This is a genomic window from Sphingopyxis sp. GW821-FHT12C06 (assembly GCF_058807415.1).
Genome location: NZ_JBXAQR010000001.1, coordinates 734,079 through 951,361 on the forward strand (window position 1 = coordinate 734,079; position 217,283 = coordinate 951,361).

At 62.3% G+C, this 217,283-nt stretch carries 171 protein-coding genes, 3 tRNA genes and 2 pseudogenes (1 of these 176 only partly in view); 109 read left to right on the top strand and 67 right to left on the bottom strand.

Annotated features, from left to right (window positions below):
* The 5 genes from bla to AC1RRJ_RS03455 form a co-directional block, all read right to left on the bottom strand.
* Positions 1-8, bottom strand: partial view of a class A beta-lactamase gene (gene bla / locus AC1RRJ_RS03435; RefSeq protein WP_493120312.1) — the start only. The gene continues 985 nt to the left of window position 1, outside the view; only the first 8 of its 993 coding nucleotides appear in the window; the start codon lies at positions 6-8; the stop codon falls past the left edge of the window.
* 81 nt (positions 9-89) lie between these two features.
* Positions 90-2,057, bottom strand: coding sequence for a serine hydrolase domain-containing protein (locus AC1RRJ_RS03440; RefSeq protein WP_493120313.1), 1,968 nt, complete (start codon positions 2,055-2,057; stop codon positions 90-92).
* 51 nt (positions 2,058-2,108) lie between these two features.
* Positions 2,109-3,599, bottom strand: a complete 1,491-nt coding sequence (locus tag AC1RRJ_RS03445; RefSeq protein ID WP_493120314.1) for an amidohydrolase family protein — start codon at positions 3,597-3,599, stop codon at positions 2,109-2,111.
* Between the two features lie 2 nt (positions 3,600-3,601).
* Positions 3,602-6,316, bottom strand: coding sequence for a TonB-dependent receptor domain-containing protein (locus tag AC1RRJ_RS03450; protein ID WP_493120315.1), 2,715 nt, complete (start codon positions 6,314-6,316; stop codon positions 3,602-3,604).
* Between the two features lie 186 nt (positions 6,317-6,502).
* The gene (locus AC1RRJ_RS03455; protein ID WP_493120316.1) at positions 6,503-7,936 is read right to left on the bottom strand and encodes a serine hydrolase domain-containing protein; all 1,434 of its coding nucleotides are present in this window, start codon (positions 7,934-7,936) and stop codon (positions 6,503-6,505) included.
* A gap of 139 nt (positions 7,937-8,075) precedes the next feature.
* Between AC1RRJ_RS03455 and AC1RRJ_RS03460 the strand changes: the two genes are divergently transcribed.
* The 3 genes from AC1RRJ_RS03460 to AC1RRJ_RS03470 are packed head-to-tail and all read left to right on the top strand — an operon-like array spanning position 8,076 to position 12,213.
* Entirely contained in the window at positions 8,076-9,221 is a 1,146-nt protein-coding gene (locus tag AC1RRJ_RS03460; RefSeq protein WP_493120317.1) for a dipeptidase, read from the top strand.
* Positions 9,222-9,259: 38 nt separating this feature from the next.
* Positions 9,260-10,417 (top strand): serine hydrolase domain-containing protein, encoded by a 1,158-nt coding sequence (locus tag AC1RRJ_RS03465; RefSeq protein WP_493120318.1) that lies wholly within the window; start codon positions 9,260-9,262, stop codon positions 10,415-10,417.
* Positions 10,418-10,434: 17 nt separating this feature from the next.
* Positions 10,435-12,213 (top strand): N-acyl-D-amino-acid deacylase family protein, encoded by a 1,779-nt coding sequence (locus AC1RRJ_RS03470; protein WP_493120319.1) that lies wholly within the window; start codon positions 10,435-10,437, stop codon positions 12,211-12,213.
* 203 nt (positions 12,214-12,416) lie between these two features.
* Here the strand turns inward: AC1RRJ_RS03470 and AC1RRJ_RS03475 are convergent, their stop codons facing one another.
* The 3 genes from AC1RRJ_RS03475 to AC1RRJ_RS03485 all read right to left on the bottom strand — a co-directional run bounded on the left by AC1RRJ_RS03475 (position 12,417) and on the right by AC1RRJ_RS03485 (position 17,130).
* Complete coding sequence (locus AC1RRJ_RS03475) at positions 12,417-14,774, bottom strand: TonB-dependent receptor plug domain-containing protein (protein ID WP_493120321.1); 2,358 nt, start codon at positions 14,772-14,774, stop codon at positions 12,417-12,419.
* Positions 14,775-15,106: 332 nt separating this feature from the next.
* The gene (locus tag AC1RRJ_RS03480) at positions 15,107-16,255 is read right to left on the bottom strand and encodes a winged helix-turn-helix domain-containing protein (RefSeq protein WP_493120322.1); all 1,149 of its coding nucleotides are present in this window, start codon (positions 16,253-16,255) and stop codon (positions 15,107-15,109) included.
* A 212-nt stretch (positions 16,256-16,467) separates the two neighbouring features.
* Positions 16,468-17,130, bottom strand: a complete 663-nt coding sequence (locus AC1RRJ_RS03485; RefSeq protein WP_493120323.1) for a TetR/AcrR family transcriptional regulator — start codon at positions 17,128-17,130, stop codon at positions 16,468-16,470.
* A 118-nt stretch (positions 17,131-17,248) separates the two neighbouring features.
* On the opposite strand from AC1RRJ_RS03485, the gene AC1RRJ_RS03490 reads away from it, so the two are divergent.
* The 3 genes from AC1RRJ_RS03490 to AC1RRJ_RS03500 all read left to right on the top strand — a co-directional run bounded on the left by AC1RRJ_RS03490 (position 17,249) and on the right by AC1RRJ_RS03500 (position 21,587).
* Positions 17,249-19,555 carry a TonB-dependent receptor gene (locus tag AC1RRJ_RS03490; RefSeq protein WP_493120324.1) on the top strand — a complete coding sequence of 769 codons (2,307 nt, stop codon included), beginning with the start codon at positions 17,249-17,251 and terminating at the stop codon, positions 19,553-19,555.
* Between the two features lie 2 nt (positions 19,556-19,557).
* A complete protein-coding gene (locus AC1RRJ_RS03495; protein ID WP_493120325.1) occupies positions 19,558-20,430 on the top strand; it encodes an alpha/beta fold hydrolase in 873 nt (290 codons plus the stop codon).
* A 92-nt stretch (positions 20,431-20,522) separates the two neighbouring features.
* Entirely contained in the window at positions 20,523-21,587 is a 1,065-nt protein-coding gene (locus AC1RRJ_RS03500; protein WP_493120326.1) for a formylglycine-generating enzyme family protein, read from the top strand.
* Positions 21,588-21,629: 42 nt separating this feature from the next.
* Here the strand turns inward: AC1RRJ_RS03500 and AC1RRJ_RS03505 are convergent, their stop codons facing one another.
* Genes AC1RRJ_RS03505 through alr form a run of 3 tightly spaced genes read right to left on the bottom strand, consistent with a single transcriptional unit; the run spans position 21,630 to position 24,408 of the window.
* A complete protein-coding gene (locus AC1RRJ_RS03505) occupies positions 21,630-21,977 on the bottom strand; it encodes a RidA family protein (protein ID WP_088473131.1) in 348 nt (115 codons plus the stop codon).
* 26 nt (positions 21,978-22,003) lie between these two features.
* Entirely contained in the window at positions 22,004-23,263 is a 1,260-nt protein-coding gene (locus tag AC1RRJ_RS03510) for a D-amino acid dehydrogenase (protein ID WP_493120327.1), read from the bottom strand.
* Complete coding sequence (alr, locus tag AC1RRJ_RS03515) at positions 23,260-24,408, bottom strand: alanine racemase (protein WP_493120328.1); 1,149 nt, start codon at positions 24,406-24,408, stop codon at positions 23,260-23,262. Before alr ends, AC1RRJ_RS03510 begins: the two co-directional genes overlap by 4 nt.
* 119 nt (positions 24,409-24,527) lie before the next feature.
* On the opposite strand from alr, the gene AC1RRJ_RS03520 reads away from it, so the two are divergent.
* Positions 24,528-24,974 (top strand): Lrp/AsnC family transcriptional regulator, encoded by a 447-nt coding sequence (locus AC1RRJ_RS03520; RefSeq protein ID WP_493120329.1) that lies wholly within the window; start codon positions 24,528-24,530, stop codon positions 24,972-24,974.
* A gap of 45 nt (positions 24,975-25,019) precedes the next feature.
* On the opposite strand, the gene AC1RRJ_RS03525 is transcribed toward AC1RRJ_RS03520, so the two are convergent.
* A tRNA-Thr gene (locus tag AC1RRJ_RS03525) sits at positions 25,020-25,095 on the bottom strand.
* Between the two features lie 21 nt (positions 25,096-25,116).
* Positions 25,117-25,989 carry a hypothetical protein gene (locus AC1RRJ_RS03530; protein ID WP_493120330.1) on the bottom strand — a complete coding sequence of 291 codons (873 nt, stop codon included), beginning with the start codon at positions 25,987-25,989 and terminating at the stop codon, positions 25,117-25,119.
* A gap of 63 nt (positions 25,990-26,052) precedes the next feature.
* On the opposite strand from AC1RRJ_RS03530, the gene AC1RRJ_RS03535 reads away from it, so the two are divergent.
* From AC1RRJ_RS03535 to AC1RRJ_RS03575, 9 genes are all read left to right on the top strand, one after another.
* Complete coding sequence (locus AC1RRJ_RS03535) at positions 26,053-26,628, top strand: NifU family protein (protein ID WP_493120331.1); 576 nt, start codon at positions 26,053-26,055, stop codon at positions 26,626-26,628.
* A gap of 23 nt (positions 26,629-26,651) precedes the next feature.
* Positions 26,652-27,245: a malonic semialdehyde reductase gene (locus tag AC1RRJ_RS03540; RefSeq protein WP_493120332.1), complete on the top strand. Its 594-nt coding sequence runs from the start codon at positions 26,652-26,654 to the stop codon at positions 27,243-27,245.
* Between the two features lie 21 nt (positions 27,246-27,266).
* Positions 27,267-27,884 (top strand): tRNA (adenosine(37)-N6)-threonylcarbamoyltransferase complex dimerization subunit type 1 TsaB, encoded by a 618-nt coding sequence (gene tsaB, locus AC1RRJ_RS03545; RefSeq protein ID WP_493120333.1) that lies wholly within the window; start codon positions 27,267-27,269, stop codon positions 27,882-27,884.
* Entirely contained in the window at positions 27,881-28,354 is a 474-nt protein-coding gene (locus AC1RRJ_RS03550) for a GNAT family N-acetyltransferase (RefSeq protein ID WP_493120334.1), read from the top strand. Before tsaB ends, AC1RRJ_RS03550 begins: the two co-directional genes overlap by 4 nt.
* Positions 28,355-28,469: 115 nt before the next feature.
* On the top strand, positions 28,470-28,901 hold the full coding sequence (locus tag AC1RRJ_RS03555; protein ID WP_493120335.1) for a Ros/MucR family transcriptional regulator: 432 nt from the start codon (positions 28,470-28,472) through the stop codon (positions 28,899-28,901).
* A 130-nt stretch (positions 28,902-29,031) separates the two neighbouring features.
* A complete protein-coding gene (locus AC1RRJ_RS03560) occupies positions 29,032-29,457 on the top strand; it encodes a Fur family transcriptional regulator (protein ID WP_088473140.1) in 426 nt (141 codons plus the stop codon).
* Complete coding sequence (locus tag AC1RRJ_RS03565) at positions 29,426-30,223, top strand: lysophospholipid acyltransferase family protein (protein WP_493120336.1); 798 nt, start codon at positions 29,426-29,428, stop codon at positions 30,221-30,223. Before AC1RRJ_RS03560 ends, AC1RRJ_RS03565 begins: the two co-directional genes overlap by 32 nt.
* Before the next feature lie 7 nt (positions 30,224-30,230).
* The gene (gene miaB / locus AC1RRJ_RS03570; protein ID WP_493120337.1) at positions 30,231-31,568 is read left to right on the top strand and encodes a tRNA (N6-isopentenyl adenosine(37)-C2)-methylthiotransferase MiaB; all 1,338 of its coding nucleotides are present in this window, start codon (positions 30,231-30,233) and stop codon (positions 31,566-31,568) included.
* Between the two features lie 66 nt (positions 31,569-31,634).
* Positions 31,635-32,645, top strand: coding sequence for a PhoH family protein (locus AC1RRJ_RS03575; protein WP_088473141.1), 1,011 nt, complete (start codon positions 31,635-31,637; stop codon positions 32,643-32,645).
* A gap of 110 nt (positions 32,646-32,755) precedes the next feature.
* Here the strand turns inward: AC1RRJ_RS03575 and AC1RRJ_RS03580 are convergent, their stop codons facing one another.
* Complete coding sequence (locus tag AC1RRJ_RS03580; protein WP_493120338.1) at positions 32,756-33,871, bottom strand: hypothetical protein; 1,116 nt, start codon at positions 33,869-33,871, stop codon at positions 32,756-32,758.
* 190 nt (positions 33,872-34,061) lie between these two features.
* On the opposite strand from AC1RRJ_RS03580, the gene AC1RRJ_RS03585 reads away from it, so the two are divergent.
* Positions 34,062-36,389, top strand: a complete 2,328-nt coding sequence (locus AC1RRJ_RS03585; RefSeq protein ID WP_493120339.1) for a TonB-dependent hemoglobin/transferrin/lactoferrin family receptor — start codon at positions 34,062-34,064, stop codon at positions 36,387-36,389.
* Between the two features lie 23 nt (positions 36,390-36,412).
* Positions 36,413-37,390, top strand: a complete 978-nt coding sequence (locus tag AC1RRJ_RS03590) for a DUF6607 family protein (RefSeq protein ID WP_493120340.1) — start codon at positions 36,413-36,415, stop codon at positions 37,388-37,390.
* A 69-nt stretch (positions 37,391-37,459) separates the two neighbouring features.
* Here the strand turns inward: AC1RRJ_RS03590 and AC1RRJ_RS03595 are convergent, their stop codons facing one another.
* Entirely contained in the window at positions 37,460-37,840 is a 381-nt protein-coding gene (locus tag AC1RRJ_RS03595) for a DoxX family protein (protein ID WP_493120341.1), read from the bottom strand.
* Between the two features lie 191 nt (positions 37,841-38,031).
* Here AC1RRJ_RS03595 and AC1RRJ_RS03600 point away from each other — a divergent pair, with 191 nt between their 5' ends.
* Positions 38,032-38,487, top strand: a complete 456-nt coding sequence (locus AC1RRJ_RS03600) for a carboxymuconolactone decarboxylase family protein (protein ID WP_493120342.1) — start codon at positions 38,032-38,034, stop codon at positions 38,485-38,487.
* Positions 38,487-39,353 (top strand): sigma-70 family RNA polymerase sigma factor, encoded by an 867-nt coding sequence (locus AC1RRJ_RS03605; protein ID WP_493120343.1) that lies wholly within the window; start codon positions 38,487-38,489, stop codon positions 39,351-39,353. The genes AC1RRJ_RS03600 and AC1RRJ_RS03605 overlap by 1 nt, the downstream gene beginning before the upstream one ends.
* Before the next feature lie 46 nt (positions 39,354-39,399).
* Here the strand turns inward: AC1RRJ_RS03605 and AC1RRJ_RS03610 are convergent, their stop codons facing one another.
* From AC1RRJ_RS03610 to AC1RRJ_RS03635, 6 genes are all read right to left on the bottom strand, one after another.
* On the bottom strand, positions 39,400-39,774 hold the full coding sequence (locus tag AC1RRJ_RS03610; protein WP_493120344.1) for a hypothetical protein: 375 nt from the start codon (positions 39,772-39,774) through the stop codon (positions 39,400-39,402).
* A gap of 35 nt (positions 39,775-39,809) precedes the next feature.
* Positions 39,810-41,033 (bottom strand): dihydroorotase, encoded by a 1,224-nt coding sequence (locus AC1RRJ_RS03615; RefSeq protein ID WP_493120345.1) that lies wholly within the window; start codon positions 41,031-41,033, stop codon positions 39,810-39,812.
* Entirely contained in the window at positions 41,024-42,019 is a 996-nt protein-coding gene (locus AC1RRJ_RS03620) for an aspartate carbamoyltransferase catalytic subunit (RefSeq protein WP_493120346.1), read from the bottom strand. The genes AC1RRJ_RS03615 and AC1RRJ_RS03620 overlap by 10 nt, the downstream gene beginning before the upstream one ends.
* A gap of 13 nt (positions 42,020-42,032) precedes the next feature.
* Entirely contained in the window at positions 42,033-42,350 is a 318-nt protein-coding gene (locus tag AC1RRJ_RS03625) for a DUF1294 domain-containing protein (RefSeq protein ID WP_493120347.1), read from the bottom strand.
* A gap of 10 nt (positions 42,351-42,360) precedes the next feature.
* Positions 42,361-42,822, bottom strand: a complete 462-nt coding sequence (gene ruvX / locus AC1RRJ_RS03630; RefSeq protein ID WP_493120348.1) for a Holliday junction resolvase RuvX — start codon at positions 42,820-42,822, stop codon at positions 42,361-42,363.
* 88 nt (positions 42,823-42,910) lie between these two features.
* Positions 42,911-44,227, bottom strand: a complete 1,317-nt coding sequence (locus AC1RRJ_RS03635; RefSeq protein WP_493120349.1) for a DUF3089 domain-containing protein — start codon at positions 44,225-44,227, stop codon at positions 42,911-42,913.
* A 174-nt stretch (positions 44,228-44,401) separates the two neighbouring features.
* On the opposite strand from AC1RRJ_RS03635, the gene AC1RRJ_RS03640 reads away from it, so the two are divergent.
* From AC1RRJ_RS03640 to gatB, 4 genes are all read left to right on the top strand, one after another.
* Positions 44,402-46,165, top strand: a complete 1,764-nt coding sequence (locus AC1RRJ_RS03640; protein WP_493120350.1) for a DUF4153 domain-containing protein — start codon at positions 44,402-44,404, stop codon at positions 46,163-46,165.
* 177 nt (positions 46,166-46,342) lie between these two features.
* Positions 46,343-46,645 (top strand): Asp-tRNA(Asn)/Glu-tRNA(Gln) amidotransferase subunit GatC, encoded by a 303-nt coding sequence (gatC, locus tag AC1RRJ_RS03645; protein WP_493120351.1) that lies wholly within the window; start codon positions 46,343-46,345, stop codon positions 46,643-46,645.
* Complete coding sequence (gene gatA / locus AC1RRJ_RS03650; RefSeq protein ID WP_493120352.1) at positions 46,645-48,126, top strand: Asp-tRNA(Asn)/Glu-tRNA(Gln) amidotransferase subunit GatA; 1,482 nt, start codon at positions 46,645-46,647, stop codon at positions 48,124-48,126. The genes gatC and gatA overlap by 1 nt, the downstream gene beginning before the upstream one ends.
* A 1-nt stretch (position 48,127) precedes the next feature.
* A complete protein-coding gene (gene gatB / locus AC1RRJ_RS03655; RefSeq protein ID WP_493120353.1) occupies positions 48,128-49,594 on the top strand; it encodes an Asp-tRNA(Asn)/Glu-tRNA(Gln) amidotransferase subunit GatB in 1,467 nt (488 codons plus the stop codon).
* Between the two features lie 54 nt (positions 49,595-49,648).
* On the opposite strand, the gene AC1RRJ_RS03660 is transcribed toward gatB, so the two are convergent.
* Together AC1RRJ_RS03660 and AC1RRJ_RS03665 are read right to left on the bottom strand one after the other, a co-directional pair.
* On the bottom strand, positions 49,649-50,293 hold the full coding sequence (locus AC1RRJ_RS03660; RefSeq protein WP_493120354.1) for a hypothetical protein: 645 nt from the start codon (positions 50,291-50,293) through the stop codon (positions 49,649-49,651).
* A gap of 6 nt (positions 50,294-50,299) precedes the next feature.
* Positions 50,300-50,944, bottom strand: coding sequence for a hypothetical protein (locus AC1RRJ_RS03665; protein WP_493120355.1), 645 nt, complete (start codon positions 50,942-50,944; stop codon positions 50,300-50,302).
* Positions 50,945-51,390: 446 nt separating this feature from the next.
* Here AC1RRJ_RS03665 and AC1RRJ_RS03670 point away from each other — a divergent pair, with 446 nt between their 5' ends.
* Entirely contained in the window at positions 51,391-51,873 is a 483-nt protein-coding gene (locus AC1RRJ_RS03670) for a hypothetical protein (protein WP_493120356.1), read from the top strand.
* A gap of 23 nt (positions 51,874-51,896) precedes the next feature.
* Here the strand turns inward: AC1RRJ_RS03670 and AC1RRJ_RS03675 are convergent, their stop codons facing one another.
* The 3 genes from AC1RRJ_RS03675 to AC1RRJ_RS03685 form a co-directional block, all read right to left on the bottom strand.
* Positions 51,897-52,664 (bottom strand): hypothetical protein, encoded by a 768-nt coding sequence (locus AC1RRJ_RS03675; RefSeq protein ID WP_493120357.1) that lies wholly within the window; start codon positions 52,662-52,664, stop codon positions 51,897-51,899.
* A gap of 93 nt (positions 52,665-52,757) precedes the next feature.
* Positions 52,758-54,446: an amidohydrolase gene (locus tag AC1RRJ_RS03680; protein ID WP_493120358.1), complete on the bottom strand. Its 1,689-nt coding sequence runs from the start codon at positions 54,444-54,446 to the stop codon at positions 52,758-52,760.
* Between the two features lie 118 nt (positions 54,447-54,564).
* Positions 54,565-54,771 carry a hypothetical protein gene (locus AC1RRJ_RS03685; protein ID WP_493120359.1) on the bottom strand — a complete coding sequence of 69 codons (207 nt, stop codon included), beginning with the start codon at positions 54,769-54,771 and terminating at the stop codon, positions 54,565-54,567.
* 170 nt (positions 54,772-54,941) lie between these two features.
* Between AC1RRJ_RS03685 and AC1RRJ_RS03690 the strand changes: the two genes are divergently transcribed.
* Together AC1RRJ_RS03690 and tig are read left to right on the top strand one after the other, a co-directional pair.
* Positions 54,942-55,026, top strand: a tRNA-Leu gene (locus AC1RRJ_RS03690).
* Between the two features lie 88 nt (positions 55,027-55,114).
* Positions 55,115-56,704, top strand: coding sequence for a trigger factor (gene tig / locus AC1RRJ_RS03695; RefSeq protein WP_493120697.1), 1,590 nt, complete (start codon positions 55,115-55,117; stop codon positions 56,702-56,704).
* A 148-nt stretch (positions 56,705-56,852) separates the two neighbouring features.
* Here the strand turns inward: tig and AC1RRJ_RS03700 are convergent, their stop codons facing one another.
* Complete coding sequence (locus AC1RRJ_RS03700) at positions 56,853-57,470, bottom strand: DNA-3-methyladenine glycosylase family protein (RefSeq protein WP_493120360.1); 618 nt, start codon at positions 57,468-57,470, stop codon at positions 56,853-56,855.
* 100 nt (positions 57,471-57,570) lie between these two features.
* Here AC1RRJ_RS03700 and AC1RRJ_RS03705 point away from each other — a divergent pair, with 100 nt between their 5' ends.
* Positions 57,571-57,888 (top strand): 2Fe-2S iron-sulfur cluster-binding protein, encoded by a 318-nt coding sequence (locus tag AC1RRJ_RS03705; protein ID WP_493120361.1) that lies wholly within the window; start codon positions 57,571-57,573, stop codon positions 57,886-57,888.
* Positions 57,889-57,970: 82 nt separating this feature from the next.
* Here AC1RRJ_RS03705 and rlmB read toward each other — a convergent pair whose 3' ends face one another.
* Positions 57,971-58,738: a 23S rRNA (guanosine(2251)-2'-O)-methyltransferase RlmB gene (gene rlmB, locus AC1RRJ_RS03710; protein WP_493120362.1), complete on the bottom strand. Its 768-nt coding sequence runs from the start codon at positions 58,736-58,738 to the stop codon at positions 57,971-57,973.
* A gap of 79 nt (positions 58,739-58,817) precedes the next feature.
* On the opposite strand from rlmB, the gene AC1RRJ_RS03715 reads away from it, so the two are divergent.
* The 5 genes from AC1RRJ_RS03715 (at position 58,818) to AC1RRJ_RS03735 (ending at position 63,440) form a co-directional block, all read left to right on the top strand.
* Positions 58,818-58,903 (top strand) — tRNA-Tyr (locus AC1RRJ_RS03715).
* A gap of 196 nt (positions 58,904-59,099) precedes the next feature.
* On the top strand, positions 59,100-60,317 hold the full coding sequence (locus tag AC1RRJ_RS03720; RefSeq protein WP_493120363.1) for a tyrosine-type recombinase/integrase: 1,218 nt from the start codon (positions 59,100-59,102) through the stop codon (positions 60,315-60,317).
* A gap of 312 nt (positions 60,318-60,629) precedes the next feature.
* Entirely contained in the window at positions 60,630-61,541 is a 912-nt protein-coding gene (locus tag AC1RRJ_RS03725) for a hypothetical protein (RefSeq protein WP_493120364.1), read from the top strand.
* A gap of 179 nt (positions 61,542-61,720) precedes the next feature.
* Positions 61,721-61,894 (top strand): helix-turn-helix domain-containing protein, encoded by a 174-nt coding sequence (locus AC1RRJ_RS03730; protein ID WP_493120365.1) that lies wholly within the window; start codon positions 61,721-61,723, stop codon positions 61,892-61,894.
* 1,222 nt (positions 61,895-63,116) lie between these two features.
* Positions 63,117-63,440: a DUF736 domain-containing protein gene (locus AC1RRJ_RS03735; protein ID WP_493120366.1), complete on the top strand. Its 324-nt coding sequence runs from the start codon at positions 63,117-63,119 to the stop codon at positions 63,438-63,440.
* Between the two features lie 57 nt (positions 63,441-63,497).
* Here the strand turns inward: AC1RRJ_RS03735 and AC1RRJ_RS03740 are convergent, their stop codons facing one another.
* Positions 63,498-63,719 carry a helix-turn-helix transcriptional regulator gene (locus tag AC1RRJ_RS03740; RefSeq protein ID WP_493120367.1) on the bottom strand — a complete coding sequence of 74 codons (222 nt, stop codon included), beginning with the start codon at positions 63,717-63,719 and terminating at the stop codon, positions 63,498-63,500.
* 552 nt (positions 63,720-64,271) lie between these two features.
* Between AC1RRJ_RS03740 and AC1RRJ_RS03745 the strand changes: the two genes are divergently transcribed.
* The 5 genes from AC1RRJ_RS03745 (at position 64,272) to AC1RRJ_RS03765 (ending at position 67,568) form a co-directional block, all read left to right on the top strand.
* Positions 64,272-65,165, top strand: coding sequence for an ArdC family protein (locus tag AC1RRJ_RS03745; RefSeq protein ID WP_493120368.1), 894 nt, complete (start codon positions 64,272-64,274; stop codon positions 65,163-65,165).
* Entirely contained in the window at positions 65,162-65,410 is a 249-nt protein-coding gene (locus tag AC1RRJ_RS03750) for a sigma factor-like helix-turn-helix DNA-binding protein (RefSeq protein ID WP_493120369.1), read from the top strand. Before AC1RRJ_RS03745 ends, AC1RRJ_RS03750 begins: the two co-directional genes overlap by 4 nt.
* Positions 65,411-65,470: 60 nt before the next feature.
* Positions 65,471-66,406, top strand: a complete 936-nt coding sequence (locus AC1RRJ_RS03755; protein WP_493120698.1) for a HEPN domain-containing protein — start codon at positions 65,471-65,473, stop codon at positions 66,404-66,406.
* Positions 66,407-66,501: 95 nt separating this feature from the next.
* Positions 66,502-66,927, top strand: coding sequence for a Ros/MucR family transcriptional regulator (locus AC1RRJ_RS03760; protein ID WP_493120699.1), 426 nt, complete (start codon positions 66,502-66,504; stop codon positions 66,925-66,927).
* 83 nt (positions 66,928-67,010) lie between these two features.
* Positions 67,011-67,568 carry a lipocalin family protein gene (locus tag AC1RRJ_RS03765; RefSeq protein ID WP_493120370.1) on the top strand — a complete coding sequence of 186 codons (558 nt, stop codon included), beginning with the start codon at positions 67,011-67,013 and terminating at the stop codon, positions 67,566-67,568.
* Here the strand turns inward: AC1RRJ_RS03765 and AC1RRJ_RS03770 are convergent.
* Together AC1RRJ_RS03770 and AC1RRJ_RS03775 are read right to left on the bottom strand one after the other, a co-directional pair.
* A complete protein-coding gene (locus AC1RRJ_RS03770; RefSeq protein ID WP_493120371.1) occupies positions 67,555-67,905 on the bottom strand; it encodes a conjugal transfer protein TraD in 351 nt (116 codons plus the stop codon). The genes AC1RRJ_RS03765 and AC1RRJ_RS03770 overlap by 14 nt on opposite strands.
* Positions 67,802-68,128 carry a conjugal transfer protein TraD gene (locus AC1RRJ_RS03775; RefSeq protein ID WP_493120372.1) on the bottom strand — a complete coding sequence of 109 codons (327 nt, stop codon included), beginning with the start codon at positions 68,126-68,128 and terminating at the stop codon, positions 67,802-67,804. The genes AC1RRJ_RS03770 and AC1RRJ_RS03775 overlap by 104 nt, the downstream gene beginning before the upstream one ends.
* 169 nt (positions 68,129-68,297) lie before the next feature.
* On the opposite strand from AC1RRJ_RS03775, the gene traA reads away from it, so the two are divergent.
* From traA to AC1RRJ_RS03800, 5 genes are all read left to right on the top strand, one after another.
* The gene (gene traA / locus AC1RRJ_RS03780) at positions 68,298-71,174 is read left to right on the top strand and encodes a Ti-type conjugative transfer relaxase TraA (protein WP_493120373.1); all 2,877 of its coding nucleotides are present in this window, start codon (positions 68,298-68,300) and stop codon (positions 71,172-71,174) included.
* 93 nt (positions 71,175-71,267) lie between these two features.
* Positions 71,268-72,641, top strand: coding sequence for a transposase (locus tag AC1RRJ_RS03785; RefSeq protein WP_493120374.1), 1,374 nt, complete (start codon positions 71,268-71,270; stop codon positions 72,639-72,641).
* A gap of 374 nt (positions 72,642-73,015) precedes the next feature.
* On the top strand, positions 73,016-74,266 hold the full coding sequence (locus AC1RRJ_RS03790) for an ABC-three component system protein (protein WP_493120375.1): 1,251 nt from the start codon (positions 73,016-73,018) through the stop codon (positions 74,264-74,266).
* Positions 74,259-74,774 carry an ABC-three component system middle component 5 gene (locus tag AC1RRJ_RS03795; RefSeq protein WP_493120376.1) on the top strand — a complete coding sequence of 172 codons (516 nt, stop codon included), beginning with the start codon at positions 74,259-74,261 and terminating at the stop codon, positions 74,772-74,774. Before AC1RRJ_RS03790 ends, AC1RRJ_RS03795 begins: the two co-directional genes overlap by 8 nt.
* Positions 74,771-76,669, top strand: a complete 1,899-nt coding sequence (locus AC1RRJ_RS03800) for an AAA family ATPase (RefSeq protein WP_493120377.1) — start codon at positions 74,771-74,773, stop codon at positions 76,667-76,669. Before AC1RRJ_RS03795 ends, AC1RRJ_RS03800 begins: the two co-directional genes overlap by 4 nt.
* A gap of 504 nt (positions 76,670-77,173) precedes the next feature.
* Here the strand turns inward: AC1RRJ_RS03800 and AC1RRJ_RS03805 are convergent.
* Positions 77,174-77,356, bottom strand: coding sequence for a hypothetical protein (locus AC1RRJ_RS03805; RefSeq protein ID WP_493120378.1), 183 nt, complete (start codon positions 77,354-77,356; stop codon positions 77,174-77,176).
* A 638-nt stretch (positions 77,357-77,994) separates the two neighbouring features.
* Here AC1RRJ_RS03805 and AC1RRJ_RS03810 point away from each other — a divergent pair.
* Positions 77,995-79,194: a glycoside hydrolase family 6 protein gene (locus AC1RRJ_RS03810; protein ID WP_493120379.1), complete on the top strand. Its 1,200-nt coding sequence runs from the start codon at positions 77,995-77,997 to the stop codon at positions 79,192-79,194.
* A 28-nt stretch (positions 79,195-79,222) separates the two neighbouring features.
* On the opposite strand, the gene AC1RRJ_RS03815 is transcribed toward AC1RRJ_RS03810, so the two are convergent.
* Positions 79,223-80,245, bottom strand: a complete 1,023-nt coding sequence (locus tag AC1RRJ_RS03815; RefSeq protein ID WP_493120700.1) for a LacI family DNA-binding transcriptional regulator — start codon at positions 80,243-80,245, stop codon at positions 79,223-79,225.
* A gap of 152 nt (positions 80,246-80,397) precedes the next feature.
* Here AC1RRJ_RS03815 and AC1RRJ_RS03820 point away from each other — a divergent pair, with 152 nt between their 5' ends.
* The 3 genes from AC1RRJ_RS03820 (at position 80,398) to AC1RRJ_RS03830 (ending at position 86,877) form a co-directional block, all read left to right on the top strand.
* Positions 80,398-82,908, top strand: coding sequence for a glycoside hydrolase family 3 N-terminal domain-containing protein (locus AC1RRJ_RS03820; protein ID WP_493120380.1), 2,511 nt, complete (start codon positions 80,398-80,400; stop codon positions 82,906-82,908).
* A gap of 22 nt (positions 82,909-82,930) precedes the next feature.
* Positions 82,931-85,564: a TonB-dependent receptor gene (locus tag AC1RRJ_RS03825; RefSeq protein ID WP_493120381.1), complete on the top strand. Its 2,634-nt coding sequence runs from the start codon at positions 82,931-82,933 to the stop codon at positions 85,562-85,564.
* A gap of 224 nt (positions 85,565-85,788) precedes the next feature.
* Positions 85,789-86,877, top strand: coding sequence for an MFS transporter (locus AC1RRJ_RS03830; protein ID WP_493120701.1), 1,089 nt, complete (start codon positions 85,789-85,791; stop codon positions 86,875-86,877).
* A 503-nt stretch (positions 86,878-87,380) separates the two neighbouring features.
* On the opposite strand, the gene AC1RRJ_RS03835 is transcribed toward AC1RRJ_RS03830, so the two are convergent.
* Positions 87,381-88,073 (bottom strand): GNAT family N-acetyltransferase, encoded by a 693-nt coding sequence (locus tag AC1RRJ_RS03835; RefSeq protein WP_493120382.1) that lies wholly within the window; start codon positions 88,071-88,073, stop codon positions 87,381-87,383.
* Here AC1RRJ_RS03835 and AC1RRJ_RS03840 point away from each other — a divergent pair.
* Positions 88,056-88,448, top strand: a complete 393-nt coding sequence (locus AC1RRJ_RS03840) for a VOC family protein (protein ID WP_493120383.1) — start codon at positions 88,056-88,058, stop codon at positions 88,446-88,448. The genes AC1RRJ_RS03835 and AC1RRJ_RS03840 overlap by 18 nt on opposite strands.
* 317 nt (positions 88,449-88,765) lie before the next feature.
* Here AC1RRJ_RS03840 and AC1RRJ_RS03845 read toward each other — a convergent pair whose 3' ends face one another.
* The 3 genes from AC1RRJ_RS03845 to AC1RRJ_RS03855 all read right to left on the bottom strand — a co-directional run bounded on the left by AC1RRJ_RS03845 (position 88,766) and on the right by AC1RRJ_RS03855 (position 91,763).
* The gene (locus AC1RRJ_RS03845; RefSeq protein ID WP_493120384.1) at positions 88,766-89,575 is read right to left on the bottom strand and encodes an undecaprenyl-diphosphate phosphatase; all 810 of its coding nucleotides are present in this window, start codon (positions 89,573-89,575) and stop codon (positions 88,766-88,768) included.
* Between the two features lie 123 nt (positions 89,576-89,698).
* A complete protein-coding gene (locus AC1RRJ_RS03850) occupies positions 89,699-90,463 on the bottom strand; it encodes an enoyl-CoA hydratase/isomerase family protein (protein ID WP_493120385.1) in 765 nt (254 codons plus the stop codon).
* A 526-nt stretch (positions 90,464-90,989) separates the two neighbouring features.
* Positions 90,990-91,763 (bottom strand): TetR/AcrR family transcriptional regulator, encoded by a 774-nt coding sequence (locus AC1RRJ_RS03855; protein ID WP_493120386.1) that lies wholly within the window; start codon positions 91,761-91,763, stop codon positions 90,990-90,992.
* A gap of 122 nt (positions 91,764-91,885) precedes the next feature.
* On the opposite strand from AC1RRJ_RS03855, the gene AC1RRJ_RS03860 reads away from it, so the two are divergent.
* The 9 genes from AC1RRJ_RS03860 to AC1RRJ_RS03900 all read left to right on the top strand — a co-directional run bounded on the left by AC1RRJ_RS03860 (position 91,886) and on the right by AC1RRJ_RS03900 (position 104,560).
* Entirely contained in the window at positions 91,886-94,072 is a 2,187-nt protein-coding gene (locus AC1RRJ_RS03860) for a TonB-dependent receptor (protein ID WP_493120387.1), read from the top strand.
* A gap of 27 nt (positions 94,073-94,099) precedes the next feature.
* A complete protein-coding gene (locus tag AC1RRJ_RS03865; protein ID WP_493120388.1) occupies positions 94,100-95,476 on the top strand; it encodes an MFS transporter in 1,377 nt (458 codons plus the stop codon).
* A complete protein-coding gene (locus tag AC1RRJ_RS03870) occupies positions 95,473-97,038 on the top strand; it encodes a class I adenylate-forming enzyme family protein (RefSeq protein WP_493120702.1) in 1,566 nt (521 codons plus the stop codon). The genes AC1RRJ_RS03865 and AC1RRJ_RS03870 overlap by 4 nt, the downstream gene beginning before the upstream one ends.
* 107 nt (positions 97,039-97,145) lie before the next feature.
* Complete coding sequence (locus AC1RRJ_RS03875) at positions 97,146-98,603, top strand: serine hydrolase domain-containing protein (RefSeq protein WP_493120390.1); 1,458 nt, start codon at positions 97,146-97,148, stop codon at positions 98,601-98,603.
* Complete coding sequence (locus AC1RRJ_RS03880; RefSeq protein WP_493120391.1) at positions 98,600-100,348, top strand: CocE/NonD family hydrolase; 1,749 nt, start codon at positions 98,600-98,602, stop codon at positions 100,346-100,348. The genes AC1RRJ_RS03875 and AC1RRJ_RS03880 overlap by 4 nt, the downstream gene beginning before the upstream one ends.
* A 173-nt stretch (positions 100,349-100,521) precedes the next feature.
* Positions 100,522-102,144, top strand: a complete 1,623-nt coding sequence (locus tag AC1RRJ_RS03885; RefSeq protein WP_493120392.1) for an amidohydrolase family protein — start codon at positions 100,522-100,524, stop codon at positions 102,142-102,144.
* A complete protein-coding gene (locus AC1RRJ_RS03890) occupies positions 102,141-103,202 on the top strand; it encodes an N-acetyltransferase DgcN family protein (protein WP_493120393.1) in 1,062 nt (353 codons plus the stop codon). The genes AC1RRJ_RS03885 and AC1RRJ_RS03890 overlap by 4 nt, the downstream gene beginning before the upstream one ends.
* Positions 103,203-103,468: 266 nt before the next feature.
* Positions 103,469-103,774 carry an N-acetyltransferase gene (locus AC1RRJ_RS03895; protein ID WP_493120394.1) on the top strand — a complete coding sequence of 102 codons (306 nt, stop codon included), beginning with the start codon at positions 103,469-103,471 and terminating at the stop codon, positions 103,772-103,774.
* A 99-nt stretch (positions 103,775-103,873) separates the two neighbouring features.
* Complete coding sequence (locus tag AC1RRJ_RS03900; RefSeq protein ID WP_493120703.1) at positions 103,874-104,560, top strand: SDR family NAD(P)-dependent oxidoreductase; 687 nt, start codon at positions 103,874-103,876, stop codon at positions 104,558-104,560.
* Between the two features lie 244 nt (positions 104,561-104,804).
* Here the strand turns inward: AC1RRJ_RS03900 and AC1RRJ_RS03905 are convergent, their stop codons facing one another.
* A complete protein-coding gene (locus AC1RRJ_RS03905; RefSeq protein ID WP_493120395.1) occupies positions 104,805-105,176 on the bottom strand; it encodes a winged helix-turn-helix transcriptional regulator in 372 nt (123 codons plus the stop codon).
* Between the two features lie 106 nt (positions 105,177-105,282).
* Here AC1RRJ_RS03905 and AC1RRJ_RS03910 point away from each other — a divergent pair, with 106 nt between their 5' ends.
* Positions 105,283-106,398, top strand: a complete 1,116-nt coding sequence (locus tag AC1RRJ_RS03910) for an NADH:flavin oxidoreductase (RefSeq protein WP_493120396.1) — start codon at positions 105,283-105,285, stop codon at positions 106,396-106,398.
* Positions 106,399-106,736: 338 nt separating this feature from the next.
* Here the strand turns inward: AC1RRJ_RS03910 and AC1RRJ_RS03915 are convergent, their stop codons facing one another.
* The 5 genes from AC1RRJ_RS03915 to bioB form a co-directional block, all read right to left on the bottom strand.
* The gene (locus AC1RRJ_RS03915) at positions 106,737-107,435 is read right to left on the bottom strand and encodes an NADPH-dependent F420 reductase (protein ID WP_493120397.1); all 699 of its coding nucleotides are present in this window, start codon (positions 107,433-107,435) and stop codon (positions 106,737-106,739) included.
* A gap of 1,118 nt (positions 107,436-108,553) precedes the next feature.
* Positions 108,554-109,081, bottom strand: coding sequence for a hypothetical protein (locus tag AC1RRJ_RS03920; protein WP_493120398.1), 528 nt, complete (start codon positions 109,079-109,081; stop codon positions 108,554-108,556).
* Positions 109,082-109,291: 210 nt separating this feature from the next.
* Complete coding sequence (locus AC1RRJ_RS03925; RefSeq protein ID WP_493120399.1) at positions 109,292-110,356, bottom strand: phosphotransferase; 1,065 nt, start codon at positions 110,354-110,356, stop codon at positions 109,292-109,294.
* Positions 110,353-111,528 (bottom strand): acyl-CoA dehydrogenase family protein, encoded by a 1,176-nt coding sequence (locus AC1RRJ_RS03930; RefSeq protein WP_493120400.1) that lies wholly within the window; start codon positions 111,526-111,528, stop codon positions 110,353-110,355. Before AC1RRJ_RS03930 ends, AC1RRJ_RS03925 begins: the two co-directional genes overlap by 4 nt.
* Positions 111,525-112,613, bottom strand: a complete 1,089-nt coding sequence (gene bioB, locus AC1RRJ_RS03935; protein WP_493120401.1) for a biotin synthase BioB — start codon at positions 112,611-112,613, stop codon at positions 111,525-111,527. Before bioB ends, AC1RRJ_RS03930 begins: the two co-directional genes overlap by 4 nt.
* A 646-nt stretch (positions 112,614-113,259) precedes the next feature.
* On the opposite strand from bioB, the gene AC1RRJ_RS03940 reads away from it, so the two are divergent.
* The 11 genes from AC1RRJ_RS03940 to AC1RRJ_RS03990 all read left to right on the top strand — a co-directional run bounded on the left by AC1RRJ_RS03940 (position 113,260) and on the right by AC1RRJ_RS03990 (position 126,668).
* Positions 113,260-113,970: a GntR family transcriptional regulator gene (locus AC1RRJ_RS03940; RefSeq protein WP_493120402.1), complete on the top strand. Its 711-nt coding sequence runs from the start codon at positions 113,260-113,262 to the stop codon at positions 113,968-113,970.
* Between the two features lie 496 nt (positions 113,971-114,466).
* Entirely contained in the window at positions 114,467-115,537 is a 1,071-nt protein-coding gene (locus AC1RRJ_RS03945; RefSeq protein ID WP_493120403.1) for a zinc-dependent alcohol dehydrogenase, read from the top strand.
* A gap of 498 nt (positions 115,538-116,035) precedes the next feature.
* Complete coding sequence (locus AC1RRJ_RS03950; RefSeq protein WP_493120404.1) at positions 116,036-116,776, top strand: PEP-utilizing enzyme; 741 nt, start codon at positions 116,036-116,038, stop codon at positions 116,774-116,776.
* Positions 116,773-118,314 carry a hypothetical protein gene (locus AC1RRJ_RS03955; protein ID WP_493120405.1) on the top strand — a complete coding sequence of 514 codons (1,542 nt, stop codon included), beginning with the start codon at positions 116,773-116,775 and terminating at the stop codon, positions 118,312-118,314. Before AC1RRJ_RS03950 ends, AC1RRJ_RS03955 begins: the two co-directional genes overlap by 4 nt.
* Positions 118,314-119,792: an AMP-binding protein gene (locus tag AC1RRJ_RS03960; protein ID WP_493120406.1), complete on the top strand. Its 1,479-nt coding sequence runs from the start codon at positions 118,314-118,316 to the stop codon at positions 119,790-119,792. The genes AC1RRJ_RS03955 and AC1RRJ_RS03960 overlap by 1 nt, the downstream gene beginning before the upstream one ends.
* Positions 119,789-120,391, top strand: coding sequence for a hypothetical protein (locus AC1RRJ_RS03965; RefSeq protein ID WP_493120407.1), 603 nt, complete (start codon positions 119,789-119,791; stop codon positions 120,389-120,391). The genes AC1RRJ_RS03960 and AC1RRJ_RS03965 overlap by 4 nt, the downstream gene beginning before the upstream one ends.
* A gap of 2 nt (positions 120,392-120,393) precedes the next feature.
* Positions 120,394-122,133 carry a pyruvate, phosphate dikinase gene (locus AC1RRJ_RS03970; protein ID WP_493120408.1) on the top strand — a complete coding sequence of 580 codons (1,740 nt, stop codon included), beginning with the start codon at positions 120,394-120,396 and terminating at the stop codon, positions 122,131-122,133.
* Between the two features lie 10 nt (positions 122,134-122,143).
* Positions 122,144-122,638, top strand: a complete 495-nt coding sequence (locus tag AC1RRJ_RS03975; protein WP_493120409.1) for a biotin/lipoyl-containing protein — start codon at positions 122,144-122,146, stop codon at positions 122,636-122,638.
* Positions 122,631-124,016 carry an acetyl-CoA carboxylase biotin carboxylase subunit gene (locus AC1RRJ_RS03980; protein WP_493120410.1) on the top strand — a complete coding sequence of 462 codons (1,386 nt, stop codon included), beginning with the start codon at positions 122,631-122,633 and terminating at the stop codon, positions 124,014-124,016. The genes AC1RRJ_RS03975 and AC1RRJ_RS03980 overlap by 8 nt, the downstream gene beginning before the upstream one ends.
* Positions 124,017-124,020: 4 nt before the next feature.
* Positions 124,021-125,475, top strand: a complete 1,455-nt coding sequence (locus AC1RRJ_RS03985; RefSeq protein WP_493120411.1) for a pyruvate carboxylase — start codon at positions 124,021-124,023, stop codon at positions 125,473-125,475.
* 2 nt (positions 125,476-125,477) lie between these two features.
* Positions 125,478-126,668 carry a thiolase family protein gene (locus AC1RRJ_RS03990; RefSeq protein ID WP_493120412.1) on the top strand — a complete coding sequence of 397 codons (1,191 nt, stop codon included), beginning with the start codon at positions 125,478-125,480 and terminating at the stop codon, positions 126,666-126,668.
* Between the two features lie 251 nt (positions 126,669-126,919).
* Here the strand turns inward: AC1RRJ_RS03990 and AC1RRJ_RS03995 are convergent, their stop codons facing one another.
* Together AC1RRJ_RS03995 and AC1RRJ_RS04000 are read right to left on the bottom strand one after the other, a co-directional pair.
* A complete protein-coding gene (locus AC1RRJ_RS03995; protein ID WP_493120413.1) occupies positions 126,920-127,387 on the bottom strand; it encodes a nuclear transport factor 2 family protein in 468 nt (155 codons plus the stop codon).
* A gap of 25 nt (positions 127,388-127,412) precedes the next feature.
* Positions 127,413-128,201 (bottom strand): enoyl-CoA hydratase-related protein, encoded by a 789-nt coding sequence (locus AC1RRJ_RS04000; protein WP_493120414.1) that lies wholly within the window; start codon positions 128,199-128,201, stop codon positions 127,413-127,415.
* 105 nt (positions 128,202-128,306) lie between these two features.
* Here AC1RRJ_RS04000 and AC1RRJ_RS04005 point away from each other — a divergent pair, with 105 nt between their 5' ends.
* The 6 genes from AC1RRJ_RS04005 to AC1RRJ_RS04030 all read left to right on the top strand — a co-directional run bounded on the left by AC1RRJ_RS04005 (position 128,307) and on the right by AC1RRJ_RS04030 (position 136,185).
* On the top strand, positions 128,307-129,158 hold the full coding sequence (locus AC1RRJ_RS04005; RefSeq protein ID WP_493120704.1) for a 3-hydroxyacyl-CoA dehydrogenase family protein: 852 nt from the start codon (positions 128,307-128,309) through the stop codon (positions 129,156-129,158).
* Between the two features lie 155 nt (positions 129,159-129,313).
* Positions 129,314-130,144 carry a phytanoyl-CoA dioxygenase family protein gene (locus AC1RRJ_RS04010; protein ID WP_493120415.1) on the top strand — a complete coding sequence of 277 codons (831 nt, stop codon included), beginning with the start codon at positions 129,314-129,316 and terminating at the stop codon, positions 130,142-130,144.
* Positions 130,145-130,475: 331 nt separating this feature from the next.
* A complete protein-coding gene (locus AC1RRJ_RS04015) occupies positions 130,476-132,920 on the top strand; it encodes a TonB-dependent receptor (protein WP_493120416.1) in 2,445 nt (814 codons plus the stop codon).
* A gap of 129 nt (positions 132,921-133,049) precedes the next feature.
* Positions 133,050-134,888 (top strand): flavin-containing monooxygenase, encoded by a 1,839-nt coding sequence (locus AC1RRJ_RS04020; RefSeq protein WP_493120417.1) that lies wholly within the window; start codon positions 133,050-133,052, stop codon positions 134,886-134,888.
* Between the two features lie 116 nt (positions 134,889-135,004).
* Complete coding sequence (locus AC1RRJ_RS04025) at positions 135,005-135,364, top strand: hypothetical protein (RefSeq protein ID WP_493120418.1); 360 nt, start codon at positions 135,005-135,007, stop codon at positions 135,362-135,364.
* Positions 135,365-135,423: 59 nt separating this feature from the next.
* Positions 135,424-136,185: an SDR family NAD(P)-dependent oxidoreductase gene (locus AC1RRJ_RS04030; RefSeq protein WP_493120419.1), complete on the top strand. Its 762-nt coding sequence runs from the start codon at positions 135,424-135,426 to the stop codon at positions 136,183-136,185.
* A 335-nt stretch (positions 136,186-136,520) separates the two neighbouring features.
* Here AC1RRJ_RS04030 and AC1RRJ_RS04035 read toward each other — a convergent pair whose 3' ends face one another.
* Positions 136,521-137,030, bottom strand: a complete 510-nt coding sequence (locus AC1RRJ_RS04035) for a hypothetical protein (protein WP_493120420.1) — start codon at positions 137,028-137,030, stop codon at positions 136,521-136,523.
* A 295-nt stretch (positions 137,031-137,325) separates the two neighbouring features.
* Here AC1RRJ_RS04035 and AC1RRJ_RS04040 point away from each other — a divergent pair, with 295 nt between their 5' ends.
* The 5 genes from AC1RRJ_RS04040 (at position 137,326) to AC1RRJ_RS04060 (ending at position 141,821) form a co-directional block, all read left to right on the top strand.
* The gene (locus AC1RRJ_RS04040; protein ID WP_493120421.1) at positions 137,326-137,736 is read left to right on the top strand and encodes a nuclear transport factor 2 family protein; all 411 of its coding nucleotides are present in this window, start codon (positions 137,326-137,328) and stop codon (positions 137,734-137,736) included.
* A gap of 252 nt (positions 137,737-137,988) precedes the next feature.
* Positions 137,989-138,771, top strand: a complete 783-nt coding sequence (locus AC1RRJ_RS04045) for an SDR family NAD(P)-dependent oxidoreductase (RefSeq protein ID WP_493120422.1) — start codon at positions 137,989-137,991, stop codon at positions 138,769-138,771.
* 242 nt (positions 138,772-139,013) lie between these two features.
* Positions 139,014-139,763, top strand: coding sequence for an acetoacetate decarboxylase family protein (locus AC1RRJ_RS04050; RefSeq protein ID WP_493120423.1), 750 nt, complete (start codon positions 139,014-139,016; stop codon positions 139,761-139,763).
* Entirely contained in the window at positions 139,756-140,772 is a 1,017-nt protein-coding gene (locus tag AC1RRJ_RS04055; RefSeq protein ID WP_493120424.1) for an NADP-dependent oxidoreductase, read from the top strand. Before AC1RRJ_RS04050 ends, AC1RRJ_RS04055 begins: the two co-directional genes overlap by 8 nt.
* 197 nt (positions 140,773-140,969) lie before the next feature.
* The gene (locus AC1RRJ_RS04060) at positions 140,970-141,821 is read left to right on the top strand and encodes an alpha/beta hydrolase (protein WP_493120425.1); all 852 of its coding nucleotides are present in this window, start codon (positions 140,970-140,972) and stop codon (positions 141,819-141,821) included.
* Positions 141,822-141,862: 41 nt separating this feature from the next.
* Here AC1RRJ_RS04060 and AC1RRJ_RS04065 read toward each other — a convergent pair whose 3' ends face one another.
* Together AC1RRJ_RS04065 and AC1RRJ_RS04070 are read right to left on the bottom strand one after the other, a co-directional pair.
* Positions 141,863-142,567, bottom strand: a complete 705-nt coding sequence (locus AC1RRJ_RS04065; protein WP_493120426.1) for a GntR family transcriptional regulator — start codon at positions 142,565-142,567, stop codon at positions 141,863-141,865.
* A gap of 388 nt (positions 142,568-142,955) precedes the next feature.
* Positions 142,956-144,101 carry an oxidoreductase gene (locus tag AC1RRJ_RS04070; protein ID WP_493120427.1) on the bottom strand — a complete coding sequence of 382 codons (1,146 nt, stop codon included), beginning with the start codon at positions 144,099-144,101 and terminating at the stop codon, positions 142,956-142,958.
* 393 nt (positions 144,102-144,494) lie between these two features.
* Between AC1RRJ_RS04070 and bktB the strand changes: the two genes are divergently transcribed.
* The 6 genes from bktB (at position 144,495) to AC1RRJ_RS04100 (ending at position 150,259) form a co-directional block, all read left to right on the top strand.
* Positions 144,495-145,679: a beta-ketothiolase BktB gene (bktB, locus tag AC1RRJ_RS04075; RefSeq protein ID WP_493120428.1), complete on the top strand. Its 1,185-nt coding sequence runs from the start codon at positions 144,495-144,497 to the stop codon at positions 145,677-145,679.
* 62 nt (positions 145,680-145,741) lie between these two features.
* Positions 145,742-147,058, top strand: a complete 1,317-nt coding sequence (locus AC1RRJ_RS04080; RefSeq protein ID WP_493120429.1) for an acyl-CoA dehydrogenase family protein — start codon at positions 145,742-145,744, stop codon at positions 147,056-147,058.
* Between the two features lie 30 nt (positions 147,059-147,088).
* Positions 147,089-148,087, top strand: coding sequence for an alpha/beta hydrolase (locus tag AC1RRJ_RS04085; RefSeq protein WP_493120430.1), 999 nt, complete (start codon positions 147,089-147,091; stop codon positions 148,085-148,087).
* A 44-nt stretch (positions 148,088-148,131) separates the two neighbouring features.
* Complete coding sequence (locus AC1RRJ_RS04090) at positions 148,132-148,908, top strand: SDR family NAD(P)-dependent oxidoreductase (RefSeq protein WP_493120431.1); 777 nt, start codon at positions 148,132-148,134, stop codon at positions 148,906-148,908.
* Between the two features lie 8 nt (positions 148,909-148,916).
* Positions 148,917-149,621, top strand: coding sequence for a CoA transferase subunit A (locus AC1RRJ_RS04095; RefSeq protein WP_493120433.1), 705 nt, complete (start codon positions 148,917-148,919; stop codon positions 149,619-149,621).
* Between the two features lie 2 nt (positions 149,622-149,623).
* Positions 149,624-150,259 (top strand): 3-oxoacid CoA-transferase subunit B, encoded by a 636-nt coding sequence (locus AC1RRJ_RS04100; protein ID WP_493120434.1) that lies wholly within the window; start codon positions 149,624-149,626, stop codon positions 150,257-150,259.
* Between the two features lie 132 nt (positions 150,260-150,391).
* Here AC1RRJ_RS04100 and AC1RRJ_RS04105 read toward each other — a convergent pair whose 3' ends face one another.
* From AC1RRJ_RS04105 to AC1RRJ_RS04130, 6 genes are all read right to left on the bottom strand, one after another.
* The gene (locus AC1RRJ_RS04105; protein WP_493120435.1) at positions 150,392-151,255 is read right to left on the bottom strand and encodes a crotonase/enoyl-CoA hydratase family protein; all 864 of its coding nucleotides are present in this window, start codon (positions 151,253-151,255) and stop codon (positions 150,392-150,394) included.
* A 19-nt stretch (positions 151,256-151,274) separates the two neighbouring features.
* Positions 151,275-152,096 (bottom strand): SDR family NAD(P)-dependent oxidoreductase, encoded by an 822-nt coding sequence (locus tag AC1RRJ_RS04110; RefSeq protein ID WP_493120436.1) that lies wholly within the window; start codon positions 152,094-152,096, stop codon positions 151,275-151,277.
* A 5-nt stretch (positions 152,097-152,101) separates the two neighbouring features.
* Positions 152,102-152,665 (bottom strand): carboxymuconolactone decarboxylase family protein, encoded by a 564-nt coding sequence (locus AC1RRJ_RS04115; RefSeq protein ID WP_493120437.1) that lies wholly within the window; start codon positions 152,663-152,665, stop codon positions 152,102-152,104.
* Between the two features lie 22 nt (positions 152,666-152,687).
* Positions 152,688-153,602: an alpha/beta hydrolase gene (locus AC1RRJ_RS04120; RefSeq protein ID WP_493120438.1), complete on the bottom strand. Its 915-nt coding sequence runs from the start codon at positions 153,600-153,602 to the stop codon at positions 152,688-152,690.
* Positions 153,603-153,829: 227 nt separating this feature from the next.
* Positions 153,830-155,077 carry a TetR/AcrR family transcriptional regulator gene (locus tag AC1RRJ_RS04125; protein ID WP_493120439.1) on the bottom strand — a complete coding sequence of 416 codons (1,248 nt, stop codon included), beginning with the start codon at positions 155,075-155,077 and terminating at the stop codon, positions 153,830-153,832.
* Positions 155,078-155,149: 72 nt separating this feature from the next.
* A complete protein-coding gene (locus AC1RRJ_RS04130; protein WP_493120440.1) occupies positions 155,150-156,949 on the bottom strand; it encodes a flavin-containing monooxygenase in 1,800 nt (599 codons plus the stop codon).
* A gap of 327 nt (positions 156,950-157,276) precedes the next feature.
* On the opposite strand from AC1RRJ_RS04130, the gene AC1RRJ_RS04135 reads away from it, so the two are divergent.
* The 3 genes from AC1RRJ_RS04135 (at position 157,277) to AC1RRJ_RS04145 (ending at position 162,398) form a co-directional block, all read left to right on the top strand.
* Positions 157,277-159,472 carry a TonB-dependent receptor gene (locus tag AC1RRJ_RS04135; RefSeq protein ID WP_493120441.1) on the top strand — a complete coding sequence of 732 codons (2,196 nt, stop codon included), beginning with the start codon at positions 157,277-157,279 and terminating at the stop codon, positions 159,470-159,472.
* Between the two features lie 23 nt (positions 159,473-159,495).
* Positions 159,496-161,043, top strand: a complete 1,548-nt coding sequence (locus AC1RRJ_RS04140) for an amidase (protein WP_493120442.1) — start codon at positions 159,496-159,498, stop codon at positions 161,041-161,043.
* A 1,091-nt stretch (positions 161,044-162,134) separates the two neighbouring features.
* Entirely contained in the window at positions 162,135-162,398 is a 264-nt protein-coding gene (locus tag AC1RRJ_RS04145; RefSeq protein ID WP_493120706.1) for a hypothetical protein, read from the top strand.
* Between the two features lie 122 nt (positions 162,399-162,520).
* Here AC1RRJ_RS04145 and AC1RRJ_RS04150 read toward each other — a convergent pair whose 3' ends face one another.
* Positions 162,521-162,832: a hypothetical protein gene (locus tag AC1RRJ_RS04150; RefSeq protein ID WP_493120443.1), complete on the bottom strand. Its 312-nt coding sequence runs from the start codon at positions 162,830-162,832 to the stop codon at positions 162,521-162,523.
* Between the two features lie 15 nt (positions 162,833-162,847).
* On the opposite strand from AC1RRJ_RS04150, the gene argE reads away from it, so the two are divergent.
* Complete coding sequence (argE, locus tag AC1RRJ_RS04155) at positions 162,848-164,044, top strand: acetylornithine deacetylase (RefSeq protein WP_493120444.1); 1,197 nt, start codon at positions 162,848-162,850, stop codon at positions 164,042-164,044.
* A 9-nt stretch (positions 164,045-164,053) separates the two neighbouring features.
* Complete coding sequence (locus AC1RRJ_RS04160) at positions 164,054-164,812, top strand: GntR family transcriptional regulator (protein ID WP_493120445.1); 759 nt, start codon at positions 164,054-164,056, stop codon at positions 164,810-164,812.
* A 16-nt stretch (positions 164,813-164,828) separates the two neighbouring features.
* Here the strand turns inward: AC1RRJ_RS04160 and AC1RRJ_RS04165 are convergent, their stop codons facing one another.
* From AC1RRJ_RS04165 to AC1RRJ_RS04175, 3 genes are read right to left on the bottom strand one after another with little or no spacing between them, the layout of a single operon-like run.
* On the bottom strand, positions 164,829-166,127 hold the full coding sequence (locus tag AC1RRJ_RS04165; RefSeq protein WP_493120446.1) for a spinster family MFS transporter: 1,299 nt from the start codon (positions 166,125-166,127) through the stop codon (positions 164,829-164,831).
* Entirely contained in the window at positions 166,124-168,118 is a 1,995-nt protein-coding gene (locus AC1RRJ_RS04170) for a S9 family peptidase (RefSeq protein ID WP_493120447.1), read from the bottom strand. The genes AC1RRJ_RS04165 and AC1RRJ_RS04170 overlap by 4 nt, the downstream gene beginning before the upstream one ends.
* A gap of 50 nt (positions 168,119-168,168) precedes the next feature.
* Positions 168,169-170,295: a TonB-dependent receptor gene (locus tag AC1RRJ_RS04175; RefSeq protein WP_493120448.1), complete on the bottom strand. Its 2,127-nt coding sequence runs from the start codon at positions 170,293-170,295 to the stop codon at positions 168,169-168,171.
* A 133-nt stretch (positions 170,296-170,428) separates the two neighbouring features.
* Here AC1RRJ_RS04175 and AC1RRJ_RS04180 point away from each other — a divergent pair, with 133 nt between their 5' ends.
* The 6 genes from AC1RRJ_RS04180 to AC1RRJ_RS04205 are packed head-to-tail and all read left to right on the top strand — an operon-like array spanning position 170,429 to position 175,183.
* On the top strand, positions 170,429-170,890 hold the full coding sequence (locus tag AC1RRJ_RS04180) for an acyl-CoA thioesterase (protein ID WP_493120449.1): 462 nt from the start codon (positions 170,429-170,431) through the stop codon (positions 170,888-170,890).
* Positions 170,891-170,906: 16 nt separating this feature from the next.
* Positions 170,907-171,665, top strand: coding sequence for an SDR family oxidoreductase (locus AC1RRJ_RS04185; RefSeq protein WP_493120450.1), 759 nt, complete (start codon positions 170,907-170,909; stop codon positions 171,663-171,665).
* Positions 171,662-172,567 (top strand): beta-keto acid cleavage family enzyme, encoded by a 906-nt coding sequence (locus tag AC1RRJ_RS04190; RefSeq protein ID WP_493120451.1) that lies wholly within the window; start codon positions 171,662-171,664, stop codon positions 172,565-172,567. Before AC1RRJ_RS04185 ends, AC1RRJ_RS04190 begins: the two co-directional genes overlap by 4 nt.
* The gene (locus AC1RRJ_RS04195) at positions 172,564-173,505 is read left to right on the top strand and encodes a hypothetical protein (protein WP_493120452.1); all 942 of its coding nucleotides are present in this window, start codon (positions 172,564-172,566) and stop codon (positions 173,503-173,505) included. Before AC1RRJ_RS04190 ends, AC1RRJ_RS04195 begins: the two co-directional genes overlap by 4 nt.
* On the top strand, positions 173,502-174,734 hold the full coding sequence (locus AC1RRJ_RS04200; protein ID WP_493120453.1) for an aconitase X: 1,233 nt from the start codon (positions 173,502-173,504) through the stop codon (positions 174,732-174,734). Before AC1RRJ_RS04195 ends, AC1RRJ_RS04200 begins: the two co-directional genes overlap by 4 nt.
* Positions 174,728-175,183 (top strand): aconitase X swivel domain-containing protein, encoded by a 456-nt coding sequence (locus tag AC1RRJ_RS04205; protein ID WP_493120454.1) that lies wholly within the window; start codon positions 174,728-174,730, stop codon positions 175,181-175,183. Before AC1RRJ_RS04200 ends, AC1RRJ_RS04205 begins: the two co-directional genes overlap by 7 nt.
* A 120-nt stretch (positions 175,184-175,303) precedes the next feature.
* Here the strand turns inward: AC1RRJ_RS04205 and yidC are convergent, their stop codons facing one another.
* The 3 genes from yidC to AC1RRJ_RS04220 all read right to left on the bottom strand — a co-directional run bounded on the left by yidC (position 175,304) and on the right by AC1RRJ_RS04220 (position 178,519).
* A complete protein-coding gene (gene yidC / locus AC1RRJ_RS04210; protein WP_493120455.1) occupies positions 175,304-177,067 on the bottom strand; it encodes a membrane protein insertase YidC in 1,764 nt (587 codons plus the stop codon).
* A gap of 172 nt (positions 177,068-177,239) precedes the next feature.
* Positions 177,240-177,686 carry a hypothetical protein gene (locus AC1RRJ_RS04215; RefSeq protein ID WP_493120456.1) on the bottom strand — a complete coding sequence of 149 codons (447 nt, stop codon included), beginning with the start codon at positions 177,684-177,686 and terminating at the stop codon, positions 177,240-177,242.
* Positions 177,687-177,805: 119 nt separating this feature from the next.
* Positions 177,806-178,519, bottom strand: a complete 714-nt coding sequence (locus AC1RRJ_RS04220) for an NUDIX hydrolase (RefSeq protein ID WP_493120457.1) — start codon at positions 178,517-178,519, stop codon at positions 177,806-177,808.
* Between the two features lie 124 nt (positions 178,520-178,643).
* Here AC1RRJ_RS04220 and AC1RRJ_RS04225 point away from each other — a divergent pair, with 124 nt between their 5' ends.
* Together AC1RRJ_RS04225 and AC1RRJ_RS04230 are read left to right on the top strand one after the other, a co-directional pair.
* Positions 178,644-179,708 carry a bifunctional nicotinamide-nucleotide adenylyltransferase/Nudix hydroxylase gene (locus AC1RRJ_RS04225; protein ID WP_493120458.1) on the top strand — a complete coding sequence of 355 codons (1,065 nt, stop codon included), beginning with the start codon at positions 178,644-178,646 and terminating at the stop codon, positions 179,706-179,708.
* 51 nt (positions 179,709-179,759) lie between these two features.
* On the top strand, positions 179,760-181,145 hold the full coding sequence (locus tag AC1RRJ_RS04230) for a nicotinate phosphoribosyltransferase (RefSeq protein WP_493120460.1): 1,386 nt from the start codon (positions 179,760-179,762) through the stop codon (positions 181,143-181,145).
* Between the two features lie 352 nt (positions 181,146-181,497).
* Here the strand turns inward: AC1RRJ_RS04230 and AC1RRJ_RS04235 are convergent, their stop codons facing one another.
* Complete coding sequence (locus AC1RRJ_RS04235) at positions 181,498-182,187, bottom strand: PA4824 family protein (protein ID WP_493120461.1); 690 nt, start codon at positions 182,185-182,187, stop codon at positions 181,498-181,500.
* Between the two features lie 19 nt (positions 182,188-182,206).
* Positions 182,207-183,178, bottom strand: coding sequence for a magnesium transporter CorA family protein (locus tag AC1RRJ_RS04240; protein ID WP_493120462.1), 972 nt, complete (start codon positions 183,176-183,178; stop codon positions 182,207-182,209).
* A gap of 768 nt (positions 183,179-183,946) precedes the next feature.
* Here AC1RRJ_RS04240 and AC1RRJ_RS04245 point away from each other — a divergent pair.
* The 8 genes and pseudogenes from AC1RRJ_RS04245 to AC1RRJ_RS04280 all read left to right on the top strand — a co-directional run.
* Positions 183,947-185,638: a TolC family protein gene (locus tag AC1RRJ_RS04245; RefSeq protein WP_493120463.1), complete on the top strand. Its 1,692-nt coding sequence runs from the start codon at positions 183,947-183,949 to the stop codon at positions 185,636-185,638.
* Positions 185,635-187,800 carry a type I secretion system permease/ATPase gene (locus tag AC1RRJ_RS04250; protein ID WP_493120464.1) on the top strand — a complete coding sequence of 722 codons (2,166 nt, stop codon included), beginning with the start codon at positions 185,635-185,637 and terminating at the stop codon, positions 187,798-187,800. Before AC1RRJ_RS04245 ends, AC1RRJ_RS04250 begins: the two co-directional genes overlap by 4 nt.
* Positions 187,797-189,191, top strand: a complete 1,395-nt coding sequence (locus AC1RRJ_RS04255; protein WP_493120465.1) for an HlyD family type I secretion periplasmic adaptor subunit — start codon at positions 187,797-187,799, stop codon at positions 189,189-189,191. Before AC1RRJ_RS04250 ends, AC1RRJ_RS04255 begins: the two co-directional genes overlap by 4 nt.
* A 127-nt stretch (positions 189,192-189,318) precedes the next feature.
* The gene (locus tag AC1RRJ_RS04260) at positions 189,319-189,729 is read left to right on the top strand and encodes a hypothetical protein (RefSeq protein WP_493120466.1); all 411 of its coding nucleotides are present in this window, start codon (positions 189,319-189,321) and stop codon (positions 189,727-189,729) included.
* 13 nt (positions 189,730-189,742) lie between these two features.
* Positions 189,743-190,444: a hypothetical protein gene (locus AC1RRJ_RS04265; protein ID WP_493120467.1), complete on the top strand. Its 702-nt coding sequence runs from the start codon at positions 189,743-189,745 to the stop codon at positions 190,442-190,444.
* 2,827 nt (positions 190,445-193,271) lie between these two features.
* On the top strand, positions 193,272-206,381 hold the full coding sequence (locus tag AC1RRJ_RS04270; protein ID WP_493120468.1) for an SPM autocatalytic domain-containing protein: 13,110 nt from the start codon (positions 193,272-193,274) through the stop codon (positions 206,379-206,381).
* 12 nt (positions 206,382-206,393) lie between these two features.
* Positions 206,394-206,939: a toxin-activating lysine-acyltransferase gene (locus tag AC1RRJ_RS04275; protein ID WP_493120469.1), complete on the top strand. Its 546-nt coding sequence runs from the start codon at positions 206,394-206,396 to the stop codon at positions 206,937-206,939.
* Positions 206,940-207,197: 258 nt separating this feature from the next.
* A pseudogene (locus AC1RRJ_RS04280) lies at positions 207,198-207,687 on the top strand (IS5 family transposase); the annotation flags it as partial.
* A gap of 206 nt (positions 207,688-207,893) precedes the next feature.
* Here AC1RRJ_RS04280 and AC1RRJ_RS04285 read toward each other — a convergent pair.
* Positions 207,894-210,749 carry a TonB-dependent receptor plug domain-containing protein gene (locus tag AC1RRJ_RS04285; protein ID WP_493120470.1) on the bottom strand — a complete coding sequence of 952 codons (2,856 nt, stop codon included), beginning with the start codon at positions 210,747-210,749 and terminating at the stop codon, positions 207,894-207,896.
* 460 nt (positions 210,750-211,209) lie between these two features.
* Between AC1RRJ_RS04285 and AC1RRJ_RS04290 the strand changes: the two genes are divergently transcribed.
* Complete coding sequence (locus AC1RRJ_RS04290; RefSeq protein WP_493120471.1) at positions 211,210-211,965, top strand: response regulator transcription factor; 756 nt, start codon at positions 211,210-211,212, stop codon at positions 211,963-211,965.
* 1 nt (position 211,966) lies between these two features.
* The gene (locus tag AC1RRJ_RS04295; RefSeq protein ID WP_493120472.1) at positions 211,967-213,322 is read left to right on the top strand and encodes a sensor histidine kinase; all 1,356 of its coding nucleotides are present in this window, start codon (positions 211,967-211,969) and stop codon (positions 213,320-213,322) included.
* Positions 213,323-213,402: 80 nt separating this feature from the next.
* On the opposite strand, the gene AC1RRJ_RS04300 is transcribed toward AC1RRJ_RS04295, so the two are convergent.
* The 3 genes and pseudogenes from AC1RRJ_RS04300 to AC1RRJ_RS04310 form a co-directional block, all read right to left on the bottom strand.
* Positions 213,403-215,898, bottom strand: coding sequence for a TonB-dependent receptor (locus AC1RRJ_RS04300; protein ID WP_493120473.1), 2,496 nt, complete (start codon positions 215,896-215,898; stop codon positions 213,403-213,405).
* A gap of 599 nt (positions 215,899-216,497) precedes the next feature.
* Positions 216,498-217,028 carry a substrate-binding domain-containing protein gene (locus tag AC1RRJ_RS04305; RefSeq protein ID WP_493120474.1) on the bottom strand — a complete coding sequence of 177 codons (531 nt, stop codon included), beginning with the start codon at positions 217,026-217,028 and terminating at the stop codon, positions 216,498-216,500.
* Positions 216,971-217,207: pseudogene (locus tag AC1RRJ_RS04310) on the bottom strand (hydrolase); the annotation flags it as partial. The pseudogene AC1RRJ_RS04310 and the gene AC1RRJ_RS04305, both read right to left, overlap by 58 nt.
* Positions 217,208-217,283: the final 76 nt, after the last annotated feature.

A 217,283-nucleotide genomic window follows, 5' to 3' on the forward strand; every position in this document is an offset into this window, starting at 1 on the left:
TGTCTCATGATCACCGTCCCCCTTTTCCCGATCGATTGCTTCTTATGCTGCTCGGTCCGGGCACGCATCTGCCCGCCCGGACCATTTCCTTACCAGTTGGCGCCGAGGCTGATCAGGTGGAACGCCAACGCCGTCCACAGCAGGAAGAAGACAGCGAGCACCAGCAGCACGCTCCACAGGCGCGAGAACCAGCCGCGCTTCCCCTTGAAGGCGAGAAAGGCGGCCCAGATCGTCAGGCCGAGGAAACCGGGGAAGACCAAAATGCCAAGGATCTGGGCGAACCAGATCAGCCCGACCGGCGTCACGAACGTCTCGATCATCGAAAGGCACGCGGCCCAGCATCCGATGATGACGAAGACCAGCCAGGCGAACAGCCGGACAATGCGATAGGCCGAACGGTCGCGACCGGTCAGCGCGAGCGGTTGCCCATAGCGACGGCGGTTGATCGCGCCGATCGGCCACGCCAGCGCGGTCAGCGCCACCACTGTCAGGCTGGCGATCAGCACCGGCATCAGCCATGCCGTGTCCTTGTACGCTGGCACGGGATCCCAGACCATGATCGGGGCATAGTCGCCATAGAAGATGCGCACGACTTTGCCATTCTCGACCTTCGCGGCGAACCGGGCATTGTCATAAAGCGACTGCCAGATGAACGGCTTCACCTCGACCCATTGGCGCTCGCCGCCGCCGATGGTCTTGAACGGGGTCACCAGATTGCCGTCCTTGTCGAGGCTGATCTTGAGCTGCGTAGCCAGCCCCAGCATCGCGCCCCAATTGTCGACTGCGGCACGGCTCGTGGCATAGGTGCCCGCGACCATCGCCGCGTGCTGCTTTGCGGTGGGCAATGCTTTGGGTATCGATCGCGGTGCCGGGAAATAGCGGTCGGCGAACTGCTGCACCAGCGCCTCGCGGATCGGCCCGACGGCGCCGTCCTTGCCCACGCTGTTCAGCGAGACGTAAATGCCGGTGTTCTGTGACGGAAACAGCACCAGGTCGGAATGGAACCACATCGTGTCGCCGCCATGGGCGATGGCGCTGAGGCCGTTGATCTTCTGCTCGTAGAAGCCGTGCATCATGCGCGGCAGGCCGGGGAACGGCTCGTTGGCGGGCGAATGCATCAGCCGCGCGGTTTCGGGCTTCATCAGCGGTCCGCCGCCGGAGAGGTGCGCGATCATGAACTTCGCCATGTCGCCGCCGCTGATCGACGCGCTTCCCGCAGGCGCGACGGAAACATATTCGAACGGCTTGGGTTTTGCCGAGCCGACCTCATAGCCCTTGGCCATATGGGGTTGCAGCGCCTTGGGGAGCGGCTGGCGGAAGGTCGCATATTGCATGCCGAGCGGCGTGAAGATGTTGCGATCGATATAATCGTCGTACGACATGCCCGACACGCGCTGGACGATGTAGCCCGCGAGCGCGGTTGCATAGTTGGAATAGGCGGGGGTCGAACCGGGGGCATAGACGCGCGCCGGCGTCCAGCGCTTGAGCACGGCCTCCAGCGAGGGCGCCGGCCCCTTGTCGGTGATCAGGTCGCGGCCGGCTTCTTCGAAGCCCGGCGTGTGGGTCATGATATCGAGCATGGTGATCGGCTGGCCCTGATAGGGCGGGATCTTGAAATCGAGATACTGGTTGATGTCGGCGTCGAGGTCGATCTTTCCGGCCTCGACCTGCTGCATCACCGCGGTCCAGGTAAAGAGCTTTGACACCGAGCCCGGACGAAACAGCGTGGTCGCAGGATCGACCGGTTTGCGCGCGGCGACATCGGCATAGCCGAAGCCGCGCTGGGTCAGCACCTTGCCGTCCTTGACGATGACGACGACTGCGCCGGCCACATCGCCGCGCGCGAGGGCATAGGGCAGGAATCCGTCGAGCCAGCTATCCGCGTCGGCCTGCGTCAGCGCATGGGCACCATTCGGCTGGGCGGGCAGGGGAGTGGTAACGGGTGCAAATCGCGAAACGGGCGACAGCGACGCCATCGGGGCAGTCGCCTGCTGCGCAGCCGTGGCGGCGCCGACAAGCGTCAGCGCCCCCACGGCGAGAAATTTCCACCATTTCATCACAACATCCCCCTTCTCTTGCTTGTTATTCGGCAATGGAGATCGCGGAGGTCAGCGTGGCAGGCTGCTCCGTATGGCCTGGCCCGGGAAGTAGCGCGGGGTTACTTTGCCATTGCGGGCCATGACCGCGCCGCCGACCAGCACATAGGCGATCCCGGCCGATGCCTGCATCGGCTGGGCGAAGGTTGCCCGGTCGTGAATTTTGGCGGGGTCGAAGATGGTGATATCGGCATCGGCGCCCTCCTGGAGCCGCCCCTTGCGGGCCATCTGCGGCGAGACCGCCTCGAGCCGGCGCGCGGGCATGATCGTCATCTTGGCGAGCGCGGCCGGCAGGCCGAGAAGCTTGCGTTCGCGCACATATTCGCCAAGCACGCGCGAAAAGGTTCCGGCGCCGCGCGGATGTTCGCCCTGGGTGACCCACGGCATGCCGTCGGATGCGATCGATACCGCCGGATCGGTGATCGCCTGATCGACGACCTCCTGCGGGATGATGTGGATGACCACCGCGGCGTCCGGCTGCTCCTTGCGGAAGCGGTTGAAACTCTCCTCGGTCAACCGTTCGCCGGTCGCCGGCCATTGGACGTCGCCATAGGTAGCGCCGTTGCGTTCCTGCCACCCGTCCGAAAAGAAGGCGGAACCGATCGCCGTGCTGCCTGCGGTATAGGGATAGGCCTCGGTAGTGACATCGACGCCGCGGGCCTGTGCCCCCTTGATCATCTCGAGGATCACCGGCGTATCGCGCAGGCCTGTCGATGCGACATGGACGAGCTGGAGAGACGCGCCGGTCGCCGCCGCGTCGGCCAGTACTTCCTGTGCCACCGCGATCGGTACGCCGCTCGCCTTGTCGAGCGGCCGCGAGCGGACATGGACGAAGACCGGCGCCTTGCTGCGACCGGCGGCCTGAAAAACGCGAAAAATCTCGCGCCGGCCGGCGCCGGGTACATATTCGAGGCCGATGCCATAGCCGAGCCCGCCTGCAGCCACCTCGCGATCGAGTATCGCGACGATGCGCGCTTCCTCTTCGGGTGTGGCGCCCTTCACCAGCATCGCGGGATCGGCCGTCACCTGGCCTTCGACATCGCCGCCGCAACGCTTGTCGGACATCACCTCGAGCCGCGCGCAGATGTGCGAGGCCGAGGCGCCGAAGTTGATCAGCGCCTTGCCCTCCATCCGGCTATAGAGCGCGGTGAGCGGGGCGGTTCCGATTTCCATATCGATGGCGGTGGTTACACCGTCGAGAAGCTGCAACCGTTCGGCCACCGGATCCTGCCCATGGGCATGCAGGTCGATAAAGCCGGGCGCGACGACGAGCCCTTTGGCATCGATACGGCGCTTTCCTTTGAGCGCGGTCGCCGAAATCGCGGCGATTGAACCCTGCCGGATGCCCACGTCGGCAATCTCGTCCCGCCCGCTGGCCGGGTCGATGACCCGGCCGCCGGCGATGACCAGATCATAGCCTTCGTCGGCTGTTGCCGGGGCGGAGACGAACGCCAGCGCGATCGCGATGGCCGTGGCGGCGTTCGATCCCTTGTGCCCCGGCATGCTCAGAACTTCACTTTCGCGCCGACGGAGAAATAGCGACCGATCTGATCATAGTTCGGATTATTGTAGACGATCAAAGGCGGATCGCGATCGAACAGATTGTTGACGTTGGCGTAAAAGGTGAAGGCTTCGGTCGCCTTGAACTGCACGCCAAGGTCGACATACGTCCGGCTGGCGATCTTGTTGTTGAGGATCGGTTGCTTGTTCGGGCCGAGCTGGGCGCTATAGATGCCCCCGTCGACATAGCGCGCGCGCAGGTCGATCCCGAACGTGTCGGTTTGATAGCTCACGCTTCCGGTCATCCGCCATTTTGGCGTCGAAAAGGCCGTTTCGCCTCCGACGATACCGGCGCGGTCGGTCGTCAGTACGCCATCGTCGATCAGCAGTTCGAACACATGTGTCGCCAGCGCGCGGACGGTCAGCGAACCTGCACCCAATGGCCTGCGGAACGATGCCTCGATATCGAGTCCGCGGGTCTTGTATTCGGCAAGATTGCGATAGGTCCGGGAAACAAAATCGATCGCGCCATTGTCCGTCCGCTTGACCAGGCCGCCGCAAGTGGGGTCACTCGGGCTCGCCGCATGGCAGGTGTTCAGCACGTCCTGCGCCAGGAGCGTCACGATGACATTATCGATTTTGATCTCGTAATAATCGACCGACAGGCTGAGACCGGAGGCAAAGCTGGGTGAGTAGGACCCGCCCAATGTCAGAGTATGCGAGACTTCGGGAGTCAGATTCTTGTTGCCGCCGACATAGCTGACGACATTGGCCTGCACCGCATTGCCCCGATAGGGGTCGGAGACATTGCCGATATTGGTCCCGCGCGCGAGGAAATATTCGCTGATATTGGGTGACCGGATATCGCGCGAATAGACCGCGCGCAGCAGGAGGTCGTTGACGAGGCGAAGCGTGCTGCCCGCCTTCCACGACCAGATGCCGCCGCTGGTGCTGTAATCGGAATAGCGTGCCGCACCGTTGATCTCCAGTTTCGCGGTGTCCTCGATATCGAGCAGCGGCACGTTGATTTCGCCGAAGACTTCCTTGACGTCGAAACTGCCGTTGGTCTCGGCATAGTTCAGCGTTGCCAGAGCGCCCGCCTTCGACAACGGGTCGATATAATTGGTCGTGAATTTCTCCCAGCGGAAGTCGGTGCCGAACGCGATGTCGACGGGCCCGGCCCAGGTCGAGAAGGGCTGCCCCTGGATCGATGCCCCGACCGCGTCGAGCCTGGTTGTGCTGATACCCTGGCCCGCGCCGAAGGAATAGCCGATCGCGTCGGCCGTAATATTGCCGTTTCCGAACAGATTGATCGGGACGCAGGCGGAGTCATTGTTGGTGGTATCGGCGTCGGCGTTCACCCGGCAGGTGGCCACGCCGCCGACCAGCACCGAATCGACGGCCTTGCTGAAACGGGCCGAAATACGCTGATTATAGATCGAGTTGTTGTTGCGCAGCTCGCCATGGTCGAAATAGGCGTCATAGCTCCAGCCGCCGCCCAATTCGCCCTCGATACCGATCGCGGCTTCGATGTTGCGCCGTGTATAGCGATAGTTGACATAGCCCGCCGACCCGACATCATCCATGATGCGGCCGAGGATAAACGGATAGGTCACACCGGCGGCCGCCAGCTGGTCACGCGCTGTCTGCGTCAGGAAAGCATTGTCGGACTGAATGCGGACAGTAGGTGTTTCGGGAAAGAAGCCGAAATCCGACGACATGCGGTTATAACTGCCCTCGACCCAGACTTTGGCGGCGTCGCTGAATTCATAGCTCGCGCGTGCGAAGATATTGGCGCGCTTGTATGGTGAGGTGACGGCGACATAGTCGTAGATATTCTGACCGCCGCCGCCGACCGTGAACTGGCCGGAGGTTTCGCTGCCCAACGGGAGAGGGCCGACCGATCCGTCCGGATTGAAAACCAGATTATAGGGTGCGGCGGTGGGGCCCAGCACCGAACCGCCGTTGTTGATGATCGTATAGTTGACGTCGCGGGTCAGCACGAGCTGGCCGTCGGCGCGCGTGAACAGGCCGCCTTCCAGATTGGGGCGGCTCTTGCGATCGCGGGCACCCTTTTCCTGCGTATAGTCGGCGCCGATCATGAAATGGCCGCGACCGTCCGCGAAGCTGGTGCCCCAGGCCAGATTGGCGCCATAGCGCTGGGCATCGCCGCGCGATGAAATGCCGCCGTCGATGCCGCCCTGCAGGCCGGTCAGGTCATCCTTCAGGATGATGTTGACGACGCCGGCGACGGCGCCTGAACCCCAGGCGGCCGAGGCGCCACCGGTCACGACATCGACGCGCTCGATCAGTGCTTGCGGCACCGTATTGAGGTCGACGGAGCCGTTGAAACGATGGCCGTTGAGCAGGGTGAGCGTCCGCGCCGCGCCAAGGCTGCGCAGATCCGCCGAAGAGCTCCCGCTGGTGGTATTGCCGGTTGTCGTTGCCGGGGTCAGCGTTCCGCGGAACGCCGGCATGTCGTTTAGGACATCTCCGATGCTGGGCCGGTTGCCCTGGCGCAGTTCATCCGCGCCAACCACCGTCGTCGGTGTCGGTGCATCGAAGCCCGACCGCTGAATACGCGAACCGGAGACAATGATTTCGTCATCGCTGCCGCGTGCGCCCTGCGTGTCCGCTACCTGAGCGCCGGCCGGAACGGCCGTCACCAGCAGCGACAGCGCAGTTCCCGCATACCATTTCATCATTCCCGGCTTCATCATCTTCCCCTTGGTTTATGGGCCGGGTTGCCCTGTTGATGCTGCGCCCCCTGGCGGCGCTGGCTTATTGTCCCGGCCCGATTAGTCTGGAGGGATAGAAACATGCAAAAAGGGAAAATTCAATCCTGATCAGGATAAAAATGTCACTTTTATGATTGTGCGATGAAAATTGCGGCGCATGACTGTCACTTAGGGCTGCTCGGGCTTCACCAGATGATAGGCCACATGCGGCTGCGAGGCGAAGCCGAGGCGCGCGTCATTGGCGTTTCCATAGAAGCGCAGCTGATCATAGGGACCTCCTTCGGCGATTCCGGTGACCCGCTCGTAGCGATTCGGCCCGATCTTTTCCCAGGCCGTCTTTTGCCCGTGCCCTTCGACCAATATTCCGTGATCGCCGACGGCGGAGACTTTGATGTCGCCCGCCGGATCGGCCGGCTTGCTGTAATCGCGGCGGTTCGACCGATAGGCTCCCAGCGGCGGCAAGGTGCCCGCCTGCGTCCACCGCTTCGCCGGTTGCTGGGGGAAAAGGCGGCCGATGATGGCATCGCTCAGTTCGGTTCGTCCGGCATAGCTGGCATCGCCGCCGGTGAAGGACACGAAGAAACCCAGGCCGGACTCCGGTGCGAGCAAGAGATAGGAATGAAAATCTGCCGTATTGCCGCCATGGCCTACCAGCCGCGGTCCCTGCTCGCGCGCGACCATGAAGCCGTGCGCCATTCCGGGCTGGTCGGGCGTATTCGCAATCGAATTGCTTTCGAGTAGCGCGACCGATGCGGGTTTGAGGATGCGTTTCCCGTCCAGCGCGCCGTCGCCCAGCATGGCCAGCATGAAGCGCGCCATGTCGGGTGCCGTCGACGCGGCGGAACCAGCCGGCATGATCTTGCCATAGCGTTCATAGGGCGTGGCCTTGAAACGGCCCTCGGCCAAGTGGTAGCCCAGTGCCATATTCGTCGCATTTTCGCCGGTTAGCGGCTCGGCGAAGGTCGTGTGGGTCATGCCGAGCGGCTGGAATATATGCCTGGTGACATAGTCGTTGAAAGCCTCGCCGGAGACCCGTTCGACGATATAGCCGGCGAGCGAAGCGCCATAGTTTGAATAGGATACCTCGGTGCCCGGCGCCCACAAGCGCTGCGGGATATGCGTCTTCAGGAAGGACTGATAGCTTTCAGGCTTGGCCCATTCCTTCTCGTCATAGCGCAAGTCGCTCATCCCCACCGTGTGGGAGAAGAGGTCGCGCACGCGAATGGGCTTTCCTTCGAAGGGCGGGATCACGAAGTCGATATAGCGGTTCACATCGGCATCGAGATCGACCTTCCCGGCTTCGATCTGTTGCATCAGGGCGGTCCAGGTGATCAGCTTGGAAACCGATCCGGGGCGGAAAAGCGTCTTCTGCCCATCGACTTTGATGCCTCGATCGATATCGGCGAAACCATAGCCGCGCGTGAACAGCACTTCGCCGTTCTGCACCACGGTGACCACAGCGCCAGCGACCTCCCGGGTTGCAAGCTGCTGCGCCATCACGCCATCGACGAAATCCTCCAATCCCGCGACGCGTCCGGCATCTGTCCGGGCGGCTGTCGGCGTTGGCGGGGCTGCGTTAAGCGGAGTCGCGGGCAGTGCCACTCCCAAAGCGAGGGCGATTGCGAATGCGGAGGAAGTGCAAGAATTGGAAATAAATTTCATATTAGGCACCATTTCTCTTTACAGGATTATTTGATCATCCACAATCAGGCCGGCAAATCAACTGGGACAGGGATGGATCATGCAGAAAAATTCCCGATTATCACGGCGCGCCATGCTCGTGCGGACCGGCGCCTTGGCGGTGACGGCGTTTCCGATGGTCAATTTCGGCACCTATCAGGTTCATGCGGCGTCCCCGCGGCGCTTTGCCTCGCGAGTCGTCGACCTGGTAAAGCAGGCCATGGTGCTCGACATGCTGGCCCCGTTGACGCTCGATTTCCGTCCCGAGGTGTTCGCCGAGCCGATCAGCGAAAAATGGGCCGCCGATTTTCGCGCGAGCGGGATCACCGGTTTCCACAATTCCGTCGGTATCGGCGGCCCCGACGCTTATGAAAATACCTTGGCCTTTCTGCTCGCCTGGACGGGCTTTACCGCACGCAATCCGCATGTGTTCGCTGGTGTGGGCAGGGCGGAAGATCTCGATCGTGCGAAGGCCGCTGGAAAATGCGCGGTGATCATGGGGCTGCAGAACAGCGATCATTTCCGCGCCGTCGCTGACGTGAAGTCATTTTATCAGCTCGGCCAGCGCGTTTCGCAGCTGACCTATAACAGCCAGAATCTCATCGGCTCGGGCTGCACCGATCGCATCGACGGCGGACTCTCGGACTATGGCGTCCAGATCGTCGAGGAAATGAACAACGTCGGCATGCTCGTCGATACGTCGCATTGCGGTGACAAGACGACGCTCGACGCCATCGCCGCCGCCAAGGGACCGATCGCGATCACGCACAGCAATGCGCGTGCGCTCAACAATCATCCGCGGACCAAGACCGACGAGGCGATTCGCGCGCTGGGCGCGAAGGGCGGGGTGATCGGGATCACCGGCGTGCGCAATTTCCTGACCGCCCAAGAGCCGACTACCGTCGCCAATATCGTCGATCAGATCGACCATGTTGCGAAGCTGATCGGCTTCGACAAGGTGGGCATCGGGTCGGATGCGGACCTCTATGGTTATGACGATATGGAGCCCAAGGCCTATGCGGAGCTCAAGGCGCACTACAAGGGAAGCTATGCCTTCCGCGACAAGATCGACACCGACGGGTTCGATGATCCGCTGAAATTCTATAGCCTGACCGAAGAGATGGTTCGCCGCGGTTATTCCGACGACAATATCCGCGGTGTCCTCGGTGGAAACTTCCGGCGCCTGCTGGGCGAAGTGTGGAAATAAAAGCGGTCGCAACGGCTGCAACAAGGGGGAGAAGAGATATGACTGGCATGAGAAGCGGCTGGATCGTGGCCGGCGTTATACTGGCTTCGGTCGCCGCACCCGCATGGGCGGCGGACAATGCCGCCATTGCTGCGGCGATCGACCGGGCCGCAGAGCAGGCGGTCGCGGCCGGCGAGAGCCCGGGGTTGCAGGTCGCGGTCTACAAGGACGGCAAGCCCCTGCTGGTGAAGGGCTATGGCTCGGGTAATCTCGAACTCAATATGCCGGTCGCCAACGACAGCGTTTTTCGCATCGGTTCGGTCACCAAACAGTTCACCGCGGCCGCGCTGGTCAAGCTGGACGAGGAAGGCAAGCTGTCGCTCGACGACCTGTTGTCGAAATATTATCCCGATTATCCGCGCGCGGGCGATATTACGCTGAAGCAGATGCTGCACCACACGTCGGGAATGCATAATTATACCGACGACGAAAGCTTCCTCACCCAGGCGGCGCTGACCAAAACGCCGGATCAGTGGGTCGCCAGTTTCGCCAAAATGCCAAAGCAGCAGGATTTCGAACCCGGCACCGACTGGAATTACAGCAACACCGCCTATTTCCTGCTCGGTGCCGTGGTCGAGAAGGTGGAAGGCAAGCCGCTGGCGCAGGTTCTGAAGGCGCGCTTCTTCCAGCCGCTCGGTCTCCGGCACACCGCACTTGATGACGAGCGTGATGTCGTGCCCGGCCGCGTTGCGGGATATGACGGAGAGCCCGGAAAATTCCGCAACGCCGCGCCGATCTCGATGACGGTTCCGGGCGGGGCAGGGGCGATGCGATCGACGGCTGACGATCTGGCGCGCTGGAATGCGGCGTTGTTCGGCGGAAAAATACTGAGACCGGCCTCGCTCGCCGCCATGACCGCACCCGGCAAGCTGGGAGACGGGCGGACCAGCGGTACGGCGATGGCCAAAAAGGAGGGCGCGCCTCCCGGCGAATATGGTTACGCCCTGTTCCTTTCCGACTATGAAGGGCATCGCAAGATTTCGCATGGCGGGGGCATCTTTGGATTTAACAGCTCTCTGTCCGAATTTCCCAAGGATCGCATCACCGTGGCCGTCATCGCCAATTCGATCGGCAAGGATCTTGGCGCGCGCATGGTTGCCCAGCGCATCGAGCGGATCGCTCTCGAGCTTCCACCGGAACCCGCCGTAAAGAAATAGCATCAAGGAGAGTCGTCATGAGCCGTACCCCGTCGCTGCGTCGTCTTGCTCGCCCCCTGCTTGTCGGGACGGCCATCGCCACCCTCTCCATGCCCGCCGTCATGGCGAAGCCGACGGCAGGGCCGGCGCCCGCGGCCGATGTGCTGATCCGCGGCGGCGCGATCTATGATGGCAGCGGCGGCGATCCCTATGTCGGCGATGTGCTGATCAAGGGCGACCGGATTGTCGCGGTCACCCGCGGCGCCTCGGGCGCGAAAGCGACGACCATGGTCGATGCAAAGGGGCTCGCCGTCGCGCCGGGTTTCATCAACATGCTCAGCTGGGCGAACGAATCGTTGCTGCTCGACGGGCGCGGCATGTCCGACATCAAGCAAGGCGTCACGCTGGAGGTGATGGGCGAAGGCTGGTCGATGGGGCCGGTAACGCCGGAGATGAAAAAGGTCGCGATCCAGCGCCAGGGCGACTTCAAATATGATATCCCCTGGACGACGCTGGGCAATTATCTCGATCACCTCACCACAAAGGGTGTTTCGCCCAATGTCGCGTCGTTCGTTGGCGCGGGTACGGTGCGCGTCAATGTTCTGGGCGAGGATGATGTCGATCCGACCCCGGCCGAGCTCGACAGGATGCGTTCGCTGGTGCGTCAGGCGATGCAGGAAGGCGCCATGGGGGTGGGCTCGTCGCTGATCTATGCCCCCAACGCCTATGCCGAAACGCCGGAGCTGATCGCGCTGGCGACAGAGGCCGCGCGGTGCGGCGGCATGTACATCAGCCACATGCGATCCGAAGGCGATAATATCGGGAAGGCGGTCGACGAACTGATCGAGATCAGCCGCACCAGCGGCGCCCCGGCCGAAATCTATCACCTCAAATTCGGCGGCAAGGCCAATTGGGGCAAATATGACGCGATCATCGCCAAGGTCGAGGCGGCGCGCAAGGCGGGGCTGCGCATCACGGCCGACATGTATACTTACACCGCCGGTGCGACCGGGCTCGACGCGGCGATGCCGACATGGGTGCAGGCAGGCGGCTATGAGAAATGGGCCGAGCGGCTCAAGGATCCGAAGATCCGCGCCCGGGTGATTGCCGAGATGCGCGCGCCGGGCGAAGGGTGGGAAAATCTCTATAACGCCGCCGGGACCGCGGACAATCTGCTGCTGCTTGCTTTCAAGAATCCGGCGCTGCGCCAATATACGGGCAAGACGCTGGGCGAAGTGGCGAAGCTGCGCGGCACCTCGCCCGAGGATACGGCGGTCGATCTGGTGATCGAGGACGGCAGCCGCGTCGGGACTGCCTATTTCCTGATGAGCGAGGAGAATGTCCGCAAGGCGGTCGACCTGCCGTGGATGTCCTTCGGCTCCGACGAGGAAGCGGCTGCGTCCGAGGGGCTGTTCCTCAATTCCAGCAACCACCCCCGCGCCTATGGCAATGTCGCGCGGCTGCTCGGCAAATATGTTCGCGACGAAAAGGCGACGACATTGCAAAGTGCGATCCGGCGCCTGACGAGCTTTCCGGCCGGAAATCTGGGCATCCGCGACCGCGGATCGCTCACGCCCGGCTATTTCGCCGACGTTGTGCTGTTCGACCCGGCGACGATCCGGGACCATGCGACCTTCGAGACGTCCAATCTTTACGCCACCGGCGTGAACGACGTTTTCATCAACGGCGTCCAGGTGCTGAAAAAGGGCGAGCACACTGGCGCCAGGCCGGGGCGGGTGGTGCGCGGTCCCGGCTGGTCGGGCGCGCCCGGCGGCGGTGCGTGCCGGGCCTCGCCAGCGGGATCAGCCGGAAGCTGAATAGTCCATATTCCGGGCGCACACGCGTTCAGTATCCCGTCCGGCATTCGCTCTCTTCGTCTTTCGTCCACTAGCCGACAGCCAACAAGCGGTCACCAGCAGCCGGTCAATCCAGCCAGGCTTCACCCATAGTCGCCTTCGGGGAGGCCGGCCTTCGGACAGGCGCTCGCCGGGCCGCAGTCGCGGCCATGTCCCTGCTGCCATCAGAAGCGTTTGGTAAGGATCAGACCTATGGTGCGGGGATTGGGCGGATTGTTGTACGGGTCGAAGCCCAGCACCCCGTCGATGATGCGCGGCGGTTGCCGGTCGAACAGATTGGCGATGACGAGCTGCACCTCGCTGTCCGCCAGCCAGGCGGCGGACGACAGGCGGCCGAGGTCGAAACCGAGGAAGAAGGATGCGGTCGTGAACGATCCGATCTTGCGCACCGGCTGGCCGGGGCGGTCGTCGGTGAAGCCGTCGACATAATTCACCACCGAGCCGATGGAGATGCCGCCGCGGCCCCACGCGATCGTGCCGTTGAGCCGGAGGTCGGCGGGCTTGGCATAGCCGTCGACCCGCGAGATTGCCGTGTCGCCCCCGGCCTTGAGCTCGAGGTTCAAGATATATTGGCCGTTCAGCTTGAGCATCGCGGTGCCGCCGAAAAGCCGCGGGCGCCATGACAGGTCGAGATCGAGGCCGTCGGTCGATTCGACCGCGAAATTCTGCGCGCGGATATCGGCGATCAGCTGGACCTGCGACAGCAGGCTGGCGGGCACGTCGGCGGCCGAATCGAAGAAGGTGAGGTCGCCGTTGTTGATCGCGGGGACTTCGGCGAAGCGGCGGAACACCGCGGGGTTGTCCACGACCTGCCGGATCTGTGCGAGGTCGGGGTTCGCGATGTTGAAGACCTGCAGATCGCGGACCGACAGGCTGTCGTCGGGTTTGGGCGTGCCGACGCGGCCCGAAATCTTGATCCGGTAATAGCCCGCCTTGATCGTCAGATCGGGGAGAAAGGCCGGGGTCAGGTCGACCCCGAACGTCCATGTGTCGGCATCCTGCGTCCGCAGATCGGGGTTCGCGCCGGCGCGGAACATGACCAGCGCCTGTCCGGCGGGGAGCGCGGGATTCTGGTCCTTGGGGTCGAGGAATTTATAGTCGTAGAGGCCGAACGACACCTGTTCGGCGATGCCGATCGTGCTGCGGAAGCGCGGCGCGAGGAAGGAGCGCGCCCAGGTGCCGCGCAGCGCGATCGAGCGGTCGACCTGCCAGCGCAGCCCGACCTTGGGCGAGAGCGCGGTGTCGAAGCCGAGATCCTCGTAGCGCGCCGCGGCGGACAGCGTCAGCGACCGGATCAGCGGCACTGACTGCTCGGGGCCGATGACCGGGATATTCACCTCGCCGAAGACCGACTTGACCTTGCGCGTCGCGCCGTTGCGGTTGAAAAAGATCGTCGCGTCGGTGCGCAGTGTTTCGGCGCGATACTGGAAGCCCGCGGCGGCCATGACTGGGCCGGCGGGGAGCGAGGCGAGCGCGGTCTGGCCGCGCAGCTCGACGGCGAACAGCCGGTTGATCGATTCGCGGGTGGCCGGTGGCCGCCCGACCCGCGAGGAGCTGCTGTCGGTCCGGTTGCGGTGATAGTCGACCGTCAGGTCGAGCGTGGTCGATCCCTCGCCCTGCCAGCGGACGCCGCTGTAGATCGAGACGCCGCGCGTGCGGGTCTTGAAGCTGCGGTTGAACGCGGGTTCGTCGAGGAAGAGTTGGCGCGAACTGCGGTCGCGCTGGAAACGCGAGGCGTCGAGCGAGAAGGTGAAGTCGCCGGCCTCCTGCTCCAGCCCGGCGTAGAGCCCGGTGAGCCGTTCGTCGGGGAGCTGGGTGATCTGGAGCGCTTCGCCCGAAGCCTCGACCGGGTCGCCGACGAAGGGCGAGCGATCCTGGATCATCGCCATGCCATAGACGCGGCCGCTGCCCCAGCTGTGGCCTGCCAGCGCGCTGGCCTGCCAGTCCTTCTTGCCCGCCCGCGTTGCGGTGGCGCCGCGCGCCTGTAGCTCGAGCCCATCCTTGGGCTTGCGGGTGACGATGTTGACGACGCCCGCGACCGCGTCGGCGCCATAGGTGGCCGAGGCGCCGTCGGGGATGATGTCGATCCGCTCGATCAGCATCGAGGGGATGACCGATACAGTCGGCGCTTCGTTCATCCCGACCGACGGCATGCGGCGGCCGTTGAGCAGGGTCAGCGTCGCGTCCGATGCCAGCCCGCGGAGCGCGAAGCCCGAGAAGCCGTCGAACTGGTTATAGGTCGTCGCATCGCCCAGCGGGCTGCCGATCCCGGCGCCGCTCGTCGCGAATTCGCTGAGGTCGCCGGTGAAGTTTTGCGGAATCGTCAGCATATATTCGGCGACCGACCCCGATCCCGATTGCACGATATCGGCCTGACCGTGGGTGAAGACCGGGCTCGCCACATATTCTTTCGGCAAGCCGCGGATGAGCGAGCCCGTAACGACGATATCGCGCGAAAGGCCGTCGGCACTATGCGTCTCGTCATCTCCGGCGCTGTCCGGCGATTTATCCGCGCCGGGCAAATTCGACTCCTGGCTATCCTGTGCGATTGTTGGCGCCGCATATGCTCCGGCAATTGAGAGGGCCAGAAGGCCCCTGGCAACAAATTGTGTCAAAACATCCCCTGTAAACGTTATGATATACTATCACATATTTTTCAAACCGAATGCTGTCAAGCTTCCTGCCGAGGGTGTCGCGGGTGCCCACGGACAATCGGCGCGTGCGCCACGTCCCTCGTCATCGGATATCCGCCGGCTCACTTGGATCAGGCTGTACGCCTGACGCTCGCTCACGCCCTAAGGTCCGGGATGGCGCTCGCGGGATTCCATTCGCAACGTTGCGGCGTATGAGCCGGTCAGGCCGTCTTCTGAAATCGCTCGAACCTGCCGAGTGCGACCTCGACCCGGCCTCGCAAAGCTTTTGTTTCCGGCACGATCCAGGTCCACCTCTGGATAGACAAGGAACCCGTCCTGCGATCCATCTTCGTGTCGATTGCGGCGACAATCCTGTCACCCACAAGCACCGGCAGGGCGAAATATCCCAGCACACGCCTGGCCGCCGGGACATAGGCCTCGAACCTGTGTTCATATCCAAAGAGCGCAGACAGGCGCTTTCTCTGGATCACCAGCGGATCAAATGGTGACAGGATATGGACCCGTCTGCTCGGGGGCAGGGATCGCAGTTCATCCAGAACAGCCGGCTCGGCCCAGTGCTTCGCACGGGTCAGCCCCTCGATTTCGACCGGCACCAGCGCATTTCGTGCAATGCGTTCGGCGACCAGCCTCGCCACGTTGGTCTTGGCGGGCGCATCGCCGTAAGTCGCGCTCTCGAGGCTGACGACACCTTGGGTACGCAGGCCCCGGTCGAGCAAATAGGCGGCAAACTCATCCGGCGTCGCCGCGGGCGGCCGCTCGTTCCAGCCGAAATGCCGTTTGGTCAGCTCATATGTCTTGAGCATGCCCGTGCGCGCGCTGACGGTCAGGTCGCCGACCCAAAAACCATGAGTGAGCAAGCGTTTTGAGGGCTTTCGACTTGCCCAGGGATGCTGTTTTTCCTCCAGCAGCTGGTCATCGATGTCGCGGAGCGAGAGCGGGCCATCGTCGCGAATGCGTGCAAGCAGCGCCGCATAGGCATCGGGATCCACTTTGGCGAAGGAAGGATGGGGGCTGATGCGCCAGGCATTCATTGCCGGGACAAAGAAGCGGTAGTCGCTTGTCGGGATGTAGGCGAGCGCATGGGTCCAATATTCGAACGCGGACTTCTCGCGGGATTGGGCCGCCTCAAGGGCTGCATTCCGGTATTTCGGGATGCGCGACCACAGGATGTGATGATGACAGCGCTCGATGACATTGATCGTGTCGATCTGGACATAGCCCAGGTGCTCTATAGTCGCCGCAACCGCCGCCGGTCCTGCGCCAAAGGGCGCCCCGTCGTCGAGCCGCTGTGCCCGCAACCACAGGCGCCGGGCATCGGCTTGGCTGATCCTGACCGTTCTTGCCGTCATGCCCCTGCTTCTGATCCCCATATGCGGCGTCGACCGACGTTGTTCAGTATCCGCCTTTGCTCTGCGCTACCGTCTTCGATGCGAATCTTCTTGCACCGCCGGCGCTGGACTCTCAGTAAAAACAAAGGGGGAACAAATCAACCATCGGCCAATCGCTTCGAGCACCCCAAAATCAGGTGGCAGACCGGTCAGGGGCAAGCCCCGGCCGGTTCTCAGGGGGCGGTCAGAAGCAGATGGCAGATGTCGCGGATCGCCGCGCGATCGCCCGAAAGCAGGGTGTCGCCGATCACATAACTATAGATCAGGAACGCGCGCGCGCGCACCTGCTCCTTCGGCACGCCATTCGCCGCGAGCACCGATTCAAAATAGGTCAGCCGGTGCCGGTCGATCTCTTCCATCGCCCGTCTGGCGCGATCGTCGGTCAGCGCCCAGGTGCGCATTGCGACCTCGATCCACGCGCCCGTCTTGGCGCGATCCATTCGCGAGATGGCGAACAGCCGTATCAGCCGGTCCTCGGGGCCCGAATCCATCGCGGTCAGTTCGCCGACGAGCCCGGTCGTCGTGCGCTGGCGCCAATAATCGACCATCGCGTCGAGAAAAGTCTCGCGCGTGTCGAAGCGCGCATAGAACATGCCCTTGGTGACCCCGAGCGTTTCGGCGAGCAGTTCAACGCGTACCGCGTCGATCCCGCCGAGCGCGAGCTGCTCGAGCGCGGCGATGAACCAGCGTTCGGACGTGACTTTGGGCTTGGGGCCGCGCTTGACCGGCGTCGCGGTCGTACCCGGCAGGATCGGCTGGAGCGGAAGCGGCGGCAACGACATGGGTAAGGCGTAGGGCGCGCAATCCATCAGGTCAATGCTCGCAAGATTTTTCATTCGTCATAGAATGTATTTTTCAAATTCATGCTGCTGAGCTTGACCAAATTCGTTTCCGAGCACTATTTGTATCTCATACGCAATCGTATTAAATGATTCGCATGGGAGGGACGATTTGATGACCGAATATCGCCGGGCGCTGAAATGCATGCTGCTTGCCGGGTCGACGCTGGGCGCGATGACCGGCGCGAACACCGCCGCCGCTCAGGATGTGCTGCCCGACGGCGCGAGTTCGGCGCAGGTCGAAGAGATCATCGTCACCGCACGGCGCCGCGAGGAAAGCCTGCAGGATGTTCCGATTTCGGTCACCGCCTTCACCGCCGAGGCGCTCGACCTGAAGGGCGCGCCGGACATTACCGCGCTCCAGCGCTCGACCCCCAATCTGACGCTTCAGGTTTCGCGCGGCACCAACTCGACGCTGACCGCCTTCATTCGCGGCATCGGTCAGCAGGATCCTTTGTGGGGTTTCGAGCCCGGTGTCGGCCTCTATGTCGACGACATCTATATTGCGCGGCCGCAGGGTGCGGTCCTCGACATTTTCGATATCGAACGGATCGAGGTGCTGCGCGGGCCACAGGGCACGCTCTATGGCCGCAACACGATCGGCGGCGCGGTCAAATATGTGACCAAGCGGCTCGGCCATGACTTCAGCGGGAAGGTCCGCGGCGAAGTGGGCAGTTACGGCGAATATAATCTGACCGGATCGGTGGCGCTGCCCGTTTCCGATGCGATTTCGGTCGGCGCGGCCGTCGCCTGGTATAATCGCGATGGCTACGGCAAGAATTATTTCACCGGCGCCGACACCAACAACAAGGATGTGATTGCCGGCCGCCTGTCGGTCGAAATCGCACCCTCCGACGCGGTGTTCATCCGGCTTGCTGCCGACCGCACCGAAGATCGCTCGAACACGAACCACGGCCACCGCGAACTGCGCGAGCCTAACGGCAACACTGCGGTTCTGCCGGGCCGATATGATACGCTCGCCGGGCTCGGCGACGCGAGCACGGTCGTGACGCAGGGGCTGTCGTTGACTGGCGAATGGAGCGTCTCCGACGCGGTTACATTGAAGTCGATCACCGCGTATCGCGATGGCTATTCGAGCGGCGACGGGATCGACTTCGACGGCACCCCGCAACCCTTTCTCGACATCGCGTCTAGCGGAAAAGTGTATGAGGACCGTCAGTTCAGTCAGGAGTTTCAGGCGCAGATCGAAACCGACAGGTTGCAAGGGGTATTGGGCGTCTATTATCTCGATGCCAAGGCTTCGGGTGCGTTCGACACCATCCTCGGCCGCGGGCTCGTTCCCGAGGGGCTGCTCGTGCCGCGTCCGAGCGCCGGGACCGCGCTGACCCAGCTCACCAGCGGTTCGGTCGATACCGAAAGCTTCGCGATCTTTGGCGACATGAATTATGATCTGACCGAGCGGCTCAAACTCTCGCTCGGCGCGCGCTGGACGCGCGACAAAAAGGACGGAGTGGTCTTCAAGGCCAATTATTTCGGCACGCTGGGAGGTCCGCTGCTGAAACCCTATGTCCCGATTCTGCCGGCGCCGTTCAACGTCCCGCAGATTTTGACCGATTATAGCAACAGCCGCACCTTCGAGGAATTCACGCCGCGCGTCAGCCTGACCTATGCCGCCAGCGACGATGTGAACATTTATGCCGCCTATGGCCGCGGCTTCAAATCGGGCGGGTTCGACATGCGCGGCGACGCCACCGCGACTCCGGCGACGAAGGACGGCTATGATGCCGAGATCGTCGATTCCTACGAACTCGGGTTCAAGGGCGACTTCCTCGACGGCCAGTTCCGGATGAATGCCGCGGTCTTCTATACCGATTATGCGGGGCAGCAGGTGACGACGCAGGTGCCGAAGGTCGCGCCGCCGCCGGGTGTCGTCAGCTTCGTCGACAATGTCGGCAGCTCGCGAATCTGGGGCGCCGAGCTGGAGGCACAGGCGGTGCTCAGCCGCGATTTCAGCGCGAACTTCAGTTTCGGCTACATCAATGCGAAGTTCAACGAGTTCATCGTCTTCGATCTTGCTACGGGCAAGAATATCGATGTCGCGGACCTTCGGCGTTTCCAGAATACGCCGAAATTCACGGGCAGCGTCTCGCTCAACTGGCAGGCCGATTTCATGGGCGGGCGCATGGCGGTGTTGCCATCGATATCGTTCCGCAGCGACACGCATCTGTTCGAAATTCCGATCCCCTCGATCGATCAGGACGGCTATGCGCTCGTCGACCTCAGCGTGACCTGGACGTCGCCCGACGAACATTGGCGGCTCGGTGTGCATGGCCGCAATCTGTTTGACGTGGGTTATCGCACCGGCGGATATAATTTCCCGTCGAACCAGTTCGCCCAGTCGGTGATCGGTTTTTACGGGCCGCCGCGTACCGCACGTTTCTCGGCCGAATACCGGTTCTGACGGTGACGGACTTCAAGGAGCGGCACTGGTCCGCGCCCGACGGCGTGCCGCTCTTTGCTCGCGATTATCCCGCCGCCGATGGTGCGGCGCGGCTGCCGGTGATCTGCATTCACGGCCTCACCCGCAATTCGCGCGATTTCGAGGAGGTGGCTCCGTGGCTCGCGGCGACGGGGCGGCGCGTGCTTGCCGTCGACGTCCGCGGACGCGGGCGATCGGGGCGCAGCGTCAATCCGATGCGCTATCAATTGCCGGTCTATGCGCGCGACATGCTCGCGATGCTCGATGGACTGGGCATATCGCGCGCGCATTTCATCGGCACGTCGATGGGCGGGCTGATCACGATGATGCTGGCGGCGCGCCGCCGCAGCGCGATCGCCAGCGCGATCTTCAACGATGTGGGCCCGGAAATCGACCCGGCGGGGATCGCGCGCATCGCCGGCTATGCGGGCCAGCCGGTGGCGATCGAGACCTGGGACGATGCGGTCGCCCACTTCAAGCGCACCAGCGCTGTCGCCTTCCCGGATCTTTCGGAGGCGGATTGGCGGACGCTCACCGGGCGCGCCTGCGTTGCGGACGGGCAGGGGCGTCCGGTCTTCGACTATGATCCGGCGATCGCGGTTCCGATCATGGCGAAGCCGCTGCCACGCCGTTCGCTGCTGGCGTGGCTCCTGTTCCTCAGGCTCGCACGGTCGCGCCCGACGCTGCTGATCCGGGGAGAGCTTTCGGATCTGTTGTCGCAGCCGATCGCCGCGAAAATGCGCCGCGCCGCGCCGCGCATGGCCTATGCCGAGGTGGCGCGCGTGGGCCACGCCCCGCTGCTGTCCGAAGATGCGGCGAAGCGCGCCATTTTGGAGTTTCTGGAAGCGCTGCCCTGAAGCTTTCCTGCTCCTCGCGCTGCACCCGGTGGATGTTCGCTCGTTTCGGCGCTATCCGCGGACATGTTTCCCGATCGCGCGTTGGAGCATGCATGACTTTCCAGCTTGATGGCAAAATTGCCCGTGTTTTTCAGATCGAGCACCGCCCGACCGGTACAAGCCGCTTGCTCGCGGGCGCCGCCGTCCTGCTGGCGGTCGCCGGTTGCGGCCGGGGTGATGCGCCGAAAGACAAGCCGGTCGCCGCCGCCGCGTCGCGCCAATGCCCGGCGATCGCCGATACGCCGTTGCGGTTGGCCGGCGGCAGCTTCCAGATGGGCGAAGCGGATGTTTATGCCGAAGAAGGACCGGTGCGAGAAACGACGGTCGGCGGTTTCTGGATCGACCCGCATGAGGTGACGAACCGTCAGTTTGCCGATTTCGTGAAGGCGACAAACTATGTCACCGTCGCTGAAAAACCCGTCGACCCCAAGCAATTTCAGATTCCCGCCGACCAGATTCCGCGGGACATGCTGAAGGCCGGATCGGCGGTGTTCACCCCGCCCGATTTCCCGTCGAACAATTATAGCGACTGGTGGAAATATGTCCCCGGCGCGAACTGGAAAAAGCCCTATGGGCCGGATGGCGCCGACATGGTGGCGAACGAGCCCGTCGTCCATCTCGCGTGGGACGATATGGTCGCTTATGCCAAATGGCGCGGAGGGCGCATCCCTACCGAGGCCGAATGGGAATTTGCCGCCAGCGCGGGCGCGCCATCGAAAAATGTCCAGCCCGCCGAAGCGAACAGCTGGCAGGGCGCTTTCCCCAATTACAACGCCGAAACCGACGGCTTCAAAGGCGTTGCGCCGGTGGGCTGTTACAAGCCAAATGCCCATGGTCTGTACGATATGGTCGGCAATGTGTGGGAAGTGACCGCCGATTTCTTCCGCCCCGGCCACAACCCCGACGAGCGCGACAATCCGAAGGGGCCGGCCGAGAAGGCGTCCTACGACCCCTTCAATCCCGGCATGCCCTCGCGCACGGTAAAGGGCGGCAGCTATCTTTGTGCGCCCAATTATTGCCAGCGTTACCGCCCCGCATCGCGGCAGGGGCGTGACCCCGGCATGGGCACCAGCAATGTCGGCTTCCGCCTCGTCTATGACAAGGCACCGAAAGCTTGAACCCCCGCTTCGCCAACGCGGCGAAGCGGGGCTTTATTTCGGTCAGGCCAGCGCGGCGGTGACGATCACCTCGACCTTGTAGTCGGGGGTCGCGAGGCGCACTTCGCCGGTTGCGCGGGTCGGCGCGTTGGCGCCGCCGATCCACTCTTCCCACACCACATTCATCGCGCCGAAATCGGCCATGTCGGCGAGCCAGATCGTTGCGGTCAGCAGGCGCGACTTGTCGGTGCCGGCTTCGGCGAGCAGCGCGTCGATCTGGCCGAGGATCGCGCGGGTCTGCGCGGTCGCATCTTCGCCGGGGGCGGCGACCTGACCGGCGAGATAGACGAGGCCGCCGTGGACCACGGCCTGGCTCATGCGCGAGCCCGAGTGAAGACGTTCGATGGTCATATCATTTTCCTTTGTTGTGGTTTGTATCAGCGTGAATAGCGGGCGAGCTCCAGCCCCTCGGGATCGATCGGCGACGGTGTTCCGCCGATGATACTGGCGATGAGGCGGCCCGAGCCGCATGCCATCGTCCAGCCCAAAGTGCCGTGACCCGCGTTGAGGAACAGGTTGGAAACCGGCGTCCTGCCGATGATCGGCGTACTGTCGGGCGTCATCGGACGCAAGCCGCTCCAGAAGCCCGACGGCGCATCATTGTCGCCGGCGCCGGGAAACAGGTTGTTCAGCGAATGGCGCAGCGTCGCCTCGCGGCGCGGCGACAGGCTGCGGTCATAGCCTGACAATTCGGCCATTCCGCCGACGCGGATGCGATTCCCGAGCCGGGTGATCGCGATCTTGTAGCTTTCGTCGAGCAGCGTCGACACGGGCGCGCGCGCCGCATCGGCGACGGGCAGGGTGATCGAATATCCCTTCACCGGATAGATGGGCAGGCGGATGCCGAGCGGCGCGAGCAGCGCGGGCGAATGGCTGGCGAGCGCGACCAGATAGGCGTCGCCGCGCAGCAGTCCGGCATCGGTGCGGACCCCGGTGATCCGGTCGCCGTCCTTCTCGATCGCCTGAATATGCGTGTTGTAATGCAGCTCGACTCCCATCGCGGGCAGGCGTTCGGCGAGCGCGCGGGTGAAGATATGGCAATCGCCGGTCTCGTCATGCGGCAACCGCAGCCCGCCGACGAAATGGCCGTCTGACGACGCCAGCCCCGGCTCGGCGCCGACGCAGCCGCTGCGGTCGAGCAATTCGTAAGGCACGCCATAGCTTTGCAGTACCGCAATATCGTCGGCGCTGCCGTCGAACTGCTTCTGCGTGCGGAACAATTGCAGGGTGCCCTGCGAACGCTCGTCATATTCGATCCCGAGCGCGCCGCGCAGCGCGATCAGTTCGTCGCGGCTATATTCGGCGAGCCGCACCATCCGGCTTTTGTTGAGCGCATAGCGGTTCGCGGTGCAGTTGCGCAGCATCGCCAATACCCAGCGCAGCATCGCCATATCGGGGCGGGGCTGGATGATCAGCGGGGCGTGCTTCATCAGCAGCCAGCGCATCGCCTTTGCGGGGATGCCGGGCGCCGCCCAGGGTGAAGCATAACCGGGCGAAATCTCGCCCGCATTGGCAAAGCTGGTTTCCAGCGCCGGGCCGGGCTGGCGATCGACCAGCACCACCTCATGCCCTGCTTCGGCCAGATAATAAGCCGATGTGACGCCGACGACCCCGGCGCCAAGGATGACAACTCTCATATCCGCTCTCCCGGTGCGGTGAATTCCGATACGCCGTCGTCATCGACGACGATCCGCGCGTGGCGCGGGCCGAGCCGCGTCAATATTTCATAGGCGATGGTGTCCGCGTCGCGCGCGACGTCGGCGAGCGCTTGCGAGGGGCCGATCAGTTCGACGAAATCGCCCTCGGCCAGAGCATCGACGGACAACGCGCTGATATCGACGGTCAGGCTGTCCATCGACACCCGCCCGACGATCGGCAGTTGGACGCCGCGATGCCATGCGGCGCCGACACCGCTCAAGCTGCGCGGCCAGCCGTCGGCATAGCCGATCGCGATCGTCGCCAGCCGGTGCGGGGCGAGCGCGGTGTAGGTGAGGCCATAGCCGACCCCGACCCCCGCTTCGATATCGCGGATTTGCAACACGCGCGCCTCGAGCGTGACGACGGGCCGCAACCCGGCGGCATCGGGGGCGGGTTCGACGCCATAGAGGGCGACCCCGGGGCGGGCGATGTCGCAATGGAAGTCGTCGGGCAGAAAGGCGCCGCCGCTGTTCGCGATCGAGGCCGCGACGCCGGGAAAATGGGCGCGGATCGCATCGAAACCGTCGAGCTGGGCGCGGTTCGCCGGGTGTTCCGGTTCGTCGCTGCATGCGAGATGCGTCATCAGAAGGCGCAGGTCGATCTCGCGCGGCAGGTCGGAGTCTTGCGCCAGCGCGATGGCGTCGGCGGGAGGCAAGCCAAGGCGCGACATGCCGCTGTCGATTTGCAGCGCGGCGGGCAGGGGCTTGCCTTTCGCGCGCGCGTGCTCGCGCCAGCGGGTGATTTGCGACAGCGAATTGAGCACGGGGATGAAGCCGCGCTCGGCGCAATCAGCCTCGCTGCCCGGGTCGAGGCCGTTGAGGATGAAGATGGTGGCATCGTCGCCGATCGCGCGGGCCAGCAGCATGGCTTCGTTCAATTGGGCAACGAAGAAATGGCGGCATCCCTCGCGATAGAGCGCGGGGGCGACCTGGGCGACGCCGAGGCCATAGGCGTTTGCCTTGACCACGGCGCCCGACCGGGCGGGCGCGACGCTCGCGGCGATGGCACGATAATTGGCGCGGATGGCGCCAAGATCGATACGAAGCCGGCTCGAGCAGGCTTCGGCGATAATCTGATGCTTCATGGCCATCTCCCGCCCGGAGGATAGCGATTATTTTTATCAATTTCTGGCCGGATTGGCGTATGAAGTGCCGGGAATCGCGCAATCAGCGACAGATTATGCGAAGAAATGGAATATTCTGCATGCAAGCTCTCGATGACGCCGACCGGCGCATATTGAACCGGCTCCGCCTCGACGCGCGGATCACCAACAGCGCGCTCGCTGCCGAGGTTGGCCTATCACCGTCGGCGTGCCTGCGCCGCGTCCGGCTGCTCGAACAATCGGGGGTCATCCGCGGCTATACCGCGATCGTTTCGGGCGCTGCGCCTGACGAAGGTACCGTCGCGATCGTTCAGATCGAGCTTGAGCGGCAGACCGAGGAATATCTGGTCCGCTTCGAAACCGCGCTGCGCCGCCATCCCGAAATTCAGGAATGGTATCTGATGACCGGCGACGGCGATTATGTGCTGCGCGTCCAGATCGCCGGGATCGACGATTATGGCGCCTTCCACCGTGATGTTCTGTCGCGCCTGCCCGGCGTCTCGCGCATCACCTCCAGCTTCGCGATGCGCAGCCACCGGCGGATGTGACTCCGGCGGTCGCTGCAAAAGGTGAAATCTGAAGGGGGAGGTTACTGGTGCCGGCTAGAGGATTCGAACCCCTGGCCCCCTGATTACAAATCAGGTGCTCTACCAACTGAGCTAAGCCGGCCTACCTTCAACGCCCCTTGCTTCAAATTATGCCAAAGGTCCAGCCCTCGGTGCGCGTGATTTCATCGGAGAGTGGGGCGGGGCTCCAGGGCGCGGCGTCGCCAGCGACATGGCGCAGCCATGCAGCGGTCAGCAGTGCATCGCTTACATGGTCGCTGATCGGGCCGGTGCCGCCAATTGGCGGCGAATCCAGCGTGGCCAACGCTGCATCAAGCACGGCGCCATCGCGGATCTTGCTGCGGCCTGCGGGCAAACCCGCGGCGCGCGTGGCGAGGCTGGTGTAGATTTCGACCAGCAGCGGGCCTTTGGTGGGCACCGGATCGAGTGGCCACAGCGGGATTCGGCCGGACAGGCGGTGGAGCAGACGCATCCCCGTCAGGCTCGCTTTGCCGACCTGCGCGGCGCCGACGAGGTTGAAATTGCTCACGCTGGCGGCCTGCTTCGTCGCGCGTTGATGCTGTTCTACGATGCGCAGCCGTCCCGCGCCGGCCTCGAACAGGTCGCCGACATCGCCCTGGCCATGGCGAAAATGACGTCGTGCCTCCGGATACGCCAGAAACGACCCCGCTTCATGGTGCGGATCGGCGCTCGCGAGCCGTTCGACGAGCGCCCATAGCGCGCGGATGTCGCCCGGGCTGTCCGCCCAGTCGGGAAAATAGGCGCCATGATCGGCAAAGGCGAAGGCGGCCGAAAAGTCGAATCCGATCAGCATATTCTCGCCCGCAACTGCGATCGATTCCAGCCAGTCGAGTATCTCTGCGCGCGACCATATATGTCCCGGCCGGACCAGCGCGGGTGCGGCGGTGCCGCTCGCAACGGCCAGGGCGATTCCGCGTTGCCGGGGGCCGCGCGCGCCCGACCAGTCGATGGCGGCGAAGTGGGTGAAACGGCGCATTGTCTTCCCTTAGGGCATCTATGTTATCTTGCACAAAGGGCGTCGGCGTCCCACATGCACCCCATGCTGATCGAAACCGAATCGACGCCGAATCCCGCGACGCTCAAATTTCTGCCCGGCCGGGTGGTTATGGACGCGGGCACCCGTGACTTTGCCAGCCCCGAAGAGGCCGGTGCTTCGCCATTGGCGAGTGCGCTTTTTTCGCTCGGCGATGTCACCGGGGTCTTTTTCGGCCGCGACTTCGTGTCGGTGTCGATCGCACCTGGCGCCGAATGGAGCGACGTGAAGCCCGATGTCCTCGGCATCGTCATGGACCATTTCCTTGCCGACGTGCCGCTGTTCAACGCTGCAAGTGCGGGCTTTTCGGTCCCGGCCGAAGATGAAGCCGGCTTCGCCGACGATCCCGCCGACGCCGATATCATCGAGCAGATCAAGGAACTGATCGAAACGCGCGTCCGTCCCGCGGTCGCCAACGATGGCGGTGACATCATCTATCGCGGTTTCGACAAGGGTAATGTGTACCTCAAGATGCAGGGTGCCTGCGCCGGCTGTCCGTCCTCGACCGCGACGCTGAAAAATGGCATCGAATCGCTGCTCAAACATTATGTTCCCGAAGTGACTGCGGTCCACGCCGTCTGACGATCCCAAACAGGAGAATGCCCATGAGCGAGCCGCTTCCCGATAGCGCCCTCGACCAGTTGTTTCGTGCCGCGCGTACTTATAACGGCTATTTCGACAAACCGGTCTCGGAAGCACAGCTCCACGCCATTTGGGACCTGGTAAAGTTCGGTCCGACCAGCGCCAACAGCCTGCCGGCGCGGATCATCTGGTGCGTGTCGGACGAAGCGAAGCAAAAGCTCGCGGCATTCGCATTGCCTGCGAACGCGGAAAAAATCCTGAAGGCGCCGGTCACCGCGATCATCGGCTCGGACAATGAATTTTACGAAAATCTGCCCGACCTTTTTCCCCACGCCGATGCGCGGGCATGGTTCGTCGGCAATGACGCGCTGGCGCAGGCGACGGCGTTCCGCAATTCCAGCATGCAAGGCGGCTATTTCGTCCTTGCGGCGCGCGCGCTCGGGCTCGATACCGGGCCGATGTCGGGCTTTGACAATGCGGGCGTCGACGCGGCTTTCTTTGCCGATCAGCCGAATGTGAAGAGCAATTTCATCACAACGCTCGGCTATGGTGATCCGGCGAGCATTTTTGACCGCAGCCCGCGCCCGGACTTCGGCCGCTTTAATAGCATCGCCTGAACGGGCGGACGGGGCCTTTCCATGCGGTATCTGGTCATCGATTCGGCGAGTGAGGCTTGCTCGGTGGCACTGGTGGAGACCCACAAAGTCCTCGATTACCGCCACGAAGTAATCGGCCGCGGCCATGCCGAACGGCTGGTGCCGCTGATCTCCGAGCTCGCCGACGGCGGCCGCGCTGACCTTATTGTCGTCGGCTGCGGTCCCGGCAGCTTCGCCGGGGTGCGCATTGGCGTCGCGGCGGCGCGCGGGCTGGCGCTGGGCTGGCAGGTTCCGGTGCAGGGGTTTTCGACCTTGTCGCTGGTTGCCGCCACCGCCGCCGATGCGATTGCGGCGGCGGGTGGTGCGCTGGTGGTGATGGAGGGCGGCCACGGGCAATGGTTCGTACAACCCTTTGCGGCCGACCTGACGCCGCGCGCGCCGTTCCGTTCGCAGCTTCCCGATGAGGCGATCCGCGCCGATGACGCGCTGGTTGTCGGCAATCGCGCCTTGCCCTTTATTGAATTGCGCGGGACCGGCGATGTGCTGCCGGTGCTGCCCGATGCACGCGCATTCCTTCGGCTGCCGACTGATGCGCTGTTCGCCGATCCCCGTCCCATTTATGGCCGGGAACCCGATGCCAAGCCGATGGGCGCCGGGTGAGCAGCGAAATCCGCCTTGCTGCCGCCCGCGTCAGCGATCTCGCCGCGGTGATGCGCGTGATGGATGCTGCCTTCGACCCCGCTTATGGCGAAGCGTGGAGTGGTGCGCAGTTGTTCACTCTGTTCGCATTGCCTTCAGCGCGGGTCGCGCTCGCCTGGGATGGCGAGCGGCCGTGCGGCTTCTACGCAGCGCGTATCGCGGGGCCGGAGAGCGAGTTGCTGCTGCTCGCGGTCGATCCTTCCGATCGTGGGCGCGGTGTCGGTGCACGGCTGATCGGCGATTGGCAAACCTGGGCAGAGGCACAGGGGGCTGACGACTATTTCCTTGAAATGCGTGCAGATAACGACGCCGTTCATCTTTATGTGCGCGCGGGATTTTCCGAATGCGGCCGTCGGCCCGCTTATTATCGCGGTGGGGACGGCGTGGTGCGCGATGCGATTACCATGCGGCGATCATCCGAGCCAGTATAACCAAATGATCAGCCATTGCAGAATTGCTCCCAAAGTGGCAGTAATCCGTCGGCGGAAGTAGAATACCAATATTCGCTCCCCACTCTTCTGGGTGAATCTAGCAAGGAATAATCTTATGTCGGACCATGCCGATACCAACGAAATGCTCGTCACGCTGACGGCTGACATTGTCGCTGCGCATGTCAGCAACAATAGCGTCGCGATTTCGGATCTCGCGATTCTTATCAACAACGTCCATGCTGCCTTGTCGGGCCTTGGTGAAAAGGTCGTTGTCGAAGAAGAACTCGTGCCTGCGGTGTCGATCCGCGCGTCGGTGAAACCCGACTTCATCACCTGTCTCGAAGATGGCAAAAAGCTGAAGATGCTGCGCCGTCATCTGATGACGCACTATGGCATGACCCCCGATGATTATCGCGCCAAGTGGGGCTTGCCCGCTGACTATCCGATGGTCGCCCCCAACTATGCCGAAAAGCGCCGTGCGCTGGCGAAGGAAATTGGCCTCGGCACCAAGGGCCGTGGCGGCGGGCGCAAGCCCAAAAAGGCCTAAGTCCCACGTAATAGGGCCATAATGGCAAATGAGGGCGGTGCCGAAGGGTGCCGCCCTTGTTCTATCCGCGGCGCGACCCTATACAGTTGCCAGAACAAAGATACGACTGCATCACGCAGGAAAGGCCCGCATGTCCGGTTCCATCGACCTAGAAGCTCTCTGCCACGAAAAGGGGCTTCGCATCACTGAGCAGCGCCGTATCATCGCGCGCGTCATTTCGGATTCCGAGGATCATCCCGATGTGGAGACGCTCTATGAGCGCGCCTCGAAAGTCGACAGCGGCATTTCGATCGCCACCGTTTACCGTACCGTCCGCCTGTTCGAGGAAGCGGGTATTCTCGATCGCCATGATTTCGGCGACGGCCGCTCGCGCTACGAAGCGGCGCCCGAGGCGCATCACGACCATCTGATCGACGTCGAAACGGGCAAGGTGATCGAATTCGTCGATCCCGAGCTGGAGGCGTTGCAAAAAGTTATCGCCGAGCGGCTGGGCTTCCGCCTCGTCGACCATCGTATGGAGCTTTATGGTGTCGCCATCGATCGCAAGCGCGACTGATCGCGCCTCGATTACCTGGCGTTCGGTAGCGCGCCTCGCCTTGATGGTGCTGGCGTTGCTGTTCCTGATCGTTCCACATCTTTGCTATCGTGCCGTTGGCCGCCCGTCGCCGATGGTCATGGCTTTTCTCAACGCCGCTGGCTGGATCGCGGGCCTGCGCGTTCGCACGACCGGCACCCGGCTGCGTCGCCACGTGCTCTTTGCGTCGAACCATGTCAGTTGGCTCGATATTTTGGCGCTCGGCGGCGCCGCGCGTTCGGCCTTTGTGTCGAAGGCCGAGGTCAAGAGCACGCCGCTCGTCGGCTGGCTCGCTGACCAGAACCACACCATCTATGTCCAGCGCGACGCGAAGCGCGAAATCCATGCCCAGGCGGACAATCTGCGCGGCGCGCTGGCGCGCGGTCGGCCGGTGACGCTTTTTCCCGAGGGGACTACGGGCCCCGGCGACGGGCTGCTCCCGTTCCGTGCGTCGCTATTCCAGGCGGTGGTGCCGCCGCTGCCCAATTTGCGGATTCAGCCGGTGTTCCTCGATTATGGCGCGGAAGCGAACGATATCGCCTGGCTCGACCCCGAATCGGGGCTCGACAATTTCAAACGCCTGCTCGCGCGCAAACGCCCGATCGCGCTGACCATCCATTATCTCGATCCGCTGCCCGCCGAAGTTGCCCATGATCGCAAGGCGATCAGTGAGGCGGCGCGCGCTGCGATAGCGTGTGAAATGGCTGCGACGGCGCGCCCTTCCGCCGCCGCGCTCCATCGCCTATAGCGAGCCGATGAAGTCCGACTCTCCCAAAACATTTCACGTCAAATCCTTCGGCTGCCAGATGAACGTCTATGACGGCGAGCGCATGGCCGAAATGCTCGGCGCCGAAGGCTATGTCGCCGCCGCCGAGGGCGCCGACGCCGACCTCGTCGTGCTCAACACCTGCCACATTCGCGAGCGTGCCGCCGAGAAAGTCTATTCGGACATCGGCCGGTTGAAGCGCGCCGACGGTAGCCGCCCGACGATTGCGGTCGCAGGCTGTGTCGCGCAGGCTGAGGGCGCCGAAATTGCCCGCCGCGCGCCGACCGTCGATGTCGTCGTCGGCCCGCAGGCCTATCACCGTCTGCCCGACCTGATCGCCCGCGCCGAACGCGGGGAGAAAGCGGTCGACCTCGACATGCCCGCCGAATCGAAGTTCGGCGCGCTGCCCAAGCGAGCGGGCGGCCAGCGCCCGACCGCTTTCCTGACCGTGCAGGAAGGCTGCGACAAATTCTGCACCTATTGCGTCGTGCCCTATACGCGCGGCGCCGAAATCAGCCGGCCCTTCGCCGACCTGATCGCCGAGGCCCGCGCACTCGTCGCGGGCGGCGCGCGCGAAATCACGCTGCTCGGCCAGAACGTCAACGCATGGGACGGCGAGGATGATCGCGGCCGTGCGATCGGCCTCGACGGACTGGTCCGCGAACTGGCGCGCGAGGATGGGCTGGAGCGTATCCGCTACATGACCAGCCACCCGAACGACATGACCGACGGGCTGATCGCGGCGCATGGCGAGATCGACAAGCTGATGCCCTATCTTCACCTGCCGGTGCAGGCCGGCAGCGACCGTATCCTCGCGGCGATGAACCGCAGCCATAGTGCTGACAGCTATCTTCGCATCATCGAACGCGTCCGCGCGGTGCGCCCCGACATCGCAATTTCGGGCGATTTCATCGTCGGTTTCCCGGGAGAAACCGAGGCGGATTTCCAGGCGACGCTCGATCTGATCCGCGAGACGCGTTACGCGATGGCGTATAGCTTCAAATATTCGCGCCGCCCCGGCACCCCGGCGGCGACCATGGACGATCAGATCCCCGACGAGGTGATGCACGACCGGCTGCTGCGCATGCAGGCGCTGCTCAACGAGCAACAGCGGGCGTTCAACGCGGCGACAGTCGGCAAGACGACGCGCCTGCTCATGGAACGCAAAGGGAAGCTCGAGGGTCAGTTGATCGGCAAGTCGCCATGGCTCCAGTCTGTGCATGTCATCGTGCCCGGCCTTACGATCGGCGACATGGTCGATGTGCGCGTGACGTCGGGCGGCTCGAACAGCCTCGGTGCCGAACCGCTGATGAGCGAGGTCGCCTGATGCGACGCGAAGCGCCCGGCACCAACAAATTACCCCGGTCGATTTTCAGCTAGGAGCATTGCCCACGTGTCCAAACGCCCACTCGCCGCAACCCCCGCCGAACCCGGCGACCGCGTCCGATTGACGGCCGAGTTTGAACGGACACAATTATTGGGAATCTTGTTCGGCGAGTTCGACCGCAACCTCGTTGCGATCGAAAACCGCCTTGGTGTCTATATTTCGGCGCGCGGCAACCGCGTCCAGATCGAGGGCGAGGCGGAGGCCGCGGCGCGCGCGCGCGACGTGCTCGCCGATCTCTATGGCCGCATTGAACAGGGGCAGGAGGTCGACGGCGGCATGGTCGACGGGGTAATCGCACTGTCGGCGCAGCCGACGCTCGATGGCATCATCCGCCACGATGTCAGCGAAGCGCCGCCGATCATGATCCGCACCCGGAAAAAGACGATCGTCCCGCGTGCGCCGTCGCAAGTGCCCTATATGCAGGCGCTGGCGCGCGACGACATCATCTTCGCGCTCGGCCCGGCGGGGACCGGCAAAACATATCTTGCGGTTGCGCAAGCCGTGGCGCAGCTGATCACCGGCAGTGTCCAGCGCCTGATCCTCTCGCGCCCTGCGGTCGAGGCGGGCGAAAAGCTCGGCTTCCTTCCCGGCGACATGAAGGAAAAGGTCGATCCCTATCTGCGGCCGCTCTACGACGCGCTCCACGACTGCCTGCCCGCCGAGCAGGTCGAGCGCCGGATCGCGAGCGCGGAAATCGAAATTGCGCCCCTAGCCTTCATGCGCGGGCGCACACTCGCCGATGCCTTCATCATCCTCGACGAAGCGCAGAATACGACGATCCCGCAGATGAAGATGTTTCTGACGCGCTTTGGTGCGAACAGCCGCATGGTCGTGTGCGGTGACCCGAAGCAGGTCGATCTGCCCATCCCCGCGAGCTCGGGCCTCGCTGACGCGGTCAGCCGCCTTGAGGGAGTCGAAGGTATCAACGTCAGCTACTTCACCAGCGCGGATGTCGTCCGCCACCCGATCGTCGGGCGGATCGTCGATGCTTATGAGGGGCCAGGGGCAAAGAGCTAGCAGCTTCAGACGGGCCTCTCGCTCCGTTTGTGTCGAGGCGAAGTCGAGGCACTCATCGAGCTAGGTGTATCGCGACTTCGCTCGATGCGAACGATCATTGAACGTTTGCGTCAGCCCGTCTTGCGTCCGAACACGCGCCGCACGCCAAAACCGGGCCGCGCTGGCGGCGTAGCGCCCGGTTGCTGCGCGCGTGCGCGAACCTCGAAGCTGCCGCCGATCCCCTCGGCCATGGCGCGCTTTGACTGCCATTCGTCGAGCAATTGCTGACGCTCGCTTTCTGCTGCCGGCATCAGCTCGGTGGGCGCCGACCGGTCGTCGAATATCTGCTCACGCGGCACAAAGCTGTCCGCCTGAAACCCATATTCGCGGTGGAGTAGTGGTTCGAGTTCATAGAGTGGCACATCGTCATCACTCGACGCGATATGGCGAACGCGATACGACAGACTATGGTCATCGGGGCCAAAGCTGTCGCCGTCGGGAATGACATAGCCGTTCCGGGTGGTCGCGACGCGCAGGAATGCCAGGATCGTTTCGAAATTCGCAGCCCAGGGAAGCTCGCTCGGTTCGATCCGAATCTCGCGGTCGATGAAATGGCCGGCGCCAAAGGTGCGAATGCCTGCGAGCGCCTTGCCGCTCGCCGACTGGCCACCGCCATAGAGATAGGGGTGGACATGCAGCGGCCCCGGAATGCCGCCGGTGGCCAGCGTTTCGAACATCTCGCCGGGGAGCAGCTGATTGCTCTGCGTCCAATGGACGACGCTTGCCGGCGCATCGTCCTGCGCCAGCCGCGACAGAAGCGTGCAAAGCTCGATCCGGCGCATGAATTGCGGCAGCGTGGTGCCCGGCCGGGTATAGCCGATCTGGCCTAGCATCCGGTCGATGTCGGGGGTCGAGGGCAGGGCGCCATGCGATACATTGATCAAGATGTGCGTGCGGTGCCGCATCAGCCGTGCGGGCATGTCGGGGCAATAAATGCGCGTGATCGCCGATTCCACCGGCTGCAGGAACGCATCGGGGTTGGCGGGCGCAGCTATATATTCCAGCGTTATCATTGTCTCGCCGGCGCCGAACAGGCGATAGAAGGCGCCCGGCTTCGCCTCGACCAGATTATAGTCGAGGCCGCTGCGCGCCGCCTCGATGTTCAGGAAACTGCGCATCACCGATTCAAGATGGCGGACCGGCGCGTCGAACAGCAGTGCCGACTGGATTTCATGGGGAAAGGGCATGGCGGCCTCGTGCGCATAGGATCGATGGAGCGTTTATGCCGTAACCCGGTTTGGTTTTGGTTAACCGTGCGCGATTTCGGTTTCCTGATTAATCGCAAGTGATTCTTAATAGCATAATACTTGACCCCTGTGCCGCACCTGCCTAGAGGCCGGCTATTGCGAATCAATCGCAATCAAAAGGGGAAGAATTTTGACGAACGTCGCTTTGCCGTCCATCGTTTCCACGCGCGCTGCGCGCCTTGCTGCGGGTACCGCGCTCGGCCTCGCGCTTGCCGTGACCGCCCCGCCGGCGTTCGCGCAGGACAATGACGGCGATTACTGGATGGCGCGCAAGAACCAGATCGTCGTCACCGCGACACGCACCGCGGTGCGGGCGGAGGATCTGCCGGTCACTGTCACCGTCAAGAGCGACGAGCAGATCGCTGACGAACTTGTGACCGACATTCGCGACCTCGTCCGCTTCGAACCCGGTGTCAGCGTCCAGCGCCAGCCGGCCCGCTTCGGCGCCGCGCTCGGCACGACCGGCCGCGCTGGCAACGACAGCTTCAACATCCGCGGCATCGGCGGCAACCGGGTGCTCATCCAGGTCGATGGTGTCCGCGTGCCCGATGGCTTCAGCTTCGGCGCGCAGGCTTCGGGGCGCGGCGACTATGTCGACCTCGGGCTCGTCAAGTCGGTCGAAATCCTGCGCGGCCCGTCGTCGGCACTCTATGGCAGTGATGGCCTTGCCGGCGCAGTCAGCTTCGTCACTTCGGACCCTGCCGATTTCCTCAAGCCGGGCCAAAATGTCGGCGGCCTCCTGCGTGCTGGCTACAGCAGCGCTGACGAAGAGTTTAGCGAAACCGCGATCCTCGCGGGCCGCAGCGGTGACTGGTCGGTGATGGCCGCCTATACCCGCCGCGACCACAAGGAACTCGACAACAAGGGCAATGTCGCCGGTGGTGTTACGGCGACTGGCACGTCGGGCAAGGATGCAGGCACCGGCCCGCTCCGCACGCTTCCCAATCCGCAGGACGGCCACTCGAACGCTGCGCTGGCGCGGATCGTCTATGATCCCGCGAACGGCCACAAGATCCGCCTGACCGGTGAATATCTCGACACCGATCTCTACACCAATGGCCTGACCGGCGTAACCGCGACGCGCAACGCGCAAGGCGTTGTCACCTCCAGCATCGACCGGCTCGAAGGCTTCGATACCGGGACACGCAAGCGCGTGTCGCTCGACTGGAGTTGGGAAGGCGAGGGCACGATCGATTTCGCCCGCGTCGCACTCTATTGGCAGGACGGCGAGGACAATCAATATACCGAAGAGGATCGCACCCCCGCTGCCGACCGTACGCGCCTCAATACTTTCGAAAACCGCGTTATCGGTGCATCGGCCGATGCGCGCGCCGACTTCGCGACCGGCGCGATCACCCACCGCCTCGTCTTTGGCGGCGACATCAGCAAGACGCGCCAGCAGGGTCTGCGTGACGGCACCGTTCCGCCGCCGGGTGAAACATATCCGACGCGCGCTTTCCCGACCACCGATTTCACCCGCGCCGGACTGTTCGTCGGCGACGAAATCTCGATCGCCGATGGCCGCCTGCTCCTCTATCCAGCGCTGCGCTTCGACTGGTACGATCTGTCGCCCGACAACGACCCGCTGCTGCCGACATTTGCGGGCGCCAAGCAGGACGGCTCGCGCGTCTCGCCGAAATTCGGTGCGGTGTGGAAGGTCACTGACGAAGTGCGGCTCTTCGCCAATTACGCGACCGGCTTCAAGGCGCCCGAGCCGGGACAGGTCAACCAGTTCTTCTCCAACCTCGCATCGGGCTACACCTCGATCCCGAACCCCGACCTTGGTCCCGAGCGCAGCGAAAGCTTCGAGGGCGGAGTCCGCTTTTCAAGCGACGGCATCAGCCTCGACGTGACCGGCTTTACCGCGCGCTACAAGGATTTCATCAGCCAGGAGCGAGTGAGCGGCAATTTCCTGCCGAACGATCCGGCCATCTTCCAATTCGTGAATCTCGATCGCGTTCGCGTCAAAGGCGCCGAAGCGCGGTTCGAGGGGCGAGCGTCGTCCGGCCTGTATACGACGCTCGCCCTATCCTATGCCACCGGCACGCAGACCGGCCTTGGCCTCGAGCGTGTACCGTTGCAGTCGATCGACCCGCTCAAACTCGTCGCCGGGTTCGGGTACCGCGCGCCCGACGGGCGGTTCGGCGGTCAGCTCATCATGACGCATAGCGGGCGCAAGGAGGTGTCGCGCACGGTCGGGGTCGATGATCGCGGACTACCGACGACTGTTTGCAGCGGTTCGGAATGCTTCCGTCCCGACAGCTTCACGATCCTTGATGCGACAGCCTTTGTGCGCGTCATGGACGCGCTGACGCTCCGCGCCGGTGTCTTCAACATCCTCGACAAGAAATACAGCTGGTGGAGCGACGTTCGTGGTCTCGCCTCCACCTCGCTCGTGACCGACGCCTATACCCAGCCCGGCCGCAACGCGAGCGTGTCGCTCAGCTTCCGCTTCTGAACAACAAAAGAAGGACTGCACCGATGAAAACATATCGTAAAATCGCGGCGGGTTTGTTGCTGCTCTCCGCCGCACTTCCGGGCATCGCGTCGGCGCACCCGCCGATCGCTGCCGAGCAGGCGGCGGCCAATTTCGAACAGGACCGCGCCGACATCCTCGCGATGGCGGGCAATTACCGTGTCAGCTTCAACATGCAGGAATCGACGCGCTGGGACCCGAATTACGAGGTGCTGGAACCCAAGCGGTCGGGCGGCAACGAGGTCGTCCGCGTGATCGAGGACACGGGGCGCAAAATCTCGCTCCAGCACATGCTCGTCATCACCGGCGACGACGACAAGAGCTTCATCATCAAGCATTGGCGGCAGGACTGGGAATATGAACCGGCCAAGGTTCTGGTCTATTCGGACCGCAACGCATGGACGTGGGAAGATGTCCCCGAGAAAATGCGCACCGGCCGCTGGTCGCAGACGGTGTGGCAGGTCGACGACAGCCCCCGCTATGGCGGCTGGGGCCAGTTCGAAACGCAGGGCGGCGTCCGCCGCTGGCGCTCGAGCTGGACGTGGCGCCCGCTCGCGCGCCGCGATGCCGTGCGCAATCCGGTCTACGACCGCTATCTGTCGATCAACCGCCACCAGCCGAGCCCCGACGGCTGGGTCCACTGGCAGGACAACACCAAAATGGGGACGAAGGACGGCAAGCTGGTGCCGATCGTCCAGGAATATGTCCTCAACACCTATATCAAGTACGACCAATATGATGTGAAGGCCGCCGACGATTATTGGGCTGCGACCAAGGGTTATTGGGCCGCCGTTCGCGCCGAATGGGCCCGGGTTGCCGCGACGAAGGGCGGCATCGCGATCGAGGAAAAGGCCGACACCGGCACCGTCATCAGCGGCCGCCTGCTCGAAATCGCCGACGAAATTCAGGAAAAGAAGCTTACCACCGCCAAGGCGATCGCCGAAGCGAAGAAGCTGATCGAAACCAACACCCGCAAACTCTGACCCACTTCACCATGTGAAGCCCGCAACTGGGGCGGCTCTGCAAAGGGCCGCCCCTATTTTTGCGTCAGATCATTTCTTCGTCGCGCCTTCGACGCTCCAGATCCCGGCGCCGCGCGTGGCGATGAACAGGAAGATGAAGCAGTAAAGGATGATCGTCTCGCCACCATTGACGATGGGGAAGGGGTTTTTGGCGCCGTGCGCGACCCAGTAGCCGACCGCCGCCATGCCGCTGGCAAGGAAGGCCGCGGGGCGGGTGAAGAGGCCGAGGACGATCAGGCCGCCCGCGACAATCTCGATCGCGCCCGCCGCCATCAGCATCGGATTGAGCGGCATCGGGAACGCCACCGGGAAATTGAAGAATTTCTGTACGCCATGCGCGAGGAACAAAAGGCCCGCGACGATGCGCAGCAGCGCATAGGCCTGTTCGCCGAAACCATCGAGAAATTTCATGATAACCCCTCCTTGCCGTTGATCGACGGGTGGGAAGCTAAGCCACTGTTGCGTGATGTCAAAGCGTCATTGCTTCGCTTCGCTCACAATGACGAAAAGGGTGATCGCGCCGAAATTTTTTCGCCCGCCATGTCACATCCGCAAACCCTGTCTCGTCAAGTCAGCACCACCCTTTGAAAAGGAGCTTCGACATGACGAAAGTAACCGACCCCTTCGCCGCCGCGCCACAGCTGATGAAACAATGGATGGCGACCTCGCTCGCCGTGCAGGAAAGCCTCGAGAAGAGCCTGATCGAACTCGTCAAGATTCGCGCCTCGATCCTCAACGGCTGCGCCAATTGCATCAACATGCACACGACCGAGGCGCGCGCGGGCGGAGAGAGCGAACAGCGCATCTATCTGCTCGCCGCATGGCACGAAGCACCGGTCTATACGCCTCGCGAGCGCGCCGCGCTGGCATGGACCGACGCCTTGACCCGCCTGTCGCAAGGCCACACACAGAAGGAAGCCAAGGACGCGCTCGAAGCGCATTTCACGCCGGAGGAACAGGTGAAGCTCACCCTTATGATCAACATCATCAACGGCTGGAACCGCCTCGCGGTCGGCTTTGACCTTTGGTATGAAATGCCCGCGGCCAAGGCGGCCTGATGACGCCGACGGGCCATCATGATGCGGCGGACGCGGCGGTCAGTTTCGACCCGCTACGTCCGCTGCTCACCCGCGTTGCCTATCGTATGCTCGGCTCGGTCGCCGATGCCGAGGATGTGGTGCAGGACGCCTTCATCCGCTGGCTCGGGACCGACCGTGCCGCGGTGCGCGAGCCCGCCGCCTTCCTCCGCCGCACCGTGACGCGGCTTTGCCTCGACCAGATCAAATCGGCGCGCCGCCAGCGCGAGACTTATGTCGGGCCCTGGCTCCCCGACCCGCTGGTCGAGGAGGAGGAAGAGGATGATGTCACCCTGCCGCTGATGCTTGCGCTCGAACGCCTGTCGCCGTTGGAGCGCGCCGCTTTCCTGCTCCACGATGTCTTCGGCGTCGGCTTCGAGGAAGTGGCGACGACGATTGGCCGCGATGCCGCCGCGACGCGTCAGCTCGCCGCGCGCGCCCGCACCCACGTCCGCGACGCCCGTCCGCGCTACAAGCTCGAAAAGGAACAGGGGATGGAGATCGCCAACGCCTTCTTCGCGGCGTCACGCAGCGGCGACATGGGCGCGCTCGGCGCGCTGCTCGCGGCGGACGTTGGCATGTGGTCCGACGGCGGCGGCAAGCGCCCCGCGGCGCTGACGCCGGTGCTCGGGTACGATATCGTGATGAAGCTCCACCGCAGCCTTGCGGTGCTGTTCGGCAAATATGGCTCGACGCTGGTCCATGCCGGAATGATCAACGGTCTGCCGGGTTTCGTCACCCGCGAGGCCGATGGCGAGTTGCAAACGACGGCGCTGGAGATTGCCGACGGCAAGGTCGCCGCCATCTATGTCATGCGCAACCCCGACAAGCTGCGGCACATGCATTAGGGGCTAATATGCGCAGGACTTGATGGGTATATCTCCTCGTCCGACACTACCCGGTTTTGAGATAAACCTCGTGCCAGAGCGTCACCAGCCCGTCGGTGTCGAAGGTGAGCAGCAGCATGGCCTCGAACCGGTCGATGCTGCCGTCGGTGCGGCGGACCGTCGCGGTCATGGCGAGGACGGTGGAGGCCTGCTCGGTGACGGTCCGGTGAATTTCATAGTCGATCGCCGCAATCGTCGCGCGAAATCCGTTGAGGAATTCGAGGTAGTTGGTGTGCGTCGCGGGATGGACGCGGCCGTTGGCGCAGACGGTGAAGGCCGGGGCGAATTTCTCGCCGATCGTCGCTTCCGTCAGGGGGGCGTCGTGGAGCAGGTGGCGCCGGTTCCAGTCGAGAAGGTCGCGGGCGAGCTGGTCGCTATTCATATGGGATTGAACCTGTTTTCCTGAGGGTGAGCGGCCTAGCGGATCCGCTGGCCGCCCTTCCACATCATCGTTGCACGGCCCTGCACCGGCATGCCGTCGAAGGGGGTGTTGCCGGCCCAGGCCGCCATTTTCTTGGCGTCGACCTGCCACGGCGTATCGGCGTCGACGAGGATGAGGTCGGCCTCCATGCCCACGGCGAGGCGGCCGGTGTTGACGCCGAGCAGGCAGGCGGGGGTGCCCGCGAGCAGTTCGAACAGACGGCCGGGCGAGACATGGCCGTCGCGGACGAGGTTCAGGCCGAGCGCGAGCAGCGTTTCGGCGCCCGCCATGCCGGGCTGCGCCTCGGCGAAGGGCAGGCGCTTGTCTTCGGGGCCGCGCGGGTCGTGGCCCGAGGACAGCACATCGATCGTGCCGTCGGCGATTGCGGCGAGGCAGGCGTGGCGGTCGTCCTCGCTGCGGAGCGGCGGCGACAGGCGCGCGAAGGTGCGGAAGTCGCCGATCGCGGTATCCGAGAGGAAGAGATGCGCGGGGGTGATGCCGCAGAGGACGGGCAGCCCCTTCGCTTTGGCGGCGCGGATCAGGTCGAGCCCGCGCGCGGTCGTGACTTGCCGGAAATGAACCGGCGCGCCGGCTTCTTCCATCAGCATCAGGTCGCGCGCGATCGCGATCGCCTCGGCGATCGCGGGGGCCGAGGCGAGGCCGAGGCGGGTTGCCATTTCGCCGTCGGTCGCGACCGCGCCGGCGGTGAGGCCTTCATCCTCGGCGTGGATGATCGTGACGAGGCCGAGCGAGGCGGCGTAGCTCAATATACGGCGCATCACGCCGCTATCGGCGATGCGCGTGCGGCCGGTGGCGATGGCGCGGGCGCCCGCGCCCTTCATCAGACCGATTTCGGCGAGCTCCTTGCCCGCAAGGCCCTTGGTCGCAGCGGCGACGGGGTGGACCCACAGGTCGGGCTTGCCGCCCTTGGCCGCGCGCTCGACCAGACCGGGGTCGTCGAGGCGACCAGCGTCGGGCATCAGCGCGGCGCGGGTGATGCCGCCGAAGTGGAAGGCTGGCTTGTCGGTAGCGAAGACGCCGAGGTCGATGATCCCGGGGGCGAGCCACTGGCCCTTGGCATCGACCGTCTCGGTGCCCTCGGGCACCTCGGTCGGGTCGATCGCGGCGATGCGGCCGTCGACTGCGAGCAGGCTGCCGGCGCGCGGCGTGTCGCCGTCGATCAGCTGAGCGCCCGTAATGTGGAGCGGCTTCACGCCCATCCCGGTATCTTTCGTTTGCGGCGGGTCAAAATGTCGAGGCAGGCCATGCGCACAGCGACCCCCATTTCGACCTGCTCGGTGATCGTCGAGCGGACGGGATCGTCGGCGACGCTGCTGTCGATCTCGACCCCGCGGTTCATCGGGCCGGGGTGCATGACGATGGCGTCGGGCTTGGCCTTTTCGAGCCGTTTCGGGGTGAGGCCGTAGAGCGCGTGATATTCGCGCGCGCTGGGCAGATAGGCGCCGTCCATGCGTTCGTTCTGGAGGCGGAGCATCATCACGACGTCGGCGTCCTTGATGCCTTCGTCCATATCGGTGAAGGTCGTCACATGCATGCGTTCCAACGCGGGCGGGGTCAGCGTCGGTGGCGCAACGACGCGCACTTCATTGCCGAGCAGGGTGAGCGCGAGAATGTTCGAGCGCGCGACGCGGCTGTGGAGGACGTCGCCGCAGATCGCGATGGTGAGGCCCTCGACCTTGCCCTTGCGGCGGCGGATGGTGAGCGCGTCGAGCAGCGCCTGCGTCGGATGCTCGTGGCGGCCGTCGCCGGCGTTGAGGACGGGGCAGTCGACCTTGTCGGCGATCAGCTGCACCGCGCCCGAGCTTTGATGTCGGATGACGAGGGCGTCGGCGCGCATCGCGTTGAGTGTCATCGCGGTGTCGATCAGCGTCTCGCCCTTTTTGACGCTCGACTGCGCGGCGTGCATGTTGACGACGTCGGCGCCGAGGCGTTTTCCGGCGATTTCGAACGACAGCAAGGTGCGCGTCGAATTTTCGAAAAAGGCGTTGATGATCGTGAGGCCGGCGAGGGCATCGTCATGCTTGGCGGCGCCCGCGCGGTTCAACTCGACCCACTGTTCGGCGGCGTCGAGAACGTAGGAAATCTCCCACGGGGTGAGCTGGGCGATGCCGATCAGGTGGCGATGGCGAAAGGCATCGCCGCCGGGCGGATAGTCGCTGACGGGTCGGGTTTTTGCGCTTGTCATTAAAGCCGAGCCTCTATGCAGGATCGGGCAAATACGCAAGCATTGCCGCGACCAGCGGTCCAAGAAATCCGGATGCCCAGAGCGTCAGCAGGATGACTTCGAGGGCGAGAATGGTGATCATTTGCGACGCGAACGGCTGCTTGCGCGTCTTGTGGCGGACGAGGCGCGAGGCGGCGAAGGTGCCGAAGGCGCCGCCGAAAAAGGCCCAGCGGAGAAGGGCGTTTTCGGAAATGCGCCGTTCACCATTTTCGGCGCGCTGTTTGTCGAGGATCATGAGCACGAAGGCGATCAGATTGGCGGCGATCAGCCAATAGACGATATATTCGGTCAACCGCGCACCGTCATGCGCGGGTCAGGGCGTCGATTGCACCCTGGAGGATGAAGGCGGCGGCGGCGCTGTCGATGCGTTCGGCGCGCTTGGCGCGGCTGACGTCGGCGGCGATCATCGCGCGCTCGACCGCGGCGGTCGACCAGCGCTCGTCCCACAGCAGCAGCGGCAAGCCGAGCGGCATGAGGTTGCGCGCGAAGGCACGGGTGCTCTGGGTGCGCGGGCTGTCGGTGCCGTCCATATTGAGCGGCAGGCCGACGACGAGGCCGACGACCGATTGCGCCGCGACGAGGGCTTTGAGGATTTCGAGGTCGGCGGAGAATTTCTTGCGGATGATCGTCTTGTCGGGGGTCGCGAAGGCCCAGTTCGCGTCGCAGAAGGCGACGCCGATGGTCTTGGTGCCGACGTCGAGGGCCATGAGGCGGCCGCCGTTGGGGAGCGCTGCGGCGAATTCGGGGGCGGCGGCGGTGATCATTGCCCGCCCTTATCGCCAAATTTCGTCATGCTGAACTTGATTCAGCATCCTTGGCCTGACGCCGCGAAGTCAGGCCATGGATCCCGGATCAAGTCCGGGGTGAGGATGAAGGGGGAGTGGTTGACGAAGCGGCGGGCGTGGGTGCCAGCGTGACCGGAATAGGCGCCACCGCGGGCGGAACCGGCGACGGTTTCCCTTCGAACGTCGCCAGCCGGCGCAGCACGTCGGCGCGGACGTTCGCCCAGAACAGCGTGATGTCATAGACATGGTAATTGTTGCCCGGCAGCACATAGCCCGCGACGACGTAATTTTTCGCAATGTCGCCGTCGCCGATCATCAGCAGTCCGTGCGCGTCGTCGCATTGGGCGCCGATCTTGCCCGCGACCAGCGACCCGCTCTTGAAACCCGTGGTGGGCTTCAGTGTGCCGAGATTGGTTTCGGGCGTCGCCGCGGCGTCGGGGGTGCCGGTGATTGGGTTGGTGCAGAGCATCCGCGTGCCCGCGCGCGGGCGGCCGTCGAAGCCGATCGTGCCGTCATAGGCGCCGAGCACCATTTCGGGGTCGGCGGGCGCCGCGAAGCTCACCCAGCTGAGGATACAGCCCTTTTGCTCGGGGGTCTGGCATGCGGGAAGGCCGAGGCCGGCGATGTCGGTGTCGACGCTGATCGGCCAGCCGACGGCATAGACCGCGACGATGCGTTTCGCGAGCGGGGTGCCCGCGATCTTGTTCTTGAGCAGCGTAGTCAGGTGGAGCGCGCCCTGACTATGGCCCGCGAGAATGATCGGTTTATTCTTCGGCTGCGCGGCGACGAAGGCGTCGAACGCCTGTTCGACATCCTGATAGGCGGCGTCGATCGCCTTGCCCGCGGTGACGCGGTCTTCGGCGAGGAAGGCGCCGAGGGTCGCCTGGCGATAGCGCGGCGCCCAGATGTCACCGGCATCGGCAAAGGCGCTCGCCATGCCTTGGACGAACAGATTGGCGCGGTGGTCCGAATCGCGGTCCGCGAGCGGGGCGTTCCAGCTCGACCGGCTGTAATAGCTGGTCGGATGGACGAAGAAGACCGCGGCGTCGCCCTTGGGCGGCTGCGCTGCCGCTCCGGCTTCGGCGGCGGTTGCGGGCGGGACGAGCGCGTCGCCGCGCTGCGCTTCGGCGCTGTCGGGCGACGGCGTGTGAGCATAGGCGGCTTCGGGGCGCCAGTCCGAGGGGTTTTTCTCCATCCCCGGCCGTGCGAACCACATTTTGGGGTCGTCATAGGCGTTCGGCGTCACTGCGGCCTGCGGCTTGAATTCGGCGCTGGGGACGAAGGCGGTGCGTGCGATCCAGCCCGGATAGAGCTGATACACGACCCCGGCGGCGAGGATGAGGATGATGACGGCGGCGATGAAGTAGAGAAATTTGCGGGCCATTGGGGCTCCATGGGAGAGGAGAGAGGTTTCGGCTTCTGTATCCGCTCGTGACGACGGCATCAAACAACGCGTCGCGCTGAACTTGTTTCAGCATCCATAGCCTGAACGCGCGCCCTTAGACCATGGATCCTGAAACAGGTTCAGCATGACGATGTTACGCGATAGGCTGAGGCCATGTCCGACGCTTCATCGCCCATCGCCCCCGATTCGCTGCTTCCCGTGTCAGCGCGGCTGAACGACAGCGATCCGCCGTGGCCGTTGCGGCCGTGGATCATGGCGGCGATCTGTGCCGTCGCGGGGCTCTTGTTCCACATGCTCGTCGACCGCCAATATGTCGCCGAACCGGCGCCGCTGCTCGACGGGCTTGCGGCGTTCGTGGCGATTTCGGCTATCGTTTTCGTGCTGGGGGTCGAATTGCGGCGCTGGCACTGGGCGGCGGGCTTTGCGCTTTTGTGGGGCGCGGTGATGGGGCTGATCGCATCGCAGGCGGCGGCGTATAATATCCAGGGATCGCCGATCGAATGGCCTTTCTGGTCGGGGCTGCTCGCGGTACTGGTCGCGACGCCGCTGTTTCAGACACGGCGCGATGTCGCGCCCGACTGGCGATTCTGGAAGCTGTGGCAGATGCCTTATGAGCGGCTGCATAGCCATGCGTGGACCGATGCGGTGATCGGTGCGGCGAGCCTCGCGTTCGTCGGGGTGACCTTCCTGCTCGTCGTGCTGATTTCGGAGATGTTCCACCTGATCGGGATCGATGTGGTCCGCGACCTGCTCAACGACGAATGGTTCGGCTGGATGCTCGCGGGGGCAGCGTTCGGCGGTGCCGTCGGCCTGCTGCGCGAGCGCGACAAGCTGGTTTCGACCTTGCAGCGGCTGGTGATGATCGTGCTTGCGGTGCTCGCGCCGGTGCTGGCGGCCGCGCTGGTGATCTTTCTGCTCTCGCTGGCAGGGACGGGGCTTCAGAAGCTTTGGGATTCGGGTTTTTCGACCGCGGCGCTGATGATGGCGGCGGGGGCCTTTGCGGTGCTGCTGGCCAATGCGGTGATCGGCAATGGCGCCGAGGATCGGCCGGTAAACCGCGTGCTGCGCTGGGCGGCGCCGGTGCTGGCGGTCGCGGTGCTGCCGCTCGCCGTCATCGCATATTATTCGATGCATTTGCGCGTCGGCCAATATGGCTGGACCCCCGAGCGCATGTGGGGCGTGATCGCGGCGGTCATTGCGGTCGCCTACGGGCTGGCCGGGCTGTGGGCGGTGGTGAAGGGACGGCGTGATTTCGATGATCTGCTGCGGCCGTTGCAGCAGAAGCTCGCGATCGGGCTGATGCTGCTCGCGGCCTTCCTCGCGCTGCCGATCGTCGATTTCGGAGCGATCTCGACGCGCGACCAGATGGCGCGGCTGAAGTCGGGCTCGATCTCGACCGAGAAATTCGACTGGGCGGCGATGGCGTTCGATTTCGGGCCGAGCGGGCGCGCGGCGCTGAAGGAGCTGACGAAATCTCCGCAAAGAGCGCGCGCCGATGCCGCGAAGCTGGCGCTGGAGACGAAGAATCGCTGGGATCTTGGCGGCCCGCGCGGCCCGGCGCTGATGAAGCCCTTTGCCGAACGGTTGCGGGTGTTTCCGGCGGACCGTCCGCTGTCCGCCGACGCACTCGCGATCGTCTCCGGCAGCTATATGTGCCAACGCGCGAAGGCATGCGTCGCGGTGTGGTTGGACGACGACCGGATCGGCGTGATGGGGCAGAATGAGCCCGGCGAGGCGACGAATTTCGATTTCGTGACGCTGAATAAGGAAGGTCGCTGGGTGCAGGGCGATATCGCGCGCGATAACCAACCAAAGCGTGCCGAGGTCGACCTGTCGAAGGCGACGATTGAGGTCGAGACGGTGCAGCAGCGGCGCATCCTGGTGAATGGCGTGCCGGAATCTGGGACTTTCGAGTAGATTCGCGCTGATGGTCTTTTCATCGTCATTCCCGCGAAAGCGGGAACCCAGAGTGTCGCACACTGGGTTCCCGCTTTCGCGGGAATGACAAGGTTTTGTTGGCGCTTTCGTCGCCCGCACCTTGAAGCGCCGGGGCGGGGATGCTAGCGGCGCGGCTTCGTTAAAGTTAGGGTGATCATGTCAATCGATCAGGCAACAGTAAGGAAAATCGCGTCGTTGGCGCGCATCGCGATTAGCGATGCGGAGGCCACCGCGATGGAAGGCGAATTAAACGGTATCCTCGGCTGGGTCGAACAACTCGGCGAGGTCGATGTGACCGGGGTTGAGCCGATGACCGCGGTGATCCCGAACAGTCTGCGGCTGCGCGACGACGTCATCGACGCCGACCCGCTGACCGGCGGCAATCGTCGCGATGATGTGCTGGCCAATGCGCCAGCGGCGCAGCATGGCTTCTTTGGCGTGCCCAAGGTGATCGAATAATGACTGACCTGACCAACCTCACCGTCGCCGGAATCCGCGACGGCCATCGCGCGGGCGATTTCAGCGCCGTCGAAGTCGCCGAAGCGTTCAGCGCGAATGTCGCGAGCGCGAAGGCGCTAAACGCGTTCATCGTCGAGACCCCCGAACATGCGCTGACCGCCGCGAAGGCGGCCGATGCCGACCGCAGCGCCGGGACGCTGAAGCCTTTGTCGGGCGTGCCGATCGGGATGAAGGATCTGTTCGCGACCAAGGGCGTGCAGACGACCGCCGCGAGCCACATGCTCGAAGGCTTCGTCCCGCCCTATGAATCGACCGTCAGCCAGAAATTGTGGGACGCGGGCGCGGGGATGCTGGGCAAGCTGAACCTCGACCAGTTCGCGATGGGATCGTCGAACGAGACGAGCTATTTCGGCAATGTGATTTCGCCCTGGCGGCGCAACGATGGTGGCAATGCCGCGCTCGCGCCCGGCGGTTCGTCGGGCGGTTCGTCGTCGGCAATCGCGGCGCGGCTCTGCCCCGCGGCGACCGGCACCGACACCGGCGGCTCGATCCGCCAGCCCGCGGCTTTCGTTGGCATTTCGGGGATCAAGCCGACCTATGGCCGCTGCTCGCGCTGGGGCATTGTGGCGTTCGCCAGCTCGCTCGATCAGGCCGGGCCGATGGCGCGCGACGTGCGCGACTGCGCGATCATGCTCGAAGTGATGGCGGGTTTCGATGCCAAGGATTCGACCAGCCTCAACCTGCCCGTGCCCAATTGGGAAGCGGCTTTGTCGAGCGATCTCAAAGGCAAGAAGGCCGGTATTCCCAAAGAATATCGTCTCGAAGGCATCGACCCCGACATCGACGCGATGTGGGATGCCGGGATTGCGATGCTGAAGGATGCAGGGGCCGAGGTCGTCGAGATCAGCCTGCCGCACACGAAGTATGCGCTTCCCGCTTATTACATCATCGCGCCCGCCGAGGCTTCGTCAAACCTCGCGCGCTATGACGGCGTGCGCTATGGTTTGCGTGACCTGCCGCAGGGTGCGGGCTTGCAGGACATGTACGCCGCGACCCGCGCCGACGGTTTCGGGCCCGAGGTCAAGCGTCGCATCATGATCGGCACCTATGTGCTGTCAGCGGGCTTCTACGACGCCTATTATACGCAGGCGCAGAAGGTGCGGACATTGATCGCGCGCGATTTCGAAGCTGCGTTTGCAAGCTGCGACGTGATCCTTGCACCGACCGCGCCGTCGGCGGCGTTCGGCCTCGGCGAAAAGACCGCCGATCCGCTGTCGATGTACCTGAACGACGTGTTCGCGGTGCCCGCGAGCCTTGCGGGGCTGCCCGCAATGTCGGTGCCTGCGGGGCTCAACCGCGAAGGGCTGCCGATCGGGTTGCAGATCATCGGCAAGGCTTTTGACGAGCAGGGTGTTCTCAACGCCGGGCTCGCGATCGAGGAGCGCGCGGGCTTTACCGCACGCGCAGAGAAGTGGTGGTAAAATGAGCGATTATCGCATCAAGGGTGAAACCGGCGAGTGGGAGGTCGTGATCGGCCTCGAAGTCCACGCCCAGATCACGACAAACGCCAAGCTGTTCTCGGGCGCCGCGACGGCATTTGGCGCGGAGCCGAACACGCAGGTGTCGTTGGTCGACGCAGCGATGCCGGGGATGCTGCCGGTGCCGAACCGCGAGTGCGTCCGCCAGGCGGTGCGCACCGGCATGGCGATCGAGGCGCAGATCAACAAATATTCGCGGTTCGATCGCAAGAATTATTTCTATGCCGATTTGCCGCAGGGCTATCAGATTTCGCAGCTTTATCATCCGATTGTCGGCGAAGGTTCGCTGACGATCGAGGCCGATGAAAAGGCCGGATTGCCCGACGCCAAGGTGATCGGGGTTGAACGCATCCATATCGAGCAGGATGCCGGCAAGCTGATGCACGACCAGCATCCGACGATGTCGTACGTCGACCTCAACCGTTCGGGCGTCGCGCTGATGGAAATCGTCTCGCGCCCCGACATGCGCTCGCCTGCGGAAGCGGGGGCCTATGTGCGCAAGCTGCGTTCGATCCTGCGCTATGTCGGGTCGTGCGACGGCAATATGGAAGAAGGCTCGATGCGTGCCGACGTCAACGTCAGCGTGCGCAAGCCCGGCGACGAATTCGGCACGCGCACCGAGACGAAGAACGTCAATTCGGTGCGCTTCGTGATGGCGGTGATCGAAGGCGAAGCGAAGCGCCAGGTCGAGCTGATCGAAAGCGGCGGTAAGGTGGTGCAGGAAACGCGGCTGTACGATCCCGATCGCAACGAGACGCGTTCGATGCGCTCGAAGGAAGATGCGCATGACTATCGCTACTTCCCCGATCCCGATTTGCTGCCGCTGATCCTCGACGACGACTTCCTCGCCGAATGCCGCGCGAGCCTGCCCGAACTGCCCGACGCCAAGCGCGCGCGCTATCTGGCGGCGGGGATTTCGCCGTATAATGCCGACGTGCTGACTGCCGAGGTTGAGGCAGCCTTGTGGTTCGACACCTTGCTGGAGGCGGGCGTGAAGCCCGTTGCCGCGGCGAACTGGGTCACGAGCGAATTGTTCGGCGCGCTCAACCGCATGGGCCGCGATATTTCGGACTCGCCGGTCTCGCCCGAGCACGCCGCCGAATTGCTCGGCCTTGTCGCCGATGGCACGATTTCGGGGACGATCGCCAAGGCGGTGTTCGAGAAAATGCTCGAAAGCGGCGACGCGGCGGGGGTGATCGTCGAGCGCGACGGGCTGAAGCAGACGAGCGACACCGGGGCGATCGAAGGTGAGATCGCCAAGATTCTGGCCGCCAATGCCGACAAGGTCGAGCAGTATAAGGGCGGCAAGGAAGCCTTGTTCGGCTTTTTCGTCGGACAGACGATGAAGGCGATGCAGGGCAAGGCGAACCCGCAGGTCGTCAATGAATTGCTGAAGAAGGCGCTCGGCTAAAAAGCCGCAGTCCGCGCGTCCTGCATAGTCAGGGCGCGCGGTGCTTGCGCTTGTTTACTTGCCGGCCTTGCGCGCCATCGATGCGCGGGCGTTATTGGCATATTCCTCGAAATTCTTTTTGAAGACGGTGCCGAGCTCGTCGAGCGCGGCGACCGCATCCTCGCCCTCTTTCGGCGGGAAGAGCGAGAGGCCGTTGCCGCCCCACGCCTTGTATTCCATGTCGATTTTCTGATCGTCGCCGAAGTCGCGGATCATGAACAGCGTCCTGAGCGAACGGCCGTAAAGCGCCGCCTTCTGATAGAAGACATCGGCGACGATGAGCTCGCGGTAGCAGGCGGCGGTCGAATCCGACCGGCGGGTCTTGACCTTGTTCATTGTCTTGCGGTCGAGCGGTTCTTCGTGACGAACGATGACCGTGCCCGGCTGGAGGTTGATCAGATTGTGCAGGTCGAGCGATTGCAGCGCGTCAAGCTGCGACGGGCTGTCGAGCGCACTGGCGAGCTGGGCCTTGTTGCTGGCGTCGCGGCCGCTGTGCAGCGCGGCGTCGAGCAGGCCGCCGCCGAGCAGCCCGGTGGTGACCGAATTCATCCGCTCGGCCGGCCAGATATGCAGTTCGCACGGCGCCGCGCTTTGCGCAGCGGCAGGAGCCGCGATCATCGCGGCGCAGCCAGCGACTGCCGCCTTCAATGCATTTTTCATCTCTTTTCAGTCTCCCCGTTTCGGCCGTGCGGCCGTTTCCGATGCTTTTGATAGATATTGGGCGAACAGGATAAGATTGGCGCGGAACGCCGAATGCAGATCGGCGGCGGCGGCGACGTTGTCGGCGTCGGTTTCCGGAGGAAAATGCTCGAGCCTGGTGTTTGCCCAGGTGCCAAAGCTGCGCTGCGGTTGCTGGCCGGAACCGAAGTCGCGATACCGGAACAATGTCTTGAGGTGCCGGGCGCCAAAGGCTTCGCGCTGGAAGGCGACATCGTCGATAACGAGTTCGGCATAGCAGGGCGACGTCGATGGCGCGATGCGGCCCGGGCTGTTGCGGATGACGCGGCTTTCGAGCGCTTGATCATGGACGACCAGCCGATGGCCGGGCAGACCGATGGTCGCAGGCACCGCCATGTCGCCGAGCAGCGCGGTCTGGGCGACGACCGACAGGGCATCGTCGGTCTCTTGGGGAACGCGCATCTTCTTGTCGCCACTCGACTGGGCGGCACCGATCATCAACCCGATCACGCCGGTATCGCCGCGGCTGAGCATGGTGGAGATGTTGCGGGTAAAGCCGTCGCTGGGCCAGACATGCAATTCGCACAGGGTGGACGTTTCCGCAGTAGCTACCGATTCGATCGGGACCGTCATGATAGTCGGGGCTGCAGCGGATGTGGCGGGTTCGTCTGCAGCCGTCGACTGGGCCACCGCGGTCACACCGTACAACGCGGCCAGACAAATGGCCGCCGACGTGCGTGCGGCCCAACGCCCTATATTCATTTTGCGCCCCCCGTGATCCCGTCCCCCGACGAAATCCTCTTGGTTGCTAATCGGCGCCTTTGTCTTTGCAAGACTTTTCGTCGGCGCGTGGAAACTTTATTGCCGATTTGAAGATGATGGCATGGCGTAGCTGATATCTGACGGGTGAAGGGAGTGAAGGCGACTGGCAGTGCGGCCATAGTCTTGCTGCTGTTGGTGTCGCGGATGGCGATGTGCTTGGTTGATCTTCGCCAAGTGATCCAGTTCACAGAAAATTCAGTGGCTTCAATGTCAGTAGCGCCTGAATTGGAGCCTCAATGATGACGAAGGACAGACTGATGACGAAGCGAATTTCGGTTTTGGCGAGCGGTGCGCTGGCCCTGATGCTGGCTGGTGCTGCGAGCGCCGCGGGCACGCCCGCTGTGGCCGACGGCTATGACTGGACGATGCGCGTCAACGAAGACCGGATTTCGGATGCAATCCTCGCATATGAGGTCGATGGTACCGACGATCAGCCGCTGAACTTTACCTGCGAAGAGGGCGGCGACCGCATCTTTGCGGGGATTTCGGGCGGCGCGCCCGACCTGACCGCGATCACGCTTGAATCGGGTGACCAGCGTGTGCGGTTGACCGGGACGACCGACGCCGACGAGCTTCCGACTTTTACCGCACAGGAAATCCCCGCGACCTCGCCGTTGTTCCAGGCATTCGCGGCAAATGGATGGTTGCGTATGACCGCCGATGGAGCCGCCCTCGATATGGCGGCGACGGCGAACGGCAAGCAGGCGATCCAGCGCTTCGTGCGCTTCTGCGCCGGCTGAGCTACGGGAGCGGCGGCGGCGCGTCAGAAGCGTCGCTGCCCCGCGCCCCAGTCGCCGATGTCGCACTGCCCCGAGAAATTGGTGACGGCCTGGATGCTGATTCGGCCCGAGCGGCGATCGACCGTCAGCTTAGGCTTGTTCATGCCGTTGAGGCGATAGCTGCCCGTGATGCGGTCGGGGGTGACGACCAGATTGTCGATATCCCACCAGCCATTGTCGCCGCCCGAATGGATCGGGGAGACGAGCTTGGGGCCGAGGTGGATGCGGCCGTGGTCGCCATAAAGTTCGATCTGGATATCCGAATTGAAACCCTCGGCGCTGTTGCCGACCTCATTGCTCCATTCCCATTTATGCTTCCACGGGTTCCAATTGTAGGTTGGCTTGTTCGTGACCGTCGGACGCGTGCCGGCGCCATAGCAGACGAGGACGAGCGAGTTCGCGTCGCGATAGCCCGGCTCGCTGCGCTGATAGTCATGATCGGCGGGCGGACGCGCGGCGCTGGTGTCGCCGCTCTGGCAATTTTCGGCCGGGACCGCAGTGATCGCCGAATAGCGGCCGTCCATCGTTGCGACAGAGATGCAGCGGCCGGTGCGCGCGTTCCACCAGAAGACATAGCGCGTGTCGCCGACGAGGTTCGACATCCGGCTTTCATAACCGCGGGCGAGAAGCTGTGTTTCGCCGCCAGCGCCGCGCGCACCGACCAGATCGGCGACGTCGGGCGCCGACTGCGCGGCGGCGGTCAGCGGCAGTGCGGCAGCGATGAGGGCAAGGCATAGGGCGGTCGAACGCATGGCGGCGGCTCCTGTTGAATGGCAGGGGCACAGATTAACAGCGAAAGCGGGCTGACCAAAGCGCGATTTCGCCGTTGGAGAAACGTTCGCGCGCTATTTCTTCGGGCGCCAAGCTGAACGGCCTTCCTTGATCGTTTCCAGTACCTTGATGTCCTTGATGGCTTCGACGGGTGTGGTCAGCGGATTCTTGTCGAGGATGACGAAATCGGCGAGCAGGCCGGGCTTGATGCGCCCCTTGCGATCTTCTTCGAAAACTTGCCACGCGGGGGCGGTGGTGAGGGCCTGAAGCGCGGTATAGGCGTCCAGCCGCTCGTCGGGGCCACTGACGACGCCTGTTGGTGAGACGCGCGCCATTGAGGTCCAGAGCATGAAGCGCGTGTCGAGCGGTGTGACGCTGTAGTCGCTGTGGTTCGAGGGCCTCAGCCCGGCGGCGCGTGCCGAGCGAAAGGGGCTGATGAAATCGACGACTTCGGCCGGGAAGTTGGTGCGGTGGACGTCGCCCCAATACCATGTGTGGTTCGAGAAATAGGCGGGGCCGACTCCGATGAGGGCATAGTCGGCGAGTTGGTCGCGGCGCTGGAACTGCGAATGAATGACGATCGGACGGCGGTCGTCGGCGGCCTTGATGCCGAGTGCGGCAAAACCCTTGATCGCCATGTCGATCGCGGCGTCGCCATTGGCGTGGACGAAAATCTGCCAGCCGCGGTCATTGGCCTTGCGCGCGAGCGTGTCGAACTCTTCCTGTTTGATGATCGGCTGGCCGTGCCATGGATGCGCGCCATCGGGGCCGCCGCGCGCATAGTCGCGGGTGAAAAAGGCGGTGCGTGCCTGCGGGCTACCGTCGAGGAGGAATTTGATCCCCTGCAGCTTCACATGGCCCTGATAGGTGCCGAATTTTAGGTCGGGCTGCGCGATCAGCGCGTCGAGACCGGCGTAGAAGGGCAGGAGCGCGAGGTCGATCTTGAGCTTGTCGCGCGCGGCCGGGCTGGTCAGGAAGGCGAGGTCGGCGGGCTGGGTCGCGCCGTCCTGCGCATGGGTATAGCCCTCGGCGAAATAGCGATTCTGCGCGGCGTCGAGCCCCGCGAGCTTTTGCTCGACGGTCGGTTGCGGCATCGCGGCGACCATCTGGAACATTGATTTTTCGAGCAGTACGCCGTTGAGGCGCCCCGCGTCGTCGCGCAGCATCAGCCCGCCCGGCGGTGGCTGGCTGGCGTCGGTGAGCCTGGCGGCGGCGAGCGCGGGGCTGTTGGCGACAAGGCCGTGGAAGGAGATATGGAACAGGACGATCTTGTGATCGGGCGACACCGCATCGAGTTCGGCGCGGGTGATGTGACGCCGTTCGGTCAGCGCTTCCTCATTATATTGCATCACGACGACCCAGTCGCCCTTGGGGATAGCGCGGTGCGTGATATGATCGCGGACCGCGCTTTGCAGTTCGGTTATGGTCTTCGCCTGCGGCAGCGCCTTGTCGCTGAGGTCGAGTGCGCCCGCCATTTGCAGCGCGAAGGTGAAATGCGAATGGGCGTCAATGAAACCGGGGAGCATTGTCGCGCCCTTGAGATCGTGGACGATAATATCCTTGCCCGCAGCCTTGCGTGCTTCTTGCTCTGTGCCGACGAAGGCGATTCTGTCGCCGCGCGTCACCACTGCCTCGACCAGCTGCGGCATGTCGCCGTCCATCGTGACGATCGGGCCGCCGCGGTAGATGATGCTGTCCTGCGCGATCGCAGGTGTCGCGGTCGTTGCCAGAAGCAGCGCGATGGCGCCGGTCAATGCTTTCATTTTTCTCTCCCTTGTCGATCCACAGTGGCGAGCGACAAGGGGAGGGGTCAAGTCTTCCTTAGTAATCTATCCTTCTTCCTTCCTGCGAAAGCGGGGATGACGAAAATGGGGCGGCGGGCTAGACCTGCTGTGGCGGCACCTCATCAGGGCCACGGCCTGGCTCGTCGATGTCACCGCCGCCGGGGTTTCCGGGGATTTCCAGCGGCTGGCCGGCGGGATCCTCCAGCGGTGCTGGCTGGACTGGATGTTCGGGGGGAGCCTTGGGTTCGATTATATCGGGCTTGGGTTTGGGCAACGGATTGGCGGCGCTGGGCGGGGCATTCATGGCATGTCTCCTTGCCTGATCAACGAACGGATGGGCTTCCTGTTCCGCCCCTTCGACATCGCAGTGTTCCGCCCCTTGCCCTCCGGCGCGCGTCTGCTATAGCCCCGCGCGGCCCGCACGGGCGTGCGCTGTTTTGCGCGCAGTACCTGTGCACCCGGCCGAAAGCTCCTGCGGGCGTGGCGGAATTGGTAGACGCGCTGGTTTTAGGTACCAGTATCGCAAGATGTGGGGGTTCGAGTCCCTTCGCCCGCACCAGTTCGCGAACGCAGGCCGGGATAGGGAACTCCGCCGTTCTGGCCGGGGTTGTCGATACGAGATTTTGAGCAAGGATATGACCAAGGCAATGAAGACCGTCGAAACGCTGAACGAAGGCCTGAAACGCGAGTATCGCCTGACCATCACCGCCAAGGATATCGACGCGCGCGTCGATGACGAGGTGAAGAGCATGGCTCCGACGGTGCGTATGCCCGGCTTTCGCCCCGGCAAGGTGCCGCCGAACCTGATCCGCAAGATGCACGGCCCCGCGCTGTCGGCCGACGCGCTGAACAAGGCGATCGACGCCGGCGTGCGCGACCTGATGGCGAAGGAAAAGCTTCGCCCGGCGCTGCAGCCCGCGGTGACGCTGGCCGACGAATATGAAGCCGGCAAGGATGCCGAGCTGACCGTCGCGCTGGAAGTGCTGCCCATGATCGAAACACCGTCGATCGACGGCCTGAAGCTTGAGCGCCTGACCGTTCCCGCCGACGACGCGGCCGTGATGGCGAAGATCGAAGAATTCGCCGCGCAGATGAAGCGTTTCGAAGAAGCGCCGAAGACCCGCAAGGCCGCATCCGGCGATCAGGTCATCATCGACTTCGCCGGCAGCGTCGATGGCGTCGCCTTTGACGGCGGCACCGGCGAAGACATGGCGGTCGAAATCGGTTCGGGTCAGTTGATCCCGGGCTTCGAAGACCAGCTGGTCGGCGTCAAGGTTGGCGACGACAAGGTCGTCAAGGTGACCTTCCCCGAGGAGTACCCGGTCGAGACGCTGAAGGGCGCCAACGCCGAATTCGCCGTGACGGTGAAGGAAATCAAGGTTCCGGCCGAAGCGAAGATCGACGACGAGTTCGCCAAGACGCTGGGTCTTGAGAGTCTCGACAAGCTCAAAGAGCTGATGAAAGACCAGGTCGAGCAGGAACTGAACGGCCTGACCCGTACCTATATGAAGCGCAAGCTGCTCGACCAGCTCGCCGCGAGCCATGATTTCGAAGTTCCGCCGTCGATGGTGGAAGCCGAATTCAACCAGATCTGGCAGCAGCTGGAACAGGAAGTTGCGCGCGAAGAAGATCCCGAAGCCGCGAAGGCCGAGCTGGAAAAGGACCGCGACGAATATCGCGATATCGCAGTTCGCCGCGTCCGTCTGGGCCTGCTCCTTTCCGAAATCGGACAGGCGCATGGCGTTCAGGTCTCGGGCCAGGAAATGCAGCGCCTGATCATGCAGGCGGCGCAGCAGTATCGTCCCGAAGATCGCGGTCGTTTCATGGAATATGTCCAGCAGGACGCGCTTGCCGCAGCCCAGCTGCGCGCGCCGCTCTATGAGGATAAGGTCGTCGACTTCCTGTTCGACAAGGCTGAAGTCACCGATCGCGAAGTGACCCGCGAAGAAATCGAAGCGGCGATCGAAGCCGAAGACGACGGCGGCCATGTCCACGGCCCGGGTTGCGGTCACGACCATGATCACGACCACAAGCCGGCCAAAAAGGCAGCAGCGAAGAAGCCTGCCGCCAAGAAGGCTGATGTGACCGAAGAGGCCGCCGAAGCTCCTGCCAAGAAGGCCCCGGCCAAGAAGGCTGAAGCCGCAGCGGAAGAAAAGCCCGCTGCCGCGAAAAAGGCTGCTGAAGACAAGCCCGCGGCGAAGAAGGCCCCGGCCAAAAAGGCTGCGGACAAGAAATAAGCCTCGGCTGATACGACACAAAAGGCCGGGTGGAGGAATGCTCCACCCGGCCTTTTGTGTTTCAATAAGTTGCCCCCGCGAAGGAAGGGGGGCTATCGGTGGTGTTGCAAGGTTGCCAGCGCTTGCGCGGGGCGGCGGTGGGCAGCCCTCAGATCACCGCCATATTATAGCAGTGCCAGCTGAAGATCGCGGCGGCTCCCCGGTGCGGGCGCCAGGCTTCCGCTAATATGCGCACCTGCTTCTCTCCCGGTCGTGCATCGAGTTTCAGGATGCGGCCGACGGCTTCCTGAACCGCGAGATCGCCGGCGGGCCAGATGTCGGGACGGCCCTCTGCAAAGAGCAGGTAAATCTCGGCCGACCAGCGCCCGATGCCCTTCACCTTGGTCAGCAGTGCAATGGCTTCCTCGTCATCGGCAGGGAGGGCGGAGACGTCGAGTTCGCCGTCGAGGATCAGTTGCGCGAGACTTTTGGCATAGCCCTGTTTCTGTCCGGAGAGGCCGCAGGCGCGCAGTACGTCGAACTCTGCGGCTGCCATCACCTCGGCCGGGCAACCGTTGCCGAACGCCGCCTCCAGCTTGTTCCAGATCGATGTCGCAGCCGCGACGCTGACCTGTTGGCCGACGATGGTGCGCAGCAGGGTAGCATAGCCGGGCTCGCGGATGCGGGGTTCGGGGTAACCCGCATGGCCCAGCGCGCGCGCGAAGTTCGAATCGATCGCGGCGAGCGCGTCGATCCCGCTGTTCAGCTGCTCCTGGCTGAGGCCCATCCCATATTCTCCTTTTGTTCCATATGCTGCCAATAGCAACGCTTGATTTGCGTTGCAACGCGCGACATAGCGACCGCGAGAAACAGATATGGGAATGAGCATGGCCAAGCTGATTGTGGTGACGCGTGATGGTACCGAGCATGAGATCGAAGGCGACACCAGCCTGACCGTGATGGAAAATATCCGCGATGCGGGCTTTGACGAGCTGCTTGCGCTGTGCGGCGGTTGCTGCTCGTGCGCGACCTGCCACGTTCATGTCGAGGCCGGCGCGACTGACCAGTTGCCCGCGATGAGCGAGGACGAGAATGACCTGCTCGATTCGACGACCGACCGCGATGACAATTCGCGCCTGTCGTGCCAGCTGCCCTTTACCGACGCACTCGACGGGCTGAAGGTGCGGATTGCTGTCGAGGATTAAAAGCGTCGCCCCCGCGAAAGCGGGGGCCGCTGTCGGCGCAGCGTAAGGTTGTTAGCGGCCCCCGCTTTCGCGGGGGCGACGCTTATTTACCCGCCATAGCCACCGCATAAAGCGCGATCGCTGCGGCGTTCGAGATGTTCAGGCTTTCCATGCGCGGCGAGATCGGCAGCTTGGCCAGTACGTCGCAATGTTCCATCACATTGTGACGAATGCCATCGCCTTCGGAGCCGAGCACGAGCGCGACGCGCGTGCCGTCGAGCGTGTCGGCAAGCGTCGTTTCGGTGTCGCCCATCAGTCCGATGCGCCAATATTGCGCCTCGGCGATTTCCTCCAGCGCGCGCGACAGGTTGACGACGCGCACCCACGGTACGGTTTCGAGCGCGCCCGATGCCGAACGCGCGATGACGCCGCTTTCGGGCGGACTGTGGCGGTCCTGCGTTACGATCGCGGCAGCATCGAAAGCGGCGGCCGAGCGCAGCACCGCGCCGATGTTATGCGGGTCGGTGACCTGGTCGAGAATGACCAGCGGCCGGGGGCTGTCGGCATCGACCTCCGCCTGCAGCACATCGCCCAGATAGACGCCCTCGAGCGGGTCGACCTCGATTACCAGTCCCTGGTGCGGCGCGTCGCGGGCGACGAGTCGCGCAAGGTCGGTGACCTCGGCGAACGAGACGGGAAGATTCGAGGGCAGGTCGAGCTGACCCAGCGCTTCGCGCGTACCCCAGATTCGCTTGATCGTGCGTTCGGGGTTGGCGAGAGCCGCGAAAACGGCGTGGCGACCCCAAAAACGGATGGCCTGACCGCGCGGACTTTGGCCCGCGGGGCGGCGATGACGGGAAATTTGTCTCATGAGGGCGCCTTTCCCATGACTGGCATTGACAGGCAAGCCTCCTTTCGCCATTGGACCGCTTCCCAAAGCGGGCCCCAATGGACAGGTGGCCGAGTGGTTAAAGGCAGCAGACTGTAAATCTGCCCGGGTTTCCGTACGCTGGTTCGAATCCAGCCCTGTCCACCATCCTCCATCTGAGGATGTCCCCCGAAATCTCTAGAAATCCCAGAAAACATGGCATAACATGCCCGCAGTGCCCACCTGCGTCCGGGGCTATTTGCCTGCAGCCGGAGTGTAGTGTGGGGGAAGTGTGGGGGAAGAATGGCTTTCCCCCACACACCGGTTCCCCAAAATGTGGGGAGAAAGTGTGGGGGTAAATCCCATGGGCAAACTCACGGCGGTTGCGGTCAAGGCCGCTTTGGCGATTCCCGGCACCTATCAGGACGGTGACGGATTGTTTTTGAAGGTCGACAAGCGGGGAGGGGCCTCGTGGCTCCTGCGCCTGCAACGCGACGGGAAGCGGCAGGACATCGGGCTGGGCAGCGCGAAGCTGATTACGCTTTCCGAAGTCCGCCAGAAGGCAAGCGAGCTTCGCAAGGCGATCAAGATCGACCGGCGCGATGTACTTGCAGAGCGAAAAGACGAGGCCGCCGCGAAGGTGACCTTCCGAGAGGCAGCGCGCGAATATCACGTCGCGAACGAGGCGGGCTGGAAGAGCGAAGTCTATGCGCGCCAATGGCTCGCGACTCTGGAAAATTACGCCTTCCCGAAATTCGGCGACGAGCCGACCGGAGCAATCACCGCAGCCGATATCATAAATGTGCTGACGCCGATCTGGCAGGAAATTCCGGAAACTGCTCGTCAGGTTCGGAACCGGATCTGCACCGTGCTGGACTTTGCACACGCCAAAGGCTGGCGCTCCCGCGAAGCGCCATCGGGCCACGGGAGCCTGAAAGCCGGGCGCGGCTTACCCCGGCAAGTGAAAACGCGCGAGAACCGCAAGGCCATGCCCTATGTCGCGCTGCCCGGTTTCATCACCGCTTTGCAGCGCAAGCCAACCTATAGCAGGCTCGCGCTCCAGCTGCTCATCCTCACGAGTGCGCGCAGCCAGGAGGTCCGATTGGCAACCTGGGCCGAGTTCGACCTGGAAGGTCGTTTGTGGACCGTCCCCGCCGAACATATGAAGCGGGGCAAGTCCCATATGGTGCCGCTGTCCGATGCGGCGCTGGAGGTTCTCGCCAAGGCGCACGCCTTCCGGCTCCCCGACACCGAGGTCGTATTCCCGGGGATGTCCAGCAAGCCGATGTCCGACATGACGCTGCTGAAGGTGGTGCGCGATATGAGCGAGCCATTCCATGTGCATGGCTTTCGCTCCACCTTCACCGATTGGGCAGCCAACGAAGGCTTCGCCGACGCCGTCGTGGAAGCGGCGCTCGCGCACAAGACACCCGATGCTGTGCAGGCTGCCTATCGCCGGACAACCTATCTCGGTACACCCGGCAAGCCAGGCGCCCGCGTGAAGCTGATGGATGCGTGGGGGGCTTATTGTACCGGCAATGCCATTGAAACGAACGAGACTGAGCCAGACGCGGGAGAGTGATGCCTCGATTCCGTCCGGGTCGTCAGCGGAATCGTCATGCGGTACTTGCGTCGGTCCTCTCTTCTCGGTGGCTGGCTCGCGGCTCTATATCACGCCCGGCCGCGTCGTGGCAGCGCTCGCGCCTACTTCTGCCTCATCCCTGCCGAATGAATGGGGCGAGTTGGATCCCGGAATAATCGAGCGTGCACACGCGGATGCCGTCGACGGCACCGCCCGAACTATCTATGATCGATCGACTTTTTGGTCCGAACGTGTCGAGATGACTTGGTTGTGGAGCGACTATCTCGGCGCGCTGCACGAAGGAGGAAACCGATGCCCGTCGCCGAGAACCCTGCCTCGACCGGGATATGGCATCCGCAGGCCGATGCACATCGGACCCTCGCGCGGATTGCCGCTCGCCTCCTATACGCCAAGGACAAGGAGGAGCTGGGGCTGGAAGAGGTCGACCGGGTCTCGGTTGCCATCGAGCGCGCGATCAGGCGGCGGTTCCTGATCACGGCCACGCTGTTTCTGCTCTGCATACTGCTGGCGTTGCTTGTCCTGGCCGCTTGGGTCGCAACGACTTTGGACGGACGGGATATCGGTCAGGCGCCCGCCATCGCTGCGAGCCTCCTGTTCGTGATGGCGGCGTCCGTCATCGCCTATTGGCGACACTTCCAAATGGGATTGGGGATCGTGGATAGGAAGCGAACACCCATCTATGGCAACAGCCGCCGTTCGACCGTCGAAACGCTTGAGAAGCTCTTCGACTATCTTGGCCGGCGAACGGGACCGTCGGCCTATTATTACGACCGAAAAGGCAACAGGCGTCCGGTCCATCGCCGCCATTTTCACGGGCGGCTGAGAGGTCTGCTCCTGTCGGAAGTCGCCAGCGACCGGGCGATCGTCCTTCCTCCTCATGGCTTCTGGTTCAGCGCCCAGATTTATGTCGATGCCGAACCGGAGGATATCATCCGTGCGCTCAAAGTCAGGCCCAACAGTGGAGGGCGCCCGAAGGATTATGATTATGAGGTCATCTTGCTGACCTTGATTGAACACCCCGCGCTGCAAGCGATCGACCCGCACGAATATGGCGTCGAAACCCAGGTCATGGATCTCATCAGGAAGCGCTGCGAACCGAGCGACGAGCATGAGAACGACATTCGGGTGCCGGAGAACACCCAATTGCGGGAGTTCGCGAAGAAAATCGTCGCGGCGGTCAAAATAAATCGCGGCGGAAGTTAGGCAGGACGATCATGGAGTTACCGAAAACTCCTGGAAAATCGCCAATTCGCGTTGCGTACAGTTAGCGAAATTTGCAGTCGCCTGCGGATTTGTGCGGGCGTCGGGTTACCGCACGACCCGTGTGCGGTCATGTGCAACTTGAGCCGTCTTCCGCCACCAATCGTCACACGGAGACGCTCATGGAACCCCTTGTCCTTTCGATCAACGAAACCGCGAAGGCGCTCGGCATCGGCCGGTCGTCGGTCTACGCCCTCATCAAGTCGGGATCGCTCGACGCGATCAAGATCGGGACGCGAACCTTGCTGACGGCCGAGTCGATCCGGCGCGTGGTTCAATCGCGCGCTGCCAATTGATCGGCGCGACGGATCTGCTCGCGGGGATGACGACACCGCACTGGCGCGCAGCGCCGATGCGGACGGGAGATCAACGCCCGTCTTAAGGTGAGCGCGGCCCCAAATGAGCGCACACTGTCGGCGGCAAGCTGCCGCCAGAGGTCGCACCTTTGCACGGTTGGCCGCGCAGCGCTCTTGTCTCGCTTCTTGGCGCCGCGGGCGCATGGCCCTTGCGGCGGGTAAACAGCGCATGGCGCTGCTCCGGGCGTGGCCTTGCCACCCCCGACCCGCCACCGGGCCGCGCACGCCGCGGAGCCTGCGGCTGCGACAAGGGCGCGGTCTTTCTCTAGTGATGACGCCACGCTGACCGCGCGGCGGCGCTGTGCATGGGCCGGCCACGGACAGCGTGGCAGTCGGCGCACGGCTGTGGGACCGCTCGGCCGGTGCGCAAGCCGCCGCTGCGCGTCGGCTCCTCCATTGCATTGCGGCCCTGCGGGTGCGCGCCGCCCTTTGGCGCGGTCCCGTCGCCTTTCCTCGCCGCCCGCCCATTTTTCGGCTGCAAATGTCGCGCTGACCTTGTGGTCAGCGCGGCGCTTGTGATTTTTGCGCGCGCCGTCGCCGCAAGCAGCTCCGGCGCGCGGGGGATCCGACAACAAAAGGGGCGGCGCAAGTCGCCTTCACGCCGCCCCCAACGAAGGATGCTGCATCCATCGCCCTACCGTCCGTGACGTGCTTGGGGTCGCAATCCGGCACGCCGGGTCGGCAGATGCGGCGCGCGTTAGTGTCGCCTTCGTCGATTGGATTGTACGAAAGCGCCAAATCGTTCCCTGTCGGCATGATTTTCTTGCGGCGAGAATGAGGCGGCGTTGCCGAGATCGCCGATATCCGCGGGCGGTGATGTTCCGGGCGACGCGGAGCTGTGGGTTGATCGCTTGCCTCAATCAAAGTGCGTTGATTGATCGTTCCGGACGATAGCTCGGGGTCGCTCCCTTCTTCTGCAGGACGATCCCCGGCGACGGGCGATTTGACCTGGACCGGCGCGGCGTCCCGCGAAAGCGCGTCGTCGCGATTATTTCCCCGCCAGCTGCGCCGGCTCCTCGCGGCCGCTTCGCTCCAAATAATCGCGCCGCCGCACTCCTCCGCTGCGCTGCGGCCCTTCGGGTTCGCGGGCCCCTCATGCGCCGGTCCCTGGTCCGCCCATGCCGCAGGGATGGTCCTTGCGGCGAATATCAGGAGACGACCAATGGCAGCTATCGGCTTTGTGAACGGCACCATCGAAACGGGTTTCGTGGGTCAGCTGAAAACCCTCTCGATCCGCGCAGCGATCGAAATCCGGACCAACCGTTCGAAGAGCGGCGACGTCCAGCCCGATTACCGGGTCTATTCCGAAGGCATCGAGATCGGTGCCGGCTGGATCCGCGTCGGTCAGGTTTCGGGCGAACCCTATGTGTCGCTGAGCCTCGCCGCGCCCGAGTTCGGACCGCGCCGCCTTTATGCCAATCTTGGCCGCGCCGCCGGTCAGGACGGCGAAGACGGCTACGCGCTGATCTGGAACCCCGCCGATTGAGGCGGGCTTCCACCCCGCGCCGCCTCGGCGGCGCGGGGGCTTTGCCATGTTCGGCCTTCAGACCGGATCGCGGTCGAGATCGGCGATGGTGAACGAGGCCGGATTGCGCAGCCATATTTCAACCTCGCACGTGCGCCAGCCGCAGCGGCGATTGGCGACCTTATGCTGCGGCGGGAAGGTCCCGGCGGTGATCTTGCGATAGAGAGTAGCGCGGCTCAGACTGGTCAGATCGAGGACTTCATCAAGGCGCATGAGGCGAAGTGCGGATTGGAATGCCATGCTATTCTACTCCATCTGTTGAACGAATTTGCGTCGACGCGAGATAGAGAAAGGCATGACGAAGCCCGCCGTCAATGCCGCAGAAAACCGCGATATTTGACGTTACGCGCTGGCGTCAGGCTGTAGGCATCCGCCGGTGTCCATGGCGAACTCTCGGCGTTCGCAGTGCGGGTTGAGCTATTTTTTCTCATCGCGTCTCGCCGACAGGCTCTCCCCGCCAAATGAGGCCGTCGGGCGACGGCCGCGTCCGCAAATGACGCGCCGTGATCGGCGCGGGCGTTGTCCGATTCGCGAGTTGGGAAAGCGCCGCTGGCGCGCATGCGGTCGCCGCAGCGCGGCGGCGTGGGTCTCCCGGCGCGTCGGGGGCAGAGGGTGGGCGTCACTCGGCTCTAGCCCCGCCCGGCCGGGCCGCAACCCGCGTGCCGCGGGTCCTCCACGATGTTCCGGTCCTGCGGATGCAGCCCGCCCGATGACGCGGGTCTGCCGGCTCCTTCCTGCCGCCCACCCCGCCCCCTTCCGGGCCGGGGTGCGGTGGCTGGAAGGAGAAAGGATATGGTCAAGGAAAGGATCGAACGGGCGAGCCTCTATTCGGAGGTCACGAACCGGATCATCGCGGAGCTGGAAGATGGGCGGCTGCCTTGGGTGCAGCCGTGGGACAGTGCGGCGTGCGGCTGCACCATGCCGCAGAATGCGGGAACGGCGCGGCGCTATTCGGGGATCAATGTTCTGATCCTCTGGGCCGAGGTGGTCGCCAAGGGCTATGGGTCGCAGCGTTGGCTGACCTACCGGCAGGCCGAGGCGGCGGGCGGCAATGTCCGGCGCGGTGAGAAAGGCACGGTCATTTGCTACGCCGACCGGTTCACGCCCAAGGCCGAAGCCGAGGCCGCGCGCGGCGAAGACCGCGATGCCCGGCAGGTCGCTTTCCTCAAGCGCTTTGTGGTGTTCAATATCGATCAGTGCGAAGGCCTGCCTGAAGATTATATCGCACCGATAGTCAGCCCCGACCCGGCGCTCGCCATCGCCGAGGCCGATGCGTTGATCCAAACGAGCGGAGCAAAGTTCAACATCGGGGGCGACGAGGCTTTTTACAGTCCGGGCCATGACTTTGTGCAGGTGCCGCCGCAGGCGGCGTTTCACGAACCGATCAACTGGTATCGCACCGCGCTCCACGAGCTGGGTCATTGGACCGGCCATGGTAGCAGGCTGGACCGCGACCAGAGGGGCGGGTTCGGATCGGAGGCCTATGCGAAGGAAGAGCTTGTTGCCGAAATGGCAGCGGCATTCACTTGCGCCTCGCTTGGGATCGCACCGACCGTGCGGCATTCGGACTATATCGCGTCTTGGCTGTCGGTGCTGCAGGGCGATGACAAGGCGATCTTTCGTGCCGCGAGCCAAGCCAGCAAGGCGAGTGATTTCCTCCTCGCCTTTGCGGGAGACGATCAATGAGCGCCCGCATGTCACGCGAGGACCGGCTTCGTCTTTGGCGCGCCGAGCGCGCGGTGGACCGGATGCACGGTATGGACCGCAAGATCTTTCTCGCGATCCGGGTCGACGAGATGAGCTATTCGCAAATCGCCGCCCGCTTCGACATCAGCGTCGCCGATGTCGAAGCCCATTTCGCGGCCAGCCTTCGCATCCTTATGAAAGCCATGGATGAAAAGGATCCATGGTGGTGGAAATATTGGCCGTAAGGACGGCCTATCGGCCCGATGACACTTGCCATCGGGCCGATGCAATTACAGGGTAAGACCATGCGCACCGACCTCGATCATCTTCCGGCGAACAAGCAGCGCGAACTTGAGCGCGTGAAGCAGATCATCTTTGAAGAATTTGCCGACAGCATCGCGCTGGCGACAATGAACTGGAAGAAGAAGGGCCGGATCGACAAGATCATCCTTTACGGCAGCTATGCGCGCGGCGGTTGGGTCGATGAGCCGCACACGGCGAAGGGCTATCGATCCGACTTCGATCTGCTCATTATCGTCAGCGACAAAAGGCTTACCGACAAGGTTGATTATTGGCTGAAGGTCGAGGATCGGCTCAACCGCGAGCTGGTGATCGACAAGACGCTGCACACGCCGGTGAACTTTATCGTCCACACCCTTTCGGAGGTGAACGACGGATTAGCGCACGGGCGCTATTTCTTCATGGATATCGCGAAGGACGGCATCGCGCTTTACGAATTTGACGACAAGGAATTGCACAAACCGAAGCCGAAGACGCCCGAGCAGGCGCTCGACATGGCTCAGGAATATTTTGACGAGTGGATTCCCAGCGCGGCGAGTTTCGTAAAGGGGTACCGCTTCTACATGGAAGAACGCGACTGGAAGAAAGCTGCCTTCCTACTGCATCAGGGCACAGAAAGTTTGTATCACGGCGTTCTTCTAGTCTGCACCTTCTACACGCCGCATGTGCACAATCTCGGCTTTCTTCGTACCCAAGCCGAGCGCATCGACATGCGCCTCGTCGATGCTTGGCCGCGCGAATTGAAAGCGGATCGCAAGCACTTTGAGAAGCTCAAAGAAGCCTATGTGAAGGCGCGCTATTCAAAGCATTACCGGATCACCGAGGAGGAATTGCGCTGGCTCGGGGATCGTGTCGAAGAACTCGGCCGCGCCGTGCATGCCATTTGTTCGGAACGGCTCGACCAACTTCGCCGCACGGCGGGACGACTGCCGCCTGAATAGGGCTACGTTATTTGTCCGGAACGACGTGGCGTGTTAGGGGCGCAGCCTTCATTCTCGCCTTGCCTCCGAAAGGAAATGACGTGGAAGATTCCGAAATGCTGGTCACCCTGACCGCGGATATTGTTGCAGCCCATGTCAGCAACAACAGCGTCGCGATATCAGACATCCCGCTCGTCATCCGCTCGGTGCACGAAGCGCTGGCGGGCTTGGCCACACCATCGGAACCCGAGCCTGAGCCGCAACAGCCTGCCGTTTCGGTTCGCTCGTCGGTAAAGCCCGACTATATCGTCTGCCTCGAAGACGGCAAAAAGCTCACCATGATGCGCCGATACCTGATGAGCAAATTCGGCATGACGCCCGACGATTATCGCGCGAAGTGGAACCTGCCGAAGGACTATCCGATGGTGGCGCCGAACTATTCGGAACGTCGGCGCGAGCTTGCCAAGGAAATCGGACTCGGTGCTAAAGGACGTGGCGGCGGTCGCAAGCCTAATGCGCGCGGCCGCGCGAAAGCGAAGTAGCTCCTTCGTTGCCGCGCCATTGGCGCGGCAACGAAACTTGCCATCGCGCGTAAGACCGTGGACCAATTTTCCACGGAGCTATCATGAAGAAACCCGTTCTTGCCGCTGGCGCTGCGACCGCCGTAGCCGCGCCGCTCGCCTATCTTCTCTGGAAATATTATCCGCGTCCCGGACCCGTCGGTAACTATTCGGTGCCGGACCCGGCGAAGGCTGTCGACCTGCGACGCTACATGGGTCTGTGGCACGAACAATTTCGCTATGACTCCTCGTTCGAGGAAGGGCTCGAAGCCGTCACGGCGGACTATTCGCTGAACCGCGACGGCACCGTGCGCGTCGTCAATCAGGGCCGCAAGGGCGGACCCGATGGCAAGCTGCGCAAATCGGTTGGCAAGGCGAAAGTCGAGGACAAGGCGACGAATGCCAAATTGAGGGTATCCTTCTTCGGCCCGTTCTTTGGCAATTATTGGGTGCTCGACCATTGCGACGATTATCAATGGTCGATCGTGGGCGAGCCGTCGGGCCGCTATCTCTGGGTGCTAACGCGCGATGCCAAGCCCGGCGTCGAAATGCTGAACGACCTCGAGGCGCGCGTTCGCGCGCTTGGCTACAATTGGTCGTTGGTCCACTTCACCCAGCACTGATCGCGTCAGTGCTTCTGACATCCGCAAACGCGCGCCGCCCCCGGCGGCGCCAGATCAGTATTTGCTGATCGCGGGCTTCGCCGCGCAGCTTCGCTGCGGCCTCGACGAGCAGGCCGAGAATGGCGGCACGATCATCGCCGGTCAGTTCGATCAGATCGGCCTTCGTGATCAGGCCGCCCAGCTCGATTAGCTGGCGCGTGCGCTCGCGGCGCTTAACCTGCCATGCCCGCGTGTCATGGCGCGCCCGCTTCGCCTGAAGGCGGTTGCGGGTCTGCGTCGTTCGTCGGAGCGCCGCCCACGTGCCGGCGAGCGCCCGTGCGAGTGCTGGCGCCGTCATCGCGAAAGAAGGCCGCGCCGCTTTTGCGCCACGCCTCCTTTCGCGCAGCGTCGGCGCCGACGAGTTCGATCAACGCGCCCGCGAGCTGTTCGATTGAAAGGCCATCGGCGCCGGTCGCGACGACCAGCTCGCCGAGCTGTCCTTGCTTCTTCGTCTTGAGCGCCTTGGCCTTGTCGGTGAGGGCCTGGAGTTCGGCGTCGAAATCACGGGGTTTGCGCATCATCTGTCCTTCCGTTTGTGTCGGGTGGACAGCTCAGCTATCGCGAGTCTCATCGCCGTTCAAGCAGCTGAAATCTCTTGCGACTTTGTGATCCCGAGTGCGATGAAATCGTGTGAGGGCGCGCTTATACGTCGTGCCGACGTGCTCGTTTTGCTGTAAATGGTATGCCGCTATGGCGATCTACCATTTCTCGGCAAAAGTCATTTCGCGGGCAGTAGGCTCATCCGCTGTCGCCGCTGCAGCCTATCGGTCGGCCTCGCGGCTGCACGATGAGCGGCTTGGCCGCAGCCACGACTTCTCGAACAAGGCGGGCGTCGTTCACAGCGAAGTGTTGCTGCCGGATGGTGCGGACGAACGGTGGCGCGGCCGCGAACGGCTTTGGAATGATGTCGAGGCCGTCGAGCTTCGCAAGGATGCGCAGCTCGCCCGCGAAATCGAGTTCGCCATTCCCCGCGAGATGACGCAGGAGCAGGGCGTCGAGCTTGCGCGCGACTTCGTGGCCCGCGAGTTTGTCGAGCGCGGCATGGTCGCCGATCTCAATGTCCATTGGGATGTCGGCGCCGACGGGCTCGCAAAACCCCACGCGCATGTCATGCTGACGATGCGCAAGATCAGTATCGACAGGGACGGCGAAGTCAGCTTCGGCGCTAAGGTCCGCGACTGGAACCGCACCGAGCTTCTCACCCATTGGCGCGAAACCTGGGCGGCCCATGTCAACGAACGGCTCGCCGCGCTCGACATCGACGCGCGCGTTGATCACCGGACCTTGGAGGCGCAGGGGATCGACCTCGAACCACAGCACAAGATCGGCCCGGCGGCATCGCGCATGGCGGCGCAGGGGCTCGATTGCGACCGGGCCGGCGAGCATCGGGAGATCGCGCGGTCCAACGGCGCGAAGCTGCTTGCCTGCCCATCGATCGCGCTCGACGCGATCACCCACCACCAGGCGACGTTCACGACCCGTGACCTTGCCATGTTCGTCCACCGCCACAGCGACGGCAAGGAGCAATACGACGCGGTGATGTCGGCGGTGAAAGCGTCGCCCGAGCTGATCGCGCTCGGCAAGGACGGGCGGGGCGAGGACCGGTTCACATCGCGCGCGATGATCGAGACCGAGCAGCGGCTGGAACGCGCGACCGTGACGCTCGATGCCCGCCGCAATCATGGCGTCGCCGACCGTCATCGCGAGCTTGCCCTGAACCGCGCGCGACAGCGCGGCCTCGACCTGTCGGTCGAGCAGCGCGGCGCGCTTGAACATGTGACCGGCGCACGCGGGATCGGCAATGTCATCGGCTATGCCGGGACAGGGAAGAGCGCGATGCTCGGCGTCGCGCGCGATGCGTGGGAGGCGGCAGGCTATCAGGTGCAAGGCGCGGCGCTGTCGGGCATCGCCGCGGACGGGCTCGAACAGGGCTCGGGCATCGCATCGCGCACGCTCGCGAGCCTTGAACATCAATGGGCGCAGGATCGCGAACGTCTCACCGACAGGCATGTCCTCGTCATCGACGAGGCTGGAATGATCGGGACGCGTCAGTTGGAGCGCGTCGTCGGCGAAGCCGAGAAGCGCGGCGCCAAGGTTGTGCTGGTCGGCGACCCCGAGCAGTTGCAGGCGATCGAGGCGGGCGCGGCGTTCCGCGCGACCGCCGAGCGGCACGGCGCGGTCGAGATCATGGACATCCGCCGCCAGCACGAAGAATGGCAGCGGCTCGCGACGCGTTGGCTCGCGACCGGGCGGACCGATGAAGCGCTCGCGGCTTATGAGCAGACCGGCCATGTTCATGCCGCGGCGACACGCGAAGACGCACGCGATGGCCTCATCGACCGGTGGGACCGCGAACGCATGGCACGGCCCGGCGATAGCCGTATCATTCTCACCCACACCAACGACGAGGTGCAGGCGCTCAATATGGCAGCGCGTTCAAGAATGCGCGATGCCGGCGCGCTCGGTGACGATGTCGCGCTCAAGGTCGAGCGCGGCAACCGCATGTTCGCTGCCGGCGACCGCATCATGTTCCTGAAGAACGAGCGCGGTCTTGGCGTAAAGAATGGCTCGCTCGGGACGGTGCGTCAGGTCGATGCGCTTCGGATGGCGGTGCTGCTCGACGATGGGCGCAACGTCGCGTTCGACCTCAAGCATTATGCCCATGTCGATCATGGCTATGCGGCGACGATCCATAAGGCGCAGGGGATGACGGTCGATCGCGCCCATGTGCTCGCGACGCCGGGGCTCGACCGGCATGCGACCTATGTGGCGCTGTCGCGGCACCGGGACCGGGTCGACCTTCACTATGGCCGCGACGATTTTGCCGACCGGTCAAAACTCGTCCGCGCCCTCAGCCGCGAGCGCGGCAAGGACATGGCGAGCGATTACCGCGAACGGCCCACGGCGCCGTCGCCGCAACCGAAGCGGCGCGACATGTTCGCCGGACTGAAACTCCGCCCAGCTCCCGAGCCGGTGAAGGCGCCACCGCCGCCGAAAGCAGAACCGAGGCTCGATCCTGCGAGCCCGGCGCTGGGCGCCGCGGTGACGCGCCACGCCGGCATCGTCCGCGAACTGCTGTTCGCGCAGTCGATCGGCGAGCCGGTGACGCCTGCGCAGAAGGCGTTGCTCGCGGAAAGCCGGGGAGTGCTCGACACGTTGCAGCCGCAGGGTTCCCTGCATCTTGAAAGGGCGTTCGCGGCCGACCGGTCACACATATCCGAGGCGGTCAACGGGCGGACGCAGGCGGCGATCCGGGCGATGCAACTCGAAGCCGACATGGCCAAGGACCCCACGCTTCGGGCAGATGTGTTCGTGCAGCGGTGGCAGGCGCTCGACCGGCAGCGGCGGCATCTGCTCGGAAACTATGAAGAAAACCGAGCCTCCAAGGTCGCAGACCGAATGATCGGGATGGCGAAGAGTCTCGAACGCGACCCGCAGGTCGAGAGCATCCTGCGCAACCGCAAGCAGCAACTTGGGTTGCCGGCGGTCGAGGAGCGCAGTGTCGGGCAGGCCCTTGCGGAGATGATGGGGCGAGGTCGCAACAGAGGACTCGGGATCGGGATGTGACGTGGCGGCTTTGCGCCCTATTCTGTTGAAAAACTCCTGCTTGCAGTGAAGCGCGGGGAATGATTCAGTTGCCTTGTTATCGGGAGACAGCTGATGATGGGCGAACGAACGGTGATGCAGGAGGCGCTGTTCTACAGCTTCAGCCTTGAGGATCATGTGCCGGCGGACCACCTGCTGCGCTCGATCGATCGGTTCGTGGATCTCGGCGGTCTACGCGAGCATCTACGCCCCTATTACAGCGAGACGGGCCGGCCATCGATCGATCCGGAGCTGATGATCCGGATGCTGATCATCGGCTATTGCATGGGGATCCGTTCGGAGCGGCGGCTGTGCGAAGAGGTGCACCTGAACCTGGCGTATCGCTGGTTCTGCCGGCTCGGGCTCGATGGTGCGGTGCCCGATCACTCGACCTTCTCGAAGAACCGGCATGGCCGCTTCCGTGACAGCGATCTGCTTCGCGAGCTGTTCGAGATGACGGTGTCGCGCTGCATGTCGGAAGGCCTGGTCGGTGGCGAAGGCTTTGCCGTCGACGCGAGCCTGATCCGGGCCGATGTATATCGTCGGCGATCTGTGCCCGGGGACGAAGGCCTGCCGCCCGATGTGACGGGCCGCGCCGTTCGCGAATATCTGGAGGTGCTGGACGATGCGGCGTTCGGCGGTTCAACGCCTGTGCAGCCGAAGCGGATCGCGCTGACCGATCCGGCCTCTCGCTGGACGGCCGCTACGCGCGAGCGGGCCTTTTACGCCTACAGCACCAATTATCTGATCGACCTCGATCATGCGGTGATCGTCGATGTCGAGGCGACGACCTCCGTGCGGCAGGCCGAAGTGACAGCGCAGCGCAGGATGATCGACCGGACACAGGAGCGCTTCGGCATCTGGCCGCATCGGCTTGTAGCGGACGCAGCCTATGGTTCCGCCGCGAACCTGGCTTGGCTGGTGGAAGAGAAAGGCATCGAGCCGCATATCCCGGTGTTCGAAAAATCCGGTCGCGATGACGGTAGCTTCGAGCGAGCCGACTTCATCTATGACCATGACGACGACAGCTATACCTGCCCGGGTGGCAACCGCTTGCGGCGTTCCAATCGCAACTTCAGTACGCCGCGAACCAGGATCGATAAGGACGGCTCCATCCGCTACCGCGCGCGTCAGCACGACTGCGAAGGCTGTGCCCTAAAGCCGCAATGCACGCCCAATGCGCCCGCCCGCAAAATTACGCGTTCGATCCACGAAGGCGCGCGCGACATGGCCCGCGATATCGCGACAACCGACGCCTATCTTGTGTCGAGCAGAGAGCGGAAGAAGGTCGAAATGCTGTTCGCCCACCTCAAGCGCATCCTGAAACTCGACCGCTTGCGCCTGCGCGGTCCCAATGGTGCCCGGGACGAGTTCCACCTCGCCGCCGCAGCCCAAAACCTCCGGAAAATGGCAAAGATCTTCCCGATCCAGCACCTCGCCACCGCCTGATCAAGGTGGGAAGGCCGTTCGCCTCCCGTCCGCTTCCACCCTCCGCAGCGTGCCGGGCGACTTCTTCAACAGAATACGCCCGATGTCGGCCGTTCGGCCCGACGTTAGGCACTGCTGAAAGCAGACCTTTAACATTGCTTCCGCGTTGATCGCTGCGAGCCTAATCTCTGTCGTTGCAATAACGCCCAAGCGTCGCCCAAAAACCGACTATGGCTGACGCCTCAGCAGCGTAAAATCTAAGTTTATGGCGATAGACAAATGGAGTGAAATTGCGATCGGCGTTCGCGATTTAAGACGTCGATGGACCAGTTAGTACGCTATTTGGTTCTTGACCGAAGAAGAATAGCTGACAATGAGTTTGGCAAGAGGGGGATATGTCGACACAAAAGATTGCGCAAATTCACGCGGGCAGTGGATCGGAGCAGCGTGGGCAACGCGAATCCTCGGCGCTGGATGTCGTTTTCGTTCATGGTCTGGGGGGGGAACGATATTCCACGTGGACCAACAGCAAGGACGAGTTGTGGCCAGCGTGGCTCGCGGCAGATTTTCCAAACTGCAGAATTTTCACTGCTGGGTACGAGTCGGGCGCATTTGGCAGCCTGAAGAAGGGCGCCGGTGCGACGATACAAGATCTTGCAGGCAGTTTGGCCGATGAACTGGCTAGCATGACCCCGCCTAGTGGTCGGCTGTTGCTAATTTCGCATAGCCTCGGCGGCTTGGTTGCGAAGCAAATGCTCCGGCGCTGCAAGGATTCTGCCAACAGCGCCTTCGTCCAGGTTGGTCGAGCGACCAGTGGCCTTATATTCCTTGGAACGCCGCATGCTGGTGCTCAACTCAGCAACTCTCTCGATTGCATTATCAAGAACTGCAAGAGCAGTCAGACGCAGCAGCTTTCATATGGCGAAAGTGCACTGATCGATTTGAACGAATTCTTTCGTAATCACGTTGCATCTGCTGGGATAAAAGTCGGGGTATATTATGAGACCCAGAAGACTTGGGGCATGATGGTCGTGGACCGTGTCACCTCCAATCCCAACGTGCTTGGCGCGGAACCGATTGCGGTAGAGGCGGACCATATCGGGATATGCAAGCCGGAAGGCAGGGATTCCAAACTTTACGCATCAATCTGCCGGATGGTGCGCGAGCTGATGGAAGAGCGCTCCGTTGGACACGGCGGTGGTGGGACCGAGGAGTCGGAAGATAGCAGGTCGCGACACGCCGATACATTAAGCGAGTATGGCTATTTTACCGCTGTCGCTGACGATGATCGCCGTTCCCTTGAACAAAAACTAAATGATGCGGGCCGCAGTTATCAAGTCCGACAGGCTGAGCGCGCGAAGGAGCGCTTTGCAATGGCACTCCAGCGAAACATCGCTCAGCCGTCCGCGGTGGCCCGGTATACGCGTTTGATGAGTGACGTTGAAAGCCGATATAGCCGACATGTCGCAAGGGTGATCGCGGAAGGAGCTAGCACAGAGGAGATTGATTCCGCCATCCAAACCACCGTCGTCGATCCTTGCGCGCAAGCTCATTCGGCAGCAGACTATCAGATGCCCGCAACAATGGTCGATGGAGCCCTCTACTATTTAGCCGGAAATTGCCATTTGGCGTTCGACGATGAGTGATTTCCGTGTCTGGCATCCATCTCGAGATGCTTATCATTGTTGTTTTAGGTTGGTGCGTCTGTTGGTGGAGCAAGCGGATGCCTTGTCCATCGAGCGGCTCCGGATCCTTGATATGTTCCTCCTTTATCCGGCTTTGCTGCATCGCGTGCGCTTATCCGGTGATATCAAACGACAGGTCCGTGAGATCGAAATCGCGAAACCCGAAAGGACTTTTGTTAGGCTTCCGAGCCTCCCCTCGGTTTGGCAGGATCTCCGGATTTACCAGTCTACCGCGCTCAAGCATTTGGCTGGTCGTGGAATGCTAAAGCGCGAAGCTTTACTCGACCGGCACGCCAGCCTCGACGAGGCGCAGGTGCCGCAAGAGGTTATGAAGCGAGCACTTGAAGCAAATTCGGAGCAGATTGATTTGATGATCGTTTTGATTGGAAGTTTTTCGGGGTTCGCGGATGGCGGTGTAGACGGGCTTGCACAACGTACGCATCTGCCTGCGCGAGGGCCGGTCCTGTGAGCGCCTCGTTGCGCCTCGACCGCATGTTGGTCACGCGCGGAAGCCATGTACTCTATGACGAGGCATTTCACGCCGGCGTTAATATTGTTCATGGAAGTAACGGCTCGGGCAAATCAACATTGGCCGATTTCATCTTCTTCGGATTGGGAGGCGACCTGAGGGATTGGCGTGAGTCGGCTGAACGCGCCGAAGCCGTGACTCTCGGCATCACGACGCCCGCCGGTCCCGTTACGCTTCGACGCTACCCATCGACGGACGCTATGCGTCCAATGGAATTATTCTTTGGCTCTTTCGACTCGGCGCTCAACGGGCCAAAATCGCAGTGGCAAACACTCTCATATAAGCGCCCGGACCGCGGTTATAGCTTTAGCCAGGTCCTATTTCGCGCCATTGGCTTGCCGGAAGCTGTCAGCGACGGCGCAAGCAACATTACGATGCACCAAGTTTTGCGACTGCTGTACATTGATCAGCTCACTCCAGTTCAACGCATTTTTCGCGCGGAAAATTTCGATACTTGGCAAACGCGCTTGGCAGTGGGCGACATGCTTTCTGGCGTAGGAGGTTACGATCTCTTTGACCGGCAACTCGATCTTCGCGAAACCAAAAAGAGATTTGACGAAGCCAAACGCGATTATACCAGCTTGGTCGCGGTAGCGTCCGGTTATGGTGAGAACATTCTCTCGGAATATATTAATACCGATATCCAGCGCCTGACCGACGAAAGATCGCAGCTTCTTTCCAAGGTGGCGGACTTGAGCACCGATACGGTCGCTTATGATGGTGAGCTGGACGAAATCAAGCGCGTACGGTCCGAAGCCGTGAAGGTGCAGAAGCGCGCGAAACGCGATGCCGAGCGGCTAGAAGAAGAAATCGAGATTCTAGACAGCGAGGCTTCGGACGCGGAAACTTTCATTGAACATCTTCAGCGATCGATCGCTGACTTCGATGTTGCGACGGTTATGTTTTCAGCCCTAGGCCGATTGGATTTTGAATTTTGTCCGGCCTGCTTCGCCCCCATATCAGAGAAGGCCATTGCGCATTGTCAGTTGTGCGATACGCCGCGGGTCGATGATGAGGATGATTCCCGCGCACTGGCCGTGAAACTCGATCTTCAGATGCAATTGCGAGAATCGGAAGCTCTTCAAGCTGACCGTCAACTGGAACTGTCCTCCAAGAAGGCGCTTCTTCGACAAGCCCGCGTTACGCTTCGCCGCGCCGACGCGTCACTAGCCGTTACAGAGTCTGGAGGGGTGACAGGCAGAGAGGCCGCTGTAGCCGATTTAAGTCGCAAAATTGGCTTTATCGATAGCGAATTGGAGGTTCTCCAGCGCAGGCTGGAACTCGCGAAACGCGTGGCGGACGCGTCAATTCGCAAAGAGGATTTGAATGCTCGCATCACAGCACTCGTATCTGAAATCGAAGCGCTTGAGCGATCTCAGGCGGAACGTAAGCAAAGGGCATATTCCGCTATTTCGCGGGAAAGTAAAAACTTCCTCGACCAGGATCTAGCGGAACACAGCGATTTTGGTTCCGTCACCCATGTGGGATTTAGCTTTCCCGACGATTGGGTCGCTATAAACGGAGAAAAAAATAGAGCCCGAAGCGCGAGCGGCATGGTTGTCCTAAAAAATAGCTTTGCAGCAGCTATGTTTAAGGCTTCTCTGCTTGACCAAAAATTTAATCTCCCCCGCTGGATGCTCTTCGACAATATTGAAGACAAGGGGATGGTCGAGAGTCGATCTCACAATTTTCAGAGGCTCTTGGTGAATATGTCGCAATCGACGGCCATTCCTCACCAGCTGATCTTCACCACATCTATGCTCGCTCCAGAGCTTGAGGAAAGCAAATACGTTGTGGGGCCCCGCTACTCCAGCCAACAAAAGACGCTCCGCTGATTCTTTTAGTTCGAGCCCCAATGCCTCGAGATGTGGGATATATTTCAGGACGCGGTCGATTGCGCGATCGACCCCGCGGGCGTTCTTCTGACATGAAAATGATGTCTGCTAGCGAAGTTGCAGACAAAAATTTCAAGTCCGTAGTTGGCCGCTTTGGGTAGCTGCGCTCGAAGGCGCCGGCATCGAACTGCTTGGCGAGTATTCGTCGAGCGTCGGGGCGGGACGGGGCGTGGCGTGCGACTGCGTGAAGCGGCCGACGCCGATCCCAAGGCGCCCGGTCGCGCGCTTCTGTCTGCCAAATTTCCAAGCAGGCCCGCAATTCGGTGAAGACCGAGGCCTATACGCCGAAGCTCTTTACGGTCTTTCGCGAGGGATAGAAGAGGCTGCGACATCCTGCTGGTCGATGGCTTCGACACGGACGGACAGCCTGCGCAGCTCTGCTCTTCGGAATTCTATCGTGACTGCCATTCGCGGCTGGACCCTGGCGGCATTCTCGTCGTCAATCTATGCGATGATCACTGGAAGCACCGCTCCATTCTGTCTCGCATAGGGGAATATTTCGAATGCACGATCGACCTCCCCATGAAAATGGGGATGAACCGGATCATATTCGCATTCAGGGATGGGCGACTTCCCTTGGATCATGTCGCGCTTTTGCAGTCCGCCCGCAATCTCGATCGCGACCATCCGATGTCCTTTGCGCTTTTGGCGAACGAAATATCGGACCGGATCAAATCGCGTGATGACGGGCTCATCGATAGCAACGAGGGCAACTTTGATAAATCGCAGTCGCTGTCGCTCGCGTCGCTATGGTCGGCAGGCTGAAAGTGAGCAGCTGTCGCTGACAGAGCCCTATATTTTGATCTGAATGGCCGTCTTGAGCGCGCCGCATTTTCCGCACGAGGTTCTGGCGCGGTCATATTCTTCGCGACGCCCGAGTTCGCGTGTCACGACATTGGCCTGACTTCGAACCGACAGGTTAAGTCGATCGGTGATGCATTCGTCGCAGATAGACCTGCCGCACAGGCTTTCTATCAGTTGCTCGATCTGTCCGGCTATTGTCATTCGGCGTGGCATGCGTCTGTCATACTCGCGGCGGCGGCACGAAGAAAGAGGCGGGGCGCTGCGCATACTGGCGGAAGTGCGCAATTTTCACATCCTCAGGTTTGTAAGAGCCGCCGTGATGTCGAGCGCGACGATTGTATATTCGGTGTTTTCCAATCGGCTTGTCCGGGGTGGCCGTGTGATCTAACCGTCTGTGGCGCAGTATATCCGTGAACCCGCTGCTCCATGCCAGCGGCAGGCCCAAGCGTCGAGGAGCATGAATGAGGCATTCTTTGATTGCAGTTTCGCTCGCATCTCTCCTTCTCGAGCCGGCCTCTGCGGCCATCGCTCAGGACCCGGCTCTGTTCGTCGACGCGCGAAGCACGACCATCGAAGCGGCCGAAAAGTTGCAGGATGAGGCAAAACGGGATGCGCTCCGGCTTTCGAAAATTCCTTCGGCATCCTGGTTCGCTTACGGTACGCCCGGCCTCGTAGAGGCGAAGGTGCGGGACGTCGTGAACCGGGCTGCGGCCGGAGCACGACTTCCCGTGCTCGTTGCCTATAATATTCCCTATCGGGACTGTGCCCTCTATTCCGCAGGCGGTGCCGCTGACGGCCGCGCCTACCTCGAATGGATTCGAGGTCTCGCAGCCGGGATCGGCGAGCGGCCGGCGATAGTGATTCTCGAGCCGGACGGGCTCGGTGTCATTCCCTGGCATCGGACGCTCGGCGGCGATGTCGAGGCTTGTCGACCGGAAGGCCAGGACGAAGCCGCCGCGGAGCGACGTTACGAAGAGCTGCGAGCGGCTGTCGCGATCCTTTCCGCGTTGCCCAAGGCGCAGGTCTATCTGGATGGAACCGGAAGCAGCTGGCTCGCTCCGGGCGAAATCACAAGCCGTCTCGTCAGGGCCAGCGTAGCCGAGGCGTCGGGCTTCTTCCTCAACGTTTCCAATTTCGAAAGCGACGAACGTGTCGTCCCTTACGCCCGTTGGGTCAGCGACTGCATCGCGCTCGTCACGCGCGGAGGCCTCGATCCGCGCGAGTGTCCCAGCCAGTACAGCCCGGCGATGTTCGATGATCACAACAGCTGGAAGGCGACCGATGCGGCCTATGATCGCCTGTTTGCGCAAAGCGGCCTCAAACGTGAGCCGTCGCGGCAAAAGCGCGCTGTGATCGATACCAGTCGCAATGGCCAGGGATCATGGAAGCCGCCGGCCGGCAAGTATCGGGACCCCGAAGTCTGGTGTAATCCCCCCGGGCGCGGGCTTGGGCGGCGTCCGACGCTCGAGAGCGGCGACCCGTATGTCGATGCCTTCCTGTGGATCAAGGTCCCCGGAGAATCCGATGGCGAGTGTCTTCGTGGTACGGCCGGGCCGGCGGATCCCGAGCGCAACGTAAACGCGCCGCCCGCCGGTTCCTGGTTTCCGGAGCAGGCGCGAGAGTTGATCGAATTTGCGTATCCGGAACTGCAGCCGGACTGAGCGGTAAGCCGGCGGCGGCCCGGCTCCTTTATTCAGAAGGCGGAGCGGTCGACGCGCGCACGAGAAGTTCATGCGGGTGGTCGCGTCGGCGCGGCAGGACGGCGTCTGTCTCGCCATCGAGTGCGGCGAGGAGCCTGTTCGCAGCATCCCATGCCATTTCGCGCACCGGCTGATGTACGGTGGTGAGCTGCGGCCAGGCGGTGCGCGATACCTCCGAATTGTCGAAACCCGCGACCGAAAGGTCGCCGGGAACCGCGAGGCCGAGATCGCGGGCCGCCGCGATCGCCGCGACCGCCATGTCGTCGTTCTGGGCGAGGATGGCGGTGGGGCGGGGCGCGCGGGCGAGCAGATCGCGTGCGACCTGGTAACCCACATCATAGGTGAAATCGCCGGTAACGACGCAGGTCTCGTCGATCGAAATGCCGGCTTCTCCGAAAGCCTGTCGATAGCCCCCCATTCGCCCCCTGCTCGCCGCATGTGAGGGGTCGCCGAGAATGATGCCGACGCGCCGGTGCCCGAGCGACAATATATGCGCGGCAACGGTATGGCCTGCGGCGACCTCATCCATTGCGACGACGATACCGCGATCGAGATCGCTGTGGGGCGTGATCCGGGCGTAGGGAAGCTTCTGCCGCTCGAGGATGTCGAGCAGCCCGGACTGGTCGCAGGCGGGCGGTGCGAGCAGCACGCCATCGAGCCCTGCGCGAAGCAGGAGCCTGCCGAGCTCGTCGGGCCTGCTCGCGACATGATTGAATGGGAGGACGATGAGCCGGTAGCGACCGGTCTCGAGGCGGCCGAGCGCGCCGTTCTGCAATTCCACGACATAGCTCGGGCTCGGGCGCTCGTAGGTCAGGCCGATCAGATAGGAACGGCGCGCGATGAGGCTCTGCGCGGCGAGGTTGGGATGATAATCGAGCGCCGCGGCGGCCTCCTTGACCTTGCGGCGCACCGTTTCGCTGACATGCGGGGCATCGTTGAGCGCGCGCGACACCGTCTTGGGTGTGACGCCTGCGACACGCGCAATATCAACGATCGTGGTTCGCTTCGAAATTGTCCCATCCGATCAGCTGGATAGTGATTTCCAGTCCCCCGGTTTTTCGAGGATCGTTCGTCTCTTAGCGCCTCTATTGACTTGTGTCGATCATCGACAGTAAACGTTGACCGAGAATCGGTAAACGTTGACATAAAAAATGGGGAGGGGAAATGAACTTGCCGCGCGGGGCCGTCATGGCGCTTGGAGCGACGTCGCTGGTGGCGCTCGCCTCTCCCTATCTTGTCGAATTTGCTGCGGCGCAGACGTCGGTCGCCCAGGTGAGTGCCGAGGCCAGGCCCGAAAACTGGCCCGCGCGCACAGCGACGGTCATTCAGGATCCTGCCATCGAGCGGCGGGTCGACGAGCTGCTTTCCGCCATGTCTCTCGAGCAGAAGGTCGGGCAGGTCATTCAGGCTGATATTGGCAGCGCCACCCCCGACGATGTCTATCGTTATCATCTGGGGTCCGTGCTCAATGGTGGCAATTCGGATCCGGGCGGGCGCTACAACGCGCCGGCGAAGGATTGGCTGGCCGCTGCCGACGCTTTCTACGCCGCATCGATGAAGCCCCATGGCAAGCTGCCCCGCATCCCGGTGATCTGGGGAAGCGACGCGGTCCACGGCCATAACAATGTCGTCGGCGCGACGCTGTTTCCGCACAATATCGGGCTCGGGGCGGCGCGGAACCCCGATCTCGTGCGGCGCATCGGCGCCGCGACCGCGATCGAGATGCGGGTCACCGGGCTCGACTGGACCTTTGCCCCGACGCTCGCCGTCGTGCGCGACGATCGCTGGGGCCGCACCTATGAGGGCTTTGGCGAGACGCCCGAAATCGCGACGAGCTATGCCGCGCCGCTGATCGAGGGTCTGCAGGGCAAGATCGGCGACAAGGACTGGCTGCGCGGGCCGCATATCATTGCCACCGCCAAGCATTTCCTCGGCGATGGCGGAACCAGCGGCGGCAAGGACCAGGGTGACGCCCAGATGCCCGAGGCGCAATTGCGCGACCTGTTCAGCCCGCCCTATCTCCCCGCGCTCGACGCGGGCGTCCAGTCGGTGATGGTCAGCTTCTCGAGCTGGAACGGCGTCAAGATGCACGGCAATCATTCGCTGCTGACCGGTGTGATGAAGGAACGCTGGAATTTCGACGGCTTCCTCGTCGGTGACTGGAATGGCCATGGTCAGGTCGCGGGCTGCTCGGTCACCGACTGCCCGCAATCGGCGATCGCCGGGCTCGACATGTATATGGCGCCTGACAGCTGGAAGGAGCTGTACCGCACGACGCTGGCGCATGCGAAAGATGGAACGCTGCCGGCGGGGCGGCTCGACGATGCGGTGCGGCGTATCCTGCGGGTGAAGGTCCGTGCGGGACTGTTCGAGGCGGGCAAGCCGTCGTCGCGGCCCTATGGCGGGCAACTCGATCTGCTCGGCGGCAAAGACCATCGTGCGCTGGCGCGCGAGGCGGTGCGTGAATCGCTCGTTCTGCTCAAAAATGCTGGTGGGTTGCTGCCGCTCAAGGCGGGTGGCCGCATATTGGTCGCCGGTGACGGCGCCGACAATCTGACCAAGCAGACGGGCGGCTGGACATTGAGCTGGCAGGGCACCGGAACGAAGCGCAGCGACTTTCCCAATGCCCAGTCGATCTGGGAAGGGATCGAGGCGGAGGTCAAGGCCGCGGGCGGCACCGCGACACTGTCGGCCGATGGCCGCTATTCGGGCAAGCCTGACACTGCGATCGTCGTGTTCGGCGAAGACCCCTATGCCGAATTCCAGGGCGATCGTCCCGACGTCGGCTATGACGATGCGAAAAATCTGGCGCTGCTGCGCTCGCTCAAGGCGGCGGGGGTGCCGACGGTCGCGGTGTTCCTGTCGGGCCGCGCGATGTGGGTCAATCCCTTCCTCAACACATCGGACGCCTTCGTGGCGGCTTGGCTTCCCGGGTCGGAAGGTGGCGGCGTCGCGGACGTGCTGTTCGGCAAGGCCGATTTTCGCGGCAAGCTGCCCTATAGCTGGCCAAAATCGAGCGACCAGACCGCGGTCAACGTTGGCGACGCGAATTACGACCCGCTCTTTGCTTACGGTTTTGGGCTGCGCTTTGCCGACAAGGGCGACCTCGCGCCGCAGCCCGAATTGCGCGCAAGCGCTGCGGCTGCTGACCCTGGAGTCTTGTTCACCGCCGGGAAGCCGGGAAGTGGACGCCGCCTGCTGCTCGGTGCTCCCGGGGCGCTTTCGACCAACCCGGGGCCTGAGCTGATCGACGCGCGCGCGGCCGACCGCACGGCGCAGGAGGATTCGGTGCGTCTCCACTGGACGGGGGCAGGGCATGCCGTTGCGGCGATCGTCCAGGACGCGCCCGTCGACCTGTCGCGCCAGACGAATGGCGATCTCGCGCTCGAACTCGAGCTCAGGGTCAACGCGGCACCGTCCGCCGACGTCAGCCTGTTGATGGGGTGCGGCGCAAGCTGTGCCGGTGGCTTTCCGGTACGCGGCCTGCTCGCCGAGGCGGCGAAGTCGGGCAAATGGACGCGCATCACGGTGCCGCTTCGCTGTTTCGAGAAGGCAGGGGTCGACATGGCGCGGGTCGAGACGCCGCTGACCCTCGCGACCGCCGGCAGTCTCGACATCACCATGTCCTCGGCGCGCATTGTCTCGCCGTCGGGGCCACAGCTTGCATGTAGATAATAGTCAAATCAGGGAGGATGATATGAACAGGGGAATTTTTACGCGTTCCGCGCTTTTGGTGCTGCTTTCCACCGTCGCCGCCATTCCGGTCCATGCGCAGGAAGCGACCGCAAGCGAGACGGCAAGCGAGGATCGCGATGATGAGATCATCGTCACGGCCAACCGTCGTGAGCAGAATATGCAGGATGTGTCGGGCGTCGTCCAGGCGCTCGGCGCCGACCAGCTACGCCGCGACGGCATCAGCGAACTGCGCCAGCTGCAGGTGGCGATCCCGGGGCTCAGCATTTCCAACCAGGAAGGCAATGTCGAGATCTTCATCCGCGGTGTCGGCTCGGCGAACAGCACCGAACTCGGCGATCCCGGCGCGGCGCCGCATCTCAACGGCACTTATATTCCGCGCCCGCGCGGTCTGGGCCTGATGTTCTATGACCTCGAACGCGTCGAGGTAAACAAGGGACCGCAAGGCACGCTCTATGGCCGCAATGCGGTTGCCGGCACGCTCAACATCATCACCGCGAAGCCGCGTCTTGGCGAATATAGCGGCTATGCGCAGGCCGAGTATGGTAATCGCTCCTCCTATGGCGCCGAGGGTGCGATCAACATCCCGCTCGGCGAGACCTTCGCGTTGCGCGCGGCGGCCTATTACATCAACCGCGACGCCGGCTTCAAAAATGTCTCGACTGGTGCGCTCGCGAGCGGGCTCAAGCCTGCTGGCCTCGAAGAAAATTATGCCGGCCGTCTGTCCCTGCTCTGGGAACCCAGCGATCGGCTCAGCATTTCGGTCGTCGGCGACTATGGCAAGGAAACCGGAACCGGCTATCCGGGCGCAAACATCTTCAACGCCGTCGTCGGAAGTGGCCTTCGCCCCGACAAGCTCAACCTCAAGCATGTCGTCTATCGCGGACTGCAGGGCGACATGGAGAATGAGCTCTGGGGCGTTCAGGGCAAGATCAACTATGATTTCGGAAGCTTTGGCGCCGAACTGACCGGCAGCTACCGCTCGGTCGACTTCAACCAGGTCAATGCATCGAGCGATGGTATCGATTTCCCCGGCCGCGACCTCTCGGCCGCTCAATATGACAATTTCTCGGGCAATTTCTGGCAGACCAAATCGAAGAGCCAGGTTTATGAGGGGCGGATTTTCGCTAACGACGATCAGCGCTTCCGCTGGAACCTCGGCGGTTTCTATTTCAATGAAGACCAGGCCGTCGGCTATCTCGCGCTCTCGGACCGGGGCTATTGCTGTTACTCCGCGACCGAGTTCACGATGCCCGAGGTCAAGGGCAAGAGCTATGCCTTCTATGCCGACGGCACCTTTGACGTCACTGATCGGCTGCGTTTCCTTGGCGGCATTCGCTACACCAACGAAAAGAAGTCGCGCTATGGCATCGGCGGCGATTGGGCGCTGACGCTTGGCGGCGAAGATTTCGCCTGCTGCTTTGCGACGCGGATCGGGACCGAGGGCTTTAAACCCAATTTGCTTGGCCGGCCCAACTTCGATGTCACCGGCATCACCACGCCGCAGGGTATGGCCCAGTTCCTGCTCGAGGGGGTCAAGACTCCTGGCCTTCGCGACACATTGCTCGCCCAGATCGGCTCGATCGCCAATGGGACCAATCCCAACGGCACCTGCATCGACCGACCCGACATCGACAATGGCTTCGTCAATTGCCCGGCCAACGCCAATGGCGGCTTCAGCTATGCGAATTTCAAGATTCCCGGCCAGCAGGTCGGTCGTTCGAAATTCAATTTCGTCGACTGGCGCGCGGGCATCGAGTTCGACGTGAGCGACGACAATATGGTCTATGCGAAGGTTTCGACCGGTCACAAATCGGGCGGCTTCAACGACAGCTTCAACGGATCGACGATCCCCGAAACCTTCAGTCCCGAGAAGCTGGTTGTCTATGAGGTCGGCAGTCGCAACAGCTTCGACGTTTTCGGCCATCCGGCGATCTTCAACGTCACCGGCTTTTATTATGATTATTCGAATCAGGTATTTCAGGACCTGACCTGCATCGGGCGGGCCGCGCCCGATCCCGCAACGCCTAATATGCCCGGCAATTGCAACAGCTACTCGCTGGTCAACCGCAACGTCGGCGCGTCGCGCATCTATGGTGCCGAAGCCGAAATGCGCTTCAAGTTGCCGGGTAATTTCGGGCTCGACCTGAACCTTGCCTATCTCGATACCAAGATCACAGAGGGCACCGTCGCGGACTCGCGGGCGCAGGACTTTGGCGCCGGGGGCAATTCACCGCTGATCAGTCTTGTCGGCAACCGTTTGCCGCTGGCGTCGAAGATGAACGTCAGCGCGCGTCTGTCGCAGTGGTTCGATGCGGGTCCGGGCCGCCTCGATTGGCAGGCGCTGCTCAGCTATCGCTCGTCCTACTTCCTCAGCCAATTCAACGAGGATGATATCGTTTTCCTGAACGGGACACGCCAAGGCGCGCTGGCGGCGGGCTTCCCCGACCGCCAGAAAGGCTATGCGACGCTCAATCTCGGAATCGGTTATACGATCGACAATTTCCGGCTCGAAGCCTGGGCGAGCAACTTCCTCAACGAGGAAGTCTCGCAGAAAGCCCTGGTCGGATCGTCGCTCAACATCCGTTTCCTGAACGACGCGCGCAGCTATGGCCTGCGAGCCCGCGTGAGCTTCTAGAAAAAGACGGAAGGCCGCCTGCGTCGCGACGCAGGCGGCCGTGACATGTTGGCCGGTCGCGCTATGCAGGACCGTCGGATGGCGACGAGCGAAGCGCCTGAGTCGGGACATGACGCATGGCAATTGAAAGCGCAGTCGAAGGAGCGGCGAGGCAGCCTATGAGCTTCCTGCTCCTCTATGCGCTCGCCTATGCGGGAGGTGTCGTCGCCTATACACCCTTCTTGGTGCTCATCCTCCCGGCGCGCGTCACCGAGCTCGCGGGTGCCGACGACATCCGCTGGCTCGGCTACATCATCTTTGCCGGAGCGGTCGCGGCAAGCGTCTCCGGCGTTCTGTCCGGGTGGCTGAGCGACCGCACACGAACCCGCCGAATATGGATCGGCACCGGGTTGGCGGCAACGATCCTGCTTCAACTGGCGATAGCGCGATGCGATACCATCGGCGGGCTCCTCGGGTTGGTCGTGGCCTGGCAATTCGCGCTCAACCTTTTGCTCGTGCCGCTCATTGCCTGGGCAGGCGATATCGTTCCCGATGGACAGAAGGGGCTGCTTGGCGGCCTGCTTTCGATCGCGCCCGCGCTGGGAGCCTGGTCGGGCATCCTGTTGCCGACCGCAGGGGGCTCGCTCGACGCAAAAATTCCGGCCATCGCGGCGACTACCGCAATGTTGGTTCTGCCCCTGCTGATATTCGGATATCCTCGACGCCTGACGCATTCACCGGGCCTGCAATATGATATCGGAGTACCTCCGTCCCGCTTTGCCCCGGCGGCGGTTCGCATGTGGGCGGCGCGTCTGCTGATGCAGGTCTCCGGCGCAGCGCTTGCAACCTATCTCTATTTTTGGCTCCGTGCCCTCGACTCCACAATGGGCGACGGCGGCAAGACGATTCTGTTTGCGAGTGGCCTTTCGACCTCGGTCGTCGTGGCCTTCGTGCTCGGTCGCTGGACAGACAGACGGGGGTATCCCTTTGTTGCCCTCGCTTGCCTTTCAGCGGTTGCGGGAGGTGCGCTCGCGGCGATGGCGATGGCTGGAACGCCCGCCGCCGCGAAGCTTGCCTATTTTCTGTTCGCGACAGCGAATGCAGCCTTCCTCGCGCTGCACTCCAGTCAGACGTTACGGGTCCTGACCGATTCCGCGCGACGGGGTCGCGGCATCGGAATTTTCAACCTCACCAACACAGTACCGTCGCTCGTGATGCCCTGGATTGCGATCTCGGTGGTTCCGGGGTTCGGTTTTGGAGCACTTTTTCTCGTCCTTGCGCTACTGGCGCTGGCAGCTACCGCGCTGCTGGCGACAATGCCGCAAGATGCATGATCTCGCTAAACCGTCGGGCTCGGATGCGCCGTGGCGAACGGCGTGACCGCTCCGTTGGCGACGGAGCCGTTGCGCCGCTGATACGCCTCGGCTTGTTGTGCCCGAGCCCTGATAATTCCGAGCGATACAGGCTGACCGAAAGCGGCGTTGCGGCGGCTAGAGACTATTGGCGTCGATCTGACGCCAATGACCCCACGCTTCCGCGCGAGAGTCTGCGATAAGGCCGCGCAACTCCTCCTCGCAGTCGCGCGTGGGGCGGCCCCGGACCTGGACGGGAAGCCCATGCATCCCTTTCTGCGATAGCTGGTTCGGACCTGCTACGCTTCCATGATTAGCTTCGGTGAACGTCCGCTTTCGCGATCTCCGAGGTGCGAGCGGACAGGCCGCTACCGGCCAAGCGCGGCGGTACGACTCCGCCGCGGCCGCACTGCAGCCACATGATGAAATGCCATCGGACGCTATTAGCAACCCGCCTGCCATATGAGGCGCTGGTGTTCGTCAAATCACAACAGCATATCCCACCGATCTAAACCCGGTCCGTAGCCGTCCTGGGTGACCTTCAAGGCTTCAAACCCAAACCGGGCGTAGAACCCCTGAGTATGCTGACTCGTATCAAGCCTGACCTGCATAACGCCAGGGATTGCTGCGGCCGAACGCAATCTCAATTCGGTGAGCGCGCGCCCAAGGCCCTTTCCTTGGAGCTGTCTATCGACCATGCCCCAGCACAGGCTGGCGGTTATGCCGTCCTCCTCGACGATCAATCCGCCGCAGCCAACGATCCGACCATCACATTCCAGTACATGGTAAGGCGGCTCCAACGCCTGCCGAGATAGGAACTGTTCGAAGTCCTGCCGCTCCGACAGTGAGAAAAAGGCGGGGACATTGCCGTCAAACAGGCCGAGGCAGGCATGCTGATCCGAGGGCATGTAAGCGCGAGCGACCACGCCGTGTTTGTTTGATGACTTAAACATGTCCAGCGGATGAGAGCTTTCCGCTACGGACGCAATATGCCATCGATGCGGGCGATCGGTTATGGGCACCAATAGCCGGTGCGCCGAGAGAAATTCTGCTTCTCCGGAGGTTCCGGCGTCATACTGTCGGCGGTTTTTTGTGTTGCTGTGATCGTGCAGACACCGCGGATCGTGGCTATCCGCGACGGCTATCGCGGGAAGGGGAGAATGGATTTGATCGACCATCTGGGGATTGGCGTTGCCGATCTGAACATGTCGAAGCAATTTTACGATGCGGCACTTGCGGCTCTGAGCATCGTCCCGATCATGGAGGTCACGCCTGCAGAAACGGGGGGATATCACGGCATCGGTTATGGCGTTGCCGGCAAGCCGTCCTTTTGGATCAGTAATGGAGCCTCCACTGGGGAGGGGGTGCACATTGCCTTCTCGGCGTCTTCACGTGCCGATATCGATGCCTTTTATGAAGCAGCCCTGACGGCTGGCGGGCGAGACAATGGCCCGCCCGGCATTCGCTCTCACTATCACCCGAATTATTATGCCGCGTTCGTCCTGGATCCTGACGGCAATAATGTGGAAGCCGTGTGCCATGCGCCCGCGTGACGCCAGCACACGGCAACAGCTCGTCTCGATACGCCCGATCTATGCCCTGGGCCGATCTGCATAGATGCGTTTTTCGCCGTATCGTCACAACTTCCCGGCCACTTCATGCGTTCCGAGTTCGCCGATTGTCGCCCGGCATCGCATCTCTTATTCACTGCCGGGCGTCAACCGTTTGCCGCGAACCGAACGGCGGAGTGGTCTATGCGACGGCTCCTGCGGTTTGTCGGTGCGCGCGCAGGGCATTCGGGGCATGTCCTTCCGGCCTCGCTAGCCATCCTCGCGCAACGCTCTGCCCGCTGAGAGACCAAGGTAGCCCCTCAGGCTGGCAGTGATAAAGCAACCAGGCCCGCCCCGCCGACCAGAATTCGCCAATAGGCAAAGGGCGCAAAGCCGTGACGCGAGACGAAAGTGAGAAGATATCGGACGACAAGCGCGCCGACGACGAATGCAGCCGCAAAGCCCACGGCAATATGCATTCCGAGGTCTGCGTCGATCAGGTGGCGGCTCTTGTAAAAATCATACCCGAAAGCGCCGATCATGATCGGCAGCGCGATGAAAAAGGTAAATTCTGCAGCCGAGCGCTTGCTGGCGCCAAACAACATCGCGCCCACGACGGTCGCGCCCGAGCGTGATACTCCGGGGATCAGCGCAATCATCTGGAACAGGCCGATAATCAACGCGAGATACCAGGGGTAGCGATAGATATCGTCATACTTCCGCTCGATCGGCATACGATCGACGGCCAGCAGGACAAGCCCGCCGAGAAGAAGGGTGAGGCATATCACGAACGGAGATTCGTAGATGACCTGCTGGATGAAATCGCGGAACAGGACCCCCGCCAGCGCGCCGGGAAAACTGGCGAGCACGACCGCTGCGGCAAAGTGCCAGGCATATGCCTTGCCGGCAAAGGCATCGCGAATGAGCGCGATCAACTTGGCGAAATAGACGGTGAGCACCGCCAGGATTGCCCCCAACTGGATGAGCACGACGAACGTCGCCGGTTGGCTGATGCCGAAGAAATGTCCCGTCAGGAGCAAATGCCCGGTCGAGGAGACCGGCAAAAACTCGGTAAGGCCCTCGAGGATTCCCAGGACCAGGGCTACAAATATGCCATGTTCGTCGTTCACAGAATTCTCTCTTTTCTCGGAATTCGGTTCGAAAGGGTCGGTCTTGCGAGACCTGGCCTGGCCGGTCGCGATGGCCCATCGAACGAGTTTTTCGGGCGGGATTTTTCGTGTGCCCGGTTCATATCAGGGCGTCCGGACGCCACTCTCTTCCGCGACCCGGCGACGAACCGCAGGGTCGTGAGATGCTTCGAGGCAGCATTGGGCCTCGAAGGCCATGGCTTCCTCAAGGCGCGGCGCGATGGCTGCGGCGCGCGCGCGCTTGTAGCGTTGTCTTGAGGTTGCAGGCAGATCGGCAATTTTTCTTGCGAGCGCGATGGCGCGAGGCGCGACGTCGGCTGCCGGGCAGATATCTTTTGTGAATCCGAGTTCGGCCATACGAGCTGCGGTTAGCCGGTCACCCAGCCACAGCACACGGGCCGCCTGTTCGGCGCCGCAACGCTCGTTCAAAAGGATGGTCATGCCCCCTGTGGGAAAAAGGCCGTAGGTGGCTTCCGGGCAAAAGAGAACCGCATCGTCGGCCAGGACGAGAAAGTCGGCGTTGACCAGCCAGGAGGCTCCCCCGCCCACTGCCCAGCCGCGCGCCGCGCAGATAACCGGCTTCTCCCCGAGCATGATGCGTCGGGTGACGCCCTGCAAATCATTTATCATGGCCTCTGCCAACGACGTTTCGCCAGCCATCTCTGTGAATTCGACCAGGTCGTCACCGGCACAGAAAGCGCGACCTTCGCCGGTCAGCAAGATGACCTTTACGGCCGCATCCGCTGCAGCCCGATCGAGCGCCTCGTTCAGGCTCTCGATGAGGTTGCGGCTGATGGCGTTGAGACGTTCTGGCCGGTTGAGGCTGATTGTCGCGACGCCCGATTCAACGTCGTAGAGAACTGGTGACATTTGCTTTCCTTCATGTGGTGGGGGCACCGGGCGTGGACGGCCTGAGGGTCAGCCGATCTTCGGGTGGCGTGCGCGATCGGCAAGGGCGAGGGGAGTTCCCCGCGCGCCGGCGCGTGCGTCAGGCGCAATCGTGTCGGCGTCAGCTGCGGCCGACATTGGTCGCAGCTGCGTCTGCCATAAGCCTTTTGCCAACAAGATATGCTTCATCCTACCCAATGCCCGGACCCGAAGTTAGCGCTGCAACTTCGGTCCTGGGTCTAAATATATATATAGATGTACATGTCCATATATATTGCAGCGCGCGTCGTCAGATTTGCGTCAGGCGCGCTGTGTCCGTGGCTCGCGTGTGAGCATGGACCGCAAGGATTTGAGGTATAGGGGGATGCGCGCGTCGACTGGGTCAGTTGCTACGGGGCAGGGCAATTTTGGGTGGCGCTATCCGGGTCGCGCAACGCGCCCGGCACGTGCGGGCTGCAATTGCGGATCGCCGTTCTGATTTCTTCTGTCGATTCGGCGGGAGGGCAGGTCAGGGTGTCTCGCCGATGCCGGTCGCGAGAGTCTTCGCAATCGGAGCCTTGGTCTTCGGCGGCTCGCCGACCAGTGCACGCCACCACAATACCGTCAGCGCTTCGGCGACGGCTTCATCGGTGGGAGCGACGTCGTTCACCAGCGCGACCAGCTCGGGCTGGCGATGCACGACCCAGCGCCTCAGAAAGTCGTCGATCATTCCCCCCATTGCGCTGATAGCAAAGGTGAGCTGCCGCTGATCGGCCTTGGCGCCGGGAAAATGCTTGAGCAGGCTGTGCGTCGATTGAGCGTACCATGCGGCCCCGAACTTGGCGCGGGTGTCGTCGAAGACCGCGTCCTCTTCGTCGTTCAATTGCAGCAGTGAGCGTGCCAGGCCCGGATTTGCGCGGAACGCGCGGACATAATGAAGTGTCGCGCGGCTGGCACGATCATAGTCATCAGCAGGCGGAGGGCCATGGCGACCGACTGCCAGCATGTCATCCATGAATCCTGTCAACGCAGTGGCCGCGATCGCATTTTTGCTGGGAAAGTGCAGGTAAAATGTCGAATGGCTGAGACCGGCGGCCTGAACGATCGTCTCGACCGTGGCCATTCGCAACCCTTGCGCATTCAACGCGCGAGCCGCTCCGATCAACAAGGTCAAGCGCGTTCTCTCGCTGCGCTTGAGGCCGCTGCTATCGGCAAGGCGCTGCGCGAGAAAAGCGGAATATTCCCCAAGTCCGTCGACTTGCGTTTTGAGGGTCGAGCCTGGGTCCGGGTTGATCCTGGTCATGATGCTTCTTCATCTCCATTCGGCGCTGCCATCTTGTTTCCGTGCCTCGCATCGTCGCGCCCGCTTGACAATGGTTGGCAGTATATAGATATGGATGTCTATATCCAGATACTGGGAGGGCGATGATGTTTTCACTGAAGTCTTTTGTCTCGGCGGGGGCGCTGGTGGTCGCATTGGCCTGCGCGCCTCATGTTCATGCGCAGGACGGAGTAGAGGTCAGTGCTGCCGAAGATGGCTACGCGGTCGAAACCATCGTCGTCACGGCGCAAAAAACGTCGGAGAATCTGCAGCGCACACCCTTGTCGATCACCGCGCTCACGAGCAGTGTTCTTGAGTCCAAGGGCGTGAACAATGCCTCGGATCTCCAATTCACGGTGCCCAATCTGACCTTGTTCAAGCGCGGCGACCTCAATCCCAATTTCATCGTCCGCGGGATCAACACCGGTGCGCGCAATATCGGCTTCGAGAGCGGTCTCGGGGTCTATGTCGATGGTGTCTATATGGGGCGTACCAGTTCATTCACCCAGGGGTTGAGCGACGTAGCGCGAGTCGAGGTGCTGCGCGGCCCGCAGGGTACGCTGTTCGGGAAAAACACGATCGCCGGGGCGATCAATATCGTGACCGAGACCCCGGGCAACACCCCGCACGGCGAGCTGTTTGTCGAGGCCGGAAACTATAAGCTGCGCCGCAGCGAGGGCGGCCTGCGTGGCCCGATCATCGCGGACCGGCTATACGGGAAACTCAGCTGGTTCAGCAGCCAGCACGATGGATATCTGTCCAACCGCCGTTCCGCCGGGACGGGGCCGCGGGCGGTGGGAAGCGAAGGCGCCAAGGGCGCGCGCGGCGAATTACGCTGGGAAGCGACGGACAAACTCGCGCTGACGTTGCGCGGGGATTATGCGCATAATGATCAGATTTCCAACGACAGCGAAATATTCTCGGGCCTTGGCGCGACGCCTGGCCCGCGCACCGTCGATGTGAATCGCTCCAATGTCGAAAAACGGACGATCAAGGGGCTGTCCCTGACGGCAAATTATGAACTTCCGGGCGGTTTCGAGCTCGTCTCGATCACGGCCAGGCGCGGCCTGCGCTATGCCATTCCCGATATGGACCTGGACGACACATCGCTCGACCTGTTGATTACCGACTATGACGACCGGCTCAACCAGTTCAGCCAGGAGATTCGTTTGCAATCGCCGCGCGGTGAGGATTTCACCTATGTTGCCGGCCTCTATTATTTCGATCAGGGCGGAAAGAGCGATCGCTCGGTACTGCTCGGTGCGGACAGCGGACTGTCGGGGCTGGCGCTGCGCGCGCAGAGCCGCGTCGATACCCGCTCTTTCGCGGCCTTTGTCAGCGGCACCTATCGCTTCACCGATGCGCTCTCTGTCACCGCGGGCCTGCGCTACACCCGGGAAAAGAAGAAGCTGCAGTTCAGCCAGCAGGGCGTTCCGTTTCTTCCCTACAACAATATCGTCGATGCGCGGGACAGGATCGCAGATGATGACGTCTCGCCGACCCTCACCATCGACTACCGGTTCACTCCGGATATTTTCGGTTATGCGCGCGTTTCCCGCGGCTTCAAAAGCGGCGGCTGGAACGCCGATTTCGTCGCCTCGTCTGCTCCGATTTTCTCGGCCGACAGCATTCAGTTCGGTTCAGAGCGGATCGTCGTTTACGAGGCGGGCCTGAAGACGATGTTGTTCGATGGCCGGCTCCGGCTGAACGGAGCGGCCTTCGAGCAGCGTTACAACGACATTCAGGTCACGCAGTTCGTGGGCGGCGCCGCGGGTTTCCGTACCACCAACGCTGGCGCCGCGCGCAGTCGCGGGGTCGAGCTGGACTTCAATGCCGTCCCGTTGACGGGCCTGACCCTCGACGGCGGCCTTGGCTATTCGGATGCGGTCTATACCGACTTCCGTAATGCCACAGCTGCGGGTGACGATTTCACGGGTGCATCGCTGGGTGGACCGAAGTGGACTGCCAACCTCGGCGGCGAGTATCGTCTTTCGATCACCTCCGCGGGCGATATGATCCTGCGCGCCGACTATGCCTATCGCAGCGCGTCCCCGGCTTCGCCGACCGATCGGGAATCCAGGCTGAAGGGCTTTTCGGTCGTGAATCTGCGGGTCGGCTTCGAGGCCGGGCAGGGTTGGTCGATCTTCGCCTTTGCCAACAATCTCTTCGACGATACCTATGTTATCAGCCGCGGGAGGTCGAGCGACCTCGATATCATTGGTCAGACCCAGATACGCGAAGACTATGGCGCGCCGCGGACTTATGGCGTGCGCCTTGGCTATCGATTCTGATCAGCGACCACCGGCCGACGCTCTCCGTTGCCGCTGCACGTCATCGCGCGTGGAGCGGACCCGGAGCGCTGGAGCCGCCGGACGGAGCCCGCACCTGTGACCATTTTTTCTGACGCGAATGCAATGCCTCGCCTCGGGCGCGGGGGTGTTGCGGGCTACGCCACGGGGTCGATCGGGACAGGGGTCTTTTCGACGGTTCCCACCGTCCTGCTGCTTTACTTCTGCACCGAAATCCTGCGTCTGCCTCCTGGCTGGGCCGCCGCAGCGGTATTTCTGCCAAAGGTCTGGGCTATCATCTGGGACCCGTTCGTGGGGGCATGGTCTGATCGGACGCGCAGCCGCTTTGGCCGGCGGCGGCCGTTCATGGTCGTCGGGGCCGCCGGGGTGGGGCTCTGCTTCGCGGCGCTGTTCGCGCCGCCGGCTGGACTCTCGACGACACAGACCTTCGCCTGGGTCGCGATTGCCTACTTCGCCATGGCTACGGCCTACTCGATGTTTGCCGTGCCCTATATTGCGTTGCCCGCCGAACTTACGGACGGCGACAGGGTGCGCGGCAACATGGTCTCGGCCCGCATGGTCGTCGCCATGTTGGGTGTCCTGCTCGGCGCCGGGATCGCGCCAATGATGGTCGCCGGCTTTGGCGGCGGGCGAGCCGGTTACGCCGCAATGGGAGCGATCGTCGCCGCCTGCTGCGTGCTCGCGATGATCCCCCCCATCCGGATGCTGCGAAAGAGCGACCATCCCCGATTGGCGGTCGCGAAACCGATCGATCTGGTTGCAGCACTCAAGCGCGCCGTTCGAAACAGACCTTTTGCAGGGTTGGCGTCTGCCTATCTGCTCCAGATCATCGCGACGGGCGCCGTATCTGCAGCCGCGCCCTACCTTGTGACGCGCGTCTGGCATCGCGGCGAGGGGGACGTCGGTCTGGCGCTCGGGGCGATGGTCCTCGTCACGGCGGTTAGCATACCCTTGTGGTCATGGCTCGGTCGTCGCTTTGGCGAGCGACCTATGCTGGCGGCCGCGGCGCTTTTTTATGCGGCGACCGCAGCGGGCGTCGGCCTGGCGGCGGAGCGGGGCGCAGACTGGCCGTCGGTACTGCTTGCCTTTGGCTTGATGGGCATTCCGTTTGCAGGGCTCCAGGTGCTGCCATTCACCCTGCTGGCGCATATCGCCCACGCGACACGGAAGGGCGACGAGGTCACTTCCGAGGGCACGATGACTGGCCTGTGGACGGCGGGCGAAAAGCTTGGCCTCGGTCTGGGGCCCGCCGCGGCGGGGACCGCTTTGTCATTTGCCGGCGGCAAAGCGGAAAGCCTCGCGGTTTTCATGCTGATCGTTCCGGCGGGATTGATGCTGTTGTCGCTGCCATTGGTGCTGCGCAGGGAAAGGATTATTTTGTCATGACTGCCCAGCTTCTGCCGCGTCTGAGCGACTATGTCCGGCACCATGCCGAGCAGACGCCGGCCGCTGTCGCTCTGGCCTTTGAAGGCGAACATATTAGCTATGCTGCGCTGTCGGCACAGGTGGACAGTCTGGCGCGCGCGTTCCTCGCCGCCGGCGTGGCCAAAGGCGACCGGGTCGCAACGCTCCAGACACCGCGGCCGGAATTCGCCATCGCCTTTCTGGCCGCCATATCGATCGGCGCGATCTGGGTCGGCCTCAACCCGAGGTACCGGGTTGACGAGCTTGTCCATGCGGTTGAGGATTCCGCGCCAGCGGTGATTCTGACCCGGACGAATGTCGCTGGCCGAAGCTATGCGGAAGAACTGGCGAGACTTGCCGCGTTGGACCGCAAGATCGTGGCTTTCGAAGGCGAGCCACCGCTGCCGGGCTTGATTCCGATGGCGGACTTCATCGCGGGTGGCGCAGCCATCTCCGAAATCGCTCTTGCGGACGCACGGGGGGCTTGCGGCGGACGCGATCCCTGCCTGATCGTCTACACATCCGGATCGACGGGAACACCCAAGGGCGCGATCCTCCACCATGACGGAATTTGCTCGGTATCGCTGGTGCAAAACCGGATCTGGCGAAGCGCTCCCATGGTCACCCTCAATTATTTTCCGGTCAATCATGTGGGATGCCTGGTCGACATTGCGGCTCCGACCCTGATCGCCGGCGGAACGATGGTGCTGATGGAACAGTTCGATCCGGCAGGGTCGCTTGCCCTCATGGCGCGCGAGGGCGTGACGCAATGGGGTTCGGTTCCGAGCGTCTTCCAGATGCAGCTCGGTCTGCCCGATTTTGCTGATTACGACTTGTCCACCGTGCAATTGATCCTGTGGGAGGGCGCCGCCATGCCCGAGGACACCATCCGTCAGCTGGCGAAAATATGTCCGCGGCTTGGGACCAATTACAGCATGACCGAGTCCGCCGGCGCCATCACCGTTGTCGAGCCCACCGATGACGTGGAGGTGTTGAGCCAGACGGTCGGCCGCGCGTCGCCGGGCGTCGAAGTGCGGCTCGTCGATGCCGAAGGGCGTGACGTCGGCGATGGAGAAACGGGGGAGGTGTGGACCCGCTCGCGCTACAATCTGCTGGGCTATTGGGGCAAGCCGCAAGCCACGCATGATGCGATGACGCCCGACGGTTTTTTTCGCACCGGCGACCTCGCCGAACGCCGATCCGACGGCCGGTATCGCATCGTCGGGCGGCTGAAGGACATGTACAAGTCCGGCGGTTACAACGTCTATCCGCGCGAAGTCGAGGCGGTCTTGGAACGGCACCCGGATGTGGCTCTCGCAGCGGTGGTCTCTGTTGCCGATCCGCTCTGGCAGGAGGTGGGGGTCGCTTTTGTGAGCGGCGCGCCCGGCCTGACATCGGCCGCGCTGGAGGCATGGTGCCGCGAACATCTTGCCAATTACAAGGTGCCGAAGCGGGTGGTGATCGAAGGCGACCTGCCGCTGCTGCCGATCGGCAAGGTGGACAAGGTCGAATTGAAGCGGCGGGCAGCCGGGTTGCCAGGGTGACCCGGCGAGGTGGTCCCGCCTCCGATGGCGGTCCGGCGGGCAAGCCTGCGCCACCGCGACAATGCCCCAGGATACGGAATTGAAACATTAGAGTCTGGAGACCGTAGATGAATCTCACCCGTCTTTCCGCCGCCGGCGCACTCGCCATCGCGGCGCTCCTCACGCCCGCTCTCGCCGGGCAGGCACAGGCAGCGCCCCCTGTAGCCGGTGCGGTTGCCGGCGCTGATCTCAAAGTGCGTCTCGATGCCATGTTGGCGGCGGAAAGAGAGCGGACCGGCGTTCCCAGCATCACCGTCCTGGTTCGAAAGCACGGCAAGACCGTCTACGAATATTATGCGGGGCTGGCTGACGTCGAGCAGAATATTCCGGTTTCGGCAAAGACGGTCTATGCGCTGGCCTCTGTATCGAAAAGCATCACCGCACAGACAATCCTGCGCCTCGTTGCCGAGGGACGGCTCTCGCTTGATGACACAGTCGCCAAGCTGCTCCCAGATTATGAGGGACCAGCGCGGAGTGTGACCGTGCGCCAGCTCCTCGTTCATACCGCGGGCCTTCAGGACTATATTTTCCTGCCCGGTCTGATGCAGGACTGGTCGCGCGATTTCGACCGGGGCGAGCCGACCCGCGCTTTCGCTCCGCTGCCGTTGCAGTTCGAACCCGGCACCCAGTTCCGGTACAGCAATTCCGGCTATCATCTGCTTGGCGTCATCATCGAGAAAGTGACGGGGCATCCCTACGAGGATGTCGTCGAGGAAAAGATTCTCAAGCCGCACGGGCTTGACCATATGCATTATGGGGCGCGGAGTCCGATCATGCCGGGCCGCGCTCGGGGGTATGTGGTCGCGCCCGGCGGCAAGATCGCCAATGCGCCGTGGATCGACGCCGATATCACGCTCGCCTGCGGGGGATATTACAGCACGGCCGCCGATCTGGCGCGCTTCATGGAGACGATCAACGATCTCGCGCGCGTTCCGCAGCGTGTTCGCCAGCTGATGTTCGAGCGGACGACGTTACCCGACGGTACGGTGCTGAGCTACCTGCCCACCGGCCTGATCGAGAGTGAATTCTTCGGGCGGAGAAAGCTTGCCCACGCCGGCGATATCCCCGGGTTCAAAGCGCAAATGGCCTTTTATCCCAAGGAGAGCTTGAGCATCGTCGTGCTGGAGAATGGCTCGGGCGCCGTCCCGTCCCCATCGACGCTAGAGCGGCGCGTGGCGCGGGCAGTTCTGGGGATTGCAGATCCAGTCATTCAGGAGCTGCCGCTCGGCGCCAAGGAGGCTGCGCGCTACACCGGCGCTTATAGCCTGTTCCCCTTGAGCTGGGGCCCGAAGACGGCTGTCGCGGGCTATGTCGATGGCAAGCTGACAATATCCTTCAGCGGCACCGTGCGGGGGGATTCCGACGTGACCTTTCCGGTCCTGAACCAGGGCAGCGGCGTCTTCGTTGCGCCGTTCGATACGGAGATGGTCATTCGCTTTGCCGGCAAACGCAAAGCCGCAACCGTTTCGTTCGACTATCTCGATGGCCATGTGGTCGCCAAACGCGTGCAGGAGCCCGCCCGATGAAAAAGCCTGTTGCCGCCGCAGCGCTTGCCATTCTGCTCGCCTGTTCGGGGGGCGCCCATGCGGCGCCGGCCGAAACCTCCCTCTACGTGACCATGTCTGACGGGGTGAAAATTGCGGCTGATGTGCTGCTGACCCCTGCCGCGCAGGCCGGCGGCAAGTCGCCGGTGATGATGCAGGTGACCCGCTACGGGCGCGGAATCCGCGACGAGCAAATGGCGCAGGCCTATATCGATGCGGGCTTCAACGTGATCTACGTCGACGCGCGGGGCACCGGCGTGTCTTACGGTTGGCGAAAGATGGAGTTCTCGGAAGAGGAGTTTGGTGACATTGCCGAGATAATCCGCTGGGCGGGCGCGCAGTCCTGGTCCGACGGCAGCGTGGTAATGACGGGAAATTCCTACACCGGGGATACCGCCGAGACCGCTACCGCAACAGGGGCTGCGGAACTCAAGGCCTCGCTGGTCCGGCATTCGGAATATGACGCTTATCGCCATTTGACCTATCCGGGCGGCGTCAAGAACCGCATGCTCCTCTCGCTGTGGGGTAAGAAGGTGGGGGACGCCGATATATCCGCGCCCTGCATGAGAGCCGTCGAAGCCTGCAAGGCGTTCGCGCATATCAAGCCGGTCGACGGCGACGAGGACTATGCCGAGGCGCGCGCGGCGATCGCTGAGCACCAGCGTAACTTCCGGTCCGATCGGGATCTGGCGGGCGTCTTCTATCATGACGACTTCGGGCCGAGCGGTGCCCGCGTCGACGCGATGAACACCGCCTCGCGGGCCGCTGCAATCGCCGAGCGCCGGGTTCCCGTGCAGGTCTGGGCGTCGTGGTTCGACGCCGGGACCGCCGCATCGGCGATCGAGCGCTTTGTCACCTTGCCAACAGTGCCGACCGAAGTGTTCATCGGCAGTTGGACGCACGGCGGTGGTCAGTCGGTCGATCCCTTCTTCGCCGCGAAGCAAGCCAATTTGATGGCACGGCCGGAGCAATTGCGCCGTCAGATCGCGTTTCTGAAAGACGCTATCGACGGCCGTCCTCCCAAGAGGGTCATCCATTATGTTCCGCTTGGCACCACGGCGTGGCGGGAAACGCCGGTCTGGCCGCCGGCAGGCGTCAAAACGTCGCGCTTCTCCCTGACCGGTAGCGGCAAGCTCAGCCAGTCGACACCTTCGGCCCGCGGAGCCGACACCTATGCGGTCGATTTCACAGCTTCGACAGGCGAGGCGAATCGGTGGCGCACGCAGCTTGGCGGTGCGTTCGTGTCGTACGATGATCGCGCGGCGGCAGACCGCAAACTCCTAGTCTACGACAGCGAACCCGTGAGCCGCGACATGGAACTCGCCGGTCGGCCGCTCGCGCGGTTGAGCCTGTCGGTGAATGCGGTGGATGCCGCGGTCTTCGCTTATCTCGAGGATATCGGGCCGGACGGTAAAGTCACCTATCTCACCGAAGGTATGCTTCGGCTCGCGAGCCGGAAGGAGGGCACGAACCTCGATGGCGAGCCCAGCTTCAGGCGCGATGATGCGCTTTCGGTAACGCCGGGGGAGGTGATGGACGTCACGGTGCTTTTGGCGCCGGTTGCCGCCAAGATTACCAAGGGCCATCGTCTTCGCCTCGCCATCGCGGGTGCCGACGCCGACACTTTCGAGCGCTATCCGGCCGAGGGCGATTTGACGATGACGGTCCATCGCGGGGAGCGGACGGTCTCCGCGCTCGAAGTCCCGCTCCGTCCATGGAGGGACTGAGCGACCACCTGACGGGTGCTCAATCGCGATAGCTGGAAACCGGCGCGCCTGACCTGAGGTGTGCGTCGACTAAATGTCGAGAGGTTCCAGCCGGTCAAAAAAAGCAGATCTGCGCGGCCACAAGGCGCGCACGGAAATGACCAAGAATATTCTGAACGACGAGGGATTATGCAATGCAACTATTGGGAACAAGCGCGAGGGACAGAAGACTTTTGGGCGGGGGGGGAGCGGGCCAACCCACAGTCTTCATGCCTGTTTCTTTGCAGAATCACGTGCGGAGGGACCGGCCGAAGAGCGGCAAGTGCGTGAATTGGATAGGCACGGCTTTGGCTGCCACCTTGTTCTTCGCAGCCGTTCCTTCGGCGGCCGGTCATGCGGAGCCGGTCTACGATATCGTCTATGTTGGCGCCCGGACGATCGATCCCGAAACCGCGCTCGACGCTGTCCGCAATATTGGTATCGATGGTGATCGGATCGCTGCGGTGAGCGATGCGCCCCTCAAGGGGCGCCGTACGATTGACGCCCACGGCTTGGTCGCGGCCCCGGGATTCATCGACTTGCACGCGCACGGTACGAGCCAGGAGACTGCGGGCTATCAGGCCAGGGACGGCGTGACGACGCGGCTCGAACTGGAAATCGGCGCATGGCCCGTCGCCGGTTGGTACCAGGCAAAACAAGGCCGCGAACTGCTCAACTATGGAACGAGCGTCGGTCACACCCCCCTTCGCTATTATCTGCAGAAAGGAGAAGGTGCGGCGGGGATTGCGGCGCTCGCCAATCCAAGGGAGAAATTTCGGGCCCCGGACGCCGACCAGCCGCTTTCGTCAGTTCTCCATCGCCGTCTCCTGTCCTTGCTTGAACAGGGAGTGGGGGAAGGGGCGATCGGTGTCGGTAGCGGAACCCAATATGCCCAAGGGATCACGCACGAGGAAATGCTGGACGTTACGGCGGTCGCCGCGCGGACGCACAGCTGCCTCTTCACGCATATGCGCCACGGGAGCCTTGTCGAACCGGGCAGCACGCTCGAGGCGGTACAGGAAAATATTGCCAACGCCGCGATGACCGGCGCGTGTGTACATATCGCGCATATTAACAGCATGGCGATGTCCGACGCGCCGGCGATGGCCACGCACATACGCACGGCGCGTCAGCGCGGCGTCGACGTATCAACCGAAACCTATCCCTGGGGCGGCTCCGTCGACTCGCTGCGCAGTCATTTCTTCGACCCGGGCTGGGAACAGCGATGGGGCGTCGGCGTTAGCGACCTCCAGTCGCGGCGGACCGGCAAGCGCCTTACGCAGGTGGAATTCGATGCGCTACGCGCGGGCTCCGGCGATGACGGCGTCATCATGCATATGAACAGTGAGGCAACGATTGCGGCGCTGCTTGCCGATGCCGACGTCATCATTGTCAGCGATGGCGGCGAAATCGAAGGGCCGAACGGACATCCCCGCACCGCCGGGACCTTCGCGCGGGCGCTCGGTCATTATGTCCGCGACAAGAAAGCGCTCAGCCTGAACGAGGCGATCCGGAAGATGACGTTGCTGCCCGCACAGCGGTTGCAAGGCTTCGTACCGGCCATGGCGCGCAAGGGGCGACTCCAGCCCGGTGCCGATGCGGACATCGTCCTGTTCGATCCCGAAACAGTCGGCGCGAAAGCCACCTATGGCGATGCTGCGCGATACTCGGATGGGTTTCGTTATGTGATGGTGAATGGTGTTCTGGTTGTTGACGGCGGCGTGCTGGTGAGCGGTGTGATGCCCGGGCGACCTGTATATTCTGGAGCAAAAAGATGAGCGACGCCTCTTTGATCACCAGCTCGAATGGAGCGGCCGCGAGGACGACCGTAGATCTGCCGCAGCCCTACCTGCTCTTTCTTGGTGACGCAGACGATACGGCCTTTCTCAAGACCGGACTCGGACTGCGCGATTGGGCGCCCGGATTGTGCTTGGCCGAACATAAGTGCGACGGCGCCGCCGCCTCGATCGGCCTACCAGTCATGAGCCCGCGCGACGCCTATGTCAGTGGTGCGCGCGCGCTGGTGATTGCAACAGCGTCGATCGGCGGAGCGATCAGGCCGGCGTGGATACCCTATCTCGCTGAGGCCCTCGAAGCGGGGCTCGACATTGTCAGCGGCGCGCATGATCGCCTGTCCGATAACATGCTGCTGAAAAATATCGCCGAGGCAAAGGGGCGCCGCCTCATCGACGTTCGGTCGCCGCCGCCGGGATTGCCGGTCGCGACCGGGAGGCGGCGGACTGGCAAGCGCTTGTTGACGGTCGGAACCGACTGCGCGCTGGGCAAGAAATATACTGCGCTAGCTGTGACGAAAGCCTTTCGCGGGCGGGGGCTGGACGCCGATTTCCGGGCGACGGGGCAGACCGGGATTATGATCGCTGGATCAGGCATTCCCATTGATTCGGTCGTCAGCGATTTCGTTGCGGGAGCGGCCGAAGTGTTAAGCCCAGATGCCGACCCCGCGCATTGGGACGTGATCGAAGGGCAGGGGTCGCTCTTTCATCCCTCTTATGCAGGCGTATCACTTGGCTTACTCCATGGATCGCAGCCGGACGTGCTCATTCTTTGTCACGCACTGGGACGCGAGCGCATACTGGGGCTTCCCGACTATCCTCTGCCGTCCATTTGGCGCGCAGTCGACGTGACACTGCAGCAGGCGCGACTTACCAACCCGCAAGCGTACTGCGCGGGGGTGTCGCTCAATACTGCGGGCTTGACCGACGAAGAAGCCGAAGCGGTGATCGCGAAACTCTCGAACGAATGGGGACTTCCCGTCGCGGATCCGATGCGACCCGGCCCCGCATTCGATCGCCTCGTGGACGCATGTCTTGTTTAAGCGGAGATTATGCATTCACTGGAACCCGCATAAACAGGATTTCCCGTGCGAAAAACCTGCGCGACGAAAGGTGTTTCGCGATAATGGGCGCGCGACGAACTTTCCAGAAAAATGGTGGGTCGCCGGAGCCGCCGTGAGTAGGAGCCTCCGTGCACTTGGAACGTCCAAATCGTCGAGGGGCATACTCGCCGGGCGGGAAGGGCACTTCTAAATAGAGACATCGCCGTTTTTCTTCGAACGGCGAGTGAATATGAAAGGCGCGAAGTTTGGGACTCGCAATTTCAATCCCTGAAGTCCCGTCCGGAGCGGATCATGACGCGATCTTTTTTCCGCTGAATGCCTTTAATACCAGCGAAGCGGGCGATCCTCGGATCGCGCCCTTGGCTTTGATGCTGACCGATGACGCCGGAAACCGTGTCGGAGGCCTGTGGGGAAATTTCGCCTATGATTGGCTCGACACCTTCGATTTTCAAGCGCGTGGCTTTTACGAAAAACTCGGGTTTCAACTCTTCGGCGAAATCACCGACCATCCGGTAGGCCGAAGGCGGCTTTTCCTTGCCAAACGGTTTTGACCAGCGATTGAGGTGACACGGGAATGCACAAGCAATCCAACCGGACCACTTGGTGAGGGCCGGCCACTCGAGCAGCGGGAATAATAGAACTTGGTTGAAGTGAAAAATGTCATTCTGACCGGCGCGGCTGGTGCGCTTGGTACTTCCATTGCCGAGGAGCTGAAAAACGATGGCTGGAACGTCATTGGCATCGATCTGAAGTGCAGCTCAGCTTGCGAAACTATTCTGATCGATCTTTCAGATCCGGATGCAATCCGGGGCGGTTTCCAGTCCATTTCGCGCAGCTACCCCGAACTCCATGGGCTCGTGAACAATGCGGGTGTTTTCCTTGGCAAAGGATGGGATGAAATCTCGGATGACGAGGCAAGCGAAACACTGAATATCAACCTTCGTGCCCCGCTACTCTTGTCCACCTTGTTCGCCAAGCATGCTATTGCCAAGGCAATCCCGGCGGCTATCGTCAATGTAGCGTCGGTTGCGGGCCGGGAGCCCGGCCATGACATTGTATATGCGGCCTCTAAGGCAGCCCTCATTCAGATCACACGCGGTCTCGGACGGCAGCTTGCTGGAAACGGCATAAAGGTGAACGCCGTTGCGCCCGGGGTGATTGAGGGACCAATGGCCGATCGGATTTCCGAACAGGGCCGTTCTCTCTACATGCAAAGCACACCAATGAAGCGTTTTGCCGAACCCGCCGAAATCGCCAGTGTGATATCATTTCTCCTGTCACCGAAGGCCAGCTATCTCACCGGCGCTGTGATCGATGCGAATGGTGGCCTGTATTGACCAAGTATCAGTGGCCGCTTGTGCGGGCCGTAGGAAGCCACAAGCCGGATCGATCTGTATCCGGTGTTGGCCTGATCGTGCTCACCTACTTTTTCTGGCTCGTTGCCCCTGTATCTTTCGGTCCCAGGCTTTGGTCGCTAGCGATCATGGCGTGCGCCACACGAAAGAGTCCGCTTTCTCCGCTCCCGACCTAAAAGCCGACCGACCGCAACCGGCCAGAATGGATCGCGAACTCGGCGCCCCGTCACGCCGCGCTTCGATGATCGAAGGCGCTTCGCGCCACTTCGACCGCATCGAGATTTTCGACAATCCAGGTGTAGAGGAGACGAAACGGCGGCAACAATGTGCGTCCCAGCGGCGTCAACTCATACTCGACCGCCACCGGCGACGTTGCCCGGACGTGTCGGGCTACGAGGCCGTTTCGCTCGAGGCGGCGCAGGCACTGGGTCAGCGCCTTTTGGGTGACCCCATGGGATTGGCGCTTGATCGCGTTGAATCGCTGCGGCGCGGGATCGAGCACCGTCAACACCATCATCGACCATTTGTCGGCGATCTGATCGAACAAAAGCCGGTTCGCACAATCGGTCGAGGAGCATTCGCTCGGGGCTTGCGGCATCAGGTGGGTTTCCTCCGGTATACTTGGGCGACTCGTGGTGCGTAATTGACGCTAGGTTTCTGAAATATACCTAAACGGCTCCTTTCACAACCGGAGTCTGCCTACGATGACCGCTACCTCCCATGACATCCTGTTTCGTCCCTTCCGCCTCGGCTCGCTCGAGCTTCCGAACCGCATCGTCATGGCGCCGATGACGCGAAACTTTGCTCCCGAAGGGGTGCCCGGAGCCGCCAACGCCGCCTATTATCGCCGCCGCGCCGAAGGTGGTGTCGGACTGATCCTGTCGGAGGGGACGGTCATCGACCGGCCCGCCTCGCGCAACGAGCCGACCATTCCCTTCTTCCATGGCGCGGCGGCGCTGGCCGGCTGGCAAAGCGTGATCGATGCCGTCCATGATGCCGGCGGCAAGATGGGGCCGCAGCTGTGGCATACCGGCTCGACGGTCGCCAGCGGGTGGGAGCCCGAAGTTCCCGTCGAGAGCCCGTCCGGGCTGATCGCCCGGGGCCAGCCGCGCGGACGGGCGATGAGCGAAGAAGCGATCGCGGATACGGTTGCAGCATTCGCAAGCGCCGCCGCGGACGCCAAACGGCTTGGTTTCGACACGATCGAAATTCACGGGGCGGGTGGCTATCTCATCGACCAGTTCTTCTGGTCCGAAACGAATGAGCGGACCGATCGCTACGGCGGCGCAACCCTGAGAGAGCGCTCGCGGATGGCCGGCGACGTGATTTCCGCCGTCCGCGCTGCTGTGGGGCCCGATTTCCCGATCATCGTGCGGTTGAGCCAGTGGAAGGCACAGGATTATGCTGCGCGTCTGGCCCTGACACCGCGGGAGATGGAAGACTGGCTCGTGCCGCTGGTCGAAGCGGGTACAAACATTGTCCATTGCTCGCAGCGCCGGTTCTGGGAACCCGAGTTTCCCGAAATCGACGGCACGGATGGACTGAACTTTGCGGGTTGGGCCAAAAAGCTGACCGGTGCGGCGACGATCAGCGTCGGATCGGTTGGCCTGTCCGGCGACTTCATGACGTTGTACAGCGGAAAGTCATCGTCGAGCGTCGGGCTCGAGCGGCTGATGGCGCGAATGGAGCGCGACGAATTTGATCTGATCGCCGTCGGTCGTGCGCTGATCACCGATGCGGAGTGGGTGATCAAGGTACGGAACGGCGCCGACGCCAATCTCAAGGGGTTCGACGCCGCATCCCTGGCAACATTGGTCTAGAAGCGAGGCTATGGGTGGCGCGCCGCGGGCGCGCCACCCCGTTCCTCCGGCATGATATTGCGGGTTTGTCGCGGCAGACGGTTCTACAGCCTTTGTTTCTGGGCATTGAGCAGGCTGCGGAAAAGCCGGGTGGGCCAGCGGATCATGTCGAGGTCCAGGGCGGGCGAACTTCAGGTCCGCATCGGGGACGATAATGGGGCGAACTGAGTTGGAGTGGCCCCGTCTTTGGACGGGGCCACTCAAGCCTGTATAACGGTGCGTGACCCGGGTTCTTGCCTCCAGATTTAAGGCCGTCGCCTCAGTCTTTCCGCACCGCGTCGATCATATATGACGACGCTTCAGGAGGTGGTCGTCAGGCTGCGGCCATAGTCGAGCATGGCTTGAAATAGATCACGGCGCTTCTGGAGATCATCATCAGCCGCGTCCAGCGCCGCCCTCATGGCGTCGGCAGCAAGACCGGTGCAATAGGCAGGTTGACCAGGCTGGAATCGCCACGAATCTTCAATGCCTCCCGCATCATAGGGATCAAAGCCCGTATCGCTCACCAACGCCTTCGCAATCCGCCGCGAGTCATCATCGTACGCCGCAAAGGGGATAGCGAGCCGGCCGGGCGTACCCGACGGGAGGCCGAGGTCCTTGAAGGTTGCAGCATAGATTGCGTTCCAGGCCTTCACGACCGGTCGCCCGAGTTGCTCGGTCACCCACAGGGTCTCTACCTGCCCGTCGAGAAGTGCCGCTACCTGGCCGTCTCGGAACGGGTAATAGTTGGATGCATCGATGATCAGGGTCGAAGTTGGGGCCGATACCAGCAGTCCCTTCACGTCGAGGATGCGCCCGAAGGGAATTGCCAGGATTACCACGTCAACGTCCTCGACGGCCCTGGATGCGGTCTCCGCGCGCGCGCCGAACTCGAGAGCCTCCGGGGCGATGGTCTCCGGGCCCTTAGAGTTGGCAACTTTTACATCGTGCCCCGCCGCGCTGAGATTGCGTGCGAGCGTTTTGCCGATGTTTCCGGAGCCTAGGATACCGATCTTCATGTTTCATGTCCTTCGTTGTGATTTCAACCTTCGTCCGCATGTAGATATATTTTGGAAACCTACCGTCAATTACGCACCTCAAGTTGCCCAAGTATACCGAAGGAAACCGGCTCGATGCCGCAAGCCCCGTGCGAAAGCTCCCCGGTCGATTGCGCGAACCGGCTTTTGTCCGATCAGTTCGCCGAAAAATGGTCGATGATGTCGATGATACTGTTGCTGTATCCGGCGGCGCCGCGGTTCAATGCGATCGAGCGCCATCCTCCAATTGGGAAGCCGTAAGACGCTGCCCCGGCGCCAGCGCCGCCTCGAGCGAAACGGTCTCGCAGGCCGATGCGGCCGGGCCGTCGCCCGTCGCAATAGAGTATGAGTGGCGCCACTTGGACGTAGATTGCCACCACCGTTTCGCATGCTCTCCATTTGGATTGCGGAGGATCCCGATACGGTCGATACGGTGCAACAAGCCTTCAGCTTATCTCCGCCGTCTCTGGCACATTTGCAGGTAAGGGGCGCTCTCATCATCGGTAGCTATCTTCGGAGATATGCTGGCTGGCCCGGAACCGGCCTACAAGCCGCCTTTCGCGAGAGCTTTGAAATAGTAGATGCCGATCTCCAGGGGTTTGCCAACCCAAATCGGTGAACACTCGTCCTTCGGCAATCGTCAATGCGTCCGCGATCAGCCGGTTCGTTCTGGCATCACATCGCTTGCCGCCGATGGAAGATTGCACGTTTATGACCGTACTGGACACCCGAACCGGAGCCGGTCTGGAGCCAGCTATTGGGAGGGTGGAAGTATTGCGAGGCATGGCGGAGCAGCCTTGGATCGATCCGGCGCATTTCAATCCAGGGTGAACTTGCAGAAGCCGCAGTACGCCGGAAGCATCCCAGCCCCATCTTCTGTCACAAATGCAATAAATCAGGCAGCCCCTTGAAGCATTGCAGGGGGATCGGTGGCCCACCGTCCCGCAGTCAAATCGCATCCTTCTCAAGGATCGTGTAGAGCAGCCGCACACAGCCGTACCGGAGAATCCCGGACCAGGGCCGGGCTGGCGTTGTTACGGCGCGCGTTCAGGACCGTCGCCAATTGCCGGCCATATTCGGGGGGGCATGGCCCGGTCTGTTCAAGCCAGGTCGGCGCCACCGCTCTTTGCGCTCAGCTTGGAGATGAAAAGCACAGCCATCGTGACTGCGCCGACAAAACAGGCCCCTGTCAGCAGCGATTTGACCATCATGACGGCGTTCCCCGAAATATGGAGTTCGGTAATCGTGGCGACCGTGACGAACAACATGGTGGCATTGTTTATCACCAGCATGGCGTGCCCGCGCATGTAGCAGAAGAGGACTGCCGCGAGGACCGTCATCGACAGGATCAAACCTGTCTGCCCGAACAGGGAGGGAATGGCGATCAAGACCCAACCGAGCAGAATGCCCGCGAGCCCACCGAATATGGTGGGGAGATAAGCCTTCGGGTCCTGCTGCATGACGCCGGTCCAGTAGACGAGGAACAACAGGCCAAAATACGGCATATCCACGCCGAGAAGCCAATAGAGGCCGAAGAAGCCGACCATGTAGACGGCGGCGCTGACGAGCAGCAGGAGCGTCATGGGAACGCTGGGTCTCCGATTCGGGGCTTCCTCGGCATTGGTCATCGATAATCTCCTGTGTCGCGGTCCCGCGAAACCTCATGGCTGTCGTGGGCCGGAATATTATGAATATATTTCAGTGCGTTGCAGGTCTTCTGGTGCTTCCCGATCGGACGGGACCGTTCGGATTTGTCGCTTGGCAGCGTCGCGATGGGGGCTGGATGTCATCCCGTTGGATGCCGGGCGCGGTGCTCGAGATATTCTTTGCTTTCGCTGCTATCGGCAGGCGTTCATCGCATCGGATGCAAGCCGCGCGAGAATGGGGAATTTTTCCGCGCGTTCGCGTGCATGTGCGGATGCGGCGGTCCCGCGCAGGACCCGGCCCTTGATGCCATGGAAGATTGCGGCGAAGCGGAAGAGATTGAACGCGATGGCAAACTCATATCCGGGAATGGAGGCGCGGCCCGTTCGTGCGCAATAGGCGGCGATATATTCTGTCTCGCCCGGGATGTTGAGGGCGGCAAGATCTGCCTCTTTCAGGCCGGCGACGATGTCGGGCGGCATGCGGTACATCATCGCGTGGTTGGCGAAGTCGGCGAGAGGGTGCCCCAGCGTCGAAAGCTCCCAGTCGAGCACCGCGAGAACGCGCGGTTCGCTGGGATGGAAGATCATATTGTCGCAGCGGAAATCGCCATGGACGACACTATTCTCCTCCGTTGGCGGTATGGCGGTGGGCAGCCATTCGACGAGCGCATCCATATCCGCATTGCGGCCCGCCAGCTCGTCGCCGAGATACTGCCGCGACCAGCGCGAAATCTGCCGCGCGAAATAATTGCCCGGCCTGCCATATGTGCCAAGTCCGATGGCCTGTGGATCATAGCTGTGCAGCAAGGCGAGCGTCTCGTTCATGGCGTCGAGGTAGCGCGGCCGCTCCTCGCGGGTGACGTCGGGAAAGGTCGCGTCCCAGAAAATCCGGCCCTCGACCATTTCCATGACATAGAAGCATGTGCCGATTACCATGTCGTCGGTGCAGAGGCCGTAGACATGCGCCACGGGAAAGTTCGCCGCGCCGAGTTTGGAGAGGATCAGGGCCTCGCGATCGACGGCGTGGGCGCCGGGCAGCAGTTCGCCTGGTGGTTTGCGCCGCAGCACATAGGAGCGGGCAGGGGTGACGAGCTGGTAGGTCGGGTTCGACTGGCCGCCCTTGAACTGCCGGACGCGCATCGGACCGGCAAAGCCTTCGACATTGGCGGTCATCCATTCGGCTAGCGCGGCCTCGTCAAAGCCATAGCCCTCTCGGACCGGGTCGGTCCCCGAATTGGCAATAGTCAGATCGCTCATGCGCGCGCCGCCCTCCAGTCGCGCTTGATCTTCTTGGCGAGGCTCCATTTGTGGACCTCGGTCGGGCCGTCATAGATGCGGAAGGCGCGAACCTCGCGGAACACCTGCTCGACGATCGTCTTGTCGGTGACCCCGGTCCCGCCCATCACCTGCACGCAGCGGTCGGCGATGCGCATCAGCGCTTCGGACACCGCGACCTTCGCCATCGAGCTTTCGACCGTGCCGAGCGATCCGGTGTCGAGCACGCTCGCGCACCAGTCGATCATCAGTTCGGCCTGTTTCAGGTCGATCATATTTTCGGCGAGCATGAAGCCGACGCCCTCATGATCGACCAGCGGCTTGCCGAACGCCTCGCGGCGATTGGCATAGTCGGTCGCGATTTCGTGCGCGCGGATGCACGCGCCCAGCCAGCGCATGCAGTGCGACAGGCGCGCGGGCGACAGGCGGACCTGCGCGTAGCGAAAGCCTTCGCCCGCTTCGCCCAGCATCTGGTCGGCAGGGATGCGGAGGTTGTCGATGGTCAGCGTCGCATGGCCGCCGGGCATCGAGCTGTCGATCGTGTTCGGAACATCGTCGATGCGGATCGCGGGGTCTGGCAGGTCGATCAGGAACATGCACGCGCCCTGTTCGGCTTTTGCCATCACGATGCCGACGCGCGCGCCCTGCGCGCCGGTGATGAAGGTCTTGCGGCCGTTTACCACCCAATGATTGCCGTCGAGATGGCACGTCGTCTTCATCATCGACGGGTCGGACCCGGCGCCGCCCTCTTCGGCGGGTTCGGTCATGAAGAAGGCCGACCGGACGCGGCCTTCGACCATCGGCTTCAGGAAGCGTTCCTTGAGTTCCGGGCTACCTTCCTTGCCGAGCAGATACATATTGCCCTCGTCGGGCGCCATCGTGTTGCAGGCGAGCGGGCCGAGCGGCGACAGGCCGCTCTTGATCAGCACCACTGCGGTCTCGCGCTGGTTGAGATGGTCGCCGTCGCCGAGGATGTGCGGCGTCAGCACCCCGGCGGCGCGGGCATGTTCGCGCATTTCCATCACCAGCTCGTCGGTCGGCGCGCCATGATGGTCGCGGCGCGGGTCTTTTTCATAAGGGACGACGGTTTCGCGGACGAAAGTTTCGACCTTGGCGGCGATGTGCGCGGCGCGCTCGGGGCCGGGGCCGCTCATGGCATGATTGCCGAATGCGGGGGATTTGGAGACGCCGCCATCGATCGCAAGCCGAGGCGGACAAACATGGCAGCATCGGCGTCATCGCCCGCATTGGGAGCGGTCAGCAAGGTGTCGCCGGTGAAGATCGAGTTCGCGCCGGCGAGGAAGCATAGCGCCTGCGCCGCCTCGCTCATGCTTTCGCGGCCAGCCGAGAGGCGCACCATGCTCTCGGGCATGGTGATCCGCGCGACAGCGACCGTGCGGACGAATTCGATGTCATCGATCCTCGCGAGCGGTGTATCGGCCAGCATGTCCCCGATGATGGTGCCTTTGACCGGCACCAGCGCGTTGATCGGCACGCTCTGCGGATGTTCGGGCAGCGTCGCCAGCGCGTGGATAAAGCCGACACGGTCACCCCGGGTTTCGCCCATTCCGACGATGCCGCCGCTGCACACATTCATTCCGGCCGTGCGGACGTGGTCCAGGGTCTCCAGCCGGTCGTCGAACGTGCGCGTGGTGATTATGTCGCCATAGCGCTCGGGTGCGGTGTCGAGGTTGTGATTATAATAGTCCAGCCCGGCATCAGCGAGCATCCGGGCCTGGTGTTGCGACAGCATGCCCAGTGTCATGCAGGTTTCGAGCCCCATGGAGCGAACACCATGCACCATCTCGATGATCGCGGGCATGTCGCGGTCCTTGGGATTGCGCCAGGCTGCGCCCATGCAAAAGCGGGTCGAGCCAGCATCCTTGGCGCGGGCCGCCGCTTGCAGTACGGCGCGCACGTCCATCAGCCTGGTTGCCTTGACGCCGCTTTCCGCTTTGACCGATTGCGAGCAATAGCCGCAATCCTCGGGGCAGCCGCCGGTCTTGATCGACAGCAGTGTGGAGAGTTGGACAGCGCCCGCATCATGATGCCTGCGATGGACTTCGGCGGCGCGGAAGGTCAGTTCGGTGAACGGCAGATCGAACAGCGTGGCGATCTCCTCGCGCGTCCAATCGGTGCGAGTCGGCGCCGCAGCAGCGTCTGTCGATTGCAAAGCTGCATTCGGCGCAGCGACGATCGCGCGGTCAGTCCACCCTTCGGGCACGGCAATTCCTCTCATTTTCTTCATTCCCCGGACCTGGTCAAGTCGCGACGCTGAAGCTGTTTAATCAAACTGTCCTACGATATTGCCAGACCATATGTGACTAGTCCACCATAAATGCGTGATGGTGTCGCCATGATGGTATCGAATCGCGTCGCCGATGCTTTTCGCCCCTCGCATAGCCGGCATGCGGACATGGATCCGGAGCAGGATGAGAAGGCGAACATGGCGGTACCGGCGGCTCCCGGGGCCAGCCGCGCATTCGCTTGCGACTGGTCGGAAGGAAGGGGCGCCGGGAATGCGGTGCTTTCTTCGCCTGTTCGAACGGGTGAGGGGGGCCGGGCTTCTGTCGGTTTCCCGCGTCTGACAGTGGCTTTCGCCCGGATGGCCCGGCGGATTTGGGCATGGGCGAGCCGCATCGTCGCGAAGGGGCAGGGTGTGGCCGCGAAGTGCCATTGGCGATTCACCCCGCCGCGATTGTGAGGGATATCGCACCCCGAAGCGAATTGTCTGATGAGCGTGTGGAACTATATTGTTCACTAATCTCGGGCGAGATGCTTGCGCGGCGTAGAAAATTGCGCGAAACCAGCATCGGAGCAATATAGGCTGATCAAGATGGGTGGAAGACGCGATGGCGGCAAAACGGGCAACAGGAGAAACAGGAGTGGCGACCAAGGCCGCGCGCGAACCCGCGCCTGTTGATGCTAATGGCGATGGGGTGAGTTCGCCCGATCGACTTATCGAGGCAATCCATCGGGGGATTTTGGTCGGTCGCTATGTTCCCGGTCAGAAACTGATCGAAGCGGACCTGACACAAAGTCTGGGGATCAGCCGTGGCCCGGTCCGGGAGGCGCTCAAGCGCCTCGATGCCGAAGGGGTTGTCGAGCTGAGCCGTCATCGTGGCGCCTATATTCGTTCGCTAACCCGGCGGGAGGCGCTGGATATCCTCGAAATTCTCGAGGTGCTGACGGCGCTGATCGCACGCCTTGCCGCCAATGCGGTCGTGAGCGACCAGAATGCGGATCTTGTCAGGGACGCATTCGAATGGCTCGAACGCTTTAAGGATCCTGCGCTCGAGAATCTCTCCTTCAACGAGCAGCGCAGCCATTTCTATGACACGCTCATTCGAATTGGCGGGAACACGCAGTTGCAGTCGGTGATGCCGATGATGCGCGTTCACCTGCTTCGGCTGCAGGTGGAGTCCTATTTCAGTCCCGAAGACCGGCGGGATCGCGTCGACGAATATGCGGCGATTACCGACGCTGTGCTGGCTGGCGACGCGGCGCGTGCCCAGCGTGCGATGTATGAACATATGACGCGGATGCGCCAGCGCATCGAACGCTTGCCGGAAGAGGCATTCGCCCTGCGCACATGACGATGCCGTGCGTGGCGTGCCGATCCATGCGGTGCCCCCGCATGTCCGGCGCCTCAAGCCGGCCCGCCCGTCATATTCTCCATGGGGCTTGTGATCGGGCTGGTTGCTGATGCGGCCGGCGCGCGATGACGTGCAATCGGTCGGGCCGCGGTTTCAAATGGATTATAGAGACATGGGGGACGCCAGGGCGCTGCTGCAGTGGATGCGCGTCTCTTCGATTCCTGACCCTGCCCGGTAAGCTTGCGGTGCCGGTCCGCCGCCAGCCGTTCGATATTGGCAGGGTCGGAAGGCGGAGGCGGGGGCATCCGCGATCCCGCGCCATGGCTACGCAATTACCGGACGCCGGAAAGAAGCGCGCCGCAGGTGGCTCATTCCCGTCCGTCGATGAAGCTGAATCGATAATTGTCATTCCTTTCTGTAGGACACAGTGCTACTCACGTCCGGCAAGGCCGCGCCCCGAAGGGTGGGTCAGGTGCACATATGAGAGGATTCGGACATGTACGAGACGATGCGGGCCGCTGTGCTCGAGGGCCCGGGAAAGATCGCAGTCAAGGACATTCCCAAGCCCGAGATCGGCGAGGAGGATGTGCTCATTCGCGTGGTCAATTGCGGCATATGCGGATCGGACGTCCACAGCTTCAAGACGGGAATGTATGTCGAGCCCGGCCAGGTGATGGGTCACGAGTTCATGGGCCATATCTCCGCGGTCGGCGAAAAGGTGGAGGGCATGGCCGTCGGTGACCGCGTGACCGGCTTTTCCGCGAGTGTTTGCGGCGAGTGCGACGCCTGCAAGCGCGAAGAGTTTATCTTGTGCGCCAAGCTGTTCACCGGATCGACCGGCTACGGTCTTCCCGGCGCCTTCGCCGAATATGTGAAAATCGAGAATGCGCAGCTCGGCGCGAACGTCCACAAGCTGCCCGATACGATCGACGACATATCGGCGGCAATGATCGAGCCTGTTTCGGTAGGGGTTGCGGCCGCTGCCGAGGCGAATGTCCAGCCCGGCGACAAGGTGGTCGTGCTGGGCGTGGGGATGATCGGCAATGCCTGTCTGCAGGCCGCGAAAGCTGCCGGCGCGAGTGAGGTGATCGCCGTGGACGTCAGCCCCACACGCCTCGAAATCGCGAGGCAAAGTGGCGCAGACCATGTCTTTGACGCGCGCGACGGCGATGCCACAGAATGGGTGAAGGAAAAATTCGGTATTGCACCGTACCACTATAATGAGGGGGGCAATGCCGATGTCGTCTTCGAGGCGGCGGGGATTGCGCTCACCATCAAGCAATCGCTGGAGATGGTGCGGCCCGGCGGCACCATCTGTTTCGTAGGTTTGCCCGAGCATGCGGCGGCAATCGATACGACCAAAATCGTCCACAAAATGCCCAAGATCGTCGGCTCGCTCGGTGGTGATTTCGTGCCCGCCATCGCCAAGCTGGCGTCGGGCGCAATCAAGGTGCGTCATCTGATGACGCACAGCTTCCCGCTCGAGGAGGCGGCGGAAGCGTTCGCCGTTCAGGTCAAGGCTGGCGAAGCGGTCAAGGTGATGATCGTCGCCGGAGACGGGCGCTAACCGGGTCACCTCGCGCACGCCCGCAGCCGCGATATCGGGTTCCAGGGTCTGATGGAACGGACCCTGGAGCCTGATAAGGCTTCCCGGCGCCGGGTGGCGGGCGCTGGCCGGATGTGCCGCGCTGCTTTGGCGGTCTGAACAGCTGCGATGGCCGGGGCAGTCCGGTCGAAATGTCCCGCGATCAACAGCGCCATGTTCGCTGCCCGCCTGGTGCGTGGGCCTGGTTTGCCATGGCCGATCGCCTGGCTTCTGCGCCGCATCCGGCGATGTGACGTTGCGCGCGAAAAGCGCGCCTTATCCCTCCCATATTTTCGCTGCTTCGATCCGGTCGCGGGGGATGATGCTTGCCCCCTGTTTGCGGAGACATGTCATTTCCTCCTTCAAGATTGCGCTACAATTTTGTTGTGTAAAGACTTGACAGTGTCGCCGCTTCGGTGCGAATAGGTGGGACGCGGAAGATAATGGTCTCAAGCGAAAATTGGGCAACGGGCGAGGAAAATGATGGCAAGATTGCATACCGATCGCGATCGCTATGGCGAGGCACCTGCTTCGTTGCTGGTCGAGGCGGTTCACGGCGCGGTGCAGGATCTGGTGCGAAAGCGATGGGCCGAAAGTGGCGAGAGCTGGGCGGACTTTGTGTTTGGTTCGTCCGACAGGCTTGTGGCCAAGGCCGATATCGAAGCCATCGAGAAAAGGATTCTGGATACAGGCTATCGTTTCGCCTGGTCTTCGATGCTTTCCGCCAGGGACAGGCCGGACATCTATGCGGCCGGAGAAGGTGCCGCCGACGATCCTGATTTCAGTTTCGAGCATCCGGATGCGATCGTCGCGTCGGCCGATGCCGAGGGGCGCGAACAGCGGGGCGTTGGCGACAATGTCGTTCGCTGCCCGGCCGATACCAGCGGGATTGCGCGCTATATCCGCACCAGCGAGCGCGTCATCGACTTTATGAAGAATGGCGTTCCGGAAGATACGATCGCCATTATCGACGACAGTGGCGGAACATTGACCGCTCCCATTCTCGAAGGGTTCAAGGGTGTGATCTGCGCCGGCGGCACCGTTCGGTCGCACCTTGGCATTCTGACCCGCGAATATGGAATTCCTTGCCTGATGAATGCGCGGATCAGCGGCATTCGCGAGGGGCAGCGTGTCTTGATGGAGACCAGCGCGACGGCGCGTACCGCTGAATCCTACCAGAGCGGCATCGAGATGCGCGCGCGCGTGTGGAGGCTCGCATGATGACCAATCCCGACACTCCCACTTATGTCCAGCTGCTCGAGACGAACAATCTCATGCAGAATGTCGGCGATGAAACCTATTGGCTGTGTGTGACGCGAACGGTGCAGGGGTCGAAGCTCTTCCCGGTCTCGGCCTATATCATGTTTTCCTATTTGAATGCCTTCTACCGCTATCCGGCGCTGCTCAGGAAGATCGAAGCGCGGATGAAGGCGGAAGACATTGCCGATCGCAGCCGGAACATGGGCATCAAGATCCAGAATTCTCACATGGGCTGGTGTCTCCCCGCCTTCTATCTGCTCGGTCGCGAATGGCTGATCTCGCTCGGCATGCTGCGGCCGCAGGATGCGGCTGAGGATATTGTCTATGTGCTCGACTTCTGGAAACGCTTCCAGCTGGCCTGGCATCGCAACGACGGTCATCTGACCAACCAGGAATATGGTCATCGCGCACAAATCTTGCCCGATCGCCGGCTCGAGATATTCAAAGGGGACATGTTCCCCTGCGAACCTGGCGATGCGCTGCACAGCGCCGCTCAGGCGTTCATGGCGACCGCCTCGCAATATGGCTTCCTTGTCTCGTGCGAGAGCCGGATCAGCCTGACGAATTCGGGTCCTTACCGGCTCGACGACAGGCACCAGCTGCTGGTTCGCGACTTCATGGATCTTGCCGAATGTTCGTTGCCCTGGCTCGATGGCGTCGCCGCGGACGTTCCGTACAATAATTTCACGGTTACGATGTCGGTTCGCGATTGCCATTTCCATCTCGTCGATGACTGGGGCAGCTTCGAATCCACCCCCGAATTCACCGCCGAGAAACTCGCGGGTGTCGGTCTCTACACATCCGATCCGCTTACCGAGGGGTTTGTGCCCCTTGGCATGGGGTCGCGCGAAGAGCTTGCCAGCATGTTTCGCGAGCTCAACGAGGTGCTGAAGGACGCCACCAACAAATTGTGGGTGCGCATGGCCGAATGGTCGCGCGACCAACTCCTTGACGCCGGCGCGCTCTCCTATTTCGCGGTGGTCAAGGATCTGGCCCATGTGGCCGGTGTGTTCGAGGTCGAGGATTGGTTCGAGATTGATCCGCGTGCGGAGCGCTTCCGTCCGCTGCTCAATGATGAATATGGGAATAGCGTGCTGGGCGAACTCGTCGGCAGCCTGACCCTCCCCAGCCAGCGGGTGTCTCCCTTTGCGATGATGCAGCACAGTGATGCCGCAACGCGCATGTTCACGCCGCTGCCGCTCTCGATCCTGAACGGCGAGGATTATGTGCCGAGCGCGGGGCCGCCGCAGCCCGGCACCAGCCATCTCGATCCCAAGATCGACCGTTACCAGACGAGCCGCGGCAGGCTGACGCTCGCCGAATACAACCGGCTCGCGCGCGAGCACACGCCGGAGATCTGCTCCGATCGGTACCGGTTCCTCTGCGAGACCTGGGTCAAATACAACGCCGGGACGCCCATGGCCGACGAACTTTACAAGGTGGAGCAGCGCCAATCGCGAACGCGGAAAGACCGCGGCACGAAGAATGGAGAAAATTAATGCAGATCGGCTCCATCATCCGGCGCGCCGCCCTCCACTACAAGGACGCGCCATGCCTCGTCGAGGGGGACCGTATCGTCAGCTTCCGCGACTTTGATATTCTGACCGATCGCCTCGGCAATGCGCTGCTCGCGACCGGGCTCAATCCAGGCGACCGGGTCGGCGTACTTTTGCCCAACGGCATCGACTGCCTCGTCGCATATTATGCGCTTGCCAAGTCGGGTCTGGTCCGCGTCTCGCTCAACACCCGGGAGACCCCGGACAATCACGCCTACAAGCTCGCCGACAGCGGTAGCCGGGCTGTGATCTGCGGCGCGGATGACGTCGTGCCCGATACGCTCGACCTCTGTCTGCGTCCCGATGCCATTGCCGAAATGACCCGGAGCGGTGCCTCGACCGCCTGCGCGGTCGATCGCGACCTCGATGCACCCTATCGCCTCGGTTACACCGGCGGCACGACAGGGAAGCCCAAGGGGGTGACGCTGACGATGCGCGGCGAGACGGCCGAACTGTCCGCTTTTCTCATCGATCTCATGCCGGAGATGCACGAGGGCGACACCTTCCTCCATGCCGCGCCGATCGCGCATGCGTCGGGCGCCTTCTTCTTGCCCGCGCTCGTGCGCGGAGTGCGCTCGGTGGTGATGAAGAAGTTCGATCCCGGGGCCTTTCTTGCGCTCGCCGCGTCGGAGAAGGCGTCGATGACCTTCCTGGTGCCGACGATGCTGGCGATGATATTGGAGCAGCCCGAGCGTGCCGACGTGCGCCTCGACCTGCGCCGGATCGCCTATGGCGCGTCGCCGATCGCGGACAGTCTGCTCCGGCGCGGCGAGGCCCGCTTCGGCAAAATCTTCGCGCAGACCTATGGTCAGGCCGAAAGCCCCATGGTGATTACCTGCCTGAAGCCCGAAGACCATGATCGCGTGGGCTCGTGCGGACGGCCCTTCTCCACGGTCGAAGCCGCTATCGTCGACGAGCAGGACAATTTTCTCGCGGTGGGGGAGGTCGGCGAGATCGTGTGCCGCGGCACCCAGCTCATGGCTTATTACTGGAACCGGCCCGAAGCGACCGCCGAGGCATTTCGCAACGGCTGGCTGCACACCGGCGACATCGGCCGAATGGACGAGGACGGGTTTTTCTACATCCTCGATCGCAAGAACGACATGCTGATTTCGGGGGGGTATAATGTCTATCCTCGCGAGATCGAGGATGTGCTCCTTGGCTATGACGGCATTGTCGAAGCCGCTGTCATTGGCCTCCCTGACGAAAAATGGGGCGACCGGATCCATGCGGTGATCGCCGGACGCCCCGGGCTCGATGATCGCGCTGTGCTCGCTTTCGCCAAGGAACGGCTGGCCAATTTCAAGCAGCCCAAGTCGATCGAGATCTGGCCCGAATTGCCGAAAAGCGGCGCGAACAAGATCTTGCGCCGAGAGGTTCGGAACACCGTCACGGCCCGTCTTGGGGGAGGCGCGGCATGAATTCCATGCACCTGATTCTCCATGGCCTTGCGATCAAGAAGCATGCCGGGCCGGACGATATCGCGGGCCTGATCGGGATTGGCGTCGAGGATACGGCCAAATATTTGCAGACCGCCGCGGCTGGCGGCCGCGCGGTCGAAGCGAACGGGAAATATCTGCTGAGCCCGCTCGCCCGCGTCGCGCTCGAAAGCAGCTATTCGCGGCACTATGCCGAGCAGCGTGAAAGCGCCGATTTTTTTGCCGCCTATGAGGCGTTCGAGCGGATCAATGTCCAGCTAAAGGCGCTGATCACCGATTGGCAGACGATGGATGTCGGTGGCGAGCGTGTCGCCAATGACCATAGCGACGCCGATTATGATGCGACAGTCATCGATCGCCTCGGCGACATGCACGAGCGTGCCGACGCGATTCTCAAGCGGTTGGTGAACGGCCTCCCGCGGCTCGACTATTATCGGGAGCATCTGCTGGGAGCGCTCGAGAAGGCCGAGGACGGCGCCATCGAATGGGTCAGCGACGCCAGGATCGAGAGCTATCATACTTTGTGGTTCGAATTGCATGAGGATCTGCTGCGGATCGTCGGGCGGACGAGGGTGGAATAATCATGGCACTTCCTATCGGAGAATGGACCCTCGCGCTCGACGGATCGAGCCTCCCGGACAAGGCCCTGATCGGCGGCAAGGCATGGTCGGTCGCGCGGATGAGTGCCCTCGGCCTCAGTGTGCCACCGGCATTTGTAATCACCACGCGCGCCTGCGCACATTTTCTCGCGGAAGGGGGGGAACCTGCGAGCCTCGCCGACGAAATCGACGCGGGCATCGCCTGGCTCGAAAGCCGCACGGGCCGTACTTTCGGCAGAGGGCCTCGTCCGCTTCTGGTTTCGGTGCGCTCGGGCGCACCGATATCGATGCCGGGCATGATGGACACGGTCCTGAACCTCGGTATCACCGATGCCACCGAGGCCGAACTGGCCGCGGATTTCGGCGATGCCGGATTCGCACGCGATACCCACCGGCGCTTCCTCGATCTCTATGCGCACATCGTTCTGAAGGGTGAACTCCAGATCGACGCCGGCGGCGAACCTGCGCAATGGCGTGCGACGATCGAGCGCGAGACCGGTCAGGCTGTGCCCACCGATGTTCGCGCCCAGCTCAAGTCGGCGATCCGCGCCGTATTCGAATCCTGGAACTCGCGCCGCGCGCGGCGGTATCGCGACCATCACGGCATTTCGCATGATCTGGGCACGGCGGTCGCGGTGCAGGCCATGGTATTCGGCAACGAAGGCGAGCGTTCGGGAACCGGCGTGCTGTTCAGCCGCAACCCGTTGTCGGGCGTTCCTGAAGCCTATGGCGAATATCTCGGCAGCGCGCAGGGCGAAGACATTGTGTCGGGGAAACATACCCCGAAGCCTTTGGCGGCGATGCGGGAGACTATGCCCGAAGTGCATGACGAACTTCTCGCTGCCGCGCAGAGACTCGAGCGAGAGGGCCGCGACGTCCAGGACATCGAATTCACCGTGCAGGGCGGCAAACTCTATCTGCTGCAAACCCGCGCGGCGAAACGCTCGCCGCGTGCTGCGGTACGGATCGCGGTCGACATGGTCTCCGAAGGGATGATCGATGCCGGTGAGGCCTTGTCCCGCGTGTCGAGCGAGCAGGTGCGTATCTTGCTGAGCCCGCAACTTGCCGAAGGATCGGTCGAGCTGATCAGCCCGGCCTTGATCGGTGAAGCTGCATCGCCCGGCGTCGGCGTCGGCGTCGTCGTGATGGATTCCGATGAGGCCGAGCGCCGTGCCAAGCTGGGCGAAACAGTGGTTCTGGCTCGCGCGACGACCAGTCCCGACGATCTCCACGGCATGATTGCCGCTTGCGCGATACTGACGGAACATGGCGGTTCGACAAGCCATGCCGCCGTTGTCGGCCGCGCACTCGGCCGCCCCTGCGTCGTCGGGTGCGGCGAGGGGACTCTGGCAGCGCTCGCAGGCCAGATGGTAACCGTCGATGGCCAGGCGGGAAAAATCTATCTCGGGGCCCTTCCTGTCGTGAAGCCGAGCGAGGATGACGATGCAACCCTGCGCCAGTTGACGATCTGGGCCCGCGAGAGGGCATCGATAGCCGTCACATCCTCCGATGCCGGGACCGACGTCATCGATTTCGACGGCAATGTCGAGGAACCCGGCACCTTGTTCGCTTCGCTTCCGCGCGGTGCGACCGTGTCGGGCGCCCTGTTCGCCAATGACGCGAACGCCGTCCGCGCAGCGATCGCAGCGGGGGCCGGAACCATCATAACAAAGCCGGTTTTGCCGGCGCTTCTGGCGGCGGCTCAACGCCCCAGCGAAGTTTGAAAGGATGAGCGTGAACGGAATTTCTACGCAGGATATCGAAGCGCTGATGGCGTTGTTCGAGCGTACCGAGTGGAAGGCCATGCACCTGACACTCGGTGATTTTGACCTGTTCCTCAGCAAGGATGGCAGCGGGACCGATCGGCCGGGCGCTTCATCGGCTCCGGCTCCGTCCGTTGCGCCCGCTCAGGCTTCACCCGCCCTGGCGTCGGCTCCGGAGGCGCCGTCTCCGGTGGACAGGGATGCGCCTGCCGTCCCGCCCGGCTGGGCGCTGGTTACCGCAACCAGTCTCGGGACCTTCTACCGCTCGCCGAAGCCCGGTGCCCCCATGTTCACCGAACTGGGTGCCAATGTCGCAGAGAATTCCGAGCTCTGCCTGATCGAGGTGATGAAGCTTTTCACCACGTTGCGGGCAACCACAACCGGCACGGTACGCGAAATCTATGCGGAGGACGGCCAGCTGGTTGAGTTCGGCCAGCCGCTGTTCCTGATCGAACCCGATGTCTGATCCAGCCCCCTCGAACGGACGACTGTTCGTCGCCAATCGCGGCGAGATCGCTCTTCGGGCGATCCGCGCGGCGCAGGCGCTCGGCATGGAGGCGGTGCTTGGCGTTTCGGCTGCCGATCGCGACGGGCTCGGCGCGCGGACGGCGGATCGGGTTGTCGTGCTCGGCCCGGCACAGGCGCGCGATTCCTATCTCAATGCGGACCTGATCGTCCATGCCGCCAGGGCGACCGGCTGTACGGCGCTTCATCCTGGCTACGGCTTTCTCTCGGAGCGAGCGGAACTGGCCGAGCTTTGCGGCGAAGAGGGCATCGCCTTCGTCGGACCGACGCCCGAATCGATCCGGCAGGTTGGTGACAAGCTGTCCGCCCGGGCGATGGCCAAGGCTGCAAAGGTGCCGATGACCAGCGGCAGCGATGCTGTCGATGACGTGGCCCACGCGCTGCGTCTTGCGGAGCAAATCGGCTATCCCGTCATCACCAAGGCATCGGCCGGTGGAGGCGGGCGGGGAATGGTCGTCGCACACACGCCAGAGGAGCTTGCCGCGGCCTTCGACCAGGCGGTGACGACGGCCCGCGAGGCGTTCGGCGATGGCACCTTGTTCATCGAGCGCTATGTCGAGGTGGCACGGCATATCGAGGTCCAGGTTATCGGCGACGGCAAGGGCGGCGTGGTTCATTTTGGCGAGCGCGACTGTTCGATCCAGCGCCGCTATCAGAAGATGATCGAGGAGGCGCCCGCGGCCATCCTCTCGCCCGATGTCCGCAAGCGACTCCATGTCGCGGCGGTGGGGCTGCTCTCGTCGATCGATTATCGCAATGCCGGCACGGTCGAGTTTCTCTACGACAGCGCCAGCGAAGAATTTTTCTTCATGGAAGTGAACGCCCGCATCCAGGTCGAACATCCCGTTTCCGAAGCAATCACCGGCACCGACCTGATCCAGGCGCAGATCCGTCTTGCGACGGGTGAGATCACCGATTTCGCACAGAGCGACATCCATCCCAGCGGCCATGCGATCGAGGCCCGCATTATCGCGGAGGATACGGATCGCGATTTCATGCCTTGTCCGGGCCGTATCACCAACTGGTCGCCGCCCACCGGCCCCGGGGTCCGGGTCGACAGCGCGATGGAAACGGGTGCGATGGTGCCGCCCTATTATGACAGCATGATCGCCAAGCTGATTGTCCATGGCGCAAGCCGGGAAGAAGCGGTCGGCAGGCTCGCCAAGGCGCTGGACGACTTCGAGGTGGAAGGAATCTCCACCAATATTCCGCTGCTGAAGTTCATCGTCGCTCATCCGGACTTCCGAACCAACAACATCAATACGCGCTGGCTGGAGACGGAATTGCTTCCCGCCTATCGCGCGCGACAAGGACGCTGACCTCATGGCCCATGTGGAATTTCTCGACCAGACCATTCGCGACGGACAGCAGAGCCTGTGGGGCATGCGCCTCCAGGCAGGCATGGCGTTGCCGGCAGCATCATGGCTCGACCGATCAGGTTTCCGCGTGATCGATCTGACGGGCTCGAACCATTTCGAGGTGCTGATCCGCCATTGCCGCGAAAATCCGTGGGCGATGATGGATGCACTGGTTGAGGCAATGCCCGATACGGTGCTCCGTTCGGGCATGCGCTCCAACGCCAGCGTGACCTTCCGTACGACGCCCGACGCGCTGATGGATGCCTGGATGCGTCAGCTCAATCGACATGGCGCGCGCAGCTTCTGGATCTATGACGTGCTGTTCAACATCGACAAGATGTTGCGGCTTGCCAAGGTCGCGAAGGAATTCGGGTCGGAGGTCGCGGGCGCGATCATGTTCACCCTCTCGCCGGTCCACGACGACGCCTATTATGCCGACAAGGTCGACAAGCTTTCGGCGTCGGACGATATCGATACGATTCTCCTCTACGACACGGCCGGCGTGCTCGAAAAGGAGCGGCTGACGACGCTGCTCCCCGCGATCGTTTCGAAGGCGCGCGGCAAACCGATCGAGTTTCACGCGAACAATATTCTGGGCCAGTCGGGCAAGGCCTATCTCGACTCGATCCCTCTCGGTGTCACCATCCTGCACACCGCGAGCCGGCCGATGTCCAATGGGCCCTCGGTGCCTTCGACGGAAAGCGTTGTCGACAATATCGAGCTGCTTGGCCACACCCACAGCCTTGACAAGAGCCTGTTCGGGCCTGTCGCGACGCATTTCGAAAAGGTCGGCAAAGCCGCCGGTTTTCTGGTCAACCAGCACAATGAATATAATGTGCTGTCGACCCTTCATCAGATTCCCGGCGGAATGATCGGTACGCTCAAGGCGCAGCTCGCCCAGCACAGGATGTCCGATCGCTTCGAAGAGGTTCTCAAGGAAGTGGCGATCGTCCGCCGCGAACTCGGCTATCCGGGCATGGCGACGCCGTTCAGCCAGCTCGTCGGTATCCAGGCGGTGCTGAACGTGGTGAAGGGGGAGCGCTATGCCATTATCCCCGATGAAATCCTTGAATATGCGGCGGGCTATTATGGGCAGCCGGTCGCGCCGATCGACGCCAATGTGCTGGATCGCATCATGTCCAGCGCGCGCGCGAAGCATGTCCTTGACCATCCGCCCGAACAGCCGACCATCGAGGAACTGCGCAAGCGCTACGGCACCGACGATGACGATGAACTGATTCTGCGCGCGCTGATGCCCGAATCCGATCTGCAGAAAATGCGCGAGGCGGGTCCGCTCAAGCGATCCTATCCGATGCTGTCGTCGCCCGAACTGGACCAGGCGGCCAAGCTGATGAAAACCGCGAATTCGCCCTATGTGCAGTTCAGGAGCGCCGGCTTGTCGCTGATGCTGAGCCGCTGACTGTGCGGCGCGCCGTCATTGTCGATGTCGTCCGGTCGCCCTTCGGCCGCGGCCGCGCAGGTGGCGCGCTCGACGGTCTTCATCCGGTCGATCTTTATGCGCAGATATTGCGCGGCCTTGTCGCGCGCACGGGCATCGATCCGGCGCTGGTCGAGGATGTCATCACCGGCTGCGTCATTCAGGTCGGTGAGCAGGCCGGCAATATCGGCCGGCAGGCGGCACTGGCGGCGGGATTTCCGGAAAGCGTCCCGGCGCTGACCCTCGATCGCAAATGCGGTTCGGCCCAGCAGGCGGTCGATTTCGCCGCGCAGGGTGTGATTGCGGGCGCCTATGACATTGTCATCGCCGGTGGCGTCGAGATGATGAGCCTCGTTCCGATGCGTGCCAACCGGCTCGGCAAGGACGCCGACGGGGTCCAGCTCAAGGCGCGCTATCCGGACGGGTTCATACGTCAGGGGATATCGGCCGAGCTGATCGCCGCGTGCTGGAATATTTCGCGCGAGGAAATGGACAGCTTCTCGCTGCGCTCGCATCGTCTCGCCGCGGCCGCCGAGGACAGCGGCGTCACGGCGCGCGGCATCGTCCCCGTTGAAGTTCCCAGCCCGTCGGGACCGCGATGGGTGGACCGGGACGAAGGGGTGCGGCGCGATACGTCGCTGGAGCGGCTGGCCACGCTCAAACCGGCCTTTGAGGATGCGGCCATGTCGGCGCGCTACCCGCAGATCCGCTGGAGTGTGACCGCCGGCAACGCAAGCCAGGTCACCGACGGCGCGACGGCAGCGCTCATCATGGAAGAAAAGACAGCCGCGCGGCTGGGCCTGACGCCGCGCGCCGCAGTCACGCATTTCGCGGTGGCAGGCGATGATCCGATCCTCATGCTCACTGCGGTCATGCCCGCCACGCGCAAGCTGCTCGATCGGGCCGGGCTGTCCGTCAGCGACATTGCCGTCTTTGAGGTCAATGAGGCCTTCGCTTCGGTTCCGCTCGCATGGATCAAGGATCTGGGTGCCGATCCGGATCGGGTCAATCGCCATGGCGGGGCGATCGCGCTGGGCCATCCTGCCGGCGCTTCCGGCGGGCGCCTGCTCATCAATCTGCTTGCTGCGCTCGACGAAAGCGACGGCCGGTTCGGCATCCAGGCGATGTGCGAATCCGGTGGTATGGCCAACGGCACGCTCTTCGAGAAAATCTGATTTTGAAGCGGGACGTGATCCGGCGCGACCCGGGCGCCGCCGCCGCCTTGCAAGCGTCAACGCGATCCTGACCGCCGGCAACGGGGCAGGGCGCCGATCCACGAAGAAGCCGGCAGTGGCTCTTCGTGGATCCGGGCAGTCATATGGGCGGCGCAGATAGTCCGCCATCGGCTACGGGATTCGACTGCAAGCCGGGCGGAATGCCCCAAAAGCTTTGCGGTTTGAAGATTCCTGCGTCGATTGCCTTGCACCTAGCTGAGGGAGGACTGTGCCAGCGCGGTATCAAAATAGGAGCGGACCGAAGCGATCTTGTCGCCTTTGACGACGAAAAGATAATGATATTGATTGAAATATTCATTCCCGGATTTCAGCTTTGCACGCGTTTCCGTCTCAATCGCGACCCGGTCATTTTCGCACGTCGTGCCAATTATCTTGAGGGTTTCGCTGCCCTCTTCGATGAGTGACTGGAAATAGGCGTTTGCCGCTTCGGCCTGATGCTGGATTTCCCCGGCTCCCGTCATCCAGAATATGAAATCGGCGGTACAATATTGCTCCATCGCGGTGGGGAGCCCGCGGTCTGCCATGGTTTGCAGGAATTGCGTGGCCAATTGCTTCGGCTCATTCATTTGTCTTCTCCAGCTTGTTGCCATCGTCCCCGGCGCCGCAGCGCCATCGATGATCCGTTCAAAAATATCTGCGGACTTGGAAAGGCGGGTCACGCCGCGGCGACATGCCCCTTTGGCGTCAATGCCCTACCCATTGCGGACGGCGCTTCTCGATGAAGGCGCGGGGCCCCTCCACAAAATCGTCGGTCTTCATGATCACCGCCTGAGCCGCGAGGCTCAGTCGATTCAGATCGGAATCGGTGCGGTCGAAAGCGAGCCGCGCGACCTTGAGGCTCTCCCGCACGGCGAGCGGCGCATTTTCGCAAATCTGCCGGGCCAGGGTGATCGCCGCGTCCAGCACGTGGGCGTTCGGTACCATCTGGTTGATCAATCCCATGTCGAGCGCGCGACTCGCCGGCAGAGCCTCTCCGGTGGCAACCAGTTCCAGGGCTATGGCACGCGGAAGCATGCGGGGGAGGCGATAAATGCCGCCCGCCGCCGCAACCAGACCGCGCTTGACCTCAGGAAGAGCAAAGCGCGCATCTTCGGACGCGATGATCAAGTCGCAGGCCAGGGCGAGTTCGAAGCCGCCAGCCATCGCCACACCCTCGACCGCGGCTATCCATGCCTTCGCCCGGTTCGCGTGAACGAAGGCCGCGAAGCCGGCGACGGGATCGATCAGATTGTCCATTCCCCCGGCCGAAATTTCCTTCAGATCGGCGCCGGCGCAAAAAGCCTTGCCGCCCTCGCCGGTCAGGATCGCGACCCAGATATCGGGATCATTTTCCACCTTGTCGACGATCCGGCGCATTGCGCTTGTGGCCGCACCATTGATTGCATTTCGTGCTTCGGGCCGGCGCAGCGTCACAAGCGCGATATGATCGTCGATCATCTCCAAGCTGACGGCGTCCGAGTCGGTATCGGCCATAATTCCTCCTTTTCACGCAATTCCGGCGGTTGCCGGAACCGTCTTGCATTTCCATCTTCTGCAATATAATAGGGCGAAATTGTAAAACAATAAAGCAGTGCAATGATGCGAAAAGAAAATGGAACATATGGCGTCGCGGGCGCCGGCCTCATGGGATCCGAAATCGCCTTGGTGCAGGCATTGGCGGGGCACGACGTGCTGCTTCTGGATCGGGATCGGGACGCGCTCGATCGCGCGATGGCGCGGCTGGCACTGGTGCTGGACAAGGGGATTGGGCGGGGGTTCTATGAGGACCGGGCTGCCTCCGAAGCGCTCTCCCGCATCCACCCCACCGTCGACATTGCCGATTTTTCCGGATGCGACATCGTCACCGAGGCGGTATTCGAGGACCTCGACGTCAAGGCTCTGATCCTGCGGCAGCTGGATGAAGTGCTTCCACCTGGTGCGATGATCGCGACCAATACGTCGACGATCCCGATTTCGACGCTGGCGTCGCACGTCGATGCGGCGCGGCGTCCGGACTTTATCGGCATGCATTATTTCTCGCCGGTGAGCCGGATGAAGCTGGTAGAAGTCGTACCTGCTATCTTCACCAGCGAGGCATGTGTTGCGCGCGCCTATGCGCTCGCCGAAGCGACGGGCAAGGTGCCGATCCGGGTGAAGGACGTGCCGGGCTTCGCGATAAACCGCGTGCTGCACATGTTCATGATCGAAGCCGTCCGCTTGATCGAAGAGGGCGTGGTCAGCGTTGAGGATCTCGATACAGCCTGCCGATTGGGTCTTGGTCATCCGGTGGGGCCGTTCGAACTGATGGACGCAACCACATCGAGCCTCTGTCTGTCGGCACAGCAGATCATGTTTGACGCCTATGGCGAACGCTTTCGTCCCCGGCCGCTTCTCAGGCAGCGGGTCGAGGCTGGCCTCGTCGGCGGCAAGGGGCGTCAGGGCTGGCGCTGACAGGCGCGCAAGCGCTGCAAGGCGCCGGTTCGGCGGGGGCTCTGGAGGAGATTGACCCCGCCAAACCATCAGGCTTCGTCGAGATTTCCTATTGTGGTCCTATAAGATTATAGTACAATCCTGCTCAAGAAACGAAAAACTGCTCGGAGAGAACCATGACTGACACTGCCCTTGATTGCGACGATTTCGTTGTCCGCTATCGCGACGATCTGATTGCGAACGGATATTCGATCATGCCGGACGCGCTCGACCCCGCCTTCTGTGACGAGCTTATCGCGGAATTCGGTCGCATGCGGGGCAAATGGCACCGCCACCATGTGCAGGATTTCCATGGTCGCCGGACAGCCCGCTATTTCGACCTTCTGAACGCCGCACCGATCTTTCAGAAGATTCCTGTCGCGCCCAAATTGCTGCCGGTCGTGCGCGCGACCATAGGCGATGACTGTCTTTTAAGCACTTTCGGATCCGTCTCGATCGGGCCCGGCGAGCCGGCTCAGATCATCCATGCGGATGATAGCACGCATCAACTGCCCCGGGATCATCCGATCTTTTTCGTCAATATCATCCTGGCGCTCAGCGATTTCACCGACGAGAATGGAGCCACCAGGCTCGTTCCTGGAAGCCATCTCTGGGACACGTATCCAGATTATGCGAAATCGGCCGAATATGAAACCATTGCCGCCGAAATGCCCAAGGGCAGCGCGCTGCTCACGCTGGGTTCGATCTATCATGGCGGCGGGGCAAACCGGACGAAGGACGAGGTTCGCCACGGCATGACTGTCGCCTATGTGGCAAACTGGGCTCGGCCGCAGGAGAATTTCAACGTCTCGGTATCGCAGGAGCGCGCCGCCACCTTCGACCCGGATCTGCAGGACCTGATGGGCTGGCGTTTCGATAAGCTGCTCGGTCGCGTCTATACCGCCCCCGAACATTATAGCGGGCCGATGGCCGACAGGATCGCAGTGAAGGAAGATTGCCAGCTGTAGGGCATGGCCCCTCGCGTCGCCGGAGCTGCTGTCGGCAAATTTGGACGGGGCTGGCGGCCCCGCCCAGAGGTCCCCGGTTCGCGCTTCCGGCGACCGGCCCTCCGGTCGATGGACCAAGCTTCATAGGGGCGGCTCTTCAATGAGAATCCACGCATTCGCGTGAATTTGCCGTGCCGGGCTGGTTCGGCTGACGATGGCTCGTGGCCGGCATTTCGCTTGGTGAGCCGCATGGCATTTGGATGGCCCCGCGTCACGATTTGCTCTTGTGGCCCTGCAATATTATAGTACAATCTTGAATGAAAATAAAATAGACTCTGGGAGAGATTTGGTCATGGGTACATACCTGTTTTCGACGACCGCTATTGCAGTGGCGATGACACTGGTTGCGAGTCCTGCGCAGGCGGCGGAAGCCGCTGCGCCTGAAGCGGCTGCCGCCGAGGGCACTGCGCCTGAAGCATCCCCGCCTCAAACGGCTTCGAGCAGCGGGGGGATCGAGGAGATCATCGTCACCGCCCGCCGTAAGGAGGAAGGGATGCAGACGGTTCCTGTCGCGGTCAGCGCCGTGACCGAAGACCAGATTGCCGCCCGCGGGAACTTCGAGGTGACGGACCTCCAATATACGGTGCCGAGTCTCAATGCGACGGCCTTCGGCGGCTCGCGCAACTCGGTAATTTTTTCCCTGCGGGGTCAGAGTCAGGCGGGTGGCACCCTGTTTCCCGCAGTGCTTACCTATTTCGCCGAAGTCCCCATCATCAAGCTGAATCGCGGGCAATTCTTCGACCTCGAGAATGTCCAGGTGCTGCGCGGTCCCCAGGGGACGCTATTCGGCCGCGTGACCGATGGCGGCAATATCATGGTGACGCCCAAGGCGCCTGTCGATCGCTTCGAGGGATATGTCGAAGCCAAGGTCGGGAATCATGACCTGCGCGGAGCGGCCGGCGCGATCAATGTGCCCATCATCCCCGAGAAGCTTCTCTTGCGCGGGGCTTTCGAAATCAACCGGCGCGATGGTTATACGCGAAATCTTGGTTCGGGCCGGATGCTCGATGACGTGCATTATGATTCCGCCCGCGTCAGCCTGCTTTTCAGGCCGGTCGAGGAATTCGAGAATACGCTCATCTACAATTATAACGCGGTGGACGAGAACGGAACCTCGAACAAGATTGTCAATTTTAACCCGCTGGGTCTCCTTGGCACGCTCAATGGCCCGGATTTTGTGGCCCGGATTCAGGCCGATCTCGCGGCGCAGCAGGCCAGGGGGCCGCGCGTTGTCGATATCGGCTCGCCGGTTTGGGGCGACAATTATGGAATATATTCCAGGGCCAAAAATACCTATGTGATCAACCGGACATCGTGGCAGGTCAGCGACAATATCGAAATCCGGAACGTCGTTGGTTATGTGTCTTTCAAGAATCATTGGGGCTCGGACTTCGATGGAAGTTCGCTTGCCGTGGTGGACACGGCGAATGTCTTTTTACCTGATCCCGAATTCTACAAGAAACAGTGGAGCGAGGATTTCCAGATTCAGGGCCGTGCCTTCGGCGACAAGCTGAATTATACCCTCGGCACCTATTGGGATTGGCAACATACGCCCGAAGGGCGTGCGGAAAATACATCCGTCAGCTTGCTGGGGCTGCCGCTGCAGAGAATTATCGTCAACTATTCCAAGACCCGCAGCAAGGCAGTTTATGGACAGATCAACTATGATCTCTCGGATCTGGTCGAGGGGCTGAAACTCGACGCCGGGCTGCGCTACACCAAGGATACGGTGAAGGCGAAGTTCGCAAATTATCTGGGGCTTGCCGACTTTAGTCCTGGCGCCATGCCGCATGGGCAGTGCGTCACCAATCTTGCGGACTATCCGGCGATGCTCCCCGCCCTCAGCTCGCCCTGTGCCAGGGCTGAAGCCAGTTCGAGCGCGGTGACAGGCACATTCGGCCTCAATTATCAGCTCAATTCAAGAACCTTCGTCTATGCGAAGGTCAGCCGCGGCTATCGCCCCGGAGGCATCAACGGGGTCAGGACCGAGGGGGTGGATACCAGCTACGGTCCGGAATATGATTTGAGTTTCGAAGCCGGTGCCAAGCTCGACTATAATATCGGTCCCATGCAGGCGCGCACCAATATCGCGCTCTATAGCGACCGCTTTACCGATATTCAGGCGAATGTTCTTCAGCTTGGCCCTGGCGGGGTGGTGGCCGTGTTGCTCACCAACGCCGCCGAAGCGCGGATCAAGGGCATTGAACTGGAGCAAACGCTCGTGCCGTTTGATGGCATGACGCTTGGCGCAACCTGGGCCTATACGGATGCGCATTATGTGAACAATCTGAGCCCCGCCGAACTGGAAATCGCCTGTCCGAGCAACCCGCTGACAAATACCACGCCCGGATTCGGATTCTGCCCGCTCAATCCGCTCCCGAGCACGCCCAAGCATATGGTCAATCTGTCGGCGCAATATACTTTGCCGCTGCCATCGGATTATGGCGAGGTGACGATCGGTGGAAACTGGTATTATCGCTCCGCCTTGGCCGCCTCTTTCTCGACGCCCGACAGCCGGTCGGCGCCTCTGGGGCTGCTGAATCTCGACATGACATGGAAAGGCGTCCTCGGGTCCAGGCTGGATGCGACGCTCTTTGCCAGCAACGTCACCAACAAGACTTATCGCCTGCAACCGAGCTCGCTTATCGGAGCCGCCTCATATGGCATTACCACCGCCGGCTATGGTGAGCCTCGCATGTGGGGTCTGAAGCTTCGCTACAGCTTCGGAGCAAATTAGTTTCAAAGGGGTGGTCGCCAGAACCCGGGAAGCCCGAGTTGCCTGAGCCGGCTTATGGTTTCCGCCCCACTCCCACCAGCCGAGCGGTGAACTCGGTTTTGCCATCTGCAAATATAAGAGGATCGAGATATGGATAAAGCGACGTCTGGCGGTTCGGAGATCGAAGTCGATGCCGAAGCTCTCCGTCAAAAATACCGCGAGGAGCGCGACAAGCGCCTGCGGCCTGACGGCGCCACCCAATATCTCAGCGCGGAAGGCGATCTGGCGCGCTTTCGCGACGATATCTACGCCGAACCCCTGGCGCGCGATCCGGTCGAGATGGATGTTGGCGTGGTCATTATCGGCGGCGGGTTTTCGGGCCTGCTGGCGAGCGCGCATCTTCACAAAAGGGGCGTCGAGGACTTTTGCATAATCGAGGAAGCAAGCGACTTTGGCGGCACCTGGTACTGGAATCGATACCCGGGGCTCGCGTGCGATGTGGAATCATATTGCTATCTCCCCCTGCTGGAAGAGGTCGGGTATATTCCGACCCGGAAATATGCCAGCGGGGACGAGATTTTCGAGCACTGCCAAAGGCTTGGTCATCATTATGATCTGTACCGCCGGGCCCATTTCCAGACGACCGTGACGAGCGTCGCATGGGACGAGGAAAGCGCGCGCTGGATTATCAAGACCAACCGGGATGATGTTTTCAAGGCGCGGTTCCTCATTCGCGGCGGCGGCGGATTGAACAAGCCGAAGCTTCCTGGCGTGCCGGGGATTGCGAAGTTCAAAGGACATTCGTTCCACACTGTTCGCTGGGATTATGACTATACCGGCGGCGGCCCAACGGGAGACCTTGCCGGGCTGAAGGACAAGCGCGTCGCAATCATCGGTACCGGTGCGACAGCAATCCAGTGCATTCCCCATCTCGGGGCTTCGGCGAAACAGCTCTATGTCTTCCAGCGGACTCCGTCGTCGATCAATGTGCGCGCCAATCGGCCGACCGATCCTGAGTGGGTTCAATCGCTTTCGCCGGGCTGGCAAAAGGCGCGGATGACGAATTTCGAGTCCATGGTCGGCGGAATCTACCAGGAAGAGGATCTGGTCGCGGATGGATGGACCGATATCTTCTCGACGGTGTTTCAGTTCGCGGCGCAGGACAAGACCAAGCTCACGCCGGCGGATGTCCTTCAAATGGCCGACTTCCAGAAAATGGAGGCGAACCGCAGGAGGATCGATGAGGTCGTGAAGGATCGCGACACCGCAGAAGCGCTCAAGCCATGGTATAATATGATGTGCAAGCGGCCGTGCTTCAGCGACGAGTATCTGCAGACGTTCAATCGGGAGAATGTGAAGCTCGTCGATACCAAAGGAAAGGGCGTACAGGAAATCACCGAGAATGCGGTCGTCGTCGACGGGCAGGCCTATGAGGTGGATTGTATCGTATATGCGACGGGGTTCGGCTTCGGCGTCTCGAGCGAAGACCAGATGGGCTATGAAATTTATGGCCGGGACGGTGTCACGATCACAGAATATTGGGCGAGCGGTCTGAAGACATTGCACGGCATGCACACCAACCATTTCCCCAATTATTTCGTCACCTTCGGGCCGCAGGGTCCGCTCTCGATCAACATTCCCTATGCCCTCGAAGCGCAGACCGAAGTGATTGGAGAGATTATTGCGGACTGCATGAAGAACAGGGTGAAGACATTCGAGGTGACTGCCGAAGCCGAAGCGCGATGGCAGGAAAAGCTGCAGGACAAAGCATTTTCGCGAGCGAAATTCTACGAGGAATGCACGCCATCCTATTATAATGCCGAGGGAACATCGATCGGGTTTTTGGACCTCTTCTACTTCGGCGGACCGGTCGACTATCGAGCGGTCGTGCGCGATTGGTTCGATACCGGCGGCATTGAGCGGGACATCAAGAGAACATATCTGGACAGCGAAGAGGTGGTGCCGAGCCACGAAACCGCCGAGGGGTAGCGGGCAGCGTCAGGGGGCGTTCTCGTGCTTGCGCGCTGCGCCCTCCACGGACGGTGCCGCTCGCACGAGCCTCTGACCGCGCGCTCGCGGCCACTCGGGGTAAGGAGAATATCGATATGGCCAGGTATAGATTGATCGCATTTACCGACCCGGTAGCGGGCCGGGACGAGCAATATAATGACTGGTATAACAACGTCCATCTCGCGGATGTCGTTGCGATCCCCGGCTTCATTTCCGCTCAGCGCTTTGTCCTGAAAACGCCCAGTGCCGGCGAGATCAGGAACAAATATGTCGCAATTTACGACATGGAAACCGACGACCCCGCAGGCGTGATGGCCGAGATCGGCCGCCGCGCCGGTACCGAACAGATGGTCGTCTCGCCGGCCCTCGATGCGACGTCCGAAAACAGCGGAATCTTCGAGCCCTGTTCGGAAATTGTCTACGCCCCGAACCCGCCGCGAGGCGGGCCTGCCTGAAGGCGCCCGCCGCGCCCGGTCGGGCGCCGCGCGGTATTGGAAGAAATGGATACGCAAACATGTTTGATCTCACTGGCAAGGTCGCGCTCGTAACCGGCGCAGGCCAGAATGTTGGCGCAGGAATTGCCAAGGCGCTCGCCAGGGCGGGCGCCGTCGTGGCCGTCAACGATTATCACGCCGATCGCGCCGAACAGGTTGTGAAAGAAATTGTGGCGGCCGGTGGGCGCGCAGTTCCTGCGGTGTTTGACGTGACCGATCTCGCGGCCGTGACCCAGGCCGTACAGTCTCTGGTCAAGGCCGAAGGCGCCCTCGACATTCTGGTCAACAATGCCGGAAATGCCGGCGCGGTGCCGGTCAAACTGGAGAAGTTTGTCGATGCGGACCCGGCGGAATGGCATGCGACAATCGATGTCAACATCTATGGGGTGCTCAATTGCTGCAAGGCGGCGCTGCCCTCGATGATGGATCGTGGCTGGGGGCGGATCATCTCGATTTCTTCCGCTTCGGGATTGCGGGGAGCCGACATCGGCGTGGCCGTCTATTCGGCGGCCAAGGCGGGCGGCCTCGGTTTCACCCGGGCGCTCGCTGCCGAAGTGGGTCGGTCGGGCATTACGGTCAATGCGATCGCGCTGGGGATGATCCCTGCGCATGAGGTTACGGCGGCGGACCCCTTGCTCGGGGAGCGTGTCGGGTCGATTGTTGTTGGCCGGACCGGGACTCCTGACGACGCGGCCGCGCTCGCCATCTATCTCGCATCGACCGAGGCATCATGGATCACCGGAGACACCATCCTCCTCAACGGGGGGAGCTATATGCGGTGAATATCTCCGGTTGGCGTCCATTGCGCCGCGGAGTCTGTTTCGGCGGCCGCGCATCCGCTTGCCCCGTTTGCGGGCTCTATATTACCCGATAATTCGAGAATGATGCCAGCCGCGCTCACGCGGCGGCTGTGACGCCCGCATTGGCGCCGGGCGCTGCCGCGGAGGTTTGACGCGCGGCATGGCCACCCTCCCGGACATCGAATTGCCCGGCGCGGGCCCGGTCAACACGGGCGCGACACGCGATACAGATCGAGGCTTCCTTTCATTTGCCCGGGAAGGCTGCGCGGCGATCGTTCCATGCGACCGACGCGCAGCCCTCCGTAGCAAGCTGCATTCTATAATTTATAGAAGTGCTTCTGGATCATCGGGTGGCCTTCCGGGTCATACACATGCGTGACCATCGTCTGGCCATCTTCGCTGAGGCGGCGAAGCATGGTGTAGTTCATGATGCCGTCCAGAGCGAGGCTCAGGCGATAGTGCGATCGGCTGTCCACATATACCTGCTTGACCATGCCAACGGCCCGTCCGGCCTTGAAGCCGTTGATCTCGATCCAGGTCTTCTGGCCCTCGGGCGTCGAGAGATCGCCCTCCACCCGATCGAGGACATAGGGGACCCAGTCCGTCTGATCATAGGCGCATTGGTAACCCATATGGGCGAAGATTCCCGGCTGGCTCTCGTTCTTGTGCGTATAGGCCATCACATTGCCGTAATGGTGCATTGTGATTGTCTGGCTCAGCCATGGCTCGGGGACCCACTGGTCCGCCTTATAATCCCAGATCTTGGACTTGTCGGTGTCCATTTCCCAGATGCCGTCAAAGCCGGCGATGTCCAAAATCCTACTCATGGCGCTCCCTCAAAAGACCGGAACCGAGGTTCCAAACCATGTTCAGCGCTACCAGCCGGTCTTTGGTGGGTCAAGAATGATTGACAGAATTGTCCTATAATTTTATCGTATGAAATACGGATGGTTCTGCTGCATCTCGTTGTTCTGGAACGGGGGCCGGCATGGACGTAGCCGCGCATCGGTGCGCCTGTCCGTGAATGAGCGCTGGCGCCGGCTGTTACGGCGGGGGCGAGCATTCGATTTCAAGACCATATGCGCGCCGTCGCAGGCGCGCATATGACCGGGAGAATGCATCATGATCGAGTCCGCCACCGCATCGTCCGTCATCGCGGCGCTCGCGCGGAAGTTTTTCGACTCCATCGAGGAGGGCGACATGCAAGCGGTGGCCGACTGTTATGCCGACAACCCCCGGATCTGGCACAATACGGATGGCAAGGAGATGACGCTGGCCGATATGATCGCCGCGCTACGCGGTCTCTGCGCGCACTTTCCCGAGCGCCGCTTCAGGGATCGCCGGGTCCATGTCTTCGACGGCGGGTTTGTGCAGCAGCACAATTTCTGGGCCCGGCATCCGGACGGTAACGAGATTCAGCTTGCCGCCTGCGTGGTCGGGCGCGTCGTGGACGGTCACATCGAGCGTCTCGACGAGTATCTGGATTCGGCGCCGCCCGGGCCGCCGACGGAGGGTCGGGGCGCGCGCTCCTGATGGGCCGGTCCCGAGGAGGAGCGATGCCCGGCAATTCTGGCGCCTCGGACCGGACGCCGGCCGCCCGCATGTGGCGAAACGGCATTCCGGTCATAGATAAATACAATATTGTAGTCCGATAGTGCATTGCCTGCGCTGATGGAGTGTGAGATTGCTTCGGGACCCGCCGCGATTGACAGCTGAAGCAGCTGCTTTGCGGGGCAAGAGATAAAGGGCGCGCCATTGGCAGCGCCGACATTGGGAGAAGAGTTGATGATGAGGATGGCCAACAAGGTTGCGATTGTTACAGGGGCCGGAACCGGCGTTGGTCGTGCGTGCATGAGCTTGCTCGCCGCCGAAGGCGCCCGGGTTGTGGGCGCAGGCCGCACCCTGGCGAATCTGGACGAAACCCTGGCTCTTGTGACGTCGGCGGGCGGGGAGGGGCGTGTTGTGGCGGCCGACCTCAGCCTCGATCATGGCGCGCAGCATGTCGTCGATGCGACACTGGACGCTTATGGACGGATCGACATTCTGATCCATGCCGCCGGCGTGGGCTATAGCTGGCAGGATAGAAGCCCTGGCAGCATGAACGACGTGGTGAACACCACGCCGGACAAATGGCGCGAGGTAATCGGCATCAACCTCGACGCCTGCTATCTGATGAATCGCGCTGTTCTGTCGCACATGATCGGCCAGGGTGGGGGCGCGATCGTCAATGTGGCCAGCATTTCCGGCTCGCAGGGGCTGTCGGCGGCCCATGCCTACACGGCCGCCAAGGCCGGGGTCATCAATCTGACGCGTTCGCTTTGCGTTGCCTATGCAAAGCATAATATCCGCGCAAACTGCGTCGCGCCGGGCTTCATCGACACGCCGATGGTGGCTTCTGTGATCAATGTTTTCGAGGATGAGGCGGCTGCCGAGCAGATCGCGCCCATGCGACGCGCGGCCCGGCCGGAAGAGATCGCATATGGATGTCTGTATCTCGCTTCCGACGAGGCATCCTATTGCAACGGCTCGACGCTCGTCATCGACGGAGGGACGTCGGCCCGTCAGTAAGCGGGGCCGGCAATCAAGTCGCCGGTCGGGCCTGCTTCGCCCGTGGATATGGTGCGCATCGCCGCCCGCCTGACCATCAGGTTCGCCCCTTCGGCGCGGAGACGGTTCGGCGATGACATGACTGCAAAATGATCGGGCGAGCGTCGCAATGCCGCAGCCTGTCGCCATTCGGCGAAAACGGATCAGGAATTTCCGGGAGAGAGAAAATGGCAATTGATTTGACGGGACTATCGGGTTTTTCGATGCCGCTGGGGGCCTCGCTCTATCCCGCGCCTCCCCATCATTTTCACGGCGCGAAGCTGGCATGGGCAACATATGAGGCCGATGCGGAGGCGGTGGCGAGAATGCTTCCTCCCGGCGTGAAGCCCGATAGCAACCCGCCCGTTTGCGAGCTTTGGGTCTGCGATTATCCCTCGACCAGCTTCGGACCCTATCTGGAAGCCTATGTTCATGTTCGCGTCGAGGTGGACGGGGTGCGCTATTGGTATCAGCCGGTCATCTTCACCAATCGCGAGCCCGCCCTGGCCGCGGGCCGGGAAATCTGGGGCTACGCCAAGAAGCTTGCGACCATGGCCTGGCGCGAGGAGGCCGAGCAGATCATCTTCACCATCGAGCGGCCGACAGGGAAGCGGCTGGTCACCTTCACCCTTTCTCGCGACAGGCTCGCCAGGCCGGACGAGGTGGAAGAGCTGCCGATCCTTTCTCTCCGCTATATCCCGCCGTCCGACCCGGAGCGGGGCCCGGCGGCCGCGGAGCTCGTCCGGCTCGATGTCGAAGGCGGACTGCATCAGACGCCGGTGCTGGGTGACGTGCTCTGGGCGGGACGCGCCTCCGTCGCATTCGATTCCCCGAGCGAGGTGGACCCCTGGCACCTGTTCACGCCCACGCGCATTCTTGCCGGTCACGTCCAGACCGCCAACTTCTCGCTTCCGCTTGGCAAGGTCGTGAAGGATTATCTCGCCGAAGGCCTGGCAGATGGCCGGCATGGCTGACGTCAACCGTCAGTGGCTGCTGCGCCGTCGCCCGACCTGCAATGTCACCGCGAGCGATTTCGAATATTTCGAGGCCGCGATACCCGACAGCGCATCATTGCAGCCGGGAGAGTTGGTGCTGCGCAACCGGATGTTTCTGTGCGCGCCAACGATGCGCAACTGGATGGAGCCGCCAGGGAACAGCCTCTATCCGTCGATAGACCTCGGCGCGCCGGTTATGGCGCCTGCTGTGTGCGAGGTGGTGGCTTCGGCGCGCGCGGGGGTGCCGGTCGGCATGCGCGTCACCGCATTGACGAGTTGGCAAGACTATCAGCTGCTCGCTGCAGATTATCCGGTGGCGCCCGTTCCCGACGGGCTGAATATGATCGAGGCCATGACGACATATGGGCTCAATGCGCGTACCGCCTATTTTGGACTGCTCAGGGTTGGCAGACCGAAAGCGGGGGAAACGCTGGTTGTGTCGGGTGCGGCGGGGTCGACCGGGTCGGTCGCCGCCCAGATCGGGAAGATCATGGGGTGCCGCGTGATCGGCATCGCCGGCGGCGCCGAGAAATGTGCCTGGCTGACCGAAAGCTGCGGACTGGACGCGGCCGTCGATTATCGGCGCGATAACGTCGAGGAGGCGCTGCGCGCCCTGTGTCCGGACGGGATTGATATTTTCTATGACAATGTCGGCGGCGACATATTGCAGGCCGCGATCGAGAATATGGCGAAGTTCGGGCGCATTGTCCTCTGCGGCCAGATCGCAACCTACACGCAAGGCGGGCCAGCTCGTGGCCCCGACAATATGATGCGGCTGATCTATGGCAGCGTGACGATGCAGGGCTTTCTGCAAGCCGACTATGAGCAGGAGACGGACGGCGCGCTCGCTCAGCTTCGGCAATGGGTGGACCAGGGGCTTATCGTTCAGCGCGCCGACGTCCGGTCGGGCTTCGAGCGCATCCCGGAAACCTTCGGGGCGTTGTTCGAGGGAGGGAATGAGGGCACGTTACTCGCGGCGATCGAATGAACATATGGTGCCGGGCGAGACTTGCGACCTGCGGCACCTCGCTGCGGAAAATCCTATCGCACAAGAAGATCAAATGGAGCTGAAGCATGCCATCCCGTCATCTCGTTGACCCCCAACTCCTGCCCCTGATCGAACAAATTCCCACGGTGGCGGTCGATGCCGCGCATCTGGCCGAGTCCAGGGCCGCGATGGCGGCAATGGCGGCGGCGATCCCGCAGCCCGGACCGCCGGTGGCCGATCTGAAGATATATGATGAGCGTGTCCCGGGTCTCGATGGTGCGCCGGACGTCCGCCTGATCGTCACCGCGCCCGGGGGGCCGGGCTCCGGAAGGCCTGGAATTCTGCATATCCACGGCGGCGGCTTTATCATGGGATCGGCCGAGATGACCTCGTTGAGTGACGCGGTCTACGCCAGAGAATTCGGGGCAATATGCGTTTCGGTCGATTACCGGCTTGCACCCGAAACGCCGCATCCAGGACCGGTCAGCGACTGCTACGCGGGCCTCAAATGGTTGTATGAAAACGCTTTGGCGCTGGGCGTCGATCCCGACAATATCACCGTGACCGGCGAAAGTGCGGGCGGCGGGCTCGCCGCGGCACTCGTGCTTCTCGCGCGCGATCGCGGAGAGGTGCCGGTGGCTTTCCAGCACCTCATATACCCGATGCTCGACGACCGCACGGCGACGCGTGCCGAGCCGTCCCCTTATGCCGGCCAGTATATCTGGACACCGGACAGCAACCGCTTCGGTTGGCGCTCGCTGATCGGTGGCGAGCCGGGCGGGGTGGACGTCTCGCCCTATGCCGCGCCGGCGCGGGCGGAGAGTCTCGCCGGCTTGCCGCCGACGTTCATCGCCTGCGGCGCGCTCGATCTTTTTATCGAGGAGAATCTGGAATATGCTCGCCGGCTGATCCTTGCGGGTGTCCCGGCCGAACTGCATATCTATCCAGGGGGGCCGCACGCCTTCAATCTTGTGCCCGATGCGGACATCGCGATGGCCCTCGATCGCGATTCCATGAGCGCCCTCAGGCGTGCTCTCTCGAAGTCCTGATACAGGATCACGAAGTCGCTGGTCGATGCGTCCCGTCGAAATCAGCCGAGGGTGGAAAAGGCTTCGTCGGGGGCTTTGGCGAACCGCTCGCGCGAGCGCCGCATGTGCCGGCGCATGGCGCCTTCGGCAATCCGGGGTTCGCCGGCAAGTACGGCTTTGGTGATCGTGGCATATTCATCGAGCTGTGCCAGCCGGTCTTGCGGGGTCAGATAAGGCAAAATCTGGAGGCGCAGCAGCTGTATCTGGGTTGTCGGCAAGATGCGCGCCAGCTGAATATTGCCCGCGATGCTCATCAGCGTGTCGTAGAAATGATGGCGCGGTCCGATGAAATGCACGTCTTCGGCGCGCCGATTTCCGTGGATCTCGAGACGTTCATACGCGTCCCGCATGAGCCTGGCATTCTGGTCCTTGTCGGCGGCTTCGGCGGCGAGCCGTGCCATCAGGCATGTCAGCACTTCGAGCACGGCAAGCATCTCGTCGGCTTCAACGCGGCCATATGCACGGATATAGGCGCCGCGGTGTCGCGTCAGCGTAACCACGCCTTCGGCTGCCAGTCGCTTGAGGGCTTCGCGCACGGGTCCCCGGCTTACGCCCACGGCGCTGGTCAGCCCCGCCTCGATCAGCTTTTGTCCGGGGACATATCGTGCTGACCATATTCCGCCGATGATCGAATCGACGACGCGATCAGAGGAGCTGATCGCGTCGTCGTCGGTTTCCGGGGCGTTGCCGTTCAGGCTGGGATGCATTTGCCACTCTGGGGGTTGGAATTCTTGCCGCGCAGCTCATGCTGGGCTGCATCACAATATAATATTGTATAACAAATTTGCGTTAATCGCAATCGACCTCACTTGCAAGGGTGGATCTTGCCGTCCCGCCGCATGGTGCTAAAATCTGGTTGTTTTGGCGAGGATGGAGGTGAAGTCACGGTTCTGCTTCCCGCTGACATGGCGTTGGCGGCCCACCTCCATAGAGAAAAAATCTCACCTTTCGTCGGACAACTTCTGTTGCCCGACCGACAAGCGAGCAGGGCATAAGGCAAGCTCGCGCCAGCCTGTTGGCTGGAGGCCGCCGCATCGATCCCGCCCGGTGCGGTGGCAATGATCGCGCGCTCGCGGCATCCTCCGGGTTCCTCGTTCACGCGAGCGTTGCCAGCACATCCCCCGAAAAAGGTCGAAGTTCGCTGATGCGGCCGGTGCGTATTTTGTCCGGCCATTCGGGATCGGCAAGCAAGGCCCGGCCGATCCCGACGAGATCGATTTCGCCTCGCTCGATCATGTCGAGCAGGGGAGCGAGCGATTGCATGTCGACGTTGGCGGCTTCTCCGGTCCGCCCTGCTTCCATGATCGGCCCGCCGAGTCCGATCGAGCCGACGGTCATGCAGGGGCGGCCCGTGATATAACGCGTCCAGCCTGAAAGATTGCGCGAACTGTCCGCGAAAGCCGGCTCCCAATAGCGGCGGGTCGAGCAGTCAAAGAAGGTCACGCCCGCATCGGCGAGTGGTGCCAGGAAGAGCTCCAGCTCTTGTGGCGTATCCGCAAGGCGCGCATCCCACAGGTCCGGCATTTTCCATTGCGAATATCGCAGCCCGATCGGATAATCGGGGCCTGTGCGCCGCCGGATCTCGCGGATGATTTCGACAGCGAGGCGGGCCCGCCCGGCGAAATCGCCGCCGTAGCGATCGGTGCGCTTGTTCGTTTCGCGCCAGAAGAATTGATCGATAAGATAGCCGTGGGCGGCGTGGATTTCGACACCGTCGAAGCCTGTTGCTTTGGCTGTTGCCGCAGCGGTCGCATAGGCATCGATCGTGGCTTCAATATCGGCGTCGGTCATGGCACGGCCGCCTTCGAAGCCCGCATTGCCCTTCCTGCCTGCGGATGTGGATATATAGGATGCGACTGGTCCGACGGAAACCTCCTCCGGTGCATGGCTTGCCGGGCGGATGCGTCCAAGCCCCGTGTGCCAGAGCTGGAGCATGATGCGGCCGCCGGCTTCATGGACTCCGTCCACGACAGGTTTCCAGGCGGCCAGCGCGGCGTCGCCGAAGAAGGAGGGGATATTGGAGGCGTAGGCGCCGATCGCATTGGGCGCCGCGCCTTCGGTGATGATAAGCCCGACACCGCCTTCTACCCGGCGTCGATAATAATCGACGGCCCTTGGATCGAGTATGCCGCCCGGTGCGAAGCCCCGTGTCATCGGTGACATGACGAGCCGGTTGGGCAACCGGAGCGGGCCGAGGTCAACCGGTTCGAAGAAGGGAGAAAATATGCCAGCGTCGGCCATCGCGGTTCCTTGCTTTGTCTGATTTCGCAAAATGGTCTCGGGAAAATGCGGCGGAGGTTTGCGAATTGGCGCGTTCCCGGATCGGTGTGCGCGCGGTCAAATCTCTCCGGCCGCGGGTGTGCGCCGCAATTGGATTGTCACTTCAGGGCCAGGGCTCCAGCGTTTCGCCTGACCCGATCCCCCGTCTTCCTCCTGTCAGGCCGGATGCCGATATATCATGCAATAATGTCATACAAGACAGCGCGGTAGTCAAGCGAATATCTGCCAAATTTGATTATTTGTAGGACAATATTGACCTAAAAGGCTTGACCTCCCGGCACGGCCTGATAGTTTCCGGGCGCATCGCGATGGAGACGCCTCCTCGGCGAGGTGCAAAGTTGGGAGGCCCATTGGGTGCTAAATGATGTTGTTATCGCGTCGGCGGTTCGCACGGCGATCGGGGATTTTGGTGGAAGCCTGAAGGATATCCCGCCCTGCGAGCTCGGCCGGCTGGTGATCCGGGAAGCCGTCGATCGTGCCGGCCTGCTCCCTGCGGACATCCAGCATATTGTCATGGGCCAGGTCATCCAGAGTCACCCGAAGGACATGTATCTGGCGCGCATAGCCGCCATAAAGGCGGGCATTCCGACGCGCGCGCCCGCCTTGACGCTCAACCGGCTCTGTGGATCGGGTGTGCAGGCAATTATCTCTGCGGCGCAGATGATCCGTCTCGGCGAATGCCGGACGGCAGTGGCGGGAGGTGCGGAGAGCATGAGCCAATCACCCCATGTCGTGCCGACGCTGCGTTGGGGAAAGCGAATGGGCGATGCGCCGATGCTCGACGCGATGATCGAGGCGCTGCACGATCCCTTTGGTCATGGCCATATGGGCATAACCGCCGAAAATATAGCGCAGCGGCACGGCATCAGCCGGCGCGCGCAGGATGAGGCGGCCGTGCAAAGTCATCACCGTGCTGCGCGAGCGATCGCCGAGGGGCGGTTTGACGAGCAGATTCTGCCGGTCGAAGTTCGCACGCGCAAGGGGACCGTCATTTTCCGCACCGACGAGCATGTGCGTGCCGAAGCCGACGTCGAGAGCATGAGCCTGCTGAAACCGGCCTTTCTCAAGGAGAATGGCACGGTTACGGCCGGCAATGCCTCGGGATTGAACGATGGTGCGGCCGCGGTTGTGCTGATGAGCAGCGAGGAGGCGGCGAACAGCGGGGTGCAGCCCATGGCGCGCATTCTGGGCTGGGGCCATGCCGGGGTCGATCCGGACGTGATGGGGCTTGGGCCGGTCGAAGCCGTGCCCATCGCGCTGAAAAATTCCGGGCTGACGCTCGCCGATATGGATGTGATCGAAAGCAATGAGGCCTTCGCAGCCCAAGCCTGCGCGGTTGCGGACGCGCTGGGATTCGATCCCGAGCGCACCAATCCCAACGGCAGCGGCATCTCGCTTGGTCATCCGGTCGGAGCGACCGGCGCGATCATCACCGTCAAGGCCATCTACGAGTTGAGGCGCGTCGGCGGGCGCTACGGGCTGGTGACGATGTGCATCGGCGGCGGGCAGGGGATCGCCATGGTGATCGAGAGGATCTGATCGCGCGGAAAAATCGCCACCGTGGAAACGGCGGGGCAACAATCGAAAAGGGATAAAGATTGATGGATATTGGCCCAGGCCGCAAAAGCGCGGCGCTCGTGGAACGTCTGAAGGACTTCATGGCCACGCACGTCTATCCGAATGAACGCCGATACTATCTCGAGGCCGAACGCCTCGGCCCTTGGGCTGTCTATCCGGCAGTCGAGGAACTCAAGCCGCTCGCGCGCGAGGCCGGGCTCTGGAATCTCTTCCTGCCGGCGCAGGAATGCGAGGAGGGGCTGAGCAACGTCGATTATGCGCCGCTGTGCGAGATCATGGGGCGTTCGCTTTTCGCTCCTGAAATCTTCAACTGCTCCGCGCCCGATACCGGAAATATGGAAACCATATTGCGATACGGAACGCCGGAGCAAAAGGATCGCTGGCTCAAGCCGCTGCTCGCGGGCGATATCCGTTCTGCATTTGCGATGACCGAGCCCGAAGTGGCTTCGTCCGATGCCACCAACATCGGTACCTCGATCCTGCGAGACGGGGACGATTATGTCATCAACGGACGCAAGTGGTACACCACCGGGGCCACGGATCCGCGCTGCAAGATTCTCATCGTCATGGGCAAATCCGATCCCGAAGGCGAGGATGTCTATCGCCGCCAGTCGATGATCCTGGTGCCGAAGAACACGCCGGGCGTCCGGGTGGTCCGCGCGCTGCCGGTCCTCGGTTTCTACGGTGTGCCGGACAAGGCCGCCGAGGTGCATTTCGACAATGTCCGTGTACCGGCGTCGAATATTTTGCTCGGCGAGGGACGCGGCTTCGAAATTGCGCAGGGGCGGCTGGGACCGGGGCGCATCCATCACTGCATGCGGCTCATCGGCCTGTGCGAGCGGGTGCTGGAACGCATGTGTCGCCGGGCAGAGCAGCGCTTTCCGTTCGGCCGTGCGCTTTCCGAACAGACTGTGACGCTCGAGCGCATAGCCGAAGCCCGCATCAGGATCGAGCAGGCGCGGCTGCTGACGATGAAGGCCGCCTGGATGATGGATACCGTCGGCAACAAGGGCGCGCGGCAGGAAATCGCCATGATCAAGGTTGTGGCGCCCGCAATGGCGCAGCAGATCGTGGACTGGGCCATTCAGATATTTGGCGGCGGCGGTACCAATAATGATCATTATCTCGCGGCGGCGCTCGCCAATGCGCGCCTGCTGCGGCTCGCCGATGGGCCGGACGAGGTGCACCGCAATCAAATCGCGCGGCTGGAACTGAAGCGTTACCGCGGCATCGATCCGGCGCGCAGCGGCGGCCATGCCGACGTGCTGTCGCCTGAAGAGGCCGACATGATGATGCACCAGGGCCGTTGGCCGAAGCCCGCAGACTGGGATTTGGGCTGATATTTTCCCGCAACCTGTCTGGAGTGAAAAATGGATAGCGATCAGACCGATTTCGAGCCGCTCCATGTGGCAGCGCGCATCATTTCTCCGCCGATGTCGGTGAGCCGCGAGGCGCGCGATATTCTGGCGACCTTCGCGCGCGCCGCGACAGAGGCGCCAGCCGCTTATCCTGCCACTGAAGATGTGGCGTCCTGGAAAGCGATGGTGGCGGCAAGCGACGAGGGAATGAGCGCGATGATCTTCCGGGCGGAGCATGACGCCGCCTGCCAGGCCGAAGCGGTCGACCTGGGAGGCGTGTCATCGTATCGCGCAGTGCCCCGGGCTTCCCCGAATGGAACTCCGGATATCCTGTTCGATCTGCATGGCGGCGGATTGATCCTCGGCGGGGGCGATCTCGTCCGGCGCTTCGCCCTGAAGGCCGCGACCGAATATGGCGTCGAGGTCTTCGCACCCGATTACCGCATGCCGCCCGATTTCCCTTATCCGGCCGCCCTCGACGACTGTGTTGCAGCCTATCTGGCGCTTCTGGAGAGGCATCCGGCTGAGCGGATTATCGTCCAGGGATCATCGGCCGGGGGCAATCTGGCCGCAGCGCTGATGCTGCGCCTGCGCGATATGGGCGCACCCTTTCCGGCGGGTCTGATCCTCCAGACCCCTGAAATCGACCTCACCGAGTCAGGTGACAGTTTTCGGACCAATCTCGGGGTTGATACCATTCTTCGCGCCAGTCTGATGCCGATCAATATCCTTTATGCGAACGGCCACGACCTGCGCGACCCGATGCTATCGCCGCTCTTTGCCGATTTCTCCAAAGGGTTTCCGCCGACAATCGTCTCGACCGGAACCCGTGACCTGTTCCTTTCCAACGCCGTGCGCTTTCACAACAGGCTCCGCCGCGCGGGCGTGCCGAGCGAACTGATCGTCATGGAAGCGATGCCTCATGGCGGCTTTCTGGGCGCGCCGGAGGATGCAGAGCTGCTCGAAGATTTGCGCACCTGGGCGCAAGGAATCTGGCGTGCAACGTCTTGAATCTGAGATGGCTATAGCCGCGAGAAAGCGCGGATATCCTGCTTATGTTTTTCAACTCTGGAGGCAAAATGCTGCCCGATTTCAATCTGGACAATAAGACGGCGCTCGTGACCGGCGCCTCGAGCGGTTTCGGCGCGCATTTCGCCGAGGTGCTGGCGAGTGCGGGCGCTTCGGTCATTCTCGGCGCCCGCCGGGTGGAGATGCTGTCCGCCGTTGCCGACAAGATCAGAGGAGCCGGCGGCCGCTGCGAGACCATCGCGCTCGACGTGACAAGCCCGGCGAGCATCGCACAATCGGCGGCGACGATCGAGCGGGCGGACATTCTCGTCAACAATGCCGGAATCGTCCGCGCCTCGGCCCTGCTCGACCATGTCGAAGATGACTGGGACGCGGTGATGGACACGAACGCAAAGGGCATGTTCCTGATGACCCAGGCGGTCGCCAGGGGCATGAAAACACGGGATGGCGGGGCGATCGTCAACATCGCCTCGATCACGGGCCTGCGCCAGGGAAGCGGCATCGTCTCCTATGCCGTGTCGAAGGCGGCGGCGATCCAGCTCACCAAAATCTCCGCCCTGGAGCTCGCCCGTTTCGGAATCCGCGTGAACGCGCTCGCGCCGGGCTATGTGTCGACCGACCTCAACGCGGAATATTGGGAATCCGAGGGAGGGAAGGCGATGATGAGGCGCATTCCGCAACGCCGTCTTGGCCGGATGCAGGATCTCGATGGTCCGCTCCTGCTCCTGGCCTCCGATGCATCGGCCTACATGACCGGCTCGGTCATCGCGGTCGATGGCGGCCATCTCGTCAGTACATTGTGAGGCTCGACATGGCGCAACGACTTTTTGATACGGCTCCCGATGCTCTGGCGGGCCTGCTTTTCGACGGGATGACGATCGCGGCCGGCGGTTTCGGATTGTGCGGCATTCCCGAAACATTGATCGCGGCGATCCGGGACAGCGGCGTCAGGGATCTCACGATCATTTCGAACAATGCCGGTGTCGACGATTATGGCCTCGGCCTGCTGCTGCGCAGCCGGCAGGTCCGGAAAATGATCTCCTCCTATGTCGGCGAGAATAAGGAGTTCGAACGGCAATATCTTGCCGGCGAGCTGGAACTCGAATTTAATCCGCAAGGCACGCTCGCCGAACGGATCCGGGCGGGAGGAGCCGGCATCGCGGGCTTCTTCACGCGAACCGGTGTCGGCACCATCGTTGCCGACGGCAAGGAAGAAAGGATGTTCAAGGGCGAGCGCTACATTCTTGAAACCGGGCTCGTCGCCGACCTTGCAATCGTCAAGGCCTGGCGGGGCGACGAGCTCGGCAATCTCGTCTACCGGAAGACGGCGCGGAACTTCAATCCGATGGTCGCCACCTGCAGCGCGATGACCGTCGCGGAGGTGGAGGAGATTGTCCCCGCCGGCGAGATCGACCCCGACCATATTCATTCCGCCGGCATCTTCGTCCAGCGTCTGGTGCCAGCCAGCCGGAACGAGAAGCGGATCGAGAAACGCATCACACGGACGGAGGCCTGAACATGTCCTGGACACGCAATCAGATGGCGGCGCGCGCGGCGCGGGAACTTCGTGACGGTTTCTACGTCAATCTGGGCATCGGCATCCCGACGCTGGTCGCGGACAATATCCCGCCGGGCATCAACGTGACTCTGCAATCGGAAAACGGCATGCTTGGCCTTGGTCCCTATCCTCATGAGGATGAGGTCGATTCCGATGTGATCAATGCGGGCAAGGAAACGATTACCGAGCTTGTCGGTACAAGCTATGTTTCATCCGCTGACAGCTTCGGCATGATCCGGGGCGGTCACATCAACCTGTCGGTGCTTGGTGCGATGGAAGTCGCCCAAAATGGTGACATTGCGAACTGGATGATCCCTGGAAAGATGGTCAAGGGCATGGGCGGCGCGATGGATCTCGTTGCCGGGGTCCGGAAGATCATCGTGCTCATGGATCATGTGGCGCGCGACGGCAGCCCCAAATTCCGTAGCGCCTGCACCTTGCCGCTCACCGGCTCCAATGTGGTCGACATGCTCATAACGGACCTGGCGGTGTTCGTGCGGCCGGACCGTTCTTCGGCCTTTCGCCTGATCGAAATCGCTCCCGGCGTGTCGATCGAGGATGTCCGGTCGTCGACCGAGGCGCATTTCGATCCATGAAGAAACGTTTGGCTCCGGTAATATGCTTACCCGGTCATGTCCGGATTGCGCCCGAAATTGGCCATTGAACGATCTGGTGGTCCGTTTCGAAAGCCGACTTCTGCTACGCTTCTGCAGGTATCGAAACGCCCCCTAAGTGAGATCGGGCATTTTCGAAGCGACGCTCGAAAAATTCGGGGTTCGCTTTTCCAGAAACGCCGCCACGCCCTCCTTGCCGTCGGCGATGCTTGTATAGAACATCGCGAGCGAATCGACGTGATGTGCTTCGATCGGGTGGTGTGCGGCCGCGTTGCGCCACAACATCTGCCGCGCCAATGCGACCGCGACCGGCGAGCGATTGTCGATGAACTTCCGGGCGAGCGCCTTGGCCTCGTCGAGGAGCGTTTCGGGCGCATGGACCGAGCGCAACAGCCCGCCGCGCAATCCCTCCTGCGCGTCGAAGATATCGGCGGATAGCACCCATTCGAGCGCCTGTTGCGGGCCGACGAGGCGGGGCAGGAACCAGGTCGAACAGGCTTCCGGCGTAATCCCGAGCCGTCCGAAGACGAAGCCGATTCGCGCCTTTTCGGACGCCATGCGAATGTCCATCGCCAGCGTCATCGTCGCACCGATGCCGACCGCAGCACCGTTGATCGCGGCGATCACGGGCTTTTTGCAGTTGAAGATGGCGAGGGTTACGCGGCCGCCTTCGTCGCGAACACCGTCGCGATCATAGCCGGTGCCGACGGTTTCGCGCATGCTGGCGATCGTTGGGCGCTGGCTTTCGTCGAGGCCGAAGACATTGCCTTCTACGTCCAGATCCATGCCGGCGCAAAAGGCTTTGCCGGCGCCGGTGACGATGATCGCGCCGACGGCGTCATCCTCGCTGGCGCGGGTGAAAGCATCAACCAGCTCGTCGGCCATTTGGAGGTTGAAGGCGTTCATCTGCTCGGGGCGATCGAGGGTGAGCGTCATCACGCGGTCCTCGATGACGCAGTTGATCGTCGAATAGGTCATGGTCTTTTGTCCTGCTGGTTTAGCGGTCAGCGTTGCCGACCCGCGTCGTGAAACCGCCATCGACGGGCAGCAGCGCGCCAGTGATATATTTGGCCTCGTCCGACGCGAGGAAGAGCGCCGCAAAAGCCGTGTCCCATGCATCGCCCATGCCGCCCTTTAGCGGAACGCGGGCGTCGCGCGCGGCGCGGGCCTGCGCGGTCGATGAGGCGGTTGCCGCCGCGGTGGCATCGATCGCCATCGGGGTATCCATCAACCCCGGCAGGATCGCGTTGCAGCGTATGCCGTGAGCGGCGTTCGAGCTGGCGACTGCGAGCGTCAGCCGGTTCACGGCAGCTTTCGATACCATGTAAGCGATCGCGGTGTCGCCCGCGACCGACGCGAGCGAGGAGATGTTGACGATCGACCCGCCGCCACGATTGCGCATGATCGGGATCGCCGCCTTGATCGTCAGCCACATGCCCTTCAAATTCACGTCGAGGGTCGTGTCGAACGCCGCCTCCGAAGCCTTGTCCGGTGGACCGTCGGCTTCGGCGCCGGTGACGCCGATCCCGACATTGTTGACGAGAATGTCGATTGCGCGCCAGCGCGCCAGCGCGGCGTCGAAAATGCCCGTGACATCATCGGCGCGGACGATGTCGGCGGCGTGGCTCCACGCGTTGCCGCCCTCGGCCGCGATTGCCGTAACGGTGTCGTCGGCGCGCGCGATATCGCGGTCGACGCACAGGACGTCGGCGCCTTCGCGCGCGAACAGCATCGCCATCGCGCGGCCATTGCCGATCGTGTCGCCGGGAGTTTGCCCGGCGCCGATGATGATCGCGGTCTTGCCCGCCAGCCTCGCCATGATGGTCAGGCCTTCAGGTCGGGATCGAGCGTCAGGCCGGGATCAAGCTGAACCCCGAAGCTGTTCAGGAACATCGAGACCTGCGTGTACTGACCAGCGGTATAGACGGCGTCCATGCACTGGGTCTCGTCGAACTGCGCACGCAACTGCGCCCATGTTGCGCCGCTGACGAAATGGTCGGCGATGAGTTCGTTGGCCATGTGGATCAGCGCCGCCTCGCCGGGTTCCCAACCCGCTTCGGCGCCCTGTTTGATCCGCGTAATCTCGTCGGCCGAGAGGCCCGATTGGAGGCCGATCTGTTCGTGCTGGGCAAATTCATAGCCCGATTTGCAGAGGTACCCGACGCGCAGGATGATGATCTCGCGTTGACGCGGGGTCAGGCTACCGTTCGGGGCGAGGATATAATTGCCCCAGGCGAGAAACGCCTTCAGCGCGGCCGGGGTGCGAACAAAGGTCGCAAAAATATTGAGCAGCGGCATTTGTGCGAGCAACGGCGCGAGGATCGCGCGCTGCTCTTGGGTCAGTTCGTCTTCGCGCAGCGGCGCGATGCGGGGGGCGTCCAATCGCATGTTCGTCTCCGTTTTCTTAGGTTCAGCGGGCGAGCTGGCGCGCGATCCACGCGCCGGCTTCGGCGATCGCAGCGGGGCCTGACGTGGGCAGCGCGAGGTGGAAGAGCGGCCAGGCGTGGGCCATCTCGGCCCAGACATGCAGTTCGACGTCGATGCCAGCGATCGCCGCACGCTCGGCGAATGTGGTCGAATCGCTCAGGAACAGCTCGTCGGTGCCGACCTGGATGAACAGCGGGGGCAGGCCGGCAAGGTCGGCCTTGATCGGCGACACCAGCGGATCGTCGACCGCGGTTCCTGCGCCGACATAGGCGCCGACGCAGCGATCGAGCGCGGCGCGGGTGATCAGCGGGTCGTGCGGCGCGCGCGCTTCATAGGACGCGCCCTCCAGTGTCAGGTCGAGCCAGGGGCTGAGCAGATAGGCTCCGGCGGGCAGCGGCAGGCCGAGTTCGCGCAGCTTGAGCAGCAGCGCGGCGGTCAGATTGCCGCCGGCGGACTCGCCGCCGACGATCAGTTGATCCGCCGCGAAGCCTTCACCCAAGACATAGCGATAGGTTGCGACCGCATCGTCGAGCGCCGCCGGATAGGGGTGCTCGGGCGCCAGCCGATAATCCATGTTGAACGTGACCACCCCGGCTGCGGTCGCGAGGCGCGACACGAGATGCCGGTGGCTGAGGCTGCTGCCGAAAGTGTGGCCGCCGCCATGATGATAGAGCAAAGCGCGGCTGGTGTCGGCGCCGCGCGGGGTGATGCGCTCGCCGCGCACCCCGTCGGCGATGATCGGCTCGATCACGCAATTTTCGGCGGGGGGCATCGCGCCGTGGAAGGCGTCGAACTGCGTCCGCTCTGCTTCGAAACTCGTCGGCTGCGTCGCCTGGAACGCGGTCATCGCCGCCATTTGTTCCTTGAACGCAGCTATGTCTGGATCCCGTCCGGTCATCTCACCCTCATTTATGTTTTTACGATTGAGTGCAAACAGTCTCCTATTCGATATTTCATGTCAAGCAAATAGACATGGGCTTGCCGCTCGCGGCGCAGGCGGGGATCGGCGTCCGTAAATTCTGAAGCGGGATGTGCCTTGTGCCGTCATTGCGAGCGCAGCGAAGCAATCCAGAGCGGTGTAAGCCCGCCCTGGACTGCTTCGCTGCGCTCGCAATAAGACTCAGATCAGATCGCGCGCAGGCCCAGCCGGATCAGATCGGCGATCTCGCGCGGCGCAGTCTCGCGCTCGGCAGGTGAAAAACTGTCGTGCCACTTGGGCAGCCACTGAAAAGTCCCGGGAGCCATCGCCATGAACGCGCGGGCGTTGGGTACGGTGATCGACCCTTCCTTCTGACCCGCGGTCTGGATTTGCAAATAGGCATTCATCAGCCGGATAGCCGATTCATCGACCTCTGCGCGTGCTTCCACCGGCAGCGCCTCGAAACCCGCGAGCGGCGACAGCGTCGCCCAATCCTCGCGCAAGCTGGCCTCGGTGTTGGCATACATCGCCATGCAGATCGACTCGAGCCGCGAACCGTCATAGGACAGCCCCGCCTGTGCAATATCCTCCCAGATGCGGAAGGCGCGGCGATAGCAAGCGACGACCAGCGTCTCCTTGTCGCCGACATTGTGATAGATGACCTTCTTGGTCACCCCGACGCGCATCGCGATTTCCTCGAGCGAGGTCGCGTCGACGCCCTTGAGGTTGAACAGCCACGACGCCGACGCCAGCAACGCCTCCTGCTTCGCCGCCGCCATTGCCTCGGCGTTGAAGACATTGTCGGCACGCATCGCCCCGCGCGACATGTCCATCGGCCGATAGGCGATCAGCGCCTTACGGTCGGCAGCGATGCCGCTGTCGAGAAGCGCCTTGATCGCGGTGACCATGTCGGCTTGCGTCAATTGGGTGTTCGATCCCCAGCGCTTCGCCATCGAAATCCACGACACCAGCCCGATGATCGCCTGTGCGGCGATGCCCGATGCGCAGGAGCGCAGCTCGCCGCGCCGTGCGCCGCCGTTCAATATTTCGACGATGGTGGCAAGGATCGCTTCGTACAGGCCAAGAATCGTGTTGCGTTGTTCGGGATGCAGAAACGCCGCTTCGCTGAGCGAAGCGAAATCGGGCTCGTCGACGCCGAGCATCCCGTCGATGAAATGGTTGAGGATCGTCAGCGCGTCGCCGCCGGCGTGCACCGCTTCGCTCAGCCGCCGCGCCATCATCTCGCACGACCGGCGATAGCTTTGGAACACCAGATCCTGCTGGTCCTCGAAGTAATAATAAAGCGCGGCGCGCGACACGCCGATCGTCTGTGCGAGATCGGCGAGCGAGGTTTGCGAAACGCCGCGGCTGTTGAGCGCGCGCGCCGCCTCTTCCAGAAACAGTGCGCGCTTGCTGCCGCGCGTCGCGCGCGTCTTGCTTTTGGGTGCGGTCATGGGACGTGTCTCACCACGCGAAACCGCTGACGTCAACACGTCCCATGACACCCATATGTCAGTATTTTCCGCTTATTGCGGCACGCAGATCATTCCCGGCAGGCCACCAGCGGCGCGCCACGCGTCGATCTTGTGCGTGAACAGGATCGGCCCGCCGCCATAGAAGCCGGCGCGCGCAGTCTGGTCCGACGGCATGCCTTCATTGTTGTAATAGCCCGGCGTGCATTCCTCGTCGAAGGCGCGGCGCATGCCGGCGAAGGAGAGGACATCGGCGACCCATTCCTGCTCTGCTTCCACGCTCGGTTCGACCGAAGCCAGTTTCTGGTCGACGCAATGGCGCACGATATGCGCGACATGGCGGCTGGAGATGTTGAGCATGTGCGTGAAATTCGGCGTGTTCGCGGTCTGCGCGTTGCCGAGCACGAACAAATTGGGAAATCCGTTCGTGGTGAAGCCGTGCAGCGTCGAAATCCCGTCGGCCCATTTGTCGGTCAGCGTCAGCCCGCCGCGGCCATAGGTCTGGAACCCGGCCCGCCGCGCATAGTCGGTCTGGAATTCAAACCCGGTGCTGTAAATCAGGCAGTCGAGTTCATGCTCGACGCCCTCGACGACGACACCCTTTTCGGTGATCCGCTCGACGCCTTGTCCCTTGGTATCGACCAGCGTGACATTGGCGCGGTTGAAGGTCTCCAGATAGGCGTCGTTGAAGCACGGCCGCTTGCACATCTGGTCATAATAGGGCTTCAACGCTTCGGCGGTCGCGGGATCGGCGACGATGGCATCGACCCGCGCGCGAATTCGCTCCATCCGTTTGAAATCATTCATCTGGATGCGCGCGAGCGCGTCACCCTGCGCGAGCAGTTCGACCCCGACGCCGCCCAATATTTCGGTCCAGCCGTCGGCGACCAGATCCTCGTCGGCGACCCCGCCGCTGACCAGCGCGTTGAAATTGTCCATCCGCCGCTGCTGCCAGCCCGGCGTCAGGCTCGCGGCCCATGCAGGGTCGGTCGGCTGGTTGTGGCGGGCATCGACCGACGAAGGCGTGCGCTGAAAGACATGGAGATGCCCCGCGGCTTCGGCGAGGTGCGGCACCGCCTGGATCGAGGTCGCGCCGGTGCCGATGATCCCGACGCGCTTGCCGGCAAGACCGGTCATCCCGCCTGTCGCATCGCCGCCAGTATAGGCATAGTCCCAGCGGCTGGTGTGGAACATATGTCCCTTGAAGCTTTCGACGCCGGGGATGCCCGGCAGCTTGGGGCGCTGAAGCGGCCCGGTCGACAGGATCACGAAGCGCGCCTTGATCGCATCGCCGCGATCGGTCGAGACGATCCAGCGGGCGATGTCTTCGTCCCAGCGCAATTCGGTCACCGCGGTCTGGAAACAGGCCTTGTCATAGAGGCCGAAATGGCGGCCGATCGCCTGGCTGTGCGCGAAAATTTCGGGCGCACGGGCATATTTTTCGGTCGGGATCGTGTTCAGCTCTTCGAGCAGCGGCATATAGACATAAGATTCGATGTCGCACGCCGCGCCGGGATAGCGGTTCCAATACCATGTGCCGCCGAAGTCGCCGCCGCGCTCGATGATCCGGACATCGTCGATCCCTGCTTCGCGCAGCCGCGCCGCCGCCATCAGCCCGCCAAAGCCGCCGCCGACTACGACCGCCTCGACTTCGTCCGACAAGGGCGCACGGGTGAAGCCGGGCTCGACATAAGGGTCTTCGAGGAAGTGAGAGAAGGCGCCGTCGACCGCGACATATTGCGATGTGCCCTCGGCGCGCAGCCGGCGATCGCGCTCTTCGCGATATTTGGCGCGCAGCGCTGCGGGGTCGAAAGCCAGTTCGGCGGTGTCGCCGCTATCACCGATATGCGTCATTCTGCTCTCCTTGATGTGCATTGCCTGAGCGGCAATTGGTATTTTGACAAACAGGTGCACATAATCCCTTCAATTTCCAAAACCGTCAAGAGGCTTGCGCGATGCCGGGCCGCGATCTGGAGCGAGAATCCGCAATTCCGATGATATTCCGCGCCATTTTAATGGCTTGGCTCATATGATTTTTATGGCCTGCGGTCAGAAATATACGACATCGAGCTAATTTGCACTCATATGTAGAAAACCGTTGACTTGGCACTGACGTTTTGAGGTATGAAGGCCCCAGAATGTCAAAACGCCCGTTCGAGGCGAATCACGGAGAGGAAAGTCATGCGACGCATATCCAAAATATTGTTGAGCAGCGCGGCCACCATGACGGCGCTGGTCATCCCGCATGTGGCGCTGGCTGAGGCTGCCGACGCGGCGCCAGCCGACGGCGCGGCCGCCGCTAGCGGCGAGATTGTCGTCACCGCGCAAAAGCGGTCGGAAAGCGTCCAGAAGGTCCCGGCCTCGATCACCGCGATCGGCGGCGAAGCGCTGACCCAGCGCGGGATCACCAGCGCGGCGGACCTGCAATTTGCGGTCCCCAGCATGCAGACCGGCAAGATTCTCGGCAATACGGCGATCAACATCCGCGGCGTCGGGCTCAATCAGGGCGCGCCGGGCGTCGCGATCCATATCGACGGCGTCTATCAGGCGCAGCCGACGATGGGCGATCTAGCGCAGGCTGACCTTGAGCGCGTCGAAGTGCTGCGCGGGCCGCAGGGCACGCTCTATGGCCGCAACGCCACCGGCGGCGCGGTCAACTTCATCACTAAGGCGCCGACCGATCGCTTCGAGGGCTATGTGCTCCTCGGCCTGGCCGAATATGACGAAATGAAATTACAGGGGATGGTCAACGTCCCGATCGGCGACCGCGTGCGCGCGCGCCTTGTCGCCGACTGGACGCGGCGCAGCGACGGCTTCGTCAAAAATGTGACCCCCGGCGGGCCCGACCTCGACAAGGGCGAAACATTCTCGGGGCGGCTGCGCATCGCTGCCGATCTCACCGACAATCTGACCCTCGATCTAAGCGGTGCGGCGCTGCACGGAACTGGGCCGAGCCTCTATTTCACGCTGCACAACAAGCCGTCGGCCGATGCAATCGCGAAGAATCCCTATCTGGCGGACGCGATCGTGCCGCTCGATCCCTGGCGCACAAGCGCCAATGGCCCGATCACCTCCGACCGCGATTATGTGTCGGGCGGGGCGACGCTGACTTGGAATATCGGCGACGCGACGGTCAAATCGATCACCGGCTATGCCAAGAATGACGGCAAATATGTCGGCGACGACGATGGGACCCAGATCGACGCCTTTCCGGTATTCCGTCACATTCGGTCGAAGACTTTTACCCAAGAATTGAACGTCAGCGGCGAGATCGGGCCCGTGCGCGCGGTCGGCGGCCTCTTCTACATGGCCGACAACAGCTATTATATGCAGGAATATGATTTCAAGCTCGGCATCTTCCCGCTGCCGCCGGGCACGATCCTGCATTTCACCGCGAACAACAATAATACGCGCAGCAAGGCGGCGTTCGCCGACTTGACCGTCGATCTGACCGAGCGCTTTCGTCTGATCGGCGGCGTACGCGTGTCGAAGGACACCCAGCGGATCGAGCAGGACAATTATTTCCAGCTCAACATCGGCGGCAACGCGCTGCCGCGGACATCGACTTGCCCGGTGGCTTCGAACGAAGTGTCCTGGTCGTCGACGACGCCGCGCATCGGCGCGCAGTTCGACCTCGCGTCGAACGCCAATGTTTATGCGACCTTCTCGAAGGGCTTCAAGGCCGGCGGCTTCAACGCCTTTGCCTGCAATAACGTCTTCAACCCGGAAAAAGTGACCGCCTATGAAGGTGGGATCAAGAGTCGGCTGTTCGACAATATGCTGACGCTCAACGCCTCGGCCTTCTATTATGACTACACCAATTTGCAGATTTCGCAGGTCATCGGCCTGTCGCGCATCATCACCAACGCGGCCGGTGCGCGGGTGAAGGGCCTTGAGCTTGAAGCGACGCTGCAGCCCGACAGCCACTGGACGATCAACGGCAATATGTCGTTGCTCGACGCCGAATATAGCAATTTCAGCAATGTCGATTCGCTGGCGCCCGGCCTCGGCGTTCAGGATCTGCGCGGCAACCGGCTCAACAATGCGCCCAAATTCTCGGGCAATATGGGGGTCGCCTATCGCACCGATGCGCTGTCTTTCGGCCGGATCACGGGACGCGCCGACGTCAGCTATCGCTCGACCCAATATTTCCGCGAGTTCAACACCGCGCTGGATTCGCAGCCGAGCTATGCGCTGCTCAACCTTAGCCTGATCTGGGATAGCCCCGACGACAATTACCGCCTCCGCCTTTACGCCAATAATGTCACCAACAAAGCGATCATTGGCCAGCTGCAATCAACCGACCAGTTGGGCGCACGTTACGTGACCTGGGGTGCTCCGCGCCAGATCGGTGCCGAAGTTCGCGCCAAATTCTGACCACTGCCCCGGAGGCGATTGCCATGACAGACAAGATTTCGAAGACCATGCTGCAATCGCCTCTTTCGCGGCGCCATATGATGAAGGCGGGTGCAGCGCTGTCCGCGTCCGCCCTCGTCGTCGACTCCGCTTTCGCCGCGGCGCCGAAGGACGATATTCTCGGCACCCACGACATGACGGGGCTCGCCGAGCTGGTCCAGCGCCGCAAGGCGTCGCCGACCGAGTTGCTCGACGCCGCGATCGCGCGTGCCGAAGCGCTCAATCCGCGCTTCAACTTCATGGCGCAGAAACATTATGACTATGGCCATGCCGCGATCGCCAGGGGCTTGCCCAAGGGGCATTTTACCGGAGTTCCCTGGCTGCTCAAGGATCTCAACACCTATATCGCGGGCGAACTGACCGAACAGGGCAGCCGTTATTACAAGGGCAACCGCGCGACCGTCACCTCAGAGCTGGTAAAGCGCCACGAGCGCGCCGGGCTGGTGATCTTCGGCAAGACCACCGTTCCCGAATTCGGGTTGACGGGCACCACTGAATCGCGCGCAACCGGGCTGACCCGCAACCCATGGAATTCAGACTATACATCGGGTGGATCGAGCGGCGGTGCTTCGTCCGCCGTCGCCGCGGGCGTCGTGCCGGGCGCGCATGCCACCGATGGCGGCGGATCGATCCGCGTGCCCGCATCCTGCTGCGGCCTCTTCGGGCTGAAGCCCAGCCGCGGCCGCGTGCCGATGGGGCCGCCGCGAAGCGAAGGCTGGGGCGGCATGGCGATCCATCATGCGGTGACGTGGAGCGTGCGCGACAGCGCGGCACTGCTCGACGCGACCCACGGCACCGAGCGCGGCTCGCGTTATGGCGCTCCAACCCCCGAGCGCAGCTTTTTGGAAGAAGTGCTGCGCAAGCCGGGTCGGCTGCGCATCGCGCTCAACGTCACGACGCCGATGGGCACCCCCGTCGATCCCGAATGCGTCGCCGCGGTGCGCGACGCCGCTGCGCTTTGCGAAAGCCTCGGCCATCATGTCGAGGAAACCGCGCCCAAGGTCGATCATGCCGCGCTCGGCCGCGCCGTTTTCACCATCATCTCCGCATCGATCGCCGCTGACTTGCGCGCGCGCGAAGCGGCGACTGGCATCGTCGCGGGGCCCGAGATGATCGAGACCGTGACCCGCGCCTTTTACGACATGGGGATGAAGACCAGCGGGGTCGATTTTGCACAGGCGAACAGCGATCTACTGGTCGCCGCGACGACGGTCGCCGACTTCATGGACAATTATGATCTGCTGCTGTCGCCGACGCTGGCCTCGCCGCCGGTCAAGCTCGGCATCCTCGGCCTCTCGCCCGCCGACATCACCGCCTATTATAAGGCGGTCACTGAATTCGGCCCGTTCAGCGCGCTGTTCAACCAGACCGGCCAGCCGAGCATGTCAGTGCCGCTTGCCATGTCGAAGGCGGGGCTGCCGATCGGGGTGATGTTCAGCGCCCGCTATGGCGACGAAGCAACGCTGTTTCGCCTCGCCGGCCAACTTGAACGTGCGGCGTCTTGGGCCGGGCGCAGGCCGCGCTCGGCATAAAGTTCCGCGCCGATCCCTCTCGAACGCGATGACGCGTTCGGGCGTTGCCTTATCGTGTCCGCCGCGGGAGTGACGCCCGATCGTCAGATTCGCGACGGCTGAAATGATTGCAGAATCAAATTTCAGCACGTGACCGGGAATGGCGGTTATCGATTTTTCGGGACCGAAAGCTGCCTGACCGCTACCGGCCAGTGGCTGCTGCTGTGTTGGCTGGGTTTCGGGTGGATGTTTGGAGCGGTTGGACCGGCGATTATCCGCTCACCTGTGAGCACACAGGCATCTGGCTGCATTTCATCTCGCTGCATCTCGGCAATCGACCATGACTGGAGCCCCCATGTCGATATCGAAAACATCGTATGAGCTCGACAAAAATGCGGGACTGCGACACTTCCATTTCTGATCCCGCGAAACCGCCGTTCGATTATTTGGTACCCACTTTCCGCAAAATGTGGGGGAATATGTGGGGGAGAAATTTTGAGTTGGCTCACTAAGTATTGAAATTAAAAGCGAGAATTCTCTCGTTCGATACAAGCCCTGCCACCAGGGGTTTTCCCCACACGACCGAGAGCACCCATAGAAAGCCAAGCGTTTACGCGGCTTGCGGGTGATCCATGTCCCCACACGTCCATACCGATCCGGACGCGTCAAATTTCTCCTGAGGGAGAAAATGTGGGAAAAAATGGAACATGCCAAATCTAACTGCGGTCAGAGTAAAATAGGGAGATCGACCGGGTCGCAACGGCGACGGCCTCTTTCTGGTCGTGTAGGCGGGCGGATCGAAGAGCTGGGTCTGTCGTGTCCGGAAGTTCGGGCGACGACATGGCTTCGGTCTCGGGGAGTGCATCGAAAGTGCCGCTCGCTCATGCCCGAGAGTTGGCTCGCGAAACCCGCATCCGGGTAGAGGGCGGGACTCGACCCGCGATACGAGCGCAGGATGGCGCCGGGTATTCTGACGTTCAGCGAGGCCGATGACATCCTTGGCCATCCTGTGGCCGGAGCGAGTTGGGAAAGTCTCGTCATCGAAACGCTGATCGTGGCTGCTCAGGAGGGCGCGCGGGCCAACGGTCGCGGGCGCCGAGATCAACCTCGTTCTGACGCGTTCTGGCGGCGCGCTCGGGGCGGTCGAGACCAAGCGGAGCCTGCAACCGAAACTCGAACGCGGCTTTCATCACGCCTGCAGCGATTTGGATCCGGCCCGGCGATTGCTGACCTATCCGGGGGATGAGCGGTATCCGCTGGCTGAAGGTGTCGAAGTAATGCCACTCAATACAGCGGGCGAAGCGCTTCGCGATCTCGTGATTGCTAGAGATGGCGTGCGCGGCTGCTTTGCGCCGGATTCCTGCCATTTGGATTAGTGTCGGATTACGGCCTTCGGGAGGGATTATCTGCGCTCAGCAACCGAGCCCGGCGCCTGCGTGACTCGCCAGCATCGGCGTGCGCCTGATCCAGGTCGTGCGGGCCGTGATCGACCTGTGCCCTAAAGCTCTGCCCCGTGGGCCGCGATATTATCGATGAAGGCCTGTCCGGAATTGGCAAGGCTGCGGCTGTCCTCGCTCCAGTCGAAGAGGGGCACGGAATTGAGGACAGGCGATGCAGCTGCAATTTTTCCATCTGCCCGCTCGTCCCATCTCATTGAGTGTAAACGCTGTTGACTGCCGACAAGAAAAATACAATATGTATACACCAATCTATCGTTGGCATCCGCAACAGGGGTTTTCATGCAAGAGGGTTTTGAACGGCGCGCGCGGACGAGATGCGTGCGGCGGTCTTTCGCGTCGTTGGCGGACATCAAGGGGCGGGGGCGATGACCGGTGCGCCGCGCAGCGACGACAATCTTGCCCCCGCGCTCGCGGCGTCGGCGATCGACATCCTCGGGCACCTGATCGCGTTCGACACCACCTCTTCGGGTTCGAACCTTGCGCTGATCGATTATGTCGAGACCTATCTGGCGGGGCATGGCGTCGCCGCGCGGCGGATTGCGAACGCCGATGGCAGCAAGGCGAACCTGCTCGCGACGATCGGTCCTGTGGGCGCGCGGGGAATTGTGCTGTCAGGCCATACCGACGTCGTTCCGGTCGAAGGCCAGCCATGGAGCCGCGATCCCTTCACCCTCGTCGAGCATGAAGGGCGGCTCTATGGGCGCGGTACCGCCGATATGAAAAGCTTCATCGCGCTGGCGCTCGCGGCGGTGCCCTATCTTTCCCCCTCGACGATGACGCGTCCGGTCCATCTCGCCTTTTCCTATGACGAGGAGATTGGCTGTCTCGGCGCGCCCGACCTGATCGATGCGCTGGTGGCCGAGGGGCACCGCCCCGTGGCAGCGATCGTCGGCGAACCGACCGACATGGCGATCATCAACAGCCACAAGGGCATCCATCTTTATGAAGTCGTCGTCACCGGGCGCGAGGCGCATTCGAGCCTGGTGCATGAGGGTGTTTCGGCGAACATGGTCGCGATCGAGATATTGGCGGCGCTCGGACGGATCGCCGAAAGCGAGCGCACGGATCATCGCGATGCGCGCTTCGACCCGCCCTGGTCCACACTGACGGTGGGCACGATCCATGGCGGCACGGCGGCGAATATCCTCGCCCGCGAATGCCGCTTTACCTTCGACCTGCGCACAGTGCCCGACCGCGATATCGATGCCGTGCTCGCCCCCTTCTGGGCGGCGATCGAGGAAGCGCGGGCGCGCCTGAAGCTGGAGGGCGGGGAAACCGGCGTTGTGGTTCACCCGATCGCGCAGGTGCCGCCGCTGCGGCGCGAGGAAGATGGGGTGGCCGAACATTTTGCCGCAATGCTGAGCGAAGTTGTGACCCTTCCGGGCGCGGTCTCCTATGGCGCCGAGGCGGGGCAGTTCCAGACGGCCGGTGTGTCGACGGTGATTTGCGGCCCGGGTTCGATCATGCAGGCGCATCGTCCCGACGAATTTATCGAGATTGCGCAAATCGAGGCGGGCGCGCGCTTCATGTCGAGGTTGATTGCGATCACCCATGCAGAGTAGAGATCGGCGATGTGCGCAGCCCGAACCAAATCCGCAAAAGTCGCCGAATCAATCGAGGTGGTCGACATAAGCGACGAGATTGCCCGTCAGTCTTCGGGGCAGAAGGTCTATTCGCTGCTGCGCGAGCAGATACTGAACCTCGACCTGCCGCCGAACACCGAGCTGGATGAGGTCCAGTTCAGCCGCGAACTGGGCGTTTCGCGCACCCCGATCCGCGAGGCGCTGATCCGGCTCGCGTCCGACAGCCTTGTCGTGCTGGCACCGAACCGCGGCGCGCGCGTTGCGCCGCTCGACCTCGATCAGGTGCCGCAGGTCCTCGAAGCGCTCGAGCTTTATGAGCGCGCGACGACGCGCTGGGCGGCGCTGCGCCGACAGCCGCACCATCTCGATCTGCTCGAACAGCGCAACCGCGAGTTTGCGGCCGCGAGCGAAACGCGCGACCCGCGGCAGATCGTCGAGGCGAACTGGGCGTTTCACGATGCGATCAATCAGGCGTGCGGAAACAAGTATCTTGCCGCCGACTGCTCGAAGATGCTGCGCGGCGTGATGCGGCTGTCGTTGCTCGCCTTTCGCCAGAATGGCGCGGCGCTGCTGAGCTATTCGGATGTCATCGATCAGCATAACCAGATGATCGATGCGATCCGCCGCGGCGATGCGGTCGAGGCCGAACGGCTCGTCTATGAACATTCGGACGAGTTTCGCGAGCGGATGAAGGCCTTTATCGCCGGTTCCAGCACCGCCGATTTCTCGCTGTCCGGCCGCGGCTGAGCCGCGGCCGCCAGCCTCAATCCTCCAGATCCTCCGCGACCTTGCCGCTTGCGCGGTAGAAGAAATATGCGGTCGGAACGGTCAGCGCCATGACGATGATCAGCGCATAGCGCAGCCCTTCGGGGCCATGGATCGCGCTGAAATGATCGCTGAGCGCGCCGGTGATCACCGGGCCAAGCCCGAAACCGAGCAGGTTCCCGAAGAAGAGGACGACCGCGATTGCCGTCGCGCGGCGCGCGCTGCCGCATACCGCGTGGATCGCGGCGAAGGCGGCGGGCAGGGCAGCGTAGAGCAGGATGCCGCCAATCGTGCTGACGACCAGAAAGGTGGGAAGGTCGTCGATCAGGAACATCGCGCAATTGGGCACCGCCGCGAGGCCAAAGGCGATCGCGGGGAAGCGGACGATCCAGCGCGGATCGCGCCGCGACAGCGCATCCTGGATCGCGCCGCCGGCGAGGCTACCGATCAGCACCGCAAACGCCGAGGTCGCGCCGTAGTAAAGCCCCGCCTCTTCGATCGGGCTTTCGATCACGCGGACGAGATAGGAGGGGACGAAGACGAGCGAGCCATAGGCGGCGAAATGATAGAGGGTGAAGCCCGTGAGCATCAACACGAAGGATCGTTTTCCGGCGAGGCGCCCGACCGATGTGCGAAAATCTTCGCTGCTGCCGCGCCGCGCCGCGGCATCGGCGCGCTGGCGCGGCTCGTCGAGCACCCAATAAACGAGCGCAGCGATCAGCAGGCCGGGCAGGCCGAAGGCGACGAGGGTCGCGCGCCAGCCATAGGCGGCGACGAGTTGCGATCCCGCCGACAGGCCGATCAGATAGCCGACGGTTCCCGATGTTGCGAAAATGCCGATCGCGCGGGCGCGCTGCGCGGTCGGGAAATAATCGACGATCAGCGACTGGGCGGGCGGGGTTGCGCCGGCCTCTCCCACCCCCACGCCGATGCGCGCGAGAAGCAGCTGCCAGAAGCTGGCCGCCGCGGCGCAGAGCACGGTCATCAGGCTCCACACCGAAATCGCGACCGCGATCAGTTTCTTGCGGTTACCGCGATCCGCGAAGCGCGCAATCGGCAACCCGAACGCCGAATAGAGCAAGGCGAAGGATAGGCCGCTCAGCAGGCCGAGCTGCGTGTCGGAGACCTGAAACTCGTGCTTGATCGGTTCGAGCAGCACCGAGATGACGACGCGGTCAATCGAGCTTGAGGCACCGACGAGGAACAGGATCGCGAGGAAGGTCCAGCGCCGCGAGGGGGTGTAGAGATGCGCCGCGCCGCCGCCCTGCGTGGCGGCGGGGGGAGGGGGCGTACTCAATTGCGACCTTCCCATTGTGCGAACCAGCGCAGCACGCGGCTTCCCTGATCGATCTGCGCCTCGTAGCGCGCGGCGGCGTGGCCCTCTTCGGGATAGAGAACCAGTTCGGTCGGCACATCACCCAGGACGAGCGCGTGGTGGAACTGCACCGCCTGTGCTGGCGGCGTGGTCTTGTCCATCTCGCCCGCGATCAGCAGCGTCGGGGTCGTCACCTTGTTCGCATGCGCCAGCGGGCTTCGCTGGTCGAAGACGCCGCCAACGTCATAGGGATCGCCGCCCGAATAGAGCGACAGGAATTCGGGATGATGCGCGGTGAAATACTGGCTGCGCATGTCGGTCAGCGGCGCGATTGCGCACGCGGCCTGAAAGCGTCCCGTCTGGCCTACGAGCCAGGTGGTCATGAAGCCGCCGTAGCTGCCGCCGGTGACGAACAGTCGGCTGCCGTCGACCGGGTGGTTGGCGATCACATGATCGATGCCCGCCAATATGTCGTGCGCATCCTCGCCCGCCATGTCGTCGATCACGCGGCTCGCGAAATCGAGCCCGCGTCCCGAACTGCCACGCGGGTTGGGAAAGAGCACGGCATAGCCCGAACTGACGAGCAGCGCCGCGAGCGGGTTGTCGAAGCTCCAGCTGTCGCGGAACAGGTGCGAGGGGCCGCCGTGGATGAAGGCGATAAGGGGGGGGCGCTCGACCCCCTCGGGCATCGCGAGATAGCCGAGGATTTCGAGCCCGTCGCGGCCCTGCCAGCGTACGACTTCGGCGGGTTTCATCCGCGCCTGGATGGGCGCCAGATCGGGCGGGGTGAGATCGAGCAGCATCTGTTCGCCCGCGGCATCCAAGCGCGCAAGATAGGGATAGCGATCGAAAGCATGGCCGGGGACGAGAACCGCATCACGTCCTTCGGGGACCGCATAGGGTACTTTGCGGCCCGCCGTGCCCGAGGCGCGCCACTCGATTGACGTGGTGCCGCTGGCGAGGTCGAGCGTCCCTGCAACCGATCCGGGCGCGGCGAAGCCGGCGAAGAAGAGGCGGTTCGCGTCGCGCCACGCGAGCGCCGAAACCTGCGCGCCGATATCGGGTTCGCGCGCCGCGCCGGTCGCGCGGTCGTAGAGGATGAGCGAGCCGAGCTGGACGGTGCGGTGGAAGCGTCCCTCGATCACCGCGATCGTCTTGCCGTCGGGCGAGGCTGTCACGCCTGCGATCTCGACTTCGGGCGCGGCAAAGCGTTCGAACGGGCCGCCCGCCGCCGGGGCGATCGCGATTTCGGTCTGGTACCAGCCGCCCTCGGTCGGGCTGGCGGAGGTGATCGCGACAATGGCGTCGGGGCCGCACCAGTCGGCCTCCCAGACATTCTGGCCCTCGGCGCCGACACGCGCGAGTGCGCCGCTTGCGATGTCGAGGATATGCGCATGGCGCCACAGGCCGTCGTGGCCGCCCGTTTCGACGGTCGGCATCCATGAGGGGCGTTCGCTGGCGCCGCCGCCGATCCGCGCGGTTGCGGCCGATCCGGCGGCATCGGCGCCGGCGTCGGCGCTCTGAAGCAGGATATGGCGGCTGTCGGCCGCCCAGACGAAACTCTCGATTGCTTCGCCGGCGATGGGCGCGGGCGCGGTGGCGGTATCGGGCGCGTCAGCCGGCGCGATCATCAGCTGGAAATTGCCCGCGCCATGATCGCGGTCGGACAGAAAGGCGAGGCGGGCGCCGTCGGGCGACCATTTCGGCTGACTGTCGTTCGCGGCATCGTTGCCGAGAAGCGTGACGGCGCCGTCGGGGGCGAGAAGGCCGATGCGCGTGACCGGAAAGCCGCCGCCGGCGCGCATCATCGGGCCCGAAAAGGCGATGACGCCGCTCGCCGGATTGGCCGCGACATGGACGATGCCGTGCAACTGCGCGGCGCCGGGGCGATAGAGGCGCTCGAAATAGTCGCGGACGCGGGCTTCGACCGGATCGGCTGCGGGGGAGGAGGGGATTTTATCCGGGGAGGTCACGGGCAAACCTTTTGAAAAGGGGGCCGGATTGCTCCGGCCCCCATAGAGACTCAATAGCGGAATTCGAACTGCAGGCCGAAGGTGCGCGGACGCACGCGATACTGCTGGCTGATATCCGTCGGGGGCTGGGTGATGCCGTCCCAGCCGCCGATATTTTCGGCGTAAAGCGTGGCCGTCCACTTGTCGGGCGATTCGATCCCGATGCTGCCGCGCGCGAGCAGGGGGGCGTCGCTGATGAAGCTTCGCGCAGCGCCCGCGACGAGCAGGCGCGCGGGGATTTTCGAGCGATAGGTCAGCGATCCCGACAGCACGCCCTTCAGGCCCGCGTCTCCGACCGGGAAGCGGTAATCGAGGAAGCCGCTCGCCGTATATTCGGGCGAGAAGGCGAGGCGATCGCCCTTTTTGTAGAGCGTGACGGGGCCGCCCGCGGTCTGCGTGACGATCGGACCCGACAGGTCGAGGCCGTTCCAGCTGAAGGTGCCGCCGATGTCGAGGCCTTCGACCGGGTGCGCGGTGAGCGCGAGGTCGGCGCCGAGGCCGCTGGCTTTCGGCCCGTTGACCGATGCGGCGAAGACGACGCCGTTGATATCGACGTTCAGATTCTGCTGAATGTCTTTCCAGTCGATATAATAGAGCGCGGCATCGAAGGTGAGTCCGCCGCCCAGCAGGCTGCCCTTGGCGCCGACTTCATAGTTCGACAGGCGGTCAGCCTTGACCGGCGGGATGCCGGGGGCGGTGCGGATGATCGTCGGGCTCTGGTTGAAGCCGCTGCGGAAGCCCTGCGAATAGGAGGCATAGGCCGTGAACCGCCGGCTCGGCAGCCAGGTGATCACCGCGCGCGGAGTCACCGCATCGAAGGTGTCGGTGCGGCGCGCGAGCGGCTGCGCGGGATTGCCTGTGGTCGGCGTGAGCTCGATCTGGGTCACGCGATCCTTGAAATAGCGCAGCCCGCCGGTGACTTCGAGCGTGCCGTCCATGAAGCTACGCGTGACTTCGCCGAACGCCGCGAAAGAGCGCGACTTGTCTTTGAAGTTGATCGGCGCGGGAAGGACGAACAAGGTCTGGCTCAGAAGATCGGATGCGTCGCGGTAGAAGCCCCCGACCGACCAGCGCCAGTCGCCGCCGCCGGTCGAATTGATCAGCACCTCTTCGGTGAAGATCTTCGAGCTGATTTCGGTGTGGAGCGTCTGGTTGGCGGCGAGATTGGTATAGTCGCGCTCGCTGAGGTTGGAGAATTTGAGGTAGCTCGTCGCGCTCGACACTTCAAACGCGCCGAAGTCATAGCCGAGCTTGGCGCTGAACGCGTCATAGTTGAGCTTCTGCGGCAGCGGCACGGTGGTCAGCTGGTTGCCGTCATCATTGGCATAGGCGGGCGCATCCTGATCGATGCGCGAGATCCATGCCGACAGGCCAAAGCTGAAGGCGTCGGTCGGCTGGCCGTTGAGCTTGATGCGGACGTTGCGCGAGCGGCTGTCGTTGGCGTTGTTGACGCCGCGTGCGGGCTGATCGATCCAGCCGCCGGCGCTTTCGAAACCGCCGACGACGCGGAGGCCGAGCTTGCCCTCGACGAGCGGGATATTGACCGCCATGTCGCCGCGATAGCTCTGGTCGCCGCCTTCGGTCGCCGCGACGCCGGCGCGGGTCTTGAGTTCGAAGCGGTCAAGATTGGCGTCGTTGGTGAGGACGCGCACGACGCCGTTCAGCGCGTTGGCGCCATAGAGCGTGCCCTGCGGCCCGCGCAGCACTTCGATCCGCGACATGTCATAGGCGTTGGTGTCGGGAAGGATCGCCGACTTCACGAGGCCAAAGGGAACCGAGTCGATATAGAAGGCCGAGGTGCTCGACCCCGCGAGCGTCGCGCCGTTCGCGGCGACGCCGCGAATCGTGAGCTGGGTTCCGCCGCCCTGCGGCGAGTTGGTGATCGAGATGCCGGCGACCGAACGCAGGGCTTCGCTGACGCCGCCGCTGGCCTGGGCATCTAGATCCTTGCCGCCGAGCGAGGTGATCGAGATCGGAACATCCTGGAGCCGTTCCGCGCGCTTTTGCGCGGTCACCACGATTTCGTTCGCGCTCTCGGCGCCGTCGGCTTCATCGGCCGTCTGCGCGAGGGCGGGGGTCGCCCACAACAGAGCGGCGAGAACGCCAAGGCCGGATCCAGTCTTCAACTTGCTACGCATAATATCCCCTTTTGCACTTTTTTAGGATTGTGACGAGAGTGCGAATACCCAGTGAACACATTGTGTATAATCTGTGTAGACAAGTCAAGCGCGGGTGATTAGTCCGGTGCCATCGGCAACGGAGAGGCGCGTCATGGAACCGGAAAACACCGTGGAATCAGTGGGAAGCGTGCCGGTCGAGACTTTTCGCGGAGTCGTCTTTCCCTGGCATTGCGACGCGATGGGGCACATGTCGGTGCAGCATCAGGTGCCGCTGCTCGATAATGCGGTTTATCATTTGCTGGGTTTTTTTGGCCCGACAGCGGGGCAGGTTGATGGCCGCAACGCGGGCTGGGCCGATGTCTCGCACGAGATTCGCTACCTTCACGAACTGATCGCGGGCGACCTGCTGATCCTTACGAGCGGCATCCTGTCGATCGGACGCACATCGCTGCGGCACCGGACGATCCTGTCGCGGCGCTCCGACGCCACGGCCTGCACAATATTGGAAGGCGTCACCGTCCGCTTCGATCTCGACGCGCGCAAGGCGACGCCCTTGTCGGATCGCGAACGCCGCATCGCCGGGCAGCTGATGCTGCCGGCCGAAACGAACTGAACTCAAGGGAGATTTTATGGAACGGGTATTGGTCACAGGGGCGGGCGACAGCGTCGGCCGCGCGATTGCCGAGCGTTTTCTGCAAAAGGGCGCCAAGGTGCACATCTGCGACGTGCGCGGCGATGCGGTCGCGGCGACGCTGGCGGCGAATCCGGGAATGAGCGGCAGCGTCACCGATGTCGGCGTGCGCGCCGAAGTCGATGCCTTGTTTGCGGATGTCCTCGCGAACGTCGGCGACCTCACGATCCTGGTGAACGTCGTCGGCATGGCGGGCCCGCGCGCCGCGATCGAGGATATCGACGAGGATGAGTGGGACAAGACGATCGGGGTCAACCTGTCGGGCATGTTCTATACGATGAAGCGCGCCGTTCCGATGCTGAAGGCGAACGGCGGCGGCTCGATCGTCAATTTCTCGACCTGTTCGACGCGCACCGGCATTCCGTTTCGTGCGCCCTATATCGCGTCGAAAGCCGGGGTCGAGGGGCTGACGAAGAACAGCGCGCGCGAGCTTGGCCCGTCGGGCATCCGCGTCAACGCGATCCTGCCCGGCATCATCAACAACGACCGCTTTCGCTTCATCGTCCAGCGCAACGTCGACGCGACCGGCCGCAGCTTCGACGACATCGAGAATGACTATCTCAAATATGTGTCGCTGCGCTGCAAGGTCGAGCTCAGCGAGTTCGCCGACATGGTCGAATTCATCACCTCGGACGCCGGCAAGAAGATCACCGGCGAGATCATCGCCGTGAGCGGCAATATGGAATGGGAAGAATGACGATGAGCAAGAAGACGATCCTGACCTGCGCGGTGACCGGCGGCGCGCCTTACAACAAGAAGCATCCGTCGATGCCGGTGACGCCGAAGCAGATCGCCGACGCCTGTATCGAAGCGGCCTCGGCCGGGGCGAGCATCGTCCATATCCACGTCCGCGATCCGGAAACGGGCGAAGGCAATCGCGACCGCGCGCATTTCCGCGAAGTCGTCGACCGCGTGCGCCAGACCGGCACCGATATCGTGCTCAATCTGACGTGCGGCATGGGCGCCTATTTCCTGCCCGATCCTGAAAATGAGGGGCATATGCTGCCCGGCAGCGATGTCGTCGGTGTCGACGAGCGCGTCGCGCATGTCGAGGAATTGCTTCCCGAGATTGCGACGCTGGACATCGTCACCAACAATCAGGTCGAAGGGCCGACCGAATATATTTATTTCAGCCCGACGCACACGCTGCGCGCGATGGCGAAGCGGTTCCAGGCGGCGGGGGTCAAACCCGAACTCGAAGTGTTCGGCGCCGGCGACATATTGTTCGGCAACAAGCTGGTCGAGGAAGGGTTGATCGATGGTCCGCCGATGATGCAGATGGTGCTGGGTGTGCAATGGGCGGCACCGCACGGTGTGGAGACGATCCTGTATCAGAAGAGCCTGATGGCTCCCGGCACGATCTGGGGCGCATTCGGTATCGGCCGCGAACAGATGCCGATGCTGGCGCACACGCTGTTGCTCGGCGGCAATATCCGGGTCGGGCTGGAGGATAATCTCTATATGTCGCGCGGCGTCTGGGCGACCAATGGCCAGCTGGTCGAGCGCGCCTATACGCTCGTCAACGCGGTCGGCGGCTATGAGGTCGCAACGCCCGCCGAAACGCGCGAAATGCTGAAGCTCAGAACCCCGGGCGCATGACCGGGGCGATGGCGACCATCCCCTATTATGACGCCGAAGCGGTCGCGCGGGCAACACCGATGCCCGCGCTGATCGCGGCGTTGCGGCGTGCCTTTGCTTGCGGCGAATATCATGCGCCGCCGCGGCTGGCCGCCGATATGGGCGGCGCGTCGCTGCTCGTCATGCCGGCGTGGAAGGGGAGTGCGCGGGTCGGGACGAAAATCGTCACCGTCGACCCGCGCGCGCGTCCTTCGATCCAGTCGACCTATATATTGAGCGATCGGGCCTCCGGGCGTCCCGTCGCGGCGCTTGACGGGGCCGTGCTCACCCGCCGCCGCACGGCCGCGGCGTCGGTTCTCGCCGCATCGCGGCTTGCACGGCGTGCGTCCGCCACCTTGTTCATCATCGGCACCGGCGCTCTCAATGCGCCAATCATCGAAGCCTATGCCTCCGCTTTTGAATTGAAACAGGTCCTGGTCTGGGGCCGCGATCCGGACAAGGCTGAGGCGGCGGCGCGCGCAGCGCGCGCGCTGGGATATCCTGCAGCGGCAATCGCGACGGTCGAGGCGGGACTCGCGGCGGCCGATATCGTGTCGGCCGCGACGCTCGCGACCTCGCCGCTGATCGCGGGAGCAGTCCTGCGGCCCGGTATGCACATCGACCTGATCGGCGCCTTCCGCCCCGACATGTGCGAGGCCGATGCAGAAGCTTTTGCCCGTGCACGCATTTTCGTCGACACGCACGAAGGCGCGATGGAAGAGGCGGGCGATTTGTTGCAGGCGATCGCTGCGGGTGCGATCGGCGCGGACGCGATCGAAGCAGATCTTGCGGCGCTCTGTTCCGGCGCGCATCCGGGCCGCGGCGGGGATGACAGGGCGATCACCCTGTTCAAGTCGGTGGGCACTGCAATTGAGGATCTTGCGGCGGCCGAACTCGTTGTAGGGGACGTCGCGCCGTGAAGCTTGAACCGATCGACCAGACGCTGCTGGCGGGCGAACATGGCGCCGCTGCCGCGCGCGCCATGGCGCTTCTTGTGCGTTACGGCACCGCATGCGGCGCCGATCGCTTCATCGACATCGAGTCCGCGCATATTGACGGTTGCCTCTATCACGGACCGTCGAGCATCGATTTTGCGCAGCATTTTGTCGATCTCGGTGGAAAGGTTCGCGTCCCGACGACCCTCAATGTCGCGGCGGTCGATGTCACCCACCCCGGCTGGAATTGCGGCCCCCCCGAAATCATCGCGCAGCAGGAGACGCTGACCCGTCTGCACGAGCAGCTCGGATGCCTGCCGACGCTAACGTGCGCGCCCTATCAGCGGATGGCGCGTCCGCGGCGCGGCGAGCATGTCGCCTGGGCGGAGTCCAACGCGATCGTTTTCATCAATTCGGTGCTCGGCGCGCGGACCGACCGTTATGGCGATTTCACCGACCTTTGCGCGGCATTGACCGGGCGCGTACCGCTCGCGGGCCTTCACTGCGACGAAGCTCGGCGGCCGGCGATTCTGTTCGAATTGCCTTCGCTCGAGGAGACCGCTTTGCCGCGCGACCTTTATTTTGCAGCGATCGGCTATGTCGTTGGCCGCCGTGCACCGGGCATCGTCCCCTATTTGCGCGGCCTTCCGCTCGATGCGAGCGAGGACGAGCTGAAAGCGCTTGGAGCGACGGGCGCGTCGTCGGGCGCGCTCGCGTTGTTCCATGCCGAAGGCGTGACGCCCGAGGCTGCGGATATGCCGACCGAGGGCGTGAAGGTCGAGGTCGTATCACCGGCTGAGCCTGCGGCGGCGATCGCATCGCTCTGTTGCGCGGCCGAGGGCGAGGCGGTCGCGGCGGTCTGTCTCGGCACGCCGCACTATTCGATCCGGGAGTTCGCGCAGCTCAACCGTTCGGTCGAGGGTCGCTGCCGGTCGCCAGAGACCGAGGTCTATGTATCGACCTCGCGTGAGATCGCGGCCGAGGTCGCGGCGGATCCGGCATTTGATGCCTTGCGCGCTTTCGGCGTCAACATGATCGTCGACACCTGCACCTATCTTGCGCCCGTCGTTCGCCAGACGTCGGGTCTGATCCTCACGACATCGGGAAAATATGCTCACTATGGCCCCGGCAATCTCGGGCGACGCGTGGCGCTGATGACGCTCGAACGCTGCATTCGTTCGGCCGAAGCGGGCGTGGTGGCGACGCCATGCTGATCCACGGACACGCCTTGATCGAGGGAATGGCAAGCGGGGCCCTGCTGAAGCTCACCGAGCCGCTGAGCCTGTGGGGCGGGGTCGATCTGCAAACGGGGGGCATCGTCGATGCCTCGCACCCCCAGCGGGGCGCGGTGCTGGCCAATCGGCTGCTCGCGATGCCGGGAAGCCGGGGATCCTCCTCTTCTTCGAGCGCCCTCGTCGAACTCGCGCGGGCCGGGCGCGCGCCCGCCGGGGTGATCACGACGCGGAGCGATCCGATCCTCACCATCGGCGCGCTGGTCGCCGATTATCTCTATGGTGCGGCCATCCCGATCCTGATCGTGTCTGACGAAGACTTCGTAAGGCTTCGGTGCGGCACGGCAGGTCATTTATGGTGCGAAAGCGACCAAGCCGTGCTGACCTTTTCAATGCATGAGCCGGTCCGGTTCTCGAAACCTTCGGTCTAGGTGATGTGGAACTGACGTTGGATCCGCAGTCTGCTTTACCGCCCTTCCAGACCAAAAGCCGACTGACCGCAAACGGCCAGATTGTGACTCGCTGCTTTGCGCCCGAGAATCGCCCGTTGATCAGGTTTCCGTCTTTTGATCTGCGTCGGCACGAGCCCTCGAATGATTGTGATCGCGCCCGTTCTGCTGGATCGCAAATTGAGGATATCTGAAATGCAGGTATTTCATCTGCGCCAGCGTGAGAGTGTTGGACGTAATCCAGTATAGCAGCAAGCCGGTAGCGACGTTGGCCGTAACCGCGATCATCAGCCAGGGCATGAGCATAAAGACATGCTGCTGTATCGGGTCCGTCGTCTGGGGATTGAGCTTGAACTGCAACCATAGAGTGAAGCCGACCAGCGACGACAATATGCCGAAGGCCAGGATGCCGGGCGGATCGAACGGCAGCAATCCGAAGAGGTTGACGATTGTTGCCGGATCGGAGGCGGAGAGGTCCTTGACCCACAACACGAAGGGCTGATGCCGCATCTCTATCGTGAGGAGTAGAACCTTGTAGAGCGCGAAAAAGATCGGTGCCTGCAAAAGCATCGGCAGACAGCCACCGATCGGATTGATCTTCTCGTTCTTGTAAAGCCTGGCCATCTCCTGCTGCAGCTTGGCTTTGTCATCCTTGTGGCGATCCTGCAGCGCCTTCATCTTCGGCTGTACGGCACGCATCTGCGCCATGTTCGCGAAGCCCTTTTGCGCGATCGGGAACAGCAGCAGGCGGATAACGAAGGTCAGGCAAATGATCGCCACGCCGAAATTGCCAACCAGGCCGGACAGGAAGATCAGAACCTGCCAGATTGGCCAGGCGAGGAAGCGAAACCAACCCCAGTCGATTGCCTGGCCGAACCGCTCGACTCCTTCCTGCTCATAATGGTCGAGCAGCGCGCTTTCCTTTGCGCCGGTAAACAGCCGCGTCGTGCGAGACACAGTTTCGCCAGGATCAACGGTAACCGCTCCGTAGAATAGCTCTGCCCGGAAGAGATCGCCGCCGAGCGCACGCAAGACGCTGGTAGCGGGTGTTTGGGCATCGGGGATGAGCGCGCTCATCCAATAGATGTCGGTAAAACCAACCCAGTTGGTCGTCGTATTGGCGACCGTGCCCGCTTTGGCGAGATCCTCGTAGTCCCAGCCGAACTCGACCTCGCTATCATCGAAAATGGGCCCCGAATGGACGTTGAAGCTATCTGGGCTGGCCAACTCCCTCGTACGACTGATGGAGGCGTAGGGCTGGAGCGCGGCTGTACCCTCGCCGGAATTGGTCATCATTTGCGTAACTGTGAGCATATAATGCTCGTCGATGGCAAAACGCAGCCGGAAACGCAGGCCCTGCCGGTTCTCCCAGCCCAGCGTAACGGGTGTCTTCAGCGTCAACCTCTCACCATCGACCACCCGCCAGACTGTATCCGCGCCAGGCAGGTCGACAGCCTCGCCGGCCCAGCCGAACTGTGCAAATTGCTCGCCTTCGGTATGAGCGGGTGCGAAGAGACGAACGGGGCCGCTCTGTTCGTCAACAGTTCGGCGGTGGGTCTCCAACTCGATGTCGTCAATCCGCGCGCCAATCAGATTGATCGAGCCACGAACCTCCGGTGCATCGATCGCGATCCGGTCAGGTCTCCCGATCTCGGTGCGGAGATCGCGCCCGATCGCCGGATGTGCCCCTGCGGGATCGAGTTCTGTCTTGGCCTGCGACTGCGACTGCGGGTCGCGGTCGCGGCCCGCCATTGCGGCCGGCAATGATACGGGTTCCGGGAAATACGCACGCCTGACGGAGTGCCAGCCGAATAGCAGGACGATGCTCAGCACGATTGCGAGCACAATATTGCGCTGGTTGTTCATTGATGCCTTGAACCTTGCTTGCGCGGTTCGCAGCTTGAACTCATCGCAAGGCATGCGAGAAGTTGCAGCGCGGTAGCCGCTTGAGCGCGAGCCATCGAAGATGGCCTGGCGCCTTATGTCTGGTGATTTTGGTGCCACCCGAAGGCGGCGTTCCGATCGACGATCGAGCCGCTCAGGCGGCCGCTACGAACCTGGTAGCAGCGTCGTCGTTGTCGGCCGAAGGTGCGTTACCCCGCTTGCGGCGAGCGCATTTGCCGAATGTTGCATTGGACACATCCCGTGCACGAATTTGCCAATATGACAGATCTGCGCGGTGCGCCTGAAGTGCGCCGTTCCAGCAGGAAACAGCTATGACCACCGTGGCGGTCACCAAGGCACCGAGGTAAGGCGCCGCGTTCGCAGCGAGCTCTATCGATCCCGGCATCGTGATTAATTCGCCGACTGCAACGAGAATAACCGCAACGACGATGAGGCGGATAAACTTGGCTCGCTGCTTCGCCGTAAACCGCGCGAAAGGTTCCTCGAACAGTCGTGTGCATAGCAGACGCGAAAATGAGGTCTCCGAGCAGAGCAGTATTACCAGTGCAAGGCACCAGAGAATGCTTAGGAAACCAATCATTGGTTGAGCCTATATTGTCGCCTGAAACTGTCAAGAAGAGGAATTCGGCGTCGTATCAATTCTGGAATGACGGCTTTCTGATTTTTGCCGATGCAAAGCCGACGGTCTCCAGTCGGTCATCAAGGGCCGTCTGGTTTTACCCTATAAAGTTCGGCCGGCCGAAACGCGCCACCTTCTTCACGTTCGCGGGTCCCCTCGATCCAGCCCTTGTCGAGCATGCGGCGGCGGAAGGCGGGCTTGTTGAGGTCGATCCCGAGGATCGCTTCGTGGACGTCCTGCAGCGCGCGCAGGGTGAATCGCGGCGGGAGCAGTGCGAAGGCGATGGGTGAATAGTCGAGTTTGCCGCGCAGCCGCTTCACCGCATGGCCGAGGATGTCGTCATGATCGAAGGCGAGGGGCAGGGGGCGGCGATCCGGACCGAGTGCGGCAACGGGGCCGCCCTGTTCGTCCGGCCAGGGAATGTCGAGCGGTACGAGCGCGAGATCCCGGCGCCCGTCGAGCGCCTTCGCCAACTCCTCGTGCGGTAGCAGCGCAAAATAGGCGATGGTGACGATGCGCATCCGCGGGTCGCGGCCGGGATCGCCGAAGCTGTAGAGCTGCTCGAGCCACGCGTGCGAGAGGCCCGCCTTGTCGGTGAGGATGCGCTCTGCGGCCTCATCGAGGCTTTCTGCCACGCCAACAAAGCCGCCCGGAAGTGCCCAGTCGCCCTTGTGTGGCGGCTCGTTGCGCCGCTGCAGCAAAGCGGCCAGCCGGCCGTCCGCGACGGTCATCAGCACAAGGTCGACGGTGACCGCGAGCGGAGGAAAGTCGGCGGGATTATAGGCATCGGGCATGGCATCTTCTAATATCTTGACTAGATATATGTCAAATGAATATAAGTAACCCGACGCCACCGAATCGGAGGCGGGCCGCCCGGGGGAGTCCGGGGCGGAAGTTGGATCGAGGGAGTCTCGAGCGATGAAAAAGGCAGATTTCGGCGTCTTCATCGGGCGCTTTCAACCGCTGCATATCGGGCACGAACATGTCATCCGGCAGGCGTTGCAGCAGGTCGAGCGGCTGATCGTGCTGGTGGGGTCGGCAAATGTCGCACGCGATCCGCGCAATCCATTCACCTTCGACGAGCGCGCCGCGATGCTGCGCGCCGCCTTTCGCCACGAAATGGCCGAAGAGCGGCTGATCGTCGAACCACTCGATGATCATCTCTATTCGGACACCGCCTGGGTGACCGAGGTGCAGCGGCGTGTGAACCGGATCATCCTTGAGGTCGGCAACGGCCATGGGTTCGGCAGTCACGGGATTGCTGATTTCAAAGTCGCGCTGACCGGCTACGGGAAGGACGCCTCCTCCTATTATCTCCGCCTATTTCCCGAGTGGGATAATATCCAGATCGATAGCCAGTACGGCACCTTCAGTTCGACCGATGTGCGGCGGCGCTATTTCCAGCGCATCCCGGAAGTGCCTGCGTCGATCCTGACCGCCGACGTCGTGACGTGGCTCGACGCGTTCAAACTGGGTAATGATTTCCGCACTTTGCTCGACGAAAGTGAATATCTCGCGGACTATCCAGGCCAGTGGGGTAAAGGGCCGTTCGTCACCGCCGACGCCGTCGTTGTACAATCGGGGCATATCCTTCTCGTCGAGCGCGGGCGGCTGCCGGGTAAAGGACTGCTCGCGCTGCCCGGCGGGTTCGTCGATGCCGGCGAACGTATCCGCGACGCCGCGATCCGCGAACTGCGCGAGGAAACAGGAATATCCGACAGCAAAGGGCAGATCCCGCCCGCAATGCTCGGCAGCTTCATCGAAGATCATCGCACACGGGTATTCGATGCGCCGAACCGCAGCCTTCGCGGGCGGGTGATCACCCATGCCTTTCTGTTTCGCCTTCCCGAGCGGCGCAAGCTGTTCGCGGTGAAGGGCGGCGACGATGCTGCGCATGCGCGCTGGTACCGGCTCGGCGACCTGTCGCCGCAGATGTTCTTCGAAGACCATTGGTCGATCATCGAAGAGATGGCCGACCTGTAATTCCCGGCAGGGGAGTCCTGCCGACAGATACGCATGTGAGGAGTTCACATCATGAAAAACCCGATCCTGGCGACCGACAGCTACAAGCAGAGCCATTTCCTGCAATATCCGCCCGAGGCGCGCGTCATCAGCGCCTATGTCGAAGCGCGCCCGAACCCCTTTTCCGACGAGATCGTCTTTCTGGGGCTCCAGCCGCTGTTGCTCGACTATTTCACCCAGCCGGTGACGAAGGCCGACATCAACGAAGCTGAGGCGATCTGCGCCGCGCACGGTGTACCGTTCAACCGTCCAGGCTGGGAGGCGATCGTCGCCGACCACGGCGGATATCTGCCGCTCGAGATCAAGGCGCTGCCCGAAGGGACGATCGTCCCTGCGGGCGTGCCGCTGGTGCAGCTGGAAAATACCGATCCGCGCATGCCGTGGCTGACGACCTTCATTGAGACCGCGATGCTGCGCGCGATCTGGTATCCGACGACGGTCGCGACGCTAAGCTGGAAGTGCAAGGCCGTAATCCGCGCGGGCCTCGAGAAGACCTCCGACGACGTTGAGGGGCAGCTTCCGTTCAAGCTCCACGATTTCGGTGCGCGCGGCGTATCCTCCGCCGAGAGCGCGGGGCTGGGCGGCTTGGCACATCTCGTCAACTTCCAGGGCACCGACACGATGGAGGCGCTGGTCGCGGCGCGGCGGTATTATGGCGCCGACATGGCCGGCTTTTCCATCCCGGCGGCCGAGCATAGCACGATGACGAGTTGGGGCCGCGCGCGCGAGGAAGCTGCCTATGCGAATATGCTCGATCGTTTCGAGGGCGAAGGGCGGATCGTTGCGGTCGTGTCCGACAGCTATGACCTTGACGTTGCGGTCGCCGACATCTGGGGCGGCAGCCTGCGCAAGAAGGTGCTGGCGCGGCAGGGCACGCTCGTCGTGCGGCCCGACAGCGGCGATCCGATCGAGACGCCGCTGCGCACGGTGAAGATGCTGTGGGAAAAGTTTGGCGGCAGCGTGAACGGCAAGGGCTTTCGTGTGCTCGATCCGCATGTCCGTGTGATTCAAGGCGACGGGATGACGGTCGACAGCATCGGACTGCTCGTCGAGCGGATGATCGAAGAAGGCTTTGCGATCGACAATATCGCTTTTGGTATGGGCGGCGGGATGTTGCAGCACGTCAACCGTGACACGCTGCGTTTCGCGATGAAGGCGAATGCGATGCTTGGTGCCGATGGCGAATGGCATGACGTGTTCAAGATGCCGAGCACCGACCCCGGCAAGGCGAGCAAGGCCGGACGGCTGGCGGTGGTGATGAAGGACGGACGGATGGCGGCGGCAAGGCTCGATGCGATCGCTGTGGGGGAAGATTTGCTGGTGCCGGTGTGGCGGAACGGCGAGCTGCTCGTGCGTCACGACTTCAGTACGGTCCGTGCGCGGTCCGAAGGCCGATGATGGCCGAGCTGTTTGGGAAGCCGGCATTCACACTGACGGATGTCGGCTTCTTCCAACCTGGCCCCGAAAGTCGCCCGACCGCCGGCGGCCCGGTTGCGACTGGCTGCTATTCGCCTCATCTCGGCCATTCAAGTGCGGCTCTTTCGCTCCTGCAAGCTGCCGTTCATCAAGACAGGCACGGTCATGAGCTATGGAGCGGAAGGGCGGGGCACGCGGCTTCGCAAGTCGTGGGCTTCGAGACCGTCAGTCCGGCGGGACAAGCAGACGAAGCCTGGCATATTCAAAGCGCTTCGTCTCATAGGAGAAGCGCGCCTGATAAAAGGTGAAGTGCCGTCGTTGCTCCGGGCTCCGGCTAACGCCGGATGGTAAGGCCGAACGTGACGCTTCCCTTGCTGTTTGCCCCGCCCTGTCGACCGGCAAGCAGGTCCAGATCCATGCGATCCCGGTCGAAAGTCCATCGAATGCCCGCTTGCTGCGCAGGAGGCTGGCCGGACCGTCCGAAGATCTCTGCCATCAAGGCGAGGCCTTTCGTCGCAACAACCTCGACCTGCGCGCCGTAGAGGAGGTGCGCACCCTCGACCCGGCCGTGCCCGCCGCCGGCATTGAGATTGACGGTAAGAGTTTCGGTCGGCCGGAAGGTCACGGGCACCAGAAGCGCCGCGCTATCGATATGTCCCGAGCCCGTGTCGACCAAAACTGATCCGGCGAGGCCGATCGCGGCCCCCCGGCCACCCTCGCGCAGCGTCCATTTGACGGCAGGCCCAGCAAACAAGCGGTGATCGCCGAGGGCGCCGACACGCTGCACGGTTCCCCCGATTTCGACCGCCGGCAACGCGCCTGGCGTACAGGCAGGGCTGAAATTGACGAGGCGCTCGCCACTACCAAGGTCGCTGACCCAGCTTTCCAGATGGCAAGCCCCGGGGGTTTCAGCCGCGGCATCGTCGACACCGTGCGCGCCGCCCGCGGCGATCGCGGGCAGCGGTATGGCGATTACGCTCGCAGCCGCCATACCCGGCAGCAGCCGGCGTTCGATGATCCGCATCGCCTGTCTCCCGCCGTCATCACAGCCACCCGCGTTTGCGGAAATAGGCAAAGGGAAGGATGGACGAAACGAGCATCAGCCCAATTGCAAAGGGGTAGCCGAACTGCCAGCGCAGTTCGGGCATGAAGTCGAAGTTCATGCCGTAGATCGACGCGATCAGCGTCGGCGGCAGAAAGGCCACCGCGGCGACGGTGAAAATCTTGATGATCTGGTTCTGCTCGAGGTTGATCAGCCCCAGCGTCGCGTCGAGCAGGAAGTTGATCTTGCCCGACAGGAAGCTTGCATGATCGGTGAGCGCCTGCACGTCGCGCTGGATCGTCTTGAGCCGCGTCCGTGCATCGCGTGTGCTGCCCTCGCTGCGGGTGCTGTGATAGGACAGCATCCGCGCGAGTCCGACGAGGCACTCGCGAAGTTTGGTGAGCAGATCGCCCTCGCGCCCAATGCGACCGAGCATCGCCTCGAGATCGCGCGCCGGCCCGTCCGTTCCGCCGCCCGCGGCCTTGCGCGTAAAAACGTCGCGCGACACGGTGTCGCAGTGGAGTGCGCTGCGTTCGAGCACGTCGGCGACGCGGTCGACGATCGCCTCGATGAGGTCGAACATCAATGCCTCGGCGGTTGTGGCGCCGTTGGTGCGCAGCCGGCGTCCGATGACCTGTTCGAACGGTGCAGCTTCCGTATGGCGCACCGTGGCGAGGCTCGTCGTCCCGAGGATGAAGGTGATCGGCGCAAGCCGTGGCGCATCGCCATCCAGCCCGACGACGATCGGCACCGTCATGAATTGACCGCCGACCTCTTCGTAGAGGCGAGCCGAGGGTTCGATTTCCTGCATTTCGGACAGCGTCGGAATCGAAATTCCGAGCAATCCCGCCGCGCTTGCGGCGTCTTCTGACGTTGGATGGACGATATCCGCCCACAGGATCGCGGGCGGGTTTGCAGCGCCGATATCGGTGCGGACGAGACGATCGGCCTCGCGAACGAAAGCGTTGAACATGGATATTCTCCTGAATTCTGGCGTCCGCCAGCGTCAGGAGATGCGCAGGAGATTACCCCTGACGGACCGCCGCGGCTGCCGGATGGATGGTGCGACGTCTACTGTCGGGGTCCATTTTTCTGTCCTTGGGTTGATGCAGGAGTCGTGCCCCGGCGGGCGGCGATATGCGCCCGCGAGTTTGCCCTGTCAATTTGTGAAAAGCTCGCGTCGGACCAGCCTTTTGACACGGTTACAGATCGACGTGGCGCGAGGCCTGGGGTGGGAGCGAACGTTCTCAAGTCCGGCCTGAATTCGTCGTCAGGGCGAAGTATAGGGCCAGGACTTAATGACTAGCGCTATATGCGACGGGGGCGCATCGAGACTATGTTCGGCCGCCTCAAGGGCTGGAGGATATTGCCACGCGCTAGGACAGGCACCCGAAGGATTTCTTCTGTGCCGTCGCTCTCACCGCTACCGTCATCTTCTGGCCCTGAACATCGAGTCCCTGATCCCAAGTGATTTTGATCCGTGTGAGCGGAAAATTCAGATTGACTTGTAGATCAATGTATTCAAATCCTTCTGCTTCGTCGGCTATTCAGGGGTTTAGCCGACTTGGGGGCCGGAATGTTTTCGCAATCAGTCCGCGTACAAGATAGTCTATGGCGTCTTCTAGTGGACGGATCTGCAGTGATTCGTTGTTCGCCTGCGTGTGTGCATAGCGGCGATTACTCGGTCCGCCGCGGTACCCGAGACAGCCGCGTTTCAGATACTGGCCAGCAATAAATAGTCATGGCGCATTTTTCTGGTCGCGCATCGGTGCGCCGCGTCATCATCGTCGCGCTCATCATCGGGGCAGCGAACACGCCTGCCGCCTTGGCTCGGGGCAGAGAGCTTAGTTCTGTTCATAACGCCTATCCCGAACCGGAACTTCTCTTCGATGCTCCCCCTCAGGAAGAAGTCGTCGACGATAATCTTGCCGCAGCGATCGCCGATACCATCGCGTCGAATCCTGCATTGGCGGCACGCCGCTATGATCTTCGCGCGACCGATGATGAAATCGGAATCGCGCTGTCGGGGCTCAGGCCGACGGCGCAGCTCCAAGTGTCGGGTGTTTATGACTATATCATTCCGGGAACGATCACGCAGGCCGGACGGCCGATTTCGGACCGCCTGAACGACCCGCATATCCAGCGGAACAATCTGGCGACACAGTTGATGATCGATCAGCCGTTGACCACCGGAGGTCGCGTTCAGGGCGCGATGCAGGTCGCCGTCGCCGGGAGCGCTGCGGGCCGTGAAGCCTTGCGCGGTGCCGAGGGCGACCTGCTGGTCGAACTCATCGCGGCCTACAGCGATGTGCGCCGCGACAAAAAGTCGCTCTTCATTCGTCAGAAGAATGTCCGCGTCCTGCAATCGACGCTCAACGAGGTTGTTGCCCGCCGCGATGCGGGCGAGTTGACGCGGACCGATATCGCGCAGGCCGAGACGCAGCTCCAGGCCGCGTGGGTGCAGCTTCATGCCGCGGAAGGCCAACTGGAATCGAGCCGGGCGGCTTTCATCACCATTGTGGGACGAGAGCCCGGAAATCTGGCGGCCGAACCTGATCTGCCGAACCTGCCGAAGACTGCTGATGAGGCTTTTGCGGTCGCCGAATACGCCAATCCCGATCTGGCCGCGGCCATGGCGACCGAGCGGGCGTCGAGGGCACGGATTGCCGCAGCCTATGCTGAGGGCGAGCCGGCTTTGTCGGTCCAAGGGCTGGCGGGCACGGGCGGCCCGGGCGTGCCTTTCGACCGGCGCGAGCATGACGTCACCTTTACCGGCCGCGCGACGCTGACCATCCCGCTCGTGGCTGGGGGCCGCGTTCGTTCGCTCGTTGCCCAGGCGAAGAACCGGCAGAGCGGCGATGCCCTGCGGATCGAGGCAACGCGCAGGCAGATCGCGCAGGCGATCGTCAATGCATGGAACCAATGGGTTACCGCCGAACGCAATCTGGAGGCGCAGACGCTGCAGCTCAAAGCCGCGCGTATCTATTATGAAGGCACATTCGAAGAATATCGCGAAGGACTGCGGTCAACCTTCGATGTGCTTTATGCCCAGAATTCGCTGCGCGAGACCGAGGTCGCGCTTTTGGGTAGCGGGCGCGATCATTATGTCGCGCAGGCGATCCTGTTGCGCCACCTCGGCCAGCTCGAGGCGCGCAAGCTGCTCACCGACGCCCCGATCTATGATCCGGCCGAATATAACAGGCGCGCAGAAACGCGCGGTGCTTTGCCGACCGACGGAGTCTTGCGCGCTCTCGACGGCCTCGGCGCGGGACAGCCCAAGCCTCAGCGCATTCTGTGGCCCGAGCCAAAGCCCAATCCCGAACTTCGCGCGCCTGATCAGCCTTCTGACCGATCGATGGACCTTGTGAAACCTGGGCCGGGAACACCGGGCGAGAATGGCCGATCAGAACCATTAGAGAGGCAGCCGCGATGAGTTCCGACAACGCGCCGCCCGCAGCTGACGGGCGCGACGACAGCGGCCTGATCGCCTACGCGACGATCCTCGCGCTGCATCGTATCGCGGTCGACCCGAACCAGCTGCGGCACGGCGTAGGCCATGATCGCGCCATCGATGCCGACGATATTCGCCGGATCGCGAAGCGGCAGGACGAGGTTCGCGCAAAATCGGTCCGGTCGACATGGGACAAGCTGAAGCGGACGCCCTTGCCCGCGATGGCCAACGGGCCCGACGGCTGGTTCATAATTGCGCGTGTGGGTGAAGATGAAGCGCTGATCCAGCCGCCGTGCCGCAGCACCGACGGTGTACAGCCGCAGGTGATGAAGGTGACGCGCGCCGCGCTCGAGGCGATGTGGTCGGGCGAATTGTTGCTCGTGACGACCCGCGAAGGGATCGGCGGGGTTACCCGTGCTTTCGACGTGTCCTGGTTCATCCCGCAGATCGTCAAATATCGCCGGCTGATCGGCGAAGTGCTGCTGGTAACGTTCGCGATCAACCTTCTCGGCCTCGCTTCACCGCTTTTCTTTCAGAATGTAATCGACAAGGTTCTGGTCCACAACACTCTCGACACGCTCACAATCCTCGTGATCGGTTTCGGTGTGGTGTCGGTTTGGGAGACGTTGTTCGGCTGGCTGCGCACGCGGCTCTATTCCGAAACCAGCCAGAAGATCGATGTTGAACTTGGTGCGAAGTTGTTCCGCCATTTGCTCGGGCTCAATCTTTCCTATTTCGAGGCGCGCCGCGTCGGCGACGTCGCCATGCGCGTCCGGCAACTGGAAACAATCCGCGAATTCCTGACCAATGCGTCGCTCAGTATCTTCGTCGATCCGCTGTTCACGATCGTCTTCCTCGTCGTGATGTGGTTCTATTCGGTCAAGCTCTTCATTATCGCGGTGCTGGCGATCCCTTGCTACATCGCTGTCGCGGTCTTCATCACCGGCCCCTTGCGCGCGCGGATCGAGGAGAAGTTCGAGCGGTCGGCCGCGAACAACGCGCTCCTCATCGAAAGCATCAGCGGCATCCAGACCGTCAAGGCCGGGGCGGTCGAGCCGCAATGGCAGGACCGCTGGGAACGTCAGCTCGCGGGCTACAGCTTCGCATCGCAGAAGGTGATCAACCTCGGCAACACCGGAAGCCAGCTGATCCAGCTGATTTCGCGGATCAACATGGTGCTGATCCTCTATTTTGGCGCCAAGGCGGTGATCGACAAGGATCTGACCGTCGGCGGCCTCGTCGCCTTCAACATGTTCGCGCAGCGCGTGTCGGGTCCGGTGATCCGTATGGCGCAGCTGTGGCAGGATTTTCAGCAGGTGCGCATCGCGATCGAGCGGCTGGGCGACGTGCTCAATCAGCCCGTTGAACCGGGTACGGGCAGCCGCGTCGCGCTGCCGGCGCTGAAGGGCGAGGTCAGCTTCGACGCGGTCAAGTTCCGCTATGGGTTGGAGGGACCATGGACGCTCGAGGATATCAACCTCGACGTGCCGGCGGGCACGACGTTGGGGATCGTCGGATCATCGGGGTCGGGCAAGTCGACGCTGACCAAATTGCTCCAGCGCATGTATGTGCCGGCGAGCGGGCGGGTGCTGATCGACGGGGTCGACATCGCGCAGATCGACCCCGCGTGGCTCCGCCGCCAGATCGGCGTCGTGCTCCAGGAAAACCTGCTGTTCAATCGCTCGATCCGCGAGAATATCGCGCTCGCCAATCCGGCGATGCCGCTCGAACAGGTCATGGCGGCGGCCGAGCTCGCCGGCGCCCACGAGTTTATCGTCAAGCTGCCGCAGGGCTATGACACGCCGGTCGAAGAGCGCGGCACCAACCTGTCGGGCGGCCAGCGCCAGCGGCTCGCGATCGCCCGCGCGCTGGTGACCCAGCCGCGCATACTGATCCTCGACGAAGCGACCAGCGCGCTCGATGCAGAGAGCGAAGAAATCATCCAGCGCAACCTCAAGGCCATTTCGGCAGGGCGCACCGTGATCATCATTGCGCATCGCCTTTCGGCGGTGCGGCAGTGCGACAATCTGATCGCGCTGGAAAATGGCCATATCGTCGAGCGTGGCACGCACGCCGAACTGCTCGCTGCGAACGGGCGCTACGCCGATCTTCACCGCCGCCAGAGCGGGAGTACCCAGCCATGAGCGGTTGGCGGCATCATTGGGACGTGCTGAAGGAAGCGCTGCGCGCCGACCGCCAGCGGCGCAAGGCGCTTATCCCGACTGAGGAAGCCGACTTCCTGCCCGCCGCGCTCGAGGTCGCCGAGCGGCCTGTCTCGCCGACCGCGCGCGTGACGACATGGGTGCTGCTGATCGGTCTTGTGCTGACCGTCATCTGGACGGTGTTCGGCCGGGTCGATGTCGTCGCGTCGGCACCGGGAACGCTGATCCCGACGGGCAATATCAAGCTCGTCCAGTCTCCCGGGACCGGTGTGGTGCGGGCGATCTATGTGCGCAACGGCGATTATGTCCGCAAGGGGCAGGCGCTGCTCGATCTCGACCCGACGATCGTCGGCGCCGACCTTGCCGCCGCCGAAAAGGCGCTGGCGACCGCCGAGCTCGATATGGCGCGCAGCCGTGCGATTGCCGACGCGCTGGCGGGCAGGGGGCTGCGCTTTACCGCACCCGCGGGAACGCCGCCGGAGATTGCGGACACCCAGCGCCGCCTGATCACGGCGCAGCTGGCCGAAATCGAGGCGACGTCGGCGAGCCTCGCCGCGTCGCGCGCGACCGCGCTGTCCGATGCCGGCGCGGCGCGCGCCAGCGCCGCACGGCTCGCGGATACGGTCCCCATTCTCGACCGCCAGATCGACCGCATGAACCGGCTTGATGCCAAGGGCTATGCGCCGGGCCAGCGGCTTCTCGAACTCGAACGTCAGCGGCGGCAGGAGGTCGGCGAGCGCGACGTGGCGTTGACCCAGATCAGCCGCGGTCAGTCGGAGGCGCGCAAGGCGGACCAGCAGATCCGCGAGACGCGCGAGACCGCGCTGCGCACCGCTCTCGCCGATCTCGCCAAGGCCGAGGGCGAGGCGATATTGCGCCGCGAGGAAGTGACCAAGGCGCGCCAGATGAACCGCTTTCAGCGGCTCGTCGCGCCGGTCGACGGCACGGTGCAGCAAATGGAGGTCCACACTGTCGGCGGCGTCGTTGAGGCGGCAAAACCGCTGATGACGGTCATTCCCGCGCGCGGCGCGCTCGAGGTGCAGGCGAAGGTCCTTAACAAGGATATCGGCTTTATCCGCGAGGGGCAGGAGGCCGCCGTCAAGCTAGAGGCCTTCTCCTTCACCCGCTATGGCGCGGTGCCCGGCCGCGTCGCCAGAATCAGCCGCGATGCCGTGCAGGACAAGGATCTGGGGCTCGTCTACATCGTGACGATCACGCTCGACCGCAGCTTCGTCGACGCTGACGGGCGGCGCTACGCTCTGGCGCCCGGATTGGCCGCGACAGTTGACGTGAAGACGGGAACGCGCCGAATAGTTAGCTATTTAATTAGTCCCCTGCAGACAAGTATTTCTCAGGCGGGGCGTGAAAGATAACTTCGCCGATTTCGGCAGTTTTTCGTTCTGTTTTTCCAAAGTCCCAGAAATGATATCGATCGATAGTTGACGACGTCGCTGAATTCGTATTTTCACTGGATATTGAGGTAGATGGGGGCATCTGTCGATGAGTGATTCGCGCGCGTACCGTTTGAGCAAGGCCGGCATCCTGTCGCTGCTGGCCACTGTCCTGATGCTGCCCGCTTGTTCAAGCAACGTTTACATGGGGATCCCGCTGACTGGCAACGGCGATCCTACGCTCCGCTCGCTTGCGCAGCGTGCATCGGCGGGAGACAAGCAGGCGCAACTCGAACTCGGCATCGTTTATGAAGAGGGCGTTGGTATACCCGTCGATATCGCGAAGGCGAAAAAGCTCTATCGTCTCGCTTCAACCGATAGCGTTGGAACTTTGTGGATTTACTCTCCTTCGCCAGGGGGAGGCGCGCCTAGTCGGGTCCTGCCCATCCAAAGGTCTGGCTCTAATGGGCTGCCTGAAGCCCGCGCCCGTCTAAACGCTGTTCTCCATGCACCGCGCTAGGATCGCTCTGTTTATGTTGATGCTCACCGTTCTAGCAGGAACTCTGGGAATTATGGATCTCAACCCCAAACTCCGCACTATCGAGCCGGGCCCGAACGGAACCGAAATAGTAACTGTTCCTTCCAGGCAGGATCCATATATCCATAGGGATATCAGATTCAGGCTAACTATCCCGTCCCAGTTTTTACACCAGCAAGGCGAGGAATGGGCGGCCCCAATCTCTCAGGTGAATTTCGCATTAGATACTCGGGACGATTCCGCGACTAAGCTGTCTCCGGTCGAAAATCCCGACATAATTATTATTGCACTGATGCTAGTTTCATATGACGGGATTGATGCAAATTACAATAAAGACAACCCAAAGTACACTGGTAATAGTAGCTGGCCCGAAAGCGCTAAAATAAATCGGGCATATGGCCTGAATTATGTCACAAATGTAATTTTTCCAGGGCAGCCTGCAGAAGAGTATTTATTCGACGATGGGCCTTTTTTTCATACAGAAATACGTTGTAAGCCGAGCGGAAATAATTATCCAACACTATGTACGTTGCGGAGAATTGGTGAGCGTGGCGGAGGAATTAATCCCAAATCAAACGCGGCTATTGAAACTACGATTGTTTTTCGTCGCGATCGTTTACCTGATTGGAGAATTCTGGCCGATCGAGCTCAAGAATTTTTGAACGGTAAAGTTGCAGTCGTTGAATGGGATAAATGAAATGGCCGAACAGCAAGATTTCGGAAGCAGTCTCAGAGCCGCAGTGGCAAAAGCCAAAGCATATCTCGGCAACGGATTCAACCTTACGGACAAGAGGGCCAATGCGTATTACGAGATAGCAACGGTTCTTCGTAATGAGTATCTTAGAACAAACAATGAGTCGTTGCTTAGAGCTGCCTATCAGCTAGAAGAGCAAGCCGAGATCACAACTTATTCCGGATTTAACGGACGCGCCGCTATCATCGGAAATTACGCGGCCATGAAGGCTAATCCATCACTTTATAATGTCCCTCTCGACGTATTTAGTTGGCAGATAGACAAGGCCGTAATAGATTTTTTCGATCATATTTCGAAAAATGATCTTTATTCACAGATTACGGCTGAAAATATAAACGCCGTGGATGGGCTCGTTTGGGCATCTAAGGGAATGATAACTTCATTTCCTGGAACGGCACTTACCATTGATTATACGTCCATATCCGATAACTCGGCCGTTTGGGCTGCCTATCCAATTTCTGACCAGTTAAGGCTTCAGCTTCGAGGCAGTGTTTTTGACAAGTGGACATACGTCACGAACGGGCCTGGGTTCGGCGTTGCCACGACGTTCAACAATGTGGTTGCTGACGGCCTCGGTGGTGAGCCAACGTCGTTTCATATCTCGATGGAGGCTATTGCAGGCTATTCCAATTCGCCGATACGGAGTGCCGATGGTAAATATTATTATTACAAAGACTCTTTCGGGCGTGAGATAATCCGCCGATCTGACGGAGCGGGATTCGATCCTAATGGGACGATGGTCTGGGTTAAGAACGATAATACTCTGGGATCATCGACTGTTAATACAGTCCTGCAGGCGCTCGAAAGTACCTTTCTCCAAGGTGCGCCCGTTAAGATTCTCGAATTTCTTAATGTTGTACCTGTTTCCGATGGAGTATCCGTTTATACTTACAAATCTATTAATGGAGTTTATGGTCTAGATGCAATAAAAGAGGCTGTTGGCGCAAATTTTGGCCCAGATGGGTTGCGAGTGTACAATAATCCTGATTCGGCTCATCATATAGCAGGAAAATCAACAAACATTAGTGAGGCGCAACTTAACGACCTATTTTATTCAAGCCGTCGGACATCTTTGGCATCGATTCCTTTGATTTCAGTTGATTTCAATGGAGTTCAAACAACTGGTATTCCGATAAATGTTCGTGAGGGAAATGCTGTAGTTACCTATGTCCAGCCGGGCTCGGTTAACAGTAGCGGGCAGTTCGAAGCATCCGGTGTAGTCAAGAAAATCGTCACCGACTCAGGTGGCAACATGGTTGGCTTCACGGACGGGACGGTGGCCGAGCGAGAACGAGCAGCAACTGCTCTTTTGAATGAGAACGAACTGCGGCGACTCGCTGCCATGCAGAACGAAAGAATGGCTGCTGCCTCGAGCGGTCTCAATCAGGCGTCTGCGCCTGACGAAAAGGGTGGCCTGCAAATAGTTCACACCGGACAAGATAGACTTACTGGGGGAGTCGAAGGAACTGATCAAATAGTTGTGCTTTCAAATTACCAGCCAGCGCAGATCAGCTTTCTAGACCCGGAAACAGGGCTACGACTTCCCAAGAATTTCTTGGCATACGGCCGCAACGGTAAGTGGGAGGTTCGGGATGAAAGGTATCGTAGCTCAAAAATTATATATGATAAAGATGGTAACGTAATACGAACCGAGGTGGAAGATGGACATCCAGCTGGTATTGTCGTAAATTCAGGAAATTCTCGATCTGGTGTTACTGTTGTTACACAATATGACGATAATCGTCCTGTATCGACGGACATAAGGATCAATGATAACCCGATCGGCATAGAGTTTTCGGATTTCGGGTCGATACTGGGATCTCAACTTGGCTACAGGTTGGCCGGCGGGAATCAACTCGTTGGGATAGTTTCCTCCGCAGTTCTTAAGACGCTCGGCGATAATCTTGGGGATGTGCTTGATGGCGTAATCGGTCGGCAGTCGACTACGAATGCCGTCGACGACGCGTTTGCGACAACAGGGCAGGAGTTTCTAAGTAACCTGAAATCCGCCGGCGTTGGCGCACTGTCCTCGTTCCTGACCGCGCAGCTGGTAAATGCTGTTGGATTGGATGGCTTCGCCGGCGAACTCGGGAATTCCGCCGCAGGCTATGTTATTGGACAACTTGCTAGTCAGCTTCTTATCGAGGGCTCCAATATTGCGGCAGCCCTTCGGTCTCTCGATTGGACCCAGTTCGGTAACGCTGTCGGAGGATTTCTCGGAGCAAAGCTGGCATCCGAGATTGTTAAGTTTGACACAGTTGGAGGGCAAATCGGATCGGCTGTCGGTGCTGCTTTAGGGGGCATAGCTGCTGCAGAATTGCTCAAGATAGGCGGTGTTCTGGGCGGGCCGATTGGCGCCGCGATCGGCGCATTTGTCGGTTTCATCGTGGGTGGACTGATCGGATCGATTTTTGGTGGAACACCGCGTTCTGGGGCGGATGCGCTGTGGGATGCGACACAGGACAAGTTCGTTGTGGCCAACGCCTATTCAAAGAAGGGCGGGTCTAAGGATGCTGCACGTAGTCTGGCTTCTGCAGCGGCTGAGACGTTCAACGCTGTTCTTGCCGCGAGCGGCGGCACACTACTCAATCCTGATTTGGTGCAAACTGGCAACTACGGTATGCGTAAGTCCGACTTCGTCTATCGGCCGACGTCGACTAGAGACAAACATGCCATTACGTTTCGCTTGTCATCGAAGCCCGAAGACAGCTTCCAGCGCATAGTCGGGTATGGCGTGGTTCAGGGATTGACGGATCCCAACTTCCAAATCATGGGCGGTGATGTCTATGTGAAGCGGGCAATTTACAACACATTTGATATCGCCCCTTTCGATACCAGCAATTTCGATACCAGCGTTCTTCTGGGAAATATTGCCTCGGCGCAAGCCTATGAAGGCTATCTCGCCAATTCCGGCGTGATCAACGCACTGACCGCTGCGGAACCTAACAGCGCTTTCGCCGTCGAAACGTTGATCAACCTCGCTCGCGCCGACGAGCTTGGCTTGACCCGCCGGCATAAAAGTGACTGGTTTGGCGGCTTCGACTTTCTAATGAAGGAAACTCGCACGAGTGCTGCGAATGTCAGCTTCGGCTTAGACTACGACAATGTAAGCGGCCAAATTAGCCGATTGATTGCTGTCGACGATTATGTACTGGGCGATGCGATCGACATTGCTGGACAGACGACGATCGAGGCGGCCGCGGCGAACGATGTCATCGACCTCCGAACCGGCGGTCTTGTTGATCAGATCGGCTACATAGTTAACGGTCACGTGAACGATGACATCGCCGTCGGCGGAGCCGATTTTACTGCGCTCACGACTTCGGTTTCCTTCGCCGCCAACGCGCTGCGAAGTTCGGTTACGGTCACGCTAGCCAATGACGGCCTCGCCGAAGCGGCCGAGAAGTTCCAAGCCAGCCTGAGCAACTCCGTCGCGATGCAGATCATAGGTGGTGCCGCCATCGCGACTGTGATCGACGGCGCGGCTGCACTGCCGACGCTGTTGGTCGGCGACAGCTATGCGTGGGAAAGCGATGGCTATGCCGTGTTCCGCCTGTCGCTGTCGAAGGCGACTACCGATGCGGTCACGGTCGCGCTGGCGCTTGGGGGTGGCAAGGCTTCCGGTGCAGGCGTCGATTATGGCGCTGCCGGTGCGGCCAATCTTCAGGTTTCGCTCGATGGTATTACATGGGCGGATGCGACGACTGCGACCTTTGCGGCGGGCGTAACCGAATTGTTCGTGCGTACGGTGGTGGTGGCCGACAATGTCGCCAACCCGGATTATGTCCAAGGGGGCAGTGCGCCCGAATTCCTGGGTATCGAGGGCAATGAGCGCTTCAATCTGACGGCGACGGTGACCGCGGGCGCTGCGGCGCTCGCCAATGGGACGAAGGCGGTTTCGGGGACCGGAACGATCGTCGACGGTGCGGGTGCCGAGCCGTTGGTGTGGATCGACGATGTGATCGTCGACGAGGCAACGGGGCTGGCGCGCTTCATCATCTCGCGCTCGCGGACGATGGCGACGGCCACGACGGTCGGCTTTACGACGTCGGATCGCCGCGTTCTCGATATCGATATCGCCGCGACGGTCGATGGCGGCGCAGGCAACGACACCATCTATGCGTCGAACCTTGGCGACAATCTCTTCGGCGGTGCGGGCAACGATACGCTTTACGGCGGACGCCTCGACGATTGGCTGCTCGGCGGTGAGGGCGACGATATTCTCGATGCCGGTACCGAGGCCCAGACGGCGCTCGGTGGCGACGGCAATTATCTCGACGGCGGCGCGGGCAACGATATTCTGCGCGGGCGCGAGGGATCGGACTGGCTCGAGGGCGGCGACGGGGTGGATATCATCACCGGCGGCGCGGGCGACGATATTCTGACCGGCGGCGCCGGGGATGGCGACGATCTCAAGGGCGGCATTGGCGCCGACCAATATCTCCTCCGGCGCGGCGATGGCGCCGATATCGTCGAGGAAGACGCGACAGGGGCACCGGTCGGGCAGTTCCTAGGTGATGCGATCGCACAGCGCATGGCGAACATCGAGGCATGGAGGGCGAACCCGTTCGCAGCGGGTGCAATGCGTCCCGACTGGCTCGGCGCGCCTGCGGGGGTGCAGCAGGGCGCGGTCGCCGGCGGCGACGATGCCGTTGTGCTGGGCGTCGGCATCGGTATCGGCGATATCCGCCTGCAGCGTTCGGGCACCAGCGGCTTACCCGGCAGCGACCTGCTGATTCAGGTCATGCAGACCGATCCGGTGACGGGGCTTGAGAGTTTCAGCGGTACGCAGTTCACCATCAAGGACTGGTTCTCCAACCCCTTCAAGCGCGTCGAATGGCTGAAATTCGCTGACGGCAATGAAATCCGCATTGGCGATATCACCAGCTTCATCATTGGCGGGGCCGGCAACGACGTGCTGATCGGCACGGAGGGCAACGACTTCGTCTATGGCGGCGCAGGCGACGACCAGCTGCACCTTCTTGGCGGCGACGATGTCGGGAACGGCGGCTCGGGCAACGACATGGTCTGGGGCGATGCCGGACGCGACCTGCTTATCGGCGGTGTTGGCAGCGATCAGCTTATCGGCGGGGCGGGATCGGACGCCATCTCGGGAGATGGTGGTGCGGACGATATCTATGGCGGCGCCGACCGCGACATATTGTCGGGCGGACGCGGCGACGGAGACATCGTCGTCGGCGGTGCCGGGGACGACACGTTCAAATATGCGCGCGGCGACGGCCATGATGCGATGTTCGACGAATTCGCCGACCATTGGGCCGTTGTCTGGACCTCTGGAGGAGAGTGGAACAGCGCGGCCGGGTTCAACTATGATACGGTGACCGGCGAGATCACCGGGCCGGGGGGCGCCATCCTGCGCAAGAATTTCGGGACCGGTGCGGAACCCGATTTCCGCTGGATCGGCCGCTTCGATTATGACAGCGCGACCAACACGCTCAAATATTTCAATCCGCCGGCAGGCGCATCCATCGCGGCAAACAGCGGCACCGATACGATCGAATTCGCACCGGGGATCAATCTTCAGGATGTGGTCCTGCGCCGCAATGGCAATGATCTGGTGCTGATCGTGTCGAACGACGATCTGGACGTTGCCGATTATCGTGCGGCGCAGGACAGCATCACGATCAAGGACTGGTATCTTTCGCCGGGACAGATCGAGAAGCTGGCATTTTATGCCACCGGCCTGCTCGATATCTCGGTTGGCGGAACCAAGCTGGTCGCGGGAACCGACGGCGCCGACGGCACCACAACGACGCCGCTTGCCGGGACCGTTCTTGCTGACTGGATTACGGCGGGCGCCGGCGATGATGTCGTGGCGGGCGGCTCGGGCAACGATATGATCGCGGGTAACTCGGGCTCCGATACACTTCGCGGCGAGGGCGGCGATGACATCCTCTATGGCGGCACCGGAAACGACATTCTCGACGGCGGCGCGGGCAAGGATGTCCTTGTCGGCGGCAGCGGCATCGATACCGCATCCTACGCTTCGGCGGCGGCGGCGACGCGTATTCGCCTGTCATATGAGTCAAACAACACCGGCGATGCCGCGGGCGACGAATATTCGTCGATCGAAAATATCGTTGGTGGTTCGGGCGCGGACAATATCGGGGGCGACGAAGGCGAGAATGAAATCACCGGCGGTGCCGGGGCTGATATGCTGATGGGCGGAGCGGGTGATGACACCTATGTGTGGGACGCCGCGGGCGGCGCCGACACGATCCGCGAAGGGGCGTTCATCGTTGAGGAGGCGGTGACAACAGCGGGCGCGTTGGCGGAAGGCTATACGGCGACTTGGGCCAGCACCGGGATCCCGTCGAGTGGCGGCAAACTTTACTGGCGGCTTGAAATTCGCGGCCCCGGAAACGAACTCGTCTATGAATATGCTCTCTACAGCTATGCAGCCGGGGCTGCGATGCCCGCGCCGGCGGCTTGGAATGCTGTCGGCTGGTTGGGCGGCTTTGCGAAGACCAGCGGCCAGCAGGTGACGCGCGACAAGTTCGACACGAGCATCGGCGGAGGCGATCAGGACGCGATCGAGTTCGCGGCCGGAATCAGCCTGACAGACCTGACCTTCATTCGTGCAAGCGGTGGCATAGCCGATGCGGGCGGCCCCGACCTCATTGTTCGCTACAACGACAGCGCGACGACGCAGATCACAATCAGGGACCATTTTACGGTCTATGGCCGCATCGAGACGCTGCAGTTCAACGATGGGCTTTCCGTCTCGCTGGCGAGCATTCTGTCCGCCACCAGCGGAGCGGCGCTCACCGGAACGGCAGCCGGAGATCTGATCGTCGGCCAGACGGGCCTCGGGAATGATCTGCTCTACGGCGGCGCCGGCAATGACGTGCTGAGCGGGCTGGCCGGCGACGACCAGCTCTTCGGCGAAGACGGCGATGATGTGCTCGAAGGTGGAGCGGGTGCCGATCATCTCGACGGCGGTGCCAATGCCGTCAACGGGCATGGCGATACCGTACGTTATGTGAAGTCGGACGCCGTCACGATCGATCTGGGATCGACCGTCGCGCAGGTCGGCGGCGACGCGGCGGGTGACATTCTGGCCGGCATCGAAAATATCGTCGGATCGCAGACCGGCGGCGATACGATCACCGGCGACGACAATGCCAATATCATCGACGCGCTCGATGGCGACAACGTCGTCGACGGCAAGGGCGGCGATGACGTTCTGATCGCAGGTTCGGGCAATGACGTCCTTCGGGGCGGCAGCGGCGAAGACAATATTTCGGCGGGCGGCGGCAATGATCAGATCTGGGGCGGCGACCATGACGATGTCCTTGTCGGCGGCGACGGAGACGATCAGCTGCGCGGAGAGGCGGGCGACGACCAGCTGCTTGGTGGCGATGGCGACGACACGGTCCTCGATGGCGGGACGGGCAATGATGACATCCAGGGCGGTGCCGGTAACGACACGCTGACAGGCGGCGACGGCAATGACCGTCTCGGCGGCGGGACGGGCAACGACATTTTGCACGGCGGGGCAGGCGACGATTATTATTTCGTGCAGTCGAACGACGGCGCCGACACGATTGTGGATGCTTTGGGCACCAACATCATCGGGTTCGATACCGGCATAACGCACAACCGCATCTGGCTGACGCAGTCGGGGACGGACCTCAAGATCGGAGTGATCGGCGAGAATAGCGTTATCACCGTGTCAGGCTTTTTTGCGGCCTCTTCGCCGAGCCGGATCAGATCGATCCAGACGTCGACTCACGCGATCTTCCTCGACCATCCCGATACGCTGAACCTGATCGCAGCGATGACCACGGCGTCGGCGTCGGTGCCTGCCTCCGTGCCGCAGGCGATCGCCGAAGCACAAGCGCGTTACTGGCATCAGGGAGGTAAGGCAAAGCCGATCGCGCCTGCAGCGCCGCGGGTTATCGCGGCAACCGAGGATGTGGCCATAGCGATCGACGGCAATTATGGCGTTATCGATCACGACAACAATATCACCGGCTATCAGATCAAGCCCGGCACGGCCCCGGCAAAGGGCGTGATTTCGAATTTCGACCCGGTGACGGGTGCATTCACTTACACGCCGAACGCCAACGCCAATGGAAGCGATAGCTTCATCGTGATCGTCACCGATTCCAGCGGCCATTCGGTTGAACTGCCGGTCAGTGTTACGATTGCGGCAGTCAATGACGCTCCGGGCGTGATTTCCGTCAAGGGCGGTGCGGCGCTGGCGATCGCTGAAAGCGTTCCCGGTGCAATTGTGGCGCCCGGTACGGTCATCGGCGAGTTCGAGAGCGTCGACATCGAGGGCGACATATTCACCTACACGCTCGTTCACGATGCGAGCGGGCGTTTCGCGATCACGGCCGAGGGCAAGCTCGTCATCGCGAATCCCGGCGCGATCAATTTCGAAGCGTCGCCGTCGCATCTGGTGCGGGTCCGCGTTACTGACGCGAACGGCGCCTGGCGTGAGCAGGATTTCAGCGTCGCAGTCCAGGATCGCAATGATGCGAACAGCTTGCCGGCAACTTACAGCCTTTCGGTGAACGAAAATGTCGCCGTGGGCGCGGTGACAGGCGCAGTCGTGGCGACCGATTTCGATCAATCGGGAGGCTTCGCGCAGCAGCGTTATTATTTCTGGGATGGCTCGGTGGCTTCCGCCGTGTCGGCCGACGGTCGCTACATCATCGACGAATTAACCGGCGAGATTCGCGTCAACGCGGCTTTGAATTTCGAAGCCGCCGCGCCGACGCAAACCTATCAGGTCATAGCGCGCGACAATGACGGGGGCGCCGGATATAATCAGGCGCAGACCGCGGTCACGATCGGCATCAACGATATCAACGAAGCGCCGGTCAGCCTTGACTGGTCGCCGCTTGTTGCCAATTTTGCCGAACGCGATCGCATCGGTTCGGGAGAAACGAGGCCGGCGATCGCGCTCGGGACGCTCTCGGTGACCGATCCGGATACGGCTGGCTTGCCGGGTGCGATCTATAGCCTCGCTCTCGCGGATGCGCGGTTCGAGCTCATCGGCAATACGCTCTGGCTCAAGGAAGGTGTCGCGTTCGACTTCGAGACCGGCGCGAGCGTATCGATCGCGATCAGCGCGACCGACCAGTCGGGAGCGCCGTTCACGATCAACCGGACGATCGTCATCGCCATTACTGATCGGGACGATGTCCTTGAAGGCACTTCGGGTGCCGATACGCTGGCAGGCCAATCGGGTCGCGACCTGATTTATGGCTATGCTGGTGATGACGTGATTGACGGCAACGCCGGCCACGATGTCATCGAGGGTGGCGATGGCAACGATATCTTGCGAGGTGGGGCCGGGGTTGATCGCATCGTCGGGGGCTCTGGAAACGATTATATCGAAGGCGGTGACGGGGATGATTATGGCATCTGGCATTCGGTAGTCGCCGATGGCGGGCTGTTCGGCGGATTGGGTAATGACACCATCGTCGGCGGGGCGGGTTTGGATCTCGTATATGGCGAAGAGGGCGACGACATTTTTGTCATCGACGAAGATGGAGGAGATGTCTGGGATCGTTTTGATGGCGGATCTGGACGTGACACTATTACCTACGCCAATTTTTCGAACGGTGTTTCAATAGATTTGAACGTCAAGCCCTTCCCGGAAGAGCCCGCGACAGCCTATCAATATGGAGATCTCTTCTCAAACATCGAAGACATGATTGGCTCCAGTTTTGGAGACAGCCTGGCGGGAGATGATGTAGCCAATCATATATCCGGCATGGCCGGGAGCGACACGCTCCGCGGTCGGCAGGGCGATGACACCCTCAACGGCGGCCAAGGCAATGACACGCTTTACGGCGACGAAGGCGCCGATACGCTGATCGGCGGTGATGGCGATGACATCATCTATGGCGGGGCGGGCAACGACACGCTGATCGGCGGCGACGGCAATGATCAGCTCTATGCCGAGGCGGGCGATGACTTGCTCGATGGCGGTGCGGGGAACGACATCCTCAACGGCGGCATCGACAACGACACCTATATCGTCAATCGCATGTCGGGCGCCGACATGGTCCACAACTATGATCCGTCGGGCGACGATGTCGACGTGATCGGCTTCCAGGACGCGATGGGCGCGATCAACGACCAGGACCTCTGGTTCGAACGCGTCGGCAACGACCTCAAGATTTCGGTGATCGGCACGACATCGAGCGTGCAGATCGTAAACTGGTATGTGGTCGCTGACGCCGCGAGCCGGGCCAATCACAAGATCGATTTCATCGTTGCCGGAAACCGGTTCAGCCGGACGATCAACATCGAGGCGCTGGCAACCCTGATGGCGACGAAGCCGAAGCCGTCGACTACGGCCGCGCGCGACACGCTGATGGCGGACCTCACCTACCGTGCCAACTGGGCGACGCATTGGGGAACCAATGCCGCGCCGGTGCTCTCGGTAATCGCGACCCAAACGACGAACGAGGACAATGGCAAGTCGCTGCTGGTCACCGCGACCGACGACATCACTCCCAATGCGCAGATTCAGCTTTCGGCGCAGGTGATATCGGGAACGCATATCGTCACCAACGCCGGCATCGGTTTCGGTGCCGCCGATGCGAACGGCGTTCGGTCGATGATCATCAATCCGCTCGCCAATGCCAGCGGCACCGCACGCATTCGCGTGACCGCGACCGATGCTGGCGGCGTTTCGTCGATGCAGGAATTCGACATCGTTGTAAGCGGCGTTGCCGATACGCCGACGATCACCCAGTTCACCAGCGTTGGGGGGACCTCGGGACAGGCTGGTGGCATCGCGCTCAATCTGGCGAGCAGCTTCCCCGATGCCGATGGATCGGAAATACACGAGATCTGGATCGCCGGTGTTCCGGCGGGCGTCACGCTGAGCGCCGGCACCTATGACAGTGCGAGCGCGGCATGGCGTTTGACGCCGGGCCAGCTTGCAAATCTGAGGGTGAATGCGCCGGTTGGCTGGAGCCGGGATCTGAACCTCACCGCCACTGCGCGGGCGACCGAAAACGGCCAGACGGCGGTCAGCGCGCCGGTGAACCTGAAACTGGTGATCAACACCGCGCCGACGGGCATCTCCTTCCGCGGCCTCGGATCAAGCGCATCGCTTTCGGTTAACGAATATACGCCGTCGAACAATCCGACCGGCAAGGTCGTTGGTACTGCCGCGGTGATCGATCCCGATTCGATTGACCGTAACCTGCTGCCTTCGGATCTTACGCAGCTTCCCTATTTCCGGGAGGGCGAAGAACGCGTTATTACGGCGACGGGACCCTCGGGAAACAGCGTGCAGGTCGTCGAAACCGGCCAGAACGGCGCGGCTGCCCATGACCATGGCGGCGGGCTGTCCTGGCTGAGCGTCGGCGCCGCCGATACCAGCAAGGCCTATAAATTCACCATCTATTTCAAGCCCGAAAACAATATGGCCCACAATCTCTATTGGGGGACTTACGGCAATATCGAGAACGCATGGGACGGTCAGGCCAATGGCAATCCCTATTTCTACGTCGCCAACTCCAACAGCCTCGTCCAGGATCGGTGGTACCGTATAGAAGGCTATGTCCTACCTGCGGGGACGCCGTTGATCGGAAACGAAACGTTCGGCGGGGTCTTTGACACTGTCACCGGACAAAAAATTGCCGACACGGCCACATATCGTTTCGGGCCGGGTGCCTCAGAGACCGGAGCCCGCTTCTTCAGCTATTATAACGCGACCAACGCGGGCTACAGCGCCCAATGGTATCAGCCGACGATTGAAAAGCTCGAATATAGCTATCAACTGATCGACAGCGCGGGTGGCCGCTTCGCTATCAACTCCGTGACCGGCCTGATCACCGCCACCGGTGCGAATTTCGATTATGAGGCGGCGACGGCGCACAATATTACGGTGCGTGTCACCGACAGCTTTGGCGAATATCGCGACCAGACGATTGCGGTTGGGGTAAATAATCTGAACGAGGCCCCGAACGTGCCAAACGGCGGAGCCACGGTCTGGTCTTTCTTCGACGAGACGGGTCTCGGATCGAACCCGGCCAATGCCTATGTCGGGGTAGCTGCCTTCCCGATGAGCGATCCCGACGGACCCGTTCCCGCATTGGAACTCGTCGAAAATCCCAACAACTGGTTTTACATTGACGGCAATGTTGTGCGCTTCAATCCGGGGCTCGATTTCAACTTCGAATGGGCGCGCACCGCCGGCTACAGCATCCACGACTGGAATGGCGATGGCAGGCTCGATGCCCATGTCGCTAACGTCTACGTCCGGGCAAACGACGGATCGCTCGCATCCGGAGCGACATTGCTTCAGGTGTTCATTTCCGACGTCAACGAGCGGCCAAACAACCTCTCGCTGGTGAGTCAGACGCTTCACTCGGAAACCCTCGCCAGCGATACGCCGCACTATGGTCAGGTCATCGCGAATTTTGCGATGTCCGACCCCGACCAGACGATGCCCGGCCTCATTATTGTCGGTGGCAACGACCATGGCTGGTTTACGACAAATGGCGCCGGCCAGTTGCTGTTTGCTGGCGCGAACTTCAGCGCCGACTGGCTCCGGGGCAACCGGGGCAGCTATGGCACCGATGCCGGCTATTATTATGATAGCGACGGCGATGGGCTTTTGGAAATCCGCGTCGCGACCCTGACGCTTAAGGCACGCGACGCTTCGGGCGCGGAATCCGATGCTTTTACCTATAATGTGCTGATCGAAAACAAGAATGAGACGCCGACGGATATCTGGGCCGATCGTGCGCTAAGTTTCAGCGAAAATATCGGTGTCGGTGTGGGCCTGGCTTGGTTCGGCGGCTCCGATCCCGATGGCGACGGTATAAGCTATTCGCTGATCAATGACGCGGGCGGCCGCTTTGCGCTGCGGGCTGATGGCTGGCTCCATGTCGGCAATGCCGGTCTCAACTACGAGGCTGGGGCGAACCATCTCGTCACCGTTCGCGCCACGGACACGCGCGGTGCATATTACGACGAGTCTTTCTCGATTTCTCTGATCGATCAGAACGAGCCCCATACGATTTCGAATGGAACGGGGAGCGTCTTGGAGGGGACATATGCGCCCTATCCGATCTTCGACAATCCGAACGGCTTTGTGGATCTTCGCACGAAGATGCAGTTTTCGGATCTTGATATCAACGCGCCGATGAACTGGACCTTCGCGGATGGCAGCCTCACAAGCGGTATCTGGTCGATCGAAAAAACTACGGGTCGTCTTTACTTGACCTCTGGGGGCGTCGATTATGAGGCGCTCACGACCACATACGAAACCTATTATTACTATGATCCCTATACCGGGGAGCCGATCGAATATACCCAAGCCGTGCGTAACCATTCGCTGGCTACACAAACACTGTCGATCAAGGCTAGCGACGGGACGCATGAGGCGTTCGGAACGCTCACCGCCAGCGTGACCGACGTCAATGAAGGGCCGGTTGTCGGAAGCTCGCTAGTCTATCGTAGCGGAGCGATCCTCAGAAACTTTGGTGTGAATCAGACCTATATCTATAGCAATACCCCTGGCGGCGGGATCGTGCAGTTCAGCGCGGTGGATCTGGAAGGGCAAACATCCGCCTTCACCTACTCCATAAGCGAAGTGTCAGTGCCCACGGAATCGATAGACTATTATGGTGGGCACAAGGATATCGATGCAAATTACTATCCTGACCTTTCCATAAATCCCACTACGGGCGTCCTGAGCTTCACGCAGCGTTGGCTTGATGGCTCCGTAACCAGGTCCAACGGACAGTGGGAAGGCGGCGTTGCTATCGGAGGTAACCGCCGCACATCGACCCTCTATTATAGCTTCAAGGTGAATGTCACCGAGGCAGGAGTGGCGGGAGGTCCGACGACGCAGATAACCTATAATCTGGTCTTCATGACCCGCGTATATGGCGCCCCACCGATCATTCTCGACCTCGATGGCGATGGCCTGGAACTGGTAAGCAGCGATGGTTCGCCGGTGTTCTTCGACATGGATCTGGACGGGGTCGCCGACCGGACCGGCTGGGCGGCCGCCGATGACGGTTTCCTCGTGCTCGACCGCAATGGCAATGGCGTGATCGACAATGTTTCCGAGATGTCCTTCACTGAGGACGCGCCGGGGGCGATGTCCGATCTTGAGGGGTTACGGGCCTTTGACAGCAACGCAAACGGGTTCTTCGATACAGGGGATGCGCGCTTCGGCGAATTTCGTATCTGGCAGGATGCCAACCAGGACGGGATCAGCGATGCGTCCGAACTGAAGACCCTCTCCGAGCGCGGCATTGTCCAGATCAACCTCAGCATGACCCTGACCGGCGCGCAGCCGGGAGGACCAGACAATGTCATCTATTCGACGACCGATTATCTGAGGAGCGACGGCTCGACGGGCGCTGTCGGGGATGTTTTTCTGTCTTTCGAATTGAACGGCGGGGGCGAGAGCGAGCCTGAAGCTGCCGCCAATCCCGCTGCGACGGTTCCGCCGGCTTCTGTCGCTCCGCCGGTGGTTCTCGATTTCGACGGCGACGGCAAAAGCCTCACCGAGATCGCGGACAACAAGGTCCGGTTCGACATGAACGGCGACGGGATTGCCGACAAGACGGGCTGGATCGAGCAGGGCGACGCGTTTCTCGCGCTCGACCGCAACGGCAATGGCAAGATCGACGATATCAAGGAGATTTCGTTCGTTGCCGACAAGGAGGGCGCGAAAACCGACCTTGAAGGCCTTGCCGCCTTCGACAGCAATGGCGACGGCAAACTCAGCGGCGATGATGCGCGCTTCGCCGAATTCCGCCTGTGGTTCGACAACAACGGCAATGGCCAGACCGACGCTGGCGAATTGCTCAGCCTTGCCCAGGCAGGCGTCGTGTCGATTTCGCTCACTGGTGTTGCAACCGGCGAGCAGGCGGTGTCGGGCAAGAATATCGTCTATAACACTGGCGGATTTACGCGCGCGAACGGTGGGACGGGCAAGCTGCTTGACGTGGGACTCGCCTTCAAGCCGCTCTCGATTTTTCCCGAAATCGAGTTTCAGCAAAGCAGCTGGCAGGGCAAGGCCAAGGGCTATCGCCTCACGGCTTCGGGGGGCGTCGTTCGCGTGGTCCCGCGCGATACGAAAGGCATTTTGTCGGCCGATGCCGGGCAGATTGCCGATGCGGCGGCGCTTTCGTTCAGCGACCGGAATATCGCCATGCTCTCGGCGATCCTTATCGATCTCGACGGCGACGGGCTCGAGGCGAAGAGGGCGGGCAAGTCCAGGGCATGGTTCGACATGAACGGCGACGGCCTGCGTGACGACACCGGCTGGGTGTCGGGCGGCGACGGTATGCTCGTCATCGACCGCGACAAGGATGGTGCGATCACCGCGGCTTCGGAATTCTCCTTCCTTTCCGAGAAGGAGGGGGCGAGGAACAGCTGGGAAGGTCTCGCGGGGCTCGACAGCAACAAGGACGGCAAGCTCGACAAGGCCGATACGCGTTTTGGCGAACTCAAGGTCTGGGCCGACGGCAATGGCGACGGCATTTCGCAGGAAGGCGAAATCAAGTCGCTTCTCGAACTCGGTATTGCCGAAATCGGTCTCCGTAGCCTGGCGACAACAGACAGCGTCAAGGCCGGTCAGAATCTCGCTCTGTCGACCGCGACCTACAAGCGCGGCAATGGCACGACCGCGACGATCGGAAATGTCGCGCTGGGGTTCACGCCTTCGCACGGCGACCATTTGAATCCGGGCAATCCGGAAGGCGGTCCCGATGTCGTATCGATCGATGCGGCGCGCGCGGCGTCGAACCTCGCGCAGGCGATGAGCCGTTTCGGGGCCGATGCATCCGAGAGCGACTTGCGCAATGCGCCGCGGGATGGAATGGCATCGCACGACTGGTTCGCTGCGGCGGTTGCTTGAGGGTAGGAACATATGAACGGAAAATCGGACCGCGCAGCGAAAACGACGGCGGGCAAAAAAGAAGCGGAAGCGCCGCCGACGGTCAGCCATCTGCTCGGCGAGATGACCTGGCTGCTTACCCAGTCGCCGCTGCATCGCGGCTTCAGTATCGGCGACCTTGAATGGCTCGTCATGCCGGCGCTCATCCATCAGCAATTTTATCTTTTCCGGGACGGGCAGCAGCCGGTGGGGTTGGCGACTTGGGCGAAATGCACGCCGGCAGCGGTCGCCAAGCTGGATAAAGGCATGATCGAGCCCGCGAACCGTCTGACCCTTGAAGAGTGGGCGTCCGGCGATCAAGTCTGGCTCGTCGATCTGATCGCGCCCTTCGCGAACGCAGAAAACCGGCATCGCGAGCTTATGATTGCCGATCTGATCTCGAAGCCGCTCAAGGGCGCGGAGTTCCATTTTCACCAGACCGATCCGGAAACCGGCAAGCGTGTGGTCCAGACGGTTGCGGCGGATGCGGGCGACAAGTTGCTCGAAGCGATCAAGGAGGCGGCGAATTCAGCCGAATAGTCCTTAATTTGTAACTTGCGATCAGGAGTTGGATGGCAAAATCCGTCGCTGAGGCAATCTGCCAAGCTGGAGCAAAGGCCGTGAAGCTCGGCGCAATAATCGCCGACCATGAATGTCGGCATTCGCTATTTTGAGTCCAAAAGCAGATCGTCTAGGGTCAGGACCCATTGATTTGGTCTGACGGCTGTGATTCAGGCTCGCGGTGAGGAGCCTGAATGATAAGTGATTTGTTCTGGCTGACGGACGAGAAAATGGCGCGTCTTAATCGACGCGACCTATCTCCAAGCCCACCGCACGGCGTCGAGCCTGCGGGTAAAAAAGGGGGTCCGGGACGCCTGATCGGGCGCACGAAAGGCGGCATGAACACCAAGCTGCACGTTGTGACTGATGCAAATGGTCGTCCGATCAGCTGCTTCATGACCGCTGGGCAGGTCAGCGATTGCACGGGCGCGGCCCCTTTGCTCGACAGTCTGCCCAAAGCGCAATGGATGCTAGCCGACCTAGGCTATGGCGCCGACTGGTTTCGCGACGCCTTGCAGGAAAAGAGCCTCACGCTTTGCATCCCGGGCCGGAGAGTATGCAACAAGACCGTCAAATACGAAAGTGCCGCTACTAACGCCGCAACCGCATCGAGATCATGTTCTGTCGCCTCAAAGACTGGCGGCGCGTCGCAACACGCTACGATCGGTGCCCGAAGGCCTTCTTCTCCGCCTTAGCCCTCGCCGCAACCGCCATCTTCTGGCTCTGATCAATGAGTCCTGATCCTAACGCCTGAGATCGAGGCCGCATTCGCTGGCACGATGGATTTGCGCTTCCCGAACGCCAGCGTCCTACGATGTACTCCTCAAAGCCGAATGTCTCCAAGCGGCCAGTACAGGACTCAGGGTGAGTAACGATTCCAAGGAAAGGGATGATCGATCCCGTGTAAGATCGATCATCTCTCAAACCCGAATATTACATCTTGAAGCTGGCACGGACGTAATAATAGCGTCCGGGCAAGTCATAGGCGGTGGGGTCGAAATTGTTGAGGTCGCAGCTGATGCAACCCGGCGCCTTGACATTGAACAGATTGTTCACGCCGAGGGCGAAGCCGAAGGCATCGCGATCCTCCGCCGGGAACCAGCGCAGCTGGAAGTCGGTGTAGAAGCGCGCCTTCATCCGGTTATCGTTGGCAAGTGGTTCGCGGATCGCCGACACATAGCGGCCGGTCAGTGTCGCGCCGATCGAGCTGCCGTCCCAGTCGAGGATGCCGACCGACTTCCATTTGGGGAAGGTCTGGCTGGGGCTACCCTGCTCGGTGCCTTCGCGGCTGATTACCAGCTGGCCGTCCGCGGTCGGGACGATCACGTCATATTGGGTGAGGAAGCTGTTGTTCCAGGTGAAACCGAAGCGGCCGATCGAGGTTTCCTGTGTTTTGTACGACAGATTGACGTCGACTCCCTTGGTGCGGATCCCGGCGATATTCTGGAGCAGCCCCTCGACGAAGGTCAGCTGGCCGCCCGGCGCGCGGGTGACGAGCGCACAGGCGTCGGCATCGGCTTGACCAACGCACTGCGCCAGCGTGGTCTCGGCATTCACCGACTGGATCGCCCCCTTGATCTTGATGTCGTAGTAATTGGCCTCGAGCGACAGGCCGGGGATGAAGGCGGGGCTGTAGACTCCGCCAAAGATCCAGCTACGCGAGCTTTCGGCGGCAAGATCCTCGTTGCCGCCGACAAGCACCGAAATTTGGGGATTGGCCTGGGCATAGCCTGCCGCAGGGACCCCTTGTGCGATGCAGTTCGCCCGGACTGTCGTGTTGTTGGTCCAGTTCTGTCCTGCGGTGGTCGAGGTCGAGCAGGGATCATTGATCGACTGGTCGAAGCGCGACTGCGTGCCGAACAATTCGCCGATCGACGGGGCGCGGAAGCCCTCGGCATAGGAAGCGCGAAGGCGCAGGTCGTTGACCGGCTTCCAGTTGACGCCGCCCTTTAGCGTCGTCGTCGAGCCCGAAGTCGAATAGTCCGACCAGCGCACCGCGCCGGTGAGCTCGAGCAGGTCGAAGAAGGGCGTGTCGGACAGGATCGGCGCACTGAGCTCGGCATAAGCTTCCTTGACGTTGTAGCTGCCGCGTGTGGGGAGCGCCGGAATGTCCGAGCTGAAGCCCGCGGCGACGATCGGATCGGGGTCGAAGCTGCCTTTCAGTTTGCGATATTCGACCCCGACCGCGATGCCGAGCGGCCCGCCGGGCAGGTCGAACAGGCTGCCCGTCACATTGGCCGAGGCGCTGAAGGTCGACTGGCGGCTGCGGTCGCGCTGGGTGAACATGACATAGTCGAGCATCGGCTGGGTGATCGATCCGACCCCGCCGAAGATGTTGAACGGCACGCAGTCGCCGGTGCAGTTCGCGACCGGACCGAGCGCGCGGCGCAGGCGGTCGCTATTGATGTTGCCGTACATCGTCTGTTTGGCTTTGTTGCGGCCATAGGCGGCGTTGATGTCCCAATACCATTTGCGCCCGCCAATATTGAAATCGCCGTCGAGCGTCGCGACGCCATAGACGGTGGTCACCGTCTGGTTGAAGCGGCGCGGGCCGCCTTCAACGAAGCGGCGATAGACGAAATCGGTATTGCTCGAGTCAAGTGTCACGCCGAACGGATTATACGGATTGCTCGCGTCGACTGTGATCGCGTCGAGCACCGGCGTCAGCCCTGCGGCGACCCCGAAGCCGAAGGGCAAGGGCGCGGCCTGGTTCTTCGACTTGCGCTGGTTCCATATCCCGCGAACCGAGAAGTTGATGCTATCGGAAATTTCCTGCCGGGCATTGACGAAGGCGCCATAGCGTTCGACCGGGATCTGCATATAGTTGAACGGACCGAAATTGAAGCGGTCGGCGTCGCCGAAAGCCTTGAAATCGCTCGCCGGATCGGTCGGATTGCCGGAATTATACACCGGCGTACGGCCGACCACCGGGCCGCGCAGCGTCAGGTCGTTGCCGAAGACGGCGAAGCGCCCCAATGGCACGAAGCCCGAACAGCCGCCGTCGAGGCAAGTGTTGGAGTAAGGCGCGGGGAAGCGCGAAATGTCACGGCTGCCCGCCAGTACGCCGTCCTGATGAACATAGTTGGCGCCGACGACGATCTGGGTCGGTCCGCGGCCGTTGCCCCAGCTGACCTGCGCGCTCTTGGTAAAACCATCGCCTTGGCCAAACCCGCCGACCTGCGCGCTGCCGCGCAGCCCCTCCTGGCTTCGTTTGGTGATGATGTTGACGACGCCGGCGATCGCGTCGGAGCCGTAAATAGCCGACGCGCCGTCCTGCAGCACCTCAATGCGTTCGATCGCGCTTTCGGGGATCGAGTTGAGATCGGTCGATCCCGGAACGCCGCTTGCCGAGGCGCCGTTCACATAGCGGATGCCGTCGACAAGCACGAGCACGCGGCGCGACCCCAGATAGCGCAGGTCGATTTCGGCCGCGCCGGCCCCGACGCCTCCGCCGTCGGGCGGATTGCCGAGGTTCCCGCTGTTGTTGAACTTGCTGTTGAGGCCGCCACCCGAACTCGGAAGGCGCTGGAGCACGTCATTGACCGAGGCGAGGCCGGTCTTCGCCATATCTTCCTGGCCAATGAAGGCGATCGGTGCGTCCTGATCGAGCGGGTCACGACGAATGCGCGAGCCGGTCACGACTATGGTTTCGCCGGATGGTTCGGTCGCGCTGTCTTGGGGAATCTGCTCCGATTGTTGCGCGTTCCCGGGCGAGGCGCCCATCAAAGCTGCCACGATGGCGATGCCAGCTGTCCCGGAGCGGGCAAAAAGCTCGAACTTGGTCATCATCCTCTCCTCCTGTTGTTTTCAGGCATATGTTTGCAGTCGCCGAAATCCGGCGGCCGCGTTTGCAACGCTCGAAAAAGCAGTCAGGATGAAAGCCGGCCTCCCGTTAGACACGAATTACGCGGCGCTGTGGCTCTACGGCCACAGTTCGGGCAGCGTGAAGCTCGCGTCGGCGAGCGTCCGCTTTCGCGAACTTCGAGGTGTGAGCGGACAGGCCGCTAACGGCCAGTAGCAGGCCATGGTGATTCCGCTTGGTCGTCGTGCCGTCAGGGCAGGCGGCAGATTCCGTGCGATGGTCACGAACTCGTAACCGGATCGTCACATTCTGGCCGCATGGGCAATCCGCTGCGGGCCTCGTCGCAAGGCGTGTCATTTGGTGATACGCCGACCCCGCTTCCGGTCAGGTTGCGGCTTGATCGAGAGGAAGTGGCTCGAAATTTCCCCATCCAGCAAGGGCCTGACAATGAAACATGAGGCGGTGAACGGAATGGAAGCGGAGCAAGGCTCGGCGACGGCCAGCAAGGAAAGCACTTTCGGTGAGGGCTTCGATCTGCTGCTGGCCGAAGATGATGTCGAACTCGCCGCGATGTTGGCGGAGGAACTCCAGGCGTTCGGGCACAGGACATCGGTGGTGGAGACGGGGCAAGCCGCGCTCGATGCTGTGTTCAGCCGCAAGGTCGATGCGGTGCTGCTCGACTGGATGCTACCCGGCGTCGACGGTATCGGCGTGCTGCAGCGTCTGCGCGACGAGCAACTCACTGTCCCGGTCATTATGCTCACCGCGCTGAACCGGCTGCCAGAGAAGGTCGAGGGGCTTTCCGCCGGTGCTGACGATTATGTTACCAAGCCGGCATCGGCCGAGGAAATCAACGCCCGCATCCATGCTGTCATCCGGGGCCGGCAATGGCAAAACCGTCCGTCTGACATCCGTATCGCTGGAGATATTCGCATAAGCCCCGCACGCATCCGGGCGTGGCGTGGCGACCGCGCCCTCGATCTCTCGCCGATCGATTTCAAATTGTTGTCCGAACTGGTCGATTCGGATGGTGCCGTCCTAACACGAGCCATGCTCGTCGAACGCGTGTGGGGTTTTGATTTCGAGCCGACAACAAACATCGTCGACTCGCATATACGTCGTTTGCGACTCGAATTGACACGCGATGGCGAGGACGATCCCGTCGTGACCGTGCGCGGGCTCGGCTATATGCTCAGCACCTGATATGTTGCCATTGCGTTCGCTCAAAGGCCTTACGCTCACCTTTCTGACGCTCTTCCTTGCGGCCACCGTGCTCACGGGCCTGGCGCTTTATGTATCGAACACAGCGTCGATCGAGCGTTTGGTCGACAAGCGCATTGCAACCGCCAACACGCTGGTTGCGCCCCCGGGCATCGAGGTCTCCCGAGCCGCGATCGAAAGACGCATCGAGCTTCTTTCGAGTGAGCGCGATACGGGCGACATCGGATTCCTGTTGGCGGACGCGGCTGGACATTGGCACGCCGGCAATGTCTCGCCAAGTCGGCGACTTAAGGTGGGCTATACGAATCTGGGCGCAAATGACGGGATCGAAGGCCTGTCGCATGGCCGGGCATATACCCGGGAAATAGCTGACAACCTCTATCTCAGCACGATTGCGGAAACCGAACCTTTCGATCGCTATCGGGAGGAGCGCCGTCGTGCCTATCTGATCGGTTTCGGCTCGATCATCGTCATCGTCGTTGCCGGGCTGCTCACCTTCGGGCGCATCGTCAGGGGGCGTATATTGGCGATGCGCCGCACAGTGGACGCGATCATCGACGGCGATATGCGTCAGCGGGTTCCTGTCGATTATTCGGGAAGCGAGTTCGATCAGCAGGCCATCGCGTTCAACCGGATGCTCGACCGGATCGAAGGGTTGATGGAAGGGCTTGGCACCATATCGAACGAAATAGCCCACGACTTACGGACTCCGCTTGCGCGCCTTCGCTCGCGCCTTTCATTGCTGGCGCAGCGCGAGGATGCGGCACCGCTTCGCGAGGAAATCGGGGCCGCAATCGAGCAGAATGACGAGATTTTGCAGATGTTCGAATCGGTGCTGCGGATCGCTGAGGTTGAGGGCGGCGCTCGACGCGCGGCATTCGAACCGCTCGACATCCGCGCTCTTGCCGCAGACATGGTCATGACGATGGAACCGGTCGCCGCAGAATCGGGCCATCGCGTCCGGCTTGTCGAGGGTGCGCATATCCAGCTTTCGGGAGACCGCCAGCTCCTCAACCGGGCGCTCATGAACCTGATCGACAACGCGCTCCGCCATACGCCGAAAGGGACCGATATCGTCGTCGATGCCGGGCTTGAAGGCGGGGCCATATTCTTGCGGGTTTCCGACAATGGGCCGGGCATCCCTGCGGACAAGCGCGGTCTCGCGCTCCGGCGCTTCGGGCGTCTCGACAAGAGCCGAGGAGCCGGAGGGCATGGCCTTGGCCTTCCGCTTGCCGAAGCCGTCGCCCATTTGCATAGGGGGACGATTGCCCTTGAAGATGCCGGTCCCGGCCTGTCGGTGGTGCTGCGTATTCCGCTCAGGCCCACGCCGTCTGCGTAAAGGGACAGGGAGCAAAAATCAGGGGGCAAAGAAAAGGGCCGGCGCCACCCTGGCACCGACCCTTTCGTAGTTCGCGGGTATCAGAAGCGAAGCGCGGCTTCGACTCCATAGGTGCGCGGTGCATTGAAGTTGCCATAGTCGCCCAGGACATTGCCGATGCTGCCCGTCGTCAGGTTGGCGGTCGGCGTACCCGGCAGGCTGTTCGACGGATCGCGGCGGAACACATGCTGTTCGTCAAACAGGTTGCGCGCCCAAGCCGAAACGGTCAGCTTTGACCGGCCATTGCCCATCGCAATGTCGGCGAGCGAGACGCGGGCGTTGACGATGAACGAGGCGTCGGCCTTGGTCTCGAACTGGTCGAAAGCCTGGGTAGCCTGCGCATAGTTTCCATCGACGTGGAATTTCAGCGCCGTATCGCCGCCGCCGACTGGCAAGGCATAATCGATCGAGCCGCTTGCCGCGTTGCGGGGCGTGAACGGGATGTAGAATTGCTGCATGACCGCCGGCGAAGTGACGCCGCCCGCGGTGAAGGTGATCGGCACCAGCGGGATTTTGGTATCGGTAAAGGCGTAGGAGGCGTTCAGCGTAAGCCCGTCGACCGGGTTGAGCGTCAGATCGGCTTCGATGCCGCGGATTTTGGTCGTGCCCTCGGCATTGATCGTGCGCAGGACGTTGACGCTCGAACCGCCGGCGAACTGGATGAAGCTGATGTCGATCTGGCTGTCCTTGCGGTCCATGATATAGGCCGCGAGGTTGAAGCGCGCCCGGTGATCGAGGAACTCGGTCTTCAGGCCGACTTCATAGGACTTCACATCTTCGGGGTCGAACGCCTGATAGTTTGCGGTGCGCGAGCTGGCGCCGCCAGCACGGTATCCTGTGGCATATTTGGCGTAGACATGGACGTCGTCGCTGACGTCATAGGCAACCGTCGCCATCGGGTTGAACCGGTGCCACTTCTTGTCCAGCGGCGCGTATCCATTGGCTGTAACCGCCGCCGCATTGGCCGGCAGATCATAGTTCAGGTTACGGAAGAAGTGCAGCACGCCGCGCTTCTGGTCTTCCGTATAGCGGGCGCCGATGGTTAGGTGCAACTGGTCGGTGGCGTTCCAGGTTGCCTGACCATAAGCCGCATAGCTTTTTGACCACACTTCCGACGCGCGGTCGGTCGAGCGGCATCCGCGCTGCGAGCCGAACCCGCCCGAACCGGTGCAGGGGTCGAGAAGCGTATAGACCGGCTGGCCCGCACCATTGCGGTAAACGGCGTTCGAGTTCGGCGTTGCGGCGTCGTCGCTGACATGTTCGTTGAAATAGAAGAGGCCGGCGACATAGTCGACCGAACCGACCGTGCCGACCGCCTGGAATTCCTGGCTGAACTGGCGCTGACGCAGGCCGGCGAGGCTGTAGCGGCTGAACGCACATGGTGCGGCCTGCGTGCAGGAGGCCGTCAGGTTGACGACCGGCGGACGGTGCGCACCGCCCGAATTGTCCCACTGGTCAACATCGACGCCGCGCCACGCTGTGATCGAGCGCAGCTCGATCTCGGGCGAAACCGACCAGCGCAGCGTATTGGTGAATCCGTGGGTCTTGTCGACGCTCGGCTGCTGGGGTACCCCGATGTCGGCGACCTTCATCCGCGTATCGCCATTGACTTCCACACCGGGCAGGGTCGGGCGGACCGTGCCGCTGAGCGTCGTATAGTCGATGCCCGGCAGGCGGCAGTTCGGTGAATTGGCGATCGGTCCGGCAACGCAGTTGTTGGGGTTGAAGTTCAGCAGCTGGCTGTAGAAGGGCGTGTTCTTGTCCTTCGCCACATCATAGGAAAAATCATTGGTGATGTCGGGTGTGATCTTCCAGCGCGCCGCGATGCGCACGCCCTGGCGATCATAATAGTTCCAGCCGGTCTGGCCCTGCAGGGGGTTTTCGGTCGTTGCGCCCTGATACTGCTTCACGCCGTCGATCTTGAGGCTGATGCCATGGAATTCGGGCAGGTTGAGGTGCGCGCCCATCGAATAGGCGCCGTAATTGCCGTAGCCGCCGCTGACGCTGCCGCCGAACTCGCCGGTCGGCGCCGCCGACACGATCGACAACGCGCCGCCTTCGGTGTTGCGGCCGAAGAGCGTTCCTTGCGGTCCCTTCAGCACTTCGATTCGCTCGAGGTCGAACAGCGCGGCGTTCAGGCCGTGCTGGCGACCGAGATAAACGCCGTCGAGATAGATGCCGACGCCCTGTTCGCGCGCGGGCTGGTTGGCGTCGAGCGGAACGATGCCGCGGATGCCGATCGTCAGCGCCGACTGGCGGGCTTCAAAGGTGGCGACGCGCAGCGAAGGCACCCCGCCATCCGCGAGATCGTAGATGCTCTGGACGTGACGGTCTTTCAGGGTTGCGCTGCTCACGACGCTGATCGCGATCGGCGTTTCCTGGAGATTCGTCTCGCGCTTGGTCGCGGTCACGACGATGGCGCTCGCGCCGTCATACGCCGCCGCCTCGGAATCGTCTGCGGCGATCGCTGGTGTTGCGGAGAGAAGGAGGCTTGTCGTGAGCAGCAGATGAGCCCGGCGGATTTTATGGTGACGCACAGAAATTTCCCTCGAAGTGGTGAAACTGTGCGGACGCCTAGCGGTGATGAAGGTCTAATTTGTTACAGTGGTGTCATATATAAGAAACATATTCATCATGTTCGCATCATTTAGATGTAAACTGTAATATATATTGAAAATAAATAGAAAATTCTGATTTTGAATTTTGTGAAATATAGTATTTTTTAAGAGAAATATTCAGTTTTAAGATGAATGAGTTTTGCATGGTGGTGAATTGATGGGATAGTTATTTTAATACGGTGAAATTTGTCGGCCAAGTTTCTTTATGTGGCGGCGAGGGTTTCGATCGAGTGGCGGGCATCTCCCGGCGAATCCATTGCCGTTCCGGGCGGCTCAACTCCGATCGAGGCTGCTCCATCGGAACTGCTTTATTGGATGGTGTCGGCTAAGCGGACGGCTTCGGGAGGGATTGGCAAGCTTCTTGATGACGGCGCGCCCTGCCAGCCACGATGCAGGCCATGTTGACGCCTGACTATACCCCCCCTGGGCCACTCGACGGCGACGTTGCTTGTGTCGCCGAGGGCGGCGGCTGTTTCAAGGGGCGGATGCGCTTCTACGCTAACGGGATAGGTTCAGGTTTACCTCTCGACCAACTGCGTCGGCAAGGTCACCGAACTTGGCCTCCTGCCATCGAGCATCTGCATGAGCTTCTCGACCAATATGGCACCTGCGACGCCGGTTTGCTGTGCGATCGTCGAGATGGTGGGCGTGAAGTGCGCAGCCGGGGGAATGTCGTTGTAGCCGACAAGTGCGTAATCGCGCGGCGTCACATGGCCTTCCTTGCTGAACGCGCCAATGACCGCCATTGCAGCGGTATCCGAAAAGGCGAAGACGGCGTCGGGGCGGGTTGGCTGCGCTTTCAGATAAAGGCTTGCGCGTTCGTGGATGGCGGAAAATGCCATCGACTCGATGGCGAGGATCTCGATCTCGATGCCGTCTCCCTGTGCGGCTGCAGCCCGCAGCCCTTCAAGGTGCATCCCGATTTCGGCATGCAGGCTGTCGCCGACGAACAGCCAGCGTTTGCGGCCGAGGGCGACGAAACGGTCTCCCGCGAGGCGCCGAACATCGTCTTGGCATAGGTGATGCCAAGACCATAAGCGCCGCCCCATTTGCGGGCGATGCCGGTGGTCAGGTCATAGGTTTCGGTGCGCGCCCAGTCGCGCTGCAGTTCGAGCAGATACTGGAGCGAAGTCATCGGTTTGGCGCCGGCCTGGATCATGCGTTGGACCGCGCGTTCATGCGCTTCGGTCGAAATGTCACCGCTCGCGTCGGTGATGACATAGACTTCCCTTCAAGGTGCATCCCGATTTCGGCATGCAGGCTGTCGCCGACGAACAGCCAGCGTTTGCGGCCGAGGGCGACGA

What these genes read in the sequence shown, in the direction of transcription:
- AC1RRJ_RS03615 (WP_493120345.1), bottom strand. Translation starts at nt 41,033, where the DNA reads ATGGGCGTGAAGCCGCTCCACATTACGGGCGCTCAGCTGATCGACGGC.
- gatA (WP_493120352.1), top strand. Translation starts at nt 46,645, where the DNA reads ATGACTGACCTGACCAACCTCACCGTCGCCGGAATCCGCGACGGCCAT.
- AC1RRJ_RS03490 (WP_493120324.1), top strand. Translation starts at nt 17,249, where the DNA reads ATGACCGAATATCGCCGGGCGCTGAAATGCATGCTGCTTGCCGGGTCG.
- AC1RRJ_RS04050 (WP_493120423.1), top strand. Translation starts at nt 139,014, where the DNA reads ATGCCGCTGGGGGCCTCGCTCTATCCCGCGCCTCCCCATCATTTTCAC.
- AC1RRJ_RS03875 (WP_493120390.1), top strand. Translation starts at nt 97,146, where the DNA reads ATGAATCTCACCCGTCTTTCCGCCGCCGGCGCACTCGCCATCGCGGCG.
- AC1RRJ_RS03980 (WP_493120410.1), top strand. Translation starts at nt 122,631, where the DNA reads ATGTCTGATCCAGCCCCCTCGAACGGACGACTGTTCGTCGCCAATCGC.
- AC1RRJ_RS03960 (WP_493120406.1), top strand. Translation starts at nt 118,314, where the DNA reads ATGCAGATCGGCTCCATCATCCGGCGCGCCGCCCTCCACTACAAGGAC.
- AC1RRJ_RS04245 (WP_493120463.1), top strand. Translation starts at nt 183,947, where the DNA reads ATGGCGCATTTTTCTGGTCGCGCATCGGTGCGCCGCGTCATCATCGTC.
- AC1RRJ_RS04230 (WP_493120460.1), top strand. Translation starts at nt 179,760, where the DNA reads ATGAAAAACCCGATCCTGGCGACCGACAGCTACAAGCAGAGCCATTTC.
- AC1RRJ_RS03745 (WP_493120368.1), top strand. Translation starts at nt 64,272, where the DNA reads ATGGTCAAGGAAAGGATCGAACGGGCGAGCCTCTATTCGGAGGTCACG.
- AC1RRJ_RS04190 (WP_493120451.1), top strand. Translation starts at nt 171,662, where the DNA reads ATGACGATGAGCAAGAAGACGATCCTGACCTGCGCGGTGACCGGCGGC.
- AC1RRJ_RS03500 (WP_493120326.1), top strand. Translation starts at nt 20,523, where the DNA reads ATGACTTTCCAGCTTGATGGCAAAATTGCCCGTGTTTTTCAGATCGAG.
- miaB (WP_493120337.1), top strand. Translation starts at nt 30,231, where the DNA reads ATGAAGTCCGACTCTCCCAAAACATTTCACGTCAAATCCTTCGGCTGC.
- gatB (WP_493120353.1), top strand. Translation starts at nt 48,128, where the DNA reads ATGAGCGATTATCGCATCAAGGGTGAAACCGGCGAGTGGGAGGTCGTG.
- bioB (WP_493120401.1), bottom strand. Translation starts at nt 112,613, where the DNA reads ATGAGAGGAATTGCCGTGCCCGAAGGGTGGACTGACCGCGCGATCGTC.
- AC1RRJ_RS04235 (WP_493120461.1), bottom strand. Translation starts at nt 182,187, where the DNA reads ATGCGGATCATCGAACGCCGGCTGCTGCCGGGTATGGCGGCTGCGAGC.
- AC1RRJ_RS03805 (WP_493120378.1), bottom strand. Translation starts at nt 77,356, where the DNA reads ATGGTCGCGATCGAGATTGCGGGCGGACTGCAAAAGCGCGACATGATC.
- rlmB (WP_493120362.1), bottom strand. Translation starts at nt 58,738, where the DNA reads ATGAGACAAATTTCCCGTCATCGCCGCCCCGCGGGCCAAAGTCCGCGC.
- AC1RRJ_RS04080 (WP_493120429.1), top strand. Translation starts at nt 145,742, where the DNA reads ATGGATATTGGCCCAGGCCGCAAAAGCGCGGCGCTCGTGGAACGTCTG.
- AC1RRJ_RS04035 (WP_493120420.1), bottom strand. Translation starts at nt 137,030, where the DNA reads ATGAGTAGGATTTTGGACATCGCCGGCTTTGACGGCATCTGGGAAATG.
- tsaB (WP_493120333.1), top strand. Translation starts at nt 27,267, where the DNA reads ATGCGGTATCTGGTCATCGATTCGGCGAGTGAGGCTTGCTCGGTGGCA.
- AC1RRJ_RS04285 (WP_493120470.1), bottom strand. Translation starts at nt 210,749, where the DNA reads ATGATGACCAAGTTCGAGCTTTTTGCCCGCTCCGGGACAGCTGGCATC.
- AC1RRJ_RS03825 (WP_493120381.1), top strand. Translation starts at nt 82,931, where the DNA reads ATGAACAGGGGAATTTTTACGCGTTCCGCGCTTTTGGTGCTGCTTTCC.
- AC1RRJ_RS04205 (WP_493120454.1), top strand. Translation starts at nt 174,728, where the DNA reads ATGCTGATCCACGGACACGCCTTGATCGAGGGAATGGCAAGCGGGGCC.
- AC1RRJ_RS04070 (WP_493120427.1), bottom strand. Translation starts at nt 144,101, where the DNA reads ATGGCCGACGCTGGCATATTTTCTCCCTTCTTCGAACCGGTTGACCTC.
- AC1RRJ_RS03765 (WP_493120370.1), top strand. Translation starts at nt 67,011, where the DNA reads ATGAAGAAACCCGTTCTTGCCGCTGGCGCTGCGACCGCCGTAGCCGCG.
- AC1RRJ_RS04215 (WP_493120456.1), bottom strand. Translation starts at nt 177,686, where the DNA reads ATGATTGGTTTCCTAAGCATTCTCTGGTGCCTTGCACTGGTAATACTG.
- AC1RRJ_RS03660 (WP_493120354.1), bottom strand. Translation starts at nt 50,293, where the DNA reads ATGAAAAATGCATTGAAGGCGGCAGTCGCTGGCTGCGCCGCGATGATC.
- AC1RRJ_RS03595 (WP_493120341.1), bottom strand. Translation starts at nt 37,840, where the DNA reads ATGAAATTTCTCGATGGTTTCGGCGAACAGGCCTATGCGCTGCTGCGC.
- AC1RRJ_RS04030 (WP_493120419.1), top strand. Translation starts at nt 135,424, where the DNA reads ATGTTTGATCTCACTGGCAAGGTCGCGCTCGTAACCGGCGCAGGCCAG.
- AC1RRJ_RS03730 (WP_493120365.1), top strand. Translation starts at nt 61,721, where the DNA reads ATGGAACCCCTTGTCCTTTCGATCAACGAAACCGCGAAGGCGCTCGGC.
- AC1RRJ_RS04095 (WP_493120433.1), top strand. Translation starts at nt 148,917, where the DNA reads ATGGCGCAACGACTTTTTGATACGGCTCCCGATGCTCTGGCGGGCCTG.
- AC1RRJ_RS04305 (WP_493120474.1), bottom strand. Translation starts at nt 217,028, where the DNA reads ATGGGGCGGCGCTTATGGTCTTGGCATCACCTATGCCAAGACGATGTT.
- AC1RRJ_RS04085 (WP_493120430.1), top strand. Translation starts at nt 147,089, where the DNA reads ATGGATAGCGATCAGACCGATTTCGAGCCGCTCCATGTGGCAGCGCGC.
- AC1RRJ_RS03670 (WP_493120356.1), top strand. Translation starts at nt 51,391, where the DNA reads ATGACGAAGCGAATTTCGGTTTTGGCGAGCGGTGCGCTGGCCCTGATG.
- AC1RRJ_RS03795 (WP_493120376.1), top strand. Translation starts at nt 74,259, where the DNA reads ATGAGTGATTTCCGTGTCTGGCATCCATCTCGAGATGCTTATCATTGT.
- AC1RRJ_RS03810 (WP_493120379.1), top strand. Translation starts at nt 77,995, where the DNA reads ATGAGGCATTCTTTGATTGCAGTTTCGCTCGCATCTCTCCTTCTCGAG.
- AC1RRJ_RS03440 (WP_493120313.1), bottom strand. Translation starts at nt 2,057, where the DNA reads ATGAAATGGTGGAAATTTCTCGCCGTGGGGGCGCTGACGCTTGTCGGC.
- AC1RRJ_RS04065 (WP_493120426.1), bottom strand. Translation starts at nt 142,567, where the DNA reads ATGCATCCCAGCCTGAACGGCAACGCCCCGGAAACCGACGACGACGCG.
- AC1RRJ_RS03485 (WP_493120323.1), bottom strand. Translation starts at nt 17,130, where the DNA reads ATGAAAAATCTTGCGAGCATTGACCTGATGGATTGCGCGCCCTACGCC.
- AC1RRJ_RS03750 (WP_493120369.1), top strand. Translation starts at nt 65,162, where the DNA reads ATGAGCGCCCGCATGTCACGCGAGGACCGGCTTCGTCTTTGGCGCGCC.
- AC1RRJ_RS03600 (WP_493120342.1), top strand. Translation starts at nt 38,032, where the DNA reads ATGACGAAAGTAACCGACCCCTTCGCCGCCGCGCCACAGCTGATGAAA.
- AC1RRJ_RS03790 (WP_493120375.1), top strand. Translation starts at nt 73,016, where the DNA reads ATGTCGACACAAAAGATTGCGCAAATTCACGCGGGCAGTGGATCGGAG.
- AC1RRJ_RS04290 (WP_493120471.1), top strand. Translation starts at nt 211,210, where the DNA reads ATGAAACATGAGGCGGTGAACGGAATGGAAGCGGAGCAAGGCTCGGCG.
- AC1RRJ_RS03770 (WP_493120371.1), bottom strand. Translation starts at nt 67,905, where the DNA reads ATGACGGCGCCAGCACTCGCACGGGCGCTCGCCGGCACGTGGGCGGCG.
- AC1RRJ_RS04255 (WP_493120465.1), top strand. Translation starts at nt 187,797, where the DNA reads ATGAGCGGTTGGCGGCATCATTGGGACGTGCTGAAGGAAGCGCTGCGC.
- AC1RRJ_RS03890 (WP_493120393.1), top strand. Translation starts at nt 102,141, where the DNA reads ATGAGCGACGCCTCTTTGATCACCAGCTCGAATGGAGCGGCCGCGAGG.
- AC1RRJ_RS03965 (WP_493120407.1), top strand. Translation starts at nt 119,789, where the DNA reads ATGAATTCCATGCACCTGATTCTCCATGGCCTTGCGATCAAGAAGCAT.
- AC1RRJ_RS04250 (WP_493120464.1), top strand. Translation starts at nt 185,635, where the DNA reads ATGAGTTCCGACAACGCGCCGCCCGCAGCTGACGGGCGCGACGACAGC.
- AC1RRJ_RS03610 (WP_493120344.1), bottom strand. Translation starts at nt 39,774, where the DNA reads ATGAATAGCGACCAGCTCGCCCGCGACCTTCTCGACTGGAACCGGCGC.
- AC1RRJ_RS04005 (WP_493120704.1), top strand. Translation starts at nt 128,307, where the DNA reads ATGCGAAAAGAAAATGGAACATATGGCGTCGCGGGCGCCGGCCTCATG.
- AC1RRJ_RS04110 (WP_493120436.1), bottom strand. Translation starts at nt 152,096, where the DNA reads ATGGCGAGGCTGGCGGGCAAGACCGCGATCATCATCGGCGCCGGGCAA.
- AC1RRJ_RS03945 (WP_493120403.1), top strand. Translation starts at nt 114,467, where the DNA reads ATGTACGAGACGATGCGGGCCGCTGTGCTCGAGGGCCCGGGAAAGATC.
- AC1RRJ_RS03665 (WP_493120355.1), bottom strand. Translation starts at nt 50,944, where the DNA reads ATGACGGTCCCGATCGAATCGGTAGCTACTGCGGAAACGTCCACCCTG.
- AC1RRJ_RS04100 (WP_493120434.1), top strand. Translation starts at nt 149,624, where the DNA reads ATGTCCTGGACACGCAATCAGATGGCGGCGCGCGCGGCGCGGGAACTT.
- AC1RRJ_RS03590 (WP_493120340.1), top strand. Translation starts at nt 36,413, where the DNA reads ATGAAAACATATCGTAAAATCGCGGCGGGTTTGTTGCTGCTCTCCGCC.
- AC1RRJ_RS03915 (WP_493120397.1), bottom strand. Translation starts at nt 107,435, where the DNA reads ATGAAGATCGGTATCCTAGGCTCCGGAAACATCGGCAAAACGCTCGCA.
- AC1RRJ_RS03685 (WP_493120359.1), bottom strand. Translation starts at nt 54,771, where the DNA reads ATGAATGCCCCGCCCAGCGCCGCCAATCCGTTGCCCAAACCCAAGCCC.
- AC1RRJ_RS03835 (WP_493120382.1), bottom strand. Translation starts at nt 88,073, where the DNA reads ATGGTCGATCAAATCCATTCTCCCCTTCCCGCGATAGCCGTCGCGGAT.
- AC1RRJ_RS03970 (WP_493120408.1), top strand. Translation starts at nt 120,394, where the DNA reads ATGGCACTTCCTATCGGAGAATGGACCCTCGCGCTCGACGGATCGAGC.
- AC1RRJ_RS04195 (WP_493120452.1), top strand. Translation starts at nt 172,564, where the DNA reads ATGACCGGGGCGATGGCGACCATCCCCTATTATGACGCCGAAGCGGTC.
- AC1RRJ_RS04115 (WP_493120437.1), bottom strand. Translation starts at nt 152,665, where the DNA reads ATGCGATTGGACGCCCCCCGCATCGCGCCGCTGCGCGAAGACGAACTG.
- AC1RRJ_RS04220 (WP_493120457.1), bottom strand. Translation starts at nt 178,519, where the DNA reads ATGCCCGATGCCTATAATCCCGCCGACTTTCCTCCGCTCGCGGTCACC.
- AC1RRJ_RS04120 (WP_493120438.1), bottom strand. Translation starts at nt 153,602, where the DNA reads ATGACCGGACGGGATCCAGACATAGCTGCGTTCAAGGAACAAATGGCG.
- AC1RRJ_RS03680 (WP_493120358.1), bottom strand. Translation starts at nt 54,446, where the DNA reads ATGAAAGCATTGACCGGCGCCATCGCGCTGCTTCTGGCAACGACCGCG.
- AC1RRJ_RS03950 (WP_493120404.1), top strand. Translation starts at nt 116,036, where the DNA reads ATGATGGCAAGATTGCATACCGATCGCGATCGCTATGGCGAGGCACCT.
- AC1RRJ_RS04240 (WP_493120462.1), bottom strand. Translation starts at nt 183,178, where the DNA reads ATGTTCAACGCTTTCGTTCGCGAGGCCGATCGTCTCGTCCGCACCGAT.
- AC1RRJ_RS04130 (WP_493120440.1), bottom strand. Translation starts at nt 156,949, where the DNA reads ATGACGCATATCGGTGATAGCGGCGACACCGCCGAACTGGCTTTCGAC.
- AC1RRJ_RS03740 (WP_493120367.1), bottom strand. Translation starts at nt 63,719, where the DNA reads ATGGCATTCCAATCCGCACTTCGCCTCATGCGCCTTGATGAAGTCCTC.
- AC1RRJ_RS03635 (WP_493120349.1), bottom strand. Translation starts at nt 44,227, where the DNA reads ATGGCCCGCAAATTTCTCTACTTCATCGCCGCCGTCATCATCCTCATC.
- AC1RRJ_RS04010 (WP_493120415.1), top strand. Translation starts at nt 129,314, where the DNA reads ATGACTGACACTGCCCTTGATTGCGACGATTTCGTTGTCCGCTATCGC.
- AC1RRJ_RS03535 (WP_493120331.1), top strand. Translation starts at nt 26,053, where the DNA reads ATGCTGATCGAAACCGAATCGACGCCGAATCCCGCGACGCTCAAATTT.
- tig (WP_493120697.1), top strand. Translation starts at nt 55,115, where the DNA reads ATGAAGACCGTCGAAACGCTGAACGAAGGCCTGAAACGCGAGTATCGC.
- AC1RRJ_RS04275 (WP_493120469.1), top strand. Translation starts at nt 206,394, where the DNA reads ATGAACGGAAAATCGGACCGCGCAGCGAAAACGACGGCGGGCAAAAAA.
- AC1RRJ_RS03735 (WP_493120366.1), top strand. Translation starts at nt 63,117, where the DNA reads ATGGCAGCTATCGGCTTTGTGAACGGCACCATCGAAACGGGTTTCGTG.
- AC1RRJ_RS04000 (WP_493120414.1), bottom strand. Translation starts at nt 128,201, where the DNA reads ATGGCCGATACCGACTCGGACGCCGTCAGCTTGGAGATGATCGACGAT.
- AC1RRJ_RS04265 (WP_493120467.1), top strand. Translation starts at nt 189,743, where the DNA reads ATGTTGATGCTCACCGTTCTAGCAGGAACTCTGGGAATTATGGATCTC.
- AC1RRJ_RS03705 (WP_493120361.1), top strand. Translation starts at nt 57,571, where the DNA reads ATGGCCAAGCTGATTGTGGTGACGCGTGATGGTACCGAGCATGAGATC.
- AC1RRJ_RS03920 (WP_493120398.1), bottom strand. Translation starts at nt 109,081, where the DNA reads ATGACCAATGCCGAGGAAGCCCCGAATCGGAGACCCAGCGTTCCCATG.
- AC1RRJ_RS04045 (WP_493120422.1), top strand. Translation starts at nt 137,989, where the DNA reads ATGATGAGGATGGCCAACAAGGTTGCGATTGTTACAGGGGCCGGAACC.
- AC1RRJ_RS04135 (WP_493120441.1), top strand. Translation starts at nt 157,277, where the DNA reads ATGCGACGCATATCCAAAATATTGTTGAGCAGCGCGGCCACCATGACG.
- AC1RRJ_RS03775 (WP_493120372.1), bottom strand. Translation starts at nt 68,128, where the DNA reads ATGATGCGCAAACCCCGTGATTTCGACGCCGAACTCCAGGCCCTCACC.
- AC1RRJ_RS03520 (WP_493120329.1), top strand. Translation starts at nt 24,528, where the DNA reads ATGCAAGCTCTCGATGACGCCGACCGGCGCATATTGAACCGGCTCCGC.
- AC1RRJ_RS03675 (WP_493120357.1), bottom strand. Translation starts at nt 52,664, where the DNA reads ATGCGTTCGACCGCCCTATGCCTTGCCCTCATCGCTGCCGCACTGCCG.
- AC1RRJ_RS03580 (WP_493120338.1), bottom strand. Translation starts at nt 33,871, where the DNA reads ATGCCCTTTCCCCATGAAATCCAGTCGGCACTGCTGTTCGACGCGCCG.
- AC1RRJ_RS03560 (WP_088473140.1), top strand. Translation starts at nt 29,032, where the DNA reads ATGTCCGGTTCCATCGACCTAGAAGCTCTCTGCCACGAAAAGGGGCTT.
- gatC (WP_493120351.1), top strand. Translation starts at nt 46,343, where the DNA reads ATGTCAATCGATCAGGCAACAGTAAGGAAAATCGCGTCGTTGGCGCGC.
- AC1RRJ_RS03860 (WP_493120387.1), top strand. Translation starts at nt 91,886, where the DNA reads ATGATGTTTTCACTGAAGTCTTTTGTCTCGGCGGGGGCGCTGGTGGTC.
- AC1RRJ_RS03870 (WP_493120702.1), top strand. Translation starts at nt 95,473, where the DNA reads ATGACTGCCCAGCTTCTGCCGCGTCTGAGCGACTATGTCCGGCACCAT.
- AC1RRJ_RS04090 (WP_493120431.1), top strand. Translation starts at nt 148,132, where the DNA reads ATGTTTTTCAACTCTGGAGGCAAAATGCTGCCCGATTTCAATCTGGAC.
- yidC (WP_493120455.1), bottom strand. Translation starts at nt 177,067, where the DNA reads ATGAACAACCAGCGCAATATTGTGCTCGCAATCGTGCTGAGCATCGTC.
- AC1RRJ_RS03565 (WP_493120336.1), top strand. Translation starts at nt 29,426, where the DNA reads ATGGTGTCGCCATCGATCGCAAGCGCGACTGATCGCGCCTCGATTACC.
- traA (WP_493120373.1), top strand. Translation starts at nt 68,298, where the DNA reads ATGGCGATCTACCATTTCTCGGCAAAAGTCATTTCGCGGGCAGTAGGC.
- AC1RRJ_RS03450 (WP_493120315.1), bottom strand. Translation starts at nt 6,316, where the DNA reads ATGATGAAGCCGGGAATGATGAAATGGTATGCGGGAACTGCGCTGTCG.
- AC1RRJ_RS04015 (WP_493120416.1), top strand. Translation starts at nt 130,476, where the DNA reads ATGGGTACATACCTGTTTTCGACGACCGCTATTGCAGTGGCGATGACA.
- AC1RRJ_RS04160 (WP_493120445.1), top strand. Translation starts at nt 164,054, where the DNA reads ATGTGCGCAGCCCGAACCAAATCCGCAAAAGTCGCCGAATCAATCGAG.
- AC1RRJ_RS03620 (WP_493120346.1), bottom strand. Translation starts at nt 42,019, where the DNA reads ATGACAAGCGCAAAAACCCGACCCGTCAGCGACTATCCGCCCGGCGGC.
- AC1RRJ_RS03955 (WP_493120405.1), top strand. Translation starts at nt 116,773, where the DNA reads ATGATGACCAATCCCGACACTCCCACTTATGTCCAGCTGCTCGAGACG.
- AC1RRJ_RS03605 (WP_493120343.1), top strand. Translation starts at nt 38,487, where the DNA reads ATGACGCCGACGGGCCATCATGATGCGGCGGACGCGGCGGTCAGTTTC.
- ruvX (WP_493120348.1), bottom strand. Translation starts at nt 42,822, where the DNA reads ATGATCACCGCCGCCGCCCCCGAATTCGCCGCAGCGCTCCCCAACGGC.
- AC1RRJ_RS04270 (WP_493120468.1), top strand. Translation starts at nt 193,272, where the DNA reads ATGGGCGGTGATGTCTATGTGAAGCGGGCAATTTACAACACATTTGAT.
- AC1RRJ_RS03700 (WP_493120360.1), bottom strand. Translation starts at nt 57,470, where the DNA reads ATGGGCCTCAGCCAGGAGCAGCTGAACAGCGGGATCGACGCGCTCGCC.
- AC1RRJ_RS03480 (WP_493120322.1), bottom strand. Translation starts at nt 16,255, where the DNA reads ATGACGGCAAGAACGGTCAGGATCAGCCAAGCCGATGCCCGGCGCCTG.
- AC1RRJ_RS03755 (WP_493120698.1), top strand. Translation starts at nt 65,471, where the DNA reads ATGCGCACCGACCTCGATCATCTTCCGGCGAACAAGCAGCGCGAACTT.
- AC1RRJ_RS03470 (WP_493120319.1), top strand. Translation starts at nt 10,435, where the DNA reads ATGAGCCGTACCCCGTCGCTGCGTCGTCTTGCTCGCCCCCTGCTTGTC.
- AC1RRJ_RS03910 (WP_493120396.1), top strand. Translation starts at nt 105,283, where the DNA reads ATGACCGCTACCTCCCATGACATCCTGTTTCGTCCCTTCCGCCTCGGC.
- AC1RRJ_RS03885 (WP_493120392.1), top strand. Translation starts at nt 100,522, where the DNA reads ATGCAACTATTGGGAACAAGCGCGAGGGACAGAAGACTTTTGGGCGGG.
- AC1RRJ_RS03925 (WP_493120399.1), bottom strand. Translation starts at nt 110,356, where the DNA reads ATGAGCGATCTGACTATTGCCAATTCGGGGACCGACCCGGTCCGAGAG.
- AC1RRJ_RS04140 (WP_493120442.1), top strand. Translation starts at nt 159,496, where the DNA reads ATGACAGACAAGATTTCGAAGACCATGCTGCAATCGCCTCTTTCGCGG.
- AC1RRJ_RS03720 (WP_493120363.1), top strand. Translation starts at nt 59,100, where the DNA reads ATGGGCAAACTCACGGCGGTTGCGGTCAAGGCCGCTTTGGCGATTCCC.
- AC1RRJ_RS04225 (WP_493120458.1), top strand. Translation starts at nt 178,644, where the DNA reads ATGAAAAAGGCAGATTTCGGCGTCTTCATCGGGCGCTTTCAACCGCTG.
- AC1RRJ_RS04125 (WP_493120439.1), bottom strand. Translation starts at nt 155,077, where the DNA reads ATGACCGCACCCAAAAGCAAGACGCGCGCGACGCGCGGCAGCAAGCGC.
- AC1RRJ_RS04025 (WP_493120418.1), top strand. Translation starts at nt 135,005, where the DNA reads ATGGCCAGGTATAGATTGATCGCATTTACCGACCCGGTAGCGGGCCGG.
- AC1RRJ_RS03540 (WP_493120332.1), top strand. Translation starts at nt 26,652, where the DNA reads ATGAGCGAGCCGCTTCCCGATAGCGCCCTCGACCAGTTGTTTCGTGCC.
- AC1RRJ_RS04105 (WP_493120435.1), bottom strand. Translation starts at nt 151,255, where the DNA reads ATGACCTATTCGACGATCAACTGCGTCATCGAGGACCGCGTGATGACG.
- AC1RRJ_RS03465 (WP_493120318.1), top strand. Translation starts at nt 9,260, where the DNA reads ATGACTGGCATGAGAAGCGGCTGGATCGTGGCCGGCGTTATACTGGCT.
- AC1RRJ_RS04185 (WP_493120450.1), top strand. Translation starts at nt 170,907, where the DNA reads ATGGAACGGGTATTGGTCACAGGGGCGGGCGACAGCGTCGGCCGCGCG.
- AC1RRJ_RS03530 (WP_493120330.1), bottom strand. Translation starts at nt 25,989, where the DNA reads ATGCGCCGTTTCACCCACTTCGCCGCCATCGACTGGTCGGGCGCGCGC.
- AC1RRJ_RS03445 (WP_493120314.1), bottom strand. Translation starts at nt 3,599, where the DNA reads ATGCCGGGGCACAAGGGATCGAACGCCGCCACGGCCATCGCGATCGCG.
- AC1RRJ_RS04175 (WP_493120448.1), bottom strand. Translation starts at nt 170,295, where the DNA reads ATGCGTAGCAAGTTGAAGACTGGATCCGGCCTTGGCGTTCTCGCCGCT.
- AC1RRJ_RS04295 (WP_493120472.1), top strand. Translation starts at nt 211,967, where the DNA reads ATGTTGCCATTGCGTTCGCTCAAAGGCCTTACGCTCACCTTTCTGACG.
- argE (WP_493120444.1), top strand. Translation starts at nt 162,848, where the DNA reads ATGACCGGTGCGCCGCGCAGCGACGACAATCTTGCCCCCGCGCTCGCG.
- AC1RRJ_RS03640 (WP_493120350.1), top strand. Translation starts at nt 44,402, where the DNA reads ATGTCCGACGCTTCATCGCCCATCGCCCCCGATTCGCTGCTTCCCGTG.
- AC1RRJ_RS03850 (WP_493120385.1), bottom strand. Translation starts at nt 90,463, where the DNA reads ATGTCACCAGTTCTCTACGACGTTGAATCGGGCGTCGCGACAATCAGC.
- AC1RRJ_RS03785 (WP_493120374.1), top strand. Translation starts at nt 71,268, where the DNA reads ATGATGGGCGAACGAACGGTGATGCAGGAGGCGCTGTTCTACAGCTTC.
- AC1RRJ_RS03905 (WP_493120395.1), bottom strand. Translation starts at nt 105,176, where the DNA reads ATGCCGCAAGCCCCGAGCGAATGCTCCTCGACCGATTGTGCGAACCGG.
- AC1RRJ_RS04260 (WP_493120466.1), top strand. Translation starts at nt 189,319, where the DNA reads ATGAGTGATTCGCGCGCGTACCGTTTGAGCAAGGCCGGCATCCTGTCG.
- AC1RRJ_RS04180 (WP_493120449.1), top strand. Translation starts at nt 170,429, where the DNA reads ATGGAACCGGAAAACACCGTGGAATCAGTGGGAAGCGTGCCGGTCGAG.
- AC1RRJ_RS03840 (WP_493120383.1), top strand. Translation starts at nt 88,056, where the DNA reads ATGGATTTGATCGACCATCTGGGGATTGGCGTTGCCGATCTGAACATG.
- AC1RRJ_RS04060 (WP_493120425.1), top strand. Translation starts at nt 140,970, where the DNA reads ATGGCGGCGGCGATCCCGCAGCCCGGACCGCCGGTGGCCGATCTGAAG.
- AC1RRJ_RS03725 (WP_493120364.1), top strand. Translation starts at nt 60,630, where the DNA reads ATGCCCGTCGCCGAGAACCCTGCCTCGACCGGGATATGGCATCCGCAG.
- AC1RRJ_RS04040 (WP_493120421.1), top strand. Translation starts at nt 137,326, where the DNA reads ATGATCGAGTCCGCCACCGCATCGTCCGTCATCGCGGCGCTCGCGCGG.
- AC1RRJ_RS03985 (WP_493120411.1), top strand. Translation starts at nt 124,021, where the DNA reads ATGGCCCATGTGGAATTTCTCGACCAGACCATTCGCGACGGACAGCAG.
- AC1RRJ_RS04150 (WP_493120443.1), bottom strand. Translation starts at nt 162,832, where the DNA reads ATGTCCGCCAACGACGCGAAAGACCGCCGCACGCATCTCGTCCGCGCG.
- AC1RRJ_RS04020 (WP_493120417.1), top strand. Translation starts at nt 133,050, where the DNA reads ATGGATAAAGCGACGTCTGGCGGTTCGGAGATCGAAGTCGATGCCGAA.
- AC1RRJ_RS03505 (WP_088473131.1), bottom strand. Translation starts at nt 21,977, where the DNA reads ATGACCATCGAACGTCTTCACTCGGGCTCGCGCATGAGCCAGGCCGTG.
- AC1RRJ_RS03760 (WP_493120699.1), top strand. Translation starts at nt 66,502, where the DNA reads ATGCTGGTCACCCTGACCGCGGATATTGTTGCAGCCCATGTCAGCAAC.
- AC1RRJ_RS03510 (WP_493120327.1), bottom strand. Translation starts at nt 23,263, where the DNA reads ATGAGAGTTGTCATCCTTGGCGCCGGGGTCGTCGGCGTCACATCGGCT.
- AC1RRJ_RS03930 (WP_493120400.1), bottom strand. Translation starts at nt 111,528, where the DNA reads ATGAGCGGCCCCGGCCCCGAGCGCGCCGCGCACATCGCCGCCAAGGTC.
- AC1RRJ_RS03855 (WP_493120386.1), bottom strand. Translation starts at nt 91,763, where the DNA reads ATGACCAGGATCAACCCGGACCCAGGCTCGACCCTCAAAACGCAAGTC.
- AC1RRJ_RS03555 (WP_493120335.1), top strand. Translation starts at nt 28,470, where the DNA reads ATGTCGGACCATGCCGATACCAACGAAATGCTCGTCACGCTGACGGCT.
- AC1RRJ_RS03820 (WP_493120380.1), top strand. Translation starts at nt 80,398, where the DNA reads ATGAACTTGCCGCGCGGGGCCGTCATGGCGCTTGGAGCGACGTCGCTG.
- AC1RRJ_RS04055 (WP_493120424.1), top strand. Translation starts at nt 139,756, where the DNA reads ATGGCTGACGTCAACCGTCAGTGGCTGCTGCGCCGTCGCCCGACCTGC.
- AC1RRJ_RS03460 (WP_493120317.1), top strand. Translation starts at nt 8,076, where the DNA reads ATGCAGAAAAATTCCCGATTATCACGGCGCGCCATGCTCGTGCGGACC.
- AC1RRJ_RS03880 (WP_493120391.1), top strand. Translation starts at nt 98,600, where the DNA reads ATGAAAAAGCCTGTTGCCGCCGCAGCGCTTGCCATTCTGCTCGCCTGT.
- alr (WP_493120328.1), bottom strand. Translation starts at nt 24,408, where the DNA reads ATGAAGCATCAGATTATCGCCGAAGCCTGCTCGAGCCGGCTTCGTATC.